Here is a 230686-nt window from a genome sequence, read left to right on the forward strand (position 1 = left end):
GCTGTTCGGCAGCCGAGAGGACCGAAGCTGTCGGTGGCCTGGCTTAGGGTCGCAGATGTGTTCGACCCGGTGGAGACGACGGAGTGAGGGTGGATGGACCGGCTACGTGATCGATACGAGGCATTGCTGCTCGACCTGGACGGAACGCTGTACCGCGGACCCGAAGTAATCGAGGGTGCGCCCAAAGCGCTTGTCCCGAACGGTGATTCGGTACAGCGTCTTGTCTACGTCACCAACAATGCCGCGCGTGGGCCCGGTGCCGTGGCACACCACCTCGACGAGCTCGGCTACCCGGCCACCGCCGACGATGTGGTGACCAGTGCGCAAGCCGCGGCCCGCATGCTGTCCGAACGGCTGAGCCCCGGCGACAAGGTGCTCGTCGTCGGCACCGACGATCTGGCCGCCGAGGTGAAGGCCGTCGGCCTCGATCCCGTCCGCCGGTTCGACGACACCCCACCCGCGGCGGTCGTGCAAGGACACTCGCCGACGACCGCGTGGCCCGACCTCGCCGAAGCCGCCTACGCCTTGCGCGCGGGCGCGCTGTGGATCGCCGCCAATACCGACCGCACCTTGCCCAACGAGCGCGGCCTCGCCCCTGGCAACGGCTCGATGGTCGCAGCCCTGGCCACCGCATCCGATCGTGCGCCCCTCGTCGCGGGCAAGCCGTACGCGCCGCTGATGGAAGACGCGATCGAGCGAGCGGGCACCCGCCGCGCCTTGGTCGTCGGTGACCGCCTCGACACCGATATCGAGGGTGCCAACGGTCTCGGTCTCGACTCGCTGCTGGTGCTGACCGGAGTCAGCACCATCGACGAGGTGATCGGCGCATCGGCTGCCCGGATTCCCACCTATATCGCCGCCACCCTCGATGCCCTCAACGACGCCGCGCTGGCAGAAGCCGCCGCACCAGCGGACATCGCGGAGCTGTTGCGACAGCACCCCGGCCGGGCGGTACGGGTGCGCGCAACCGATTCGGAAATCCGATAGCGTTGACGCCACGATGAGTACTGCGAGTTCACCGCCGAACGGCGCGTCACAGCCACCCCGCCCCGGGATTCCGGTGCCGGGCGCTCACCTGCCCGGTGCTCCGGCACATCAGGAGCCAGCCGATCCGAACCGGATCAAGGCCGATGTCGACGCCCTGCTCACCGAACTCGGCCCACGTGCCGCCGTGAGTCCGGCGGAGAACACCGAGACCGGCGCCGACATCACCCGCCGTGCGCGCATCCTCGAGCAAGCGCACGACGTACTGGTCGACGCGCTGGCGACAGTGGACAAGATCTGAGGTGGCCAGGCGAGCGCGGGTGGACGCCGAACTGGTTCGCCGCGGATTGGCGCGATCGCGAGAACACGCGGTCGAACTGATCAGCGCGGGCCGCGTCCTGATTGCCGGCACCGTCGCCGTGAAACCGGCGACGGCTGTGGAGACGGGGACCCCGCTGATCGTGCGGGAAGAACCCGACGAGGTGTCGTGGGCCTCACGTGGCGCGCATAAACTGCTCGGCGCGCTCGAGGCGTTCGAGCCCGAGGGGCTCAGCCTCACGGGTAAGCGGTGCCTGGACGCGGGTGCGTCGACCGGCGGGTTCACCGATGTGCTGCTGAACAAGGGCGCGACCGAGGTGGTCGCGGTCGACGTCGGCTACGGCCAGTTGATCTGGCGGCTGCAGAACGACGATCGGGTCCGGGTGTTCGACCGCACCAACGTGCGCAACATCACCCCCGAATCCATCAGCGGCACAGTCGAAGTCGTTGTCGGGGACTTGTCGTTCATTTCGCTCGGACTCGTTCTCCCGGCACTGGCGGCCTGCGCCGCCGACGGCGCCGATCTACTGCCGATGGTGAAGCCGCAGTTCGAGGTCGGCAAGGATCGGGTCGGTTCGGGCGGCGTGGTGCGTGATCCCGCGCTGCGCACCGAAGTGGTGTGTGATGTCGCGACCGCCGCCGCCGCGCTCGGACTGCGCACCCTGGGTGTGGTCGCCAGCCCACTGCCCGGTCCGTCGGGCAACGTCGAGTACTTCCTGTGGCTGCGCAAGGTCGGCCCGTTCGAGTACGACGCCGACAAGGTGCGCGCGCTGGTCGCACAGGCTGTCGAGGAGGGGCCGCAGTGAGTACGCAAGCGGGCGGCAGGGAGATCCTGCTCGTCGCCCATCCCGGCCGCGCCGAGATCATCGAGACCGCGCACCGGGTGGCGAAGATCTTCGCCGAGGCGGGCATCTGCCTTCGAGTGCTGGCCGACGAGGCCGACAGCACCCGGTTCGAAGACGAGGCCGGATACCCGGTGCGGGTGGTGCCGCACAGTCCCTCCGCGGCGCAGGGCTGTGAGATGGTGCTCGCCCTCGGTGGCGACGGCACGTTCCTGCGCGCGGCCGAACTCGGCAGGCCCGCCGGTGTGCCCGTGCTCGGAATCAACTTGGGCCGCATCGGTTTTCTGACCGAAGCCGAGGCCGAGAACCTCGATGAGGCGCTCTCGCAGGTGGTCGATCGCGATTACCAGGTGGAAAACCGGATGACCATCGACGTCACCGTGCGCGTCGACGATACGGTCGTCGAACGCGGCTGGGCGCTCAACGAGGCCAGCCTCGAGAACGCCCAGCGCATGGGTGTGCTGGAGGTGGTACTCGAAGTGGACGGGCGGCCGGTCTCGGCGTTCGGCTGCGACGGCATCCTCATCTCGACCCCCACCGGGTCGACCGCCTACGCGTTCTCCGCGGGCGGGCCGGTGGTGTGGCCCGAACTGGAGGCGATGCTGGTGATCCCGAGCAACGCGCACGCGTTGTTCGCGCGGCCACTGGTGACCAGCCCGGAGTCGCTCATCGCGGTGGAGACCGTGGCGACCGGACACGATGCGATCGTTTTCCTGGACGGCAGACGCACCCTCGCGTTGCCGCGTGGTGGCCGCGCCGAAGTGGTGCGTGGCGAACGCCCGGTGCGCTGGGTGCGGCTCGATTCGGCGCCCTTCGCCGACCGGATGGTGCGCAAGTTCCAGCTGCCGGTCACCGGCTGGCGGGGCAGACAGCGAACGGAAGAGCACTGATGCTGACAGAGATCAGGATTGACGGACTCGGTGTCATCTCGACGGCCACCGCGCAGTTCCATGCCGGCCTGACCGTGCTCACCGGCGAGACCGGTGCGGGCAAGACCATGGTGGTCACCAGCCTGCACCTGCTCAGCGGTGCGCGCGCCGACGCGGGGCGGGTACGTCTCGGTGCGGCGAAAGCCGTGGTGGAGGGCCGTTTCGTCGTCGACGACGTCAACGACGCGGCGCGCGCGGCGGTCGGGGAAGTGCTGGAATCGGCGGGTGCCGAGGCAGATGAGGACGGCAGCGTGATCGCGGTCCGCACCGTCAACAGCGACGGACGCTCGCGCGCGCATCTCGGCGGACGTGGGGTGCCCGCCGCGGTGTTGGGCGAGTTCACCTCTCGGCTGCTCACCGTGCACGGGCAAAACGACCAATTGCGGTTGCAGCGGCCCGAACAGCAACTGTCGGCGCTGGACCAGTTCGCCGGCGACAGCGTCGCCGGACTGCTGCGCAAGTACCAGGTGCATCGTCGGTCCTGGCTGGACGCGCGCACCGAGCTGCTCGAACGCACCGCGCGCAGTAGGGAATTGGCGCTCGAAGCCGACCGGCTCAAGCATTCGCTCACCGAAATCGACGGCATCGCCCCCGAGCCCGGTGAGGACACCCGCCTGGTCGCCGAGATCCGCAGGCTCAGCGACCTCGATTCGCTGCGCGAGGCGGGCGTCGCCGCGCACGAGTCACTGTCGGGCCCGACCGACGCACCGGCCGACGGCGGTGGCGTGCTCGATCTGCTCGGTGGGGCCCGCGCCCGCCTCGATTCTGCCGACGACCCGGCGCTGGCCGCCCTGGCCCCGCGACTCGGCGAGGCGATCGCGGTGGTGGTCGACGTGACCACCGAACTCAGCAGCTACCTCTCGGAATTGCCGTCCGATCCCAGCGCGCTGGACTCGATGCTCAACCGTCAAGCCGAACTCAAATCGCTGACCCGCAAATACGCACCCGATATCGACGGTGTGATCGCGTGGGCCGACGAGTCGCGTTCGCGCCTCGACTCGCTCGATGTGTCCGAGGACGCGCTGGCCAAGCTGGCCGGTGAGGTCGAGACGGCCGCGGGCAAGGTGCGCGAGGCGGCCCGCAAACTCAGCGCCGCCCGCGCCAAGTCGGCGGGCAAGCTGGCGAGCGCGGTGAGCACCGAGCTCGGTGGGCTCGCGATGGGCAAGGCGCGACTCGAAGTCCAGGTCCGCCCGCTGCAGGCGAGCCAGCAGGATTCGGCGCCGCTCGACGTCGACGGCGCGCTCCTGCACGCCGGGTCCAACGGCTGCGACGAAGTCGAATTCCGGCTCTCCGCCCATTCCGGCGCGCAATCGCTGCCGTTGAGCAAAAGTGCTTCCGGCGGCGAACTCTCGCGAGTGATGCTGGCACTGGAAGTGGTGCTGGCCGGATCCGATCACGGCGCGACCATGGTGTTCGACGAAGTCGACGCCGGCGTCGGCGGCCGGGCCGCGGTCGAGATCGGCAAGCGCCTTGCCCGCCTGGCCCGCACCCATCAGGTCATCGTCGTCACCCACTTACCCCAGGTAGCGGCCTTCGCCGACACCCACCTGGTGGTGAACAAGTCCGACGACGGAAAAGGCAAGGTGGACAGCGGCGTTCGCACCCTGACCGACGACGAACGGGTAGTCGAACTGGCCCGCATGCTCGCCGGCCTCGACGACACCGAGACAGGCCGCGCCCACGCCGAAGAACTACTCGAAACCGCCCGAGCCGAGCGCTTGCCCGCCTGAAAAACAACGACGTCGCCTGCCACAACGGCCAGGCGACGTCGGCTTCGATCAGCGCAGAGCTTTACGCACGCCACCGAGAAGCTGGTTGGTCAGCTGACGCAACCCGAACTCCAGCACCGGCGCGGGCACGGGCAGCGACGACTCGGACTCCATCGTGTACACCACCCGGGTGCCGCCCTCGGCGGTATCGGCGAAGTCGATCGTGCCGACGTGCCGCTTGACCGGCGCACCCTTCACGATCTTGTACTCCATCCGCTCGCCGGGAACCAGCGCGGTGATCTCCTCGGTGACGCCCACCTTGCCGAAACCGAGGATGTGCTGGGCGCCGACGCCGGTGGCCGGGTCGCCCGCCTTGACGAGCTTGACCTGGATCGGCAGGTACGGGCTGACCGCTTCACGCTCGGTGAAGAGGCGGTAGACGATGTCGCGAGGTGCGTCGAAAACCGTCTCGACGGTGCTACGTGGCATGGATGTGTCTCCTGTCCGAAATGTCTGTGACCCGGAGCATACGGGTAGTCGCGACCCGGGCTCCGACCGGCGCGCCTCCACCAAAGGTTGAGGGTTTGGCTTCATCATCGGCCTCATGAAGATGCCGGCGCTGTTGTCACGGAACACGGAAACGCTGCCCGGTGTCGCCGGGATCGCCCGGGTGGATCGCGATACCGGCCGATTGCTGCGGCGGGTCGGTCCCGGGGACGTGGTCGTCCTCGACGAGACCGACCTGGACCGCCACACGGCCGACCGGCTGGTCGAGGCGGGTGTGCTCGCGGTGATCAACACCTCGCCCTCGATTTCCGGTCGCTATCCTAATCTGGGCCCGGAAGTGTTGGTGGCCAACGGGATCGTGCTGATGGACACGGTGTCCTCCGACGCGTTCGGCAAGATCAAGGACGGTTCCAAGGTTCGCATCGACGGCGGCATCGTCTACGCCGACCGGTTGACCAAGAAGGAACCCGAGGTCCTGGTCGAGGGCATCGAGTTCGACGAGTCGACCATCGCCGACCGGATGATCGAGGCGCGCAACGGCCTCGCCGATCACCTCGACGCGTTCGCGGGCAACACCACCGAATTCGTGCGCACCGAGAGCGCGCTGCTGATCGACGGCGTCGGCGTGCCCGATATCGAGCTGGACATGCGCGACCGGCACGTGGTCGTGATCGCCGACGGCTCGGGCCATCTCGCGGAATTGCAGCGGCTCAAGCCGTTCATCAAGGAGTACGCGCCGATTCTGATCGGTGTCGGCAGCGGCGCCGATACTTTGCGCAAGCTCAAGTACACGCCTGACCTGATCGTCGGCGATCCCGACGAGATCAGCACGGAGACACTGAAATCCGGCGCCGAGATGATCCTGCCCGCCGACACCGACGGCCACGCCAAAGGCCTCGAACGCATCCAGGACCTCGGTATCGGCGCCACCACGTTCCCGTCCTCGGGCTCGCCGACCGATCTCGCGTTGATGCTGGCCGACCATCACGGTGCGTCCCTGATCGTGCTGGCAGGCGCCCACGCCTCGCTCGAAGACTTCTTCGACCGCGGCCGGCGCGACAGCAATCCGGCCACCTTCCTGACCCGATTGAAGGTCGGTGCGAAGCTGGTCGACGCCAACGCGGTGTCGACCCTGTACCGGCACCGTTCCACCGGTGCCGCGGTCGCGCTCGTGGTGCTGGCCGCGCTGGTAGCGATCGTGGTGGTGATCCTGGCTTCGCACAATGGTTCCGAGATGCTGGACCGGTCGATCGAATACTGGAACAGCTTCGTCCTGTGGGTGCGTGGTCTGCTGTGATCTCGCTGCGTCAACACGCCATCTCGATCGCGGCGATCTTCCTGGCGCTGGCGGTCGGTGTGGTGCTCGGTTCGCACACCCTCGCCGGCGACATGATCTCGGGCCTGCGCTCGGACAAGACCGACCTGAACACTCAGGTGGACGAGCTGACCGCCCAGAACGCGCAGCTCACCGCCCGCCTCGACGCCGCCGACCAGTTCATCGCGGGCTCGGCGCCCCGCATCCTGAACGGCACCCTGGCCGACCGCACCGTCGTCGTCCTCACCACCCCCGACGCCGACCCCGCCGACATCGACGGCGTGAGCAACTCCCTGCGCACCGCAGGCGCCACGGTGACCGGCCGCGTCGCCCTGACCGAGTCCTTCGTCGACGCGGGGGAGGGCGATCGCATGCGCTCCACCCTGACCAACATCGTCCCCGCCGGCGCCCAGCTCAACACCGGCGCCGTAGACCAGGGCAGCCTCGCAGGCGACCTCCTCGGCCTCGCTCTACTCCAGGACCCCGCGACCAACCACCCCCGCAGCACCCCCGAGGAACTGTCCCTGATCCTCGAAACCCTCCGAGGCGGCAACTTCCTCACCTACACCGACCCCCCGACGAGACCAGCGCAACTCGCGGTAGTCATCACCGGCAACGGTGTCGAATCCGACACCGGCCAGGGCGCGACTATCGCCCGCTTCACCGCCGCCCTCAGAGCAAGAGCCGCAGGCACAGTCCTCGCAGGCCGCCAAGGCGCCGCCGAGGGCAACGCCGCGATAGCCAACGTCCGAGCCCAAGCCCCCCTCGCGACAACAGTCACCACAGTCGACAACATCGACCGCGAAATAGGCCGAGTAACAACAACACTCGCCCTGACAGAACAACTGACCGGCGGCGCCGGCCGCTACGGAACAGGAACATCAGCAACGTCACTGACCCTGGTAGCAATGCCCCGCTGATTGAGAACCCCACCACTAACCCAAGGCAAGATCCCGCGACTCGCGCACCGACGTAACTCCCGATCTCGCGAGTACATGGGTAACTCACCGGGCACGCCCAGAGGCCGCTCAGCGCCTCTCCGCCGGTCCGCGAACCCAACACGCCGCCCGCAAACGACCGGCAAAATACGCGGAGAGGCGGACTAGCGGTACAGTGGTGGTCCGTGGGTCATCAACGGAATCAGGCTAAAAGTGCCACCAAGCACATCTTCGTGAGCGGTGGCGTCGCCTCCTCATTGGGTAAGGGTCTCACCGCTTCCAGCCTCGGTCAGCTCCTGACCGCGCGCGGTATGCGGGTGACGATGCAGAAGCTCGACCCGTATCTCAATGTCGATCCGGGCACCATGAACCCGTTCCAGCACGGCGAGGTGTTCGTCACCGAAGACGGCGCCGAGACCGACCTGGACGTGGGCCATTACGAGCGTTTCCTCGATCGCGATCTCACGATGGACGCGAACGTGACCACCGGTCAGATCTATTCGACCGTGATCGCCAAGGAACGCCGCGGCGAGTATCTGGGCGATACGGTGCAGGTCATCCCGCATATCACCGACGAGATCAAGAGTCGCATCCTCGCGATGCAGGGTCCCGATCTCGAGGGGCATGTGCCGGATGTGGTGATCACCGAGATCGGTGGCACCGTCGGTGACATCGAGTCGCAGCCGTTCCTCGAGGCGGCCCGCCAGATCCGTCACGATGTGGGTCGCGACAACGTGTTCTTCCTGCATGTGTCGCTGGTGCCGTATCTGGCGCCCTCGGGTGAGCTCAAGACCAAGCCGACGCAGCATTCGGTGGCCGCGCTGCGCAATATCGGTATCCAGCCCGACGCGCTGATCCTGCGTTGCGACCGTGAGGTGCCGCAGGGGCTCAAGAACAAGATCGCGCTGATGTGCGACGTCGACGTGGAGGCGTGCATCTCCACGCCGGACGCGCCGTCGATCTACGACATCCCGAAGGTGCTGCACAGCGAGGGTCTCGATGCCTACGTGGTGCGCAAGCTCGGGCTGCCGTTCCGCGATGTGGACTGGAAGGTGTGGGGCGATCTGCTCGATCGCGTGCATTCCCCGCGCGAGACCGTCGAGGTGGCGCTGGTCGGCAAGTACGTCGATCTCCCGGATGCCTACCTGTCGGTGACCGAGGCGCTGCGGGCGGGCGGTTTCGCGCATCGCGCCAAGGTGAACATCCGCTGGGTGCCGTCGGACGAATGCGAGACCGAGGTCGGCGCGCAGGCGGCGCTGCGTGATGTCGACGCCGTGCTGATTCCCGGTGGGTTCGGTATTCGCGGTATCGAGGGCAAGCTCGGCGCGATCGGCTACGCCCGCCACCGCGGTATCCCGCTGCTCGGGCTGTGCCTGGGTCTGCAGTGTGTGGTCATCGAGGCTGCGCGTTCGGTCGGTATCGCCGACGCGAACTCGGCCGAGTTCGAGCCCGACACCAAGAACCCGGTCATCTCGACCATGGCCGACCAGGAAGACGTTGTCGCCGGTGAAGCCGATCTGGGCGGCACAATGCGACTGGGCGCCTACCCCGCCACGTTGAAGAAGGGCTCGGTCGTCGCGCAGGCGTACGGCACCGAGAACGTGTCCGAGCGGCACCGGCACCGGTTCGAGGTGAACAACTCCTACCGTGACGCCATCGCCAAGAGTGGGCTGGTGTTCTCCGGCACCTCGCCCGACGGGCACCTGGTGGAGTTCGTCGAGTATCCGGCTTCGGTGCATCCGTTCTTCGTCGCCACCCAGGCGCATCCGGAGCTCAAGAGCCGTCCGACCCGGCCGCATCCGCTGTTCGCGGCGCTGATCTACGCCGCGTTGAAATACAAACTGGCCGAACGGCTTCCCGTAGACTTCCCGGAGGAAGAGCTCGCGGAGCAGCCCGCGCAAGCGTAGGAAATTCGGCGATAGGAACGCATGAGCGAGCCCGGTAGTCACGACTTCGAGACGGTGTCGAGCCGGGTGCTCTACAGCGGCGCGATCCTGGCCCTGCGCCAGGATCAGGTCAGGATGCCGGACGGGCGGGTCGCCGAGCGCGAGGTGATCGAGCACCACGGTGCTGTCGCGGTGCTCGCGCTCGACGACGACGGCAATGTCGTGTTGATCCGTCAGTACCGGCATCCGATCGGTACCCGGCTGCTGGAACTGCCCGCCGGGCTGCTCGACATCGACGGTGAGGACCCGCTCACCGCGGCCAAGCGTGAGCTGGCCGAGGAGACGGGGCTCGCCGCCGCGCAATGGTCGGTGCTGGTGGATGTGGCGTTGTCGCCGGGTTTCACCGACGAGGCGCTTCGGGTGTTCTTCGCGACCGGTCTCAGCGTCACCGACCGGCCCGACCCCGAGCATGAGGAAGCCGATCTCGAGCTGGTGCGGATGCCACTTGACGAGGCGGTGCGGGCCGCGCTGGCCGGGGAGATCGTGAACGCGACCGCGGTCGCCGGGGTGCTCGCCTACGCCGCGGCCGAGGCGAGTGGGGTGGCGTTGCGCGCGCCCGACGCGCCGTGGCCCGGTCAGCCGACGACGTTCCTGCGGCGTAAGGCCGCCGAGGCGCCGTCTCGCGGTAACCACGCGTGACCACGGCCCACGTTTCGACCCCCGATTCCGCCGTCTCGGTCGGCGGGGACTAGGCGGGCGAGCGTGCTCGAGCGGGAGATCGACGCCTACCTCGACCACTTGACGGTCGAACGCGGAGCCGCGCGCAACACCCTCGGCGCCTACCGCCGCGACCTGGCCCGCTACCGGAATTTCCTCACCGGTCGCGGGGTCGACAGCTTGAGCGCGGTGGTCCAAGGTGATGTCGCCGAATTCACGATGGCGTTGCGTTCTGGCGGCGCCGATCATCCTGCGCTGGCCGCGGGTTCGGTGGCGAGGGCATTGATCGCGGTACGCGGGCTGCACCGGTTCGCCGCCGCCGAGGGCATCACCGACACCGATGTGGCGCACGCGGTGAAACCGCCCGCGCCGGGTCGCCGGTTGCCCAAAGCGCTGCCCTACGACCAGGTTCTGCGACTGCTCGAATCGGCGGGCGGCGAACCGGAGGATTCCGGCGGTGGACCGCGTGGACTGCGCGACCGGGCACTGCTGGAGCTGCTCTATTCCACGGGCGCGCGCATTTCGGAGATGGTCGGGCTCGACGTCGACGACATCGACGCCGAGCAACGCTGTGTGGTGCTGCACGGCAAGGGCGGAAAACAGCGCCTCGTCCCGATCGGCCGCCCGGCTCTCGCGGCCGTCGACGCGTATCTGGTGCGCGGTCGACCCACCCTGGCCGCGAGCGGAAAAGGTTCCGGCGGAGCGCTTTTCCTCAACGCCCGTGGCGGCAGACTGTCCCGGCAGAGCGCGTGGCAGGTATTGCAGACCGCCGCCGAACGTGCCGGAATCGGGGCGACGGTGTCGCCGCACACCCTGCGCCATTCCTTCGCCACCCACCTGCTCGACGGTGGCGCCGATGTGCGGGTGGTGCAGGAACTGCTCGGCCATGCCTCGGTGACCACGACCCAGATCTACACCCTTGTAACGGTGAGTACCTTGCGCGAAGTGTGGGCCACGGCCCATCCGCGCGCCACGTGAACCGGCACCCCCGATATGCGCTGAACAGGTATCGTGCGAACACGCCCGGCGTTGCCATGCTGTACCTCACCGGTCCGAGCGGTAGCGTCTACCCAGAGTTGGACCGTACGAAAGCGAACCGGTCGGCGGATCGGCCTCGCTACCCTCGACAGGGGTTACCGGCAAGGAAAACGTATAAGGAGCAGCGGATCGTGACGACAGCGGAAACACCGTGGGACGGTGGACCGGAACAGGTCACCGAGCCCGTCGAGATGGGCCCGACCGGCCGGCCGCTGCGACTGGTCCCAGATCCACCGCAGGTCCAGCGGCACGGCGACGCGCTCGTTGTCGCCATGTGCAATCAGAAGGGCGGGGTCGGAAAAACCACCTCGACCATCAATCTCGGTGCGGCACTGGCCGAATACGGTCGTCGCGTGCTGCTGGTCGACCTCGACCCGCAGGGTGCGCTCTCGGCCGGACTCGGTGTGGCACACCACGATCTCGATCTCACCGTGCACGACCTGCTGATCGGCGGTAAGGCGAAGGTCGACGACGTGCTGCAGACCACCAAGGTCGACGGCATGGACCTGTTACCCAGCAACATCGACCTATCGGCGGCCGAGATCCAGCTGGTCAACGAGGTCGGCCGCGAACAGTCGCTGGGTCGCGCCCTGCACGGCGTGCGCGATCGCTATGACTACATCCTCATCGACTGCCAGCCCTCGCTCGGCCTGCTCACGGTGAACGCGCTGGCCTGTTCCGACGGCGTGATCATTCCGATGGAATGCGAGTATTTCTCGCTGCGCGGGCTCGCCCTGCTCAACGACACCGTCGAGAAGGTGCGCGACCGCCTCAACCCGCGGCTGAGCCTCTACGGCATCGTGGTCACCATGTTCGATGCACGGCTGCTGCATTCGCGTCAGGTGATGTCGCGCGTGGTCGAGGTGTTCGGCGATCTGGTCTACGACACCGCCATCTCGCGCACCGTGCGCTTCCCCGACGCCAGCGTCGCCGGTGAGCCGATCACCACCTGGTCGCCGAAATCGGGCGGCGCCGAGTCCTATCGAGCGATGGCACGTGAAGTCATCCACCGGTCTGGCCGGTGATCGGAGCTACACCTGCGGTGCAAGCAGTACCCGAAGACTCTGACTCCGCCCCTGAATCCCCAGTTCTCGGCCGCCTTGATTCTGGACTGACCAGAGGGTGCGACGAAGGAGTGCCCGGCGGGAGGGAAGAATCGAGGCCTCAGGGCCGAGAACCCGCGGCGCCAGCCGCCAAAGACTCTGTATTTCACTTGCGGCTCACCAATTTCGAGGGGCCGTTCGATCTGTTGCTGACGTTGATCAGCTCGCGCAAACTCGATGTCACCGAAGTCGCGCTGCACCAGGTCACCGACGAATTCATCGCCTACACCAAGGCATTGACCGCCGAGCTGGCCGAGAACACCAAGCTGCGCGCGGACAAGATTCTCGATCAGACCACCGAATTCCTCGTCGTCGCCGCCACTTTGCTGGATCTCAAAGCGGCTCGGCTGCTGCCCTCGGGTGAGATGACCGACGCCGACGATCTCGAACTCCTCGACGCGCGCGACCTGCTGTTCGCGCGCCTGCTGCAATACCGCGCGTTCAAGCAGGTGGCCGAACTGCTCGCCGAGCTGGAAGCCGCGGCCCTGCGCCGGTATCCGCGCTCGGTGGCGCTCGAGGAGCAGTTCGAAGGGCTGCTGCCCGAGGTCACCCTCGGGGTGGACATCGCCGCGTTCGCCGAGATCGCGGCGGCGGCTTTCCGGCCACGCCCGATCCCCGAGGTAGGGCTCGGGCATCTGCACATGCACACCATCTCGGTCGCCGAGCAGGCCGAGTTGGTGCTCGCTCTGTTGAAGGAACGCGGTCCGGGCGGCTGGACGACCTTCGCCGAATTGGTGGTCGACTGCACAGTCCCGGTGGAAATCGTGGCGCGGTTCCTGGCGTTGTTGGAGCTGTACCGCGGTAAGACCATCGCCTTCGACCAACCCGATCCACTCGGGCCGTTGGCTGTCAGCTGGCTGGGCGAGCTCGACCCTGACGCGGAAGCAGCGGCATTGACCTTCGAGGAGGACTACGGTTGACTTCCTCCCCGCCCGCGAGGACGGGGAGTTCCTGCTTCACCGTCAGATGCCGGAAAGGAGAACTCCTTTGCGGACTTACACCGACTCCACAGGCGTTTCATCTCTCTGCCAGCCCGGCAGCGAGGATGTTGCGGGCAGCGTTAACGTCGCGATCATGGGCCGTGCCACAGGGGCGGCACTTCCACTTTCGAACGTTCAACGGCAGCTTGTCGCCCAAGGCGCCACAGTGCGAACACACCCGGGTAGACGGATACCAACGATCCACCACCAGCACTTCGCGGCCGTACCAGTCCGCCTTGTACTCGAGCATGAAGCGCAGTTGCCGCCAGCTTGCATCCGAGATTGCTCGGGCAAACGCGTGGTTGGCGACCATGTTACGCACCGTCAAGTCTTCGATAGCGACCGTTTGGTTCTCGCGGATCAGCCTCGTAGACAGTTTGTGAAGGAAATCGGTGCGGCGGTCGGTGATCCGCGCGTGAATACGACCGACCTTCTGCCGAGCCTTCTTCCGGTTGTTCGAACCCTTGACTTTGCGGGACAGGTTGCGCTGTGCCTTCGCCAGCTTGGCTCGGTCGGCCCGCTCGTGACGCGGATTGGCGATCTTCTCCCCAGTGGACAGCGTAGCCAGCGATGTGAGGCCGACGTCCACGCCTACGTTGTTGTCCGTGGACGTCAGCTCGGCGATCCGTTCCTCAACGAGCAGGGAGGCAAACCACCGTCCAGCACTGTCGCGAGAGACTGTCACCGTCGACGGTGTGGCACCGGCGGGCAAGGGGCGCGACCATCGAATATCGAGGGGTTCGGCCATCTTCGCCAGGGTGAGCTGCCCGTCTCGCCACCGAAATCCGGACCGGGTGTACTCCGCCGATGCCCGGGACTTCTTACGGGACTTGAACCTGGGGTATCGAGCGCGCTTGGCGAAGAACGCGGCGAACGCCGTCTGCTGATGCCGCAACGTTTGTTGCAACGGCACGGACGACACCTCGTTCAGGAAGGTGAGCTCTGCGGTCTTCTTCCACTCTGTCAGCTCTGCGGAAGCCTGCACATAAGTCGTGGACCTGGACTCGATGGCATAGCGCCGCTGCCTGGCATCCAGTGCCATGTTCCAGACTGTACGAACGCACCCGAAGGTGCGCAACAGCTCCGACGCTTGAATGGTGGACGGGTAGATGCGGAACTTGTATGCCCGCTTCACCACCTTCGCCATGCTCACACAATACTGCATCAGAATGTAAGAAGGTGGGGCCGATGTACCCGCTGGCCCTGGCGGAACTGGTTTTCCTTGCCATTCGACCGGACGAGCCCCGTCAGAAAGGGACAACATGACCGAAGCAGTGGCGGAATTCACCTCCGAGCCACTCGACGACCTCGAACTGCGGTCGGCACTGGAGGCGATGCTGCTCGTCGTCGACGCCCCGGCGCCTACAGAACAGCTGGCAGCGGCCCTGGACGACACCACCGAGCGCGTCGAACCCGTGCTGCGCGCGATGGCGGCGGAACTGACCGAACGGGGCAGCGGCATCGACCTGCGTTTCGTCGGTGACGGATGGCGCTTCTATACTCGACAGGAGTACGCGCCCTATGTCGAGCGGGTACTGCTCGACGGGGCCCGGACGAAACTCACTCGGGCCGCCTTGGAAACCTTGGCGGTGGTCGCCTACCGCCAGCCGGTGACCCGCATGCGGGTCAGCGCGGTCCGAGGGGTGAACGTCGACGGAGTGATGCGCACGCTGCTGGCCAGAGGCTTGATCGCGGAAGCGGGTCAGGACCCCGAAACCAACGGCACGCTGTACCGCACCACCGAGTTGTTCCTCGAACGGATCGGGCTCGCCTCTCTCGGCGACCTGCCACTGCTGGCGCCGCTGCTTCCCGGCGTCGATCTGATCGACGAGATCAGCGAGAGCCTGGAAACCGATCCCCGGTTCACCAGGCTGAAGAAACCCGCCGAGTCCGACATGGATCTCGGCACCGACGATTGACAGGACAGATGAATAATTCCGCTCGCCGAGATGGCACACCGGATCGAAGAAATCGCAGCGACCAGCCCCGAAGTGGCGCGAATCGAACCGCGGGTAACCGTGGCGACAGTGCGCGCACCGGGCAGGGTGGCTCCCGCGGGGCGGCTCCCGCCCGCCGCGGCACCGGCGCGGGTGGCTTCCAGCGCGGCAATCAGACAGCAGCCCGGTCCGCCGGCAGCTTCCAGCGTGACGCCGAATCCGGCGGTCGTCGTGGGTCCACCGGTGGTGGGTACCAGCGTGATGACCGTCGTGGTGCGTCCACCGGTGGTGACCGTCGTGGCAGTGCGCCCGGTGGGTACCAGCGTGACGATCGACGCAGTGCCCCTGCCGGTCGCGGCACCCCCGCCGGTGGCGACCGTCGTGGCCCTGCCGCCGGTGGTTACCAGCGTGGCGGCTCCGCGGGCGCAGGTCAGCGTGACGACCGTCGCGGCACCGGTGCTTCCAGCGGTGGCGGCTACCCGCGTGGTGACGTGCAGCGTGGTGGCACGGCTGGTCAGCGCAGCGGCGCGTCGGCCGGAACGCAGGCCTTCGCGGCTCGCAAGAAGAGCACGAAGCCGCAGAAGAAGGTTGTCGCTCCGACGATCCTGAACAACGCCAAGCCCGCGCGTCACCAGCACTCCGACGTCACCGAGGGTCCCAAGAAGCTCCCGTGGGGCGAAGGCGAACGTCTGCAGAAGGTCCTCGCCAAGGCGGGTGTGGCTTCGCGCCGCGCCGCCGAGGAGATGATCGCCGCCGGTCGCGTCGAGGTCGACGGCAAGATCGTGCGTGAGCAGGGTCTGCGCATCGACGCCGAGAACGCGGTCGTGCGCGTCGACGGCACCCGTGTCGTGGTGCGCGACGAACTGGTGCACCTGGTGATGAACAAGCCCAAGGGCTGGCAGTGCACCATGTCCGACGATCTGGGGCGCCCCTGCGTCGGCGATATCATCGCCGAGCGGATCGCCGCCGGTCAGCGCCTGTTCCACGTCGGCCGTCTGGATGCCGACACCGAGGGCCTGCTGCTGGTCACCAATGACGGCGAGATGGCGCATCGCCTGATGCACCCCTCGTTCGAAGTTCCCAAGACCTACTTGGCCACCGTCGACGGCGAGGTGAACTACCGCCTGGTCGGTAAGCGCTTGCGCGAAGGCGTCGAGCTCGAGGACGGGCCCGCCAAGGTCGACAAGTTCATGGTGCTCGAGGCCTACCAGGGCCGGTCGCTGGTGAAGCTCGTGTTGCACGAGGGCCGCAAGCACATCGTGCGTAGGCTGCTCGACGAGGTCGGCCACCCGGTGATCCGGCTGGTGCGCACCCACCTCGGCCCGGTGGCACTGGGTGACCAGCGTCCCGGCACGCTGCGGGTGCTCGGCCGCGACGAGATCGGCAAACTCTACGAGGCGGTGCAGCTGTGAACGGTGTGGACTTTCCCCTGGAATTCGCCGGCGGCCGGATGACCGATGATTCGACGCTCGTCGTCGCGATGGACGGGCCCTCCGGCACCGGCAAGTCCAGTGTGTCGCGTCGCCTCGCGGCGCGCCTCGGCGCCCGCTACCTCGACACCGGCGCCATGTACCGGGTCGCGACCCTGTGCGTGCTGCGTGCGGGCGTCGAGCTGACCGATGCGGTCGCGATCACCGAAACCGTTGCGGGAATGCCGCTTTCGATCGGCACCGACCCCAGCCACGAGGTCATCGAACTCGACGGCGAGGACGTCTCGGCCGAGATCCGCGGCGACGCCGTCACCAAGGCGGTCTCCGCCGTCTCCGCGGTGGCGCAGGTGCGCGAGCAGCTCGTGGCCCTGCAGCAGGAGATCGCGGCGACGGCCGGGCGCATCGTGGTCGAAGGCCGCGATATCGGCACCGTCGTGCTCACCGGCGCCGACGCCAAGATCTATCTCACCGCCTCCGCGCAGGCACGCGCCGAGCGGCGTAACGCACAGAACATCCGCGAGGGCCGCGGCGACGATTACGCGGCCGTGCTGGCCGACGTGCAGCGTCGCGACACCCTCGACTCCACCCGCACAGTGTCGCCGTTGCGCCCCGCCGCCGACGCGGTGCTCGTCGACACCAGCGACCTGTCGATGGCACAGACCATCGAGGAGCTGTATCGCGTGGTGGCTCAGCAGCTTTCGGCCACGACAGGAGGTCCGCGATGATCGAAGAGATTCTCGTAGGCGACGGAACCTGGACCGACGAGTCCGAATGGGATGTCCTCGACATCGACTCCGACGGCGAAGGTGAACAGCACGTCGCGATGCCGACGCTGGCCGTGGTCGGGCGCCCGAATGTGGGCAAATCGACCCTGGTCAACCGCATTCTCGGCCGCCGCGAAGCGGTGGTCGAAGACGTTCCGGGTGTGACCCGTGACCGTATTTCGTACGAGGCCAACTGGGCCGGGCGCCGTTTCATGGTGCAGGACACCGGCGGTTGGGAACCCGACGCCAAGGGTCTGCAGCAGCACGTCGCACGCCAGGCCGAGGTGGCGATGGAGACCGCCGACGCGATCCTGCTCGTCGTCGACGCCACCGTCGGCGCGACCACGACCGACGAGGCCGCGGTGCGCAAGCTGCGCCGCTCCAAGATCCCGGTGATCCTGGTGGCCAACAAGGTCGACGACCAGAAGGTCGAACTCGAGGCTGCGTCGCTGTGGTCGCTGGGTCTGGGCGAGCCGCGTATGGTCTCGGCCGCGCACGGTCGTGGCACCGGTGACCTCCTCGACGACGTGCTCAGCGCGTTGCCCGAGACCCCGCGCGAAGGCACCGCTGTCGCGGGACCGCGTCGCGTGGCCCTGGTCGGCAAGCCGAACGTCGGCAAGTCCAGCCTGCTCAACAAGCTGGCAGGCGATGAGCGTTCGGTGGTCCACGATGTCGCGGGCACCACCGTCGACCCGGTCGACTCGCTGGTCGAGCTGGGCGGCAAGACCTGGAAGTTCGTCGACACCGGCGGTCTGCGCCGCAAGGTCTCCAATGCCACCGGCACCGAGTTCTACGCCTCGCTGCGGACGAAGTCGGCGCTGGAGGCCTCCGAGGTCGCGATCATGCTGATCGACGCCTCGGTGCCGATCACCGAACAGGACCTGCGCGTGATCAGCCTGGTCGCCGACTCCGGTCGCGCGCTGGTGCTGGCGTTCAACAAGTGGGACCTGGTCGACGAGGACCGCCGCTACATGCTCGAGCGTGAGATCGATCGCGATCTGGTGCGGGTGCCGTGGGCCCAGCGGGTCAACATCTCCGCCCATACCGGTCGTGCCGTGGCGAAACTGGTGCCGCAGATGGAGACCGCGCTCGAGTCCTGGGACAAGCGCATCTCCACCGGCCGCCTCAACACCTGGCTCAAGGAAGTCATCGCGGCCACTCCGCCGCCGATGCGTGGCGGCCGTCAGCCCCGCGTCATGTTCGCCACCCAGGCGAGCACCCGCCCGCCGACGTTCGTGCTGTTCACCACCGGCTTCCTCGAGGCAGGCTACCGCCGCTTCCTGGAGCGCCGCCTGCGTGAGGAGTTCGGCTTCGACGGTTCGCCGGTGCGCATCTCGGTGCGTGTGCGCGAGAAGAAGGAACGCAAGAAGTAATTCGCGCGTGCACGAGTAGAGCCCCGGCGAATATCGCCGGGGCTCTACGTGTTTCAGGCGTCGAGCACGCGGTCCAGCAGGTGGTCGACCAATTCTGTTGCGCGCGAGGCGTAGTCGTCGTTGGTGAGCATGCCCTGTGCCAGCCCGCCGAGCGCGAGCAGGATCACCTCGGCATCAGCGATGAGCGCTTGCTCGTCGGCCTCGGGCCCGCGCAACTGGCGCAGTTGGCCCGCGACCGCATCGACGATGTAGTTGGGCGCCCCTGCGGTGTCCGCGGAGTCGATGTCGGTGCCGGTGAGTGCCGCCGCGTGGAAAATGCCGAGAATGACCGCGTTCTGCCTGCTCGGTTCGTCGAGAGGGAGTAGCGCGAGCAGGATCGTGCGAACGATATCGCGAGGGCCGGCACCGGGGCCCAGGGTCGTGAACCCCTGCGCCAACCGCGCGCCGGAATCCTCGACGACCGCACGGTGGGTGGCGAGCAGGAACTCCCGCTTGGTGCCGAAGTAGTACTGCACCGACCGCACCGAGACCCCGGCTTCCGCGGCGACGGACTGGAATGTCGCTGCGTCGAGCCCGCCTCGGGCGATGACCTGCCGCGCAGCACCGGTGATCGATCTGCGCCGTTCTTCGTGATCGGCCAAACGCGGCATTCCGCCTCCTTCTGTCCCGGCAGGTTTTCATGGTACGCCCATACCATCTTTGTGGTACGGTGATATCACCAACGAGAAACAGGGGTGGTTATGGCCAAGATCGGGCGATTCAAGAACGACAAGGCGCGCGAGGAGTACCTGCGGACCTATCGGGAACTGGAAAAGCAGTGGCCGATTCCGTCGACCGTGGTCGACATTCCCACCTCCTTCGGATCCACTCGCGTCCGCGAAGCCGGTGCGGGCGACGGTGTGCCGATCGTGCTGATGCACTCACTCGGCGCCAACAGCCTGGCCTGGAACCATGTGATCGAGGACTTCGCCCGCGATCACGTCGTCTACATGCCCGAAATGATCGGCGCTCCCGGTCTCAGCGAGCAGACCGCGCCGATCGACGAAGCCGGTTTCGGCACCTGGTTCGGCGAACTCCTCGACGGTCTCGGCGTGAACCGAGTCCATCTGGTCGGCTACTCGCAGGGTGGTTGGCAGGCGCTGGTCATCGCCACCACGCAGCAGCGACGGTTGGCGAGCCTGACCGTGATCGAGCCCGGCGGCACGCTGACCAAGATCAAATGGAGCCTGCTGTGGACGATGATCCGTATCGGCGCGCACCCGACCGACAAGAACCTGCGCAAGATGAACGCGAAACTCAATCCTGGTGTCACGCTGACCGACGCGGAATTCGATGGTGTGAAGGCATCACTGGGCTATGCCCCCGCGATCGGTTACCCGAAGATGTTCACCGACGAGCGGTTGGCGATGATCACGACGCCGACCGCGGCGCTGTTCGGGTCGGAGTCACAGGTTGTCGACAACCAACTGGCGCGGCAGCGGCTGCTCGACAACGTGCGTACCTGCGAAGTCGAGATCTTCCCCGGCGCCGGGCACGGCATCTTCCATGAGATTCCGAAGCTGGTGACGGCCCGAATTCTCGACTTCACCCGCCGGTACGAGCCGACTGACGCCCGGCACAGCGAGTAGTCGACGCCTGCCGCGACTCGACATTGCCGTCCAGGTGCCACCACGCCGCGCGCGCGATCACGACGACGATCACGACCGCAGGCCTGATAATCGACTGAGAACAACCGGGTGGTGGACACCTTGGCAATGTCGGGCACGTTGAAAGCGGTAAGAGGTCCGCTGTGGCCTCCGCGAGGGAGTGCGTCATGAGTCTTATCGGAACCCTGGTCGGCTACGCGTTGACCATCTTCTTGCTGCTGCTGATCGCCCGGATGGTGGTGGACTGGATCGAGGCGCTGGGCAACGGTCCGCAATGGGCGCGCAAGGCGCGGGAAGTGACCCATGCCGCGACCGAACCGGTGATCGCCCCGGTCCGCACAGTGCTGAAGCCGATCCGGATCGGCGACTTCTCCCTTGACCTGGCCTTCACGGCCGTGTTCATCGCCGTCCTGATCTTGCGGGCGGTCGCCTTCAGTCTGTAGTCGAGGTGGTGCTGCCGACGGGCCGGTCCGCTGCCGGTGAGCGCGCGGGCGCGGCGTCGACGGTGAGGCCCGCCAGCAGGGCCAGTGACTGTTCGGCGTCGGAGCCCGGCTCGGCGTGGTAGACGACAAGTGTCTGGCCCGGCGCGCCGTTGACCGTGAATGTCTCGTAGGACAAGCCGATCTCGCCGACCAGGGGATGGACGAAACGTTTCTCCCCGGCGGTTTTCGCGCGGACGTCGTGCTTGGCCCAGAGGCGGCGGAAATCTTCGCTCTTCAACGACAGTTCGCCCACCAGCTCGGTCAGACGTGGGTCATCGAGATCGGTGCCCGCGCCGGCCCGCAGACCGGCCACGGTCTCCGCTGCGATTCTCGGCCAATCCGGAAAAACGTTGCGTGCTTCGGGATCCAGGAACACCATTCTGACCTGATTGACTCCCGGCGCCGAACAGGAATTGAGCGCGACGGCCAGCGGTGTCGCGGCCAGGACATCCATGTGCCGGCCGTACACCAGCGCCGGCGTGTCCGACCAGGTGCGCATCAGGCGCAGCAGGCTCGGTGTGACTCGTTCCGGCCGTCGCGGTGCGCGGGTGCGTCGGGGTGCCGGGCGCGCCAGTTCCCGCAGGTGTGCGATGCCGTCGTCGTCGAGCGAGAACACCCGGGCCAGCGCCGCTACGATCTGATCGGACGGATGCTTGTCACGGCCCTGTTCGAGCCGGATGTAGTAATCGGCGCTCATCCCGGCCAGCATGGCCACTTCCTCGCGCCGCAGTCCGGCCACCCGGCGTTGACCGCCACCGGCCATCCCGAACTCCTCGGGACGCACCTGCTGGCGTCGAGCGCGCAGGAACGCACCGAGACTGCTGTCGGAATCCATGCCTTCGAGGGTATGCCGACCTCGCGGCGGCTGGGTGGCCCTGCCACTACCAGGAAGTTTCCGACCTGGCAGGCGTCGAGAACCGCGACGAACGTTGTGGCCATGACAAACACCAACATCGAAGGCCGGATCGCCGTCGTCACCGGAGCATCCAGCGGGATCGGCGCTGCCACCGCGCGTCGGCTGGCGGCGGACGGCATGCGGGTAGCGCTGCTCGGGCGGCGCAAGGATCGGCTCGAAGAACTCGCGCAGAGTATCGGCGCGAACGCCCTCGCGGTGACCGTCGACGTGAGCGTGCGGCAGTCGGTCCTGGATGCCGCATCCCAGGTGCGTGCCGAGTTCGGCTCCGTGGATCTGGTCGTCGCGAACGCGGGTGCCATGCTCGGCGCACCGTTCGAACAGGCCGAGATCGACGAATGGGATCAGATGGTCGGGACCAATCTCAACGGATTGCTCTACACCGGAAGAGCATTCATCGACGACCTGCTCGCCACCGCGGCCGCGGGCCGCACTGCTGACCTGGTGCTCGTCGGTTCCATCGGCGGCCACGTCGCGTTCCCGAACTACGGCGTCTATTGCGCTACCAAGGCGGCGGTAGCGCACCTGACCCGCAACCTGCGCGCCGAGTTCGGCCCGCGCGGCGTTCGGGTCAAGAACGTCGAACCCGGATTCGTCGGCACTGAACTCGGCGCCGGAATGCGCGACGACACCCGCCGCGCCGAACTCGGCGAATGGCGGGACGGACTGGAAATCCTGGTCCCCGAAGACATCGCCGACGCGATCGCCTATGCCGTCTCGGCACCACGCCGAGTCAACATCGCCGAACTCGTCGTCGTCCCCACCGAACAGGGGTAACCGAGCAACTGCCCCGGTCGGCGGGGCGCTGACCGGGGCAGCCCGAAACGGTTCGGCCGCAGTCGTTTTCGTGGCCGAATTGGTACGGCCGTGCCCGGATTGCCTGGATACTCGAAGGGGTCACCCGCGGATCGCGTGCGGGGGAGCGGGTGAGAGGACTCGGGATGGCCCTTGTTGTGCAGAAATTCGGCGGCTCGTCGGTCGCCACCGCGGAGCGGATCCGGCGGGTCGCCGAGCGGATCGTGGAGACGAAGAAGCAGGGGCACGATGTGGTGGTGGTCTGCTCGGCAATGGGCGACACCACCGATGAGCTCCTCGAATTGGCGGGGCAGATCGCCTCGGCGCCGGAACCGCGTGAGCTGGACATGCTGCTCACTTCCGGTGAGAGGATTTCGAATGCCTTGGTAGCCATGGCAATTCATTCGCTCGGTGCGGAAGCGCGATCGTTGACGGGATCGCAGGCGGGCGTGATCACCACCGGCGCCCACGGCCGCGCCAAGATCATCGAAGTGGATCCGGGCCGGGTGCGCCGCGCTCTCGACGACGGCGAAGTGGTGCTGGTCGCCGGGTTCCAGGGCGTCAGCCAGGACAACAACGACGTCACCACCCTCGGTCGCGGCGGCTCCGACACCACCGCCGTCGCACTCGCCGCGGCACTGCATGCCGATGTCTGCGAGATCTACACCGACGTCGACGGCATCTTCACCGCCGACCCGCGCATCGTGACCGACGCCCAGAAGCTCGACCAGATCTCCTACGAGGAAATGCTGGAAATGGCGGCCTGCGGTTCGAAGGTGCTCATGCTGCGCTGTGTCGAATACGCGCGGCGCTACCAGGTGCCCGTGCACGTGCGCTCGTCCTATACCGACGCGATCGGGACCACCGTCTTCGGCTCGATGACCGACATCCCGGCCGGCCAGGCCGTACTCACCGGCGTGGCACACGATTGCGACGAGGCCAAGGTGACCGTCGTCGGCCTGCCCGACGAACCCGGCTACGCGGCCAAGGTGTTCCGCGCGGTCGCCGACGCCGAGATCGGCATCGACATGGTCGTGCAGAACACCGGCACCGGCCGCACCGACATCACCTTCACCCTGCCGGCCGCGGACGGCGCGCGTGCGGTCGCCCTGCTGCGTGATCGCCGCGCCGAGATCGGCTTCGCCGACGTCCGCTACGACGACCGTGTCGGCAAGGTCTCGCTGATCGGTGCGGGTATGCGCGACAATCCGGGCGTCACCGCTACTTTCTGCGAGGCGCTGGCCGCGGCGAACATCAACCTCGACCTGATCGCCACCTCCGAGATCCGGATCTCGGTGCTGGTCCGCGATACCGACCTCGACGAAGCCGTACGCATCCTGCATCGGGCCTTCGACCTCGGCGGTGCGACGGTAGCCATCGTGCACGGTGGGACCGGCCGATGATTGACCCGCGCCGGGTGCGGGAGTAACTTACTGATAAGTAAGTTGGGCGAAACGGAGGGTTCATGAACACCCGGTTGACCTCGTTCACCAGGGCGGGACTCGAGTTCGACGTCGTCGACTCCGGTCCGCCCGACGGTCCCGTCATCGTTGCGCTGCACGGCTTTCCGCAAACCGCCACCTCGCTGCAACCACTGACGGCATTGCTCAATGCCCGCGGCTACCGCACCATCGCCCCGAACCAGCGCGGCTATTCACCGGGTGCCAGGCCGCCGGGCCGCTTTGCCTATCGGGTGCCCGAACTCGTCGACGACGTGGTCGCGCTGATCGACGACATCGACCGTGGGCCGGTGCACCTGGTCGGGCACGACTGGGGTGCGATGGTCGCCTGGTCGCTGGCCGCGGCGCGTCCCGAACTCGTCCGCACGCTGGTGACCGTGTCGGTGCCGCATCCCGGCGCCTTCGCCCGCTCGATGATCAGCAGCGATCAGGTGCTTCGCTCGTTCTATATGGCGCTGTTCCAGCTGCCGGTGCTGCCGGAGCGCGTCATGCGCACGCGGGCCGGCGTGCTCGACCGGATGCTGGCCAAGACCGGCATGACCGCGGACGCGATCGCCCGCGTCCACACCGAGATCATCGACACCGGCGCGCTCACCACCGCGCTGAACTGGTATCGCGCCTTGGCGTTGATCACACCCCGTGCGGTGACAGAGCGCGTCACCGTGCCGGTGACGCACGTGTGGAGCACCGGCGACACGGCGCTGACCCGCCGTGGCGCCGAACTGGCCGGCGAATTCGTCACCGGAGATTACCGCCTTGCTGTGCTCGACGGCTCGCACTGGCTCCCGGAGGAGCGCCCGGATGAACTCGCCGTGCTGGTCGCTGAACGCATCGAGTCGTTGCGGGGCTGACGACTCACCCGATCGGCGAAGAAGCCAACGGTCGCCACGCTTCCACGGTGGCCGGGATCAACGGTGCGCGCCGAAACGCGGCCCTGGCCGCCAGCTGCTCGTGGATCCGCCCGCACACCCCCGGCCACTCGTCGTGCAGGATCGAATAGAACGCGGTGTCGCGCACCGCGCCGTCGAGCCCTCGCGAATGTGCCCGCCGCACACCGTCACTCACCGCGCCGAGACGTTCGATCGCCGCCCTCGAGCGCAGGTTGCGGGCGTCGGCGCGCAAGGTGACCCGCCGCACACCCCAGCTGTCGAAGGCGTGAGACAGCAGCATCAGCTTGGAGTCGAGATTCACCTGGCCGCCCCGCACCGCGGGGGTGAGCCAGGTATTGCCGATCTCCACCGCGTCGGGGATCGCACCGCCCGGCAGCGCGGTGACCGGTTCGGCCGACAACGGCCAGGTCAGCGGCCCCTGCCAGTAGTCGAGCCGGGTGAATCGGGTGGCCCCGACCACGCACTCGTCGGCGACGGTGACGATCGCGAAGGCCAGCGCCGTGCCTGCCAGTTGTGCCGCTTCGGCCTGGAAGACGTAGGTGCGGGCCTCCTGTTCGCCGTGCGGGACGACGGTGAACCCGGAGCCGTCGAGCGCGGCGGCCGCGGCGATCAAACCGGGAACGTGATGGGGTGCAAGAGGTTCCAGCCGTGCGATGCGGCCGTGGAGGATAACGGGTGCGGGCATGGTGACCGGCGTCCTTCGTTTCAGAGGGTCGCCGAAGCACGAGGCGTGGATCTCACGGCACGTGCTTGCGGCGAAGCGACACGAACGATCCAGCAGCATCGAAAACTAGAAGGACAGTAGCCGAACGTGACGCGATCCCCCACATCGATCGCACAGGATGTCGCGGCCGGAAAAGTTTCCGTCGTCGTCCGTGCCGTCGAGGAGTAGTCGCAGACCCGGGCGATGCTCGGCTTGGATCGGTCGATCCCATTCGCGGTGGAGGTTTCGTGCGAGGGGGAGGGCTCACTGAGCTGCTTCCGTCACGGTGTCGTGTCGAACAGCCGCGGAGATACCAACTGGATCGCAGTGTGCTTCCGGGCACGTTTTCCCACGTCAGAGCAGTAACGGTTCGATAAATGACACAGATGTCGGTTTCTCGAGCAAACGTCCAGTCGGGTGGGAATTCTGCCAGTTCCAGTGGGTGTTCCGGGAAAACGTCACGTGCGTTATCGAGTTGTGTCGCACACCCGTTCTATGTGATGCAGATCACACCATCTGTTCTCTGGTTGACCGAGCTGGCAAGCTCGTAATTGCTGAACGTTAACCGTTCGTGATCATCGACCGGGTCGACGCGGATCCGCGGTCATGAACGCCCCGCATGTCCGCCGCGGCGCGACGGTACCAGAGAGATCCAGCTTGGATCGCTGATCGGCCGCGGTGGGGCGGCTGTCCGGAAGGGACCGCATTGTGATGAGCAGCATCTACTTCGAATCGAACAGCAACCCATCAGTTACCGAGCTGGGTCGCCGCGTCACCGCGACCTCGGCCCCCGAATCGCCCATCGCTCCGCTGGCGATGCCGGGGCTGATCCTCGGCATGCTCCTGCTCGGCCTCGGCATGGTCGGGTTGTTGCGCCTCGGCGACTGGTCCGGCGATTACGGGCCCGTCCTGGTCGTGCTGGCCTACTTCCTCTATATGGCCGCGGCGACGAGCCTGGCACTGTGGGGTGCCGTGACCGTCTGGTCGCTGCATCGGCGATAGGCCGAACGGCGGCGGCCTATCGCGCGGCTTCCGGGTTCGATCGAGGTGCAGGAATCGACCTACTGCAACGGCGGAGGTGTGGACATGCCCGATTCCTCTCGTGGATCCACCGATAGGAAATCAGAGCGCCGTGACCTCGGGAAGTTGATGGTGTCCCCCGTCACCGAACGGCCGATCCAGGCGCACTCCGACTCGCCAGAGCGGGTCGCGATGCGGGCGAGGATCAAGAAGTTCGTGCTCACCGTCGTGGTCATCGCCGCGCTCGGCGGCGCGCTGTTCGGCTACGACACCGGCGTCATCTCCGGTGTGCTGGTCTACCTCACGCCCGACTTCGCGCTGAGCCAGACCCAGGTCGGTGTCATCACGAGTTCGCTGCTCATCGGCGCCGCGATCGGCTCGATCACCGGCGGCTGGATGGCCGACCGGTGGGGCAGGCGAATGACGCTGCTGTTCGCGGGCGTGCTGTTCTTCGTCGGTGCGATCGCCCAGGCGCTGGCGCCCGATGCCACGGTCATGATCATCACCCGGCTGGTCCTCGGCGTCGCCGTCGGCACCGCCTCGCTGGTGGTTCCCATGTACGTCTCCGAGATCTCGCCGCCGACCTATCGTGGGCGCCTCGTCTCGATGAACTCGCTGATGATCGCCAGCGGGCAGTTGCTCGCCTACATCGTCAACGCGCTGCTCGCACCGACCGGGAACTGGCGGCTCATGCTCGCGATGGCGGCCATTCCCGCCGCGGCACTCGTGATCGGTATGTATTTCATGCCGGATTCGCCGCGGTGGTATCTGAAACAGGGCCGCGAAGCCGATGCGAAGAAGGTGCTGCAGCAGTCCTATTACCCCGAGAATGTCGAGCCGACGATTGCCGAGATCACCCAGTCCGAAGCGGCCGACGAAGCGGTCAAGGACAGTTTGAGTGACCAGTTGCGCAAACCGAAGGTACGCGCGCTGTTCTACACCGGTGTCGGATTGGCATTGATTCAGCAATTCGTCGGCGTCAATACCGTCATCTACTACGCACCGTCCACCCTCACCCAGGCGGGCATGGGTAATAACGCGGCGGTCACCTCGTCGATCGGCATCGGCATCGGCGCGGTGATCGGTGTGATGCTCGGCATGAGCCTGGTCGACAAGATCGGCAGGCGGCCACCGATGTTCCTCGGTTTGGCGATCATGATCGTCGCACTGGTCGGTATGGGTCTGATCGAACGGCTCACGCAGAGCACTGCCACCGGCTACGTATTGCTGGCGCTGATGATCGTGTACGTCTGCGCCTTCCAGCTCGGCGTCGGTGTGCCCACCTGGCTGCTGATCTCGGAGATCTTCCCCGCGCCGATCCGCGCCACCGCCATGAGCATCTGCACCTTCCTCATCTGGATGGGCAATTTCGTGGTCTCGCTGGTGTTCCCGCCCCTGGGCGAGCTGTGGGGCGCGTCGACGATGTTCTTCCTCTTCGCGGTGATCTCCGCGGTCGCGCTGGCGTTCTGCTATCGCCGGGTGCCCGAGACCATGGGCGAGTCCCTCGACGACATCACCAACGAAGCGGAGAGCTGACCAGCCTGCGGGTAGGCTGACCAGGTGAAGCAACTGTGAAAAACCTGACCGTCGGCGTCGTCGCGACCTCTCGCAAGGAAAACGAACACCGGCTGGCCATCCACCCGGCTCACCTCGACCGCATCGATCCCGGACTGCGCGGTCAGATCTATCTCGAACACGGATACGGGAACCGCTTCGGTTATCCCGACGACGTTCTCGCCCCGCTGGTCGCGGGTCATCGCACTCGCGAAGAACTCTTCGCCGAGTGCGATGTGCTCTTGCTGGCCAAGCCGCTGGCCGAAGACCTCGCGCAGATGCGTCCCGGCACGATCGTCTGGGGCTGGCCGCACTGCGTGCAGGACGCGCGGATAACCCAGCTGGCGGTGGATCGCGATCTGACGCTGATCGCCTGGGAAGCGATGAACCACTGGACGAAGTCGGGTGCGTTCAGCGTCCACGTGTTCCACAAGAACAACGAACTGGCCGGGTACTGCTCGGTCATGCACGCCCTCCAATTGCGTGGTGTCAGTGGTGATTACGGTCGCCGGATGCGTGCGGCGGTGATCAGCTTCGGTGCCACCGCGCGTGGCGCGGTCCGGGCGTTGTCGGCGCTGGGGATCAGCGATGTGACGGTGCTGACCCAGCGCAGTGTGTCGGCGGTGGCCTCGCCGTTCGCGTCGGTGCGGATGCAGCATTTCCAGCGTGATCCGGGATTGCCCGGCCGCACCCTCGCACTGAAGGCACCGGAGCCGGGGCCGCTGGCGGAGATGCTGGCCAACTACGACGTGGTCGTGAACTGCATGTTCCAGGACACCGAGGACCCGCTGAGCTTCGTCATGAACGACGACCTCGAACTGTTCACGCGCGGAACGCTTTTCGTCGATGTGTCCTGCGACGAAGGCATGGGTTTCGAGTTCGCGCGCCCGACCTCGTTCACCGATCCGATGTTCACCGTCGGTGACGACCTGCACTACTACGGCGTCGATCACAGCCCCTCGTTCCTCTGGGACTCGGCCACGTGGGAGAACTCCGAAGCCCTGCTCGAGTACCTGCCGGTCGTGCTCGGCGGGCCCGAAGCGTGGGATGGGAGCGAAACGATTCGCCGGGCCATCGAAATTCGCGGCGGTCGGGTGCAGAACCCGCGGATCCTGTCGTTCCAGGGCCGCGCCGACGCGTATCCGTACGCGGTGAACTGAGGTTCGGCGCCGCGGCGGACGCGCGGGCTGTCTCCCGCGCGCCGGAGGTCTCGCACGCCGATCGGCCGGGCGAGATCCGGAATACACGCAGTAAGATGGCAGGAAGTCGGCAGTTATTCGCGGTGGCGAGGAGCGGCGATGGACGGTAAAGACGCCGCATGGAACGAACGGGTGCGTGGTGAGAACACCACGCAGCGCCTCGACCGGAATTGGTCGTCACTACTGCAGGAATTGCGCGTGCTCCAAACCGGTGTGCAGGTCCTGACCGGCTTCCTGCTGACATTGCCCTTCCACTCCAGATTCGACACCCTGAGTACCCAACTCCGCGTCGTCTATCTCGTCGTCGTTTCCGCCGCTGTCGCCGCGACTGCGCTGCTGGTCGCCCCCGTGGCCATCCATCGCCTGCTGTTCCGTCGCCACCGAGTCGATGTCCTCGTGACCGGCTCACACCGGCTGGCCCTCGCCGGGATCGCGCTGCTCGGTGTCGCGCTGACCGGCATGACGGTGCTGATTTTCGATATGGTCGCGGGCACTGTCGCAGGTGTCGTCGCGGGAGTTGTCGCGGCCCTGCTGTTTCTCGGGCTGTGGGTGGTCCAGCCGCTGTTCTATCGGCGCTAGCGCCCCGGTTGTCACGCGTCTGGGTGTTCGACCGCCAGTCCGAGCAGACCGAGGGCGAAATCCGCGTAGGCGACGGCGATCTGTTCGGGAGAGGACGGGCCGTCGAGCCGGAACCACTGGGGGAGTGCGGTACACATCGTCGCGATGGCGCGGCCCGCATCGCGCGCGTGCGTTGTCGGCCGGTGTGCCTCGGTGAGCGCGGCATCGATGTCGGCGTCGAGGAGGTACTGGATCTCGTTGCGGGATGCGGTGATTCGATCGCGATCGGCCGGATCGAGGCTGCGCATCTCGCTGGCGCCGATGAAGGCGAGCCCGCGGCGATGGGTGTGGAAGAGGGCAAGTGCTTCGACGACGCGGATCACCCGTTCTCGTCCGCTCGCGCCGTCGAGGCGTGCGGCGCGCACCCGCTGGTGCAATTCGTCCATGGTCAGATCGAGTGCGCGGACCAGCAGGTCTTGTTTGTCGCGGTAGTGGTGGTAGACGCCGGGCACGCTCATGCCCGCACGCGCGGCGATCGAGCGCATCGTGGCTCCGTGGTAGCCGGTTTCGACGAAGGAATCGATCGCGGCGGCGAGCACGGGATCGATGCCGAGGGGTAGGAACTCCCGCCAGGAATCCGGCGCGGTGTGTGAGCCGGTTTCGTCGCTCGTGCTGTGCTCGGTGGGGTGAGATGCGCGCGCTGTGGACTCCACGGGGTCGACCGCGCGCGGCTCGGGAGCAGGCCTGTGGTCGGCGCCGGTGGTGGGCTCGTCGCCGATCAACCAGGGCACCGTGGCGCCCAACTCGGCGGCGAGGCATCGCAGGCGCGGAACCGAGGCGCCGGTTTTGCCGGTCTCGATGGCGCTCAGTGTGGCCGCGCTGACGCCGATCCGCTGCGCGGTCGCCCGCAGTGACAACCCTGCCGCAGTCCTCGCCTGGCGCACTCGCGCCCCCACCGCATGCTGTTGGGCTGCCGTCGACTCCATATTGTTCAGAATAACTGAACATGCCTATTGCCTCGACCAGGCCTGTTGACAGCGTGAATCCGCGCATGCCACTGTCGTGGCAGTCAATGTGCCGAGCGACCGTTCGGCAAACCGAGCCGAGGAGTGGGCCTGTGCCGATCGACCTGTCCTATCCGTCCGAGGTGCAGAGCCTGGCCGACCGCACCCGCGCGTTCGTCCGCGAACACGTGCTCCCGATCGAGGACGCGCACGACGGCGACATCGCCGCGGCGGGCGGTGAGAAACTGCGCGTCGAACTCCAGCAGGCTGCCCGCGACGCCGGTGTCTTCGCCCCGCACGCGCCGGTCGAATACGGCGGCCACGGCCTCGATATGTCCAACCGCGCCCCGGTGTTCGAGGAGGCGGGCTACTCATTGTTCGGCCCGACGGCCCTCAATATCGCCGCCCCCGACGAGGGCAACGTGCACATGCTCGCCCACATCGCCGATCCGGAACAGAAACAGCAGTTCCTCGCTCCGCTCGCGCGCGGTGAGGTGCGTTCGGCCTTCGCGATGACCGAACCGGCCCCCGGTGCGGGTTCGGATCCGTCCGCGTTGACCACCCGCGCGGTCCGTGCTGACGGTGGTTGGCGCATCAACGGGCACAAGTGGTTCATCACGGGTGCCGATGGCGCGGGTTTCTTCATCATCATGGCCCGTACCTCGGGTGAGCCGGGCCAGCGCGGCGGCGCCACGATGTTCCTGGCCCCGGCCGACAGCCCCGGCATTCGCGTCGGCCGTCACATCGACACGCTCGACAAGTCGATGATCGGTGGCCACTGCGAGGTCTTCTTCGACGACCTGCTCGTTCCGGAGTCGGCGGTGCTCGGCGAGGTCGACCGCGGCTTCGAATACGCCCAGGTGCGGTTGGGCCCGGCCCGCATGACCCATGTGATGCGCTGGCTCGGTGCGGCGCGCCGCGGCCACGATGTCGCGGTCGCGCAGGTGGCGCAACGCGAGGGCTTCGGGTCGCGCCTCGGCGACCTCGGCATGATCCAGAAGATGATCGCCGACAACGAGATCGACATCGCCGCCACCCGCGCTCTGTTGACCCACGCCTGCTGGGAACTCGACCGTGGCGAACCCGCCGCGAACGCCACCTCCATCGCGAAAACCTATGCCGCCGAGGCGATTTTCCGCATCGTCGACCGGAGTATGCAGATGTGCGGTGGCCTCGGCGTCTCCGCCGACCTGCCGCTGGCCCGTCTCGCCCGCGAGGTGCGCCCGTTCCGGATCTACGACGGCCCCTCCGAAGTTCATCGCTGGGCCATCGCCAAACGCGCGGTGAGCGCCGCCAAGCGTGCGAAGCGAGACTCCGAATGACACTGCCGGGCATGGACATCGCCGCACTCGAACAGTTCCTGCGCGCCAACGGCGTCGAGGTGCGGGGCGAGCTGCGCGTCGAACTGATCAGTGGGGGCCGGTCGAACCTGACCTTCGCCGCGGCCGATGACGTCTCGCGCTGGGTGGTGCGCCGCCCACCGGTCGCCGGGCTCACCCCGTCCGCGCACGATATGGCCCGCGAATACACCGTCACCAGCGCGTTGCAGTCATCCGCTGTGCCGGTGGCGAAAACGATCGCGTTCGATGCGACCGGATCCGCGCTGGGCGCGCCGATGACCGTCGTCGAGTTCGTGGACGGGACGGTGTTTCGGGACCAGGACGATCTGGCCGCGCTCACCGATGCGCAGGTACATGCGAGTGTGCGCGAACTGGTCCGCGTCCTCGCGGATCTGCATGCGGTGGACCCGGTCGCGGTAGGCCTCGAAACCTTCGGGCGGCCAACGGGTTTCGTCACCCGGCAGGTCAACCTCTGGGCTTCGCAATGGGAGCGAGTCAAGACGCGCGAGCTCCCGGACGTGGCGACCCTGCACGCCGCGCTGTCCGCCGCGATCCCGCCGGAGACAGCGGCCTCGATCGTGCACGGCGACTTCCGGATCGACAACACGATCCTCGACAGCGCTGACCCGAAAACCGTCCGTGCCGTGGTTGATTGGGAACTGTCCACCCTGGGTGACCCGCTCACCGACGTCGCCCTGATGTGCGTCTACCGGTCGCCGATCTTCGATGTGATCCTCGGGACCCGCGCCGCGTGGACCAGCCCCCGCTTGCCGAGCCCGGACACCCTCGCGCAGGCCTACGCCACCGCGTCCGGGCGCGAGCTCGACAACTGGGGCTTCTACCTGGCCCTGGCCAATTTCAAGCTCGGCATCATCGGCGAGGGCATCACGCACCGCGCCCACCAGGGCTCCGACACCGGCTCCGCCGCCGACCGGGCTGCCGAGGCCACCCCGGAATTCATGGCGGCCGGCCTGCGCGCGCTGCGAGGATCCGCGTAGTACCTCTCGCCACGCTGTCGGCGTTATCCGATGATCTCCGCGGGCAGGAACATCGCGCCGAGCTGCGCCGCGATCGCGCTGGTGTGGTCGACGATGCGCTCGGCCTCCACGTCGAGCACGCCCGAACGCCACGCGGACAGCAGTTCGATGAAGCCGCCGATGCCGGCCAAGGTGCTCATCCGCATGGCGGTCTCATCGACGTCGGGTCGCAGATAGGGCCACGCGGCGGCGATGAGCAGGTCGGTCGCGTCGGTGAGCATTGTCTTGCGGCGCTGTTCGAGCACGGCACTGCCCGCGTGATCGGCCAGCAGGATCCGGGCGCGCCCGCGGAGATCGGTCTGTAATCCGACGGCACGGGCGATCGCCGCGCGGGTGATCTCGAGGGGCGTCCGGTCGGCGTTTTCGGCGACAACGCTCGCCAGTTCGGCGAACACCCCGGTGCACACCTCGTCCCAGACCGCGGCGAGCAGCTCGTCGCGGTCGGCGAAATGCTCGTAGAAGTAGCGATCGTTGAGCGCGGCCCGCTGGCAGACACCGCGCATGGTCACCGCGGCCCATCCGCTGTCGAGCCAGATATCGAGGGCGGCCTCGACCAGGCCGACCCGCCGTCGCGCCCTGCGCTCCTCGGCGGTCCGCCCGCCCCAGGTCCGTGCCGGTGCGCGCACATCCATGGTTGACAAAGTACTCCTCCGCGCGCCTAATTGGTGTCAGGTGCGGCCAATGGTGGCAGATGCCACCAGTTAGAGCAGCACCGGGTCGACCCCGGGAGTTGCCATGCGATTGTTCCCCTTCGGCGGACACCGCCGGACCACCGCGGCCGATGCCGTGGTGACCGGCGCGGGTAGCGGAATCGGGCGTGCGTTCGCCGTCGAGCTCGGTCGTCGAGGCGGGCGCGTCGTATGCTCCGATATCGACCCCGGCCGTGCGGCCGATACCGCCGAACTGGTCGAGGCGGCGGGCGGGAAGGCGATAGCCACCCGCTGCGACGTCACCGTGATCGACGAGGTCGAACAGTTGGCCGCCACCGCCCAGGACTGGTTCGGCGGCCCGCCGACCGTCGTCGTGAACAACGCGGGGATCGGCGCGGGCGGGCCGGTGGTCGGTGAGTTCGCCCTCGACGACTGGCAGCGCACGCTCGGGGTGAATCTCTGGGGCGTCATCCACGGCTGCCACGTCTTCGCGCCGATGCTGCGCGCGGCCGGTCGCGGGTCGCTGGTGAACGTCGCCTCGGCGGCCGCGTTCGGCGCGGCGCCACGGATGGCCGCGTACAACGTGAGCAAGGCGGGCGTGCTGGCGCTGTCGGAGACGATGTCGGCCGAGTTGGCGGGCACCGGTGTCCGGGTGACGGTGCTGTGCCCGACCGGCGTGAAAACCAATATCATGGCCGCGGATTCGCCGATGGACGATACCGCCGAGCGCCTCGGCGGGCTGCTGCTGCGCTGGACCGGCCGCGCGCCGGCCGCGATCGCAGGCACCACGCTGGACGCAGTGGACCGCGGCGACCTGTATGTGGTGCCGCAGCTCGAGGCCAAAGTTCTCTGGCAAGCCAAGCGCTGGCTACCCGCGACCTACACCCGTTCGGCAGGCCTGTTGGAGCGGGTCGTGCGCTGATTCACACCGAAGGAGATCGAACAATGACGTTCGCCTACCCCGACATGCTCGCCACGATTCGCGCCAAGCAGTGGGCGCTGGCCGATATCGACTGGGACGCACCGGGTTCCGATACGATCACCGAGGAGCAGCGCCCGCGCCTCGCCACCTTCATGGCCGATCTGGTGTGGATCGAACACGTAGGCGCGCGGGGCTTCGCCGCCCTGACCCACCAGGCGCCACCCGGCCCGCTGCGGGAGATCTATCGGTACTTCCACGCCGAGGAACAGAAGCACGCGAATGCCGAACTCGCGCTGATGCGCCGGTGGGGCATGCTCGCCGAGGGCGACGCGATGCCGGTGCCCAACAAGAACATTCGTCTCGTGATCAGCTGGCTCGACCGCTACGCCGACCAGCTGACCCTGCCCGTGCTCGGGACCGTCATCCCGTCGCTGGAGACCGCGCTCGACGGCGCACTGGTGAAGTTCCTGCTCGACGAGGTCGACGACCCGGTGTGCCACGAGGTGTTCCGCCACATCAACAGCGACGAATCCCGCCATCTGGCAGTCGGTTTCCAGGTGCTCGAGCAGCTCGGTGCGGGTCCGCTGCGCCGGATCGTCATCGAGACAGCGGGTTTCGCGGTGCGCCCGTCGTTCGTGCTTGGCGCACTGCTGTACGCGCCACTGCTGTCGCGGATGTCGACCGACATCATCGCGCTCGGTCTCGACGAGGAGAAGCTGTGGCAGGCGGTGCGCCGCTACGAGAACGTGGGGGAGCGCAGCGCGGCCATTCGCCGGGTTCCGCTGTATCACGTGGTGAAGATGCACGGGAAGGCCACCATTCATCGCCGTCAGCCGTTCCAGTTGCTGGCCGACGTGTCCAACGCCTGTATCGATCGGTTCCCGATCCGGGTCCTCGGCCGCAGGCCGTCCTGGTCGGACGAGCTCACCTATGAACCGGTGGCGAAATGACGACGCCCCGTTTCGCCGATACCTTCGCGGGCCACCAACTGCACGCCACGGCGTTCTCACCACGGCATGAATTCACCGGTCAGCGTGTCGCGATCATCGGCAGCGGGGCGGCAGCCGCGCGGCTGCTGCCCGGCATCGCCGCGGAGGCCGCCCGGGTGACGGTGTTCCAGACCGAGGCGGTCTGGGTCCTCCCGCGCGCGGCGATGACCCTGCGCGCAGCGCCGGAGCGACTGGTCCGATTCGTCGCTCGCGCGAATCTGCGTGTCCAGGTGCGTGATTCCTGGCTGCGCCACCGGCTGACCCCGGACGACACCGCGGGCGTTGCGGTACACGACAGCTACTACCGCACCCTGCGGCAACCGCACTGCACCCTGGTGACCTGGCCGATCGCCCGGCTGGTGCCGTTGGGCGTGCGCACCGTCGACGGCATCGAGCACCGGGTGGACAGCATCGTCTACGCCGACGACGCGGGCCACGTCGTCCGTTCCATCGCCCGGCCGGGCCGCCTGCATCCGTCGGCGGCACTCGTGAAGGAGATCGCATGAGCAGTACCAACGGAATCGACCACGAGATCCTGATCGTGGGTGCCGGATTCTCCGGGATCGGCGTGGCGATCGAGTTGCGCAAGGCCGGGTTCGACGACTTCCTGATCATCGACGAGGCCGACGGCGTGGGCGGGACCTGGCACTGGAACACCTATCCCGGTGTCGCCGTGGATATCCCGTCGTTCAGCTACCAGTTCTCCTTCGAACAGCGCACCGACTGGTCGCGGGTGTACGCGCCCGGCCGCGAACTCAAGGCCTACGCCGAATCGTGCGTGGACAAATACGAGCTGCGATCGCGAATTCGCTTCGGCACCACCGTGGTCGGCGCGGACTTCGACGAAAACGCCGATCGCTGGGTACTGCACACCACCGACGGTGAACTCACCGCGCGGTTCGTGATCAGCGCGACCGGCGTACTCACCCGACCCAAACTGCCCGACATCCCCGGCATCGAGAGTTTCGCGGGCGCGACCATGCACACCTCGCGCTGGGATCACCGCCAGGATCTGCGCGGTAAGCGGGTGGCGATCATCGGTACCGGCGCCTCCGCGGTCCAGGTGATCCCGGAGATCGCCGCGCAGGTGGAACAGCTGACAGTGTTCCAGCGCACGCCGATCTGGTGCCTGCCCCGCCCTGATCTGCCGCTGCCCCTGCCTGCTCGCCTTGCCCTGAAGATCCCCGGCGGACGCACCGTGACCCGGCTGGTGAGCCAGACCTACGTCGAGTTCACCTTCCCACTCGCCGCCCATTACCACCGCTCGCTGCCCACCGCCGCGATCGGCGAACGCGCTGGCTTGGCTCACCTGCGGCGCCAGGTGAAGGACCCCGTCACCCGGGCCGCGCTGACCCCGAAGTACGCCCTCGGGTGCAAACGACCGAGCTTCTCCAACGACTATCTGTCGACCTTCAACCGCGCGAACGTGACCCTCGAAACGGCCGCGATCAGCGAGATCACCCCCACCGGCGTGCACAGCACCACCGAGCATGCCGCCGACGTCCTGATCCTCGCCACCGGCTTCAAAGTCATGGAGTCCGGCAACATGCCGACCTACGACCTGCACGGGGTCGGTGGCCGCGACCTGGAGACCTGGTGGGACGAGAACCGGCTGCAGGCCTACGAGGGCGTCAGCGTCCCCGGCTTCCCGAACTTCTTCTCCATCATCGGCCCCTACGGCTACAACGGCGCCTCCTACTTCACCCTGATCGAGAACCAGACCCGCCACATCCTGCGCTGCCTGCACCACGCCCGCACCAACGCCGCGGACCGGATCGAGGTCACCGAAGAGGCCAACGACCGCTACTTCCGCGAAATGCTCGCCCGCCGGGGCGGCCAGGTGTTCTGGGACCAGAGTTGCGCCGTCGCCAACAGCTATTACTTCGACAAGCACGGCGACGTACCCCTTCGCCCCACCTCCACCCTCGAATCCGCTTGGCGCAGTGGACACTTCCCGCTGACCGACTACGTCTTCTCTTAGCAGGCGCGAAGTGTCACCGGGGCTCCCTACGACCCGGGTGTTCCCCTGCGTCGCATCGCCGATTCGATGTCGTCGAGGTAGGTGCGAACCGGACCTACACTGAGAAGCCCACTCTGCGCGGTGGTTTCGGCTGCCGCGGGGGAGAGCTGAGTCCGGGCACGGTGCATGGTCTCGACGTCTCCGACGGCGATGGCCGCGTGTGCCACGATGGCCCAGAGTGCCTCGAACAGCAGGTCGCGCGGCGGGGAGGCGATGTTGCGCAAGGCGGTTCGCGCGGCGTCGAGGTCACCTCGCGCGACGAGCAGGGTGGGTTCGATCCAGGGCTTGTACGGCCCCCAGTCCGTGTCGGGAGCGATCGCGGCGATCCGGCCGGTATCGTGATGCCGCAGATACAGGCTCAGCTCGGCCAGCGGTAAGAGACCGCGCTCGAGTCCGGGCATCCCGGCGCCGACCAGAGATACGGCAGCTGCCTGGTACGCCGCTTCGGCGGTGTCGAGATCTGTTGTCGCACTGGTACGGAGGGCGCGATACCAGGTGGTGAACACCTCGACCAGCGGCAGTTGGTAACGCCGAGCGAGGGCGTCCACCGCGTCGGCGTGCTGGTCGGCGCCGGGGTAATCGGCCAGGGCGCACCGTGTTTGGATGAGGATCAGATGACCGAGCACCTCGTAGGTGGCCGAGCTGCTCGTGGCCGCTACCGCGACGATCTCGCTGCCGACGGCGTCGCGCCGCAGTGCCATGCCTGCGCGCTGGAAACTCTGCATGAACACCCCGTTGAGTGCGAATGCGAGCAGTGCTGGGTCGTGTAGCCGCCGCGCGATCTCTTCGGCCTGGCGGGCGGCGCGCAGTGGCCGCAATCCGGCCTCGGTCGGCTGGTCCGGCGGGAGACCACCGCGCGATTCGACGGCGATGGTCGCGAGCAGTCTGGCTCGATCGGCATCGTCGTGGACGGGGAGCCGCAGCAGTGTCTTCTCGGCGATGTCCACGAGCCGGCCGGCCTGCGCCGGATCGTCCGAGCGGGTCCAGATCGCGGGAACGTCGTAGATGCCGATCACCCGTGCGGTCAGTTCGGCGTCACCGAGTTGGTCGGCGGCGACGACAGCTGAAATCCGATGTGCGCGTGCTGCTGCCAACCCGCCACCGCCCGTCACCGCGAGGTCACGCATCAGGCCCGCGGTCGATTCGAGTCGCGTGCCGGTGCCCGGTGGGACCGTGCTGTCGTAGGCGGCGCGTGCCTGTTCCCAGACCCGCACGCTGGGATCGGTCGCGATCGGGTCGAGGTGTTCGGCTTGGCGCAGCAGGTCGTGTTCGAGGCGGCGCAGTGCCGGTCCGGGGTCGATGCCGAGATCGTCGGCCAGCATCCGCCGGGCACGGGCGAGGACGGCGAGCGCGTCGGCTTGGCGACCCGAGCGGTACAGCGCGGTGGCCAGCAGTCCCCACGCGTCCTCGCGCCACGGGTGCTCGGTGACGTGCGCGTCGAGGTCGGGCACCGCCGCGGCGGCGGCACCCAGCGTCAATTGGGCTTCGGCGCGACGCTCGACCGCCAGCAGACGCTGCTCGGCGAGCCGTGCGCGCTCGGCCTGTGCCCACCCCGCGTCGGCGAAGTCGGCGTACGCCGGTCCCTGCCACCAGCGCAAAGCCTCGGTGAGCAAGGAGAAGGCCTGCCCCGCGGGCAGCGTCGAGGCCGCACGGACAGCGTCGTCGAATCGCCACGCGTCGACGGCATCGGGTTCGGCCCGCAGCGCGTAGCCGAGTCCCTCGGTGACCAGCAGGCGCGGCGGGGTGCGCGGTGGGCGGTCGGGCTCGAGCGCGCGCCGCAGCCCGGCGACGAAGGTACGGATCGCGCCCACCGCGTTCGCGGGCGGCTCGTCCCACAGATCCTCGACCAGCCGGCCGACCGGAACGACCCGCCGGCGGGCGAGGATCAGCCGTGCGAGCACCTCGCGGTAGCGCGGACCGCGCAGTACGACCGGTCCGCCCAGGTTGTCGTTGGCGGCGATCGATCCGAGCACCTGAAACCGCATCAGGCCAATGTAGTGCGCGTTCATCGCCTGCTAATCGCGACACCGCACGCTCGAACCGATCCGCACAGTCCCCGCGGAACAGCCTTCGAACGAGAGAGCCAACGCGATGACCCGCACCATTCCCGGTTTCGACTACCACCGTGTTCCTGTCGCCGACGAGGTGGCGCTCACCGCCGCCGTCGCCGGTTCGGGAACCCCGATCGTGCTGCTGCACGGGTTCCCGCAGACCCACCTGATGTGGCGGCACGTCGCTGCCGACCTGGCCGCCGAACACACCGTGATCGTCCCCGATCTCCGTGGTTACGGCGACAGTGACAAACCGGCGGCAGTGCATCCCGACGTCTATTCCAAACGCACGATGGCCGCCGACATCGTCACCCTGGCACAGACTTTCGGCCACGACCGCTTCGCGTTGGCCGGCCACGACCGCGGCGCCCTGGTGGCCTTGCGCGCCGGTCTCGACCACCCCGACGCGGTCACCCACCTCGCGTGCTTGGACGTACTACCCACCCTCGACATGTGGGAGGTGCTGCACGGCGCCACCGCCGCTGTCGGATTCCACCTGTACTTGATGGCGCAGCCGCCCGGGCTGCCCGAACAGATGATCGCCGCCAGCGCCGACGCCTTCTTCGCCTACTTCCTCGACCAGTGGGTCAAAGATCCCGCCGCGATTCCCGCGGCTGTGCGCGCCGCGTATCTGGATGCCTGCCGCGACGCAGTCCCCTCGATCGTGGCCGACTATCGCGCCTCGGCGACCATCGACATCGACCACGATCGCGCCGACCGCGCGGCAGGCACCCGGCTGTCGATGCCCGTCACCGTCATGCAGCAGGACTGGGGTGCCGCACTCGGCTACGAAGCGGCGGCACTGTGGTCGAGTTGGGCACCGAACCTCGACCACCGCACCGTCGACGCGGGCCACTTCATGGCCGAAGAGGACCCCCTGGCCGTCGCCGCGGCCCTTCGCGACCTGGTTCAGCGCTGACGACGGCGATCTTCATCGGCTAGGCATGGAGGCGATCGACGAAATCACTGATGAGCGGGGCGATTTCGGGAAGATTCTGCTCCAGCGCGAAATGACCGGTGTCGAAGAGCGCCATCCGCCGGAGCTTCCCGCCGACTTCGACGAATACGCATCCGACACCTCAGCACAGCGCCGGGCCTGCGGGAGGTCAGCTGTCGGGGTTGGCGGCGCGTTGTTCGGCGCGGTATCGCAGGGCACCGACGATGCGCTGCCAGGCGGGAGATGACTCGGCGATTCGGGAAGCGACCAGTTTCGCCGACTGGCCGGTGTCGCGCTCATGGGCGATTTCCCAGGCATCCAGGTCGTCGATGAGGCGGTCGAGGCGTGGATCGTGGGGGTGCCAATGAAACGACGCGTCTACCGCCAGATAGTGGCGGGTGGTTTCGGGGTCGTCGAATTCGGCGTTCTTTTCGCGGATTCGTTGCGGTATGGCGTCGGCGTTCATGGCTTGCAGCAGGATCCACGCGTCGCGCTCGAGCTGGATCCGCTGTTCGCTGACGCCGAGGTTGCGCATGCGGTCAAGAAGGGTGACCACTTCGGCTGGGAGGAAAAGGCTTTCGCCGGTTGCCAGTTGCGCTATCCGGTGGCGATACTCGGCGAGTCGGTCCATCTTGCGCTGGAGCTCGGCGTCGATATCGCTGATGGCCGCGGCGAATTCGGGTGGTTGCGCGTGTAGGAGCGCGTCGATCCGAGACAGTGGGACGCCGGCGTCGGCGAGGGTTCTGATGCGGATGAGAGCCACCGCCGCCTGTGCGGTGTAGCGGCGGTAGCCGGAGTCGTCGCGCTCGGGTTCGGGCAGCAGGCCGACCTGGTGGTAGTGGCGTACCGTGCGCACGGTTACGCCCGCGGTTGCCGCGAGCTGGCCGATGGTGAGCACCGCGCCGATTCTAGTGGCGACGAACCCGAGCGACGACATCGCGGATCGCCTGGACAACGGCATCGGGACGGTCGAAGCAGAGTCGGTGGTGTGCGGTGTCGGTGAGGATGCGCTGTTCGGCCTGCGCAACGCCGCTCACCAGGGCTTTGTCCATTCGCCGTCGGCCGTCGTGAATCTCCGCCATGACCTCGACCGGCTGGTTGGGGTCGGCGCCGAGAACGCTGAGCGCCACCAGCGGAACTTCGGGAAGATCCGGTCCGGCGCGTAGTTCGATGGCCAGTTCGGGCAAGCCGTTGCGCTCGGCGAAGCCCGCACGGATCCATTCCGCACTCGCCTTGGCCTCAGTCAGCGCGTGTCGCACGCGCTCCGGGTAGTGCGCCAGCAACTCGGCGTGCACAGCGCGCAGAGCCGTGCGGATCGTTTCGAGTTGCTCGACATCAGGGGCAGGCGCCGCGGCCGCGGCAAGGCTCATCGCCGGTGGCATGAAGACGTCCCAGTCGCGGTGCAGGCCGTCCAGCCAGACCAGCCCGGCCACCTCCCGCGGATACAGCTGGGTGTACCGGTGGGCGTAGAGGCAGCCGAGCGAATGTGCGGCGAGAATGTAAGGGCCGGTGATGTTTTCGGCGCGGAGTAGCTGGTGCATTTCGGTGGCGACCGCGGTGGCGGTGCGCGGCAGCGGATGTGGGTCGCTGTAGCCGGTGCCGGCGCGGTCGTACACCACGGCGGTGGTGAATCGCGAAACCTGCTGCTGCACACCGAAATAGTCGAGACCGACCGCGCTGGCGCCGGGCAGGAACACGACGGCAGGTCCGCCGCTGCCCGATCGGTGGACGAAAAGCTGGTTGCCGTCGATCTCGGTGAATCCGCCGACCGGCGGTGCGTGTCGTGTCGGGGCAGGGGTGTCGTTCGTCATGCGACAAGGTTGCAACCCTGACGCAGCGTCAAGGTCAACCCTAGAGGGCGAGTGGGGGTGCCGCGGTGGTCGGTGTGGCCGGCGGGCGATACGCGCGCCAGGCCTGCGCGAGGCGGGCGACCGCCGCGGTGAGCGTCTCCGTGGGATGCAGGAAATGGAGCCGCAGATAACGTTCGCTGCCGCCGGTCGGATCCAGCCCGCTGCCCGCCAGGATCGAAACGCGCTGGCGCAGTGCGGCTTGCGCGAAGCAGGCGCCGTCGCCGTAGGGCAACCGGATCCAGAGCGTCTGCCCGCCCTCGACCGGGGGCACGTCCCATTCGGGGATCTGGCGAGCGAGTTCGGCGCGCAGGTGGGCGTGGCGTCGCGCGCGTTCGGTGGCTTGTGCGCGGAGCAGGCCGTCGAGGCGGGGGAGTAGCTCGGCCGCGGCCAGTTGGGCAGGCAGGTTGCCGCCGAGGTCGTGCACCGCGCGCAGTCTGGCCAATTTGCTGATGACGGGTGGTGCGGCGCGTATCCAGCCGACGCGCAGGCCGCCCCAGACGCTCTTGCTCAGCGAGCCGATGGTGATCACCGTGTCGGCGAAAACGGCCAGGGGCTGCGGAGTTTCGCAACCGGTGAAGCCGAGCTGGGCAAGCACCTCGTCGTCGATGAGCGCAATCCCCGCCGCTGCTGAAGCTTCCGCGAGTGTGCGCCGCACGAGCGTGGGCAGTACCGAACCGGTCGGGTTCTGGTAGGTGGGAATCACGTAGGCGAGCGCCGGGCGGTGATCGCGGAGCGCACGCGCGAAACCATCCAGCCCCGGCGGCAATCCGGTCACGACCGCCGCTTGCGCGCGAAACGCTTCCAGCGCACCGGGGTAGGTCGGAGCTTCGACGAGAACTCGATCGCCGGGCCGGAGGTAGGCCTGCGCAAGTAACGAAAGTGCTTGTTGCCCACCGGTTGTGGCGAGTATCTGGGCCGGCTCGGTCGGTAGCCCGCGCCCTCGGTAATGCTCGGCGACCGCCGCCCGCAGCACCGGATGACCCGAGGGGTAATAGCCGATGTCGTCGGTCGTCGCGGCCAAGGCCGGCAGCATCGCCGCGTAGGACTCGGCCACTTCGACAGGTGGTCGGTCCGGTGCCGCGCACGCCAGCGAGATCACGTCGGACCGTGGCTCGAGCAGGTCGAGAAACATCGGCTCACCGGTGGTATCCGGCGGATCGTCGCGCGGCGTCCCCGCGACCCGGGTGCCGCTGCCCTGACGCCGCACGATCCGTCCTTCGTCGTGGAGCAGGTCGTAGGCCGCGACGACGGTGCTCCGCCCGACCGACAGCGCGACGGCGAGCGTCCGATCCGGTGGCAGCAGCGCACCGGGCGGCAGTTCACCGTCGTCGATCAGCCCGCGCAACCCCGCCGCGAGCAGGGCGTACAGCGGCCCACGCCCCGCCGACCAGCGCCCGAGTCGATCTGTCACATTGATTGGTTCCATAGCCAAACCAATTATGCTCGATTGGCGCTGGATCGGCGCGCCGAGCCGATCGACGATGGTCACCATGACAGCCTCGAGCGCCACCGGTTCCGTGTCGATCACCGCAGCTATCGCCGCCCTGCCCGGTCCGTTCCAGCAACGCGAGTTGGCGAGGGTCGACGACACCGTTGTCCGCGTCGCCCAGCTGGCGGGCGCGTTCCCCTGGCACCACCACGACGAAGACGAACTCTTCCTCTGCTGGGACGGCACCATTCGCCTCGAACTGGCAGACCGGGAGCCGGTGATCCTGCGTCCGGGTGAATTGTTCGTAGTGCCCAAGGGAGTTCGGCACCGACCGGTCGTGGACGAGGTCGCCCATGTTCTCCTGATCGAGCGCCCCGAAACCGTTCAGTTCGGCAATTAGTTTCCCCGGAAAAGACAGCTGGTCGGTGTGGGCGAGCAGGCGCTCGCCGGATCGCTACCGATCGGTTCCGGATTCGACGGGTACGGCACGAAGGAGTTCAGCGACTTCCGATGGCGTCGCGGCCGGAAACAGTTGTCGCACACCGATCATGGCCAGCAGTCGATCCTGATCGGCACCAACTCCCATCCGTGACACCACATCATGGGCCGCGCGGTTGGCCTCAGCGATCTCGTACGCTTTGCCAAGGCGGGTGAGGTTCTCACTCACCATCTTGTCGAGATCGGTGGACCGCTTGTAGAACAACGCGGTGATCCCGACCGGCACCGCTCCCATGATCGACGTCGCGGCCGCCGCGTCCCGATTCCCGAACGCCACCATCGACGCCGCGGCTAGCACCACGACAACCCCGCAACAGCCACTGATCATGTACGCCCAGAAGAACGCCGTGCTCTGCGCCATCGCAGTGCGCACCTGGCGCAGGTATTCCTCCGTTCGATGACGGATCGCCGGGGCATTGTCGATCGCCGCATCCGCCCGATGCCCCGCCGCCGCTGTCGGGTTCGGGTCGCCGGCGATGGTCACTTCGATTGCCCGCTTGTTGACGCGGCGGCTGAACGTCGTCGACCACCAGGCCGACACGGCCGCGACAATCGTCGGAAACAGGCCACCCAGGCCGATCAGGGCCAGTATCTGATCCATCGTATTCCCCCGAAGATTGTGCTCGCACCCCAGCAAAGATCCAGGCGCACTCTACCGCGACGCGATCGTACCCAGCTTGTTCGCCCACTGGCACAACGCAATTCACGGACCGCGTGCGGGCATCTCGCTGGCCGGTCTGGTGGGGCAATCCGCGAACCGGGCCGATGGCGTGAGGTTCAACGGGTTGGCCGTGACGGCATTGTGAACAAGCACTCTTGTTAGAAACAAGACAAAGTGCTGTAATCGGCGTCACCCATTGAAGGAGATGCCATGCAGTGCAGCACGGCCGCTACCGTCCGCCCGCGTCGCCTGGCCGCGCGCAGCCTGCTTGTGGGGCGGGTGGCAGCGCCTTTGGCCGCGATCTGTCTCGCGATATCGAGCGCGGGCTACGCCACCGGCGATCCGTATCCGAGTTTTCCACCGGACCAGAACCAGCTCCCGCAGCTGCCCGCCGAACCCCAGCTCTACGACATGCTGCCGATCCCGGTGCCCGCCGAAGATCGGTGGTACGACGACCCCGCGGACCTGAGTTCCTATGCGCCGGGCCAGATCATCCGCTCCCGCACGGTGCAGACACGCCTGCTCGGCCTGCCGTTTCCGGTGCACACCGAACAGTTGCTGTATCGCAGCAACGACGTGCACGACAACCCGATCGCCACGGCCACCTCGGTGATCGTCCCCGGCATTCCGTGGTCGGGCAGTCCGCGGCCGGTCGTGTCGTTCCAGGAGGCCATCGATTCGACCGACTCCTCGTGTAACCCGTCCTACACCCTGCAGACGGGCACGATGAAGGAGGCCGCGCTGGCGGTGTATTGGCTCGCGCAGGGGTTCGCGATCAACGTCGCCGACTTCGACGGCAAGTTCAATACCTTCAACACCTATGACGAAGGCAAGATGGTGCTCGACAGTCTGCGCGCCATGAAGAACTCGGCGCTGGGTCTGACGGACTCCGGTATCGCGCTCTACGGTTACTCCGGTGGCGGCTCAGGTTCGATCCGCGCGGCCGAACTGCGCGCGAGTTACGCCCCCGATGTGCGGTTGCTCGGTACCGCGGTGGGTGGATTCCCGGCCGACCTGCGCGCGCAGGCGCGTTACGCGATCGCCCAGCAGCCGGGCCTTACCGGCGCCAGTAATTTCACCATGTGGCTCGGCTTCGCCGCGTTGTCACGGGAATTCCCCGACCAGTTCGACGCGAAGGAATTGCTGACCCCCGAAGGACAGGCGATCGTGGCGGATATGCGCGGTCGCTGCGTTTACACGATCGCGGCCGCAGGCGCGTACCGGCCGATCAGTGCCTATTTCCAGCCGGGGAAGTCACTCGAAACGGCGCTGGGTGTGATGGATGTTCTCGCGGATCAGAGTCTGGGGCACCATATTCCGGACAGCCCGATCTTCTGGTGGCACGGAATCTGGGACGAACTGATCCCGACGTCGGCGGTACTGCCAACGGTGAACGATTACTGGGACCGCGGCGCGGATCTGCGGTTCTACACGATGCCGCTCCCTGAACACCTCGTCAACGCCGTCGCGGGCTGGCCGCCCGCGGTCGCCTGGACCAGCGCGGTGCTGCGCGGTCTGCCGCCGGGAGACCGATTCAAAGCCGATATCCCACTGCCCAACTGAGACGAGAACAGCACGGCGCGCGGAGGGAATGCGCGCCGTGCTGTTGACGAACCGAAGCTTTACGCCGAGGCCTGCTCATAGGCCGAGATGACTTCCGCCGAGATCCGGCCACGGCTGGAGACCGTGTGCCCGTTCTGCGAAGCCCACGCGCGGATCTCGGTCAGATCGTTGCGGCGGGTGGATTCGGCTGCCGGTGCCGCGCCGAGGCGCCGTGCGGAGCCCGCCTTCGCCCGACCGGTGCGGCGCGCGTACGGAACCCACTGTTCGAATACCTCACGCAACTCTGCCGCGTTGGCATCGGACAGATCGATTTCGTAGGCGGCCCCGTCGATTCCGAAGGTGACAGTCGCATCGGCAGCAGACGTGCCATCGAAATCATCGACAAGTGTGACAACGACTTTACGCGCCATGGGAGTCCTGTTCGTTCGGGTGCCGAGAATTACCGTGGCCGATCTTAGTCCGTGGCGTTCAGCTCGCGCGGCGTTGGGGTTCACCGCGATAGCGTGTGTAGCCGCCGTCGACTTTCAGTACCTTCCACAGCTGCCGGGTCACCGGGTTCATCATGCCGAGTTCGTCGACGAGGGTGCGGATGTCGCCGAAGAATCCGCGCAGGATCTGGCGGGAGGCGGGGCTGCGCCAGAACGCGTCCGCGAAAACCTCGTCGGGGATGTCGAACTTGGTGGCGAAGGATTTCGACGGCTTCACCAGTTCGTCGGCGAGCCAGCGCATCGCGATCGGGAACGCCACCGCGCAGACCGTGGTGCGCACCGGACCCATCCGGGCGATGTGGGTGCGCAGGAACTCGTGGGCGAACGAGATGTGGCGCGCCTCTTCGGCGATGTGGATCTGCATGATCCGCAGCAACGCGGGCTGGGTCTGCTGGTCGGAGCGGATCAATGCCTTCTGATAGTGGTCGATCGGTTCCTCGCCGCCGAGGATGCCGATGAACAGAATGGCCCAGAAGTAACCGCCCGCGACGCCGATGAACGGTGACATCGCCCGGAACATCGGTCGCATGCCGGGCACATCGTCACCGATGCGGTTGACCAGTTCCTGGAACATCTGGATGTGGTTGCACTCCTCGGTCATCTCGTGGAGGCAGTACCGGAATTCCGGCGAGCCGTTGGGCAGGGTCATCGCGTACTGCATCATCCCGCGGATCAGGATGGATTCGAAGGCCAGCCCGACCTTGGCCGCGTTGGCCTGACGCCACCGCCCGATCTCGATCCGGCGTTCCAGCGGCAGGTTCTGGTACCAGCTCGTCGCGCCGAGTGGGTCGAGTTCGGGGGAGAGCACCCAGCGTGGGTCGTTGCGGTCGATCGCGAGTTCCGGTGCGTCCCAATCGATGTCGAGGTAGGGGTCGAACCGGCGATGGACCGACCCGGCCGAGAGGGTGTGCAGGGTCTCGGCGTACTCGGCAGCCGCGGTCTTCGAGAACGTCATTGTTTCTCTCCGTTGTCACCTGGACAGCCATCGAGCGGCTGATCCTCAATGTAAATGTAACGCACTGTTCCAGGTATTTCTAGGGGTGCTCAGTCGGCGCGCGGGATGCGTCCGTCGACGTCGGTGAACCCGTAATCCTCGGCGAGATCGGCGACTTTCCAGGCCTGTCCGGAGCGCGTCGACCGGCCGGGGTCGGCCGCCAGGGCGACCACCGCGCGCCCGGCGAAACGCGGAGTCTCGGCGGCGTCGAGGTCGAAGGTGCCCTCGCCGGGCAGCGTGACCTGACGGCGGCCGTGCTCGTCGGCCGGAACCAGTTGCAGCAGTTCGGTATTCACGATGCCGGGCCAGATCGAGACCGCCGCCGCGCCGGTGCCGTTCAGGTCGTGGGCGAGGTCGGCGGTGAGGCGGTCAAGTGCGGTCTTGCCGACGCCGTAGACGGCATTGTGCATGTAGCGCCGGGCGCCGGGGGAGGACACGTTGACGATGAGCCCGGCCGATTCGATCAGGAGCGGAGCCGCGAAGACGCTGGCCACGTAATGGGATCGAACGCCGATGTCGAAGGTCTCGTCCCAGGCTTTGGCGGGCACGTCCCAGAACTTGCGGCCGAGCCAGCGGGCGGCGGCGGGGGAGTTGTAGACGTTGTTGACGAGCACGTCGAGGCGGCCCTGCTCCTCCCGGATCCGGGTGAAGAGGGTCTCGACCGCGTCGTCGTCGCGGTGATCGCAGACTGCCGCGACGCCGTGTCCGCCGAGTTCGGTGATCATCGCGGCGGTGTCGTGCACGGTGCCGGGCAGCTTCCCTGGCTCGGCGGTGCGTCCGGTGACGTACACGGTCGCACCGGCCGCGCCCAATTCGAGGGCGATGCCTTTGCCGATGCCGCGACTTGCCCCGGTCACCACCGCGACGCGCCCGGCCAGAATATTGGGTGTTCCGCTCATGACCTCCGGACACTACCGTCAAATCAGAACACGTTCTAGAAAATGGAGGCGGCAGTGGAGCAGAGATTCCTCGATACCGGCGGCGTCAGGATGCATGTCACCGAGCAGGGGCAGGGCTACCCGGTCGTGTTCTGTCACGGCTTCCCGCATACGGGCTTCATCTGGCACCGGCAGGTGAAGGCCGTGGCCGAGGCGGGATTCCGGGCCATCGCACCCGACCTGCGCGGCTACGGCCGCACCGACGCGCCCGCCGACGTCGACGCCTACACCAACGTGGCGGTGATCGGTGATCTGCTGGCGCTGCTCGACGACATCGGCGCCGAGAAGGCGGTGTTCGTCGGTCTCGATTTCGGTGCCCAACTGGTGTGGGAACTATCGCTGCGCGCTCCTGAGCGCGTGGAAGCCATTGTGGTGCTGAACAATCCGTACTCGCCACGCCCGCCCCGCGCGCCCTCGGCCTTCTGGACCAAGGCCGCCCAGCGCCACTTCCTGCACCTGTCCTACTTTCAGGAGCCGGGCGTTGCCGACGCCGAATTGGCCGCGCGGCCGCGGGATTTCCTGTCCCGCGTCTACTTCTCCCTCTCCGGCGACTACCACTACCTCGACACCTGGAAGAACCCGCCGGGCCTCGGCTACCTGGATGTGCTGCCCGCGGCGCCCGCGCTGCCGTGGCCGTGGCTCACCGACGACGAATTCGACACCATTGCCACAGAATTCGAACGAACGGGCTTCACCGGCGGGTTGAACTGGTACCGCAACCTGGATCGCAACTGGGAACTCGCCGAGCCCTTCGCCGACGCCCGGATCCAGGTCCCCACCTATTTCCTCTACGGCGAGAACGACCCCGACATGGAGGGCTTCAGTGGTCGCGACCCGCTGGCCACGCTGCGGGCCAATGTCACCGATCTCCGTGCGGTAGTGGAAGTTCCGGGTGCGGGGCATCTCGTGCACCTCGAACGAACCGAAGCGGTGGACGACTTCCTGATCGCCGCGCTGCGCGAGGTCGGTGCCGATCAGCGCACGCGGTCGTCGGGCCCGGCTGTCTCGCCCCACTCGCCGGCCTCGTGACGCACGCAGTGGCGCGGGCTCGACCGCGGTGGTTGCGCCGAGTTGTCGGAGGCGTGGCCTACGGTGACGAAAAGGACCTGCCATGGACGGAGCAAAGATGAGTCGCCATATCCAGATCACCTTCGACGCGCACGACCCGGCCGCGCTGTCGACCTTCTGGCGCGATGCGCTGGGCTATGTGCACCCGGGGCCGCCCGGTGTCGAGGTGCCCGCCGGTGTCGATCCGCTGGCGGTGTGGGATCAGTTTCTCGCGCGCCTCGGTGTGCCCGCCGAAGAACGGAACTCGAAGTCGGCCATCGAGGATCCGGAGGGGCACGGTCCACGGGTCTTCTTTCAGCGAGTGCCGGAGGACAAGGTCGCGAAGAACCGGGTGCACCTCGATGTTCGCGCGGCGCCCGGGCTCCAGGGCGACGAGCGGATGGCCGCCCTCGAGGCAGAGTGTGAGCGGCTGGTCGCGCTCGGGGCAACGCGGGTCGAGCGCTTCGAGCCCGAACCTCCGATGAGTGCCGGATGGATCGTGCTGGCGGACCCGGAGGGAAACGAGTTCTGTCTGGACTGAGCGTCATTTCTCCGGCCGGAGCCGGAGGAACCCGGTAGTCGTTCGGTGTCGATCGGCGAACGGTGCGTTCTTCCGTGGGGTGCCGGTATCGGCGGTTACCGTGGATCGACCACGACGACGTGGTCACGTGGCTGCCACTGGAAGGAAGCCCGGGGATGCGGCATTTCGACTTTCGCGGAACCTCGATCGCCTACGACGAAGCGGGTGCGGGTCCACCGATCGTCTTCCTGCACAACCTCGGCGGCGATCGGCACATCTGGCGGGCGCAATTCGACGCGTTGCGGCACAACCACCGGGTTTTCGCGATCGACCTCATCGGCTACGGCGAATCGGACGCTCCCGACGCCGGGTACACGGTCGAGAACTATCTGGCCATGGTCAGCGCGTTCTTCGAGGAGCACGATCTGCGCGATGTGACGTTGGTCGGCCACTGTTTCGGCAGCGCGTTGTCACTGCTCTACGCGCAGCGTCATCCCGAGCGGCTGCGGTCGCTGGTACTCAGCAGCCCGCTGACCCCGGCTACCTTGCGACCGACCAGAACGGGATGGGCGGCATGGCTCGGTCGGCGGCTGCGCATCGACGCGCTGCTCGCACGTGTCCGCGTTCCCGGCCCCGTGGCCGGGCTGATCGTGGCGGAGCAGCTCGGTTGCGAACGGGCGCCGCATGCGGCGCAGATCGTCGCGCATCTGCGCGAGAGCTGGACCGAACCCCGGCGCCTGATGGTCACGGCCGCGATCTCCCGGGAGATCCCGCTGCTCGGCGAGCTGGACAGCTTCGCACCGCCCGCCGGCTTTCCGCCCGTCACCACGGTGTGGGGGAGTCGTAATCGAGTGCTGTGCGCCCATGCCGGAGCCGCGCTGAACCGCACGCTGAAGCCGTCGCGGTCGATAGTTGTCGACGGTGCGGGTCATCTGGTGATGGTCGAGGCGCCCGATCAGTTCACCGCCGCGGTGCTCGCCGCGACGACGGGCACGCGGGTGGCCGATTCCTAGCCGGCGACATGCGGCCACAGCGGGCGCTGTTCGTCGGTGCACCGAACTTGTCGGTGCGCACCTCTAGTCTGCTCACATGGACGGACCGGACTCTGCGCTACGCCGCTTGACACGCGAGGCGGGAAAGTTGTTGCGGCCATACGGCTTTCACGGGACAGATGCCGCCTGGACGCAGGTCACCGCAGGCGGTGTCGCCTCGATTCGCCGCACCCGCACCCAGCGAACCTGGACAGACGGTCAGCAAGTGCTCTCCTTCGGTCTGGAACTCAGCGCGACGCCGACGGCGTGGTGGGAATTCTGCAACTGGCGCAACGGGGTGCGAGGTCTGGAACCGGCCGCGCCGGAACAGGCCACCGGGCCGGGGCTCATCGACGAGCACGGCATGGGCGAGGAGTTGACCCAGTGGTGGTCACTGCGGGTCGACCCGGCCCACCGCGCACGCCCCGCGCTACAAGCCGACGTCGACACCGTTCGCGCCGACTTGCCGGCGCGCGTCCACGCCTACGCACGCCGGGCACTGCGCCTGCTCGAACCGGACGCCTATCTCGACGAACTACTGGCGGACCCGAATCCACAGCCCGCCACCCTGGAAGCGATCGTGGTGCTGCTCGCCGAGCACGGCCCCGGACCGCGCCTGGACGACGCGGTGACCCAGTTCCGATTATCCGTCGCGGACCTGGACCAGCCGGGAGCCGACAACGCCATCGCCTACTTGCGCGACCGAACCGTTCCGGTCTGACTGTCCCGCTCGAGCGGCCCGACGGGCGATTCGCCATTATCATTCCGCCCGTGGGAGATGCGGTTACAGGCGACGATGCTCGGCGGATTCGCCCTGGCAACAGGAAGGACTTCGGTGTAGCAGCCGGACTGCTGGCAGCGTCCATGGCCGACGACCCCGCGACACGGTGGCTGCACCCGAAAGAATCCACCCGCAGAACCCGGCTCACCCGCGCGTTTCGAACCTCGCTCGATGATTCCCGCGATTGCAGCGACGGCGTAGATCTCGCGCTCGATGGCACCGGATCGATCGTCGGCGTCGCGGTGTGGCTGGCCACCTTTCATGTCCTGCCGCGCGCGACGATGGGTCGTCAGCTGAAAGCGCTTCACACCTACGGTTCGCAGGCCGCACGTGCGCGCACGGGTGCGCGCGCGACCTACGCGGCGGGCGTGCAGGAACAGCACTGGCACCTGTTGGCAGTGGGGGTCGCCGCGGCGGCCCGCGGACGTGGACACGGGCGGGACCTGGTCGCGGCGGGCATGTATCGAGCGGCCGCCGACGGCGTCCCCGTGCACTTGGAAACCACGAACCCGAGCAACCTCTCCTTCTACGAACGCCTCGGATTCGAGACCACCGGGGTGATCGACCTTCCCGGTGGTGGCCCGCGGAGATGGCTCATGCGCCAAGTGCCGCAACCGATCCCGAATCACCCCCGCGGCAGACGGCCACGCGATACCTGACGGCGCGGCGAAAGGCGAGAAGTTCGCGACGGAAATTGTTGTGGAAATCCATGACAATTCCAGGGAATGGGAATTGGAAGGTCAAAAACTGCGCGCGATGATAGCGATCGGCGTGGCGACCGTGATCTGATCGAGATGTCCCGAATCTGGGATGCTTCACAGAGTACGAATAAGGATGACCGTATGAACTCCAGAATTACCCGTCCGCTCGCCGTTGCCGCCATCGCGCTGTCCGCCGGTGCGATCGTCGCCGGTCCCGCTTCCGCCGCGGCCCCGGCGCCCGTCTCGGGTTCGGTGGAAGTGTGTGTGCCGCTTCCCCTTCCGCTGCTCGAGGTCAGCTTCTGTCTGTAACCGGCTAACACGGCTATTTTGCGGCGGTGGCGATCATCGTTCCCGGAGTGAAGATGTGCGCGGCTCCGGTTCGCCGAGCGCCACCGCCGCACTGCCCTCGACCCGCAGGCCCGCGGGCTTCTTTGTCGGAAAGCATCATTGATCCAGCGTTCTCTTGCTCCTTGTCACAAGCGAAGGTTGGACGGGGGATTGTCGTTCACGGTAGTTTGGGGGCTTGCCCAGTGACCTGGGTGGGAAGGATTCATCATGGCTGGCGCTACTTCCATCGAGCCGTTCCTGACCGTTTCGGGGCGGCCGGTATCGAACCCCTTGAAAGATGTGCGGACGATATCCCGCCAGATGGTGGTGCATTTCATCGAGAATGTCGTGCCGTGTGGCACGCTGCCCGGCGAAGCGCTCGACGGAGACGTCACCACGGTGACGCGCGTCTGTCTGGAACTGACCAGGAGCATGCTCGACGGCCGCGATATCCCGGGGCGGGTGGAGCGGGTACAGGCCGCCGCCGCCGACTGGGCACGCGAGGGAATCCCGATCGACACCATTCACGACGCCGTACACGAGGGCTTCAAACTCGGCTTCGATCTCGTCATCACCAATGTGACCAACCACGACTACGACACCGTCGTCGGGGTGGCGCGCCGGCTGATGGACGCCCAGAACATGATCACCTCGGCGGTCTCGGTGGCCTACGTTCGCGAATTGCGCTCGGTGGACAGCGAGCACCACACCGCGGTGCACACGCTGACCTCGGCCCTACTCGGCGGCCAGAACACCTCGACGATGGCACGCGAATGCGGAATCGAGGTCGCCGAGCGTTATCACGTGATGGCACTGGAACTTCCGCCGCACCCGGAGGAATTCGACCCGTCCCTCGATGCGAAAGTCGTCGCTCGACGCAAACTGCGCCGGGTTCAGGCCGAACTGGCGGACCGGTGCGACGGAAAAGTGCTCTCGCTGTTGAGCGTGGACGGCGGCACATTGCTGCTCCCGGTCCCGGAATTCTCCGAAGCCGAGCTGGACGAGTTGATCGTGCACCTGTCCGCGGCCGCGCAGGTCCCGGTGCGTGCGGTGGCGACAACGGCGATACCGAGCGAAATCCCACGTGCCGCCGAACAAGTCCATGAGCTGGTCGAAATCGCACATCGGTTCGGCGGTCCGAGCAAGGTGTATCGCCCGCACGAATTGGCCTTCGAATATCAGCTGACGCGTCCGGGTCCCGCGCGCGATTATCTGAGTTCCATTGTCGATTCCCTCGAAGCGCATCCGGAACTGTTGCGCACGCTCGAGGTGTATCTGTCCACGAATATGCAGCGTGCCAGGACTGCCCGCACCATGTTCATCCACACGAACACCGTCGATTACCGATTGAAACGGATCGGCCAGATGACCGGGTTCGACCTCAATGATGTGTCCGGTCTATGCCATCTGCGCGCCGCGCTGTTGATCCGGGCCCACCGTGGGTCCGGATCAACAGAGCTCTATCGAAGCCAGAGCGAAACCAGTTCGCGCGCAGGCTGATCACATGGGATAGACCGAGTGCTTGCGCGGGTTGAATTCCGGGGTGACCGGCGGCTTGTCGCGCAGCAGGCGCAGCGCGTGCCGGATCTCCAGGCGGGTACGCGCGGGTTCGATGACGGCGTCGATGTAGCCACGTTCGGCGGCGATCCACGGTGTCGCGACGGTCTCGTTGTACTGGTTGATCATCCAGTCGCGCGCCGCGGCGCGGTGTTCCTCGGCGATAGCGGCCAATTGGCGTTTGCCGGCGAGATCGACCGCGCTCTCGGCGCCGATCACCGCGATCCGGGCGGTCGGCCAGGCGAAGCTCACGTCGGCGCCGACCTGACGGCAACCCATCATGCCGTAGGCGCCGCCGTAGGACTTGCGCACCACGAGGTTGATGATCGGCACCGTCGCCTCGATGATCGCGCGCGGAACCCGGCCACCACGGATGATCACGCCCGCGTCCTCCTGGTCGAGTCCGGGCAGCACGCCGGGGGTGTCGACGACGAAGATCAGCGGGATGTTGAAGGCGTCGCAGAGCCGGATGAAATAGGTCGACTTATCGGAGCAGGCGGCGTCGATGGAACCGCCGAGCACCAGCGGCTGGTTGGCGATCACGCCGACCGGATAACCGTCGACTCTGGCGAACCCGGTGATCAGGTTCGGGGCGAACGTCGCTCGGATCTCATGGAATTCACCGTCGTCGAACAGCCGGAGCAAGATGTCGTGCATGTCGTAGCCCGTGCGGTCGGAATCCGGGATGATCGTGTCGAGTTCCAGGTCGTAGGCGGTGATGTCGGGTTCCATCCCGGGGTTGACGACCGGCGGCTGTTCCAGGCAACTCGACGGCATGTAGCTGAGGTAGTTGCGGGCCCAGTCGAAGGCGTCCTGCTCGGTCTCGGCGACATGATGCAGCGTGCCGCGCTTGGCCTGCACCTCGGCGCCGCCGAGCGCCTCCGCACTGACATCCTCACCGTTGACGGCCTTGATCACGTCCGGCCCGGTGACGAACATGTAGGAGTCCTTGGTGCCGATGAGCACGTCGGTATTGATCGGCCCGTACACCGAACCCGCGGCGCACTTGCCGAGAATGATCGACACCTGCGGTACGTACCCCGACAGCTTCTCCAGCACCCGGGTCATATCGCCGAACGAGGCGATCGAGCCGACCGCGTCCTGCACGCGCGCGCCGCCGGAATCGTTGATCGTCACCACCGGACAGGCGTTGTCGAACGCGAGTTTCAAGGCCCGCATGAACTTTCGCGCCGCCGCGACACCGACCGAGCCGCCGTACACGGTCTGATCGTGCGCGATCACCACCACCGTCCGGCCACCGATCAACCCGCGACCGGTGACCAATCCGTCACCGTAGAGGGCGTCGGGCTGGTCCGGCTGACGCACCAAGGCGCCGATCTCGATGAATGTTCCGGGATCGAGCAGCATGTTCATCCGCTCGCGAACGCTCGGAATGCCCTTCTTCGCCCGCTTGGCCACGGCGGCCTCACCTGCTGGTTCCGCGGCGATCGCCAGAATATCGGCCAGCCCGTCGAGCTTCGCCTTGGTAGTTACCACGCTTACTGCCACCTTCCAACCAACTCAAATGCTGTGCGCGACGGTAGTCGAATCACCGTGTGGCAGCGCGATAAGCGGGGGAGGCGGGAGAGGTCACAAAGTCTCGGTCGGCTATCTCATCGCATTCTCTACACCGAGCTCAACGGTCCTCGTCGGTGGACGCGGTGACCGGCCAGATCGGCAAGCGAAGGGCGGCGGTCGCGGTGGCGGGGACGACGGGATCGTTCGGCGCCACCGCGGCGATCCGCTCGTACGCAGCGCCCATCGCCGGGCGCGGATCCGGTTCGCCCTTGTTCGGCCACAGCGCGGCGGCGCGTTCGGCCTGGGCGGCGATCGTCAGTGACGGATTGACACCGAGGTTGGCCGAGATCGCCGAACCGTCGACGACGCTGAGACCGGGGTAGCTGTGGACCCGGTGGTAAGGGTCGATGACGCCCGTACTCGCGTCAGGACCGATGACGCAGCCGCCGATGAAGTGCGCGGTCATCGGCACGTTGAAAACGTCCGGCCACGTACTGCCCGGTGTCGCACCGAGTTTCGCGGCGACGTGACGGGTCGCCTCGTGGCCGGGCGGAATCCAGGACGGGTTGGGTTCGCCGAATCCCTGCTTGCTGGTGAACCGGCGGCCGAACAGTCCGCGCCGGGTGTAGGTGGTGATCGAATTGTCGAGGCTCTGCATCACCAGCAGGACCAGCGTGCGCTCGCTCCAGCGGCTGGTGCGCAACAGTCGCACGGTCTGTACCGGGTGGCGCCCGGCGATCAGCAGGACCCGCGACCATCGCGGCAGTCGCTGATCACCGTCGACGAGGTAGGTGTTGAGCAATCCCATGGCATTGGAACCCTTGCCGTAGCGCACTGGTTCGACATGGGTGTTCGGTGTGGGATGGAACGAGGACGTGATCGCGACGCCCTTGGTGATGTCGACGGCAGGGTCGACCTCGGTGCGCCCGGCGCCGAGGATGGCTTCGGAGTTGGTGCGCGTGAGCACCCCCAGCCGCGGCGAGATGTCGGGAAGTACCGCGGTGTCACGCATCCGGAACAGCAGGTGCTGGGTTCCCCAGGTGCCTGCGGCCAGGACGACATGCCGTGCCGACACAGTGGCGCGGTGTTTACGGACCCAGCTTCCGGTGCGTTCGGTGTCGACCAGCCAGCTGCCGTCGGACCGCGGCCGGATCGCGGTGACAGTGGTCATCGGTGTGACCACCGCCCCCGCCTGCTCCGCCAATCCGAGATAGTTCTTGACGAGGGTGTTCTTGGCGCCGTGACGGCAGCCGGTCATGCACTCGCCGCACTCGATGCACCCGGTGCGCTCCGGTCCGGCGCCGCCGAAATACGGGTCGGCGACAGTCCGGCCCGGCTCGCCGAAGTAGACACCGACCGGGGTCGGCACGAACGTGTCACCGACTCCCATCTCCCGTGCCACCGACTCGATGATGGTGTCGGCCGGGGTCATGTGCGGATTGCGGACGACGCCGAGCATCCGCCGCGCCTGGTCGTAGTGCGGGCTGAGCTCGGCGTCCCAGTCGGTGATGCCCGCCCACTGGCGATCGCCGAAGAACGCCGCGCCCGGTTTGTAGAGGGTGTTGGCGTAGTTCAGCGAACCGCCTCCGACCCCGGCGCCTGCCAGGATGAAGCAGTCGCGCAGACGATGGATGCGCTGGATCCCGTAGCACCCCAGCCGCGGCGCCCACAGGTACCGGCGCAGATCCCAGTTGGTCGCGGCGAAATCCGCGTCCGCGAACCGGCGACCGGCCTCCAGGACACCGACGGTGTACCCCTTTTCGACCAGGCGCAGGGCAGTGACACTGCCACCGAACCCGGACCCGACGATGAGGACGTCGTAGTCGCAGGCGGCGGGGGAATCTTCTGACACGGCCCCGACGGTAGAAGCCCGCATGCCGAAGCGACCCGTTCGGCGCGCCCACTGGCGGAACTCACGATTTCGGGCGCGAAGTTATGGCACCGATGACAGTGGACGCCAACCCGCCGCAAGTCCTGCCCGGTGATCCGGACGTACCCCCGGCGGCCCCCTTCGATCCGATCGCGCCGAGCAACGCTGCGGACGGCTGCTGATCGGTCGGTGGGAAGAGCGTGAGATGACCTCGAATATGTTGTAGGTCAACATGATTGGTAGGATCTCGAAGTGAGTGGATGGTCCGGGACCGCAGACCTTGGCCGTCCACTCGCTTGGGGGAATGTGATCGTTCAACCGCGAGGCATCGCGACGCCGGCCGCTGGACATCTCGGCGTCTTCCACCGCTCGTGTTCGTCGGGTTGTATGGTGCTCGGCGGCCGCTCGTGACTTGGCTACGTGCCGGTAACCCGCGCACGGTGCTTGTATATGGGGCACGGGGGTGCAGACTGCGCACGGACCGGGAGTTGCAAACCTCACCCGCAGGACGATGTCCTGGGTAAATGGAAGGAGTCGGCGAGTGTTCAGCCGTATCGCCATCGTGAATCGGGGCGAGGCCGCCATGCGCCTCATCCACGCCGTCCGTGATCTGGCGGCGGCGACCGGGCTACCGATCGAAACGGTCGCCTTGCACACCGACGTCGACCGGAATGCCACCTTCGTCCGGGAAGCCGATATCGCCTACGACCTCGGTCCGGCGTCGGCACGCCCGTACCTGGATCTCAAGGCGCTCGAGAAGGCCCTCGTCACCACCAAGGCCGACGCGGCCTGGGTCGGCTGGGGCTTCGTCGCCGAGGATCCCGCGTTCGCGGAGCTGTGCGACCACATCGGCGTCACGTTCGTCGGGCCGAGCGCCGAGGCCATGCGCAAGCTCGGTGACAAGATCGGCGCCAAGCTGATCGCCGAGGAAGTCGGCGTGCCGGTCGCACCGTGGAGCCGGGGCGCGGTCGACACCGTCGAAGACGCCATCGAAGCGGCCACCCGGATCGGCTACCCGCTGATGCTCAAGGCCACCGCCGGTGGTGGCGGTCGCGGCATCCGCGTGATCACCGACGAAGCCGAACTCGTCGACGCCTACGAGCGCACCAAGCAGGAAGCCGCCCGCGCCTTCGGCAGCGGCGTCGTGTTCCTGGAGCGTCTGGTCACGGGCGCCCGGCACGTCGAGGTCCAGGTCATCGCCGACGGTCAGGGCACCGCGTGGGCGCTGGGCGTACGCGACTGCTCGGTGCAGCGACGCAATCAGAAGGTGATCGAGGAATCCTCCTCTCCCGTGCTGAGTGCCGAGCAGACCGCCGAACTCAAGGGTTCCGCCGAGCGCCTGGCGATCGCCGTCGGGTACTGCGGCGCGGCGACCGTGGAGTTCCTCTACCACCCCGGTGACCAGCTGTTCGCGTTCCTCGAGGTCAACACCCGGCTGCAGGTCGAGCACCCGATCACCGAGCTCACCACCGGTTTCGACCTGGTGCACGCGCAGCTGCGGGTGGCGTCGGGTCACAAGCTCGAAGGTGAGCCGCCCGCCGAGCGCGGACACGCCATCGAAGCCCGCCTCAACGCCGAAGACCCCGATCGCGACTTCGCGCCCGCCCCCGGCCGCATCGTGCGCCTCGACCTGCCCGCGGGCCCCGGCATCCGCGTCGACACCGGCGTCAGCGAGGGCGACACGATCCCCGCCGACTTCGACTCGATGATCGCCAAGATCATCGCCTACGGCCACGACCGCGACGAAGCGCTCGGGCGACTGCGCCGGGCCATGGCCCAGACCCGGGTCGTCATCGCGGGCGGTGCGACGAACAAGAGCTTCGTGCTCGACCTCCTCGACCAGCCCGAGGTCATCGACGCCAGCGCCGATACCGGCTGGATCGACCGGGTGCGCGGCGAAGGCCGCCTGGTGACCCATCGTCACTCCACCATCGCGCTCGCCGTGGCCGCGATCGACGCCTACGAGGAAGACGAGCGGGTCGAACGGCATCGACTGCTGTCGACCGCGTCCGGCGGACGCCCGCAGGTGCAGCACGAATCGGGGCGGCCCCTCGACCTGAAACTGCGCGGCGCGGGGTATCGCGTGCGCGTCGCCAGGATCGGTGCGCACCGGTTCCGCGTGGGTATCGAGGCCGGTGGCGACCTGCGTACCGCCGATGTCGACCTCGAGCGTTTCGACGACCACACCGGCCAGATCATCGTCAACGGCACCCGCTACCGCCTGATCACCGGCACGCACGGACCCACCCACGTGGTCGACGTGGACGGGGTGACCCACCGGATCAGCCGCGACGAAGGCGGCGTCGTCCGCTCGCCCGCACCCGCGCTGGTCGTCGGCACGCCCCTCGAGGTCGGCGCCGAGGTCGAGGCCGGTGCGCCGGTACTCGTGCTCGAGAGCATGAAGATGGAAACGGTGCTGCGCGCACCCTTCCGGGCCAGGCTGAAGGAATGCGCGGTCTCCGTCGGCACCCAGGTCGAGGCGGGCGCGCCGCTGCTGCGGCTCGAGCCGCTCGCCGACGACGACGAAGCCGCCGAAACCGTGACCAGCGGCACCGTCGAACTCGATCTGCCCAACGCGGCAACACCTTTGGGCGCACACGAGCGGGTGACCCGCGGCCTGCAGGACCTGAGTAGCCTGCTGCTCGGCTTCGACGTCGACCCGCACGACGAACGTCGCGTCCTCGACGACTACCTCGCGGCCCGCCGGGAAGCCGTAGCTGACAGCCTGCGCCCGCTCGCCGAAGAGCTCGAACTGGTGCAGATGTTCGCCGACCTCGCCGAACTGAGCCACAACCGGTCGGCCGACGACGATCACGGCCAAGGACACGTCCACAGCGCCCGCGAGTACTTCCACACCTACCTGCAGAGTCTCGACGTCGAACGGGCCGGGCTGCCTGAGTCGTACCAGGCCAAACTCGGTACCGCGCTGCGCCACTACGGGATCACCGAGCTGGACCGGACGCCCGACCTCGAAGCGGCGGTCTTCCGGATCTTCCTCGCGCAGCAGCGTCCCACCGACACCGTCACCGTCGTCGCCGCGCTGCTGCGCGAATGGCTGACCGAGCCGATGCCCGACCAGGTGCTGCGCGAACCCGTCGGTCTGGCGCTCGAGCGCCTCGTCGCGGCGACGCAGGTGCGTTTCCCGGTGATCGCCGACCTCGCCCGCGGCCTGGTCTACGCCTGGTACGGCCAGCCGCTGCTGCGTCGCAACCGCGCTCGCGTGTACACCAACGTCCGCAAGCACCTGAGCTACCTGGACGCGAACCCGCAGGCCGACGATCGCGGCGCGCGGATCGCCGAGATGGTGCGCAGCACCGAACCGCTGGTGCGGCTGCTCGGCCAGCGGCTCGAGCGTGACAAGCCCGACCACACCCCGATGCTCGAGGTGCTGACGCGGCGCTACTACGGCAACAAGGGCCTCACCGGTGTCCGCACCGAACAGGTCGGTGACACCACCTTCGTCGTCGCCGAACGCTACGGTTCGACGCTGGTGTCGACCGCCGTGAGTTTCGACAAGCTCGATTCCGCACTCGACGGTCTGGCCGAATTGGCCACCGGCGCGGTCTCCATCGACGCCGACATCTACCTCAGCTGGGAAGCGCAGCCCGAGGACTTCGACGCGATGGCCGCGGCGCTGCAGGATGTGCTCGGCGCGCATCCGGTGCCGAAGCAGGTGCACCGGATCACCGCCACCGTCGCCGGCAGCGGCGGCTCGGTCATGCACCACCACTTCACCTTCCGTCCGTCGGTGACCGGGATGGCCGAGGAGCGCTTGATCCGCGGTCTGCACCCCTACATCGCGCAGCGGATGCAGCTGGAACGGTTGCGCAAGTTCGACCTCACCCGCTTGCCGTCCTCGGACGAAGAGGTCTACCTGTTCCGCGGCGTGGCCAAGGAGAACCCGTCCGACGAGCGTCTCATCGCCTTCGCCCAGGTCCGTGACCTCGCGGCGCTGCGCGACCACGACGGCCGCCTGGTGGCGCTGCCCACCGCCGAGAGCGCCATCGCCACCTGCGTCGACTCGATCCGTCGAGCCCAGTCGCGGTTCCCCTCGGCCAAGCGGCTCAACACCAACCGCATCGTGATGTACATCTGGCCGCACATGGACGTCACTCGCGCGGAGCTCGAGACCATCGGGGGCCACGTGCTGCCGACGGCCGCGGGTGCGGGGCTCGAGGAGATTCTGCTCATCGCACGTCAGCGTGATCCCGAGACCGGCGAGCTGACCAAGGTCGGCGTGCGCATCACGTTCCGCCCCGACGGTGGATCCGATGTGACGGTCGGCGAACGGACCGACGAACCCGTCGAGCCGTTGGACGAATACCGGCAGAAAGTGCTGCGCGCCGCGGCTCGCAACACCGTGTACCCGTACGAATTGACCGCTCTCCTCGGTGATTTCGCCGAGTACGACCTCGATGCCGAGCATGCGCTGGTGCCGGTCGAGCGGCCGAAGGGGCACAACAAGGCGGCGATCGTCGCCGGTGTGGTGACCACGCCGACCGTGCAGCATCCGCAGGGTGTCACCCGTGTGCTGCTGCTCGGTGATCCCACCAAGTCCCTCGGCGCGCTCTCGGAGCCGGAATGCCGTCGCGTGATCGCCGCGCTGGATCTGGCCGAGAGCCTGCGGGTGCCGCTCGAGTGGTACGCGCTGTCCTCGGGCGCGCGGATCTCGATGGCGTCGGGTACCGAGAACATGGACTGGGTCGCGGCCGCGCTCAAGCGGATCGTCGAATTCACCCAGGGTGGTGGCGAGATCAACATCGTCGTCGCGGGCATCAATGTCGGCGCGCAGCCGTACTGGAATGCCGAGGCCACGATGCTCATGCACACCAAGGGCGTGCTGGTGATGACCCCGGATTCGGCCATGGTGCTGACCGGAAAGCAGTCGCTGGACTTCTCCGGTGGTGTCTCGGCCGAGGACAACTTCGGCATCGGCGGCTACGACCGGGTGATGGGCCCGAACGGTCAGGCGCAGTACTGGGCGCCGAACCTGACCGCCGCGCGCGACGTCCTCATGGCGCATTACGAGCACACCTACATCGCCCCCGGTGAGCTGGCGCCGCGTCGCGCGGAGACCACCGACCCCGTCGACCGCGATATCTCCAGCTTCCCGCATGTGTTGGCGGACAGCACCTTTGCCACCGTCGGTGAGATCTTCTCCGCGGCCGCCAACCCGGATCGCAAGAAGCCCTTCGATATTCGCACCGTGATGCACTCGCTCGCCGACCAGGACCACGCCGTCCTGGAACGGTGGGCGGGCATGGCCGATGCCGAGACCGCGGTCGTGCACGACGCGCACCTCGGCGGAATCCCGGTGTGCCTGTTGGGCATCGAGTCACGCAATGTGGCCCGGCGCGGTTTCCCGTCCACCGACGGACCCGACACCTACACCGCGGGCACGCTGTTCCCGCGTTCGTCGAAGAAGGCCGCGCGGGCCATCAACGCGGCCAGCGGCAACCGGCCGCTGGTGGTGTTGGCCAACCTGTCCGGCTTCGACGGCTCGCCCGAGTCGATGCGCAAGCTGCAGCTCGAGTACGGCGCCGAAATCGGCCGCGCCATCGTGAATTTCGACGGCCCCATTGTGTTCTGCGTGATCTCGCGCTACCACGGTGGTGCGTTCGTGGTGTTCTCGAAGGCGTTGAACCCGAACATGACGGTGCTCGCGCTGGAAGGTTCGTTCGCCTCGGTGCTCGGTGGCGCGCCTGCCGCCGCGGTGGTGTTCGCCGGTGAGGTGAAGTCGAGGACCGCCGCCGATCCGCGCGTGCGCGAACTGGAGAGCCGGGTGGCGAACGCGGTCGGCACCGACCGCGCCACGTTGAGCGCCGAACTCGACGAGACGCGCTCGTCGGTGCGTGCGGAGAAGCTGGGCGACGTGGCCGCGGAGTTCGACCGTGTCCACAACATCCAGCGCGCCGTCGAGGTCGGTTCGGTGGACGCCATCGTCAGCGTCGCGGATCTGCGTCCGCGGATCATCGCCGCGATCGAGGCTCGACTGCCCGCGTAATCACGACCCCCACGGACCGGGCCCGGCGACTTCGCCGGGCCCGTTCTGCTGTCTGTCGGGATCAAAGCCCCAGGTCAGGGTGTTCCCGCTCACAGCGGCCGCGCATATACCCTGGAAGCGTCGCATCACATCCGCAGAGTTGGCGACCTGCACGGGAAGGGAGACCGGTCGGACATGCCGAGCATCGCAATATGCCGAGACGCGCTGGAATTGGCAGTGCGCGCCCCCTCGGTCCACAACACCCAACCGTGGCGATGGCGGATCCAGCCGGGCCGGGTCGACCTGTTCGCCGACTTCGGCCGTCAGGTCACCGAGACCGACCCCAAGGCGCGCGCCCTGCTGGTGAGTTGCGGCGCCGCGCTGCATCACCTCGAAGTGGCGTTCGCCATGCTGGGCTGGCAGGCCCACATCGATCGGCTGCCCGATCCGCAACGCCCCGACCATCTCGCGACGGTGCGGTTCACGCCGCGTCCGCCGTCGGATCTCGACATCCGGCTGGCGGCCGCCATCCACCTGCGGCAATCCGATCGGCGCCGCTATCCCGGCGTGCCGGTACCCGCGCGGGATCTGCGCGCGGTGTCACGGTGCGCCTCCCGGTTCGGGGCCGCTGCGCGCCACGTCCCCGACCGCATGCTCTCGCACCTGGCTGCCCCCATGCGCCGCGCCGCCGCCAGGCATGCGACCGATACCCGCTATCTGGCGGAACTGGAGCAGTGGAGCGGCTGCCACGGCGCACCGAACGGGGTGCCCGCCCGCAACGCGCCTGCCGCTCGGTCCTCGGACGAACTGCCGGTGCGGGTCTTCGCCGACGCGGAACTGGCCGAATACACCGACGAACCCGACTCGGCGCACTGGCTCGTCGTGTGTACCCCGAACGACAATGAGCTCTCCCAGCTCGGCGCGGGCCAGGCGACGAGCGCGATGCTGCTGCAGGCCACCTACCTCGGCCTGGCGACCAGCCTGCAATCCGAACCGCTGGGAATGCTCGACCTGCGCGAGCAGATCCGCACCACGGTCCTGCAGGAGTGTGCTTTTCCCCACGTCATGATCAGGCTCGGGGTCATGCCCCATGCCGCGGCGCCGCTGGAATCCACCCCGCGCCGGCCGGTGGGCGAGGTCATCGACTGATTGCCTCGCCGGTTTGCGGGCATGTCCACGACAGGGCGATGACGTCCGTCGAAAGGAGCGTGCGCGATGAATCAGTCAGAGAAGCAGTTTCCCGATGACGCTCGGACCACTCGATCCCATGCGGGGGAGTCGATCAGAGACACCCGGAACTGGCCCGGATTGATCCTTGTCGGGGTCGGGTTGGTGCTGGTCGGCCTCACCCTCACCGCAGCCGGTTACGGCTTCGCGGGCTGGGCCGTGATCGCGGGTGTGGCCTGCGGCGTGTGCCTGGTGGTCGGCATCGGGCTCGTGATCGCGGAGCACCGGCGGGTGAAGGCGCAGGAGGATCTGGCCCTCGGCGACCCGCGGGGGCACTGACGTGGTGGTCATCCGGGCACCGCGCGTCTACCGGCCGCAGTCCGATACCTGGCTGCTGGCCCGTGCGCTGCACGAGGTGCCGGCGCTGCGTGGCGGCCGGGTACTCGACGTCTGCGCGGGTTCCGGCGCGCTCACCGTGGCCGCGGCCACGGCGGGCGCGGGCAGCCTGACCGCGGTCGATCTGTCCTGGTCGGCGTTGATGTCGACCTGGATGAACTGTCGGCTGCGGGGGATCGCGGTGGAATTGCTGCACGGCGATTTCGCGTCGGCGCTACGGTTGCCGCGTTTCGATGTGGTGGTCGCGAATCCGCCGTACGTTCCCGCCGAGCAAGTGGCCGGGCGCGGTGCCGCGCTGGCGTGGGACGCGGGCCCGGATGGTCGCAGCGTGCTCGATCGGCTGTGCGCGATGCTGCCGGACCTCCTCACCGAACGTGGCGTCGGGTTGATCGTGCATTCGGCGGTCAGCGATCCACAGCGCAGCTTGAGCCAGTTGCGCGGGCTCGGAGCGAATGCGCAGGTGGTGGCAACCGGAACGGTGCCGTTCGGGCCGGTGATGCGGGCCCGTGCCGGATGGCTCGCCGCGAACGGCTTCATCAGGGCCGGTCAGTGCGATGAGGAACTGGTGGTGATCCGTGTCGACCGAACATCGTCTCCCGTCGTCGCCGACCCTGCCTGAGCCGGCCCGACCCGGGCCGACGCGGCCTGAGCCGCGTCGCGTCGTCCTGACCGAGGATGGACCCGCGCTCATCGACGGTCCTGTCGAATTGGTCACCGCCGACGGTGCGGTTCTGCACTGCGACCGCTTCGTGGTGGCGCTGTGTCTGTGCCGCCGTTCGAGCACCTATCCACTGTGCGACACCAGCCACCGGCGCCGACATCGTGTGCGGAGTGCCGACTGATGCCGCTTCGACCATTGCCGCAACCGCGTGGCGAACTGTCCGCCGCGGTCATCGAATCGCTCACGCGCTCACCAGGTTCGGTGGTGCCCGCTGCTCCCGAACTCGACCCTTATGGCGAGGATCTCCAGCTCGCTCTGCACACCTGCTACGAACTCCACTACCAGGGTTTCGCGGGTATCGACGAGAACTGGGAATGGGATCCGGACTTGCTGCGCCTACGCCGCGATCTGGAAAACCAGTTCCGCGCGGCCCTGCACGCCGACGTCGCGGGCGGCGACGACGTCGACGAAGAACTCGACCGCTTGCTCGAACCCACCAGCGACGCCGACGGCGTCGCCGGCTTCCTGGCCGAGCGGGGGACCCCCGACCAGCTGCGCGAGTACTTCGTCCACCGTTCGATCTACCACCACATCGAGGCCGACCCCTATGCCTGGGTGATCCCGCGCCTGCGCGGACAGGCGAAGGCGTCGCTGGTCGCCGTGGAATTCGACGAGTTCGGCGGTGGCCGCGGCGAACGCGTGCACGCACAGCTGTTCGCCGATCTGCTTTCCGGCGCCGACCTCGATCCGCGATATCTGCACTACCTCGACGTAGTGCCCGTACCGATGCTCGCGCTGGTGGACATGATGTCGCTGTTCGGCCTGCACCGCGGCCTGCGCGGCGCGCTGGTCGGGCATTTCGCCACCGCCGAGATCACCTCGTCCCCGGCGTCGCGCCGCCTGGCCGAACTCGCGCGCACACTGCTCCCGCACCCCGCGTGCGCGCACTTCTACACCGAGCACGTCGAAGCCGACGCCGTCCACGAACAGGTGATGCGCCGCGATGTCATCGCAGGTCTGCTGGCTGGCGAATCTGACCGAGCCCGGTCGATCGTGTTCGGCATCCAGGCGACGAACCTGCTGGAAGATCGTTTCGCCGAGCACGTCCTGCGGTGCTGGAACGAGAACCGCGGTTCACTGCGCGAGCCGATCAGTGCACTCGCCGCACCTGCGTGAAGGTGATGGCAACCGGGTAGCCGCCCTGTCCGCGGTCGTAGGGATCGTGGTCGGTGACAAGGTGATCGGTGATCGAACCCATCACATTCCAGCCGAACCCCGTCGTATCGATCGGTTCGGTGTCGCCGCAGACGCCGCGCACGCTGATCCGGATCCGGAATCCGTCGGCGTTCACGTCGCAATGGAGCTGGGAATCGGGCACCGCGCCGAGGACCAGGCAGGTTGCCGCTTCGTCGAGCGCGACTCGGGTGTCGGCCACTTCGTCGACCGTGAAACCCGCGATCAGGGCGACGGTTTCGGCGACAGCGCGGAGCATGACGATCTGTCCCAGGTCGGCGTCGATCTGGATGTGGATCGCTGTCGCGTGTTCGGAGTCGGTGATGATCCGGTCGCTCGAATCCACGATGTCCTCCTCCCTGGCGTGCGCTGGAGTGGGCTTCATCGAGCGCTTACCCACGATCGGGGGGAGCGAAACAGGTCAGTGGCAGGGTTGCGATCCGGAGGCCTCGTCGATGGACAGGTAGTACCGGAACAGCGGCCGCACGCCGACCAGATCCAAGGCCCGCTCCACTTCGCGGGGGCCGGTGAGCAGGCGGATATCGACCCTGCGTGCCCACGCGTCAGCCTTGGCGGTGCCGAGCATCGCCGCGACCCGGATGCTCAGGAACTCGGTATCGCGCAGATCGAGGATGACCACCCGCGCCCCGGAATGCACCGAGCGGTCGAGCAGCGCGCGGAATCGGGGCATCCGTGCCGCGTCGAGTTCGATTCCGGCGTGCAGTACCCAGCAGCCGGGTCGTCCGGGGTCGCGCAGCGCCAACTCGGCTGCGGCGTGTGCGGAGGACCCGCGATACCAGCGCAGCCGGCTCGAGTGCCGACGATCCATGACGACAGACATTCAGACCTCCTGTGCGACAGGGCTTTTCCGGTTCGCACTACCGAAGGCCAGTGGCCGACAGGCAATGTGCGGTGCACGAGAACCGGGGTCGGCTGGAGGTCTCAACCTAGGACAATTCTGGCACGTGGCGGCGCTGCTGTCACTGCGTCGGCGTCGGCTCGGCGAGTGCCTGCTCACGCAGCAACGCCAGGGTCCGCGACAGGATCCGCGAGACCTGCATCTGCGAGACGCCGAGCTCGCCGGCGATCTCGCCCTGGGTCTTGGACTCGTAGAAGCGCATGATCAAAACCCGCCGTTCCTCGGCGGGCAGCGCGGCGATCAGCGGGCGCACCGCCATCGCGTCCTCGGTGAGCTGGTAGCACGGTTCGTCCGAGCCGAGCGTGTCGGTGATCGCCTGGGTGGAGTTGTCGCGGCCGTCATGGGTGACACCGTCGATGGAGTTGGTCTGGTAGCCGTTGCCCGCCACCAGCGTGCGAGTGACCTCGACCAGGTCCACCTCGAGCTCGTCGGCGAGTTCGCGTGCGTTGGGCAGCCTGCCGAGCCGCTGCGACAGCTCCTCGGTGGCGGGGCCGATCCTGAGCTGGATCTCCTTGAGCCGTCGCGGTACCCGCACCGCCCACGTGCGATCACGGAAGTGCCTGCGCACCTCGCCCATGATGGTCGGGATCGCGAAGGACAGGAAGGAGGAGCCGCGGGTGACGTCGTAGCGATCGACGGCCAGCACCAGCCCGACCCTGGCGGTCTGCTCGAGGTCGTCGAATTGCTCGCCCCGGCCGTTGAACTTGCGCGCGATGTGATCGGCGAGCGGCAGGCACAGTTCGATGACCTGCCCGCGCAGCGCGTCGTGGTGCTCGTCGCCCGGTTGCAGTGCGCGCAGCTTCTCGAACCACGGTTCGATGTTGTCGTAGCTGTCGCCGCGCGAGTGGGATCGCCGGGCGGTCGGATGTTCGGCTGCTGTCGTTGATTCCCATGTCATCGCTACTTGCCTCACTTCCAGGCGGTTGCAGATGTGTTCATGGGGTACCCACCGGGACCCGGGGCTATGCCCTACCTATGAGGCTAGCGCTCTATGGTCACGACTCGGACGGTCCGTGCAATCGCCGAATCCAGCCGAACTCGACGGTGGTCGGATAGCCGTCCCTGACCGGGTCGAAGCCGGCGTAGTCGGTGCGAAGCGCGTCGGTCAGGGTCGCGACGACGTGCCAGCCGAAGGACTGCTCATCGACGGCGGCGGGCTCACGGGCGAGCGCGCTCACCCGGGCGCCGAGCGCGCCGTCGCCACCGGTGAACGAGCAATCGAGCTGGGTATCCGGCGTCGCGACCAGCATCAACGCGGTGGCGACTTCGTCGAGCGCCAGGAGCAGGTCGGTGACCTCGTCGAGCGCGAACCCACCGACGAGCAGCACGGTTTCCGCGAGCGCGTGCACCATGCTGAGCTGGTCGAGCTCGGCGGGCACCTGGAAGCCGACGGTCCGTGAGCGGGGAGCGATATCGCGATCTCGAGCTCGCACGCCACCTCCCCTCGTCCACCACCGTTGACCGGAGGTTACCCCGTAACCATCCGGTCACGCCTCAGACTCATTTCGGATCGTTACCCGTCGATTCCGGTTCCCCCGGCCGCCTGCCCCGGTTCTTGCGCATCACGAGAACCACGGCGACGAGGGCGACCAATGCCACGATCGCAAGTATCTCCATGGATGCCGCGTACCCCACGAATCGACCCTGAACCATTGTTTACCGCCCGAAGAACGCGGTAGTCCCCCGAGGACGCTGCTTGCGAACCGAGTGCGACGAAGGGACGACGAAATACCATGACCGCCCACGATATTCCGTCCGAGTTCACCCGTCCGCCGACTCCGCCCGACGAAGACCCGGCGACGCCGTGCGAACAGGCAGGCCCCGCACCCGACCAGGAAGGGCCCGCGCTGCGCAGTCCCACCGGCGCACCGATTCCCGGCGACGCGACCCAGCGCGCGCAGCAGGGCCCTCGGCTCACCACTCCGCAGGGCGCGGGCGTTGCCGACACCGATCACGCGCTCAAGGCGGGTCCGCGTGGCCCGACGCTGCTGCAGGACTTCCACCTGCGCGAGAAGATCACCCACTTCGATCACGAGCGCATCCCCGAGCGGGTCGTGCACGCGCGCGGCACCGCCGCGCACGGCGTATTCGTCGCCAATGGCGCCGCTGCGTCGCTGACCAGGGCGAAGTTCCTGGCCGCCGATGCCCGTACGCCGGTTTTCGTCCGGTTCTCCACCGTGCTCGGGTCACGGGGATCGGCCGACACGGTCCGCGACACCCGTGGTTTCGCGGTGAAGTTCTACACCGACGAAGGCGTCTATGACCTGGTCGGCAACAACATCCCGGTGTTCTTCATCCAGGAAGCGATCAAATTCCCCGATGTGATCCACGCCGGTAAACCGGAGCCGGACCGCGAGATCCCGCAGGCACAGTCCGCGCACGATACCTTCTGGGATTTCGTCACGCTGCATACCGAGGCGACGGCGCACACCTTCTGGAATATGTCGGATCGAGCGCTACCGCGTTCCTTGCGAATGATGGAGGGATTCGGTATCCACACCTTCCGGCTGGTCGCCGAAGACGGCACGACGAGCCTGGTGAAATTCCACTGGAAGCCGCGGCTGGGCGTGCATTCGATGCTGTGGGAGGAAACGCAGCTGACGGCCGGGTTCGATCCCGATTTCCATCGCCGGGATCTGGCCGACACGATCGCGGCGGGCATGCAACCGGAATGGGATTTCGGTGTGCAGGTATTCCCCGATACACCCGAACACCTCTTCGAGGGCATCGACCTGCTCGACCCGACCAAGATCGTTCCCGAGGAACTCGCGCCGGTGCAGACGATCGGCACGCTGCGGCTCACCGCGAATCCGGAGAACTTCTTCGCCGAAACCGAGCAGGTCGCGTTCTGTCCGACGCACCTGGTCCCCGGTATCGAGGTCACCGACGATCCGCTGCTGCAGGGCAGGCTGTTCTCTTACCTCGACACCCAGATCAGCCGCCTCGGCGGCCCGAACTTCACGCAGTTGCCGATCAATACACCGCACGCCGATGTCAACGACCTCTTCCGGGACGGCATGCACCAGGGCGCGGTGCACCCCGGCGTCGCTGCCTACAAACCGAATTCGCTGGGCGGTGGTTGTCCCTACGCGGCGAGTTTCGCCGCGGACGCCTATGTCGAATCGCCGACACCCATTCCGCCGCCGGCCGCGAAACTGCGGACGTCCGCCGACAGTGCGGGCTCGGTGTCGTTCGCCGACCACTACTCGCAGCCGCGCATGTTCTATCGCAGCCTGACCAGCGGCGAGCAGCAGCACCTGGCCGACGCGTTCGCGTTCGAACTGGGCAAGTGCCAGTCCGAGACCGTCCAGCAACGCGGTCTGCAGATGCTGGTCAATGTCGACGACGGGCTGGCCGACTACGTCGCGGGCCAACTCGGACTCGACAAGCCCGCTCCGACCGGCGAACCCGTTGATCTCGCGCCGAGTCCCGCGTTGTCACAGCGACACGGCAGTTTCCCGGTGGACGGGCGCACGGTGGCCGTGCTGGTGGACGACACCACCTCGGCCGACGCGGTGCGGGAGGTTTCGTCGGCCCTGGAAGCGGCGAAGGTCAGGCCGATGATGGTCGCGGCGCGCGGCGGTTCCGTCGGCGGTGTGCCGGTGGCACGGACTTTCGCCACGATGCGGTCGGTGGAGTTCGACGGTGCGCTGCTGCTGGCTGGCCCGACCGATCCGCGGGTCGACCTGCTCGTCGAGGAGATGTGGCGACACGGCAAGGCGATCGCCGCCATCGGCACCGCCGCAGCGGCGTTGCAGCGCAACAGCATCGACTCCGATGCCCCGGGCGTCACCGTCGCCGACGCCGTGGCGGCGACAAGCGGACTGCTCACCGGCTTGGGCGAGCATCGTGCGTGGGCCCGCATCGAAGCCGAGCACTGACCCGGTTTCGAGTCGACCGGCCCGGGCATTCCACCAGTGTGGCGATCGGCCGAGGAGCAGAAACGGCGCCGAAAACCCGGCCGGGCCACGCTTTTCGCTAGACGGTGTCGACACCGGAGTAGCTGGTCGAGCGCACCATCGCGACGCCAACGACGTCGTCGCGATGGGCGCCCGGCCCGCATCGCGGTTGCTGCGGACGCGCAGCGCCGGCAACCCCGCCGACGAGGAGGCGATGATGTTCGCGATCGAACTCACCGAGCCGAGCCCGGTGCCCGTACCGCCGGAGCCCGCGCCGCCGGGCCCCGCACCGGACCCGTTTCCGCCGGGTCCCGGCGATCCGGTGCCCACACCACCCTCGCCGCCCGGTCCGGATCCGGTGCCACCGCCGCCGATCCCGCCCGGCCCCGATCCGGTGCCCACACCGCCGTCGCCGCCGGGTCCCGGCGAGCCGCCCGCCCCTCCCGGTCCGGATCCGGTGCCGCCGCCGCCCATCCTTCGCGGTCACCGAGTGCTGACGGCTCCCGGACTCGCGCCCTAGCTGCCACCGCGACGCGGCGATCGAGGAGGCCGACCCATGGACCACAGCACCGCCCCGCTCGTCGCCGCGGTCGCCGAATACCACGCACTCGGCCGCTACGGCTTCACTCCACCGGGACATCGCCAGGGCCGCGGTACCGACACCCGGGTCCTCACCGCGCTCGGCACCGACGCGTTCGCCGCCGACATCCTCGCCTCGCCCGGCCTCGACGACCGGCTAGCGCGCGGCGGCCAGCTGGGCGAGGCCGAAGAGCTCATGGCCGACGCGGTCGGTGCCGAGTCGGCGTTCTTCTCGACCTGCGGCAGTTCGCTGTCGGTCAAGGCGGCGATGATGGCGGTCGCGGGCGGTGACGACGGCGGTCTGCTGGTGGCGAGGGATTCACACAAATCGATCGTGGCCGGGTTGATCTTCTCCGGTGTCCGCCCGCACTGGATCACGCCGCGCTGGGACGCCGAGCGGCACTTCTCCCACCCGCCCTCGCCCGCCCAGGTCGAGCAGGCGTGGCGCGAAAACCCGCATGCCGCAGGCGCTTTGATCGTCAGCCCCAGTCCCTATGGCACCTGCGCCGACATCAGGGGAATCGCCGAGGTATGCCATGCGCGGGGCAAGCCGCTGATCGTCGACGAGGCGTGGGGCGCACATCTGCCCTTCCATCCCGACCTGCCCACCTGGGCAATGGATGTCGGCGCCGACGTGTGCGTGGTGAGCGTGCACAAGATGGGCATGGGTTTCGAGCAGGGCTCGGTGTTCCACGTGCAGGGCGATCTGGTCGACCCGAAGCGACTGAGCCGCTGCGCCGATCTGCTGATGACCACCAGCCCCAATGTCTTGATCTACGCGGCATTGGACGGCTGGCGACGTCAAATGGTCGAATTCGGCCACGACTTGCTCGGCGGCGCCTTGTCCCTGGCCCGGCGAGCCCGCGCCGATATCGACCAGATCAGCGGACTCGAGGTGATGCACGACGACCTGCTCGGCATCGAAGCCTCCCACGACCTGGACTTGCTGCAAGTCCTCGTCGATGTCTCGGCCACCGGTGCGAGCGGGTACCAGGCAGCGGATTGGTTGCGCACCCACCGTCGCCTCGACCTGGGGCTCAGTGACCATCGCCGCGTGCTGGCGACCCTGTCGCCCGCGGACGACTCCACGAGCGTGGACGCCCTCGTCGACGGGCTGGCCCTGTGGAGCGCCGGGCTGGGCGACCCGGCGCCGCACGACATCGACCTACCGAAACCCGAAGACCTGCAACTGGATACGGTGCTGCTGCCCCGCGACGCGTTCTTCGCCCGTACCGAAGCCGTGCCCGCCGCGCAATCGGTCGGCCGGATCGCGGCCGAACAACTCACCCCGTATCCGCCGGGTATCCCGGTGATCGTGCCGGGCGAACGGATCGACGCGGCGGTCGTGGACTATCTGCGCACGGGCATCGCCGCGGGCATGAACATCCCCGACGCCGACGATCCGCGGCTCGACACCATCCGGGTCGTCGCCACCCGCTGAACGGCTAGCCGACGGGGTCGGCCCGCACGCCCTCGTGCGCGGTCAGCAACACGTGGTCGAGTCGGGTGCGCAAGCGCACTTCGTCACCGGCGACGGTCGGCAACGCGGCTACGACCCGCTCCGCGATCGCGCGCAATTTGACGTTGGTCTCCTGTGACCGCCACCGCAGCACCCGGAACGCCTGATCGGCGCTGACACCATAGGCGAGCATCAACGCGCCCTTGGCCTGCTCGATCGTTACCCGCGCCTCCAGCAGTCCGGGCAGGGTGCTGTCGAGCGCCTCGCGCCGGTACTCGGCGGCGGTGTCGGACAGATCGATGTAGTAGCCCTCGGTGCCGATCACCGTCCCGTCCGCGTCGGTGAGCGGTTCCGACACCACCAGCACGTCGCGCACTCGTCCACGGGTGTCGATGATGCGGTGATGGCTGGAGAACGCGCCGCTGTCCTCGACCGAGGTGATCATCGCCGCGACCCGGTCGCGATCCTCAGGATGCTTGTGCGACAACAACATTTCGGTGGTCGGTACCGTGCCGGGCGGGTATCCGTGCATCCGCGCGACCTCGTCGGACCATTCCCATCGCCGGGTGGCGGACTGGAACCGGAAACGGCCGACCGTCAACGGGTCACCCACTCCGATCACGCGCTCGACCAGAGCGCGCTCTGTCATGGATACGTCGTCCCGTTCGGTCATGAACTGATTATTCACCCCCGTGCGAATCCTGTTTGTCCCTCGCGAGCCCGGGTAGGCCGTTGATGGGTCCCCAGGACGGCCCACGGCCGCTGATCCGGCCGACGAACGTCTGAAAGGAAGACCATGAGCATCGCTGACAAGGCGAAGAACAAGGCCGAAGAACTGGCGGGCAAGGCCAAGGAAGCCACCGGTCGCGCCACCGACGACCGTGACCTCGAGAACGAGGGTCGCGGCGAGCAGGCCAAGTCGAACCTGAAGGACGCAGGCGAGAAGGTCAAGGACGCGTTCCGCGACTGACCTGCCACACTTCGCCCGGGTCATCGGTCCGTCACGGGCCGATGACCCGCGCGCTCCGTTTCAGGAGGTGCTGGAGGTGGGAGAAGTGTCCGCGGATGTTCCGACGGTCGGCGTCGAAGAGGAATTTCTGCTGACCGATCCCGAGTCCGGCGCGCCCGCGCCGAAGAACACGCTGGTCGCCGACACGGCGAAAGAGGCGGGGCTCGATCTGCAGCTGGAATTGACGAGTTGCCAGGTCGAGACGAGCAGCGCGGTACATTCCGAGATCGGCGCCTTGCTGGCGGAATTGCGGACCTCGCGGCGCCGGGTGGCCGAATGCGCGGCCGAGCACCACACCCGCTTGCTCGCGGTGGCGGTTCCGCCGACCGTGCCGCAGGGATATCCGGTCACCGATACCCCGCGCTATCAGCGCATCGCGCATACCTTCGGCATGATCGCCCACGAGCAGGGGCTGTGCGGGTGCCACGTGCACGTGGCGGTGCCCGACCGCGAAACCGCGATCCTCGTCAGCAATCATGTGCGTCCGCGGCTGCCGCTCTTGCTGGCCTTGACCGCGAATTCGGCGATCTATCGCGGCAGCGAAACCGGTTACGCGAGTTGGCGCAGCATTCTGTGGCGTCGGTGGCCCAGTGCGGGCCCACCGCCGTATTTCGCCTCGCTGCGCGACTACGAATCGATCGTGGCGATGATGCGGTCCAGCGGCAGCATTCTCGACAAAAAGATGGTGTATTGGGATATTCGCCCGTCGGAAACTTTTCCGACCGTGGAGATCCGGGTCAGCGATGTTCCGGCGACCGCGACCGAATCCGCCCTGCTGGCCGCGCTCATCCGGGGAATCGTCAGCACCGCACTCGACGCGATCGCACAGGACATCCCCGCCCCCGCGGTGTCCGGCGAAGTCCTGCGCGCCGCCTATTGGAACGCCGCGCGCGCCGGTCTGGACGGCGATGGCCTCGACCTCGTCGCGGGTCGCGTCGTCCCCCATCAGGACCTGCTCGCCGAGCTCGTCGACGACATCGCACCGGCACTGCACCGCTGCGGTGACCACTCGTTCGTCAACGATGCCGTCAAAGCCGTCGGCGAGCGCGGAAACGGCGCGCGCAGGCAGGTGGCGGCGATGCACCGGCGACGCGAGATAGCCGATGTGATCAACGAACTCGCCGACGCCACTCTCGACGGATGCCGCTGACCACGGCACCTGTGCGCATCAGATCCATCACAATCGGTGACAGCGCCGATTCGGCGTGCTGAAATGGGATCACCAGCCGATCTCGAGCCACCTGGATCGGCCTGGGCAGTGCGTATTCCTGCCGGTCTCGAGGGATCGAGTACTCGTGAACACCCATTCCAGCCACGGTGACGAAACGGCTAGGGTCGACCAGCCCGCCCCGGCGCTCCACGCCGAGGTCACCCTCCATCACACGGCGACTGTCCTGCATGTGCGCGGCGAAATCGACGCCGCCAACCTGCCGCGGTGGCGCACCGTTCTCGACGATGCCATCGCGGCGGAGGGGGAGTCGGGCAATCTGGTGATCGACATCAGAGCCGTCACCTTCATGTCCTGCCGGGCGATCCTCGACATGGCCACCCGCGCCCAGCAGGGCACCGTTCGTATGCGGGTCGTGAATCCCGAACAGTCGGTCACCAACCGCATCATCACCGCCGCCGGCCTCACCGAATGGCTGCCCGTCTACGCCAGCCGCACCGAAGCGATGGCCGCCGGTCCCACGCTCAACCGTTCGCGGCATCGGTCAGTATCGGCAGCAACACCTTGGCGCTGACCATGTGGTCCTGCCCGGCGAGCATCCGAAGGGTCGAATGCGGCACGGCGGCGGCCAGCGCCCGCGCCACCTGATGTAGCTCGGACGGACTCTTGTCGCCGACCACCACCCGCACCGGTACCTCGATGCCCGCGAACCGTTCCACCGGCGGGAGGGTTCCGGTGATTGCGATGTCGTACATCAGTGTCGGCGCAAGGGCTTTCATGGTTTTCCAGCCGGGAAAAAGCGGAAGCAGCGCGATGAAAGCTCGTGGCATGCCGATTCCCCGCAGAAAGGTCTTCAATGCCCGGGCGTTCTCGTCCTTCGCGAGGAGGCCGCGTACTTCCTCCGCCAACCGCGCGTAGGAGACCTGCTCGGCTTCGTCGTGCACATACGACGCGTCGTAGATGACGACCCTGTCGATCTTCTCCGGCATCCGGGCCGCCGCTTCGAGCGCCAGCGCGGCACCCGACGAGTGTCCGTAGAGAATCGCCCGCCCACCCGCGGCGTCGACGATCGCCTCGATGTCGTCGACCTCCCGCTCGATCGCATAGGGCAGCGTGTTCCCACTGTCCCCACGCCCGCGCCGGTCATAGTTGTAGACGGTGAATTCCGTGGCGAACACCTTGACGTCGGCGACGATCGGCCGGAATCGCCGGAAACACGTCGCACCGGTGATATAGACCAGCGCCTGCCCACTTCCGGAAACGTCATAGGCGAGCTCCGTACCGTCTTTCGACGTAGCCGTACTCATATTCCCGCTCTCCTTCGCTACCCACATCAGTCCTACCGATAGGACGTCGGTGGCCCCGAAAACTCATCGGTCGCGGATCGGTGCGGTGTCGGCCTGTCTGTTCGAATCACCGAGAGTTCGAACCGCCATCGAGCACGACAGGCGGGCGGTGGGATTGGTAGCGTGGCGGACGTGCGCGTGCGCACAGCGGTTGCGTAGGTGCTGGTAGCGGGCCCGGCCGGGTCGGCTGCGCTAGTCGGTGTGGAGTCCGGATCCCGCGACGAGAGGCCGTTCGATGCGTGCGCAGATCAGTGTGACTGTTGACGGGCAGGCCCGGGTGGTCGACGTCGACACCCGGACGACCCTGTTGGACGTCCTGCGGGAGCGGTTGGGCATCACCAGCCCCAAGAAGGGGTGCGATCGCGGGCAGTGCGGGTCGTGCACGGTCCTGCTGGACGGACGGCGGGCGACACTGTGCCTCGCGTTGGCCGTCGCCCACGACGGGGCGACGATCGTCACCGCCGACGGCCTCGCCGACGGCGACGATCTGCATCCGGTCCAGCAGGCCTTCCTCGAACACGACGGCTTCCAGTGCGGGTACTGCACGCCCGGTCAGATCTGTTCGGCGGTCGGCATGCTCGACGAGGTGAAGGCCGGTGCGCCGAGCCATGTCACCGCGGACCTGATGGCCGAAGTCGAACTGAGCGTCGAGGAGATCCGCGAACGCATGAGCGGCAATCTGTGTCGCTGCGGGGCATATCCCAATATCGTCGCGGCGATTCAGGAGGTCGCTCGATGAGAGAGTTCGCCTACGAACGCGCCACCGACGCGGGGGCGGCGGTTGCCGCCGTGCTCGCCGAGCCCGGCGCTGTATTCCTCGGTGCCGGAACCAATCTCGTCGATCACCTCAAACTCGGGATCATCGCGCCCGGCAAGCTGGTGGATGTCAGCGACCTGCCGTTGGACCAGGTGACCCAGCTTCCCGGCGGTGGCGTGCGCATCGGCGCGGCCGTGCGCAATGCCGATCTCGCCGCGCATCCGGCGATCCGGGCGCGCTATCCGATGCTGTCGGCCGCGCTGTTGGCCGGCGCGTCCGCCCAACTCCGCAACCTCGCCACCACCGGCGGAAACCTGTTGCAGCGCACCAGATGTCCCTACTTCCAGGATTCGACCGTGCCGTGCAACAAGCGCGCGGCGGGGAGCGGCTGCTCAGCGATCGGCGGGTTCGACCGCGACCAGGCCATCCTCGGCGCGTCCGATCAGTGCATCGCCACCCACCCTTCCGACATGGCGGTGGCCATGGTGGCCTTGGGCGCGGTAGTGCGGGTTCTCGGCGCGGTCGGTGAGCGCGAGATCCCGCTGCTCGACCTGTATCGGCTACCCGGCGACGACCCCGAACGCGACACCGTCCTCGATCACGGCGACCTGATCGTCGCCGTCGACCTGCCCGCCCTCGACTGGGCCACCACCTCTACCTATCGCAAGGTCCGCGATCGCGCGTCCTTCGCGTTCGCGCTGGTCTCGGTGGCGGCCGCCGTCGACATCGCCGACGGCGTCGTGCGGGATGCGCGGATCGCCTTCGGCGGTGTCGCGCCGAAACCGTGGCGAGCGCAGTCCGCCGAGATCGCCCTGCGCGGGCGAGCCGCTACCGAGGCGAACTTCGCCGCCGCGGCGGATGCCGAACTCGCCGCGGCACGCCCACAGCGCCAGAACGGTTTCAAGATCCCGCTGGCACGCAATGTCCTGGTCGCGACCCTGCGCGAGCTGAGCGAGGCCCGATGAAGGCACCGGCGATCGGCAGCTCACCCACCCGCGTCGACGGACCGGCCAAGCTCCGCGGTGCCGCGCCCTACGCGATGGAGCATCCGCAGCGGGATCCCCTGTACGCCTTCGCGATTCAGTCGACGATCAGCCGAGGCCGGATCCGCGAGATCGACACCGCGGTGGCCGAGCGGATCGACGGCGTCGTCGCGGTGCTCACCCACCACAACGCGCCCCGCCTCGCCGTCGACGACGACAACGAACTGTTCATCCTGCAGAACGACGAGATCGCCTTCCGCGGGCAGGTGATCGGCGCCGTCGTCGCGACGAGCCTCGAGGTGGCCTGCGAAGCCGTCGACCGGGTGCGGGTGACCTATGACGAACGGCCCGCCGACGCCGAGTTCAGCGCAGACCATCCCGACCTCTACACCCCGGACGAGGTGAGCGGCGGGTTCCCGGCCGGTACCTCGATCGGTGATGTGGAGGCGGCCATGGCCATCGCCCCGGTCACGATCGACCACACCTACACGACCGCGATGGTCCACAACAATCCGATGGAACCGCACGCCACCATCGCGCACTGGACCGACGACTCCCTGGTGCTGTTCGACTCCACCCAGGGCCCCCACGTGGTGCGGGCGAAGATCGCGCCGCTGTTCGGTCTCGACCCCGAGCAGGTGCGGGTGATCGCCCCGTTCGTCGGCGGTGGCTTCGGGTCCAAGGGTGAACCGCATGCCAATATCGTGCTCGCGGCGATGGCGGCGACACTGTCCGGCGGGCGACCGGTGAAGCTGCCGCTGACCAGGCAGCAATTGTTCGCCCTCGCGGGTTACCGCACACCGACCAGCCAGCGGGTGCGGCTCGGCGCGCACCCCGACGGCACCCTGACCGCGATCGCCCACGACGCGATCGCGCAGGCCTCCACGGTGAAGGAATTCGCCGAACCGACCGCGATCGTCACCCGCATGATGTACTCGGCCGCCCACCGATCGACCTCCCACCGGTTCGTCGCGTTGGATGTCGGGGTTTCGTCGTGGATGCGGGCGCCAGGACACTGCCCGGGGATGTTCGCGGCGGAGACGGCGATGGACGAACTCGCCGTGACCCTCGGCATGGATCCGATCGCTCTGCGTGTTCACAACGAACCCGAAGTCGACCCGGAATCGGGACACCCGTTCTCCACGCGCGGGCTGGTCGAGTGCCTGCGTTCCGGGGCGCAGCGCTTCGGGTGGGCCGAGCGCGACCCGGCACCGAGATCGCGGCGCGAAGGCCGATGGCTGATCGGATCGGGGGTCGCGGCGGCCACCTACCCGGCCGACACCTCGGCGGGCAACAGTGCCCGCGTGCGCCGCACCGGCGACCGCTACGAGGTCGCCATCGACGCCGTGGATATCGGCACCGGTACCTGGACCACCCTCGGTCAGATCGCCGCCGACGCACTCGAGGTCGACCACGATCGCATCGACCTGCGGATCGGCGATTCCGACCTACCCAAGGGGACGGTCGCGGGCGGTTCGGCCGGGATGGCGTCCTGGGGCTCGGCCGTGGTGGCGGCCGCAGGCGCGTTCCGTGACCGATTCGGGCCGGATCCCGCCGACGGCGCCGAGATCACGGTGCAAGCGCCCGAATTCCCCGGCCGCGAGAACTTCTCGACCCATGCCTTCGGTGCGCATTTCGTCGAGGTCCGGGTGAACGTCGACACCGCCGAGATCCGGGTTCCCCGCGTGGTCAGTGTTTTCGGCGCGGGCCGGATCATCAATCCACGCACGGCCCGTTCCCAATTCATCGGCGCCGTCACCATGGGGCTGTCGATGGCGCTGTTCGAACAGAGCGAATTCGATCCACGCCTCGGGATGGTGGTCAACCACGACCTCGCCGGGTACCACCTCGCGGTCAACGCCGATATCGGCGAGATCGACGTCAGCTGGATCGACGAACACGACCCGCGGCTGAACCCGATGGGCAGCAAGGGAATCGGCGAGATCGGCATCGTCGGCTCGGCAGCCGCCGTTGGCAACGCGATCTACCATGCCACCGGCGTCCGCGTTCGCCATGTGCCCATCCACGGCGAAGACCTACTGGGCGAGCTGTGACGGCTTCGCGTCAGGTGGCACGTTCATGAACGCGGAAAGCACGTGATCACTGAGGTATAAGCGCAATTCGGTGCGCCACTCGACGGGGATGTCCGCCGGCACCAGATCGAGTGCGTCCTCGACCTCGTCCCATATCCGGGGAAAGGGAATACCGTTGCGCGAGCAGGATTCGACGGCGACCTTCAACTGTTGTGTCAGGCAATCCATCTGTGCGGCCGATGTCACAGTGAATCCCGTATCGAGAAGCAACTCGAGATCGTCCATTGTTTTCCCCTTACCAGTTTCGCGCCCCTGCGGTTGCGCTCAACGTAGGTGAGGCGATCGCGGTGGGGGAAATCGTGCGGATGTTACTGGGCGTTCGGATACGTTCGGGCCGCCGTCTTGTGATTCGCACCGATTGACCGGGGTAAGTTCGACGCATGACCTCCACGGCCCTCTACTGCGGCACTCGCTGGGACGAGCAGGGTCGATGGAGCTACGAGTTGCTCGGCGACGACGGGACCACCGAGCTGATGCCCGGTGTCGGCACGCGGCTGGCGTTCCGGATTGCCGATTCCGGGCGATTCTGCCTGGGCTACCACGGGTTCGGAAACGGCCGTCGCGGGCGGCTGGCCTGCCCGCGCCGCGCCCGGGTCGACGCCGGTCGCCAGTGCGAGCAGTGCCGGATCACCGAGGGATGGTCGGTGGTGCACAGCCATCGCGGTCCGCTCACGGCATTGCCCGAACAGGTTCGCGACTATCTGTCGCAGCCGCATCATCTCTACATCGCCTACTTCGGTGACGGGATGACCAAGGTCGGTACGGCGTCGGCGGCGCGGCGCCACCGCCGTCTGTTCGAGCAGGGTGCGCTGGTCGCTCGCTTCATCACCGATTCCCCTGACGGGCTGCATGTTCGAGATCTCGAACGGACCGTGACCGAGCGGGCCGGGATCGGGCAGTCGGTCGCCGGGGTCACGAAGACCCGCGCCCTGACGAAACCGCTGCGCCCATGGGCGGTCCTGGAATCAGCTGTCGCCGACGCGGCCGAGCACGCCGCCAGCGCCCTGCCCGCCGACATCACCCGCACCGACACTGCCTGGTCGGGTGGGCGGGATTTCTACGCCACCGTCCTCGCGCACGGACGATTCCCGGTGGCGACCGAAATCGCCGGGGAGCCAGGCGAATACGTCATCGACGCGGTGACGGCGCACGGCCATACGATCGCGTGCCGCGATGCCGGCGGCGCGAGTGAACTCGTGCTGGTCAACGACACCCGCCTCGTCGGGCGCCGCATCGAGCTCGACCCTGCGATCACGGCCGTCGCGCAGCCCGCGCAAACCAGTCTCTTCTGATCAGCCCTCACGCCATCGCGGCGAGTTGTTCGCGCATCGTGTCCAGGCCCATGCCGCCCAATCGTAAAGCGCGCGTGTGGAAGTCCTTCACGTCGAACGAGGCTCCCGCGCGCGCACGCGCCTCGTCGCGCGCTGTCAGCCACAGGCGTTCGCCGATCTTGTACGCGGGTGCTTGTCCGGGCCAGCCCAGATAGCGGTCGATCTCGTCACGCGCGGTGGCCGCGTCGGCGAGGGTCCGTGTCAGCAGGAATTCCAGGCCGAGATCGGGTGTCCACCGCTCGCCCTCGTGGAAGTCGGTGCCCGCCGGAATCTCCCATTCGAGGTGCATCCCGATGTCCACGACCACGCGGGCGGCGCGGAACAGTTGCTGGGAGAGCATGCCGAACAGGTCGCCGTCGTCGTCGAGGTAGCCGAGTTCCTGCATGAGGCGTTCGGCGTAGAGTGCCCACCCCTCGCCGTGTCCGGACGTGAACGACATCAATCGCTGGTAGATGTTCAGTGAATCCGCCTCGCGCACCGCCGTCGCGATCTGGAGGTGATGGCCGGGCACCCCCTCGTGATAGACCGTGCTGACCTCACGCCAGGTAGCGAAATCCTCTTTGCCGGGCTCCACCGACCAGGTCATGCGCCCGGGACGGCTGAAGTCCGCGGTCGGGCCGATGTAGTACGCGCCGACCACCCCGCCCGGCGGTGCGATGGTGCACTCCAGCTCCATGAGTTCGTCGGGGATCTCGAAGTGCCTGTCGCGCAGTGATTCCAGGGCTTCGTCGGACACCTTCTGCAGCCAGGCCCGGAGTTCGGCCTGCCCGCGCACCCGGTACTTCGGGTGGGCGTCGAGCGCTGCTGCCGTCTCGGTGAGGCAGGCGCCCGGTGCGATACGGGCGGCAACGGCCAACATCTCGGCCTCCAGCCTGGCGAACTCCGCCCAGCCCCACTCATAGGCTTCGCGCAGGTCGAGGTCGGCGCCGGTGAAATAGCGCGACCAGAGGCGGTAGGTGTGCTCGCCGACCGCGTCCTTGGCAGGCGATTTCGGCATGAGGTCGGCGCGCAGGAACTCGGCGAGGGCACCATAGGCCTGCTCGGCTGCGTGCGCGGCCTGCCGCAATCGCGCCAGTGGCGCACCGTCGACACCGTCCGCGGCGGCGACGAAACTGGTGAAGAACCCGGTCTTGGCGCCCGAACCCGCCCAGGCGTCCGCCTGCTCGGCAACCTTGACGACCTGCCGTAGCGCACTCACCTGCCCGCGCTCCGCCGCGACCAGCAGCGAGGCACGGACACCGGCCAGCGCCTCCGGTACCCCCACGAGACGCTCGGCGATCACCGCCCAGTCCGCGGCGGTCTCGGCGGCCATCACGTCGAACACCATCCGGATGTTCTGCACCGGGCTTTCGATCACATTGAGCGAGGCGAGGGGGAGCCCGGCGTCGTGGATCTGTACTTCCAGCCCGACGCGTTCGGTGAATACGGCTTTCGCCGAGCGCTCGCCGTGGTCGACCGGGTGCGCGTCCTGCATGGCGCGCAGCGCGTTTCGCGCGATCTCCGCCCGCGCCGCATGGCCCGCAGGCGAATAGTCGGTGAGACGGTTGTCGTGTCCGGCGATGCCGAACATGGTCGCCGTGACCGGATCCGCGGCCGCGTACTCCTCGACGAACCGATCAGCTATCTCGTTCACACGCTGAGCCATGGTGACACGCTAACGGTGATCGGCCGTCGATGGGCGACCAACTCCGCGGGGGTGACGGCCGCCGGTGCTAGGCGTTCTCGTCCACCCGCGCCCGCTGGTTCTCGTGCTCCTCCATGACCGTCATGCGCCGGGTCGGGTTCGGGCGTCGGCGCCGGTGCGCGAGAACACCGCGACCAGGAAGTCGGAGTCCTCGGTGAAGGGCCGCAGGTCCCAGGTCGAGAGCAGCAGGTCGACCGTGAGACCGGCCGATTCGGCGTCAGCCAGGAATTCGGCGAACTCGTAGCCGCGGTTCGCCCCGAATCCGATGACAGCGCGTCCGCGCGGAGCCAGCTGCCGGGCGAAACCCCGCAGCACCGCCGATCGGGTGGACGGAGCGAGAAATGTCACCACGTTGCCCGCGCACACGACGACGTCGAAGTCGGCAACCGGCAGATCCAGCTCCGCGAGGTCGCCGACCACCCACGTCGGACCCGGGTAGTCCACCCGCGCCGCCTCGATGAGCACCGGATCCACATCGACGCCCACCACCGTGTGTCCCGCCTCGTGCAGATAACCACCGGTCCGCCCCGCCCCGCATCCCGCGTCGAGAACCCGGCTACCGCGCTCGACCATCGCATCGATCAGCCGGGCCTCACCCACGATGTCGGTCCCCTGCGCGGCCAGATCCCGAAATCGCTCCACGTACCGGCTCGAATGCGTCGGATCAGCGGCGACAATGTCTTCCCACCCGCTGCGTGTGCGTTCGTTCGACGCGTTCATGATCGCTGCCTCCTCGGATTCGTCCGTGCCAGACGACCCTAGAGGCTCCGCTCGGACAGGGCACGCAGGCCGGGGGCGGTGGCGTGGCGGACGAAATCGCAGTCGGCCAGGCGGTCGGTGTTGCCGAGTTCGATTGTCAGCCGGACGGATTCGGCCAACCGGTAGGGTCGGCTGGCTACGACGGCACCGAGTACGCGGCGCAACCGTGACACTTCCGCGCGGACCGCGACCGCATGGTCGGGGTCGCCGAACAGCGCGTTGCTGAGCTGGTGCACGGTCATACCGTTGCGCAGGTGCAGCAGCAGGAGGATCTCCGCGTGCCGGGCGGAAAGCGGACTACCCCAACCGGTTTCGGCGCCGTAGACCCGTACTGCCGGCGGACCCGACAGGTCGAGCTCCAGCCGCACGACGCGAGCGCCGGTATCGGGCCGGATCAACCAGCCGCCGGCGAGCTGCTCGGCGACACACTGGCCGAGGCCGGGAACGGTGATCGCGCGATCCGCCCGGGGAACGGCGACCCGACTGGCGGTGATGCCCATGGCGTGGGCGACCCAGCCGTGCTCGTCCACCAGCACCGCCGGACCCGTCAGCGCGGCGAGGGCGGGACCAGCGGCCGAGCGTAGACGGGCCAGTCGGCCTTCGTGCTGACGCCACAGTTGCGACTCCGCGAGCCGGACACCGGTGGCGACCAGTGCGGTGACGGCAGGATGCAGGGTCAGCGCGGGCCCGCTGAGATCGACGATGCCGAGAAGTTCGCCGGTGCGTGGGTCGTGGATCGGGGCCGCGGTGCAGTACCACGGATGCTGGAACTGTTCGAAATGCTCACCCGAGAACAGTTGTACCGGGCTGGCCTCGGTGAGCGCGGTCCCGATGGCATTGGTCCCGACCGCGTCCTCGGTCCACCACGCCCCTTCCCGGAAACCGAGCGAATCCGCGCGATGGCGGACCTTCGCCGAGCCGTACCGCCACAGCACCACGCCCTCGGCATCGGTGACGACGAGCATCAGCTGCGACGAGGTGTCGGCCAGGCTCGACACCGCCTGGGTCAGCTCGTCGATCACCGAGCTCAGCGCGGACTCGCGCCGGCGGCGTTCGATCTCGTCGGGACTCAGCGTCGCGCGGGCGCCGATCCGATCGGGCGTCAGACCCGCCGCCATGGCCCGCGACCACGACCGGGCGACGAGCGGGCGCGGCCGCAACGGCGACTGCCCACCGCCGATCACCGCATCGTGCATCCGGATCAGCTCGCGCGCATAGCCGGACAGGTCGGTGCCGGGTGCGACCGCGTTGAAATCGCCCACGATCGAAGCCCTCCATCCCGTTGCAACGTGCTGCAACGATTGTGCCACCGCCACCCGATGTCGTGTGCTCTAGGTCACAGATAGTTCGAGGAGGATTCGATGACCCAGACACTCGACCCCGCGGTGAGCGGGTCGGACGCGACCGGGCCCCAGCAGCGGGTGGACGCCTGGCTGACAGCATTCGAGGCAGCGCTGGCCGCGCGTGATGCCGAGGCCGCGGCGAGCATGTTCGCCCTCGACAGTTTCTGGCGCGACCTGGTCGCGTTCACCTGGAACATCAAAACCGTCGAGGGGCCCGCGGGCGTCGCCGAGTTGCTCCGCGCGCAGCTCGCCGACACAGATCCGTCCGGATTCCACACCACCGAACCGCCGACCGAGGCCGACGGGGTGATCAGCGCCTGGATCGGATTCGACACCGGCGCCGGTCGTGGCGTCGGCCATCTGCGGCTCACCGACGAGGGCGCGTGGACCATGCTGACCGCCCTGCAGGAGCTGAAAGGCCACGAAGAAGGTAAGGGCGTCCGGCGACCGAAGGGTGTGCGGCACGGCGCCGACCCCGATCGAGTCACCTGGACCGAACAGCGTGAGCGCGAAGCGGCCGAACTCGGCTACACCCGGCAGCCGTTCGTGCTCGTGGTCGGTGGCGGACAGGGCGGCATCGCGCTCGGTGCGCGGCTGCGGCAACTCGGCGTGCCCGCGCTCGTCGTCGACAAGCACGAGCGGCCCGGTGACCAGTGGCGCAACCGGTACAAATCGCTGTGCCTGCACGACCCGGTCTGGTACGACCACCTGCCGTATCTGCCCTTTCCCGACAACTGGCCGGTGTTCGCGCCCAAGGACAAGGTCGGCGACTGGCTCGAGATGTACACGAAGGTGATGGAGGTGCCGTACTGGTCCAAGACCACCTGCACCTCGGCGCGCTACGACGAGTCCGCGGGGGAGTGGATCGTCGAGGTCGAGCGGGACGGCGAGCCCGTGGTGCTGCGGCCGCGGCATCTGGTGCTGGCGACGGGGATGTCGGGCAAACCGAATGTCCCGAATTTCCCTGGCATGGAGCGCTTTCGAGGCGATCAGCACCATTCCAGTCAGCACTCGGGACCGGACCGGTACGCCGGCAAACGAGCGGTGGTGATCGGCGCGAACAACTCCGCACACGATATCTGCGCCGCCCTCTGGGAGGCGGGCGCCGATGTCACCATGGTGCAGCGTTCCTCGACACACATCGTCAAGTCGGACTCGCTGATGGAACTCGGGCTCGGCGACCTCTACTCCGAACGTGCCCTTGCTGCCGGAATGACCACGCAGAAAGCCGATCTCACGTTCGCCTCGCTGCCCTACCGGATCATGCACGAATTCCAGATCCCGATCTACCAGGCAATCCGTGAACGAGACGCCGACTTCTACGCGCGACTCGAGCGCGCCGGATTCCAGCTCGACTGGGGCGACGACCATTCCGGGCTGTTCATGAAATACCTGCGCCGTGGCTCGGGCTACTACATCGATGTCGGGGCCGCCGAACTCGTCGCCGACGGTGCCATCGGGTTGGCGCACGGGCAGGTGCGCGAGCTGACCGAGGACAGCGTGATCCTCGTTGACGGCACAGAATTGCCCGCCGACCTGGTCGTGTATGCCACCGGCTACGGTTCGATGAACGGCTGGGCGGCCGACCTCATCGGTCAGGACGTCGCCGATGCGGTGGGCAAGTGCTGGGGGTTCGGTTCCGGGACGACGAAGGATCCGGGGCCGTGGGAAGGCGAGCTGCGCAATATGTGGAAGCCGACCAAACAGCCGGGTCTGTGGTTCCACGGCGGCAATCTGCATCAGTCGCGCCACTATTCGCTGTATCTCGCGCTCCAGCTCAAAGCCCGCTTCGAAGGGATTCCGACCCCGGTCTTCGGACAGCAGGAAGTTCATCACCTGAGCTGACAGGCGCGTGGTGGCCGAGCTCGCGGGGCCGGCCACCACACAGGACCGTCAGGCCAGGCGCTTCGTCGAGCGACGAAATGCCCAGACGACCACCAGTAGCGCCAGCGCCAGCAGTGGGGTGCCCATGACGATCTTCGCGGTGGCCAGCCAGCCTGCCGCTCCGGTGTCGTAGAGCCAGTCCTGGACGACGTAGCGGCTGGCGAACATGGTGGCGAGGGCGAGCGTGGCGATGTCGTGCGCGCGCAGCGACGGGCGGTCTTGTCGCCAGGCGAACTTGTTGCCGTGCACGGCGTTCCACAGCAATCCGGTCAGCGGCCGACGGGTCAGCAGCGAGAGCAGCGCCACGACGGCACCGGCCAGACTGGCCCAGATGCCGATCAGGAAGAATCCGCCGGCCGACCCGGTCCACGCTGCGACCGCACCGGCTACGACGACACCGGCGAGCCCGCCGCTCGCCTGGACGCCGGGCTCACCACGTGCGATCCGAAGTCCCATGATCACCAGGGCGACGGTGACCGCTGAGCCGATGGCGATCGGCAGCGCCACCAGCGCGTTCGCCGTGACGAACACGATGATCGGGATGGCCGTGTAGATCATGCCGGTCGGACCGCCGAGCTGATCGATCAGCTGCTGTGCCGGATCGGCCGACGGGGCCGTCTGTTCGATATCGCCGAGTGTGCGCTGGGATTCGGGCTGAGGCATGGTGTTCTCCAAGATGTCGCGCGAACAGGATGTTGTGCGAGTAGCGATGACAACGTTCGTCGCTCTGACTGCCGAAAAACAGTGCGTGACAACATCGTTTGGCGTGACAGCGGCACGGGTGCGGCATGACATCTGTCATGGCGGGCCCACTGAGGTGACGCTCGACCGCGCGGAGAACAGTGACGCGGGTAGCGGTGATGGCCCGAGTAGCAGGGGCATCACCTGAGCTGACGCCGAGCGCGGTGGCCGACCTTGCTCGGGTCGGCCACCGGCGGGTGCCGTTACGGCGTCGAGTAGCCGATGAGGGCGCCGATGCCCGCACCGATCGGGATGGTGACCAGGGCGCCGACTCCGCCGAGGAAGAAGCCGAGCACCGCGCCGATGCCCGCGCCGATCAGGGCGCCGATGCCCGCGTTGTGCTGCTTGCGGGCCTGGGTGTCAGCGGCCTGGTCGATGAACGCGGCCATGTTGGCGTTGACGACGGCCGGTGCGGCGGTGGGACTCAGTGTCACCGACCGGCCGTCGGCGGAGACGGCGGCGGCCAGGTCGAAATCGCCTGCGCCGGTGAGGATGCGGGTCGGCAGGGTGGTGACCACCCGGCTCGCCGCATCGGTCAAGGTGACTGCTCCGCCGGTGATACCGAACCTGCCATCGAGAGCCGACACTGTGAGCCCGGAGCCATCGGCCAGCGGGCTCGCGGTGAACGTCACGCCGTTGTCGACGCCCTGCACGGCCGGAACCGCGGCTGATGGTGCGGCCTGCGCGGTGGTGGTGGCCGCGAAACCGACTGTTCCTGCTGCGAGAACGGCGATCACGCCGAATCGTGAGAATTGCATCCTGCCCCTCCAGTCTGCCCGCCTGGTCCGGCGGAACATCCTCTGCCGGACCGGATCTCGGTCCGAGGACATTTTCGCATCGCCGACGATCACGGGGAACCCACCAGTGGTAATACCGTAAAAACATCACCACTTCGCGGTGAATATTGAATTACCTGTGCCACACCATAGATTTCGATACGGTCGCCGAAGGTGCTCCGCTCACGCGAAAATCGCCATGTGCGCCGGTCGGATTTCGTTGGCAGGATCGGGTCATGACAATTCTGGTTACCGGGGCGACGGCGAACATCGGGCGGATGGTCGTCGACCAGCTGCTCGCGCGCGGCGCGACCGATGTTCGTGCGCTGACTATCAATCCGGGCAAGGCCGCGCTGCCCGACGGGGTTCAGGTGGCCAAGGGGCATCTGGGACGGCCCGAAAGCCTGGCCGCGGCGTTCGAGGGTGTTGATCGAATGTATCTGGCACCGTCGCCGGGCACTGTCGGCGAGGTGCTGGCGGCGGCGCGGGCGGCCGGGGTGCGCCACGTCGTCGATCTGTCCGGTGAGCCCGAAAGCTGGTGGGGCAGTGTGTGTAACGCGGTCGAAGGCAGTGGGCTCGACTGGACTCATCTGTGGCCCGCGGACTTCATGGAGAACACGCTCACGTGGTCGCAGCAGATCCGCGAATCCGGTGTCATCCGGGAACCGAACCCCGACACCGCGAGTGCGCCCATCGCCATGAACGACATCGCGGCCGTCGCCGCGACCGCACTGCTGACCGACGGCCACGTGGGCCGCGCGCACGCACTCGCGGGCCCGGAGATCCTCACCCGCGCAGACCTGGTCGCCCACCTCGCCGACGCCCTCGACCGCGACATCACCTTCCGGACCTCGACGCGTGCGGAGACCATCACCGCCCTGGAACCCGCCATGGGCGACAACACCACCTGGTACGTCGACAATGTCCTGCTCGACTTCGCCCCACCCCCGCAATCGCTGCCGACCACCAGCGTCGAAGACATCACCGGCCACCCCGCCACCACCTTCGGACACTGGGCGCGCGCCAACGCCGCCCGCTTTCTCGCCGACTGACCGACGAGGCCACTTTTCCTTGCTCCGGGAAAGGAGATGTTGCGAGGTACAAGGAATCAGTAGGCGCTGAGGGAGTTCGACCAAATCATTGTGTGGCCGGTTCTCCGCGGCCATCCGAAATGCCACTATGTGGGCGTTTCGGGTGGCTTCGAAGGGGTTCGGCGGTAGGTCTGTGGGAAAGATATCGGCGTCAATAGGTCGGCTCGTCGCGGCGATCGCCTTGATTGTCGCGGCGATTATCGCGCTGCACGGGCGTTTACCTGGGACCGTTGTTCCCGATGAAACCGGCGGGACTTCGCCGATGGCTGTCGCATTGATGCCGGTGTTGTTGCTGGTGTCGGTGGTGATCTTGCTGGCGGGGGTCATCGTCAGTCAGCACCGGCTGCCGTTGGCGATGCCCGCCCTCGAGCATGATCGCCGGATTCGCTTGTCGTTCAAGCGGTTCGCGGTGCTGGCTCCGGTGGCCCTGAGTGCAGTCGCGCTGACCTTCGCGGTCGGCATCACCATGCTGTTCGTGTTGCCCGGTGCGCGACGTCAGCCGGCTCGGGTCGACGAGGGGCGGCCGCCGGTGCCGGACGCGGTCGACGTGCGGGTGGTCGATTCGGCGGTCGACTCGTCGCGTCTGAGTGGGATGGCGCTGCTGGGAGCGGTGGGGCTGGCGATCGTGCTGATCGGCATCGCGGTGACCGGCCTCGTCGGCGCCACCGTGGCCGGTCGGCGGGCACCCCGGGTCGACGGGGTGGAACTGACCGAGGAGGAAGTCTCGAATGCGGTCGACTCGTTGACCAGGGCCGCCGAGATGGGCCTGGCGGCGATGAACGCGCCGGGTCAGGATCCGCGCACCGCGGTGATCGCCTGCTATGTGGCGATGGAAGCCGGGCTGGCCGCGGATCGTGCTGCGGCACCGTTGATTTCGGATACCCCCAAGGAAGTACTGGAGCGGGCATTCGACAGTGGCGTGCTGCACGACGACGGCGCCCACGAACTGGTCGCACTGTTCGAGGAGGCCAGGTTCAGCCCGCACGCGATGTTGGGCTGGCAGCGCATCCGCGCCGAACAACTTCTGCGACTGGTCCTCGCCGACCTCCAGGCCCGCGACGAGGTGCCCGTGTAACCCGTTCCGCGACCGGACTATTTGCGGCGCCGCATCTCGCCGTACAGCCACGTGCCGATCATCCGCGCGGTCATGGCGATGGCCTCGGCGCGGTCGCCGTCGGCCACGTCGTCGGCCGAGGCGCGCAAGACCGCGGCGAAACCGGTGTTGACCAGCACCCAGGACATCATCTCGTGATCACGGTCGCTTCCTGGCCCGATGAACTGGATCACAATGAGCTTCACCAGCATTCGCAATCGCGGTTCGAATTCGGGCAAACCGCTGCTGTAGAACTGCACGCTGCCGACCAGCGCGCGAACCAGATCCGACTTGTCGACCAGCACCTCGGCGAAGACCTCGAGAATCTCGGCGGCGATCGTGATGTACTCGTCGCTGCTCTTGGGCGTATTCACGACGGGCAAACTGAATACGCGCTGGGAGAACTCCTGCTCGGCGACGGCGATGAGCCGATCGAGGAGTTCGTCGACGAGAACGGACCGCTCCGGGAAATACCGGTAGAGCGTGCCGATGCTGATCCGCGCCTCCGCCGCGATGGCATTGGTGGAAGTATTGGAAATTCCCCGCTCACCGAACAATCTGGCGGCGGTGTCGAGGATGTGTTCCCGGGTCGCCTTCGCCCGCTCCTGCTTCGGTCGGATCCGCCGGTCGACGGGTTTCGCTGGCATCAGTGTTCCTTTCGGCTGCAATGATTCTCATGGAAATATTCCGAATGCTGGTCGATATTGCGAGGAATAATATTTCCTGTGTGCGGCCATGGGGTCCACAACAGTCGATTGGTGAGGTGCACACACCTGGCCGGAAGCGATTTCCGTGCCGGTTATTCCGGCATACGTTCGGGGCGGCTTACGAGCCGATTCCTTTTTCGCATTCGGAAAGGCAGACCTTGCATGACCACTACTCGTGGCCGCACACGCTCGGTGCGTGCGGCAATACTGATGGGCGTCAGCGTCGTTGCTGTCGCCCTGTCCGGGGCGGGGGCGGCGGCTGACCCGGCCTCCGGCCCCACCGAACAGCAGCTGGCCGAGATCATCTACGAGGGCCGCGACGTGGCCTGGGGAACCGACGGCGGGCTCGGTGGCACGGGTTCGGCCTGTACCTCCGGTAGCGGTGCGGGCTCGGGTAACGGCTCCGGCGACTGCCTCGGTGGCTCCGGTTCCAGCTCGGGCTCCTCGGGCGGCTATTCCTCCGACCCGGGTGCTATCGGCCCCGCGTCGACGGCGTTCCTGCCCGCGTTCGGCTACGGCCTGCTCAACCCCGACGCGGGTGCCCCCGGCACCAACGACTGGAACTGCAAGCCGACCGCCGAGCACCCTCGTCCGGTCGTGCTGCTGCACGGCACCTGGATGAACGCCTACAACGGCTACGCCTACATGGGTCAGCCGATCAAGGACGCCGGATACTGCACGTTCGCGTTCAACTACGGCCGCTCGAACATGATGGAAGGTGGCGGGCTCGGTTCGTTCCTGCCCGGTGTCATGGGCACCGGCTACATCCAGGATTCGGCCAAGCAGACCGCGGCGTTCGTCGACCGGGTCCTCGCGGCCACCGGCTCGAACGAAGTCGACATCATCGCGCACTCGCAAGGTGGGTCGATGGCGAACTGGTACACCAAGTTCGAGGGCGGCGCGGCCAAGGTGAAGAACCTGATCACCTTCGGTGCCACCCACCACGGCACCAGTCTCGACGGCATCGGTGCGCTGGGCCGCATGGTCAACAACCTGGGCATCGATGTGCTCGGTCCGATCGAGATCTTCGTCGGCCACGCCGGTATCCAGCAGACCGTCGGCTCGGATTTCGTCAAGACGCTCAACGCCGACGGTGACACCGTTCCCGGTGTCGATTACACCGTTGTCGGCACGCGCTACGACGAAGTGACGAACCCGTACGAGCTGACGTTCCTCGACCAGGGCCCCGGCTCGACAGTCGACAACGTGGTGCTGCAGGACGGTTGCGAGCAGGATATCTCCGATCACCTGACGATGATGTACTCCCCGCGTGCCCTGTCGATCGCACTGCGGGCGCTCGACCCGGTCCAGAATCCGAACCTGACCTGCACCTTCAACCCGTGGCTGATCGGGGGTGGCGGTTCCCTGTAGGCGAGGACACGAATCGGGTACATCGCGGCACGGCTTGGCCGCGATGTACCCGATTTTCGGGTTTCTAGGGGACGAGCAGCGCGGCGGCCCGCGCCCAGTAGGTGTGCATGTCCTGCTCCCAGTAACCCCAGGAATGCGTGCCGGCCGGGCGGAAGTCGAAGGTCGCCGGGATGTTCAGCGCCGCGAGGCGGTCGCGCAGCAACGCGGTGCACACCACGGTGATGCCGTCGAGAACGCCACCGATGATCATCTGGTCGAGCAGTTTCATCGGGCTGTTCGCGATGCCGGGGCCGGTCAAGGTGTCCAGCGGGCCGGGCAGGCCGTTGCCGGTGCTCACGTAAACCTGGACCCCGCGCAGCTTTTCGGCATTGAGGGCCGCGTCGTTGGCGATCCAGGCCGGATCGGTGGGCGGTCCCCACATGTTCAGCGGGTTGCCGCGCCGCGCGGTGACGATCGAGGCCACCATCGCCTGGCCTGCCGGGTTGCTGGTCTGGATGCAGCCGCTGAACGAGCCGACCATCCGAAAGCGTTGTGGCGCTTGCTGTGCCATGCGGAATACCGCCGAGCTGGCCATCGACAGTCCGGCGACCGCGTCGCGGCCGGTGCCGCGGAAGGCGGAGTCGATGATCGGCGGCAGTTCGGTGGTGAGGAAGGTCAGCCAGCGGTTGCGTCCGGTGCCGGGATCGTCGAGCTGCCAATCGGTGTAGAAGGTGCCCGCACCGCCGATCGGCATGACGATGTTCGCCTGCTTCTCGGCGAAGAACTCGACGGCGTCGGTCTTGGTGAACCAGTTGCTGCCCTCCCGCCAGTTCGGGGTGTCGGTGCCACCGTCGACTCCGTTGATCAGATACAGCGAGCCCGCGGGCGCCGTGGGATCGGCGGCGGGGATGACCGCGACGGTGACCGGGCGGTTCATCGCCGCGGAGTGCACGGTCAAGTCGATGACCTTGCCCGGTCCGTTCGCCGCGGCCGCCACCGCGTAGGACCCGTTCGGCGCGGGCAGGGCCGCCGCCATGGCGCGCGCGGCGACCAGGTCCGGGGCCGCGTGCGCCGTCGCGACGACGGGCAGACCCGCGGCGGCGACCGCCACCGTGAGCGCCAGCCGCCGCACCATCGAATTGACCACTGCCTTGTCTCCGTTCACTCGCGCATCGCTACTTCCCATGTCGGCTGGTCCCGTCGACGAGCCGCAATTGCTTGGCATCGGGCCACAGGGCCGACCACGGTTCGGTGGGCCCGCTGCACAGCCACACGGCGACACCACGATTCACACCGGGAAAGCCGAGTGGTTCGTCGATGTGGGTCAGCAGGGTCGTCTGTGTGAAGCGGGTGCGCAGCGCGCCGCCGGGATCGTCGACGCCGACGTAGAGCACCGTGGTCGCCTCGTCGGGTGGTGTGCCGAAGTAGCCGTAACCACGGTTCGGGCTGAACACCTCGGGCAGTCCTGCGGCAGCCCCGAAATCGTCGAGTGCCGCTGCCTGCCAATAGTTCTGGGTCACGATCACCAGACCGTCGCGCTGCCGCGGCGGTATCCGGTGGTAGGTCTCGGCGACGGTGGTGACCAGGTCGTCCCAACCGCTCGGGCCGAAAAGGACACTGCGCGAATGGATCTGCGAATAGTCGTCGGTGGACTGTCGCAGGGCGGACGCGGGCAGCGGCAGGACGACGACGAGCGCGACGCAGATCGCGGTCGTGAGTCCGCCGACGCAACCGCCGATGATCGCACCGCGCCGACCGAACCCACGGGCGGCCAGATACACCGCACCCGCCGCGAACAGGCCGGGGAACGCGCCGGCGACGAAGTACGGGCGCAATCCGAAGACAACGACCGCGCCGAGACCGAGCGCGATCATCGGGATCAGGAAGTAGTACGGGCGAAATCGCTCGGCGCGCAAGCCCGCCCACATGCCGACGAGCAACAGCAGCCCGCCCGCCCCGGTGACCTGGATCAGCGTCCACGGCACCGCGAACAGCCCGGCGGTGGCGAGTTGCTCGTCGCGCACGATGGCGCCCATCGCCAGCTGCGGCCAGCCATTGCTGTGCTGCCACCACAGAATCGGGACAGCCGATCCGGCGAGCAGTCCCGAGCCGAGCCACCAGGCGGGCCGACGCAGCATCTCCCGCGGCCCGAACACGGCCACACCGAGTGCGAGCACCGCCCAGATGATCGGGATCAGCCATTTGACCTGGAAGTCGACCGCGGCGACGAACCCCGCCGCGACCAACAGGTAGTCGTCGCGGGTGCGCACCCAGCGGATCAGCAACCACGCGAGCACCGCCGTCAAGGTGATGTCGAGGGCGAAGGTGCTCAGCATCGCCGATTGCATGACCGCCATCGGCGTGGTCGCGTAGGCGAGTGCGGCGATGGTCTGGGGGAGCCTGCCACCGCCGAACTCCCTGGCCATCACCGCGCTGAGCACGATGGCTAGCACTGTGAACACCAACGCGGGCAACCGCAGCGCGACCGTGGATCCCGGCGCGAGGAAGTCCGACAGTGCCGCCAGCAGCGGCACCAGCGGGCCCTGATCGGCGTAGCTCACCGACGGATGTCGTCCTGCGGCAAGGAAATACAGTTCGTCACCACCGATGCGGTAGCGATCGATCCTGGCCAGAAACAGTGTCGCGGCCACGGCGGCGACGATCGACACCTCGCGCCACGCGAAGGCGGGAAGCGCGGCGGTGGGGGCGGCGGGCACGTCGACGGTGCCGGTCCGGACGTTCATGGTGGTACTCCGCAGGTTCAGTCCCGGTCGCCGCGGACTGGCGTCGGAGCAGCTCCGGAAGGTGTCGAGGGGGAGGGGATTTCGTGTTCCGGTGCGGGCTGCAGGCGTTTCAACCACGCGGGCGCCCACCAGCAGGCGTCCCCGAGCAGCCGCATGGACGCAGGCACCAGCAGCATCCGCAGGATGGTGGCGTCGATGAACAGCGCGGTGACCATGCCGAAGGCGATGTACTGCATCATCAGCAGATCCGACAGCGCGAACGCGCCGGTGACCACCAGCAGGATCAGTGCGGCCGCGGTGATGATGCGGCCGGTGCGGGCGATCCCCGCCTGCACCGCCTCGGTGGTGGAAGCACCCGCGGCCCTGGCTTCGACGACGCGCGACAGCAGGAAGACCTCGTAATCGGTCGACAGCCCGTAGACCACCGACACGATCACCACCAGGACCAGCGACATGATCGGTTGCGGGGTGAAGCCGAACAACCCCGCGCCGTGCCCGTCGATGAACACCCAGGTGAGCACACCCAGCGTGGCACCGAGGCCGAGCAGGTTCAGCACGGCGGCCTTGAGTGGCAGCACCAGCGAGCCGAATGTCAGCGCCATCAGCAGTGTGCTGGCCAGGAAGACGAACAGGATCATCAGCGGCATCCGCTCGACCAGGGCGTCGATGCTGTCCTTCTCCACGGCGGGCTGCCCGCCGACCATCAGTGTCGTGCCCGGCGGCAGCGGCATCGACCGCAGATAGTCGATGGTCGCCTCGGCGTCGCCGGACCCGGCGAGCACGGACTGGGTGGTGAGGACCTGGGGCTGGAACGGCGACTGCATCGGTTCGGCGAACGGCGCGGCCAGGCCGGGGGCGTGGTTGGCGTCGGCGCGGACGGTATCGGCGGTTTCGGGGTCGAAAGTGACGATGACCAGGTCGATCGGGTCGATCTGGCGTAGCGGGAACAGCTCGTCGAAATGCTGCTGGGCCAGGCGCGTCGGATGGTCGGGCGGGAGGAAGCGTTCGTTGATGGAGCCGAAGGCAAGATGCTGGATCGGGAGGATGAGCAGCAGCAATCCGAGACAGATCGGAATCGCCACCGCCAGCGGACGTTTCATGACCGCTGCGGCGAACCGGCCCCATCTGTTGCCGGGCACATTCGCGACCGGTGCGCGGAACCAGTCGACGCCGAGCCAGTCGACTCGCCTGCCCAGCACCGCCAGCATCGCGGGCAGCAGGGTGATCGAGGTGAGCGCGGCCAGCGAGACGGTGATCATGGCGCCGTAGGCGAACGATCGCAGGAAGCCCTGCGGGAACACGAGAATCCCGGCCGCCGCGACCACGACGATCAAGGCCGAGAACAACACCGTGCGTCCCGCCGTGGTCACCGAACGCCGGACCGCGTCCTCGACCGTGCGGCCGTCGGCGAGTTCCTCGCGGAATCGGCTGAGCACGAACAGTCCGTAGTCGATCGCCAGGCCGAGCCCGATCATCGAAACCACGGGCGAGACAAAGGAGTTCACCTCGGTAACCGCGGTGAGACAGCGCAACAGCCCCCACGCGCCGAGCATGGTGAGCCCGCCGACGATCAGCGGTAGCGCCGCGGCGACGACGCCACCGAACAGGAAGAACAGCAGCACCGCGACAGCGGGAACGGCGAACAGCTCCACCCGCCGCTGATCCTGAACCATGGTGTCGTTCAACGCGAGTGCCACCGGTTGCCCGCCCGCGAGCTCGACCTCGACGCCGGGGATCACGAACTCCTCGGCGATCTCGCGGTAGTTGCGGCCCTGTTCGGTGGGATCGAGGCCGCTGATCGCGACCGAGGCGAACGCGTAATCCTTCGCGGGCGAGCCGAAGACATCAGGAAGCGCCACGCCGGTATCGGTCGGCCAGTACGCGCCGTTGACGCGGTCGATCTGGTCCGGGAACCGCTGGGGCAGGCTGTTCAGGCCCGCCACGACGGTCCCGGCGAACGCCGGATCGTCGATGGTGGTGCCCTCGGGTGCCCGGACCAGCAGGATCACATCACTGCTGTGGTCGCGGCCGAACGCGTTGTCGCGCACGTGCGCCGCGCGCACCGATTCCGACGACGGATCGTCGAACCCCTTCGCACTCAGATCCGCACCGAGGCCGAGTCCGTAGGCGCCGAGCGCCAGCAATCCGGTCACCATCACCATGATCACCAGATATCGCCGCCGCACGACGGTGTCTGCCCACTGGTTCAACTCGGCGAACACATTCGCCTCCCAACTGCTCGCGATGGGTCGAACTTGTCAGGAGTCGGTGGTCTTTTCGGTCGCTACCGCGCAATGTTGCGGTCGGTCACAATGCTTCTCGGAATACTGTTGTGAGCCATAACTTCGCGATATGGGTCCGATCACAGCGGACCTCGCTATCACCCGTCCGAAATTCCAGACGTCGGTAATCGTCACGATCGCGACGGCGGCGGGCTTCTACGTTGACACCAACGGTCAAATGCCACAGGCCGGTCGAACCGGAGGAAATCGCGTGTCGGATATTGCCATTGTCGGAATCGGATGTCGGTTCGCGGGCGGAATCGATTCCCCGGAATCGTTCTGGGACTTTATCGTCGACAAGCGCGACGGTGTCGTCGAGATGCCCGCCGATCGCTGGGATTGGCGTCGCTACTACGACCCGGAGCCGCGGACGCCGGGGCGCAGCTACACCAAACACGGTGCCTTCATGACCGGTGATCCGTGGGCATTCGATCCCGACTTCTTCGGGATCTCGCCGCGTGAGGCGACGGTGCTCGACCCGCAGCAGCGGCTGATGCTCGAGGTCACCTGGGAGGCCCTCGACGACGCCGGGATCGCGGGGCGCTCGGCAGGCGCGCAGATCGGCGTCTACGTGGGCGGCTTCGTCGTCGACCAATCGGTCATCGGTGTGGTCGGCCCCGCGCTGTTCCATACCGATATGCACACCCCGGCCAGTGCCTCGTACACGATGCTGTCCAATCGCATCGCCTACGCGCTGAACCTGGTCGGCCCGGCGATCACGGTCGATACCGCCTGCTCGTCGTCGCTGGTCGCGCTGCACCTGGCCTGCCAGGCTCTCGACAACGACGACTGCCGGGTGGCCGTGGCCGGCGGCGTCAACGTGATGCTGCAGCCGGAAACCTTCGTCCTCATGTGCAAGGGCGGGTTCCTGGCCACGGACGGTCGCTGCAAGTCCTTCGACGCCTCGGCCGACGGCTACGGCCGCGGTGAAGGCGCCGGGATGGTGGTGCTGAAGAAGCTCGACGACGCTGTGCGCGACGGTGATCGCGTCTACGCGGTGATCAAGGCGACGGGGTCGAACCAGGACGGCCGCACGACCGCGATCACCGTGCCCAATGTCGACTCGCAGGAGGCGTTGGCGCGCACGGTGTGTGAGCGCTCTGGCCTCGCTCCCGGCGAGATCACCTACCTGGAGGCGCACGGCACCGGAACGCTGGTCGGCGATCCGGTCGAATTGCGCGCGCTCGGCAGGGTTTTCGGCTCCCCATCCGGGCGCACCGGCACTATCGGCGTCGGCTCGGTGAAGGCGACGATCGGCCATACCGAAGCCGCCGCGGGTGTGGCCAGCGTGATCAAGGCCGCGCTGGCGCTGCGGCATCGCACGGTGCCGCCGCAGGGCTGGCTCGACAATCCGAACCCCGACATCCCGTTCGACGAGCTCGGCCTGCACGTCCAGACCGAGGCGCGGCCGCTGCCCGCCGACGGCGTGCCGATGTCGGTGGCGGTCAACGGATTCGGCTACGGCGGGACCAACGCCCACGCGATCCTGCAGGAGTTCCGGGCGCCCGCATTGTCGACCGCACCGGCCCGCCACCTCGGCATCCTGCCCATCTCCGCCCGCAGCACCGGTGCCGCGCGTGCGCTGGCGGGCCGGTTCGCCGAGCTGATCACCGCGGGGGCCGACCCGGATCGGCTGGCCGAAGCGGCGTGGACCCGGATGGCGCACCACCCGTTCCGTACCGGTGTGCTGCTGGACGGCTCCGCCGACGAGGTGGTTCGTGAGCTGCACGAATACGCGTCGGGCACCGGCCGCGACGCCGGCCGCACGGTCTCCTCCGGTGCCGCGGAGCCGGTCTTCGTGTTCTCGGGGATGGGACCACAGCACTGGCAGATGGCGCGCGGGCTGCTCGCGGCCGGGGGCGCGTTCGCCGACACCGCCGAGGAGATCGACGCGCAGTTCCGCGCGATCGCGGGCTGGTCGATCATCGAGGAATTGCGCAAGCCAGAGGACGAGTCACGGGTCACCAGTACCGAGGTCGCCCAGCCTGCCAATTTCCTTGTCCAAGTGGGCCTTGTGCGCGAGCTGGCCGAATACGGCATCGTCCCCGCGGCCATCGTCGGGCACAGCGTGGGTGAGGTGTCGGCCGCGTATGTCAGCGGCATGTTGTCCCTGCGCGAGGCGGTGCGCGTGGCTTATCACCGGGCGCGCCTGCAGGCCACCACCGCGGGAACCGGCGGGATGCTCGCCGTCGCGATGACCAGGGAGCAGGCCGACGCGCTCATCGCCGACGACCCCCGCGTCGACATCGCCGCCATCAACAGCCCCACCTCCTCGACCCTGTCCGGCGACGTCGACCGGCTCGACGAGATCGCCGAAAAGCTCACGGAGGACGGCATATTCGCGCGCCGGCTCCGAGTCGAAGTGCCGTATCACAGTCGGCTGATGGACCCGATCCGCGACGAACTGCGCACGGCGCTGGCGGATCTGGCGCCGAAGCCGCCGGTGGTGCCGCTGTACTCCTCGGTGACCGGGGAACTCGTCACCGAAGGCGATTGGAACGCCGAGTACTGGTGGTCCAATGTCCGTCAGCCCGTGCGGTTCTTCGCCGCGATCGGCAGCCTGATCGCCGCGGGTAGCCGGATCTTCCTCGAGGTCGGCCCGCACCCGGTGCTGTCGGGCAATATCCGCGAGGCGCTGGTCGACGCGGATGTGCACGGGACCACCGTGCCCACTCTGGACCGTGAGCAGTCCGATTCGCACAGCGTCCGGCGCACCCTGATCGGGCTGCACGCCGCCGGTGTCCTCGACCGTGAACTGCTGTTCCCGGCCGAGCGCGGCGCCACCGCGCACGTGCCGCTGCCGCGCTATCCCTGGCAGCGCACCCGCCTGCACTCGGCGCTGCCCCTGTTCGAACAGGCCCGCCTCGGCACGCCCGACGGTTACGCGATGCTCGGCGATCCCGATGTGGAGGGTCGTCCGGAGTGGTTGTTGCAGGTGGGGACCGAACTGCTGCCGTGGCTGGCGGATCACGTCGTCAACGGTGTCAAGATCATGCCGGGTGCGGCGTACCTGGATGCGGCATTGAGTGCGACCGCGCAGCGGATCGGAAGTAAACAGGTTGCGCTGGAAGGTGTTCGGTTCGTCGCACCGCTGATCATGGGTGCCCCTGATGTGCCACTGGTCGCGATGAGTGTCGAGGAGGCCAGCGGTCGCTTCCTGATCAGATCGCGCAGCGCCACCGGTACCGCGTGGACGGTGCACTCGACGGGTCGCACCTTGACCGGGAGCCACGAGCAGACGCAGGTCGAGCTGCCGGTCATCGAGGTGGGTGTCGAGGTCGACCCCGCGATGTTCTACGCGGGCTTGGCATCGGCCGGCCTGCAGTACGGTCCGTCGTTCCAGCGGGTGACCTCGGTCCGGGTAGGACGCGATGTGGTGCTCGCTACGGTCGACGGCAGCATCGCCGCGAACTCCCGGCACCTGGCGCACCCGGCCGTGGTCGATGCCGCGATGCAGTGCGCGGCCATGCTTTTCACCGACGAACGGATCAACGAGGGCGTCATGGTGCCTGTCGGGGTGAGCGCCGTGCGTCTGCTCGCCGACCTGCCTGCCGCGATCACCGTGGTCGCCCGTCGCGATCCCAACGCGCGCCTGCGCGCCGATGTCGATCTGCTCGACCAGGACCGAAAGCTGGTCGCGCGCTTGACCGGATTGCAGATCGGCGCGCTCAAACCCGGCGACGACCCCCTGCACCGGATGGCCGATTTCTACTACACCGAAACGATGGAACAGTGCGATCCCCTCGACCCCGTGGCGCTCGCCGAGGCCGGATCGGTGTCCACGGTGATGGTCGCGCTCGGTGGCAGCGCGCGGACCGGTGCGCTCGCCGCCGCGATTCCGGGTGCGCGGGTGTATTTCGCCGACCCGGTCGGGGACTCGTTGGAAGCGGATCTGGTCGCGAACCTGACGGCGGCGAAAGCCGAAGGGACACAGCGGTTGCACGTCTGCGTGGTGGTCGGCGCCGGTACCGACGACGTCGCCGACCTGTGGACGCTCAAGCGCATCGCGGTCGCGGTGTCGGAATACGTGACCCCGACTGTGGAAGGCGCCGCACCGCAGATCCACTTCGGTGACGGCGCTGTCCATGCCACCCTGGTCACCGAATCCGCCTTCACCGCGCCCGGCGCCGAGGTCGCGCCCGACCCGCGCCAGGCCGCGCTCGCCGGTGCTCGCCGGGTGCTGCTCAACGAGCAGACCCCGCTGCGCTGGCGGCTCGTCGACACCGAGCCGAGCACGTCGATCGCCGATCTGGTCACCGAACTCGGTGTGCCGGGCGCTTTTTCGCTCGACAACGCCGACGAGGTCCTGCTGCGCGAGGGCCTGCGCTGGGCGCCGGTGGTGACGAAACCGCTGCCGGAGCGCATCGAAGAACTGGAAACCTCGCACCCGCTGGCCGACCCCGAGGCGAACTTCGAGCTGGATATGCCGCGGACCCGGCTGCTGTCGCAGGTGGCGTGGCGGGAGTGCCCGCGCCCACAACCCGCAGCGGGGGAAGTCGAGGTCGCGATGGCCGTGATCGGACTGAACTACAAGGACCCGCTCAAGGTCATCGGCCTGCTCGGCGAACGCGAACTGGCGCCGACGTATTTCGGGACGGTGCCCGGCATGGAGGGCATCGGCACCGTGGTGCGGGTCGGTGCCGATGTCACCGATGTCGCGATCGGGGACAAGGTCGCGGTGGCATCCAAGGGGATGATGCGCCGGTTCGCCGTCGTCGATCGGGCGCTGGCGGTGATCGTGCCCGCCGACACCGATCCCGGCTACTGCACCAGCACCATCGCCTTCGGCACGGCCGAGTATGCCCTGCACGACCTGGCCCGGCTCGAACCGGGCGAGACCGTGCTGATCCACGGCGCCGCGGGCGGTGTCGGAACCGCGGCGATCCAGGTGGCCAAAGCGATCGGCGCACGCATCATCGGTACCGCCAGCTCGCCGGAACGACGCGAGCACGTGCTCGCGATGGGCGCGGACTACGCGGTGAACTCGCGCTCGCTCAACTTCGTCGACGACGTGCTCGCCTTGACCGGCGGCGCCGGTGCCGATGTGATCATCAGCAGCGCCCCTGGCGAGATCCTGCGTCAGAACTTCAATGCCGCCGCCGAATTCGGTCGCATCGTCGAAGTCGGCAAGGCCGATATCTACACCGGTGGTCTGCTGGAACTGGCCAACTTCGACAAGAATCTCGCCTACTACTCGATGGACCTCGACCGCTTGGTCGCGGTGCGCCCGCAGCGACTGTCGCGCCTGCTGGAACGAGTGTTCGAGAAGGTCACCGAAGGCACCTACACCCCGTTGCCCTACCAGATGTTCGAGACGCACGAGGTGAGCAAGGCGTTCGAGGAGACACTGCGGTCCTCGCGGGTGGGTCGAGTCGCTCTGCGGATGGACGACCCACAGCCACCCGTCCGGCCTTACCTGCCCGCACTCGATATCGATGGCACCGCAAGCTATCTCGTCACCGGCGGGTTCGGCGGCTTCGGATTGGCGATCGGGCGTTGGCTGGCGTTGCGTGGCGCGCGCAGGCTGGTGCTGGTCGGGCGTGGCGGGGCGGCCACCGAGACCGCGCGGCGCCAGCTCGAGGCCTGGCGGGCACTCGGTATCGAGGTGATCGAGGAACAGGCCGACGTCACCGACGCCGACGCCGTCGCCGCGATCGTGGCGCGCGCGCATCGCGACGAACACCCGCTGCGCGGGGTCTTCCACGCCGCCGGCGCGGTGGCCGACAACCGGCTCGCCAAGATGGAGTTCGGTGAACTCGACCGCGTCTATCGCCCGAAAGTCCATGGTGCGCAGGCGATCCACCAGGCGGTCGCCGACGCGGGCATCGCCCTTGACATGTTCGTGCTGTGCTCCTCGGGCGGCTCGATGTATGGGATCTACGGTCAGTACAACTACTGCGCCGCCAATGTCGCCGTCGAAGCTCTGGCACGGCGGTGGGCCGCGGACGGTGAGCGCGCGCTGTGTGTCGGCTGGGGCCACCTCTCGGGTGCCTCGGGCGGCATGGCTTCGGACGAAACCGCCGAAAAATACTTGGACCTGGTCGGATTCGGTCCGATCGACATGGCCGACGCCACCGCCTACCTCGAACAGACCTTGTGTCTCGGCGCGACGAACGCGGCGATCATCCCCACCGATTGGGCGAAACTCACCGGAACCTTCCCGCAGTTGGTGCGCACCGGCCGCACCGCCGCGCTGGCGCGGTCGTCGGCGAAGGACACCTCCGAACTGGCCAGGCTCCGTGCGGAATTGGCCGCGATGGAGGAAGCCAAGCGTGGGCCCGCCATCGCCCGCAAGATGGCCGACGAACTCGCCGTGGTGATGGGGGTTCCGGTCGAGTCGATCGATATGACGGTGCCGGTACCGGAACTGGGGCTGGACTCGTTGATGGCCGTCGAATTGGGCGCCCGGGTCACCAAGACACTCGGCATCGACCTGATGTCGATGCAGATGGGCCGCTCGTTCAGTCTGGAACAGGCCGGACCAAAGGTCGCGGAACTGATTCTGGCGTCCGAACCCGCTGTCACACCGCCACTTCCGTCAGCTTCGGGTGACACCGCGCCGCAGGAGGCGGTGGTGCCCGAACAGTGGACTGTCGATCAACCGGTGGCGGCCTCGATGGCGGGATCGCACTGATGGTCGACTTCGGCTTGATCGACGAATGGCGGCCGACACCCGGCCGGCTCGTGACCTGGTTCGCCTCGGCGGACTCGGTCGCGCGGGCGGCGCGGGCGCCCGCCCACCCGGCACCGCCGTCGTTACAGCAGGAGCAATACCTGCGCCTGGCCGACCGGCACGCCGAGGCGGACTTCCGGTTCTCGGGGCTGTGCCTGGTCACCGCCGAGATCCCCACCGGTGACCTCGACCGCGATGCGATCACCCGCGTGATCCACGCCTTCCTGATGCGCCACGACACCTTTCGCACCTGGTTCGCTGTCGAACACGGTGGCACGGTGCGCCGTCACCTGGTGCCCGAGGCCGATGTCGAGTTCGTCCCGGTCGACTACGGTTTCGTCGACGACCCAGAGGCGATCTGCCGGCACGTCGAGAAGACCACGCCCGGCCCGTTCCACTGGGATTGCTTCACCTTCGGCACCATCGAGCACGAAGATTCCACCACCGTGTACCTGGCCGTCGACCATCTGCACACCGACGGCCTCGGGCAGTACCTGTCGGCGGCCGACTTCGCCCAGCTCTACGCCGCCGAACTGTGGGACGAGGCCGAACCGCTCGCCCCCGCGGCGAGCTACCTCGACTACTGCCGCAACGAACGGTTCTTCAGCGATCAGCAGAGCCTGAGCTCGCCGGGCGTGAAGAAGTGGCTCGCCCTGCTGGGCGGCAACGACAACAAGCTGCCGAGCTTCCCGCTGGACTTGGGCGCGAAGACCGACGGCTATCACCGCAGCGCGCACCGCGCCATCGTGCTGCTCGACGACGAGCAGGCCGGCCGATTCGAAGAAGTGTGCCGGGCCAACGGCGCCGATTTCGCCGGCGGTGTGTTCGCGGCGGCCGCGTTGGCCGAACGCGAACTCGTCGGCTCGGACTACTACTTCGGGATGACTCCGGTCAGCACGAGAACCTCCGCGGCCGAGAACAATTCGGTGGGCTGGTACGTGACGCTGGTTCCGGTCGCCTTCCCGCTCAGCGACCGCACCACGATCGCCCGTGCGCTCAAGACCGCCCAGCGCGCCTACGACAGCGGACTGCTGTTGGCAGGCACCTCTTTTCACCGCGTTCTCGACCTCCTGCCCGCGGATTCCGAGATCAAGGTCGAACCGGGCTGGGTCACCCCGATGATCTCGTTCATCGACGCGAGGGACTTCCTCGGCAACGAACTGTTCGACAGCATGAACGCCGGCGTGTTCGCCAACCGCGCCGCCTCGGAGGAGGCGCTCATCTGGATCAACCGGCTGCCTGGCCGGACCTCGCTGAGCGTCATCTTCCCCGATACCGCGATCGCGCAGGAGTCGGTGGGTCGCTACCTGGACACCATGAAATCCGTATTCGGAGCCATCATCGACAGCGCCGCGGAGCACCCATGATCCGAGAAGAGTTCGTACCGACCATCTTTCGTGACCCGGGCATTCCCGACGGCGAGAAATCGCGCTACCACGTCGGCATCGCCGGTGAGCCGGGCGGCTTCGAGGTCTGCCATGTCGTCGTGCACGACCGGGGCGGGTATCGCACGACACTCGAGGCGAGTCCTGAGGGCAACAGCGACCGTGAACTGGTCATGACCGTCGAGCAGCGCATCGGGCGCATCGAGGGGCGACTGCACGCGGAAACCTATCGCGCGCAGACCCGGTCGGGCTCGACGGTGGTGTCGCGTGAGGAGGTGAATTTCGTCGACACCGTGCATCTGCAGTTCGGTGGCCTGCCCGGGCCGTTCCCCCCGAATGTGATGCCGATCGCCGGGGGTCTGACGATGCTGCGTGGACTGGAATTCGCCGAGGGGCTGGTCGAATCGGTCGATGTGTGGCTCGCGTCGGCGGTGCACTGGCCACTGCTCGTCCGGGTGGAGAAACAGGTCGTCTTCGCGGGACCCGCCGGGGTCTTCCCGTGCTGGCAGGTGCGGTTGCGGCCCGGCTTCGACCAGGTGAACGGCATGCTGGACAAGATGGTCGGCTCTGTCGTGCCGCCGTTCATCGCGCTGTTCGAGGTGGCGGCACCGCATCGAATGGTGCAGCTGAATTTCCCGACCCAGATGTCGATGTCGGCCCCGCGCGCGACGATGGAGCTCGTGTCATGAGCGACCACGCCGGGGCCGCGAAGGTGGCGGTGCCCGAGCTCGGTGCGTGGCTGGCCTTCGGTGCGTGCCTGATCGCGGTGTTCATGCAGATGATCGATGTGACGATCGTGAATACCGCGCTGCCGAATCTGACCGCCGACCTCGGTGCGTCGAGATCGGCTCAGCTGCTGGTGATTTCGGGCTATGCGCTCGCATTCGCGTGCACCCTGCTCACCGCCGCGCGGATCGGCGCGATGGTCGGTCGGCGGCAGATGTTCCTGGTGTCGGTGGCGGCCTTCACCGCCGCCTCGGTGTGGTGCGGGTTGGCCGGCGGCGCGACCGAATTGGTGATCGCCCGGGTTGTTCAAGGGGCGGCGGGGGCCGGTATGGCAGCCCAGACGATCGCGATTCTCACGGCCGGTTTTCCGCGTGCACGGCATCCGTTGGTGTTCGCGCTGTACGGGGGAGTGGCCGGGTTCGCCGGGATGCTCGGGCCGATTGTCGGCGGCGTACTGCTCACCATCGACATCGGTGGGTGGGGGTGGCGGTCGGTCTTCTTGATCAATCTGCCGATCGGGCTGTTCGCGTTCGCGCTGGCCTGGAAGTTCCTTGACCGCGCACGTCCGGAAGGTCGCCATCGACTCGACCTGGTCGGTGCCGCGCTGTCCGGGGTCGGCCTGTTCGCCCTGATCGCCGGGATTGCGCAGATCCAGCAGTACGGGTGGCGGCTCGACCTCGTCGCCGTCACCGGCGCCGGGCTCGTCCTGATCGGGGTGTTCCTCGCGCACCAGCGCGGCCGGACCGCGCGTGGCGACAACCCGCTCGTGCGCCTCGACCTGTTCGGCAACCACGGTTTCCGGATCGGTTCGGTGCTGGTCGGCGCCTTCTTCGGACTGTTCACCGCGTTCGTGTTCGCCGCCTCGATCACCATGCAGGATGTGCTCGGCTATTCGCCGCTGCGCACCGGCATGGTGATGACCCTGTTCGCGCTTGGCGCCGGCGCGGGCGCCATCGGTTCGCTGATTCTGGTTCCCCGCTGGGATATCCGGGCGCTGGCTGCCGGGATCGCGCTGTTCGGCGGATGTATCGGCGCGGGTGGGGTGTACCTGCACCTGGTTGACGGGGTGGCGAGCGCGCTGCTTTGCGCGGGACCGGTGTTCGCGGCCGGATTCGGGGTCGGGGTCTTCGGTGTGCAACTGCAACCGATGATGCTGTCCGGGTTGGACGCCGATCGGATGGCGGAGGCCTCGGGTGTGTTGCCGACCGTCGAGCAGGTCGGGAACGCGGTCGGCCTCGCGGTGTTGACCACGGTGTTCTTCCGTTCGCACAGCCTCGGCGGCAGCATCATGATGATGGGTGCGATCGCTGTGGTCGCCTTCGTTCTCGCCGGCCTGACGTTGGCGATGCCGTCGCGCGAGCGGCGGGAACGGGCCGCGGCGGGCGTTGCTCATGCCGCTGTGACAGGCCGCGGCTAGCGTCGACCAGCGTTTGTGTCGGACCAGGCTGCCAGACTCTGGCAGGTGAGGTGGGCGATTGCGGAGACGGGCGATGGTGGCGCCCGGTTGTGTCCGCTCGATCAGGATGGTCGACCCGCGGGACCGGTGGTCGATGAGGCCTCGCTCGTCGAGGCGGTGCGGTCGCGTCCCGAGGTCGAGCGGTGGGTGTGGCGATCCACCGCGGAGATCTACCGGACGCTGTTGGCGGCGGGCGTGCGCGTCGAGCGTTGTTATGACGCGCAGGCGGCGGAGGCGCTGCTGATCGGGTACGAGGAAGGGCAGTCGGGCCAGGCGCGGTCGCTGGCGGCGGCCTGGGCGCGGCTACACAATTTGCCCGTCCCACCGGATGCGCCGTTGCGGGCCGCGCAGACCCAGCCGTCATTGTTCGAGTCGGGCCCCGCACCGTTACCGCCCGGAATCGACGAGTTCGCCGCCCTGCTCGCGGTCTATGCCGCACAGGTCGCCCGCACCGCCGCGACCGAGCATCCGGACCGGATGCGGCTGCTGCTCGCGGCCGAATCGGCGGGCATGCTCGTCGCCGTCGAGATGGGCGGGCTCGGAATCCCGTGGCGTGCCGATGTGCATCGCGAATTGCTGGATTCGATGCTGGGAGAACGCTTTGCGGGCGGCTCGGAACCACGCCGGATGGCCGAGCTCGCCGACGAGGTGTCGCGGGCGTTCGGGACCGGAGTGCGCGTGCGGCCCGACCTCCCCGCCGACATCATCAGAGCCTTCGGTCGCGCCGGGATCCTCCTGTCCTCCACCAGGAAATGGGAACTCCAGCAGATCGACCACCCGGCCGTCGCCCCGCTCTTGGCCTACAAATCGCTGTACCGCCTGTACACGGCGCACGGCTGGTCCTGGCTCGAACAGTGGGTGCACGGCGGCCGCTTCCGGCCCGAGTACCTGCCGGGCGGCACCGTCTCGGGCCGCTGGACTACCAATGGCGGTGGCGCACTACAGATTCCGAAAGTGATCCGGCAAGCGATCCGCGCCGACCCCGGCTGGTCGCTGGTGGTCGCCGACGCCGACCAGATGGAACCGAGGGTGCTCGCGGCGATCTCGCGTGACCCTGGCTTGATGGACGTGGCGGGCCGCGGCGAAGACCTGTACGCGGACCTGGCGGCCCGTGGATTCGGCGGCGACCGGGACCAAGCCAAGCTCGCAATGCTCGGCGCCATCTACGGCCAGACCTCCGGCGACGCCCTGACCCACATGGCGGGCCTGCGCCGGCGATACCCGGCCGCCGTGGCCTACGTCGACGACGCGGCGCGGGCAGGCGAGGAGGGCCGCCTCGTGCGCACCTGGCTGGGCCGCACCTGCACACCGCTGTCGGTCGCGCCCGACGACACAGACACACCGCAAGCCACCCGCGCCGATTCCGCCGCCCGCGCCCGCGGCCGCTTCACCCGGAACTTCGTGGTGCAGGGCAGTGCCGCCGATTGGGCACTGCTGGTGCTGGCGGGCATCCGGCACGCGATCCGCGACCTCCGCGCGGAACTCGTCTTCTTCCAGCACGACGAGGTGATCGTGCACTGTCCGACCGAGGAAGCCGCCACCGTCGCCGCGGCGATCGCCACCGCCGCGAACACCGCGGGGCGGATCGCCTTCGGACAGACCCCGGTCCGGTTCCCGTTTACCACGGCGGTGGTCCAGTGCTACGGCGACGCCAAGTAGACCGCGGGCCGCTACGGCAGTGCCGCCGTTCGGAACGGGATTCGTTCTACGCCGAGCCTGGCGGTCTCGCGGACCCGGCCGACGGGACAGTGCTCGCGTCCCGGGCGATCGAGCCCGCGGTGCCGGTGCTGGTCTACCGCGAAGTCTCCCCAGGGTGGATGCTGATTCGAGCACGTTGTTCGACGCTGGGATCGCTCGGTTCGCAATGCACGCGCAATGAAAAGGAGCTGCCATGGCACGGTCACGCAGCGCGCTCGGTTTCCACACGCTGGTTCCACCGACTCGCCACGCGCCGGGGGCGAGGCTGTACTACGAGACACGCGGGACAGGACCGCTGCTCGCGTTGCTCGGCACCCCGCTCGGTACCGACGCTTACGCAGAGTTAGCCGAACTCCTCGCCACCGAACGCACGGTGCTCACCTACGACCCGCGAGGAACTCACCGCAGCACCAGCGAGTCCGACGCCTACGACGACACTCCCGAACTGCGCGCGTCCGATCTGTCCCACCTCCTGGCAGCCGTCACCGACGAACCGGTCGACCTCTTCGGCAGCAGCGGCGGAGCACTGACAGGTATCGCCCTCGTCACCGCGAGCCCCGGCCGCGTGCGGACACTGGTAGCCCACGAACCCCCGGTCATCACCGCTCTGCCGGACGCAGCCGAGATCCGTACCCGAATCGACGAGGTCGTCACGGCGTTCCACACCGCCGGAGCCCCAGCCGCCTGGGCTCAGTTTCTCAGTGTCACGGGCATGCCCACCTCGTCCGACGGCGACGACGACACACCCGACTCCCGACCCGATGAGAACGCCGACCCCGATGGCGACTACTTCCTCACCCGCATGCTGCCCCACACCCCCCGCTACTACCCCGATCTCCCGGCGCTGCGGGCAGCCGACACCCGGGTGCTGTTCGGCGTCGGCGCGGACAGCGGTGACCAACTGCCGCGCCGCGCGACAACAGCACTCGCTACGCGGCTGCACCACCGAGTCACCGAGTTCCCCGGCGGCCATCTCGGCTATCTCACCCATCCCAGCGAATTCAGCGCTCTGCTCGACCGGCACCTGCGCGCGTGAGCACACCACAGCGCACCGGCAAGGGGCTGCGCGAGGCGGCCGATGCAGGGAAAGAGGTGGCGACCTGCTGCCGCACCGAACCGATCGCGAATGTCGGGACCGTAGATGTCGGTGGGTATCGGTAGCGTCTTGTCCGTGGAAACAGGGGAACGAATCCAAGAACTCGCCGACCGGATGGTCGTGCTGCGCGATGCCTACTACCAGGGTGCGCCGCTGGTCGCCGACGCGGAATTCGACGCGATCGAAGACGAACTGCGTGCCCTGATCGCGGCGCATCCCGACCTCGCGCCGGATCCCAACCCCCTGGACCAGGTCGGTGCGCCCGCGGTGCTGCACGCCCCGGTCCGGCACGCGCGGCCGATGCTCTCGCTGGAGAAGTCGACCAAACCGGAACAGGTCGCGGCGTTCTTCGATCGTTTCCCCGGCCAGTCGGTGGTCGTGATGCCCAAGCTCGACGGGTTGTCGCTGTCGCTCGTCTACGAGAACGGGCGGCTGGCGCGTGCGGTGACCCGCGGCGACGGCACCACCGGCGACGACGTGACCCCGCTGGTCCGGGCCCTCGTCGACGGAGCTCCCGAGCGCATCGAGCTACCCGGCCGCGTCGAAGTGCGTGGCGAGGCGGTGATGTTGCGCTCGACCTTCCTCGCCTACAACACCGCGCACCCGGACAAGCCGCTGATCAATCCACGTAACGCCGCCGCGGGCACGCTGCGGGCCAAGGACCCGGCCACCGTGTCGGAGCGGCGCCTGCTATTCTTCGGCTTCGACCTCGACACCTCGGCCGACGACGCCGCGCACGACCTGGGCGAGGGCCTGCGCGCGATCGGGGTCGCGGGTGCGCAGATGCGGTTGTGCGCCGACGCCGCGCAGGCGCAGGCGGCGATCACCGAGATCGAGCAGGGCCGCAATGATCTGGACTACGACATCGACGGCGCGGTGCTGCGGCTGGCCGACCGAGATGCCTACGCGGCGGCCGGAACCCGGTCGAATTCCCCGCGTGGCGCGCTGGCGTTCAAGTTCGCCGCCGAGGAGAAGACCACCCTGCTGCGCGAGGTGATCTGGGACGTCGGCAAGACCGGCAAGATCGTTCCCGTCGCGTGGCTGGAGCCGGTGTTCGTGGGCGGCACGACGGTCACGAAGGCCACCCTCGCCAACCAAGAGGTGATCAGGGCCCGCGATATCAAGATCGGCGACACGGTGCTGGTGCGCCGCGCGGGTGATGTGATCCCGTTCGTGGCCGGTGTGCTCGACGCCGCCAAGCGCACGGGCGAGGAGCTCGAGATCGTCTCGCCCACCGCCTGTCCGTCGTGTGGACAGCCCGTCACCGAGCAGGGAAACAGTCGAGAACTGTTCTGCACCAACGTTTCCTGTCCCGCCCAAACGGTGCGCAGGCTGATCCACTGGGCCTCGCGCGCGGCCGCCGACATCGATGCCATCGGCGGAGTGTGGATCGAGCGCCTCGCCGAGGCCGGAATTCTCGAAAGCCCGTCGGACTTCTACACGCTCACCAAGGAGCGGCTGCTCGAATTCGATCGCATCGGCGAGATCTCCGCCGCGCGGATGATCGATACGATCGACGCCAGCCGCCAGGTCGGCCTGCGCCGCGCCCTGATCGGCCTCGCGATCCCGATGGCCTCCGACGGCACCGCCGCGCGGCTGGCCCGCTCGGGCTTCGGCTCCTTGGAAGAGGTCGCCGACGCGGGCGAGGAACGACTCGTCGGGGTGGAGGACATCGGCCCCAAGGTCGCCGCCTCCCTGGTCGCCCACCTGACGCGGCTGCGTCCAGAACTGGACCGCCTGCGCGAACTCGGTGTCTCCCTTGACGTGCGCGAGGAGGACCTGCCGCCGGTGATCGCGGCCGGCGCACCCCTCGAGGGCAAAACCGTGGTGATCACCGGCGCGATCAGCGACCCACGCTCCGGCGAGAAGGTCGCCCGGCCGACGTTCCAGCGTCTGTGCGAGCAGGCGGGAGCCACGGCGGCATCCTCGGTCTCGGCGAATACCGACATGCTCATCACCGGCGCGGGCGTCGGTGACAGCAAACTCGCCAAGGCCGAGAAGCTCGGCGTCGAGGTCGTCGACCAGGGCGAGATCTGGAAACTGCTGATCGACGCCAAGATCATCTGACGAGCGCGGGCCTGGCAGCCTTCAGCCGGCCTGCGTAGTCAACCGTGGCCATTGGCGCAACAGGCGATTCGAGTGCACCGGCACCGCCCAATGATCCGAAAAGCCCTGCGCCGGAAGCTGACTCCCGACGCAGGTAGCCCGCTCACTCGGACCGATGGTCGGGGTCCCGGTCGGTGACGTAGTCCTTGGCCCAGCGGTAGTCGGGTTTGCCACTGGGGGAGCGGGAGATCGTGTCGGCGATCCAGAGGAGTTTGGGGATCTTGTATCCGGCCAGGTGCGGACGCACATGGGTGTGGACGGCGTCGACGTCCAGGGTGTGGTCGGGAGCGATCGAGATGATCGCGGCGACCTGCTGACCCCACCGTTCGTGCGGGACGCCGATGACCACCGCGTCGTAGATCGCGTCGTGCGACTTCACGACGGCCTCGACCTCCTCGGGGAACACTTTCTCGCCACCGGTGTTGATCACCATGTTGCCGCGGCCGATCAGGGTGATCGAGCCGTCGGCCTCGGCGCGGGCCCGGTCGTCGGTGACGACGATGCGGGCGCCGTCCACCGTCTTGAACAGCCGGGCCGTGCGCTCGGGGTCGTTGTAGTAGCCGAGCGGGACCGCGCCCGTCTTGGCCAGCCAGCCCTCCTCGCCGGGCCCGACCGGCTTGCCGTCCTCGTCGACGACCACCGCGCCGCGTCCGGTCTGCACCCGGGGACCGCGCGCCGGATCGTCGTCCTTCTGTGCGAAACCGATACCGCCGAAACCGGTTTCGGACGAGCCGATCGAGTCCGACACCATCGACGTCGGAAACTTCTCCAGCAGCGCGTTCTTCACCGGCTGGGACAGCAGCGCCGCCCCCGAGGCGATCACGAGCAGCGAGGCGGCGTCGACCGGCTCCGTATCGAAGGCATCGATGAGCGGGCGAGCCATGGCGTCGCCGGTGATGACCATGACATGCGGTCGATGGGTGGCGACCGACTGCCAGATCTGCGCCGGGTCGAACCGCGGCTCGAACAGCACGGCGTTACCCGACCACAGGGCGTTGAAGGTCGGCATCATCGCCGCGGCGTGGATCAGCGGCGGGAGCACGAACCAGATGCTCGGCACCCCCTGCGCACCGGTCGCCGACTGCTGGAATTCATCGCGCACCGGTTCGCCGGTGTAGAAGTCGATGCCGCCGCCGAGGACGCGCCACATGTCCTCCTGGCGCCACATGACGCCTTTGGGCATGCCGGTGGTACCACCGGTGTACATCATGAACAGGTCGTCCGCGGTGCGAGTGACCTGCGGGCGGGACGGCTTTCCGGCGGCGACGAGTTGGTCGTACCGGATCGCTCCGGTGCCCGCTGCGCCGATATCGCGGTCGTCGTCGACGCAGATCGACCGGCGCACCGTCGGCACGAGTGCGAGGGCCGCGCGGACCGTCTCTTCGTAACAGGCGTGATAGACCAGGACTTCGAGGTCGGCGTTGTCGTAGACATAGGCCAGCTCGGTCGGGCTGTATCGGTAGTTGATATTGATCGGGACAGCGGCCAGCTTGAAGCAGGCGATCAATGTCTCCATGGTTTCGATGCTGTTGTGCATCTGGAATCCGACGTGCGTGCCGTGTCCAACGCCCGACCCGGCCAGCTGGTTCGCGAGCTGGTTGGCGCGAATATCCAGCTCCCGGAACGACACTCGACGGTCGCGCTGTATCAGCGCGATCCGATCGGGCATGGCGTCGACGGAGTGTTCGAACAGGTCGGCGAAGTTGTTGGCCATGTCAATCTCTCTCGGCGATCTCTCACACGACGGTGAGCGGCAGGGGCTTTCCCCGGTCGGTGAAGGAGAAGCCCGCACCGGTGCTGAAACGGGTCACCGCGACTTCGGACGCTTCCCGGAAGGGGTGGTCGGCCTGGTCGATCTCGACGGTCCAACCGTGCTGGTCGGTGCCGGCGAGACGGGTGACGAACCGCGGGTCGACGCCGCGGACCAGGGCATCGAGCGGGCGAAGGTCATCGGCGGTCAGCATCGACGGCCACGCGCCATCGGTCTGCGCCCCACTGGTATGCGGAAAACGTAGACGCACAGCGGAGTTCGCGAGCGCGATCTCGATCCCCGTGTAGCTCAACGGGTTCAGTGCCGGATGCAGACGCAGGACCGTGGCGAGCGCGTGCGGATCGTGGCCGAGGTCGAGGCACTTGCGCAGGCGCTCGGAGGTCAGTCCGGCGATCCCGGCGAACTGCTTGCGCCCGATGCCGAGCGCGGTGGCCGCATCGGAACGCTCTCTGATGGCGACCATGAAACCGAGCGTCAGCAGATGCTGTTGCAGGCAGATCTCGTCGGCCATCCGCCGCAACGCCGCGTGGGAGAAATCGGCGAACCGCAGATCACTCAGCAGCGGACCGGTGTAGTCGGCCTTGCCTTCTTCGCCCGGGTCGATCTCGGCCAGCTCCAGGCCGGCGGCAACGGAATTCGCGACGAGCGCGGCATTGCGGGGAATCGCTGGAGGCACGTGCGCGGGGTCGATGACGACGGTCCACGCGCACACCGGGGTCCGGTCGGCGGGCTTGCGCGGAGGACGGTGGATCGGCCGCACCTGGGCGTGCGGATTGGTGGCCAGCGCCGTCGCGTCGAAGGTGGGGTCCTCGATGTCGTGGCACATCGCCACCACGAACTCCTCGCCCATCGGCTCCACATCGGCCAGCGCCCCACAGTGGTCGAGCCAGAACTCGCCGTGATCGTGGTCGTCGACGCGGAACCGGAAGTCCATGAACTGCGGCGGCGCGCCGATATCGAGTTGCAGCCCCTTGAAGATGGTCTCGACGCTGTCGCCGCTGAAGCGCAGGGCCCGCTGCATTCGACGGGTGTAGATCGGACTGGCCAGCTGCCACTCCTCGATCGCGACCGCCGTCATCCCCTCACGGCCGAAAGCGCCGATGGTGTGTGCCATCCCGGACCGGTCGATGAGGTGACCGCACAGCAGCAACTCGGGAACCAGCACCGCCAGCTGATCTCTGGACAAGCCGGCGTAGCTGCTCATCGGGTCGAGACTCGCCATCAGTCAGTGCCTTTCGCGGAGGATTCGTCGTCGGCGATCGACAGCGCCCGGGTCGGGCAGTAGCGGATCGCGGCCTCGACGGCGTGGCGTTGCGCGTCGCCGGGGGTGGGATCGGTGATCTGGACCGTGCCGCGCTTGGGCACGGTGAAGACCGCGGGCGCCTCGTCCTGGCAGACACCGTGTCCCTGACACAGATCGGGGTCGACCACGATTCTCATGACGCACCCCCGTCCGGCACCGGCCGCAGCGGCGCCTCCGGCTGTACCTCGACCAGCACCATGTGGGCCCCACGCGGCATCGAGACCACCGTCGTGACCGCGGCGGCGAGGTGTTGCGGCCGCAGCATGTAGGGGTGGCGGGCCAAGCCCCAGTGCTTCCAGTCCTGGAGCACCGGTCCGACGATCTCCGGCGTCGAATCCATGCCCATCCCGGTCAGCGTCGGACCGGGACGGACCAGCGAGGCGCGAATTCCGGTGCCCTCCAGCTCCATACGCAATTGGCCGACCATCGCTTCCAGTCCGTTCTTCGCGGCGCTGTAGGCACCCGACCGTGGCCGTGGGTTGTCGGCGCAGTCGGAGCTGATCACCACGAGATCGCCGCGCCTGCGCGCCGTCATCCCGGGCAGCACCCGATGGACCAGACGCTGCGCGCCGACGAGGTGGACCTGCACCTGGAACAGGAAGCGTTCCGGGTCCATCTCGCCGACGAGCGAGAATTCGATGTCGCCCGCGCCGGAGACGAGGATCTCGGTGGGGCCGATGGTGCGTTCGGCGGCCGTCACGAACTCGTCGACGGAGGCGCCGTCGGTGACGTCGAGTCGATGGGCGTACGCCTCGCCGCCGTCCGCGCGGATCTTGGCGGCGAGCTCCTCGCACAGTTCGACGCGGCGCGCGCCGAGTGCCACCGGATGGCCGAGTTCGGCCAGCGCGACCGCCGTCGCGGCGCCGATACCGGAGGACGCGCCGGCGATCAGCGCGGGCCTGCGGTCGGGATGGGGTTCGAATCGGGGCACTAGCTGACCTCTACTGTGATGGGGAGTTTGGCGAAGCCGCGGACATTCGTGGAATGCACGCGCGAGATTCCGTCGGCGTCGACATCGAAAGCCGCGACCCGCGAGGCGAATTCGCCGAGCACGATGGTGGCCTCCAGCCGGGCCAGGTGCGCGCCGAGGCAGAAGTGCACGCCCGCACCGAAACTGGCGAGCGCGGAGCCGCTGGTGCGGTCGATGACATAGCTGTCGCCGTCGTCGAACGCCGCCGGATCGCGGTTGGCCGAGCCGATCAGCAGCAGCACTTTCGCGCCCGCCGGGATGGTGCCGCCGTGGTAGTCGAGGTCGACCGCCGCGGTGCGGGCCACGATCTGGCTCGAGGTGTCGTAGCGCAGCGTCTCCTCCACCCAGTCGCTGACCAGTTCCGGCTCGGCGACGACCTTGGCGTATTCCGCGGGATTGGTGGCGGCCCAGTAGAGGGCGTTGCCCAAAAGCTTGGTGGTGGTCTCGTTTCCGGCGACGACCATCAGGAACAGGAAGCCGATGATCTCCTCGTCGGTGAGGCTGTCGTCGTCGATCTCGGCATCGAGCAGCGCCGAGGTGAGGTCGTCGGCGGGCGCGGCGCGACGCTGGGCGACCATGTCGGTGTAGTAGCCGAACAGCCGGATCGAGGCGTCGATCGCGTCGACCGGCACATCGAGCACGCCCTCTTCGCGGTGCACCACCAGATCGGCCAACCGGCGGATCTCGGCGCGATCGGCTTCCGGGACCCCCATCAGTTCGGAGATGACGTCCATCGGCAGCTTGCCCGCGACATCGTCGATCCAGTCGAAGCTGCCCCGCGCGAGCGCGGGCTCGAGATGCTCGAGGGTGATCTCGCGGATGCGAACTTCCATCTCGGCCACACGTTTCGGCGTGAATCCCTTGAAAACGAGTCTGCGCATCCGCATATGCCGTGGATCGTCCATCGCCAGGAACGACATCACCCGATGCGCGTGCGGCCCCCAGGCCGCCGGATCGAGCGAGACGCCATTAGCACTGGAGAGCCGGTTGCTGTCCCGAAATGCCGCGATCACATCGGCATGCCGGGAAAGTGCCCAGAAATCGAGATCGGGATTGTGATAAAGCGGTGCCTCGGTGCGCAAACGGTGGTAAGTCGGATACGGATCATCGTGGAATCCGTAGTCGTACGGATCGAAAGTCACGGGCTCCACAGCAGCGCTCGTCATAGTGAACACCCCGGTTTCGAAGGGTCGTCTCGGTCGGAAGCAGGGGTCGATCGCCCCGGGGGAGACAGGTAGCTGGACATGTGTCTGGACGGTACCATCGACACAAGTTCAGCACAACGCTTTCGACCGCAGGGGAGGCCCTCTACCGGCCGATGTCGTCCGATTTCGAAGCTGGTCAGAAATCTGGACCAGTGTCTGGAATGTGGTCCAAATCATATGGTACGGTCACCGCCATGGCAGGGGTAGACGGCGAAGTCGCACCGGCTGCGGTCGGTGTGGCGGGCACGAGTGACCCGGATGTACCGGAGGCGGAACGGGCGAGTGCGGGCCGGATAATTCGACGCAACTTCTCCGATACCGTCCTTTCGAGCGTGGCGACGCTTGGCCGGGCATTGCGCATCGGCGCCGTGGCCGTGTACATCGGTGCGAACGACGCCATTCGCGGGCGATTCCAGATACACGAAACTCTCACGCAGGCCTGGTTTCTGATCAGAGTCACCGCGGTGCCGAGCATTTTGATGGCCATTCCGTTCGGTGTCATCGTTTCCGCTCAAGTCGGCAATATCGTGTCCGAACTCGGCGCCGATTCGATGATCGGTGCCGCCGGTGGGCTCGGCGTGATCAAACAGGGCGCGCCGATGGCCACGGCGATGTTGCTCGGCGGTGCGGGCGCCGCCGCCATCGCCGCCGACCTGGGAGCGCGGACCATTCGCGAAGAGGTCGACGCGCTGCGGGTGATGGGCATCGACCCGGTGCAACGCCTGGTCGTGCCGCGGATCGCGGCCATGATGCTGGTGGCGCCGCTGCTCAATATCCTGATCATCTTCGTCGGCGTCAGCTCCGGGTTCGTGGTCGCGGTGTCGGCGTTGAACGTCACCCCGGGCAGCTACTGGCAGTCCTTCGGCGCCTTCACCACCTCGATCGATGTGTGGGTCTCGCTGGTCAAAGCGTTGATGTTCGGCTTTCTCGTCGTCGTCATCGCCTGTCAGCGCGGGTTGGAGGCCAAGGGTGGGCCGCGCGGTGTCGCCGACGGGGTCAATGCGGCCGTGGTGATGTCGATCGCCGCGGCCGTCGTGCTGAATACCGTGATCACGCAGGTGGTCACGATGTTCTTCCCCGTGAGGATGGCCTGATGAGCGCTGCTCCCTACTATCCCGTCGGGCTGCGGTGGGTGGGCCGGCTCCGGCGCCGCCGCCTTCATCCGCTCGGCCCGATCGAGTCGATCGGTTTCGTGATCGGCTTCGGCTGGCAGGTGCTCTCGTCGGTGCCCTACGCGCTCGTGCACTACCGGCGCCAGACGATCACGATGGTGACGGACATGACCTGGGGCCGCGGTTCGGTCATCATCGGCGGCGGCGTGGTGCCCCTGATGCTGTTGCTCGGGGCGGCCATGGGCGCGTCCATCGGGATCGAGGCGTTCAGCGCGCTGAACCTGTTGTCGCTCGGTCAGCTCAGCGGGCTCATCTCGGCCTTCGGGGTGACCCGTGAGCTCGCGCCGATCGCGGCGGGAATCGGCTTCGCGGCGCAGGCCGGGTGCCGGATGACCGCGGAGATCGGTTCCATGCGCATCTCCGAGGAGATCGACGCACTCGAATCGCTCGGCATCCGGTCGGTGCCGTTCGTCGTCACGACCCGGGTCATCGCCGGGATCATCGCCGTCGCACCGGCTTTCGTGGTCGCGCTGATCCTCAGCTACGCCTCCTGCGCCCTGATCGTGACGACCATCCACGGGACGCCGACCGGAACGTACAACCATTACTTCGATCAGTTCGTGGTCGGCTGGGATGTCTTCGCCGCGACCGTCAAGGTGATGGTGTTCGCCGTCGCGGTCGTGCTGATCCATTGCTACCAGGGCTATTTCGCCACGGGCGGCCCCGAGGGCGTCGGCATCGGATCCGGGCGCGCCATTCGGGCGAGCCTGGTGGCGATCATCGCGCTCGACATGGTCGCCACCATCCTGCTCTGGGGATTCCAATCCCCCGTCACGTTCACCGGGTGATGCCATGCCTGCTTACGCTCTGCCCGGAACCGAGGTCGGACCGCTGCGCGCTCGCGTGCTCGGTGTGCTCGCCGTCGTGCTCGCGCTGCTCGCCGCACTGATCTGGCGCATCCTGCCCGACAGTGTGCCCGACGATCAGATGCGGGTCGCACTGCTGGTCGCCGAGGTCGGCGAGGGCGTGGGGGAGGGAACCGACGTTCGGCTCGACGGCGTGCGCGTCGGCTCGGTCAGCGGGATCGACTCCGTGGGCCGGAGCCGTCAGCGAATCACGCTGACGCTGAGCGGTTCTCAGCTGTTCGGCCTGACGGACGCGCTGACCATCGATTACGCGCCGGGCAATCTGTTCGGCATCAGCGCCGTCGAGCTGCACTCGATGACGGGCGGCACGGTGCTGGCCGATGAATCGATCGTCGACCTGACCGAGCGAGCGAGCGATCGCGTGCACGATGCCACGCTGTCGGCCCTGCTGAAGTCGACCGGGCAGCTCACCGACGAGGTACTCACGCCGAAACTCGTCGAATTGCTCAGTACCGTCTCGCGCGATCTCACGGCCTTCGAACCACTGCTGCAGGCCATCGGCACGACCGCCCGCTCCTACGCCGAGACCCGGCAACTCCCGCCGTCGGTGCTGTTCGAGCAGTTCGGTTCGGCACTGACCGGCCTGCCGCCGATGCTGACCGGCGGGTTGACCCTGCTGAACGCGGAGTACACGAACAAGTACCTGGCCGTCCCCGACCAGCTCCAGCGATTCAGTCAGATGTTCAAAAGCATCCAATACGAATTGCTGCCGACGGTCACCGAACTACTCAGTACGTCCAGAACGTATTTCGGTGAGATCCTGCCCATGATCAGCCTCGTCCTCGACCGCCTCGCCGCGTCGGTCAGCACGCCCGACCGTTCGGCCGAGCAGCTGAGCGAACTGATCACCCGGCTGGGCAACGCCTTTCGCGACTCACCCCACGGCCCGGTGCTCAGCGCGGAGGTCGAATTGGCGGGGGTGCCCGGGGTGGCGGCGCCGCTGGCCTCGATGCTCGGGGGCGGTCGCTGATGCCGACACGTTCGCTGCTGATCCGGGTAGCCACCGCGGTGCTGCTGATGGGCCTGGTGCTGGTGGGTGTGCTGCGGGTGATCGAGCGACCTGTGGACGGCGAGACCGATGCCTACACAGCGCTGTTCACCGATGCCAACGGCCTGCGCGCCGGCGACGATGTGCGCCTCTACGGCGTGCAGGTCGGCAAGGTGCGTGCGGTCGAACTGGACGGTGCGCTGGCCCGGGTCAGTTTCACCGTCACCACCGACCGTGCGCTGTTCACCAACACCGTGATCGCCATCCGCTACCAGAACCTCACCGGCTTCCGGTATCTGGACGTCGAGCAACCCGAACAGCCAGGGGGACACCGTGATCCGGATGCGGTGTTCGGCACCGATGAGACGGTGCCCGACTTCGACATCACCCGATTGTTCAAGGGTTTGCAGCCGGTGCTGGCCGAACTGGCACCCCAGGATCTCAATCAGTTCGCGACCAGTATCTTGGCCGTGATCCAGGGCGACGGAACGGGTCTCGGGCAGGCGCTGGGCGCCATCGACGCGCTGAGCCGCTACGCCTCCGACCGGCAGGCGGTGCTGTCGACGCTGGTGCGCAATCTCGCCCAGGTCGCCGACCATCTCGGCAGCAAGTCGGGCAATGCGATGAGACTGCTGACCAACCTGACCAACCTGTTCATCACCATCACCGAGAAACTGCCAGGGCTCGTCGACTTCGCCAACGGGATTCCCGGTGTGCTGAAGCCACTTCGGAGCATGCTCGACGTGTTCGGGGTCACCGGCGAAACCGGCGGCGATCTCGACACCGCGCTGCGCAACGCGTTCCCCGATCCGTACGACGCGGTGGCCGCGTTCGACAACCTGCCCGGCCTCATCCAGGCGTTGACACAGGCGATTCCGGCGACCGGGCCCGACCTCACCTGCACGCACGGCGACGCCACCGCGCCCGCCCCGCTGCAAGTACTCATCGCCGGACAGGGGATCGTGCTGTGTCACCGATAACGGGCCGAGGCGACCCCCACGATCCGCGGGCAGGCGAGTTGCGCTGGGGGATCGCGGGAATCTGCGCCGCCGTCCTACTGCTGATGGCGATCGGCGCGGTGTATGTCACCGGAACCGATTCGGAGAGAACGTATTCCGCCGAGATGACCCAGGCCGGGTCGGTCCGTATCGGCGACGACGTGCGACTGGCGGGCATCCCCGTCGGGAAGGTGAGCGCGCTGACCCTGCTGCCCGACCGGGTGCGCATGGAATTCACCGTCGCCGACGACGCCTTCCTCGGCGACCAGACCACCCTCGACATTCGGATGCTGACCTTCGTCGGCGGCTACTACGTGGCCGTTCTCCCGGCCGGCACGAAACCGCTCGGCGCCACGGTGATTCCCGCGGAGCGTGTCATCGTGCCCTACAACCTGACCAAGGCCTTCCAGGACGCGGTGCAGCCGGTGCGCGCGATCGACGGGAGCGTGTTCCGGCAGGATCTCGCCGCGCTGTCCACCGCGATCGACAACAGCCCGGAGGCGGTGCGCTCGACAGTGCGGGCCGCCGGTGACGTGGTCGCGATCCTCGACCAGCAGAACGCCGACATCTCCCGCACCCTGTCCATCGCCGACGAATACCTGACCGCGCTCGACGCCAACGCCGACGTGCTGAGAGACCTGCTCGTCACGCTGGGCACGCTCGAGCAGATCATCCAGACCAACAAGGTGCAGGTCGCCGATTCCCTGCTCGACATGGCGGCGATCCTGGGCGATCTCACCCCGCTCGGGCGGGCGTGGGACGCCTCGATCAAGGAGCGCGTCCAGCCGCTCGCCGACGCGATCCCGGCGCTCGAAGAGCTGGGCGCGCGCCTGGGCACCCTGCTGAATTCGATACGCGCGCTGCAGGAACGGCTGCAGCCGCTGCTGCCCGCCGAAGGTGGGGTGAGCGTCGACCAGTCCGGCGCGACGATCCCACTTCCCGCGGTGTGCGTGCCCTTGCCGGGAGGTGGCTGTTGATGTGGAAACAGTTCCTTGGTTCGCGCGGGTTCATGTCGGCCCTGGTGGTCCTCACGCTCGTCCTCGCCGGTGCGATCGGGCTGCGGCTGAGCACGCCGAACCCGCCGATGCGCGCCTACTGTGCCGAAATGCCCGACAGCATCGGCCTTTACGAAGGCAGTGCGGTCACGGTCATGGGGGTCCAGGTCGGGCGCGTCACCGGAATCAGCATCGACGGCGCGTCGGCGCGCGTCGAATTCACCGTGCGTGCCGACCGCAAGCTGCCACTCGACGTCAGGGCGGTGACCCTCAGCGACACCTTGATCGCGGATCGGCGGCTCGCCCTCATCGGCGCCGAACCCCCTGGCCCGGGCTGGAATTCGAGCGACTGCATCAGCAAGACGCTGACGCCCAAGAGTCTGACGCAGACCTTCGACGCACTCGCGGCGCTAGCCGATCAGCTCAACGGTGCGGACGATCCCGCGCAGGGCACCGCCGTCGGTGCGGGGATCGTGGCCCTCGATCGCGCTACCGCGGGAACCGGTGACGAGATCAACGACATCATCGTCGCGCTGAGCCGGGCATTGGCCGCACCGGATGCCGCCATCGGCCACCTGGGCCAGCTCCTGGACGCGCTCACCGAACTCGCGCACCGAGCCCGCGGCGGCTGGTCGCAGGTGGAGACCACGGTGACCGGACTGCCCCAGACATTCGACGACATCGTCACGATCGCCTTCCCGCCGATCATCGAGATCGTCGACACCCTCGCCGATCTGCTGCCCCAGCTCAACGATGTGATCGTGATGTTCGGGTCGCCTGCTCTGCGCGCGGTCGGCTCCGTGCCGGAGCTGTCGCGGATGATCGCGGCGGGCGTCGGCTCGCTGGCCGACATCATCGCGATGACGCCTGCCGTCGCGAGCGGCTTCGCCGGCGCGGTCGACCCGGTCAGCGGAGCACTCACGATCGGGTACGCGCCTCCCGAACTCGCACTCGCCCAACAGGACACGGCCCAGGTGTGCGCCGCCCTCCAGATCCTCACCGGACAGCTTTGCCAGGCCGCCGAAAGTGGTGCGATGACGATTCCGGCCCTGCCCTTCCTGCTGGGGGCGGTGAGCGCCCGATGAGACGCGCCGTCCTCCTCGCCTTCGCCGTACTGCTCGCCGTGACCGGCTGCGGCTTCCAACCTGCCGACCTGCCCGTCCCGGGTTCCGGTGTCGACGGGCCCACCTATGCGCTGCGGATCGAGTTCGCCGACGTGCTCAATCTCCCGCAGGGCGCCAAGGTGATCGCGGGCGGTGTCCGCGTCGGCGGCCTCACCGGGGTGACCCTCGTCGACCCCGTCCCCGCCACCGGAGACCGGGCCGCCGTGTCGGGCTATGCCGTAGCCGATGTCGTCATCCAGCAGTCGGTGCGGCTGCCGGTCGGGACCACCGCCGAACTGCGCCAGGAGACCCCGCTCGGCGACGTGCACATCGCGCTGACCGAACCGGTCGACGCGACAGCGGGCGAGCTGACACCGGGCGCGACCATCCCCCTCGAACACACCACCCAGTCGCCGCCGATCGAGGACATCCTGGCCGGCCTTTCCACCTTCATCGGCAGCGGAGCAGTGGCCGACTTCCAGAGCATCGTCCGCACGACGAACGGCATCATGCCGGCGGATCCGCGCGAAACCGCCAGGATCGCAGGCATTCTCGGCGCCGACATCGCCGACCTCGGCACCCACCTCGGCTCGGTCGACGCCCTGCTCGACGGCATGGAAGCGATGGTCGAGGAGGGATTGCAGCGCAATGTGCCGATTCTGGACGTACTGCTCACCCCCTACGGTGTCGACCACACCACCGATGCGGTGAACGCCCAGATCGGCGTCATCTTCGTGCTGACTGCGCTGGGACCGGTCGCGCCGAGCGCGCAGTGGCTCGGCCCGCTGCTGTCCTCCCTGGACGACACCACCCGCGCCCTGGTCCCGATGCTGCTCGGCAGCCGACCGCTCGACGCCGACTCGCCCTCGAACATGAAGGCACTCGTCGACCTCATCAACCTCGAGCTCGTTCCGTTCGCCGCCAACGGGCCGAAGGTCGAGCTGGCGATCACGCACGAAGAACACACTGCCCGCATCGTCGACTCCCTGCGAATGATCGGTCTGGTGCGATGAATACTCGTGCGGCAGTGTCACTTTCCGCGATCGCGGCGGTCCTGGTGTTCGGAGTCGGGTACATGTCGCTCGGTGTGCTCCGGCTGGATCCGCGAATCAGTTATTTCACCGCCGACATGCGGCTCGACAATTCGGGCGGGCTCGGACCGAATTCGCCGATCCTGCTCGCCGGTGTCCAGGTGGGCCGGACGGAATCGGTGCGCAAACAGGCGGGCGGCGTGCTCGTCCGGCTGCGGATCGACAGCCGCTACCGAATCCCGGTGTCCAGCGAGGTCCGGATCGAGCAGCTGTCGGCGCTGGGCGAGCCCTACATCGCCTTCGCGCCGGTTTCCGGTGCGGGCCCGTATCTCGAAGACGGCCAGGTCGTCGCGGCCGACCGGATCCACCGGCCGATGACCATCACCGCACTGTCGGCCCGATTGGTCGAGCTGCTCGACCAGATCCAGCCGGAGGCGATCGCGCGCCTGGTCGACACCTTCGATCGCGCGCTGGCAGGCACCGACGCCGCGATGCGGACCTTGCAGCGGTCCTCGACCCTGCTCGCGGCCACCCTGCTCAGCCGCACCGACGCCCTTCGGCAACTGTTCGCCGACGTGCAAGCCCTCGGCGGTGACATGGCGTGGCTGGGGCCGTCGCTGGGTACGGCGGGCCCGCTGTTCGGCGAGTTCGGTGTCACGCTGAACGCGATCGTCGAATCCGGAGCGGAACTCGTCGACAGTCGGCCGGTGCCCGCCTTCTTCACCGGCGACGGCCTGGTTCCTTTCCTCGACAACCTCACCGCCCTGATCACCGAGATCGGGCCGAGTGTCGCCCCGCTGGGGCAGATCCTGGGACCGGTGGTCACCGACGCGGTGCACCGGACCCCCGCCATCGACATCAGCACCCTGATCGACCAAGCCCTCCAGAGCGTGGACGCCGACGGCACAGTGCACTTGCGCCTCGGCATCAAATAGTTCGGACAAGGAAGACCATGAGTACAGCGATCGACGAAGCCACCACCACCGAGGCCGGCGAACAGCAGCCGCGCACCCTGTCCATCCGGCTCTCGACCGTGCTGATCACCGGCACGATCGGGGTCCTCGTCACCGCGGTCGTCACCTTCGCGACGCTGTACTTCTCCGCCGACGCGAAGATCGCCGAACGCGATGCGCGCGACGCCGACGCCAGGCACGTCGAGAAGATCGCCGCGGACTACGGCGTGGGCGCGTCCACGATCGACTACCGGGATGTGCGGGCGTGGTTCAGCCGGCTGAAGACCGGCACCACGCCGCAACTGGCCGCGAAATTCGACGCCACCGCACCGCAATTGGAGCAGATCCTGCTGCCGCTGCAATGGACGTCGACGGCGACACCGCTCTCGGCGACCGTCACCTCCGAGGCAGGCGGCATCTACAAGGTCAACGCCTACCTCGATGTCGTGTCCACCAGCGCGCAGACACCCGGCGGAACGCGGACCACCGTCACCTACTCGCTCACGGTCGACCGGGCCGCCGGCTGGCAGATCACCGAGGTGGGTGGCCTGCAGAACACGCTGCCGACCAAATAGCTCAGTAGGCGATGAAGAGGATCTCGTCGGGGGTGTAGTCGTGGCCGGGGTGGTTCTCGGCCAGGTGTGCCTGGGTCTGCTTGATCAGGTCGTCTTCGTCGGTGCCCTTGATGCTGAAACCGCACGGGCAATTGAGGCGAGTCTTCACTGTTCTCTCCTTGCTGGACAGTAGTCCGGATTGTATTCCAGTCGTATGTTAGCGTGGCCCGCATGGGAGCTGTAGACGAGATTTCCGCCGGTACCAGCGGCCTGTTCGCACTCGCCGAACAGGCCGTTGGATTCATGCCACCGGAGGAGGGTCGCGCGCTCTACGACGCCGCCCGTGGCTATGCGGGCGACGGAATCATCATGGAGATCGGCACCTACTGCGGCAAGTCGACCGTCTACCTCGGCGCCGCCGCCCGCGAGACGGGTGCGGCCGTGTACACCGTCGACCACCATCGCGGTTCCGAGGAACACCAGCCGGGCTGGGAGTACCACGACACCAGCCTGGTCGACGAGGAGACCGGCGTCTTCGACACCCTGACCACGTTCCGGCGCACCATGATTCGCGCGGGCCTCACCGACACGGTGACCGCGATCATCGGCTCCTCCACCGCCGCCGCGCGCGTGTGGCGCACCCCGCTGCGCATGCTGTTCGTCGACGGCGGCCACACCGAGGAAGCCGCCCAGCGCGACTACGACAACTGGGTGCACTGGGTGGCGGGCGGCGGATTGCTCGCCATCCACGATGTGTTCCCCGATCCCGCCGACGGCGGTCGCGCGCCGTTCAACATCTATCGCCGCGCCCTCGACAGCGGCAAGTTCCGCGAGCTCTCGGTCACCGGTTCGCTGCGCATCCTGCAGCGAACCGCCGCCTGCAACTGAGCCCGGCTCAGCGGGGGAGTGCGTCGCGGAAGATGCCGTTGCCCGCGGTGGTGCGGCTGAGGGCGTCCGCGGCGAGCACGACCGCCGCCGCGGTCCAGGTGGTGCGCTCCTCGGGCCAGCGCTTGCCGTCGGTGAAAACCAGTCCGGTCCAATAGGATCCGTCCGGCTCACGCAGATGCTGCATCGCGCGCAACAGCGTGCTCGCGGCAGCGGTGTCGCCGATGGCATCCAGCGCGAGCACCAGTTCGCAGGTCTCGGCGCCGGTGACCCACGGTGCGTCGGACACGCACCGAATGCCGAGATCGGCGACCACGAACTCGTTCCAGTGCCGCGCGATCCGGTCCGTGGCCGCCACGCCGCGCACCGCCCCGCCGAGGACCGGGTAGTACCAGTCCATGGAGTAGCGGCTCTTGTCGAGGAACGCTTCCGGATGATGGCGCAGGGCGTTGCCGAGCCGGTCGCGGGCCGCCGCCCAGTCCGGTCGCGGATCGCCCACCCGTTCGGCGAGGGTCACCGCGCAGCCGAGGCTGTGGAAGATGCTGGAACAGCCGGTCAGTAGCGCTTCCCCGGACGACCCGGATTCGTCGGCCGACCAATGGATCTCGCCGTGGGCGCCCAATTGCAGGCCGAGGACGAAGTCGATGCCCGCGCGGACCGTCGGCCACATCTCCGCGGCGAACCCGGTATCGCCGGTGACGTCGAGCGCATGCAGCACACCGGTGGCCAGATACGCGCAGAAATTGGTGTCGGCGTCGTGGTTCTCGATCACGCCCGCGCGCACCTGCATGGGCCACGAGCCGTCGGAGCGCTGCGATTTCGCCGACCAGATGTAGGCCTCGCGGGCCTCGTCCCACAGCCCGCCGACGGTCAGCGCCATCGCGGATTCGATGTGATCCCACGGATCGGTGTGGCCGCCGCGGAACCAGGGGATCGCGCCGTCGGGTTCCTGTGCGGCGGCGATGGATTCGCAGGTGCGCCGGATATCGCGGGCGGAGACTACCCCCGCAACGGCGGGGAGATCAGCACTTGTCACTGCGCACCGCCGGTTTCGTGAAGTAGAGGGCGACGGACTTGCCGACCAGCGGGTTCAGCAAGCGCTCGGCCGTGCGCGTCAGCGCGGGCGCGGACATCATGTCCCACACCAGCATTCGATGATAGGCACGCACCAGCGGATGGTCGTCGTCGCGCACTCCGACAGCGCATTTGAGCCACCAGAAGGGTGCGTGCAGGGCGTGCGCGAAGTCCTGGTGGTGGTAGCGTAGCCCGTGCGCGGTGATCTTGTCGCGCAGTTCGTCGGCGCGATAGATCCGCACGTGGCCGCCCTCGTTGGCGTGGTACTCGTCCGACAGCGCCCAGCAGACGCGCTCGGGCAGCCAGCGCGGCACCGTCACCGCAAGGGCGCCACCGGGTTTGACCACCCGCGCCAGTTCGGCGATCGCCTGGCTGTCCTGCGGGACGTGCTCGAGGATCTCCGAGGCGATGACCACATCGAATTCGTCGTTGCCGTAGGGCAGATCGAGCGCGTCGCCACGCACGGTCTCGGCCTTCGCGTACTCCGGTGCTTCGCCTGCCGCGGCCATGGCCTCGAACATGATGGCCACGTCGGCCAGGTCGGCGGCATTCTGGTCGAACGCGACGACATCGGCGCCGCGTCGGTATGCCTCGAAGGCGTGTCTGCCCGCGCCACAGCCGATGTCGATCACCCGTGAACCGGGGCCGACGCCCAAGCGGTCGAAATCGACGGTCAACACGGTGCCTCCTGGCAGGGGTCGAAAGGGGTCGTCATCCCGGAGTGCCCGGCGACGTCGGGGAACGGCGGGTGATCGCCTGTTCGTAGATCGCGACGGTCTGCGCGGCGACGGCCGACCAGCTGTACAGCGCGAGGGCGCGTTCACGCCCGGCCACGCTCATGCGGCCGCGCCGGTCGGGTTCGGTGAGCAGTTCGCCGAGCACCTGGGTCAGGGCGTCCACGTCGCCGGGCGTGACCAGTTCGGCGCACGTACCGACGACCTCGGGCAGCGCACCGGCCCGACTGGCCACGAGGGGTGTTCCACTCGCCATCGCCTCGACCGCGGGGAGTGAGAACCCTTCATACATCGACGGGATGCAGGCGATCTCGGCCGAGGCGAGCAGTTCGGCCAGCTGCTCGTCGCCGACTCCGCTCACCGGGGTGACGATATCGGCGATGCCGAGTTCGGCGATGAGCTTCTCGGTCGGGCCGTTGGGCTCCAGCTTCGCGACGAGCCGGAGTTCGACTTCGTGGGTATGACGCAGCCGGGCAACGGCTTTCAACAGATGCGCGATGCCCTTGAGCGGCTTGTCGGCACTGGCGACGGCCACGATCCGCCCACGGACCCGTGGTGCCGCGCGCGGCCGGAACAGCTCGGTGTCCACGCCGAGCGGGACGGTGTGCAGGTGGTCCGGTGTCACCCCGAAGTCCTCGGCGATATCAGCGGCCGAGGACGAGGACACGGTGATCAGGTCCGGAATCCGGCGCGCCACCTGCTGTTGCATACCCAGGAAGCCGTACCAGCGGCGCACGAACAGCTTGCGCCGCCACGGCGTCGCCGCCAGATCCACCGCACGGTCGCGGGTGATCGGATGGTGGACGGTCGCCACCAGCGGGAACCGCTCGGCGATATCGAGGAGGCCGTAGCCCAGGCACTGATTGTCGTGCACCACATCGAAATCCGCGGCGCGCGCGGCCAGCAGCTTGGCCGCGCGCAGGCTGAACGTGCGTGGCTCGGGGAAGCCGGCCGTCCACATGGTGGCGAGCTCGAGCAGATCGATACGGTCACGGATCTCGCGGGGATGCGGTGTGCGGAACGGGTTCTCGTCGCGGTACAGGTCGAGGCTCGGCACCTCGGTCAGCCGCACCCGCGGGTCGAGATCCTCGGGATAGGGCTGGCCGGAGAACACGTCGACCTCGTGACCGAGGTCGACGAGCCCCTGACTCAGGTACCGAACGTAGACACCCTGCCCACCACAGTGCGCTTTGCTTCGATAGGACAGCAGCGCGATCCGCATCAGTGCACCGTTCCCGACTCGTAGTTGACCTGCCAGTGTTTGATGCCGTTGATCCAACCCGACCGCAGCCGCTGTGGCTCCGAAACCTGCGACAAATCGGGCATCACGTCGGCGATGGCATTGAAGATCAACTCGATCTCGAGCCGAGCCAGGTTCGCCCCGACGCAGAAGTGCGCCCCGGTGCCACCGAACCCCAGATGCGGATTGGGGTCGCGCCGGATGTCGAAGCGGAACGGGTCCGCGAAGGCGTCCTCGTCGAAATTGGCTGAGCTGTAGAACAATCCGACACGCTGACCGGCGCGGATCCGCTGCCCGCCGAGCTCGGTATCGGCGGTGGCGGTGCGCTGGAACACCGTGACCGGTGTCGCCCAGCGCACGATCTCGTCGGGGGCGGTGCGTGGCCGCTGCTGCTTGTAGAGCTCCCACTGGTCCGGATTGTCGACGAACGCCTTCATGCCGTGCGTGATGGCATTGCGGGTGGTCTCGTTGCCCGCCACCGCGAGCAGGATCACGAAGAACCCGAACTCGTCGGAGCCGAGCGACTCCCCGTCGAGGTCGGCGTGCACGAGCCTGCTGACGATGTCATCGGTGGGTGCGGTGCGCCGCTGCTCGGCCATGTTCCACGCGTAGCCGAGAATCTCCATCGCCGCGGTCGACGAAGCGTCGGTGGTCGTCGCGTCGCCGTACTCCGGGTCGTCGTAGTTGAGCATCTGATTCGACCAGTCGAACAGCTTGCGGCGGTCCTGCTGGGGGACACCGACGAGTTCGGCGATGGCCTGCAACGGAAGCTCGCACGCCACCTGTTCGACGAAGTCACCACCGCCCAGCGCGCGCGCCGCGGCCACGATCGCGGCCGCCCGGTCGGCCAGCGCCGCGCGCAACCCCTCGACTGCGCGCGGCGTGAACCCTTTGGCGATGATGCGCCGGATCTTGGTGTGCTTGGGCGGATCCATGTTCAACAGCAGCGCGCCGGTGAGCTCGATCTGCTCGGGTGTCACCTCGCCGGGCAGGCGGATGACCGAGCCCTTCCGTTCGGAGGAGAACAGCTCCGGATTGCGCGAAACCTCTTTGATGTCCTCATGTTTGCTGATCACCCAGTAGCCGCCGTCGCGGAAGCCGCCCGACTGCGCGTCGGTCTGCGCATTCCACCACACCGGGGCGGTCCGGCGGAGCTCGGCGAACTCCTGGACGGGATTGCGGGATTCCCACAGGGCCGGATCGGTGAAATCGAATCCGGCGGGAATGGACGTCGCTGACACAGTGACCTCCGCCCGCGCTCAGCGCTGCCTGCGGCGGTACCGCACACGGCAGGGCTGCTGCAACTGCACCACCATCTTCGAGTGATCGTTGCGGTAGGTGTCCGAGGGCTGCGCGAGCTCGAACTCCCAGTCGCGCAACAGAATCGAGAAGATCGCCTTCAGCTGCATGAGCGCGAACGGCGCACCGACACAGCGGTGCCTCCCCGCCCCGAAGGGGATCCAGGTCCAGCGGTTGAGGATGTCGTCCTGACGCGGGTCGAGGTAGCGCGCGGGATCGAAGGCGTCCGGGTCGGGAAAGTCCTCCGGGATGCGATTGGAGATGGCGGGGGTGGCCGCCACCATGTCGCCCGGTTCGATCCGATGCCCGCACACCTCGAACTCGCCGCGCGCCAGGCGCATGAGGATGATCAGCGGCGGGTGCAGCCGCAGCGTCTCCTTGAGCGCGGCCTCCAGATTCGGGATCTGGCGCAGCGCATGGTGACTCACGTCGGCGCCGTCGGCGTAGAGGTCGTCGAGCTCGGTGACCACACCGGCCAGCGTCTCGGGGTGGCGCAGCAGTTCGATGATCGTCCAGGCCGCCGTGCCCGAGGTGGTGTGGTGGCCGGCGAACATCATCGAGATGAAGATGCCGGTGATCTCGCTGGCCGAGAATCGCAGCGCACCGTTCTCGTCCTTCACCGAGATGAGGACATCGAGCATGTCGCGATCGTCTTTGCTGGTAGGCGGATTCGCCTCCCGCTGATCCATGATCGCCTGCACCAGCTCGACCAGCGCTACGCGCGCCGCGTCCCGCCGGACGAAACTCTCGATCGGTGCGTAGGGATCCACGTAGGCCAGGGCGTCGGTGCCCTGTTCGAGCTCGTGATAGAGATGCGCGAAACGGCCGTCGAGCTGATTGCGGAACTTCACCCCGATCAGACAGGCGGAGGAGGTGTAGATGGTCAGCTCGGCGAAGAACTCGAGCAGATCGATCTCGCCCTCGTCGTCCCACTGCGCGACCATCTGATCCACTTCGTGGGCGATGGTGCCCGCGTGCCCGCGCATGTGGTCCGCGCGCAGCGCCTGATTGTGCAGCATCTCCTTGCGGCGCTCGGGGGGCGCGTCGAAGACGACGCCCTCGCCGAAGATCGGCTTCATGAACGGGTAGGCGGCGCCCTGGTCGAGGTCGTCGTCGCCGGCCCGGAAGAAGAATTCATTGGCCTCGGCGCCCGACAGCAGGACGACATCGCGTCCGGCGAGCTCGAAGGCGCCGACATCGCCGCACTCGGCGCGAACGCGGCGCATCAGCGCGATCGGATCGGTGCGGAACTCGGCCAGGTGCCCGTGTTCGTCCGCGCCTCCGGACACGCGCCGCGGTTTGACCAGCGTCATTGGAAAGTCCTTCCCGGAATACTGTCCAAACACGTTATGGACATATGTCTGGACAGTACTACGGTATGCTGGTGCGCGCCAAGGTTCGGACCGAATCGGGTGGCCGAGTGCGCTAGTCGCTGACGGCGAGCAGTCGGCGCGCGCAGATCTCGAGCAGATCGGCCACTTGCGCGTACGACAGCAGGCCCATCCCGCCCTGGAGCAGCGCGCCGGAGTAGAGCAACTCGAGCGCCGCCAGGCTCTCCGGATCCTTGGTGCCGAGCGCCTCACCGAGTCGATGGCGGATCTCCAGTCCGATCCGCACCCGCAGGTGCTGCACGTCGGGATCGTCGCCGAGCAGGGCGCTGCTGACCGCCCCGGCCAGAGCGGGTTCATCGGCCACCAGCATCGAGACCTGGCGAAGGACCGCGACCACGCGCGCGGTCTGGTCCGCGTTGCCGGTCGACAAGGGGGGTAACGCGACCAGGCGCCGCCAGAACACCTCGGAGATCAGATGCTCCTTGGAGGAGAAGTAGGTGTAGGCGGTGGCGGTACCGACGCCCGCCGACGCGGCGACGAGCCGGATCGTTGTCCCCGAATAGCCCTCGCGTGACAGGACGTCGACGGCCGCGACGGTCAGGCGGTCCACGGTATCGGCCTGCTTTTCGGTCAAGCGTCGTCGAGTTGCTTCGATGCCGGTAGGCGCGATTTCGGACATGTGTCTGGATGCTACTACAGTCGGGTGTACGGACCAATGGCGCCGAATGGTCTTGCGTCTGATCGATGAACCGAACTATATTCCGTACACCTGTCCAGACACGTATCGGAGCTTTGCTATGAACGGTCTCGTCCCCGCCGAAGGCACACCACTGTTGATCGGCGGCAAGTTGATTCCGGGTAGCTCCGGCGTCTTCGCGACCATCAACCCCGCCACCGAGGAAGTGCTCGGCTACGCCGCCGACGCCTCGGGCGCCGATATGGACGCGGCCATCGCGGCGGCGCGCACCGCCTTCGACGAGACGACGTGGTCGCGCGATCCGAAGTTTCGCGCGCACTGCCTGCGCCAATTGCGTGACGTGCTGGGCGAGCACCTCGAAGAACTGCGGGAACTCACGATCGCCGAGGTCGGCGCGCCGGTCATGCTCACCAGCGGGCCGCAGCTGGAAGGGCCGATCGCGGACCTGTCCTACGCTGCCGACCTGGCCGAAAGCTACACGTGGGAAACCGATCTCGGTACCAGGGACCTGATGGGTATCGCCAGTCGCCGGGTGATCCGGCGCGAGGCGGTGGGTGTCGTCGGTGCCATCACGCCGTGGAACTTCCCGCATCAGATCAACCTGGCCAAGATCGGGCCGGCGCTGGCCGCGGGCAACACCGTGGTGCTCAAGCCCGCGCCCGACACCCCCTGGTGCGCGGCGGTGCTCGGACCGCTGATCGCCGGGCGCACCGACATCCCGGCCGGGGTGATCAATATCGTCACCTCGTCCGATCACGGCATCGGCGCCCAACTGGTCGTCGATCCGCGGGTCGACATGATCACCTTCACCGGCTCGACCCAGACCGGCCGCTCGGTGATGGTCGGCGCATCGGCCACCCTCAAGCGCACCTTCCTCGAGCTGGGCGGCAAATCCGCCGCCATCGTGCTCGACGACGCCGATATCGCGGCGGCCGCGAGCTACACCGCGTTCACCGTCGCCGTGCACGCGGGCCAGGGTTGCGCGCTCACCACCCGGCTGCTGGTGCCGCGCGAGTCCTACGCCGCCGCGGTCACCGCCGCGGCCGGTGCGCTGCGCGGCCTCGCGGCCGGTGACCCGACCGATCCCGGAACCGTCTGCGGCCCACTGATTTCCGAACGCCAGCGAGCGCGCGTGGAGCGCTACCTCGAGATCGCGCGCAGCGAAGGCGGGCGCATCGAGGTCGGCGGCGGCAGGCCCGCGGGCTCCGAACGCGGGTACTTCATCGAACCGACGCTGATCAGCGGGCTCGACAACACCGCGACCGTCGCGCAGGAGGAGATCTTCGGGCCCGTGCTCGTCGTGATCCCCCACGACGGCGACAGCGACGCGATCCGGCTGGCCAACGAATCGCCCTACGGCCTGTCCGGTTCGGTGTGGGGTACCGATCCGGACCGGATCGAGCGCGTGGTCTCGGGAGTACGAACCGGGACCTTGAGCGTGAACGGCGGCCTCTGGTACCACGCCGACGCGCCGTTCGGCGGCTACAAGCAGTCCGGCATCGGCCGCGAGATGGGCGTCGCCGGCTTCGAGGAATACCTCGAAACCAAGCTGATCGCCACCCCCGCCTGATCTCACCCACCTCATCGTTACTCAGGAGCTGAACACCATGGCACGTTTCACCGGTCGCACCGCGATCGTCACCGGCGCCGCGCAGGGCATCGGCGCGGTCTACGCAGGCGCGCTGGCCGCCGAAGGCGCCAATGTCGTTGTCGCCGACCTCAACGCGGAGCGCGGCGAGGAGGTGGCCAAGCAGATCGTCGCCGACGGCGGGGTAGCGGCCTTCCGTCGCGTCGATGTCGCCGATCCGGAATCCGCTGTCGCACTGGCGGAATTCACCGTCGCCGAGTTCGGCGCGATCAACCACCTGGTCAACAACGCGGCCATCTACGGCGAGATGAAGCTCGACCTGCTGCTCACCGTGCCGTGGGACTACTACAAGAAGTTCATGGGCGTGAACTTCGACGGTGCGCTCAATGTGACGCGCGCGGTCTGGCAGCCGATGATCGCGGCGGGCGGCGGGTCGATCGTCAACCAATCATCCACCGCCGCCTGGCTGTACTCCGGGTTCTACGGGCTGGCCAAGGTCGGTATCAACGGTCTCACCCAGCAGCTCGCCACCGAGCTGGGTGGTTCGAAGATCAGGGTCAACGCCATCGCGCCGGGCCCGATCGACACCGAGGCCACCCAGACGGTCACGCCGGGGAACATGGTGAAGGACATGGTGAAGCGCATCCCGATCAAGCGGATGGGCACCCCGCAGGACCTGGTCGGCGCCTGCCTGTACCTGCTGTCGGACGAGGCGAGCTGGGTGACCGGCCAGATTCTCAATGTCGACGGCGGGCAGATCATCCGATGACGACCGAATTCACCAGTGTCCCGGTCGGATTCGTCGGACTGGGCAATATGGGCGCGCCGATCGCCCGGCGACTACTCGACTGGCCCGGCGGGCTCACGGTCTGTGATGTCAGGCCCGAGGTCGCCGAGCCGTTCGTCGCCGCGGGTGCGCGTGCGGTCGCCGACCCCGCGGAAGTCGCGAAGCATGCGCGGATCATCTGTGTGACGGTCGTCGACGACGCGCAGGTGACCGAGGTTGTCGCCGGGATTCTGAGTACGGCGGCACCGGGCACGGTCGTCGCCGTGCACTCCACCATCAGTGACCGGACGGCGCAGGAGCTGGCCGACCGGTGCGCCGAGCACGAGGTCGAATTCGTCGACGCGCCCGTCAGTGGCGGCGCACCCGGCGCGACCCGGGGGAGCCTGGCCGTGATGGTCGGCGGCAGTGCCGAAGCGGTGGATCGGATCAGGCCGCCGTTCGGGTGCTTCTCCGACCTCATCGTGCACGCCGGTTCGGTCGGTGCGGGCACACGAATGAAGTTGGCGCGCAACCTGCTTCACTTCATCTCGTTCACCGCCGCCACCGAGGCGCAGCGCCTCGCCGAGGCCGCCGGGCTCAGTCTCACCGCACTCGGCAAGGTGGTCCGCCACTCCGACGCGGTGACCGGTGGGCCGGGCGCGATCATGCTGCGCGACACCACCGCGCCCATCGACCCCGACGACTTCTGGTTCCCCATCCTCGGTCACGTGCGCGATCTCGGCGAGAAGGACCTCTCGCTCGCGCTCGAACTCGGTGACCGACTCGCGGTCGACCTGCCACTGGCACAACTGGCCCTCGCCCGCCTGGCCGACGGACTCGGCGTCGCCGAATCCGCGCTCGACAAGGAGACCTCATGACCACCAACGGAGAAACCCCCGCCGACGTCCGCAAGCGCGGCCTGGCCAAGATGACCGAGGTCTACGGCTGGGAATTCGAGGACGGTCCCGGCGAGCACTTCGCCGTCACCGCCGACCACCTGTTCGCCGACATCTGGTCGCGTCCGGCGCTGACCGTGCGCGAGCGGCGCCTGCTGCTGCTCGGTGCGCTCACCGCGCAGGGCAATGTCGACGTCGCCGAGATCCAGATCGGCGCCGCCCTGCGCAACGGGGAGCTGTCCGAGGAGCAGTTGCGCGAGATCGCCCTGTTCCTGTGCCACTACGTCGGCTGGCCCGCCGGGACCAAGCTCGACGGCATCGTCGGCAAGGTGATCGCGCAGGAGCGTCGCAAGAAATGACCGACACCACCGTTGCCGATCCGCGTCCGCTGTAGCGTGCGGACGATGGTTATGCCGAAGAATCAGCCGAAAGGGCTGAACTCGCCGATGACGACCCGGATCATCCGATACGGGTCGCGCGCGCAAGCGTGGGTCTACCGCCGCACCAACGGCCGCGTCGGCGGCACCTGGCGGATCGGCGCCGGGTTCCGCAACCCGGTGCCGACGCTGGTGCTCGAACATCGAGGTCGCAAGTCCGGCAAGACCTTCGCCGCGCCGCTGCTCTACCTCGTCGACGGCGAGGACCTGGTCATCGTCGGCTCCCAAGGCGGCCTCGCGAATCATCCGCAGTGGTATCTGAATCTGCTCGCGGATCCGAACGCCCACGTTCGGATCCGCGCCGAGCACTACCCGGTGCTGGCCCGGGTGGCCGATGCCGATGAGCGTCGACGCCTGTGGCCCTTGCTGACCGGGCTCTACGCCGATTTCGACGCCTACCAGTCGTGGACCGAACGCGAGATCCCCGTGGTGATCCTGTCGCGCACCTGATTGCTCAGTCGGCCGCGAGCCGGTCGTCGTAGGCGCGGCGGGCATCGCGGTCGACGTCGATGAAGGTGCGGTGCACGCCCAACCGGCGAGCCATGAACTCGCCGAGCGGGCGCGGGGTCAGCTTGTTGAAGGCGGCGAGCACGCCCGCGGTGCGGGTGACGGAGACGCGGCGGCGTGGGCGGGCGATCAGGGCGGCGACCGCGGCGGCGACGTCGACCGGTTCGGCGAGCAACGCACGCGGCGCACGAGTTCCGGTGATCATCTCGGTGCGGGTGAATGTCGGTAGCACCGCCGAGAATCGCACGCCGGTGCCACGGTGTTCCAGTCGCATCGTCTCGGTGAAGCTGAGCACGGCCTGCTTGCTCGCGCAGTAGGTGGCCATGCCCGGTGTCGGATTCTCCCCAGCCATCGAGGCCATGTTCACGATGTGGCCGTGACCGCGGGCGAGCATTCCCGGCAGGGCGAGCTTGGTGCCGAGCAGGACGCCGTAGACATTGATGTCGAGAATCCGGCGGGTGATCTCGTCGGTCTCCTCGGCGAACCGGCCGACCGGCATGATACCCGCGTTGTTGATCAGCACATCGACAGGGCCGCAGGTCTTTTCGACCTCGGCGAGGAAGTTCGCGAAGGACGCGGCGTCGGTGACATCGAGGTGTCGCGCCATGGTCGCGCCGATCTCGGTCCCGGTGCGCTCGGCTGTGCCTGCGTCGATGTCGCCGAGGGCGACGACCGCGCCTGCTCCCACGAGTTCACTCGCGACCGCACGTCCGATGCCGCGCGCACCGCCGGTGATGACGACAATCCTGCCGGTGGCCGACCTGGCTTTCGATACATCAGACATGTGTCCAGATTGTATTCTGGACAAGATTACGAATCAACCCAGCCGCACGCGCCGACGCGATGCGGTTCGTCGAATCGAGCGGACCGGCGAGTAACATCCGGACGCATGTCTGAAAGCGATTCCATCAGTCTCGAAGCGACCCGGCGTCGATTGACCGGAAAGCAGGCCGACACCGTCGATCGGCTGACCAGGGCCGCACTGGTGGTGCTGACCCGAGATGGCTTCTCCGGCATGACGATCCGCCTGGTCGCCGCGGAGGCGGGCGTCGCCACCGCGACCGCCTACACCTACTTCTCCTCCAAGGAGCACCTGATCGCCGAGATCTTCTGGCGTCGCCTGCTTGCCTCGGGCTCACCCGCGAGCGAGGACCCCGACCCGACCGTGCGGGTCCTCGCGGAGCTGCGCAACATCGCGCTGCTGGTGGCCGAGGAGCAGGAGTTGTCCGGGGCGGTCACCGGCGCACTGCTGGGCTCGGACCCGGACGTCGAGCACCTGCGCACCCGCATCGGGATCGAGATCCGGGGCAGGCTCGCGCGCGCACTCGGCCCCGACGCCGACAACGAGATCGTCGAATTGCTCGAGATCATCTACGCCGGCGCGCTGGTGCGGGCAGGCATGGGCTACGAGTCCTACTCCGAAATCGCCGACCGCATCGAGCGCGCCGCGCTGCGTATCCTGCGCTCCGCCTGACGCTCACGGTCCGGGGTGGGGCCGTGGCCGACGTACTGACCTACTTGTCGACGGCGGTGGCGAGCAGTACGCGCAATTCTTCGACGACCGCGTCGAGGGCGGTGGTGGAGCGGTTGACGCGGCACAGGATCACCGCCCCTTCGACGCTCGCGACGGCCATCGTGGCCAAGCGTTCGGCGCGTGCCGGTGCGACGCCTTCCGCGGTGATCGCGACGGTCAGCGTGTCGTGCCACCGGTGCAGGATGTCGGCCACCTCGGGTTGCAGGTGACGGTCCTCGGGGGACCCGCCCACCGCCACCGACACCACCGGACAGCCCGCCTCGAAATCGGACGTCACCAGGATCGCCGTCCAGAACTCGGCGATCCCGGCCAGCACACCGGCGGCGCCCCGATTCGCCGCTTCGGCAATGAGGGCGCTGATGGTATCGCCTGCGAGAGTGAGTGATTCGGTCATGATCTGGGCGCGTCCGCCGGGGAAGTGGTGGTAGACCGACCCTCGCGGTGCGCCACTGCGGGCGAGCACCGCGTCGACGGTCACGCCCGCCGCGCCGCGTTCCCGCAGCAGTTCGATCGCACTGCCCAGCATCTTCTGCCGGGTGTTGGTACGAGCGCCCACGTCAGGCCTCCTGCACCGGTGCTGCGAGCACCTCGATTCGGGCGGGCACGTTCTTGTGCCAGGGGCTGCCGAAGAACTTGTCGCGTCGTGCGGTCGAGGTCAGTGTATTGAGCGCGACACCGACGACAGCGTCATCGCCCGGATAGGCGACTCCCATGCCGTTGGGTAGCGAGATGTGTCCCGCCTGCATCATCTCGCTGATCTCGATCGTCGTTGTCGCAGAACCGGATTCGGTGACCACCCGCACCATATCGCCAGTGGTGAGCTCGAGCCGCTCGGCATCGGCCACCGCGATCCGCAACGCGCCCGCACGATCGCGGCGTCGCCAATCCGGATTGCGGATGATCACGTTCGCCGTGAACGCGCGCCGTTCACCGGCGGACAAGGTGAACGGGAACTCCGCGCTGGTGTAGTCGGGGTCGACCGTGCAGACCGCGCGCAGTTCGTCGAGCATTTCCGGGATGGCGGCGTGGATCTTGCCGTCGGCGTGCTGGATGTAGCGCCACGCGTCCTCGTAGCGGTCATCGGAGAACAGCACTCCTTCCGGATGCGCGCGCAAGGCCTCGAACAACTCCTCGGCCTGGGCGAACCCGGAGCTGGTGAACCCCGCCCGCGCGACGGCGTCGGGCTGGGAGATCACGCACAGCAGCGCGAATCCCCATGCCAGCGCCAGCGCGGACTCGCCCTCGGGCAGGCAGGCACCCAGGGTGCGGTACAGCAGGTACGGCGTCAGTCCGGCCAGCTCCGGTCGCGCTTTCAGCGTGGAGAACAGCGCGAGCGCGAACGCCTCGCGGCTCACCCGCGCCGCCGCGGTCAGCTCCTCGAGCAGCCGGGGCTCGACCACGCCGAGACGGTCGATCACCGCACCGTAGATCTCGGGTTCGGGCCGGGTACCCGGTAACGGCGCCATCAACGGCGCGCGCACCTGAAAGCTGTTGTGCGGGAAGTGCAGCGTGAACAGCGAAGCCTCGTATTTCTCGAACTGACTCGCGGCGGGCAGCACATAGTCGGCCTGGCGAGCGGTCTCGGTCATCGCGACATCGACAACCACCGACAGCTTCAGCGACCGCATCGCGGCCACGAATCGCGCCGAATCCGCCAGCGAGTGCGCGGGATTCGACGAATCGATCCACATCGCCCGCAACCGGTCGGGGTGGTCGGTGAGGATCTCGTCGGCGATCGAGTTGCACGGGATCAGGCCGTTGAGAATTCGGGCGCCGGAAACCGGTGTGCGCGTGGGACTGTCGGCCATGCTCAGCTTGTCGGCGATCGTGCGGGCGATCGGCACCGCGACAGCGTCGAAGAAGACATCGAGCGTGGTGCTCGCCGCCAGCCCTGCCACCTTCTGTGTGATCGTGCCGTGCCGCGCGGTCGCGGCGATCAATCGGCGCGCACCAGTGGCGCCATAGCGCATCGCCACCGTCGCGAGGCCGCGTCGCACGGGCTGTGTCGTGCCCGTCTCCTTGGGGATGGCGTGCCAGCGTCCGGCGAGTGGAAACATCCACGAATGAATGTTCACCCCACCGGGTTTGGCGAAATTGCCGGTCAGAATCCACAGCATCTTGTTCAGATAGGCCACCAGTGTGCTGTTGGGTGACTGCTGCACGCCGAGGTCTTCATAGGTGGCGGCACTCTTCGCGGCGGCGATCCGGCGCGCGACAGTGCGAATCAGCGTCTCGTCGACTCCGCAGCGGCGCGCGTTCGCGGTGATGTCGACCGCCCGCAGCGCCCGCAGCATCGGTTCGACGCCGGTCGCGTGTTCGGCCAACCACGCGGTGTCGTGCAAGTTCTCCTGCACCAGCGTGGCCGCGATCGCCGACACGCACCAAGCGTCGGTGCCCGGCTTGACCCGCAGGTGATAGTCGGCCAGCGCCGCGGTCTCGCTGACGCGCGGATCGATGACGATCATCGTCCGGTTCGGGTCCCGCGCGATCTCGCGCAGCACCGGCCGCGCCTGGGCGATGCCGTGCGACTGCCAGGGATTCTTCCCGACGAAGATCGCGACTTCGCTGTGCTGGAAATCGCCGGTGGTGTGATTGCCGTAGAGCTGGGAGTCGACCCAGGATTCGCCGGTCTTCTCCTGCGCCAGCGCATTCGACATATACCGGCCACCGACCGCGTGATACAGCGCCCGGCCGTAGGCGCCACCGAGGTGATTGCCCTGCCCGCCACCGCCGTAGAAGAAGATGGATTCGCCACCGTGCTCGTCACGAACCGCGGCCAGCCCGGCGGCGATCTCGTCGAGGGCGGTATCCCAGTCGATCGGCTCGTACGTGCCGTCCGCGGTGCGCCGCAGCGGGGTGTCGATGCGGTGCGCGCCGGACTGGTACTTGTCCAGCCGCAGCGGCTTCTCGCACGTGTAGCCCGCCGACCCGGGATGCTGCTTGTCGCCCCGGATCTTCACCAGGTGGCGATCATCGGTCTGGATCTCGAGGCCGCAATTGCACTCACAGAGAATGCAGGCCGTCTTCTGCCACCCCGCGGCCTCGGGCGTCGCCGCGTTGCCATCGGTGGCCGTGCTGGTGTGGCGCATACTATGCAGTATTGCATAGAACAGGAAAGCGGCTCGGACTTGCCGGAATCCGGCCGAACCGACTTCCTGCCGAGCGGGTGCGGCCCCGCCGTCCCGCGACCTGCGGTCCTCATCGCTAACAGGTCGCGCGCTGAGTTTCTGTGACCAGAGCGGCAAGATCGCTCGGCCTATTGCCAGAAACACAGTCCGCGACTCATGATGGTCTTCTGACCAATTTGACGCCGAGGAACCGCTGTGACGCACTTCGCCGCCCGCCTCAACGATCTTTTCGACAACCCATCGAGTCCGGACGTGCGTCAGTGCACAAACCGCCACGTCGCACGCATGCTGCAGGCCGCCGGTCACCGCATTTCGGCGCCGTATCTGTCACAGCTGCGATCCGGAAATCGCGATAATCCGTCGGCGAAAACTGTTGCGGCGCTGGCCGAGTACTTCCAGGTCACACCCGACTACTTCTTCCTCACGGCGGACCGTTCGGAAGACGACGATCACACGCTCATCCAGGAGCTCGAACTCGCAGAACCGCGCGCGTTACTGCTGCGCGCCGTCGGACTGTCCAGCGACGCCATGGACATTCTCGTCGCGATGGCAGAGCGTCTGCGTGTCAGTGACGGATTGCTTGCCGTGTACCTCGATAGCTGACCTGGCCGCTACCGATCCGCGCACTGGATCACCGCGACGGCTCGTCCGAAGATCTTCCTGCCGTTCTGAGTGGCGGTGACGGCAATCGTCGCGGTCTTGCGTTCCGGATCAACGGCCTTTATCTTGCCCCGGTATTCGACGGTGGCGCCGTGATCGCTGACGTAGACCGGGCTGGTCAGCCGCACCGCGTACTCGGTCACCGCGCCGGGATCGCCTGCCCACGAGGTTATGAACCCGGCGCCGATCCCGACCATCAGCATCCCCTGTGCGACAGGCGATTCCAGGTTCACCGAGGCCGCGGCCGCAGTGCTCCAGTGAATGGGGTTGGGGTCGCCTGCCATGCCCGCGTAGTTGACCAGGTCACCGAGTTTCACGGTCACACTTCTCGGCGGTAGTTCGTCACCAACGGCTATCGCAGTGAACGGCAACGTATTTCGGCCCGATTCCGCTGCCTGCCGCCGAGGCGGTGCCGGTGCGTGGGATTGTCGCGGTATCGAGCTGCCATGCCGGAAGTTCTGCATCAACAGTCCGTCGCAGATCCGCGCCGCGGCGAGGTTCACCTCCGGCCTCCCGACGAACGACGTGCGGGTGGTGACCACTTCGTCGCCGTGCTGATCGGTGACCGAGCATTTGAAGCAGAAGATGTCGCCCCCGAATGCTTTTCGCGCCGATTCGAGTTCGACCTCGAAGCGCAACGCGTCACCCGCGAGGATCGGCCGGTGAAAGACGAGGGAATGGTCGGTCTGCATGATCTGGCTGAGATCATAAGCCTGGGCGACCCGATCGAACATCTCGATCTGCGCCAGGAACGCGGGGACCGAGACGAAGGTCAATGGCGCGACGAGTCCGCTGTAACCATGGTCGTGTGCCGCGTCCTCGGACCGATGAACAGGATGGTCGTCCTGGACCGCGCGGGCGAACTCGCGGATCTTCTCGCGCCCGACGACATAGCAGTCGCTGCTTCGATAGGACTGCCCGACGGTCGTTGAGGGCGCGACCGAATCAGCGGGCGGATCGTGCATCCTGGAGTCGTCTGGAGTTGTGCGCACCCCAGCAAGCTAGCTAAGTACTAGCCGTGCGAGTGATATTTGCTGTTGTCAGAGTGTCGCGGGAGCCTGGTCGATCTGTTCGCGGAGAATATCGCCGTGACCTGCATGACGGGCGAATTCCTCGATCATGGCTAGCAACGTCCAGCGCATGCTGACAGTCCCTTCGCGCGGATTGTGTTTGGTGTCGTCCAAGCCGAAGCGCGCGGCGATCGCCCGTGACCGACTGCTCGCACGCTCGAATTCGGCGATCACGTCCGCCAGCGACTCGTGGTCGGCCACGGCGAAGGTGCCCTCGTCCCGCTCCGAGTACCCGTCGCATTCGGACTCGCCGAGCCCCGCCCAGAACCGCTGGAACCAGATCCGCTCCGCCGCGGCGGCATGTTTGATCAACGAGATCGGCGTCGTCAGCGACACGACGAGCCGACGACGGGCATCGGCGTCGGACAGGCCGCGGACGGTCGCGATGAGCGCCTCACGGCTTCGATCGAGCGCGCTCTCGATGAGCACTCGCTCGGTACCGGTGGTAATGATGTTGGTAGTCAAGGACTTTCACTCCATTCACTTGTTTCGTACGGGTGCGCGGCAGGCTCCGGCAACTGATCGCGAGTAGATCACTGCGCGTCCGGTGCCGGAGATTTACCAGGGGAGGGGTATCTGAATGCCTGTCGCGGAATCGGCGCTGAGGAAGCGATGCGGGTCGATCTACACCGCAGCCGAGACAGGGCGCGCCTCGAAGAGCTCGATGGCGCCTGATGCCAGTGTGCCACATCGCCGATCCCGCGCATCGCGTCCGCGCAACCCCACGGAACCGAGTGCGCCACCGACCAACTCGACGCTCCACCGCGTCGCTGTCGATCACCGCCAATCTGGCAAAAAACATGCATCTACCAGCCGATTAGTCCCTACGCCAGGAGGTGAGGTAATCTTTTCGAGCACCCGGAGACGGGGGCAAGAACGGGCTGTGGCGCAGCTTGGTAGCGCACTTGACTGGGGGTCAAGTGGTCGCAGGTTCAAATCCTGTCAGCCCGACAGTGAAAACCCCCTCTGACCTCGGTCGGAGGGGGTTTTCTTGTGTCCCGAGATTTGACGTGTTCTGGCCCGATATACGCACTTATTGCACATTAATTGCTTCGAGGAACCGCTCCGTGGGTCTCTGGACCCCGTGTTCGCCCCCGAAGGTCTGCTTGCGAGCTGAGGCATCCCGCATTGATGGGACGATCGGTCGGCCTGCTCGCCCGATCGGCTAGCTGTTGTAGGTCATGAGGTTGTTGACGCCCGGGCAGGGGTGAGCTGAGGGGACGGGCCTCCCGGCGGCAGGATGGAAAACACCACATCCTCCGTCCGCTCGACCGGGAAGACCCGTCCGTGACCCACCGTAATGCCCCGCTGTCCACCGAAGGCCGCCGCCGCTTGGTGCAGCGCTGCCAGACCCGTCCGATCGCTCACGTCGCTGCCGAGATGGGCATTTCACGTCAATGCGCCTCGAAATGGGTCAACCGGCACCGCCGGTTCGGCGAGTTGGGCCTGGCGGACCGTTCCAGCACGCCGCATCATCAACCGAGGGCCACATCAGCCGAGGTGATCAACCGGATCGAGAAGATGCGCCGGGACAAGAAATGGTCGGCCCGACGAATCACGCACGAACTATGTTGTGACAGTGTCGATATCGCGGTCAGGACCGTGACCAGGCATTTGCAGAACCGGGGCCTGAACCGACGCCGGTTCATCGACCCGACCGGTGAGAACAATCGGGTACCACGCCAGATCGTGGCCCAGCGGCCTGGGCACATGGTCCATGTCGATGTGAAGAAGGTCGGGCGCATTCCCGACGGTGGTGGCTGGCGAGCGCACGGCCGCGGCTCCGCACAGGCCAAGGTCGCCGAAACCGCCAAGAAGCGTGGCGCCAAAGCTGGCTACGTCTACCTACACTCCGCAGTCGACGGCTTCTCGCGGCTTGCCTACACCGAGGCTCCTAGGCAGTGTCTCGAAGTCGTGAGGGCGGCCCGCAGGCCCGCTCTCACGAGTGCCTGAGCCACTGGTTGATCACCGCGATATGGATCGTGGCCTGGTAGCGGACAGCGAGTTTGTCGAACCTGGTAGCCACCGCACGATGCTGTTTGAGCTGATTGATACCCCGCTCGACAGCGTTGCGGTCACGGTAGAGCACCGCATCGAACGCCGGGGGCCGACCACCGGCTCTGCCACGACGGCGACGGTGCGCAACCTGATCGGCAGGGACCGGGATCGTTGCCCTGATCCCGTGACGGCGCAACCATTCCCGGTTACCTCGACTGGAATAGGCCTTGTCGGCCAACACCCGCTCAGGGCGGACTCGTGCCCGCCCGCCACCGAGTTTCGGCACCTCGATGCCATCGAGCACTGCGGTGAACTGCGGACTGTCACCGGCTTGACCTGCGGTGACCAGTACCGACAGCACACGGCAGCCCTGGTCACACGCCAGATGCAGTTTGCTGGTCCACCCGCCCCGCGAACGCCCCAGCCCGTGATCGGCCGGCTCGGATTCCCCTGGACCGGCCGGTGGTTCGGATTGCCCGCCGCTGTCGCGGCGGGCGCCAGCAGCATGCGGGTGAGCCCGCGCGATCGTGGAATCCACACTGATCTGCCAGTCGATCACTCCAGCTGCGTCGGCCTGGACCTGCAGCGATCGCATGATCGCGGCCCATGACCCGGCCCGCTGCCACCGGCGGAACAGTCCATACACCGCTTGCCAGGACCCGTATTCGGCCGGAACGTCTCGCCACGGCGACCCGACACGACACCGCCACCGGATCCCGTCGATGAGCTGGCGTTTCGTCCATTTCGGCGGGCGTCCCGCCTTCTTACCGCGGGGCAGCAACGGCTCCAGCCTCGCCCACTGGGCATCGGTCAGGTCCGCTCGCCCCGCCACCGCTAGGCTGGCCACGAGGTCTCCGGTGCTATTCAGATTTGCTTGGTCGCTAATCCGAATACCGGAGGCCTCACCTATATGCCAACGCGGGCAACAGCTTCGGTCGAACATGCTGATGGGGTGGCGCCGCTGCGCGGTGCCACCCCATCACTCATTTCGAGACAGAACCTAGCCGCTGACGAGATCCCCGTCGCGGTGACGTACCGGGTCCTGAAAATCGCGCGCCAACCGTACTATCGGTGGCTCGCTGACTCGGTCACCGCGGATGCACCAAATCGGTTGTGGCTCACCGATATTACCGAGCATCACACCGGTGACGGCAAGCTGTATTCGTGTGCGATCAAAGACGTGTTCTCGAACCGGATCGTGGGCTGCTCGATCGACTCGAGAATGAAGGCTCGGCTCGCCGTCGATGCCCTCGGCTCTGCGCTGATTCGGGCACGGTCGCGCGAATTACGTTGCCAGGTAGTGGATCTGGACCCCTGATGAAGGGATTCGTGCGGCCTCCACCATCCGGTGAGCGACCTCGGACGGATGCACTGGCCGGTATTTCGACAGGCGGCCCCGCAGCAGTGGAGACACGATCGGAGCCAGCCGCTTGGCGATGTCCTCGGCCGGCCTGCTTTCGGACCGTTCGCCGAGTAGCAGCGAGGGCCGGAAGATATGCACTGCCGGCAGCGTCAGCGCCGAGACATCGGTTTCGGTTTCGGCTTTTACCCGGTTGTATTCGCTGGGCGACGAGCGACTGGCGCCGATCGCGGAAACCATGAGGAACTGTCGAGCCTGCGCCGTGGCCGCTCGTTCGGCGACTGCTAGGACGTAGTCGTGATCAACCTTGCGGAAAGCTTCACTGGAACCCGCCTTCTCCCTTGTTGTTCCAAGGCAACAGAACACATCGGCGTCGGTCAGTAGATCCGCGGTTCCTTCGAGGTCGTCGAAGTCGACGATGTGCTCACTCAGTCGGGGGTTCTCCGTGTCGAGCGGGCGTCGGACCAGAACGTGCACCCGCTCCCAGGCGGGATCGGCGAGCAGTGTGCTCACGAGCTCATGTCCGATTGCCCCGGTGGCGCCGACGATGACAGCAGTCCTTTTCATGAGTACTCCTCAGAGAGATGGTCTGCAGTTGGAGCCGCTTGGGTCAACAGGTCTTAAGCACCGGCAGCCGTTCGATAGGCTACCGGCCTTTCCGGTGCTGCGCCGAAATCGGATTCGTGCGCAGCGGCCCGGTGATCGGCCGATGCCCACTGCGTGAGCGGAATCGTGTCGATGACACCGACCAGGCGCGGGCGCGCGACGGAATCGAGCGATGCGAGGGCGGCGGTCCCCGACACCAAATAGACTGCACATGCCGAGGCGATCAAGAACGTCCGCATTCTGCCGGTCGACTGGACCGAGGCTGTCGGCCGGACTGAGGCCGACGCTGTCGCTCGAGCGAGCAGAGTCATGAGAAAAGTACGCCGCCGGGTGCTGCAGCAGCACGGTCGCAGTGTGGCGGTGAGCTCGATGCCCTCCCAATGGATTTCGTGAACACTGCGCTTAGTGGGCGCTCTCGCATTATTCGGTGGCAGGTTCTTGCTGTTTGGCGACGGTGAGTGCGGTGCGGTAGTGGGTGGGGCTGGTACCGACGATGTCGGCGAACCGGGCTCGGAGGTTTGCGGCCGTCCCGAGACCGGATGCGGCGGCCACACGGTCGACTGAATGGTCGGTCGACTCGAGCAGGCGTTGAGCGAGGCGTACTCGCGCGCGGGTAAGCCACATGCTGGGGGTGACGCCGAGTTCGTCGGCGAAGCGGCGGTTGAGGGTGCGCGTGCTGACCGCGGCGAAGCGGGCGATGTCTGCGACGCTGATGGCCTCGGAGGCGTGCTGCTCGATCCAGCGCAGCGTCGACTCCAGGCCGCTGGCGCCGAGGGCGTCATCGCGCACGTACTGGGCCTGTCCGGCATCGCGTGTGAGGGGCATTACGGCGGTGCGGGCGGCATCCGCGGCGACCGCGCTGCCGTGGTCGCCGGCGATCATGTGTAGGCAGAGGTCGATGCCGGCCGACGCGCCGGCCGAGGTCAGGATCTGCCCGTTGTCGACGAACAGGGCCGCGGGGGTGACGTCAATGGCCGGGTACCGGGCGGCGAGCAGGTCCGCCGCCCGCCAATGCGTGGTGGCTCGCAGACCGTCCAGCAGTCCCGTGGCAGCGAGGTCGAGCGCTCCGACGCAGATCGATGCGATGCGCGCACCGTGCGCGGAGGCATCGCGGATGGCGCCGATGGTGCGAGGGCTCAGCGGTGCGCTGCCCTCGGTCCGCCCCGGGATGATCACCGTGTCGGCCTCGGCGAGCCGGGCCAGCGGATGCGGCACGGTGAGGGCCGTCGCGCCTGCGCGAGCCTGCCGACGCGGCCCGGCGACCACGACGTCGTAGAGGGGTGACCCATCGTCGCGGCAGCACCTCCCGAAGACCTCCAGGGGCGTCGCGAGATCAAAGGCGATCACCCCATCGACGGCGAGGACAGCAATCGAGTGCACATCGCCAGCATAATCCGACCGATGGCGGAATCGTTGCGCATAACGTCACATCGGCCACTCGTCTTTCCTGTCGCCCCTTTCTACCGTGGAGGTGTCGGCTCACCAGGAAGGCAGTACCTTTGCTCGCTCAAATCGTTCTCTTCGACGGCTTCGACCCTCTCGACGTCATTGCGCCCTTCGAAGTGCTCAGCGCGGGCTCGGATGCGCTCGGCGGTGCTCTCGACGTACGTCTCGTTGCCATGGACAACTCCGGACCGGTCACCGGCGGCACGCGCGGGCTCCGGCTGGAAGCCACCCACATCCTCGACCCGGAAGCACCCGGAGTGATCATCGTGCCCGGAGCATCCGGCCCCATTCACGGCGATCCGGACGAGGTCGACACGATCCCCGTGCTGATCGCACGACTCGGCGACACCGCATTACCAGACCTGATGCGTCGCGCGTTCGCCGCACCCCGGACGCTGGTGGCGACTGTCTGCGGTGGATCGCTCGCACTGGCGATGGCTGGACTGCTCGAAGGCCGCACCGCCGTGACGCACCGGCTCGGCAACGACGTGCTCGAAGCCACCGGCGTCCGTGTCGTCGACGCCAGGGTGGTCGATGACGGCGACCTTGTCACCGCCGGCGGCGTGACCTCGGGCCTAGATCTGGCTCTCTACCTGCTCGAACGGCTGTATGGTCCACGCATCGCCCACGCTGTCGAGCAGCTTTTCCAGTACGAACGCCGCGGCACCGTCTGGCACGACCGGGGACCCGAACCCCTCGCCGCCTGACGGTGATCACACAGACACAACCCACTTCGCAGCGAGACGAACCTTCATGACCACCCTCCCCGGCATTTGGGCGCTGACCATGCGCACTCCGATCGGCAGTATCCACGCCGACATGACCTTCACCGACTCCGATGGAGTCCTCACCGGTACCGCTGCCGGAAAGGCCGAGACTGTGCGGTTGCACGACCTGCACAGTGAGGTCACGCCACATGGAGAGCACGTCACGTGGCGACAATCGATCACCAAGCCCATGCGATTGAACCTCGACTTCGACGTCGTCATCACCGGCGACACCATGCAAGGTCACTCCCGTGCCGGACGCCTACCCAAATCGACAGTCACAGGTACCCGTCACGTCCCATGATCGAAGCAGGGTGCGGTCGCAGCGCCACCTGGGTCCCACTCTGTTCATCGCGGTACCCTGCTGTGTCATCGCTGAGGTCCCGGGCGATCTGCGCCGGGGCCACCCTGTACTCACGAATACAGGGTGGCCCGCACAACGTCATCACGGAACTCGTATGCGGTTGGGGTGCAACAACATCCTTCCAGACCCCACCATCACCGCAAGCCGAACCGGATGTCACCTGCCGCCCCCGAGCCCCCTTGATGGCTGCCGGGGCGGCACCGGCGGACTCGATTCGAAACCGAGCATGCAGGTTGGGCGGCGCGAGATGCGGCACTGGGGCGTGATGAGGTCGACCAGTTCTTCAGCTCGGCGAGACGGTCGGCCCGCTCGGCAGGTCGCGTCTTCGCCGATCCGTGCGGCCGTCCCATCTACGCAGCCCGGCCCAGTACCATTCGGTGGCCGTTTCTGCGGCTTGGTGTTTGGGGAGCGGGCGGCCTGCTTGACGCCAGTCGCGGGAGGCGGTGAGGCATGCGCCGAGCAACGCGAAAGCCAGTAGCCGGGAGCGAGCCGGTTCCCGGTCATCCGGATGCATACCCCGGGCGACGATCGTGGCGCATTCAGCCATAGCGTTCCTGATCCGCCATTGGACGGATGGCTCGTCGGGGACAACTGTCGACACGAGATCATGGGCGGAGGGCGCGTTGCGGTCGGCTAAGTCGAAGATCGCGCAGACCGTGCCGCGGATGCTGTCGAGTTCGTTGTCGGCCGATGCAATCGCATCATCCAGAACGGTGGTCAGGTTGTCGAGCTCCTGCTGCAATACCGTGAGGTAGAGGTCAAGCTTATTCGAAAAGTGTTGGTACAGAACAGGTTTGCTCACATTCGCGCAGTCGCCAACCGTCGCCATGGTTGTGCCGTGGTAGCCGTGGGTGGTGAAGGCTACCCGGGCGGCGTCGATGAGCTGATTACGACGCACTTGCCGGACGGAGGTGAGAGCTGGAGCTGTCTTTCGGGAGGTCCCAGATGCGTGCTGCGGCACCGCAGTTCCTCGGGGAATCAGAATCCGCCTTCGTCGAGTTCCATCACCGACAGGTCGGTGCCGGAGAGGACGGCTCGTTCGGCGGTGAGATGCGGCAGAACGGTGTTGGCGAAGAACGAGGCCACCGCGATCTTGCCTCGGTAGAACGCGACATCTTCCGCGGAATCGACGGCAGCCAAGGCGATTTCAGCGCCGACGATCAGGCGCCAGGCCACGAGCAGGTCTCCGACCACGAGGAGGAACCGGACGGCGTTGAGGCCGACCTTGTAGAGCTCGGCTGGCTGCTCGGCCGCGGCCAGCAGATGCGTAGTGAGGGTGCCCGCAATTTCCTGCACGTCTTCGAGTGCATGCGCGAGCAGGATCTTCTCGGCTTTGAGGTGCCCGCCGTCGACATCGGACCGGGCGGTGGCCCGGACGCGGTCGAGCACATGAGTCAGGGCGACCCCGTGGTCTCGAGCGATCTTGCGGAAGAAGAAGTCCTGCGCCTGGATGGCGGTGGTTCCCTCGTAGAGGGAATCGATCTTGGCGTCACGGATGTACTGCTCGATCGGATAGTCCTGCAGAAAGCCCGATCCGCCGAAAGTCTGCAGGGACTCGGTGAGGTACTGGTAGGCGCGTTCGGAGCCGACGCCTTTGACGATGGGCAACAAGAGATCGTTGACGCGCGCGGCGAGGTCTTCGTCGGCGCCGGAAATGTGCTGGGCGACTGTGGGATCCTGGTGACCTGCGGTGTAGAGGTAGATCGACCGCAGGCCTTCGGCGTATGCCTTCTGCATCATCAGCGACCGGCGGACGTCGGCATGGTTGATGATGGCGACCTTCGGGGCTGTCCTGTCGGAGGCTCGGGTGAGATCCGCGCCCTGCACGCGGGACTTCGCGTATTCCAGCGCATTCAGGTAGCCGGTGGACAGGGTGGCGATGGCCTTGGTTCCGACCATCATTCTGGCTTCCTCGATCACCTTGAACATTTGGGCGATGCCGTCGTGAACGTCGCCGACCAGGTATCCGACCGCAGGCGTGCCGTGGCCGCCGAAGGTCAGCTCGCAGGTAGCCGATGCCTTGAGGCCCATCTTGTGTTCCACGTTGGTGACAAAGGCGCCGTTGCGTTCTCCGGGCTCGCAAGATTGGTGGTCGAAGAGGAATTTGGGCACAACGAACAGGCTCAAGCCCTTGGTTCCCGGTCCAGCGCCTTGGGGGCGGGCCAGGACCAAATGGATGATGTTCTCGAACAGGTCGTCGGAATCGGCGGAGGTGATGAACCGCTTGACCCCCTCGATATGCCAGGAGCCGTCTTCTTGTTCGACAGCCTTGGTGCGGCCGGCGCCGACATCCGAACCCGCGTCTGGTTCGGTCAGTACCATGGTCGCACCCCAGTTACGCTCGACAGCTGTTGTGGCCCAATGCTTCTGCTGTTCGGTGCCGATGGTGCCGAGCACATCGGCGATCAGGGGGCCGGTGAGGTACATGTAGGCGGCGGGCTGGGCACCGAGCACGAATTCGTTGATCGCCCACCCGAGCATCGACGGCGCGGGTACCCCACCAACGAGCTCGCTCTTGGCCAACCGCCACCATTCGCCGTCGCGCCACGCTCGCACCGCGTTCTTGAACGGAACAGGCAACTGCACCGAGTGGGTGTCGGGAGTGAAAACCGGTGGATTGCGGTCGGTTTCGGCATAGGGTGCGGCGACTGGACCCTCGGCCAGGCGTGCCGCTTCGGCCAGCATCGTTCGTACGGTGTCTTCGTCGAGATCACCGAAGGCGCCGGTGTCGAAGACAGCACCGAGACCGAACACCTCGAACAGGTTGAATTCCAGGTCACGAACGTTGCTCTTGTAGTGGCCCACCGGACCTCACCTCTCGACCGTGCCCGCCTCGAAGGGGCAGACCATGACTAGGCGCGATGTGCGCCCGCGGACCCATGATGTCCTAGAGAGCCGAAGCTTGCAACACTAAGTAAATGGCCGATAAGTCATATTGTGACTGTTAAGTAGCGTTGAACTGCAAGAACGAGAATCTATTGCCGGTAAGTCGCTAGTCGATAAGGTGTTGTGGTGGGCGTGGCTCGATGTCGGCGAGGGCGATGCGCTCGCAAACCACGCACAGCAGATCGACGAGGTCGACGCGGCGGGTGAGTCGGGGATTGCGGATGGCGTCGTTGATCACGGTCGCGACGGCGTGGATCAATACGCGAGCGGTCGCCGGCGTCAGCTCCGGACGGACCGTCTGCAACAACCGAGCCCAGCCCATGACGCCGTCGCGATGGGTGCGGCGATAGCGGGCGGCGGCATCGTCGGACAGGTGACCGAGTTCGCCGACGGCGGTGCCGATCAGGTCTGGCTGCCCTACGGCGAAGTCGATGTAGTAGCGCAGCACCAGTTGCAGTGACGTGCGCGCGTCGTCGGCCTCGGTGCGGGCCCGCTCGGCGCAGAGCTGGACACATCGGTTGTTGCGTTCGACGATCTCGTCGAGGAGGTCCGCTTTGCTGGCGAAATGGTGATAGAGCGCTGGGCCGCGTACACCTACCGAAGCGCCGATGTCCTCCATGCTCACCGCTCCGAAACCGCGCTCGTTGAACAGCCGGGCCGCGGCCACGATCATCTGTTCGACGCGGAGCTGGGGATCTGGCTTGCCATGGGCTGTTTCGGAGGTTGCGCTATCGCTGAGCCGTGGCTCGCCCTCTGGGATGCTGGTTTCGATCACCGCCGCGACGATGCCGTCGAGTACTCGGGTGAACAGGTCCGGTGGCAACTGGGTGCGGTGGTTGGACGGGCTTGTCACCACAGAGAGGACGATCCAGCTCAGCAGTTCGCGCTCGTTGGAGGTCAGATCGGGGCGCCTGCGCTCGATGCCGGCGCCGATATAGTTGGTCAGGCGAACAGACCTGGCCAGCACGCCGACCCGGTCGGACTCGGTCAGGTTTCGAAACTCCAGCTGCCACAGACGGGCGAGCCCGCGGGTCTCCAGCGCGACACGTACCAGCTCTGACAGTGTGCCGTTCGCGGTCTCCGCGCCCGCCGCGGCCCCGACCCTGGCCAGAATCACGTCGAGTCCTTCGCGCAAACAAGAGCCGAGCAGCTCCTGTTTGGTGCGAAAGTGGCGATACAGCGCTGCGGGGGTGATTCCCACCGCGGAGGCGATATCGGCCATCGAGGTGCGGTGATAGCCGCGTTCAGCGAAGGCGACGTCGGCCGCTCGCAGGATCGTCGCACGGCGGTTTCGCGGCCGACGTTGTACTTCAGATCGCGCCGCAGCTTTCGGCCGCGCGGTGACGTCGGCTGCGGCACCGAGGCTGCCCACGAGCATGCGCAGCAGTTCCTCGCCGAGCTGGTCGTCGGTCGCGTCTACCCAGCCGAGGGTCCAGTCGTGCATCAGCCCGTTGATCAATCCGACGAACGTGGCGGCGGGAAGATCGAAATCCCGACGCGAAATCTCTCCGCGGGTTGCGAAACTACCGAAAAGCTCGCGCAGAAGGTCGAGCCAGCGTGACCGCTGCCGCAGACGCTGGGCGTCCATGCGCTCGCTCACGCCGACGACCTCGACGAAAAGGATGCGGGCGCACCGGGTATCGCGGGTGATGCCCGAGAGGAAGGCGCGGATCATCGCGGCGGCCCGGTCGGCAAGGGGCAAGTCTTCGACCCGGCTGGTCTCGTCTACGACGCGCTGTTCGATGGCGGTGTTGATGTGCAGCTGCAGCTCAGTGAGGACATCTTCGAGTGTGTCGTACTCCTCATAGAACTGCCGGGTGGACAAACCAGCGGCAAGGCACAGATCAATCAGCCGGGTGTTCCGGTACCCGGGGCCGGCGCCGAACGCCTCGAGAGCTGCCTCCCGCAGTCGGGTACGCCGCTCGGCGCGTCTTTCGGCTGCCGGTTTTCCGGCATAGCGTCCTGTTGCCGACTCGATCCTGGCCACTGATCGTCGTCCTTCCCGTCCGCGTGGCCTCGTACGCGAACCCAAATGTGGTTACTGTGATATTCAGAGTATGGCAATGATGCCGGAACGCGGGCCGTGATGCCAAACCAGACCGACGTTCGGTGGACTCGATCACAGAAGCCGTGTGGCCAGCAAGGCGATGTACAGCTCGGCAGCGTGGGCCGGATCCTCGCAGTCGCGGCCGGTGAGGTCGCGGTTTTGCGTAGCCGGTACAACATCGTGTTGCGGTGCGCCACCGAGCTCGCTACAAAAGAATGAGTTTTGTAGCGAAAATATCAACACCGAAGATCATGTTGCAATCGCGACGTCGTTCGAGGTAGTGTCCCTGTGATTCACGACACTGATCTTCCGAGCGGGCATCAGTCCGCAGGCTCTCCAGCCCAGTGATGACTTGCTCACGAGGCGGGGCGTCGTCCGGGCGACGTCGCGAGCATGTCCTGGTCATTGCGGCCACCTGGTTCAGCAGAGGAAGGCCGTCGTCACTGCCGGCTGGCGGATTTGGATGGAGTTCGACATGTCACCAACCGAGACAAGGGTGTCGCGCGCGGCCGCGGCGGCAACCGCGAATGCGCGCATCGCGCCGCGCGTCCTTGGCGAGTTCTACGCGACCGCGCTGGAAACCTTCCGGCATCTACCCAGCCGTCCGTTCCAGCTACGGGAGTTCATCGCGCAGGCATGGTTCATCGCAGGTGTATCGATCGTGCCGACGCTGCTGATGGCAATTCCGTTCTGCGTCATGGTCGTTTTCCAGATCAATGTGTTGCTGAACGAGATCGGCGCCATCGATCTGTCCGGTGCAGGGGCAGGCGTGGCGGTTATCCGTGAGATCGGGCCGATTGTCACCGTCTTGGTAGTAGCGGGCGCGGGGGCCACCGCCATCTGCGCCGACCTCGGATCACGCACGATTCGAGAAGAGATCGATGCGATGCGCGTGCTCGGCATCGACCCCATCCAGCGCCTGGTCGTCCCGCGGGTCCTCGCCTCGACAACGGTGGCGCTATTCCTCAACGGCCTGGTCACAGCCGTCGGTTTGACCGGTGGCTACTTGTACGCGGTGTACCTCCAGGGCGCGACTCCCGGTCAGTTCATTACCGCCGTACCGATTCTGACCGGCATTCCGGACCTGTTGATCAGCGAGCTCAAGGCCGCAATCTTCGGCCTGCTCGCCGGGCTGGTCGCCTGTCACCTCGGCCTCAATGTCAAGGGTGGGCCGAAAGGCGTGGGAGACGCGGTCAACCAGACAGTGGTCTTCAGCTTCGTTTTGCTGTTCTTCGCCAACGCGATCATCACCACCCTCTCCCTGCACTGATCGGAAGACGAGATGACCGAAAATTCAACGTACAGCGTCTCCGACGCGCTCAGTACCAAGCCGATGGCTCGAAAAATCGTCAAAGGCGCCAAAGCGCCGGTGGACGGAGTATCGGGCATCGGACAGCAGATGTCGTTCTACCTCAGCAGTCTTGCGTGGACCCCGCGGGTACTCAAGCGCTACCGCCGTGAAGTTGTCCGCCTTGTGGCCGAAGTCAGTCTCGGTACCGGTGCGCTGGCCGTGATCGGTGGCACCGTCGTAGTCGTCGGATTCCTCACTGCGGCAGCGGGTTACGAAGTAGGCCAGCAGAGCACCAGCTCGCTCGGTCGAGTGGGTGTGGAAGCGATGGCCGGCTTCATTTCAGCCTTCTTCAATACCCGCGAAGCCATCCCGGTGATCGCCGGAGTCGCTTTGACAGCCACTGTCGGCGCCGGATTCACCGCCCAACTGGGTGCCATGCGGGTGAGCGAGGAGATCGACGCGCTCGAGGTGATGTCAGTGCCATCCATGCCATACCTCGTCACCACCCGGATTCTGGCCGGTCTCATCGCGGTCGGACCGCTCTACGCGATCGCGTTGTTCATGGGGTACGCCTCGACCGAATTCGTCAGTGTGGTTCTCTCCGACCAGTCACCCGGTACGTATGAGCACTACTTCAACCTCTTTCTGGTGCCCGAGGATGTGCTGTGGTCACTGCTGAAGGTGACGATCATCGCCGTCGTGGTGATGTGCGTGCACTGTTACCACGGATATAACGCGTCAGGCGGTCCGGCCGGGGTCGGGGTCGCGGTCGGGCGTGCTGTTCGCACATCCCTGATCGCCATCATGATCATCGATCTGCTCGTCGGAGTCGCCGTATACGGCGGCGTCCACTCCACCGTGCGGGTGTCCGGATGATCGCCGCGACTTCGCGCACCAAATCTCTGACCCTTGGCGCGCTTTCGGTGACCTTTCTCGTGGTGGCGGCGCTGCTCGCGGTTGCCTCCTACAACGGGACCTTCATCCCTACTGTCCGCGTGTACGTGCACGCTGAACGTGCGGGGCTGCTCATGGCGCCCGGGTCGGATGTCAAGGTGAGCGGGGTGGTCATCGGTCGGGTCGGCGCGGTCGAGCTGGACGCCGAACACGCTGTCCTCGCTTTGGAACTGGATCCCGACGAAGCCGCGAAGCTTCCCGTCAACGTGGGTGCGTATATCGAGCCGACGACCTTGTTCGGCCGCAAGTTCGTCGCTCTCACCATGCCGAGCGACCCCGCCGTGAGGACGCTCGAAATGGGGTCGGTGATCGATGCGGCAACCGTGACGGTCGAAGTGAACGACACCTTCAAAGCACTGCTGGCAATCCTGCGCGTCGTCGATCCACAAAAGGTCAACTCCACCTTGACCGCCGCCGCGACCGCGCTCGACGGACGTGGCGATCGCTTGGGCGATCTGCTCGTCGACATCGACCGCTACCTCGGCGAATTCAACAACAGTATTCCGACGCTGCAACGCGACATCCCGCTACTCGCAGACAACGCGGACACGCTGGCAGCGGTCACGCCCGACCTCATGACCACGGTGTCGAACCTGACGACGACGAGCCAGACGGTCGTCGACCGACAAGCAGCCCTGAGCGCATTCCTGCTCAGCTTCACCTCCTTCGGCAACAACGGATCGGCTCTACTGGACAAGGCAGGAACCCCTTTGGTCAGCGCACTCGACGCTCTGGAACCGACGACCGGGCTACTCGCCGAACGCGCTCCCACCTATCAATGCTTCCTCTCGAGCCTCAACCAATCACGCAGGGTCCTCGAGCGGGCACTCGGTGGCCGACCGGGCCTCAACATCGTCGGCACGCTCTTGATGGGTGACCCGCCGTATCGGAACTCGGCCGATCTGCCCGTCAACGGTGCGGACTCGACGCCCGCCTGCTATGACTACGCCGCGGGGCCGGGCGGACCTCCGCCGCCACACATCGATTTCAACGACGGCTCGCATGCCTACCGACCGGTCCGCGAACCACTGGATGTGCTCGGAAACCCGTTCGCCGCGATGCTGTACGGACTCACCCGATGACCCCCCGGCGGCAAGGCCTCAAACTCCTGGCATTCGTCGTGGTCACCTCCTTGATCACGGGGGCGCTGTTCGTCGTGGTCGGTGATCTGCGTTTCGTCGCCCACCACACTTACCGTGCGCTGTTCTCCAGCGCGTCGGGACTTCGGACGGGCGAGGACGTCAAACTCGCCGGCGTCGTGGTCGGGAAAGTGGAAGACATCGGCTTCGGGTCGGCTGACCTGGTCGAGGTGGAATTCACGGTGGACGACAACGTCGCGCTCCTGCGGTCCGCCACTGCCGCAATCAAATACAAGAATCTCATCGGGGACCGGTACCTCGAGCTGACTGTGCGTGCTGATGGTTCGGGGGTGCGGCCGGAGAACGAGACGATCCCGGACTCCCAAACAAGCCCGGCGCTCGATCTCGACGCACTGGTCAACGGATTCCGTCCGCTGCTGCAGGGAATCGACCCGGACGAAACAAACAAATTGTCGGCATCGTTGGTCGCGGTCCTCAACGGGCGTGAACAGAGCATTTCGGCCATCGTCGAACAGCTTGGGTCCCTCGGTAATTCCATCGCCGACCGGGAGGCGGTGATCGGCAGGCTGATCGACAACCTCAACCTGGTATTGCGTACGGTCAGTGGCCGCGAAGACCAATTCGGTGCGCTGGTGACCAACCTGCAGCAGTTGGTCAGCGGGCTCAACAGCGACCGCGACACCTTGACCAGCGCACTGGTCGGGATCGACGATCTGAGCGGGCAGACAGCGCAAGTGCTAGAGGAGAACCGGCCGTCCATCGCCGCCGATATCGAGCAGTTGGGCCGCACCGCGGGCAACCTCAACGCGAGTTCCGAAACGCTCCAGCTCCTGCTCACCAACCTGCCCGAGGTCTATCGGCGTGGTGGCAGAGCCAGCGGCTACGGCAGTTTTGTGAACTTCTTTCTGTGCGGTGTGGCCATTCGCTACCCGGCGATCGGCGGCGGCCATTCGACCACGCCGATGTTCACGGTGCCGGCAGATAGGTGTAAGTGAGAGATGAAGTCCTTCTTCGATCGTGACCCGATCCGGCTCGGCTGGATCGGAACCGGGGTACTGGTTGCGCTGCTCGTGCTGGTTTTCAATTACCAATCGATTCCCGGATGGCCCGGATCGAGCAGTTATGTCGTCGAATTCACCGACGCCAGCGGACTTCAACCGGGCGACACTGTTCAGATCACCGGGATCACCGTAGGCAAAGTCACCTCCATTCAGTTGGTCGGCGATCACGTCGATGTAGAGGTAGACGCCGATACCCGCGACCGTCGTCTCGGCGACCGCACAGGTGCGGCGATCAAGGTCGAGACGGTGCTCGGGCGCCGATTCGTCGAACTTCGCCCCGACGGGGGAGGTGAGCTCGGCGACCGGATTCCGTTCAGCCGCACCACTTCTGGCTACGACATCACCGATTCGCTCTCGCAACTGACCGGCAAGCTCGAGGGCACCGACAAGAAGAAGTTGTCCGATGCCCTCGACAGCATCTCGACTGTGACCGAACATCTGCCGAAGAACCTCCAGTCGGCATTCGACGGAATCTCGCGCGCTTCTGCCACAGTGGCCGATCGTGACCAGGCCGTGCGTGATCTGTTCACCGAAACGAGCGCGGTCTCCGGGATTCTCGCTGATCGCAACCAGAACCTGACCGCGCTCATCAGTGACGGTGGGACGTTGTTCGCAGCGCTGAACGACCGAGCCGCGACGATCAGAAGCTTGCTTTACACCGTTACCCAGGTGAGCAACGAGCTCCGTGGCTTGGTCGCGGACAACACGGCGACAACACCCCCCACGCTGGCTGAACTCGAAAAGTTGATCGCGCTGTTGAACGAGAACCACACCAATATCAACGACGCGATCAGTGGTCTGCGCCCGTACGCAATCCAACTGGGGGAGGTCGTGGGCAGCGGACCGTTCTTCAACGTGCTGCTGCAGAACATCACTCCGGTCAACCTGCACGGCCAGGGCCCGGGCAGTCTTGGAGGAGGACGATGATACGCAAACGAACGTCGGACCGGCGGATTCCGCTGCCCGGACGCATATTGGGCGTCGCAGTGGCAGTGGCCGCACTGGTCATTGTCATCGCGACTGTCGTCGACCGTCAAAGTACCAAGCACGCCACGGCCTATTTCACCAACACCGCCGGCATGTATGTCGGAGACAACGTCACCGTCCGCGGCGTCCCGATCGGAACCATCTACCGGATCGAGCCGATCGGCGACAAGGTTCGAGTCGAATTCACCTACGACGCGGAAACATTCATCCCCAGCGACACCCATGCCGTCATCGTGGCACCGACCTTGGTTTCCGGTCGCTACATCCAGCTCACCACCGATCGTGTCGCCGACGGGCAGGCTCTCGCTAACGGAGCCGAAATCCCGATGGAACGTACAGCGGCACCCGTGGAGTACGACCAGGTCAAGCGCCAGCTCGACCAGCTCGCCACGGAAGTCGGCCCGGATCGGCCAGGCGCCGACGGCTCGCTCAGCAGATTCACCGAGGCGACCTCGGCGGCCTTGTCGGGCAACGGTGCCACCCTGAAACAGACCCTGCTGAACCTGTCCGCGGCCTTGCAGACCATCGACCAAGGTGCGCCCGACCTGTTCTCGACCGTCCGGAATCTGCAGACCGTAGTCTCCGCACTGGCCGCGAGCGACCAGCAGATCCGGCTGTTCACCGGGCAGCTCGCCGACGTATCCGGTCTCCTCGACGACAACCGCACTCAACTCGACGCCGCACTCCAGGCACTGCATGCGATGTTGCCCGAGATCCAAACCTATGTGCACGACAACCGTTCGGCGCTGCAGCACGATGTCGCCGAATTGCAGCGGATCTCCGGCCTGCTGGCCACTCGGCAGGACGACCTCGCCCAGATTCTGCACACCGCACCTACCGCGCTCGCGGACCTGTACAACATCTACGACCCCGACTCCCGGACGCTGACCGCTGCTGTGTCAGTCGCCGACTTCCCCGAGCCGATGTCGTTCATCTGTGCCTTACTGACGACCGCGAATGCGCCACAGCAGGAATGCTCGCGCGCGAGCGACAAGTTCGGCGATCTGTTCGGTGCTGCGGTACGCGCTGCCCAACCCCAACCGGTGGCACCGGCTCCCGCCCCAGCGAATCTTCTGCCCGGGCTCCTCATTCCAGGTCTGGGAGGTGGACGTTGAGAATCCGTCATGCATCGACGATCCTGGTAACGGCTCTTGTTTCGTCCATCTTGATTTCCGGTTGCCGGTTCGATGGTCCTAACTCGATTCCATTGCCCAACAACGCCATCGGCGACGAAAGCTACACCGTTCGCGTAGAACTGCGAGATGTGCAGAACCTCGTCGGCAATTCGATTGTCAAAGCCGACAACGTGACGGTCGGAATTATCCGGCGTATCGAGGTCGACGGCTACACAGCCATCGCGACTGTCGACATCGACGAATCGGTAACGCTGTCGAGAAACGTCACCGCGCAGCTCGCGCAGACCAGTGTGCTCGGCTCGCAGTATTTGGAGCTGACCACCCCGCCGACGGCATCTGCAACCGGGCGACTCGCCGACGGTGACACCATCGCGCTCGGCGACAGCTACGAGTACCCCGCCACTGAAGAGGTCCTCGCGGCGCTGTCGCTGCTGCTCAACGGTAGTGGCCTGCAACAGGTCCGGACGATCATGAGTGAACTCAACCAGGCCGTCGGGGGCCGGGAGGAGTCCGTCAACAGTGCGGTTGGCCGCATCGAGACCTTCGTCGGCGGTCTGGATGCCCAACGCGACAACATCGTCAGAGCTATCGACAGCCTGGACGGCCTCGCACAGTCGCTGGCCGAGCAGAACGCGACACTTGTCGCCGGCATCGAACAGATCCAACCGGCGTTGGCAGTGCTCGAAGAGCAGCGCGGACAGCTGGTCACGATGCTCGACAGTGTCGGCCGGTTCGGCGCACAAGCTGCTGAGGTGTTGCGCAGCAGCCGCGCCGATCTGGCCGCCAACCTGCAAAGCCTGCAGCCGGTCCTGACCGAGCTGGCCAATTCGGGAAAGGATCTTCCCGAAAGCCTGTTGCTCGCTGCGAGCGTCCCGTTCCCCGTGACCGCGATGGACGGACTTCGCGGCGACTATCTGAATCTGTTCCTCACCGTGGACCTCAGCCTCGAAGCGATCCAGAACAAAATGCTCGGCAGCATTCCACTGCGCGATCTGCTGCCCGGTGACCCCGGCCGTTTGGTGAACCCGATGACCGCGCCGACAGAACCCACCCACGCACCGGAGACTTGGGGTCGATGATGAGAACCAGACTTGTCCGAGGACAATTGATCGTTTTCGCCGTCCTGGCCGTGGCCAGCCTCGTGTACGGTCTCGTGCACTATGTGAGCATCCAGCGATTGACCGGTATCGGCACGTATACGGTCACCGCGGAATTCACCGAGGCGGGCGGGATCTATGAAGACGCACTCGTCACTTATCGCGGCCTCGATATCGGTCGGGTCACCGGAATCGAACTCAACGGCACCACCGTTGAAGTACGGCTCCAGCTCGAGTCCGACTACCGGGTGCCTGCGTCGACGACGGCAACCATCAAGAGCATGTCGGCGGTGGGCGAGCAATACCTCGACCTGCAACCGGATACGAACTCGCAGCCGTACCTGGCCGACGGTTCCCGCATCGCGAAGAATCGAACAGCCGTCCCGGTGCCGACCGGGCAGGTGCTCGGCAATCTCCAGACCCTGCTGACCGATATCCGGACCGAGAGCCTGAACAACACGATCGACGAGGTGGCGGCCGCACTCGACGGAACCGGTCCCGCATTGTCGGGGCTCATCGAATCCTCAGCAGATCTTATTCGCCTCGCGCAGGCAGATCTGGGGCCGACGGTCCAGCTGATCAATGATGCAGAGTCGCTGTTGACGACAGGGAACGTGGTCGGAAGCGATATTCGCTCGTTCACGCACGATCTTGCGTCGTTCAGTCAGCAACTCGTCCTCAACGACACCCAGATACGGGGCATCCTCGATGAAGGGCCGCCCGCCGCCGATACTGTCGGCGGTACCTTCGCCGATCTGAGCGAACCGTTGCCGCTACTGCTCACAGATCTGCAGACAGTGGGGCAGGTGTTGCGGGTAAATCTTCCGCAACTGCGCCAGATCATGGTCGTCTACCCAGCTCTGAGTGCCGTCGTCAACAACAGCGCTGTCGGGTACTCCGACAACTCCGATCCCCAGTTGCCGCTGCCGCTCGACATCAAACTCGGTAACACGCTCAATCCACCCCCATGCACCGAGGGCTATCAGGGCACCCAACGGCGTGACCCCTCCGACACAGCTCCGCTCGAGGTCACGCCGAATCAGCACTGCGACGTCCTCCCCGAGAACCCGAAAGTCGCCCGCGGTGCCCGCAACCTGCCCTGCGCCACCGATCCGACGGTTCGTACCGCTGACGTAGCGAACTGCCCGCGCGGGCTGCCGTCGACGTGGTCCGACATGCCGCAGCGTCCCGGTGTGGTCGAGCCGGCCCCACCTGCGCAACCGCAGGCGGCACCCACGGCGGCAGCCGACCCGGTGCTCTCCGCGGACAACCCAGCAGCCGTACCGTACGCCGAGCTCAGCGGGATATTCCGAGGCCCGGACGGGATCACCTACGTCCTCGGCAACGCACCATCAGTATCTGGAAAGGAAGTCATGAGATGGCAATCGCTGTTGATCAAGTAGACGAGGTCGACGATCGTTCGATCGACGATTCGACCACGGCCACAGCAGGTTCGGAGGTCGACACTGCCGCACACGAGATCGGTGGTCAACGTCGGCGTCGAGTCGCCGCGGCGTTGATCGTCCTCACAGTGGCGATGTTCGCCGCGCTCGGCGGGGCGGTGAAACTGTTCACCGATGTCCGCGCATCCGAACAGGCGAGCGAACGCGACCGGATCGTTCTGGATACGGGACGCAGGGTGGCGGCGGAGCTGGTCTCCCTCAATCACACGTCGGCGAAAGAGAATCTCGACACCATCGCGGCGAATTCCACCGGGTCGTTTCGCGATCAATTCGACAAGGTATCGGGAACATTCTCCTCGGTCCTCACGCAAGGGCAGGTCGAATCGTCCGGTGAAGTGAAGGAAGCGGGAATCGTATCGGTCGGCGACGATCGCGCCGTGATCATCGCCGCCGTCACATCGACGGTCAAGAATACCGAGGTGCCCGAAGGGCAAATGCGGGTATACAGAATGAAAATGACCCTGGAAAAGAACGGGTCCGAGTGGCTCGTATCAAACGTGGAGTTCGTTGCATGAGTATCATCACCGATTCGGCGGAAAATACCGCCGCACCGCGCGGTTTCTTCGTTCGGCTGAAGGTATGGCCATCCGGGGTGATCGGGCACATAGCGGGCTGGCCCGCAAAGGTGCTCGTATCGAGCGTCGCGATCGTTTTCGCGTTGACAGTGACCGCTGCAGTAACTGTCGCTATTCTGGCCGTGCGGATGAATAACGTCCAATCCGTCGAAACATCGTCACTGGCAGCAATGGATTCAGCCAAGAATCGCATTCCGCTGGTGTTGTCCTACGACTTCAACACCATCGACACGGAATTCCGTAAGCGCGCCGAAAACCTGACCGGGACGTTCAAGAACGATTTCGCCGAGCTCGGCACTGCCGTGATCATCCCGGCTGCGCACAAGGATTCGATCACGACCGAGGCTGCCGTCGCAGAGGCCGCGGTCGTCAAGGCAGACGAGAACGAAGTGACCGTGCTGATGTTCCTGAATCAGACTACGAAGAGCGCCAGCATGCCGGGCCCGCGCCTCGACGGCAGTCGCGTACGGGTGACCATGATCGAGTCCGGCGATCAGTGGTTGATCTCCGATATCACACCGGTGTGAGTGAGGATTACTGATGGGCGTCGAGGTCAGGACCGAGGGTGTAACTAAATCCTTCGGTTCCCAGCGAATTTGGCAGGACGTGTCGATCACGCTCCCTTCGGGTGAGGTCAGTGCGTTGCTCGGCCCTTCGGGTACGGGTAAGTCGGTGTTCCTGAAGTCGCTCATCGGTCTGCTGCGGCCCGAGCGCGGGTCCATCTTCATCGATGGCACCGACATCATGACCTGCTCCAACAAGGAGCTCTACGAGATCCGCAAACTGTTCGGCGTCCTTTTCCAGGACGGTGCGCTGTTCGGCTCGATGAATTTGTACGACAACATCGCTTTCCCGCTTCGTGAGCACACGAAGAAGACGGAATCCGAGATCCGCCGCGTGGTCATGGAGAAGCTCGAGCTGACCGGTCTGCTCGGCGCCGAGGGCAAGCTGCCCGGCGAGATCTCCGGCGGTATGCGCAAGCGCGCCGGGCTGGCCCGCGCGCTGGTCCTCGACCCGCAGATCATCCTCGTCGACGAGCCCGACTCGGGCCTGGACCCGGTGCGTACCTCGTACCTGGCGCAGCTGCTGCTCAACATCAACGCGCAGATCGACGCCACGATCCTGATCGTGACGCACAACATCAACCTGGCCCGCACCGTGCCGGACAACATCGGCATGCTCTTCCGCCGTCAGCTGGTGATGTTCGGCCCCCGTGAGGTGCTGCTCACCAGCGAGGAGCCGGTGGTCAAGCAGTTCCTCAACGGCCGCATGATCGGCCCGATCGGTATGTCGGAGGAGAAGGACGAGGCGCAGATGGCGCGCGAGCAGGCCCTCGTCGACGCCGGTCACCACCACGGTGGCGCCGAGGAGATCGACGGCATCATCCCGCAGATGAAGGCCGAGCCCGGCATGCCGGCCCGCCAGGCCGTGTTCCGCCGTCAGGCGCGCGTGCGCGAGATCATCCACACGCTGCCGCACGCGGCGCAGGTGGCGATCCGCGAATCGCTGGATTCCTCCGACGACACTCAGGTGATGGCGAACTACGCCGGCAGCGGCCAGCCCACCGAAACGCTCGAGACGGTTCCGCACGGCTAGATCAATGGCTGAGCGAGTTTCCGCGCACGGACGAGCCCTGGAAACGCCGTGCGAGTGGAATGTGGCGACTTTCCATTGCGAGTCCGGTCGGGGTCTTTTTCGCTTTAGTGAAATGGTGCTAATTTGCGACTCAGATAGACGGTCTATACAGAGGCGCAGAAGAGCCTGAGCGTAATTCTAGTTCGAATCCGCGAGAGCCCATCCGACGTTATGATCGATCTGTCGATTCCGGTTACGGGTCGTGTTGTGAGGCGGGAGAGACGAGTGCAGTGGTCCAGCTTCTTTTCGGTGAATGTGCAGTCATTGCCCGAGATGGTCGATGACTTCGCCGAGCACTGGTGGATCTACTCCACGATGCCGCTGATCGCGGCATTGATCGGCTACGGTACCAAGATCGTCGCCATCAAGATGATGTTTCGGCCGCACAAGTTCATCGGTTTCGGTGCGTTCGGGTGGCAAGGCATCGTTCCGAAACGAGCGCCGGAGATGGTCGAGGTCCTCTGTTCTACCCTTACCGGACGTTTGATCTCCGCCCAGGAGATCATCGACCGAGTCGACGGTGCCGAACTCGCGGCTCTGATCGAGCGGCCGTTACGCATCGAGGTTGCTCGCATCATCAAAGGCGTCGCTGCCGACTATCAGCCGGCTGCATGGAATCTACTGCCGGCGCCCGCACGGGACCTGGTAGTCGAACAAGCGCAGCGGGCCGCACTCGACGCGGTTGTTGCGCTGACCGAATCTTTGACCGACCATATCGACGAGGTCTTCGACCTGCAGACGATGGTCACCAGAGAATTTCTCTCCGACCCCGACACGCTGGAAAAGATGTTCTTGGAAGTGGGTCGGCGTGAGTTTGCGTTCATCCGGCGCAGTGGCCTGGTGTTCGGCTTCGCGATCGGCCTGGTACAAGTCATGGTGTGGCTGATCTTCCGTAGCCCGGTGATGATGCCTCTGTTCGGCCTGTTCACGGGTTGGTTCACCGATTGGGCTGCGCTGCGGTTGATCTTCAACCCGAAAGAGCCGAAAAAGTACCTCGGTGTCATCAAATGGCATGGCTTGTTCCTCAAGAACCGTATTCCGGTGTCTCAGGAGTACGCCGTTCTGATCGCGAGTCGCGTACTCACCGCTGACCGACTGGTGCGAGGCTTGTTCAACGGGCCACATCAGCGCGAGCTTGTCGGTTTGGTGGCCACGGTCGTAGAAGACGCGGTGCGCACTGAGCTTGGTGACCTCGACAGATTTGTTGCGACTCAGGTGAACGAGTTGCAAATCCTCGGCGATTTGGGGTTCGGCAAACTCGGAATCGGCAAGTTGCTGGGCGCGGCGGCTCGTCCGGTGAGCGCCCCATTGCGCGCCATCACCGGCGTCGGCCTTGATGCGATGCAGATCGCGCCGATGTCTCATGCTGCGGCCACCGAGCTGGTAGAGGCTTTGCCGAAGCTGCTCGATGGTCCAGCCGAAGAGTATCTTGACCGCGCTCTGGGGATTCGCGAGCTGATGGTCGAGAAGATGGTCGCGATGACGCCCGAGGAGTTCGAGGGAGTGCTGCGGCCCGCGTTCCAAGCAGACGAGAGGACCCTCATCCTCGTCGGGGCAGTCCTCGGCTTCCTCGTGGGCGACCTGCAGGTAGTCGTCATGGAGAACCTGGTCCATTAGCTATGCCCTGTGTCACAACGCGTTGCGTAATTATGACGCGATGCGTAAACTCGGTTTTACGCAATCGCGAATCATTCACTCAAGGAGCGAACCACCATGGCAACCAATTCCACCAAGTCCGGTAGTGAAGGGTCCTCGGAGAAGGTCGAGAACACCCAGGCGCACCTCACCAGCTTCCTCTCGTCGGTGGTCGATTCGACAAAGGGCTTGGTCGACGACCTGCTCGACACGGCCGGCCGGGTCGAGAAGGATGCGCGCAATCGTGTCGAGACGGCGCGCGAGAAGGTCACCCCCGGTGACGAGGACATCGAATCGCTGCGCAAGCACGTGCGTAGCCTGACCGAGCAGGTCGAGGAACTCGCCCGTATTCGCAAGTAGGCCCGTAGCCTGAATCGCGCCACGCCCGAGCGGAGGATATGACATCTCCGCCGGGCGATGGCTCGTTGAGGCGCCGTTTACGCACGACTATGCTTTGTGTAAACGGTGCGGCGAGGGAGTGGTGTATGTCTAAAGGAGATCATCTGGGTGATGCCGGGAGCGGCAAGTACCTGATCAAACGGTATTCGAATCGAAAGCTCTACGACACGGTTCGAGGTAAGTTCACCACCCTGGATCAAGTCGCAGAGCTGGTGGAGGGTGGCGTCGAAGTTGTGGTACTCGACCACGACACGGGCGTCGATCGCACTGAGGAAGTGCTCGCGCAGGTACTGAGTCGGCAGGCGCGGAGTGCACCGGGAGGCAGGTCAAATCTTCTCGCGGACTTGCTACGCACTTCAACGGGCGTTGCGAAGTCGCTGTTGGATGGTGTGTCGGCCCTCGACGTGAATCCTGAAGCCGGTGAGGCCTCGGCATCGTCAACCTCCGGCAAGAGCGGTGCTGACCGCGCCGGGTCCTCGTCCGTCGCTGACGTTGACAGCGATGCAGGCGCGAAAGCTGATGGATCCGCGGGGCATGTGGAGCGGCAAGAAGCCGAGATACGAGAACTGCGCGACCAGGTGTCACAACTGACCCAGGCAGTCGCGGCACTTCTCGACCAGAACGCAAACAAGAGCGGCGATCACTGAACTTCCCCGGTTCTCCGGGACCTCTCTTCGCGGGCACCGGATCTGTATCCGGTCGGCGAGGCTCAAGACACTGCTAGTCGAGATGCATTGATTGAATACATCAGGATGAAGTTTGTTGAAATTCAGACATTCTTGGCCAAGGATGTACGATGGCCGGGTGGCTGAGACGGTGAGTTTCCAGGCTGAGATGCGGCAACTCCTGCGGGAGCGATCACTCGATGTGGCGCGCCGGATTGTGTGCTCCGATGGGTGGTCTGCGGTGAAGATATCGAGCATTGCCAAGGAGGTCGGGATCAATCGTCCGGCACTCTATAAGGAGTTCGGGTCGAAACAGGCGTTCGGGGAAGCGCTGGTCGCCCGCGAAGCCGATGTGTTCCTGGCGGGTGTCGTCGATGGTCTTCGCGCGCATGCAGACGATGCGGTGGCGGGCATGGTCCAGGCCGCCGAGTTCGCTCTGCAGTTCGGCTCGGATAACGCGCTGCTCAAGGCAATTCTCATCGAACGCGAGGGGCAGGACGGCGGATTACTCCCGTTTCTGGTGGCGGATCCCGAGACGGTGCTCGCCCGCGCCGTGAGCGTGATCGATGCTGTGGTGCGTGAACAGTACTCGGCAGAGGTAGTCGGTGACTCGGTACGGGAAGACTCCGTCGAAGTCCTGGTCCGGCTGACCCTCAGTCACCTTTACCAGCCGCGAGGCTCGATCGAAGATGCGGTCGGGCAGATTCGTCGCGTGATCACCAGCTTGCTGTATGCACAGCCGGACCCCGGGCAGTCGGTTCGTTGATGCCCGGTCTGTGGCAGATCATGGCCGGCTGTCGCGGACCTGCCTGAGTTTCTTCACCACTGCTTCGGCCACCACTTTGGCGCTCTTCGGATTCTGGCCGGTAATCAGATTCCCATCCTCGACCAGATGGGGCCTGAAAGGAACCAGACCCTTGCTGTACGCGGCGTCGCGCTTCTTCAGCTCCTCTTCCAGGTCGAACGGAACAGCCTGATCTCGCTTCGCGACCTTCTCCTCCGGCCATGAAAATCCGGTGAGCGCCTTGCCTTTCACCAGGAGCTCGCCCGAGGGCAGCCGCACATCGAGCAACCCACTCGGGCCGTGACACACCGCTGAGACAACCTTCCCGGATTCATAGAACCGGGCGATCAGGTCAGCGAGCGCGGGGCAGTCGGTGAAGTCGAACATCACCCCGTGCCCGCCCGTCAGATAGATCGCATCGTAGGAGGCGCTGTCGACATCGGACACGTTCCGCGTCGTGTCCAGGAGGTTCATGAAGTCCCTGTCTTCATATCGTTTGGCGACTTTGCCCTTCAATCCGACGGCATCGCCGAGCTCTGTGAAGAGCAGGCTCTCTGGATCGAGCGGGACCTTGCCGCCCGAGGGGCTGGCGATGTCCAGCAGGTAGCCCGCCTCTTCCGCGACGTCCCAGAAGTGCGTCAGCTCGCTGAGCCACAGCCCGGTTCGGAAGCCGACTTTCTCGAACTGGTCGGCATTGGTAACGATGATCAGAATCTTGTTTGTGGCCATCAGTTCTCCGCATCGTTATGCCCTGATACGTCAGGGAGCTATCGCATCGCTTCACTGCTATACCCAGAAGGCTGCAAGTGACACGGGAGCTCGACGGGACCGTGGGCATCAATCTCCACCGGCAGGCCAGGTGTGATCCGCCTAGGGCGGGATCGGGCGGCACAGCGTGGAACAGATAGTGGTGCCCGTCGAGCACCGTGACCTGTTGGATCGACGGATTGCTGATCGCGTCGTAGTGCGCGGATTCCCATTCCGGATCCGCCGTGCAATCCCAAAGTCCTGAGGGCGGAACGGGTCTCGTTGACGATGGCGTCGCTGGTGCGAGGCGCATCGGTGCCGTCGCTGAGGCCAAGGCCGAGGTTTTCGACGATTGCGAATGTCTCGCGGAAGCAGTGGTGGTCCTGTCCCACACCGCGGCCGTAGAAGACGAAAAGGCAGTGACAGCAAGAGTATTCAAAGACCGAGCAAGTGCTTTCTGCACGGCGCGTGTCATCCTGGATTATTGCGGGTTCGTTCAAGGCGCGGCGGTTCGCGGTGGGTGTGGCCGCCCCGTAGGGTGAAGTTGCTTCACCTCGCGGGGCCACCATCACCTATCCGTCTGACCGGTATTTTCGCCGGAAACGGGTACAGGACATGGTTTCCCGTCGCGGCGTCAGCAGCCGCAAAGGGTCACCGAACGATCACTGGAGGTTGCATGCCCGAACGCCCGGCTCTCGATCTGTTCGACGCTCTACATTCCACCCCCGCACGGCGCTACCTCGAGCCGGACCCGATTGACGAGTCGGTGCTGTGGGATCTGCTCGATGCTGCGATCAGAGGCCCGTCCGGCGGTAACTCGCAGGGCTGGGGCTGGGTGGTCGTGACCGATCCGCAAGTCAAGCAAACCATCGCGGACTGGTACCGAGATGGCTGGGAACGTGTCTACGGGAACGCAGTTCCTACCGCCCAGTCCGCCGATTCCGGGCTGACAGCGTCGGTGCACGGTAGCGCGGAGTACCTGGCGGCACATTTGCAAGAAGCCCCGGTCTTCGTCTTTCCGGTCTTGACCGAGGTATCCGAGTCCCCGCTGGCGGGTGCCTCGATCTATGGCGCGGTGCAGCACCTCATGCTGGCGGCCCGAGCGTATGGGATCGGCTCGACGTTGACCTCGCTGCACGCCTTCCACGAGAGCGAAGTCGCGGCGCTTCTCGGGTTGCCGGAGAACGCGCGGACGATGGCGCTGATCCCGCTGGGCTATCCCGCGCGTGGGCGCTGGTCGGAACCGAAGCGTAAGCCTGTGCAGGAAGTAACCCATTGGGGTCGGTGGGGGCAACATCGTGAGCGACCCGATGACGCAGGTGGTTCGTAGCAGCAGGCGAGGCTACCGGCCGAGCACTTGGTTCGATCCGGATCCAGCGGGATCCTGGCTCCCTGACTCCCAATGCGCCATGGTTCGCGAGAACCAGCCGGCGAGAGTGACCAGTATTGCGACGAGCAGTGTCACGACGATGTAGGCGGGGAGCCAGAATGCTGTCGCGGCCGCGACAGCGAGCACGGTTGCGCCGACCAGCCGGGGGAGCCAGCCGACACCTATGTCGCGATGGAAGTAGATCGCATGTGACAGCAGGTAGATCGCGGGACCGGCGAACATGAGGATCCCCGCGATGCCCGATCGAGGATCGTGGACATGGGCGAGCAGTATCTCGATGCCCGCGGCGAACATCACGAGACCGGTGACGACGCCGTAGGTGATGTTGATGCCGATGTGCACGGACCTGATCGGGTCTTCGTCGTCGGATATACGCTCCTCCACGAGCTGTTCGGCCCGTCCGAAGTAGACCACCCACAGGCAGACCAGGGCGATGAAGCAGCCCAGTGCCAGCAAGAGCGTGAGTTCGTCGGAGTGGTGTTCGGAGATCGAACGTCCCAGGGTCATCACGGTCTCGCCGAGCAGGATGATCAGAAACAATCGCACCCGTTCGAGCATGTGCGCGGAGTCGAAGGGTCGCCGTTGGGTATTCATCGATACGCCCGGTATCGGGTGCGCGGTCCACACGCCGATCAGGTCGACGAATGCGGCCACGGCCCACCACCAGAGGCGGGAGTCGGGATCGAGCGTCGAGCCGACCACCCAGGCAGGTGCGGAGACCGCGAACCAGGTCAGCACGTGGCGGAAGTGTCGGCGAAGTAGCGCGGTAGGGGCGGTCGCTGCCGCGTAAACGCTGGGGCCGGTCAAGGCGATCAGCATCGGAACGACGAACAGCCAGGGGCTGTCGCCGAACGCGTTTGCGATGCCCGCGTTCATGAACAGCCCCAGTGCCATCACCGAGATCACGATTGCCCGGGTCGCGGAGCGTGCGATGTCGAGCATGGTGACCTCGAATGTGGTGAATGCCCAGACACCGGACACCGCGATCGCCATCACCAGCGTCTCGGTGGCACCGCGCCAGGTCAGATGTGCCACGAGATGGTGCGTCAGCTGACTGATGGCCAGCACGAACACCAGGTCGAAGAACAGCTCGAGCGGTGACACCTGACGATGGCGGCCCTGCGGCATACCGATCTTCATGATCTCCTCGCCGGGGTCTACTCGGCGGTGCGATGTTGCTCGAGGATGACCTGGCTGGCCTTTTCGCTGATCATGTAGACCGCGGACGCGATGAAGAATCCTGGGATATCGGGAAACACCGACGCGTCCACGACGCGCAGTCGTGATACTCCGCGCACACGGAAGTCCTTGTCCAGCACCGCCTGCGGGTCGGAGTCGGTTCCGATCTTCGCGGTCCCGCACGCGTGGTGGCCCCACGCTTGCTCGCGGACGAAGGTGGCCAGATCGGCACGTTCGGCAACGTCGCGGCCGGGGATGAGTTCACCGGTCACCGCGGTCTGGACGTGGTCGACGATGTCGCGGGCGATCTCGATGCCGTCGATGACACCGTTCACATCGTCCTCGTAGCCCGCCGAACCCTCCTCGAAGTACCGGAAACCGATGTCGGGGACGTCTCTGGGGTCGGGGGAGCGCAGCGTGACCGATCCGGCCCGGTTGTTGGTGTGGGCTTTGAGTACCAGCACCGATAGGCGGTTGTGGTGGCGGACGGAGTCGCGCGAATAGCCGGGGTAGTAGCCGTGGAAGTCGATCGGGAGCGCGAAGACGATCAGGTCCGAGTCTGCCTTGGCGACACTGGATTTGGCGATGATGGCCGCGAGGGAACCGTTGGTGGTGTAGGGGCCGTCGCGTTGATCGCGCCATTCGGCGAACAGCGCGTCACCCGCGTCGAGGTCGTCGGGAACGTCCAGCGGTGAATCGTTGAAGATCGGGTAGTCGTGATCGAGTTCGCTGACCACCGATACCTCGTATCGGTCGTGGAGGTTGCGCCCCACCCCTGGCGCGTCGACGAGCACGTCGATGCCGTGTCGCTCGAGTTCGGCGCGTGGACCGATTCCGGAGAGCTTCAGCAGTTGTGGGGTGTTGTACGCGCCACCGGAAAGGATCACTTCCTTGCGTGCTCTCGCGATCCGCGGTGAGGTCGGCGTCGGTTGCTGCGGCCGATCGTGCCCGGGTGCTGTTTGGTCTGCCGGGGCGGATGCCCGGTAGAGGCGGTGCCCGTCGAGGTACTCCACGCCGACCGCGCGGGACTTGTCGAAGACGACCTTCGTCGCCAGGGCGTTGAGCCGGATCGTCAGCTTATCGGGCACCTGTGCCGCCACATCCTGCAATCGCTCGCGGCTGCCGTTGCGATGACCGTCTGCCACTGCCACGGGAATGAACGCCATGCCCTGGTAGTCGGGCGGGGTGTCAGCAGCATTCGGGTCCCGGGGGAGGGAAACCTCCTCGGCGATGCCGTACCGATCCCGGCTGGTCTGCTCGATGGCGCCGATGATGTCGAGGAACATCGGCTCCCGGCCACCGACAGCAGGATTTGCCCGGGTGGTGCTGAGCCAACCGTCGCGTCCGTGTCCGGCCTTCTGGTCGCGTTGAGTCTCGGTGTCGCTCGGCAGCGGCTTGGCGTCGACGCCGCGCCAGGCTTCGAGCCGCCGGAACAGCTCACGCATCGGGCCCGCACCCCAGGACGGGTCGCCGGTCAGCTCGGCCAGGTGGTCCCAATCGCTGGGGTGCGGGTAGATCGTGACCAGTGCGCTGATGGCGGTGCTGCCACCGAGGGTGCTGCCGCGGGGGTAGAGGACACCGCCGCGGCCGCCGACGTACTTGTCGTCGTTGGTTTGCACCTCGTCGTTGTCCCAGTGCCGGACGAAGAAGTCCCAGCGCATGTCAGCGTCTTCGCTGGCGTAGCCCTGCATGATCGGGATCGAGTAGTACGGGCAGTGGTGGTCGTCGCCGGCTTCCAACAAGAGCACTGAGTGCCCGGCCAGCGCCAGATTGGCGGCGAGCGGTCCGCCGCCGGCACCGGAGCCGACGATCACGAAGTCGTAATCCTCATCCTGGTCGTCAGCTGAACCAGTGGTTGGTGTACTCATGAGCGCCTTCCTCGTCGAGGGTCGGTCACCGGTCGATGCTGGCGCTGAGGGCCTGATGGCGTCGAGCATCGTCGAGCACGGAGCGGGCCTTGTGGTCGATGGCGTACAGCGCGTCCTTGCCGAGGTAGAGCCGGGTCGGTGGCTGCTGCATCTGGCTCAAGGTGATCAACGCTTGTGCGACCAAACGCGGATCGCCGCCTTGCTGATGATTCAGCTCAGCGTAGCGGTGCAATGCTGTGCGCACGATGGCGTATTCGGCGATCTCTTCGGCGGGTTGGCGTGAGGAGCTCGAATCGAGGAAGTCGGTGCGCACACCACCGGGACAGACCGCGGTGGCGTGGATTCCCAGCGGGGCGGTTTCGGCAGCGAGAGCTTCGGTGAGCATCAGCACCGCGGCTTTGGTGGCGCTGTACAGCCCCGTGGCGGGGCCGGTGACATCAGCCGAAATCGAGGCGATGTTGATGACGTGCCCGCTACCCTGGCGCCGCATGTGTGGCAGGACCTGCTGGGTCACTTCGAGCAGGCCGAACACGTTGACGTCGAAGTTCTGCCGGATCTCGTCACGGTTGAACTCTTCGACGGCACCGAGCATCGAGTAGCCGGCGTTGTTGACCAGAACGTCGATCCGACCGAAGGCCTCGACTGCTGTGGACACTGCCCGGGATATGTCGGCCGGGTCGGTCAGCGACATCGACACCGCGAGGAAGCGATCCTCGGGTGCGCCGATCTGCGACCGTAATCGGTCGGCGTCACGCGAGGTCGCCACGAGCCGTGCGCCCGCGTCGAGCGCGGCACGCGCGGTCTCGAGTCCTATGCCCTTGGACGCGCCGGTGACGAACCACACCGGTTCTGAATTCGACATCAATATCTCCTGTTTCCGGTTACCGAACGCGGAGTTGGCAGGGAACCCGCGCCGCTGGGGGCCGGATGTTTGTCGGTTCCCAGCGGCGCGGTATCTGATGGTCGGGTTGCGCTACGCCGTTGTTCGGACTTCCTCGAGGAGGGCGTCGGCTGCGAGCTTGCCCAGTTCGTTCGAGGCGAGTGGGCTGTCGCCGGTGAGCAATTTGCGATCTCGGTGGGTCATGCCGGTCATCTTGTCGTTGAGGATCGTCAGTCCCTGCTTACTCAAGAGGTCAGCGACGAGCCACTGGAGGTGGCCCGGCAGGTAGCCGATGTCGAGGTTCGCGCCCAGGTCGAGTGCATCGGGGAACACACAGACCGAGTAGCCCTTGAACGGCGACTCCGTTTTACCCAGTGCGGCGGCAAGCAGTGCGGCCGGGCCGTGACACAGGGTGATGATGAACTTGTCGTTCGTCAGGGCCCAGTCCAGCGTCTGTTCCACTGCCTCGCTCGCCGGCAGGCCGGTGACCGCCCCGTGTCCACCGGGGATGAATACTGCGAGGTAATCGGAATCTGCCCCGAGATCGTCGGCGACCACTTCGGTGAGTTTCTTGGGTTGCTTCAGCTTCGGCTTCAGCGCCTCGTAGGTGCCCAAGACCGCCTCGTCCTCGCTCGGCATGGCCCACAATTCGAGCTTGACCGGGTTGCCACCGATGGTCGCGACATCGACCTCGAAACCGGCCTCGATGAGATGATGCAACGGGAGCAGCATCTCGACGGGATGGTTACCGGTGGAGAAGAATTTGCCGTTTTCCAGCAGAACGTAGCGTTCCTCGGTGGCGATCATCAGGATCTTCCATTTGCCACCGGTGTATTCGCCTTTGTGCTCCACACCATCGAAGTCCGTCTTCGGCGCGGTGTACTGACTCAGTGAGTACGGGGAGGGGAAGAACGCGTTGTCCTCGGCCTCATCCGGTGTCGGATTCTTGCTCAGAGTGCTTGTATCGGGCGACATCTCGTGAACCTACTTTCGTTGTTGGATCAGAGTTCTTCCTCGGCGGCCGGTCGGCCGCCGGGCGCGGTCGCGTCGCGCGCTTGGCGGGCAAGTCGGGATAGCACCGACCGAAACTGTGTTTGTTCGGTCGGTTCGAGAGCGGCCAGCACCGCATCTTCGGCCGCAGTGACCCGCGCCTGTAACCGCTCGAAAGTCTCGGCACCGAGCGGGGTGACCACCACTTTGCGTGCGCGGCGGTCGGCCTGATCAGGCCGGCGTTCCACCAGGCCTGCTTCGACCAGATCATCGATCACATAGGGCAGCACCGAGCGATCGATTCCCAAGTACTCCGCCATCTGCAGCTGATTGGGCAGGTCCTTGTACATCACGGTGTAGAGCAGCTGATACCCGCGCGCACCACGTGGCAGATCAGCGACACATGCCTGTACCTGCACCTGGTAGTGGCGCATCAACATCCCGATCGACCAGCCCAGATCACAGTCCACCTCGTCGTTGGAGCGATCTCCTGCGTTATTTCCTGCCATGCGACCGATAACTACTCTCAATCAGCATGCTCGACAACTCGGCTGCGGTATAGATGCAGGCCGTTTCGCTAACGCATCAATGGGCGACCCCTCGCTGACTCGACCTGGCGGGTGCCGGACCGGTCACGCTCGATACTGGGGGAGTCGTCGCGCCGAGCATGCGTTTGTCCAGGTCGGTGCCTCGTCAGGCTTCGGGGATGTTGATGCCGAAGTTCCCGCGGGTGACGTCCTCGGGTTCTGGACCGCCGCGGATCCCGGTGTCCAGGGCGTCGATCGCCGCGAGCTGATCGACGGTGAGCTCGAAATCGGCAATGTCGAGGTTCTCCGCGATGCGCGCGGGGGTGACCGACTTAGGGATCACCTGGCGTCCCTGCTGCACATGCCAGCGCAGCATGACCTGCGCAGGCGTTTTGGCATGCGCGGCCGCGATCTTGCCGATCACCGGGTCCTGCAGCGTCGAGCCCTTCGACCCGTCACGGTAGAAGGTGACGCCACCGATCGGCGACCACGCTTGGTTGAGGATGCCGTGCGCGGTGTCGTAGGCCAACAACTCGGACTGGCGGAAGTACGGGTGCACCTCGATCTGGTTGACCGCGGGCACTACCTCGGTTTCGCCCAGCAGTCGGTCGAGATGCTTCGGCATGAAGTTCGACACGCCGATCGCTCGGACCTTCCCGCCGGCGTAGAGCTTCTCCAGCGCCCGGTATGCCTCGATGGTCAGGCCGAACTCGCCCGGCAGAGCTTGGTGCAGGATCAGCAGGTCGAGCTGTTCGACGCCGAGCTTGCCGACGGCTTTGTCGAACGCGTGCAGCGTCTGGGCATGGCCGAAATCGGTTATCCAGACCTTGGTCTCCAGGAACACCTCCTCCCGGCCGAGGCCCGATCGTCGGACCGCCTCACCGACCTCGCGCTCGTTGCCGTAGGCGGCCCGCCGTGTCGATGTGGCGATAGCCGACCCGCAGCGCCTCCTGGACGGCCGCGATCGTGTCCTCCGGTGCGGCCTGGTAAACGCCGAACCCAACGGCAGGCATCACTACGTCGTTATTGAGTGTGAAATTCGGAATCGTCATCGGTTGTCAGGGACACGGTGCCGGTGTACGCCCGTCTCCCCGTCCTCCTTTCATCCAGTTGTGGAACCGAATTCTCCGAGCGCTCACTTCGTTCGTCCCGACCGTGGAAGTGGCCAGCGGGCTGTCGAAGGCCCAGGACGTCGCGGTTGCGCGTGGTTCGTTGTGCGATCACCTCGTCCGACGCGTAGGGCGTCTGATCCTTCGCCGCGGCCCTGCGGCCGCATCTCGTGCCCGCTGCAGGTGCGGCCGTGGACAATGTTCCGGTTTGCTGTACAGCAGCTTCGGCGATCGATCAACCCAGGTCACAGCCCCGTGGCTGGGGGCACCCAGGTCCGCTGCTTGCCGCAGCAACAACCCTACTCCAGATTGTATGTATCGCAACTCAGTTGTTGAACAAACTAATTTGGGGTTACGTGAAGTCGGTCTCCCTCCGCAGCTGCAGCAGGTCGATCACAGTGCTGGCGGCGTCGCTTTGCTTGAACTGCTCAGCCGAACAGTGGGAAGCGGCGACGACTGGACAGCCGGTTCATTCCGTCCTGGATCGAGGTTTCGACCTGCTGGTAGATCTTGTCGACGTAAACGGTGTCGTCCACGCGTGCCGGGTCGGTCGATACGTTGATCGGATCGAGGAACTCTGTGCGGATCTTCGCGGGTAGCGGGATGTGGGCCGGGAGAATCTCGATTGCCAGTGGGAAGGGGAAACCGGCAATGATCGGCATGGTCGCACCGCGCAGCCGCTTGCCAAGTCCGGTCCATCGTGCAAGGAAGCGCCCCTCCGAGAGGACGAACACGGTGTCGTGCCCGCCGACCGTGGCCACCGGAACGATCGGCACTCCCGACCGGATCGCCTGTCGGACAAATCCTTTCCGCCCGGCGAGGGTTGCCCTATCGCGTTTGCGCCAGTTCCTCATCGCGTCCTGTTCGCCACCGGGCCACACGACAACGTCGTGACCCGCATCCAACGCTGCAGTGACACCGTGGCGGGAAGCGGGGATGACGCCGGTCACCTTGAAGTAGTCGCCGAGGATCGGTGCGGCCATCAACACGTCATGCGCGGTGCCATGGAGGATGCGTTTTCCCTCGAAACGCCGGTTCCAGGCGTGCACCAATGTCCAGGCGTCCATCGTCAGTGAGCCACCGGAATGGACCCCGACGATCAGCGACGGTTCATCGGGAAGGCGGTCCCAACCGTCGATCTCGAGCCGGAAGTAGTGGTCGCACAACATGTCCCACACCGGTCTTTGAAACATTCGCATGAATGTCGGGTTCGGTCCGTCGGATGTCGTCGCCGCGGCCACCCTTCGGGCGATGAATCGCGAGATCGGGTCCCCGCCGCCCGGATCTGCGGGCGTCGCGTGCTGCGGGGGTGTGGGGTCCTTCGTTGTCATCTCGAACCTTCCTGAGTGGTGGTCTCCGCCAACAGGCCCCGCGCGAAAAGAGCTGGAGGTCTTCGGAAGTCACGTCCACGTAGACAGTCAGCACTTGCGTGTATCAATTGCATACATTTGTATCGTATTTGTCAATATCTGAACAAATAGCAACAAGATGTAATCTGCGATCCGTGTCGGAGTCGCAGGGATTTCACACCCGGGTGCTCTGTGCTCCGCGGCAGTACAGGACATCGCCCGCCAGGCGCTCGTCTTGCCGGGCAATACCGTCAGCAGCACCATGGTGTGTTCGCTGGCGTCGATTCGGGCATCCAGCACGCGTCGCAACTCTGGGTTGTCGGCGGAATCGGCTGGTGCTCAACGGAAAGCGGCGCAGATTTCGCGACCCGCACTCGAAAGGGGGTGCACGGGCTTCCCGGCCTCGGCGGCAGCGGGCAGCACCGGCCCCGGCTGTGCGGTCGGAAGATGATGCGCAAACTATTGCACCGCAGGCGATTCCCGTGTCGCGGGTGTTCCGACCGCGAACGGTAGCTGTTCGCTTCCGCGGCTGCTCAGGTGACCGCGGGGTTGTGGGCTTGCGCGTTCAGGCGGCCAGGAACACTCCGGACAGGACAGCGCCGATCTGCGCCACCGTGCGGTCGACACTGCTTGTCGGCTGGAACAGGTGACTCAGGGTCAGCCGAACCATGATCTCGACGATCGAGGTGAGCTCGTCGTCGGACAATTCGGTCAGCTGGTAGCGGTCGCGAACCGAGGTGGTGAGCGCGGCGACGGCGCGGCCGAGCACCGGCTCCGGGTCGCTCACCAGGGCGGGCAGCAGCGCTGTGTCGCCCCCGTGCCGGGCCGACAGGACGGCCTTGATCAGGGTGTTGTCGCCCGCGGTACGCAGGGTGTACTCGGCGGCGGCGGTGATCCCGGCGATCGGGTCCGTCGGGTGTTGAGCGAGTGTCTCGGCGATCCCGGTGAGGTAGATGCCGGTCTCACGCTCGATGAGCGCGTCCGCGAGCGCCTGTTTGGTGCCGATTTCCTTGTAGAGGACCGGCCTGCTGATGCCGACTTCCTTGGCCACCCGTGACATGTTGACCGCCCCCCACCCGTCGGTGACGACCATGGTTCGGGCGACGTCGAGCATGCGGTCGCGCAACAGCTGACGCATCTCGGATTGGAAGTTCGGCGATTCGGCCACTCGCTCATATTACATGTGCTAGTACGTTTGCTGCGTCATTGACAAGTTGCGGTGATGTGTATTTACTAACAACACGGTGAGCTCAGTTGTAACGAACTCGGCAATATCTGAGCTTGTGTCTCGGTGATCAGGAGAATGACGATGACGACATCTCGAAGTTACGAAGAGCCGGCCGCGGTCGCGCACTGGCGCGATCCCAAGCGCTACCTGTGGTTGTTCGGCCTGGTCGCCCCCAGTGCGGCGCTGCTGGCCACCGGTTTCGTCTGGGCGTTCAACCAGCTCGGCTGGCAGGCTGTCGCGCCTGTGTGGTGGTGGATCGGACCGATCCTGCTGTATGTCCTGCTGCCCACTCTCGACCGGTTCTTCGGGCCCGACGGCAACAATCCGCCCGAGGAGGTGATGGAGCAGCTGGAGAACGACAAGTACTACCGCTACTGCACCTACGCCTACATCCCACTGCAGCTGGTCAGCCTGGTATTCGCCTGCTACCTGTGGACCGCGGACAACCTGTCCTGGCTCGGCATCGACGGCGGACTCGGCCTGATCTCCAAGATCGGCCTGGCCTTCTCCATCGGCACGATGGGCGGCATCGGCATCAACACCGCGCACGAACTCGGCCACAAGAAGGACGAACTCGAGCGCTGGCTGTCGAAGATCACCCTCGCCCAGACCTTCTACGGGCATTTCTACATCGAGCACAACCGTGGCCACCACGTCCGTGTCGCGACACCAGAGGACCCGGCCAGTGCCCGGTTCGGCGAATCGTTCTGGAGCTTCTTGCCGCGCAGTGTCTGGGGCAGCCTGAAGTCCTCGTGGGAACTGGAAGCGACGCGCATGCGGCGCCTGGACAAGAGCCCGTTCTCGCTGCGCAACGACGTGCTCAACGCCTGGCTGATGTCGGTGGTGTTGTGGTTGGGGCTGGTCGCGGTGTTCGGTCCGTCGATCCTGCCGTTCCTAGTGATCCAGGCGGTCTTCGGTTTCTCGTTGCTGGAGACGGTGAACTACCTCGAGCACTACGGTCTGCTGCGACAGAAGACCGCTTCGGGACGGTACGAGCGCTGCACCCCCGAGCACAGCTGGAACTCCGATCACATCGTCACCAACATCTTCCTTTACCACCTGCAACGGCACAGCGACCACCACGCCAACCCCACCCGCCGCTACCAGACCCTGCGGCACATGGACGGTGCACCGGAGCTGCCCAGCGGGTACGCCAGCCTGATCGGCCTTGCCTATGTGACTCCGTTGTGGCGCAAGGTGATGGATCGCCGAGTTCTCGCGCACTACAACGGTGACATCACCCGGGTGAACATCCAGCCGAGCAAGCGCGCCAAGGTCCTGGCGCAGTACGGAGCGAACTGATGGCCGCCTACATCTGCCCCGTATGCGACTACGTCTACGACGAGCGCTTCGGCGCTCCCCGCGAGGGTTTCGCGCCGGGAACCGTGTGGACGGCGATTCCCGACGACTGGTGCTGCCCCGACTGTGGGGTCCGCGAGAAAGTCGATTTCGAGCTGAAAGAGGGTGCGTCGCAATGAACGACTTCAAAGTGTTCCAGTGCGTCCAATGCGGCTTCGAGTACGACGAGGCGCTCGGTTGGCCAGAGGATGGCATCGAACCCGGCACCCGCTGGGACGACATCCCAGACGACTGGTCGTGTCCCGATTGCGGTGCCGCCAAGGCCGATTTCGACATGCGCGAGGTGAGCCGCGGATGAGCGAGCGAATCGTCATCGTCGGCACCGGCGTGGCCGGTGCCACCGCGGCGCAGACCTTGCGCCGCGAGGGGTATACCGGCGAGATCGTGCTCGTCGGCGCGGAGCCCAACCTGCCGTATCGACGCCCCGCGGTGTCGAAGGAACTGCTCGCCGGCACTGCGTCTTTGGACCGGGCGATGCTGAAACCGATGAAGTTCTGGGCCGACAACAAGATCGACCTGCGCCCGGCGACGCGGGTTGAATTCATCGACATCGACCGTGCGACAGTGCGATTGAGCACGGGTGAGGAACTCGGCTACGACAGCGTGCTACTTGCCACCGGCGCCCGGGCGCGCGATATCGACACCGCGTCCACCCGGGCACACACCTTGCGGACGCTGTCCGATGTCGCGGCGCTGCAGTCAGCGATCGGCACCGGCGGTCCGCTGCTCATCATCGGCGGTGGGCTGATCGGCTGTGAAGTCGCCGCCACCGCCCGCGGACTCGGCGCCGAAGTGACGCTGTTGCACGCGGGCCCGGCCCTTCTCGACCGGGTGGTACCGGAGAGCGTGTCGGAATTGGTGCACCGCCTCCATCTCGAGCACGGAGTCAAGGTCGAAACCCGTTCCGCGACAACCCAGCTCGTCGATACCAACGACGGCGTCACCGCCACCACCGCGGACGGCCGGACCTGGACGGCCGCCGCCGCTCTGATCGCCATCGGCTCGATCCCCGACACTGCTCTCGCCGAAGCCGCCGGCCTGGTCATCAACGATGGCATTGTCATCGACGAGCAGTACCGAACCTCCGCGCCAGGAGTCTTCGCCGCAGGCGATGCCACCACCGAATTCAGTCCGTATCGCGGCGAATTCGACCGCGGCCAGCACTGGAACAGCGCCATGACCGCCGGTGCCGCAGCGGCCAAGGCAATCCTCGGCCACCCCGCTACCCCCGCCGAAATCCCCTGGGGCTGGACCGACCAGCACGGCGTCTCCCTGCAATTCGCAGGCTGGATCCACCCTCACGACGAACTGGTCATCGACGGCGACCTCGAATCCCGAGACTTCCTCGCGGTGGCCCTCCGCGACGGCCGCCCCGTCGGCGCCGTGGCAATGGCCAGGCCGCGGGAGCTCCGCGCGGTCAGGCCGATCATCGCTGCGGGTGAACCTTGGTCTGCAGCGCCCCCCTTCGACCTTCTCACCAGCCGGTAGTCGGGTGTTGCGGTCGGAAAGTGGCCGCGGTGGGTTCCTGGCACGAGGACCTCGGGTTGTGCAGCTGTTGCAGGTAGACGGCCGACGGTATTGACGCGGAGTCCGGCGCGGTCGGCCCGAGGTCCGCTGACGTAGAACGACCCACGGAAGAACACCGCGATCATTGGTGCCGTGATGCCTCATCATCCCGACGAACACACCGGCATTTGAGGCGGTGCGGCTGGCAGAGTTGTCCGAACAGCTCGGCAACGACATCATCACTTTCCAGGACCAACCCCGACGAGGCCGGTTCCGGTTCCACGACACATGGGCAATCCTGACCTGCGCTGATTCGGACATGATCGCGCGAATTACGTTGCCAGGTAGTGGATCTGGACTCCTGATGAAGGGATTCGTGCGGCCTCCACCATCCGGTGAGCGACCTCGGACGGATGCACCGGCCGGTATTTCGACAGGCGGCCCCGCAGCAGTGGAGACACGATCGGAGCCAGCCGCTTGGCGATGTCCTCGGCCGGCCTGCTTTCGGACCGTTCGCCGAGTAACAGCGACGGCCGGAAGATATGCACTGCCGGCAGCGTTAGCGCCGAGACATCCGTTTCGGTTTCGCCTTTTACCCGGTTGTATTCACTGGGCGACGAGCGACTGGCGCCGATCGCGGAAACCATGAGGAACTGTCGAGCGTGCGCCGTGGCCGCCTGTTCGGCGACTGCTACGACGTAATCGTGATCAACCTTGCGGAAAGCTTTGCTGGAACCCGCCTTCTCCTTCGTTGTTCCAAGGCAACAGAACACATCGGCGTCGGTCAGTAGATCCGCGGTTCCTTCGAGGTCGTCGAAGTCGACGATGTGCTCACTCAGCCGGGGGTTCTCCATGTCAAGCGGGCGTCGGACCAGAACGTGTACCCGCTGCCAGTCGGGATCGGCGAGCAGTGTGCTCACGAGCTCACGTCCGATTGCCCCGGTGGCGCCGACGATGACAGCAGTCCTTTTCACGAGTACTCCTCAGGGGGATGGTCTGCAGTTAGTCATAAGCACCGGCGGCCTTTCGATAGACTACCGGGCTCTCCGCTGTTGGGCCGAAATCGGATTCGTGCGCCGCGGTCCGGCGATCGGTCGATGACACCGACCAGGCGCAGGCGTGCGACGGGATCGAGCGATTCGGGGGCTCGGTCGAGGTCGGCGCCGAATCCTTTTTTTACCGTCGACGAGAGTCAGCGCAACGGTGATCGGCAACGCTCGCCCGTTCTTCGGAGCCCTGATCACCCACGACCCGTTCCGTCGCATCGTTGGCACCTACCTGAGCGAACTCGAGGAATGGTCATCGTCGGCGAGCGTTGTCTCGGCGGGCGGTCGCCTTATCGAAGGGCGATAGTGGCGGCGTCGTCCCATTCGTAGGAATCTCGGGATCGCCAGAGGCGGACGAGCTTAACCTGCTTCACCATGACCGGGACGGGAACCATGCTGCGTAACTGTGAGATTCGCTCGACGATAGGCGCGGCCTCTTGACGCCGATTGCTGTAACCGATCCCAACGTGGGGGCGGAAGTGAGAGATAGGTTTTGACGCGGTGCCCGCGGCGACGTTCACAGGTTGAGAACGCAGAATCGTGGCGAGCTGCCAGATCGATGACCAAGGCGTCACCGAGAAGCGGACCGCTCCCGAGGAACCGGCCAGAGGTCCGACCTCGATCTCGAAGCTGTCGACGCGCTCGAGCACCTCGGCGGTGCCGGAGGTGATCACACTCGATTGCGGCGTCACTGATCGAATCGGCGGCACCAACCCGGCACCGCGTCATGTGAAGAGACGATAGCGGGACCGGATGGAGTCCGAATGAACTCAAGCTCTGCTGGCAATGCCGAGCAACCGGCGCGTTCGGTGGGGGTGAAGCCGCGGTCGACGAGGAGGTCTTCGGGTGGGGGCCGCTGCAAGGTCCCCAGGCGGTGTAGTCCGCCGAGAAGGCGGCGGGGTTGTCGCGGATCTCGGCATTGAACTGGGCGCCGTCGAAGAAGTAGCCGGAGCCGATGCCGATGTGGTCGATGCCGACCACGTCAACGCCGTAGCGGATGTGATCGGCCGTGGCGGTGAGGCGTTCGACGCGGGCCTCGGGGCGTTGTGGCCCAGGAAGATTCCGACGCCGTTGATGCCGATCACGCCACCGGTCGCGGCGCAGGCGCGGGCCTGGTCGTCGGTGATGTTGCGCGGATGTGCCCACAGCGCGGCGAAACCGGGCGCCCGCATAGGCACGGGCGAGCGGAGGCAGGTGCCGGGCTGGAGGTTTGCCGGGCTCTCGGACCGTCTATATCGTGCTGTGAGAGATCGGACGGGGGAGGAGAGAAATGGCCGGATACTTCCAGGTGGATATCGACGTGCTCGCGAGCACGGTGCAATCACTGAAGAACTCCGAACAGGTACTTGGTGATGCAATGAAGGCCTTGGAGAGCGCGGGCGACGGTGATATAGGCACCACCGGCCTGAACGACGCCGCCGCGAATTTTCAGCGCAGCTGGAAATTCGGTATCGAACGGATCATCGAGGCCGCGATCACCACTGCCGAAGGTGTCTCGCAATGCCATGACGCCTACGTGTCCGCCGACTCCGCGTTCGCTAGGGCGTTGGATCAGGCCACACAGGTGATCGACGCGCAGGGTACAGCCGATGGCAACGCCACGGGGGTACAACGGTGAGCGCCGACCCCTACCCCAACCTGGGGTTCAACCCAGTTGTCGGCAGTACAGCCGAAGTGGCGAACCTCCGGCAGCGTATCGATGCGGCACGCCAGGGCGTGACGGAGACCAGGACGCTGCTCAACCGCCTACTCGACAGCGGTGATGTGTGGAGAGGCGAGGCGGGAGACGCCTTCCGGGCGAATTTCGACGCCACGCTGTCCACCGACCTGGGCTTGGCCCAGACGTCGCTGGAATCGGCCGTCGATCTCGTCGTCGAATGGCACACCAACCTGGTCGATTTCCAGGACACCGCGCAGGGACTCGAACAGGAGGCGGCCGCGGCGCGTGCCGAGCTCGCCACCGCGAACACCACACTCACACAGGCGCGCACACATCCCGACCTCGGCCTGGCCAATGCGCGGTTCTCCGATGCCGACGAATTGAGGGCGGCCCAGTCCCGCCTCGACGCGGCGGTCGCGCGGGTGAACGCGGCGGTGACGGCGGTGTCGGATTGTCAAACCAAGCTGGATGCGATCATCCGGCGCGCAACCGACCTCGAGGGTGTGCACAACGCCCTCGCCGCGCGCATCGCCGCAGCACTCGTAGACGCCGCCAAGAACGCGCCGAGCAAGCCCGACGAGAGCCTCTGGGACAAGATCGTCGACGCGGTGAACGCGCTCGGCGACTGGATCGAGGAGAATCGCGAACTCCTACACAACATCCTCTCCACCACCGCGGCCGTCGCTGGTCTACTGGCGGTGATCACCCCACCCCCGATCAGCGCAATCGCACTGGGCGTTTCCCTGGTGGCCGGCGTCGGAGCACTCGGCCTGAGCCTCACCGACGACGAACTACGCGACGACCTGCTGCACGGCAGTCTGAGCGAGAAATTCAGCGCAGGCATGCAGCTCTCGGGCGACGCGCTCGGGCTGATTCCCGGTGTCGGAGCACTCGGCAAGGTCGGCAAAGTAGCCATGCTCGGTGACGCGGCGGGCGATGTCGGCCGTTTCGAGGGCATGGCACGCGCATGGTCGGAGGCAGCTCACAATCCCGGGCTGGTCAACAAGTTCATGACCGACCACAACGTCGGGGGCGTAACGGACATCATGGCCAATACCGGCGTTACCAACGGGGTCAACCGGCTGCTGCAAGTCACCGGCGTGGAGGGCGCGCACAGTGTGGCCGATCCCGCTGTGGCGCTCACGGTACTGAAGCGGACAGAGGGCGCGGTCGGATCAGTGGCCGGCGTGGCCCTGGGAAGCATCTTCGGGGACTGAGCGATCGAGGGTATCGAACAATGACGAACAATCCGGCGCGACCGCCGCGCTACGCCGTGGCTGTGGAAATCCCGCCCGGCTACCACGAACTCCCGCTGACCGGTATCGCCACCGCGATCTCGGCCGCCGACCCACTGCTGTCGCAGCAGACCACAGGAACGCTGCGCGAGAGTGTGCCGAAAACTCTCGGCACACTCGAATTCATGCTGGAGGTGCTGGCCGAGCGCAATGCCGTGTACTGCGGTATCGGCACGCACCGAAGTGCCGACGGGCATCCGGTGGTGTCCTGGCTGACAATCTCGTGCCTCGACGCAGGTGCACCCCGCAATCCTCGCCTCACCCTGGCCGATATCGCGCAGCACAAGACCCGCGACGAGATCGGCTGGCGGGTAGAAGGTGTCGATGTCGGCGAGCGACCACTGCTGTTCAGCGAGGGCATCGGCCACTACCCCTACCCGGACCTGCCCGCGCTGCGGGAATCCGACGATGCCGCGCACGCCTACCAGATGGAAGCGGTGATTCCTTCACCGGACGGCACCACCGTCGCGGTGGTCGAGGTGGCTACCGCCGAAGTCGATCGAGGGCCGGAATTCGGCCCCATGCTATTCGGAATGGCGGCGAGCCTCGAATTCGTATCCTCCTCGACGACCACGAGTCTCGACCTGTGAACCGGCCACCCGCGATGGACGTTCCGCCGCCGCCCGGACCGGCTCGGCAGTTTCCACCGACCAGGCGAGCGTTGCGCCGCAACTGGTGGAATCGGTGGCCGTTGCTACTCACCGCGCTGGCCACCGGACCACTGACCGTCGTATTGATCAGCAAAGACAGTGGCGTGGCGGTCTTGGTCTCGCAGTACTTCATCTTCGGGACGATGTTCGGTGGGTGCTTCCTGTGGATCAATCGACGCCGCCGCAAGGCCCTGCGGCACCCGTGGACCGTGTGGCGGATCCGGTACCTGTCCGGTACCCGCTATGAGTGGGTGGACCTGCTCGGCCCGCACGGCGAAACAGTGGGCACACTCCTGCTCAGCACGTGGGCGTGGAACCGGGGAAAACTGGTGAATCACGCCACTCGCGAGATCTGGTTCGCCGGTGACCCGGCCAAATACGGAGTCGTGTCCCGTCCGGGCGGACGAGATATGCGCTACGCGTACGTATCCCGCATTTACAAGCCGCCGCGCTTGACATTCCGTGAAGCCGGTGAGCCGCCCGTCCCTGGCGGGGGTCGACACTCCAAAGACTGACCGCGAACTCCGCATGACCTCGGCGGACGTGGTGGCGGACAGTACTCGCTTGGGCTCGAGGGGTGAATGCAACGGTCTCGATCGAGACGGGAGTGTTGCATGGTGTGCCACAGCGGAGGGCGGTCGTTGCCCAGTTCTGGGTGGGTATCGGTGAGGGATTGTCGACCACCGCCGCCGCGGCAGCGGGGGCGGGCACCGTCGACGATCTACCGCGAGATCCGCTGGTACGGGCCCAAGATCAACAACACACTTTCCGGACCGACCCGGTATCGACGCCACCACCGATTCGGTGCCCCACGCGGTGGGGTTGGCCGGCGGAACCGATTGCCGGGGTACTGGTGCAGCTCGGTGCCGGAGAGCTGGTCCGCGCCCGGCAACCGGCGCCGTGAGCGTGGAGCCGACTCCACCGTTGGCGCCGTACGTCCTCGCCAACAAACTCTGACAAACGCCGACAAACTCCGACAAACTCCGACGCCGTGCTTCCCTCGGCAGCGACGGGTCTCGCGAACCACGCGGCGACGTGTCGACCGTTCTCGGCCGCGCCACGCTTCTGGTGTCAGCGGCCGTGAGCGCCGACCATCGATTCGCGCTCATATTCGTGCCTGGGGCTGAGTGGCCGCGGGATCGAGCGACGCCATCACGGGTCACCGAACTCGTATCGTGCAGATGCTCGGCGACCCGGACCTCACGCCGCCCAGGGTGGCGCGACGGTTTCGGTCTGCGCCGGTCGTGGAGAACGTACTGGCCATGTGCTTGTCGGCCACCCGGTCTCTGACCCGCTGCTCGCAGGTCAGAGACGGTCTTGCGCCCCCGGCAGTACACACAAACATGGGCAACCGGAAAACGCCTGGTCATCGCCGATTCTTATTCGATCTAACTATGCCCGGGCCGCCGGTTTGGGGCGGTCCTGTTCCCATCTTCGAGGTGCCCACGGCGGGGCACATCCAAGATGGGAACGTAGCTGACCTGGGAATTTGTTTGGATCGATTGGTGGTCGAAGCCGATTTCGCCATAGGTTGAGGGCGCGGGTGTGCAACGTCGGTGGTTACTTGAACCCCAAACGTGCCGTTGTTCGTTCGGGTTGTTCCTGTGGTCACGGCTGATCACTGGCAGTCACCACGCGCGACCTACCTGCGGATATAGCGAAACGTAAAACATTGGCGTCCATTTTCGATCACGCGCAGTCATTCCGAAATCTTGGGGTATTTTGGGATGGGTCAACTGCCGGTAATCGGCATCGACGTCGGGGACCCGGAATTCGATGATCGCGGTGTGATTGTCGACTGGGCGCGCGCTGCCCGCTGCGAACAGCGCCACGGTGCGGGCGCTTCCGATCGCGAGGGTGCCGACCGGTGTGACGATATCGGCGAAATGCGGTGTAGCCCAGTCGGCTTCGACGCCGGTCACGTACTGATAGAAACTGGCCAGCCACTGGACATCCCCGTCCGATCGGTGCGGGGCCGCTACGGCGCATACCGGCTCGCTCCCGGATACCGAACGCCACCGCTGACGCTGACCGACGACGAGGCGGTGGCCGTGTTACTCGGGCTCCTCATCCGGAAATGGTTGCAGACAGCTAAATTTCGGCGCGATCGCCTCAAAGGAGAGGGCAGCGGTCTCCAGCCTGGGCATCCCGACACCCTGGACTCCACACCTGATTTCCGCACAATTCCTTGCAGGACGCAGACTAGTGACCAGACATTGGAAGGGGCAGAGTTGCGCATCGGGGTTTCCGGACCGCATGGAACCGGCAAGACAAGTTTGGTCGAAGAGCTCTGTGCGCGACTGGAGCGCGGGCACACAGCAATCCAGGAACCGTACGTACTACTCGAAGAGGAAGGATACGAATTCGCGTATCCGCCCGTGGCCGCCGACTATTGGGCACAGTTGCGCTACGCGATGCGCCTACTCGGTGATCCCGCACCCGCTGCGGTATACGACAGGACACCCCTCGACTTCCTCACATATCTGGCAGCCATCGGCGTCGACGCGGAAGCTGGGATCGACGAAACCGCCATACGCACCGCACTGGCCTCCCTCGATCTGCTGGTGATCGTTCCCATCACTGCTGAGACCGAACGTGTACTACCCACACCGGAACTGACCGGGCTCCGTCGCAGCGTGAATGATGCTCTGCTGGAACTGGTTTACGTCGACGACATGCAGTTACTCGAAGACGTGCCCATCCTCGAGCTGGCCTGCCCACTTGACCATCGCGGCCATGCGGTTCTGAACGCACTGACGTACTGATCTGCCGATTCCCGTGCGATCGGTGGCGTGAGTTTCAGCTCGTACGCGAAGGCACATCTTCCTCGCGATCCTCGGCATGGCTGCCTGACTGACGGACCTCGCAAAACGACTGGCAGGAAGGGCCTCCCAGAACGGGGACCGTCAAGATGACGCCGAGGACGGTTGCGAGGCATCCACCCAGGACCAGTCCGATGGCGGCGTAGCGCAGCAGAGCGAACCCCACACTGTGGTTCTGAACCGATCGCATCGGGCGCGTAGGTGACTGCCTCACCGCACACCCGCATCCAAGTTATCCGCCGACGTCATCATCGTCATACCCTCGCTCTCATTTGCTCACAGCAACTTTCGTGGCCACCACCGCTGACGTGTGCGGGCAGGCTCGTTCAATGCGCCGAGTCAAAAGGCGCACCGTGTTGCCGGTGCGTATGGGATTTTCGATGCACCGACCATATGTGTCGATGAATAGCTCGAGTCCCAGTGTGTGTTGACGTCGCGGGCGAGCCCTGATCGGCCGAAGCCATCGGTCGTGCGGGTTTTCGGTGCAGGTAGCACTTGGCTCGCAATCTCTGCTGGAACGTTGGACCGAGGGAGTCAGTCGCGGCGTTGGTAGGTGGCGATGATGACGTTGGCGACCGTGCGTGACGAAGTCAGATCGAAGTCGGTGGGGATCGCGCCGTTTACGAAGAGACGCTTGCCGGACCCGACGACCACCGGGAAGATGAGGAGCCGATACTCGTCGACCAAGCCGTGGCGCATGAGTGTATGAGTCAGGTTGCCGGAGCCGGACACCCAGATCGGTCCCCCCGCCTCCTCTTTGAGTGCTTCGACAGCGGCGGCCACATCACCGTCGACCACGGTGGTGTTCACCCACTCCGCGGACCTGACGCTGCGTGAAGCGACGTATTTGTCCATCGCCTCCAGGCGCTTGTTGATCGGGTGGTCTCCGGTTGTGGGCCAGTATGCGAAGAAGATGTCGTAGGTCTTTCGTCCCAGCAACAGCGCGTCGTCGTCGGCCGTCCATGCGAGGAATGTGTCGTTGACCAGGTCGCCCGCATATCGGGCGGTCCAGCCGCCGCCCTCGAAACCGTGTTCGCGGTCTTCCTCCGGCGATCCCGGCCCCTGGACCACGCCATCCAACGAAACGAACTGTTGCACGATCAGTTTGCGCACTAGAGTCTCCCTTCCCTCAATGCAGACGTGCCTACGCCGGAAAAGTCATCGCGTCGGCGAAAAGTAGTGCCGTGACGGGATCCGGCGCGGGGTCGTCGGTCGAGGATCAGATGAACAGTCCGAGCACGACACCACTGATGACCAGCTTCAGGATCCAGTCGGTCATGTGGATCAGAGCGGTCGGGATCGGAACGTTTTCGTGGACGACGGCGCCACTGAGGATGGTCACCGGAAGGATCGCGACGACAGCGCCCAGCGCCGCCCCTGCGCCGGGTCCTTGTCGGTCGCCGGCGAGCAGCAGCACCGCCAGCACCGCGGCTGCCAGCAGGCCACGCAGCATCACGAACGCCATCTGCGCAGGCAGGCCGATCCCGGGACGTGGGGCGCTCGTCCGCGACACCAGCGCGGCGACGGGGGGCGACGCGTACAGCACCGCGCTGATGGCGAACGAGACCACCGCCGCGACCACCACACCAATTGCGACAACCATGGTCAGCTCCTTAAGTACTTGGTGGTACTAAATGTAGGAAGCCGTCCCGGTACTGTCAAGTACTAAAGTGGGAGACATGAGCTCTGCAAGTGGACGTCGTGGCCGGCCGCCAGGAAAGTCTGGTGCCGAACTGCTGGTCGTGGCCCGTGAGGTATTTCTGGAGTTCGGGTTCGCGGGAACGTCGATGGACGAGATCGCCGCGCGCGCAGGGATTTCCAAAGCCTCGCTCTATCGGGAGCACCCGTCGAAGGCCGGGTTGTTCGCCGCGGTCGTGCAGGACTGGACAACAGCCGGCCGTCACGCGCTACGACCTGCCCTCGCGAGGCTCGAAGCTACCGAGGATGTCCGCAAGGGCCTCCTCGTGTGGGCGCAAACGCTTCGGGCAGGAGTTCTCTCGCCGACCGTGGTCGAGATGCGCCGGCTGGTCACCGCGGAGGCGGCCCGTCACCCCGAGGTCGGGAAAAACTATCTGCACAAGAGCTGGATCAGCAACATCGGCGACCTCGCGACGGCACTCCAGATGCTCGACGCCCGCGCCATGCTGCGGATCCCGGACCCTCAGTCGGCCGCGGAACAGCTCACGTGGCTGGTCGTGGGGGCACCCTTGAACGCGCGGATGCTCGATGCCGCCGCAACGACCACCGACACCGTCGACGCGGCGATTGACCTGTTCCTCGCTGCTTATGGCCAGATTCGACCTCACACCCGCTGATGGCGACCCGTTCTCAGTCTCCGACCTTCGGACGGCAGGCGAAAGCCCTCACAGTTGGTTCCGTCGGCGACAGCCCACCACGACAACCGGAGGCAACCCTATGACCGAGCCCACCCCGGACGCCTTGCGCCGCCAGCTCCGGACCTGGTGTGCGAGAGCAAGCAATCAATTCCACCGTGCGGCCATCGATCTGCTCGACGACACCGGGCTACTGGACCACCCCGAAGTTCGTGCCCACATCGAAGTCGCCACGATTACCGACAGGCAAGGGCACTCAACCACCATCGCGTGGATCAAGTGGTCCACGCTGCCCCGTTTCCAGCAAACGGGACCTTTCGGCAGTATCTACGACCGCCTGGTGCCGCTGGCCGTCAGCATCGCGCACGGAACGCCGGTCAACCTCCAAGCTGTCCTGCCCGGGCTCGGCCACCACCATGCCCGCGCCGTCCTGGCTGCCGTAGCCCGTGCCCTCGGCATCGCCGACGACGTGGACATCACCGACGCGCCCAGTTATGTGGCGGCCGAACAAGGCCGCCGTCAAGCACTCTCGAGGTTGCTCGCCGACAACGCACGATCCGCCGACGAACAACGTCCTACGTATCTGTCCCCGCTACACCCGGAACACATTGCGCCGCAGGTATAGCGCACCCGCTTTCGTGAGCGAGCCGACTGCGGGGCCCGTCTCGGTCTACGACTTTGGGTGGGTGGCCGCGGGTACCGGCGAGCGGCTGTGGGCCAATTGATCCGGCCCCGAACCTGGTCGCAGCGAATGCCGGATCACGACCGTCGGTGGTGGATGGTCATGGCCGTCGGGTACATGCCCAGACGTGGAGGGGTTGGCCTGACTACGTTGGTCGTGTGCCCGAAGCTTCCGATCGTTCCGCCCAGGCACCGACCGGACCGGTCACAGCAACGCCGGACGGCGACCGGCGCAACGCCGGATCGGTCGGGGGTATAGCGCACCCGCTTTCGTGAGCGAGCCGACTGCGGGGCCCGTCTCGGTCTACGACTTTGGGTGGGTGGCCGCGGGTACCGGCGAGCGGCTGTGGGCCAATTGATCCGGCCCCGAACCTGGTCGCAGCGAATGCCGGATCACGACCGTCGGTGGTGGATGGTCATGGCCGTCGGGTACATGCCCAGACGTGGAGGGGTTGGCCTGACTACGTTGGTCGTGTGCCCGAAGCTTCCGATCGTTCCGCCCAGGCACCGACCGGACCGGTCACAGCAACGCCGGACGGCGACCGGCGCAACGCCGGATCGGTCGGGGATCAGGGATTGTGGTCAGCGGGTTCGCCGCCGTCGGGTGCGGGGTCGCGGACCTTGCGCAGCCGCAGCAGCGGCACCCCGCGAAGCGCGATTCCGGTTGCGGCGGGACCGGATTCGTCGGCGGGCACGGTGAATATGCGGTAGTCCTCGAACCGGATCCAGGCCTCGTACCAGGCTTCGGCGGGTTTGCCCTCACGGCTTGGTGCGGCGTCGTTGTCTTCGGCAGAGGCCCAGAACCGGCAACGACACAGCGGATCACCGCACCGGTTGAGTGGGCTGCCGCCGGAGGGGTTGTAGCGGTCGACGTGTCCGGCCAGCATCACGCACGCACGGCGGCTGTACCAAGCACATTCAGGATGTAAGGCCGGCTCTACGGCCACGCCGCCAGGGAGCACCGGGCCAGCAAGTCCGCCCTGAACCAGCTGATGCTCGGCTTCGCCGCGCGGCACGGCGACGACCCGCGCACGTTGCTGCTCATAGCACCGGGTTGGGTGAAGACCGACCCGGGCGGCCCCAGCGCACGCCTGAACATCGACGAGTCCATGCCACGCCATGGGCGCGGGCTCGGAAAGCGCCACACAGAAACCGCACACTTTTGACCGGAATCAACGGGAATCGTTGCGAACGGTCGTTTCGTGAAAAGGCCTGGTGCTGAGCACTATTGGGAACTGATGGGTAGGTTCTGGACAATTGGAACCCGCGCCAGGTGGTCGCAGGTTCAAATCCTGTCAGCCCGACAGTGAAAACCCCCTCTGGTCTGGGTTGGAGGGTGTTTCTCTTTTTCGGAGACTTGACGTTTTTGGTCAATTCCCACAGAAACCCCACGTTTTTGAACTCCACGGCCTGCCGAAGACGCGGGAGTAGCCACCCTCGCGGCGCCGTCGGCGAGTTCAGCGTGACTCGCTTTCACCTCACGCGGAAGGGTTCCATGAGTCCGCCGCCGTCGGTCAGCCCGCCCCAATGTTGGAGCGTATGGCGGGAACCTGACGCTGATTCTCGCGGCGGCGACCGGCGAGCAAGAGGCGTGGGAGGACCCACACCTCGGGATATGGACTGCTCAGTCATCACCTGCTGCGGACCTATGGGCGCAGCGGCGGGGGCAGCGAGCAGGTTCGCTTGTATGACCTTCTGGCATTCGTCGCTCGGGAGGTCAAGGCGGATGCATCCGGGACCCGTTGCTGCCGAATAGGATCCGAGGGTCAGGTAGGCGGGGAGCTGGCATGACCTGTCTTCACCGGCACTGGGCACTCTACTCGACCCAGTTTCCGTCATCCGTTCTTGCTCCGGTGACTCGTGAGCTCTCTAGCCCGCGAGGTCACGGCCTTCCAGCGGTTGTGCTCGACGCTTGGGCAGCATGCGTCGACAAGCTAAATGACCTCCAGATCGACACCGTCAACCTAGGACGCCTCCTTACCGGAGGGGATGTCCTGGTGGCCGCACCCACCTCGTCAGAAAGACCCGGCGTTCTAGCCAGTTCTTCGATCAGTTGGGCGCGAGCCGACCAAAGCCTGCGTAACAAACTGGCTCTGTACTGCGATTTTGCATTTGTATACCGAGCGAGGTGAGCGACCGGTGGACGACCAGGAAAACGAAGGAGGCGGGCAGACCGGTGCCGCTGTGCCCCCGACCTCGAGGGCAAACCCGGCGGAGGTGGAACCGGGCCCGCTACGGCCCGGACAGAGCCCGCTGGCACCGCTCGAGCGGCCGATCGCCGTCAAAGGCCACAACGGCACCGTCACCTTTGATGGCTGGTGGATCGAAATACAACGCACCGGCGGCCTCGCCAGGGTCGCGGCGAAGATCAACGCCTTCGAGTCGAAGTGTTTCCCGATCAGCCGTGTCGAGCAAGTCGTGTGGAAGCGCCCGTCGATGCTGGTCAATGGGTATCTGGAATTCGTGGTCGGTGGCGAGCAGCGTTTCCACGGCAAGATCACGGCGGGCGGGGCCAATCCCTACGCTGTTCTGGCGACAAAGCAGATGGCCAAAGATTTCGAGCCGCTGTATGCGGCGCTATTGAAAGCGCTCGCCGACAGCCGCACCACCGGGACCACACCGGTTCGGCACACCTCGCACGAGTCCGCGAAGGCGGTCTCAGTATCTGTTGCTGCACTGGCGAGCTGGTACCCGGACCCCGCTAACCCGGGGTTCCTGCGCTGGTGGGACGGTCGGGCGTGGACCGAACACATCACTGCGACCCCGAGCTACAGACCCGGCCCCGAGACGGTCCGCGGCACTGAGCGCGCGGGGACCGGTAGACGTGTCGAGCATGCGCCTCGTCGGCACCTGACTATGTTCGCATGGGCCGGTCTGGCCCTGGGAACCTTGTTCGCGTCCGCCGCCGCCGTCGACGCCGAGATCGGGATTTTCCTGCTGTTCGGTGTCTTGGCTGGGTGGTGCGGCTGGTGGCTCATCCGCCGCGATCGCGACCAAGACCAAGCCCAGCAGGAATCCAGCGGGGTACCAGCCGGTCGACACGGTCGGCAACCGCTTCCGAACAGGCCGAGGAAAGTCCGATGACGGGCACCGCGAAGACGGTCCTCGCTGTCGCGGGTGTGGCCGCGCTGGCAGGTATCGGCATCGGGCTGGCCCCGGACCAGGAGCGTTCGTCGGTTTCCGAGAGCACCAGCTTTGCGCCGGTTACGACCGTCACTCCATCAGCACAGTTCGTCTCTCCCACAGTCGAATCCGACGATGCGAGCACCACCTCCGGACAGTCGAATGAAGGTATTGCCATCGCACCGACGGGGGTGCCGGCTGACGCGCAGCGGGCCGTGGTTCGGCGCATTGTCGATGGCGATACGCTCGCGGTAGCCGCCGTGACAGCGGGCCCGGCATTGGATTCCACCAGCACGGTCGACGTTCGACTGCTCGAGATCAACGCGCCGGAGACAAAGGATCCGAACACGCCGGTCCAGTGTTTCGGCCCGGAAGCGACCGCGGAACTCACTCGCCTCGCACCGGTCGGGTCAACGGTGTGGGTGCAACGCGATCAGGAGTTGCGTGATCGGTACGGCCGATACTTGCTGTACATGTGGGATCCCCGAGGCGAGTTCGTCAACCTGTCGCTGGTGCAGTCCGGTCATGCCGAGGCGGTCCTGTACCAACCAAACGACAAACACTGGTCGCTGATCAGCGCTGCGGAGCCGACCGCGCGAGCAACGAACGCAGGCGGGTGGGGGACATGCCCGGCATTCGGAGACCGTGCACAGGAGATGGTGACCACTCAGCCGCCGACACCAGCCCCGCAGAATGCGCCGCCGCCGCCGCCACCGCCACTGACGACGCCGCTGCCACCGCCGCCGAAGCCTTCTTGGCAGCCACCTGCGCAGACTGGTCTTCCGAATCAGCGAATGGGCCCCGATACCGACTGCAGCGACTATCCGGGGCCTGTCGCTGTTGCGCCCGGAGATCCGCATCGGCTCGACAGGGATGGCGATGGCATCGGATGCGACGCCAACGGCTAGAGAATCGGCCTTGGCCAGCCCGCCGAACGCAGGTCGACTCCTGGATCGTGCTGACCACTCGGCCGAGCCTGGCCATACACTTCCACTGATTCGTCGGCGGCCGACGGACCAACCGAGTTTGCCAAAAGATCCGCGATGGTGAGCGCCTCGGGCAGGGTCCAAGTCGCCGCTTCGTCAGCGAGCAACTGTTCCCACGACGGTGCTCCAGCTTCTGCACGGGCCGCGGCGTCGGAGCGGACTTTCAGCGCGAGCATGCCGATCCGCATGAGGACAGGAATGTTGAGATGTCGAGCGGCGACGACGGTTTCACCAGCAATCGCGGCTGCGGTGGTCTTCGACAGACTGATCGCTCCGGCTGCGGCGTGCGCGGCGAGCAGCATCTCTGTGTGTTTGGCCGCTGCGGAAGTCGCCAGCCGTGCCGAGCCCGTGCAACGGTAGGCCCCGAGGTGGGTGTGGGTTCGGATGACGACCTCGGTCGCGAGCATCCCTAGGCCCGGGGTCAGCATTCCGGAGCGAAGGTTCAATCCGTCGCCGGAGTTCGTTCCGGCGTACGCGTCGTTGGCGAATTTTCGCAGGTCAGGGTTGGACATCTCGCCGAGAAGTGTCCAGCCCGCCAGCGGCAAGTTCATCGGGGTGACAAAATCGGCGGCCCAGTGTTTCAACAGAAGCGCGACTGCGAGGTGGCGCTCGGGCGCTTGCGCGAACGGTAGACCGGAGCGAGTTGTCGCAACCTTCTCGACCATCCGCTGTCCGTCTTCCCACCACGTGCCTTCGAAGGTTCCCGTGCGGATCTGATTGAGGGCGGCGAAGAACCGCCCTATGTCGTGGCCGGCCGACCGAACGCGATGTGCCGGACCGCCGAATTTCGGGCCGGTGTAATCGATGGGCAGTCGGGCGGTCTGCCTCTCCCACCGGCGCAGCAGGTCAGTCTTCTTCAATAAGGACAGGCCGCTGAGTACCGCGGCGTCTACCTGGCTGTCGTAGAGGTTTCCGAGTGCGCCGATGAGCCCTGAGACACCCACGACGACCAGGTCGCCGCGTTCCCACGGAACCCTTTGGGCCGCCCGCCACCCATCGAGTTGGTGCAGTGCGATCGGGTCGAGGATGTCGGCGATGTCGGCCTCACCCCATCCCTCGACTTCGCGACGCTGCCGATGGTGGGCAGTGAGTTCGGAATAGGTGAGGCCAGTCGAGGTGCTCACGACGCGCTGCGTGGCCGTGTGGTCTATTTGTTTGTCCGAAAGTGCCGATGCAGCAATCGATTCAATGGCATCGAGGTCGCGTGTGAGCGCGTCCAAGTTGCCGACATAGTCGTCATCGATCGGCGAGACCCGGTCGCTCGAATTGCCGCCTTTGGCGCTCACGCTGCTTCCTCGAGGTCGTCAGCGAGGACAGATACCCCCTGAGCAAGGGTCTCCACGGTCTTCTTCTCACCCTCCAGATCCTCGAGTTCGGCAAGCAAGGCCTGAAGTTCATCATTCTCCGGTCCGGTGACACGCTCCTTGAGCCGGTCAGCGACGATCCGGAAGCGAGCGACGCGATCTTCGGCCGCCTGGCGTCGATCCCGCTCCGCGTTCAACTCTGCCTGCTTTGTCTCGAGCTGCGCACGAAGGATTTCGATTCGCTCGGCGAGAGTCACGACGGTCTTGCCCAGGCTTGTCACGCGCTCGCGGAGACTGACAATGACAGCCTTGGCTGCCTCTTCGTTGCCGTCGACATCGCGCAGCACGAGCTGGGTCACGACGTGGATTCGGATGGCGTCGGCGGCGATGCGAGCGGCCGTGAACCCGGCAGCCTTACCCGCGAGCGTGACTGCCCCGACTCCTGCGGCGCCGCTGAAGCCGGTGATGAGGGCGGCACCACCGGCCATGCCGAGACCACCGGCAGCGATGGAACCGCCGCCGATCGCGGCCAGGCCCGCCGAAGTGGCCACCGCGCCCGAATATCCGAGAACAAGCGCTCCGTACGCGCCGGCGATTGCTGGTGCGGCGAGGCCGCCGGTCAGGACACCGAGTCCGAGACCGGCTCCAGCCAAGAGCGCGTACTTGGTCCAGTTACTTGCCTTCGACAGCTTCTTGATCGCGTCCTTGTATGCGTTTTCCACAGCAGGGAGGTCTTCGGGATGGAGTTGATCCATCGACCGATGGGCGGCGGCGAGAGCTTCGGCGCGGACAGCCTTGTCCCACTTGCCCTCCACCCACGGCTCGAACCCATACAGATCGATCAGCAGAAGCAGAGCCCGTGACCGTCTCGCCACGACCGAGGAGATCTGGGGCCCAGCTGACTCGAGTGCCTCGAGATTCGGAGACTCACCATCCGCGGCGATCTGGTGAACGACTTCTGCGACAGCGGGCGACCAGTCGTCCTGGTCGCGCGCCACGATGGCCGCAACGGCATTGTCGCGAAAGGAGTTACGGATTTCGCGCTTGGACGGAAGGTGCTTGCCCTTCGACGCGGCGATGTCGCGCTGCATCATCTGGTACTGCCACGCGGTGAGGATGAAGTCCTCATCGGGAGAGAGCTCGAGCTTCTTCTGTACCTGCACCGCGTCCATGAGCGTGACATTAGCGAGACGGCCCGACAAGTACTGGCGGATCTGAACGAACTCGGGACGAGACAGGGGCGAGGGTGCTCGCGGGGTCACGGAACGAACGATGCCTACCTCATGCATCACTCCTGGAGGAGTCCGAGTTCGACAAGGTCGGAATGCTTTGCAGGACGGTACTATTCGTCGACCAGGGCACCGTTCAGAAGACCGGCCATGCTAGGAGAACAGTTGTGAGGCGCGTAGCTGTTGCTGGATGCATCGCAGCTTTGGCGGCTGGGTTGGGTGCATGCAGTGGCGCCGGTCAAGACGGCGTGTTTGTAACTCCTTCGGTGGTGGTGTCCGCTGGGGCATCAACGACGTCTGTGGTGAGATCCTCGCTTCCGCCCGCAGCCACTACCGCTGCTGCTGTGGTCGATGCGATGGAGGCTGCGGGCCTTCCTGCTACGGGGCGCGCGGACCGCACCAAGGTAGCTGGATGCGCAGATCTGGGGTGTTCGCAGATGATTGCGATTGATCCGGTTTCGGTGTACCAGTTCGGTGGCGAAGCGGCTGCGGAGAAGTACGCAACCGTCATGTCGAAATCCTCTCTGATTTACAGGAACGGCTCGATCGTGCTGCGCTTCAAGCGTGATGGGCCGAGCCCGATCGACGAGACCTTGATTCCGCAGTATCAGGCCGCGCTCGACGGGCTTCTTCCGTAGTCTGCGTATCCCGTTACTGCCCAGGGCATCCGGCATCGTCAGTCCGTGGGTACTGGCCGCATGAACGGGAACGCATGAACGGGACGCAACTTCACGCCACGGTAGAGCACGCGTATCGCCGTCTGTTCCTCGTCGGCGGGGAGGAACACCACCCATCGCTCAAGAGGCCCTACGCTCCTGAGTTCGACTGCTGAAGTAACGCGGCGGGCAGGCTGACTGAGTTGTAGCCACATCCGCTCCGGGAAGGCGTTGTGCGTAACGGAATTCGCTGCAAGAACGGTGTGCACGGCGTGAAGCTCTCCAGAGGTGAAAACGCTGCGGTCACCGCATCGACGGTGGCGGTGACCCTGACGTGGGAATCCCAGTACGACGTCGATCCGCAAGCGCTTCTCCTGGCCGAGAACGGAAAGATCCGGACGAACGACGATTTCGTGTTCTACAACGCGACCCAGCACTGTTGCAGCGGTGTTGGAAGGAGCGTTGCGGATCGCGAAGCGACTGGTTCTCGCTCCTGGACAACGTGATACCCGATCTATACCGCCGGATGTGAAATCCGAGGTTTGGCAACGAGACGGCGGTCGGTGTTGTCAATGCGGCGATGCCCACTACCTCGAATTCGATCACGTCATCCCACTTAGTCGAGGTGGCGCAACGAGCGTCGGAAACCTCCAAATCTTGTGCCGTCGATGCAATCTCGAGAAGGGCGCGCGGATCTGACCGGTTCTAGCTTCACGGTGGCTGTCAGTGTCCGGGAACGGATGTCGATCGCGTGGACGCTACCGGTCTCGCGGTTGGCCACGTAGGCAATGTGTCGGTGGGTGCCGAGGACGATTCCGTGCGGTCGGGTCAGTGCGTCACGGCGTCGGCGGAGCGGTCACCGAAGGGATGTCGCCAGGTGCGGCGTGCGCTCGCACTACGCGGTGTCTTCGCGAGCACGGTCCCCTTCTCCTTCGGTTCGGCCGAAGAACGGAAGGTCCGCCCGCTCGTGCCGGTGCGACGGGCGAGCCGAAGATCGGCCTTGGTCTGTCGCAGGCGCTGCGACGAACGGTGCGCGCCGGCGGTGAGTAGGACAAGGCCGAGCATGCCGAGGGCTCCGAGCACGACTGCCCACAGGAACAACGTGCCCGACGTTGCGGTGATGTGGTAGCCGAGCAGGCTGAAGTCGTCGCTGAGCGTGTGGGCGGGTCCGCTGTTGCTCAGCACGCCCGCCGTGCCGATCACCACCGCGGCGATGAGCAGGACCAGGCCGAGGAAAACAATCATGACAGTCTCCGAATCCGGTTACACCGGTATACGTGTGGTGCCGCCCGCCCGCTGGCCGCGTGCGAGTCGAGCCGATGAGCGGACCGACGATCGTGATGCCACGGTGCACAGCGACCCGGCGTCACCGCCCTTCACTCCGTGGAATACCCCGATCCGAGCGGGCGACGCAGCTGCCGGGGTGCGATCATCGAGATGTCACCGCTGGCGACCGGAAGGCCGGTCCCCGAAAGCCTCACCGCGGGTCCGCGATTCGGGGTGGTACCGGCAGGGTGGGGTCGGCGAACCGACGCTGCACGAGTACCGCGAAGAGCCCGTTCGGCTTGAGCCCCTCGCCGGCCGCCCCGCCAGATCTTCCGTGGTGGCCTTCCCGACCAGGGAGCACGGGGCCAGCAAGTCCGCCCTGAACCAGCTGATGCTCAGCTTCGCCGCGCGGCACGGCGACGACCCGCGCACGTTGCTGCTCATAGCACCGGGTTGGGTGAATACCGATCCGGGCGGACCCAGCGCACGCCTGAACATCGACGAGTCCATGCCGCGCCATGGGTGCGGGCTCGGAAAGCGCCACACAGAAACCCCACACTTTTGACCGGAATCAACGCGAATCAACTCGGGACGGAATGACCCCAGCGCAGATGCTCGCGATCGGCAGGGACGAGGTAATCCGGTATGGCGGGCGGGTAGTACAGGCTCGGGCGACAGCGATCGAGCAACTCGGGAACCGAGGATTCGTCGTCCGGTGCGATGGCAGCCCCGATCTCACAGCCCGTGGCGTTGTCGTGGCGACAGGGTTGCGCGACGAGTTGCCCGAGGTCTCTGGCCTGCGGGAGCGATGGGGCGTCGATGTCCTGCACTGTCCGTACTGCCACGGGTACGAGGTGCGTGACATGCCACTCGCGGTGCTCGGCGGCGACAACCGGCCATTCACGATTCACCAGGCTTCGCTGGTGCGGCAGTGGTCCTCGGACGTGGTCTTCTTCCCGAACCGGATTACCTTGGCCGTCGAGGAACGCACCAGGTTGACCGCCCGAGGGATCCGCATCGCCGAAGGCGAGATCGCCGGCCTGGTAGTGCAGGACCACCAGCTACACGGTATCGAACTTGCAGACGGCCAGATCGTTCCGAGAGCGGTCGCATTCGTCGGTCCACCTGCCCAATTGATCAATGCCGCAGGCGCCGGGACGAAAGCCGGTATCGCGCTGAACCACTTCCTCCTCGAGCGGGACGTGCAGCAAGCTGTCGCAGCGATTCCCACCGCTTGCCGGTGACCGAACAGGCAACTGCCCTTCGGGTTGCGCGGTGTCCGGGTAGAGGACGTCTCCGCGACGCAACTGGGACGACTCCCGATGAGGCTCCGAGCAGGCCGGGCAGGTCCCTATTCCCGGACGATGCGATACCGACCTTCGATTTCCTGAAAGGCGACGGCGGCTGCGATCACCGCGTCGTCCACGTGCTCCCTATCGGCGGGTACGACAATCAACTTGTCGTCGTCATCCAGTGAACGATGTATCGGGTCAGCTAGGCCGCGGTCATCGGCATAATGCTGGCGGCCGTCGAGCTCGATCACAACGCGCTGACGATCGCTGAACAACAGCAGGAAGTCCATCCGTTGCCTCGCCAGAGGCCCGGTCCTGGTACCTCTTTGGCGGAGCGTGTAAGGGAGGCCCATTGCACTGGAAGTCTTGGACTGCGCGTCCGCCAAGACGATGACCACGCGAACTCGGTTTCGTAGGTGTCGAAGCCGGTGCGAGCTGGTCGAACACCCATGCCAAATCCCGCACCGACAGCCCGCCCGCCACGGTGACGATCGACGACTCGGGACCGCTGCAGGCGTTGGTAGTCGCACTGAGCTTTACACGTCATCGAGGAGATGCTGAACCGATACATTGAGCGCTGGGTAGGGCGCGGACGCGTTCGGGCCGAGTAAGCGCGCCATTTGAGGCGCCAAGTCGGCACAGGCACGGATAAGATCTGGCGCGAAACTTCGTAACACTCGCTCATTCAGATGGGTCGCGGAACCGGCGACAGTGAGCGAGCCGAGGGGCGAACTATCCAGTGGGTCCAAGACCGGGGCGCCGATCCCGTTCATTCCCTGATGGTTTTCTTCGAATGACATAGCGAATCCGTCGGCCCTCACCCGGTCCAACTGCCTCACGGTTGGTCGCCTGGTCCCACGTGACCTGGATTCGATGATGTGTTCGGCCTCAGCGGCGGGTAGGTACGCGAGGATAGCAGTGCCGCTGCATCCGGAAGTCAGCGGTGATCGTTCCCCGAGGGGCACAATCACTGGAAACCCGGCCGGTATCTCGCCGCGTGGGGTCACGGCCAGAATCAGCACTCTGTGCGATCCGCTTCTCAGGTGGAGCGCTACCGGCTCTCCGGTCGCCGTGGCCAGCCGCTTGAGAACCGGGCGGGCGTATTGCTGAAGAGCGGGGCGTGGGCCGATCAGCGATCCCAATGCCACTGAGCGAGTTCCGATTCGGTAGCCGCTGCGCCCGGTGTGATCGATGTATCCGCGGTGCTGAAGAGCTTGGAGGGCTCGGAAGGTCTTCATCTTCGGAAGATCACACGCTCCGGCGATCGCGAGCAGGCTTGCCGGTTGCTCCATGCCGGCCAGGGTCTCCAGCACATGCAGCACTCGCGCGGCGTTCTCGGTTGCCACGTCTTCGCCGGCATTCATGCTGCTCACCCCATATTTCTGCGCTGTTGGTTTCATATGATGTTACTCGCCATTGTGGTTCGCGTCACCGCTGTCCATAGTGGCTCTCAGCCGGCCAATCTAGTCCTAGCCGGTGAACCGCATACGAACTTCCTCGCGCTGCGGCGCCCGGAATTCGTCTCGAGTCCGGCACTTCGAATGTGGCGGTTGGCCGCGTCGGTAACGACTGCTTCCAGCGCTGTTTGTGCCGTGGTCGACGATAAAGAGAAGGTTTCGATCACATGAACCATAGCGATGGCCTCGCGTCGCCAGATGGCTCGGATACATCTCCGTCGCTCTCAAGTCGGCTCGACCGGCTTCCCGCTTCGACGCGATCACATAAGATCTGGATGGTAATCCTGGGCTCTCTTTTTCTTTGGGATGTTGCTGATGTCCATGTCCTCGCTTACGCGGCGCCGGCTATTCGCAAAGAGTGGGGTTTGTCGATCTCTGATGTGGGTGTCCTGACGAGTATCTCCTTCCTCGGAATGTTCATCGGTGCACTGGTGGGGGGGAGGATTTCGGATCGTATCGGTCGCAAGAAGATGATCATCGGCGCCACAGTGCTGTATTCGGTTTTCACTGTGGGATGCGCGATCGCACCGAACTTCGCCACTCTGGGCCTGTGCCGCCTGTTGACCGGGGTCGGGCTGCAAGCGCTGACAGGTGCGCTGATTGTTTATGTCACCGAGATGTTCCCCAAAGCGTCGCGGGGACGAAACCAATCTCTGTTGTTGGCTGTCGGTCTTCTGGGTGTGCCGGTCATGGCCTGGGCTGCCCGGTTTATCGTTCCCCTCGACGAGTCTGCGTGGCGATGGCTCCTTCTGTTGCCCGTCCTGGGTGTAATCTCTGCGGTTTTTGCGCAATTTCTTCTTCCCGAGTCTGTTCGCTGGCTCGAGCTGAACGGCCGCGGTTCGGAGGCCGAGGGACTGGTTCGCCGCCTCGAGGACGAAGCGATTCGTCGTTCCGGCACGGTCCTGCCGGAACCGGTGGAGTTCCCAGCCGAGCCGCAACGCGGTCTGAGTGATCTGCTCAAGGACAGCTACTCTCGCCGGGCAGTGGTGGTGGCATCGGTGGTGATGTCCTTCGGGATCCTGAGTCTGTTCGGCTTCAACTCCTGGGTGCCGACTCTGCTGACCGAGCACGGGTATTCGACGAAGAGTGCACTCGGGGTCACCTCGATCTTGTCTCTGGCGCCCATTCTGGGCGCGCTGGCCGCGGTGCCGTTCATCGATCGCTTCGAACGGAAATACATCGGCGCACTCTTGAGTGTCGTCATCGCGGCCGGAATGCTGACATTTGCCTACACCGACTCCGGCGCAGTGCTCATCGCCGCGGGATTCGTTGTCACAATGTTCCTGCAAACAAGTACCGCAACGTTGTACACCTACCTTCCTGAGATTTTCCCGACGTCGCTGCGAGGTATCGGCGCGGGAATGGCGAACGGGATCGGCCGACTGGCCGGCATTGGTGGAGGAATGGTGGTTGCCGCACTTCTCGCGGGCCTGGGGTTCCAAGCCGTATTGGTAGCCACAGCCCTCTTTGCGATTATCAGCGGTGCCGCTTTCGGATTGTTCGGCGAGAACACGAAAGGCCGCGCACTCGAGGAAATCGCTCCCTCGGCCGCGCAGGATGGCCGCCCACATGCCGGCGTACCCGTCAAGGCAATGGAATAGAAACCTGGTCCAGGACCGGCAACAGTTGTGGCGAGGTCGATCGCCTAATTCTATCGAAAGCTGGAATATTCGATTAGTCGCTGAACTAATGACTCCATCGACCATCGAGGATGCAGTCGAGCAGCCTCGGAACCGTAGAAAACACAATCTGAAGGAAATTCTATGAAGAATATCACCGTTGTTGGCGCGCTGCTCGTGTCCGCCTTGGGAATGACGGCCGTGACGGCGAATGCGGCTCCTGAACCGGCGCGTGTCGGCTATACAAGTCGCACGACGGAATCGTCAACAATTATTACCACCGACGCTGGGTCGTTGGCGGTGGAGGATGATATTTTCAAAATCAAGGCGCCCGACGGCACAGTTCTGGCAGGCACCGAGTTGTCCTTCCGGGTCGACGACTTCGTCTTCCCCATCGCCGCCGACATCAATTCACGCACAGCGACCCTCACCCCGAAGTTCGATCGTGAGAACGCTGTCTACGCCCCGGTCGCGCTGCCCTTCGAGAACCAAGCGCCGTGGAAGAGCGAATACGAGCGCGAGCAAGCTGCCTGGAGCAGGATGGTCACCACCATGCAGATGGGTGGGACCATCGGCGCCGCGGCGGGAGCGCTCGGCGGCGCCGCCGTGGGATGTGTGCTCGGTGGTATCGCCGGAGCGACCGTCGCCTCCGCGGCGATCATCGGGCTGTTCGGGGCATTCATCCCGGCCGCCGCGATCGGCTGCATCGGCGGAATCGTAGCCCTCGCGCCTCTCGGCACGATCGCGGGAACGCTGCTGGTGTCCGTTCCGATTGCGATCGCAGCCGCGGCGCAGTACTTCACCACCATCAACCAGCCTGCTCCGAAGCCGGCCAAATAGGGCTGCAGCACCGGTGTACCCACGATCCCGGTGCGGAGGCCTCTCTGGGTCGCCGCACCGGGATCGGTGGGGCAAAGTGCCGTGGCGGACGGCACGCTGGCATCGAGTCCTTACTTTCAAATGCTGCAAGTTAGCTTGCAGGTGTTTTCGGGTTCGAGTGTAGTTGGTGACAGTCCTCATAGCGATCGGTGATCGATCGATCGCGTCACACAATAGTGAAGGCAGACAATGGTGTCCTCTATCTCCAGGTCAATGAGTCTCATTGCGTTCCTGCAGGCGCAGAATTGCTCGAACTATGTCGGGTCATGGCGTCATCCGCGCTCGATGAGCGACTTTCTGACGCCCGACTATTTTCAGCGGATCGCTCGCACGTTGGAGGCTGCGCGTTTCGACATGGCCTTCTTCGATGATCGGTTGGCAATGCCTGAGATCTATGGCCGAAGCCCGGATCTCGCGGTGTGCAACGGCATTCGTTCGGTGAAAATGGATCCGACGGTCGTCCTGATGGCAATGGCCATGGCGACGACCCATCTGGGGTTGGGAGCGACATACTCCACGACCTACTACGAGCCGTTTCACGTCGCCCGACTGTTCGCCACGCTCGATCAGATGAGCCGCGGGCGAGTCGCGTGGAACATTGTGACCTCCCTCAATGACTCCGAAGCGGCCAATTTCGGTCGAGCCACGCATTTAGGGCACGACGAACGCTACGACCGTGCCGACGAATTCCTGGAGATCGTCACCCAGATGTGGACCGCGTGGGAGCACGACGCGCTCATCATGGATAAGAGCACCGGCCGATTCGCCGACCCTGCCAAGGTCCACCGCACCGACTATTCCGGTGAGTTCTTCACCGTCGATGGCACTTTCACCGTCCCGCAATCCCCGCAGGGACACCCCGTGCTACTACAAGCGGGTTCGAGCGGTCGCGGAATGTCCTTCGCCGGTCGATGGGCAGACGTGGTGTTCACGGCGTTCAAGAACAAGGACCTCGGTGCTGCGCAGTACCGGAAGATCAAGCAAGCCGTCGCCGATGCCGGACGCGATCCCGGACAGGTGTCGGTCACCCCAGCAGTTGGCGTCATCGTCGCGGAGACACCGGAACAGGTCGCGGAGAAGGAACGTGTGCTGCGCGGGTTGGCGACGCAAGCCGACGGCTTGGCGTTGCTCTGCGAGACGCTCAATGTCGACTTCGGCGACCGACCGGTGGACCAACCCTTCACCGACGACGAGCTCGCCAAGATGTCCTGGCAGGGCCTGCGCGACCGCGTACTCACCGCCAGCGGCACACCGAACCCGAGCGTGGCCGACTTCGTTCGATACTCCGGACGCGGCACCCTCGACGAGGGCGGAATGTTCATCGGCACCCCCGAGCAAGTTGCCGATCAGATGGAAGAATGGTTCGACACCTGTTGCGATGGTTTCGTTCTCGCTGCGGGGGAGGTCCCTGGTTCGTATGAGGATTTCGCGAGACTGGTAGTTCCGGTGCTTCAGCGCCGCGGCTTGGTCAAGCGTGACTACGCCGGGGCAACACTCCGCGAGAATCTGGGGCTGTCCATCCCCACTCGCCGAACCTCGGAATCGGCAACCGGCCGCCCCGCGCAGGTGTCGGCATGACACCGTTGACCCGGATCCTCACTCCCACCGGGATGTTGGGATACGGCTTTCCTGAACAGGACTTCTGGGACTGCCTCGAACACGGCGTCGATGCGATCGTCGTGGATTCCGGGTCCACCGATCCAGGTCCCTATCTGCTCGGCACCGGGGCCACACTGGTGCCCGATGCCGCCTACCTGCGAGATCTGCGCCCGCTGCTACAAGCTGTTCACCGTTACCGCGTTCCGCTGATCATCAGCTCCGCCGGGGGTGCGGGCACCAACGCCCAGGTCGACTCCATGGTCGAGCTCGTCAAGGCAATCGTGGCCGAAGAAGGTTTCCAGTTGCGGTTGGCCGTGATCTACGCCGACATCGGAAAAGATGTGCTGACGCAGCGACTGGCCGACAACCAGGTAGCCGCCAACGTCCGCGGTGAGATGCCCACCCCCGGCGACATCGACGCCACCGTCGCGCTGGTCGCCCAGATGGGCGCCGATCCGTTCACCACGGTGATCACCGGGGACGAGCCGTTCGACGTGATCATCGCCGGACGGGCCTACGATCCGGCCCCGCACGCGGCGTGGAGCATGAGCCGCGGCGGGCAGCCCGGAATCGCTTGGCACAGCGGCAAAATCCTGGAGTGTGGCGGAGCGTGCGCGGAACCGAAGGGTGGTGGTGTGCTCGCCACCCTGTACGAGGACGCGTTCGAACTGACCCCGATGAGCCCCAACCAGGCATGCACGCCGTTGTCGGTCGCCGCGCACACCCTGTATGAGAAGAGCCGTCCGGACCTGCTTCCCGGGCCGGACGGTGTTCTCGATGTCCGCGATTGCCGCTATACGGCCGTGGACGAGCGGACCGTCCGGGTCACCGGAAGCCGCCATATCGACGCTGAACAGCCCAGTCTCAAACTGGAAGGCGCCAAGGTCGTTGGTGAGCGCGCGGTGTTCATCGGTGGGGTCCGCGACCCGATCCTGATCGGGCAGCTCGACACTCTTCTTGCCAAGGTGAAGAGCTATCTCGGTGCTATGCATCCCGAACTCGTCTCCGGCGAAGCCCGGTTGAGTTTTCACGTGTACGGCCGAGACGCGGTGATGGGAGATCTGGAAACGGCCACCCAGATCCCGCACGAAGTCGGGATTCTCGGCGAGGTGACCGCCCCTACCGCAGAGTTGGCGAAAACCATCTGCACGCTGGCTCGCATCGGGGTCCTGCATCTGCCGTATCCCGGGCAATTGGCCACCGCGGGAAATCTGGCACTGCCGCTGAATCCGATGGACAACTCGATCGGACCGGTCAGTCAGTTCAGCGTCTACCACGTGATGCAGGCCCGGGGTTTGGACCTTTTTCCCGTGACCCGATCGACGATAGGTGCATCATGAACGCCCCCATGCCGGTTCACCCCACGGACGCATCCGCAGCAACGACGGCACTGAAGGATCTCGCGCAAGTCATCCGAAGCAAGAATGCCGGGCCGTTCGAATTGACTTTCGACGTGATGTTCTCCGAAGCGGCCACTTACGCGCTGGTACGTGACAGCGGTGTCCTGACCCCGGCTCGGATGGCTGAACTGTACGGGATCGACGAAACCGCGATCACCTACTGCGCGTTCTTCGAACCCGCGCTCGCATTCAAACTCACCATCGTGCGCAGCGGATATCAGGGCAGTGTGGACGAATCCGACACCTTCGGCGCCCAACAACACGCGCCGCTGCTGGCTCTGGCGATCCCGACCAGTCGGCGCGGCGGTGCAGACGTTCAGCATGCGGCGGACGCCCGATGAGCACCAGCGACGCAGTCCCAAGTAGCACGGTCTCGACGGCATGTGCCGAACTGCGACGCGGCCGAACGGTTCTGGTGGTCGACGACAACGACCGCCGCACCCGGGCGACCTTGGTCCTGGCTGCGCAGTTCGCAACCCCTGAGGCGCTGGCATTCATGATCCGGCATACCAGCGGACTGGTATGCGCAGCGTTGACCCAGGACCGTGCCGACCTTCTCGACCTGCCCGCGATGGCACCGGACGGCCCCGCCGCGTCCTTCGCCGCGGCATTCACCGTGACCTGTGATCTCGCAGCTCAGACCGGGACCGGGATATCGGCGCACGATCGAGCAGGCACGCTCGCGGCGCTCGCCGATCCGGCCCTCACCGCCCACCAACTGACTCGCCCCGGTCATGTCCAGCCGGTGCGTGTTTCGAGCGGAGGTGTCCTCGACCGACCGGAACCGCCAGCCGCGGCCAGCGATTTGTGCCGCCTTGCCGGTTTGGAGCCGGTCGGGGTGTTGTGTGAACTCGTCGATGACGACGATGCCGGCCTGACATGCGGGCCCGCCGTAGGCGACTTTGCGCGCGAGCACGACCTGGCGGTGATCGCCATCGCCGACATCATCGCGCACCGTCGACGAACCGAGCCCAACATCGGTCGCGAGGCAGCAGCCCGAATCCCGACCCCGCATGGCGAATTCACCGCGATCGGCTACCGCGACCTCGCCAACCACGCCGAGCACGTCGCCTTTGTCCTCGGCGATCTGTCCACCGCAGCCGCGGTGCCGGTACACGTGCATGCCGAATGTGTCACCGGTGACGTCTTCGGATCGCGGCGGTGTGGCTGTGCCGAACAACTGCACGACGCCATGTCCACCATCGCCGAACACGGACGCGGCGCAGTGATATACCTGCGCGCGCACCAACGCCGACTCAACGACCAGACGGACCCGGGCACCGGCACACGCGATGCGATCGATGGCTGCCCGGCTTCGGGCGACCTGACGGACCGCTTCGACTACTTCAATGCAGCCCACATCTTGTCCGATCTCCAGGTGACAGCTGTGTGGTTGCTGTCAACCAGCACTGACGCAACCCGTGCTCTGGCCGAGCACGGGTTGCGGATCGTTAGTCATCCGCCGGTCGAGATTCATCCGAACACTCAGTCCCGACAGCGCGTGTCAACTCCGATCACGGTGACACCCATGCCCCTCCCCGGAGATTTCGCTCATGCCTGATCACACCCCGACAGCACTACCACCGGCCGAGACCAATCGCGCCCTCGATACACGCGAGTTCCGCCGCGTCCTCGGCCAATACCCGACCGGTGTGTCGGTGGTGACCGGGATCGCTACCGACGGTTCCACCGTGGGACTAGCCGTGGGTTCGTTCACCTCTGTCTCCTTGGACCCACCGCTGGTGGCGTTCATGCCGGCCTCGACATCGCAAAGCTGGCCCAAAATCAGGGAAACCGGGCGGTTCTGCGTCAATGTCCTCGCCGCCGACCAAGAACACATCTGCAGGTCGTTCGCGACGACCGCCGCCGACAAATTCGCTGGGCTGAGCTGGCGCCCGGCGTCCTCGGGCGCACCGATCCTCGACGACGCGCTGGCCTGGATCGACTGCGATCTCGACACCGAATACGAAGCCGGTGATCACCTCATCGTCGTCGGCCGGGTTCGCGACCTGCACAGCGAACGTCACAGCCTGCCGCTGCTGTTCTTCCAAGGTGGCTATGGCCGTTTCGCCTCCCAATCGCTGGCACTGCGCGATGTCAGATTCGCCACCCAACTGCAGTTGGTCGACCGGGCGCGCCCGCTCATGGAGGAGCTTGCCCACCGTCGCGGCCTCCAGGTCGGCGCAGCATACTGCGACGGCGCCGAACTCACCGTTCTCGCCACGGCCGGAACATTCACCGATCCGCGGTCCACTCCCGCTGCCGTCGGGCAGCGACTGCCGGTCAGCGCCCCCATCGGAATCTGGTGGATGGCTTTCGCCGCACCGGACCGTATCGAGACATGGCTCAGCGATGTCGAATCACCGCAGCAGAAGGACCGCTATCGCCAAGCGCTGGAACTGATCCGCGAGCAGCGGTACTGCCTCGGACTGGACTGGGTGCACTCGCAAGTCGAAACACTGATCAACCACCGGCCTGGCCCCGGTGAGGAACCGTCCGCACAAGACCGCGACGGCCTCAGACACCTCGGCATCGACCCCATGCATTTCGTTCAATCCGTAGCCGTGAACCGTCGCGATGAACGCCAGCCCAATGTCGTGAGTCTGTGGGCGCCAACGTTCACGGTCAACGGACAGGTCTCCCTCGGGCTCACCCTCGCAGACGCCTCCGGCCAAGCACGCCCGCTCGCCGATTTCGCCCCTGACCTACTCCAACTCGCCGACACAGTCAGCGCCATGAACACCAATTCACCGTAGCCACAACCGCCACACCACCTCAGAGGACAGAATGACCACCGACGAAAACGCCGCACAGGCGCTCGCACCACAACTGGCCGCCGCCGTGATCGGATTGCGATTCGGCGACATCCCCGAATCCGTCCGATCGACAGCCAAAACCCACCTGCTCGACGCGCTGGGGCTGGCGTTGGCCTCCACCGGCATGGACTACGGACACGCAGTTCACCAGGCCGCCACACGTCTCGGCGCGGGCGATGAAAGCCGAGTGCTGGGCTTCGGCACTCCGCTGCCGGCCGCCTCCGCTGCCCTGGCCAACGGCACCCTCATCCATGGCCTGGACTTCGATGACACCCATATCGGAGCGATCTACCACCCGACCGCGCCCGCGCTGGCAGCTGCGCTGGCAGTCGGCGATGCTGAACGAGCCGACGGTGAATCGTTCCTGCTCGCCTACATCATCGGTCTCGAAGTCGGTTGCCGGATCGCCGCCGCGGGCGCGGGCAAATTCCATGCCCGAGGATTCCACCCCACCGGCATCGCAGGCACCTTCGCCGCAGCGTGCGTCGCGGCCAAACTCCGCGGCGCCTCCGCGGAGACGTTGACCAACGCCCTGGGACTGTGCGGAAGTCAGGCCGCCGGGATCCTCGAGCTCCACGAATCCTGGCTCAAACGCATGCACCCCGGATGGGCTGCGCACTCCGGCATCATCGCCGTAACACTCGCAGAGGCAGGCTTCCGTGGCCCGGCGACCGTCTTCGAAGGCGCAGGGGGGCTGTTCGCAAGCCATCTCGGCGAAACTGTCGACGCCCAAGCGCTGGGTTTGCACGACCTCGGCGCCCGATGGATGACCCTCGACATCGCGTTGAAACCCTATCCCTGCTGCCACTTCACCCACGCATTCGCCGACGCCGCCCTCGCACTGCTCGATGAACTCGGCTCCGACCGCATCTCACCCGAGCAGATCGATCACATCGACTGCCCGATCGCCCCGGCTCTGATTCCGCTCGTCGCTGAACCCCACGAACGCAAAATCGCCCCCACAACTATCTACGACGCACTGTTCAGCGTTCAGTACGTTGTCGCTTCCGTCTTGGCCGGGCGATCCGTCGACCTCACCACCTTCTACGACCTGCCTCTCGATGAACCGCTCACACTGGCCATCGCGAACAAGATCCGCTGTATTCCCGACAGCAACACCGACTTCCCGGCCCACTTCTCCGGCGCTGTCACCGCACACCTGACCGACGGACGAGTCCTGCACCACGCCATCACCGATAGTCTGGGGACGTCCCAGAACCCTCTGTCCGACACCGCGGTCATCACCAAGTTCCTCGACAACACCCGCCGGGCAATCCCGGAAAGCCGGGGACCTCATTTGATCAAACTCGTCGATGAACTCGAAAATCTCGACGACATTTCCGCACTCCTCGCCGCCGCCGTCATCCCGACACCGCCGCATTGAACTCCGCCGAATCGGCGGCACCAAAGCCATACCTCGAACTTGGTCGGGGTATGGCGCCCGCGGTTTGAGCCAGATGCGCTGCCCAGGGGAGTTCGTGCGTTGCAATGCTCGCGCCCGCCTGATGACGAGCCCGACCGCGCGGGTTCTGCAACGCGGATTGCTGAGCATCTCGAACAGGATCGACCGGCCCGAGGCGACGCGAACAGCTATGTCGACGTCAGGATCAATTGAATTGCTGGGGCAACGACTTTGACGAGGCTTTCGATGTCTTCGGCGACCAACGTCGGTACGCCGATGATTTGACGGCTGGTGACGATGCCGACGAGCATCGATGCCGCCAGACCAGCTCGCAGCGCGGCGTCTGGATCGTTGTGGGCGCTGGTGCCTTCCACGAGCCGGAACTGGATGAAGTCACGTAGTTGCTCTTTGGCTTGTTCGTTGACGATCGCGCTGCGCAGCATTGCCATCAGAGGCTCGGATTCCTCGGCCGGTGCCTCCCATGCCTGCAGGTAGGCGCGCACGACTCGCTCGCCGAGGTGCTCGTCAGGGCCTTCGAAGGCTGTGTCGAACCGCTCGAGAGCCGACGGCGGGACGGCCATGACGGCGGCGAAGAGCTCGTCCTTGGAACGGAAGAACTGCATCACCTGCGACGCATCGACCCCGGCATCGGCGGCGATGCTCCGGATCGTGGTCGATGCGAACCCGTCACTGGCGAATCGGGCGCGCGCGGCGTCGAGCACGGTTCGGCGCGTGCTGCCGGTCCCCGGCCGTCGGCCGCGGCGCGCCTTGTGGGTTGAGTCCTTGTCCGTCGAGTCCTTGTCCACTGCCATGTTCCTGATGTCACCTCGGTTTTTTATAAACGCCTGTTGAGTTTTTATCGTAGCGGTCGTACGCTCGGAAATCGAGACCCCATCCGGATCTCTCCATCCCCGCAGGTGAGAGGCACACACAATGAGCGAAGACCTGAAGATGTACATCCCGTCCCACCCGCTACCCGCCCCCCGACGAGGCGTGCTGACCGACTTCGAGCCCGGCACCCGAACCTTGAACGCGGGCTTCCAGATCGCGCCCCAGTTCTGCGCCCTGCCGGTCGATGTCGTGCTCGACAAGGACGTCGCCGTACAGCTCCGCGACGGCGTCACCATCCACGTCGACGTGTTCCGTCCCGCTGGTGCGGAGCAGGTACCGGTGATCGTGGCGTGGAGCCCGTACGGCAAGGGGCAGGGCACCTCGTTGAGCGTGATGGGAGTCTTCGGACTGGTCGGCCTCGACAACGGGATCGTCTCCGGGCTCGCGAAGTTCGAAGGCCCGGACCCGGCCTACTGGTGCGCGCAGGGCTACGCCATCTGCAACCCCGACATCCGCGGAATCGTCGACTCCGAGGGCGACAGCGTGCTGTGGGATCGCCAGGAGGGCCGTGACTGCTACGACCTGATCGAGTGGCTGGCCGAACAGGATTGGTGCACAGGCAAAGTGGGGATGAGCGGCACCTCCTACCTCGCGGTATCGCAGTGGTTCACCGCCGCCGAGCAGCCTCCGCACCTGGCCGCGATCAACCCCTGGGAAGGCGTCAGCGATGTCTACCGCGACCTGGTGATGCGCGGCGGCATGCCCGACACCGGATTCGCCCGCCAACTCCAGGAAGGCAGCTTCTTCGGCAACAACCAGAAAGAGGACATCATCGGCGAAGCCGAGCGCTACCCGCTGATGAACCCGTTGTGGGAGAACAAGATCCCGGACTTCGACCAGATCACGGTGCCCGCCTACATCGTGGCCAGCTACTCCAATACCTTGCACACCGCGGGCACATTCCGCGCCTGGCGCCGGATCGCGTCCGAACAGAAGTGGCTGCGCATCCACAACAGTCAGGAGTGGCCCGACTACTACGACGAAGCGAACCGAGACGACCTGCGACGCTTCTTCGACCACTACCTCAGGGGCGAGGACAACGGCTGGGAAGCTACGCCGCGGGTCCGCTACTCGATCCTCGACCTCGCCGGTGGCGACCGAATCAACATCCCCGCAGACGAATTCCCGCCGAGCGGTGTCAGCTCGACGAAGTACTACCTCGACGGCCGCTCGCGGAGCTTGACCACCGATGCTCCGGCCGAGGAGCTGGCGGTCAGCTACGACGTCGAATCCAATCCGAACGCTGTCTCGTTCATCACCCGCTTCGACCAGGAGACCGTGCTGGTCGGTTACCCAAAGGCTCACCTGCGGGTCGAGGCGCGTGGCTCCGACGACATGGACTTGTTCGTGCTCGTCCAGAAGCTCGACGCCTATGGCACGCCGCTGCAGCAGTTCACCGTGCCGAATCAGAGCGCGCGCATCCATGACCTCACCGATCACGGTGCCACGATCTTGCGGTACAAGGGCTCCGACGGGCGGCTGCGAGTGTCGGCTCGTCACCTCGACGAGGATCTGTCGACCGAGCAGGTACCCGCGCACAGCTTCGACCGCGTCGAGAAGCTCTCGGACGGCCAGATCGTCGACATCGAGATCGACCTGTTCCCGATCGGCCTCGCGTTCCACCCCGGCGAACAACTCCGCTTCGTCATCAGCTCGCGAAACCTTCTGGGCACACTGATGCCGGCGATCGGCGAATACACCGGCGCCAACACCGGTGTGCACGTCATCCACACCGGCGGCGAACACCCTTCCTACCTACAACTGCCCATCGACCGCGCCTGAGACCGGACGGGGATCGCCGATGCTGCGGTGCGTCATCACCGCTCCCACACTCGCGCACGCTGATACTGAAACCCCGTCACGCTCGGCGCACCCGAGAGCGCCGAGCGTCACGGATCCCGCTGACCGCCACGTTGAAGGAGTGTCCGCCGATGACGGCGATCGATGGTCGTATCTACCTCGACGGACGCCGCATCGGGAATCCATGCGATCTTCAGGATGCCGTCGAGGCGATGCGGCAATCGGGCGCGGTGGGTTGGATCGGCCTGACCGATCCTGATCCGGTCGATCTCGAGTCGGTCGCGGCGACATTCGGGTTGCACCCGCTCGCGGTCGAGGACGCCCGGAAGGGGCATCAGCGTGCCAAGCTCGAACGGTATGGCGACACGTTGTTCGTGGTGCTGCGACCGGCTTGGTACGACGACGGCGAGGAACGGGTCGAGTTCGGCGAGGTGCATCTGTTCGTCGGGCCGAACTTCGTCATCACCGTGCGACACGAGGCACGCCTGGACCTGACGACGGTCCGCGACGCGTTGGAAGCGGACTCGCAGTTCCTCAGTATCGGGCCCGAAGCGATGCTGACGGCGTTCCTCGACGAGATCGTCGACGGCGACACCCCGGTCGTCGCCGGTGTGGAAGCCGATATCGACGAGGTCGAGGACAGCCTGTTCAGCGACGGCGATGTCGATCCGGCATTGTCGGAGCGGATCTACCGGCTCCTCGAGCAGGTGATCGCCTTTCAACGGGCGATCGGACCACTGCCCGCTATCGTGCGTGGATTGCTCTCTGGTGCCGAGAAGTTCGGCACCGACAACGAGGTGCAGAACCGGCTCCGCAACGTCCTCGACCACACCATCCGGGTTTCGGAACGGGTCGAGTCCTGCCGGGCACTGCTCAACAACGCGCTCACCGTTCATTCCACGCTGGTGTCGTTGGAACAGAACGATGCCATGCGACGCTTGTCGAACGCCACCTTCGAGCAGGGCGAGGAGGTCAAGAAGATCTCCTCCTGGGCAGCGATTCTGTTCACCCCGACACTGGTGGCCTCTACCTATGGCATGAACTTCGACCACATGCCCGAACTGCACTGGATGTGGGGCTATCCGTTCGCCCTCGCGCTCATGGTCGGTTTGGGGGTCGGTTTATGGGGTGTGTTCAAGTGGCGGCATTGGCTGTGAGCTGCGGAGATTGGCGAGCACCCGGCACAAGTAGCGGTCGACGGACTCTGCTCATTCCCTTTCGCGCTGGGAACTGCCAATTCGACAAGCAGATCCAACTCCGGATGGGTCAGGCCGACGTCAAGCGATGGGCCGAAGACATCATGGCGCTGCTGGGCGACGACCACCCACTCGGCGTGGAAAGCTTTGCCACCCACCGGCTCCGCTCGCGTCGGCACCCGAGGCGTACGAGATGTTTCAGCAGAAGACCGGCGGGGCCGTCAAATAGTTCTCGACCCCGCCATGCGGCCGGGCTGAGTGGAAGAGGTGGCGTCGGGAACGCCTCGCCGGATTTTCGGCGGTCAGCCGACTCGGCGACACCTGGTGTGCACAGTTAGCGGTGGTTCGGCCTACGGTGCGGCGGAGCCCGCGCTCAGGAACTCGCTGACACGCCGGCGAAAGTCCTCGGGCTGCTCGAGATGCGGGAAATGTCCGGCGCCGCTGATGGCTGCGCTGTGTGCGGTCGCCTCAGCGGCTTCGATCCCCACACACTGGTCGTGTTCGCCGTGCAGGTACAGCCAGGGTTGCCTGGGTGTGGCGGTCAGTGCCTGCTGCTCGGTGGTGAGGCCGGGATCGTGGAGTTCGGGGTGGAAGCCGGCTCGGTACCAGCCGAGCGCGGCGGTGAGGTGCGCCGGATCGGGTAGCGCCTCCTTCGCGGCGGCGACGGCGGCTGGGTGGGCGAATCCCGGTGACCATTCCTCCCACAGCCGGTCGAGGAACGCGCCGTCGTCCACGCCGATGATTGCCTCGGCGGCGGGGTGCTGGAACAGGAAGGTGTACCAGGACCGTCGTAGTTGGGTGTAGCTGCCCATCATCTGCGCGAGAACGGCGGCGGGTGGCACGGAGATCGTCACCACGCGTTCCCATTTCGCGGGATCGAACGCGGCCGCACCGTAGGCGATCGCGGCGCCGATATCGTGGCCGATCAGCACCGCCCGCTGATCTCCGACCAGGGCCCGATGGAGTCGGTCGATATCGCGAACGTAGGCGCCGCCTTGATATAGCCCGTCCGCGGGTATCTGGGTGGGGGCGTAGCCCCGCAGCCACGGTGCCACAGCCCGGTAGCCCAGGTCACCGAGCGCGTCGAGCGTATCGCTCCACGAAGCGGGGCTGTCGGGGAAGCCGTGCAGGACCATCGCCAGCGGTCCGTCGGCCGGTCCGGCTTCGAGGTAGCTCATAGTGAGGTCTGGCAGATCGATCGAATGTTGTGTGGTCATGTGGTTTCCATTCGGGTAGTAGTCGCAGCCGCGTACGTCAGATGTCGAGGGTCAGGTGGCCGGTCACGGCGCGTGATACGCAGATCAGCATGCGGTTGCCGGCGTTTCGTTCGGCCGTGGAGAGCACCGAGTCGCGATGGTCGGGAACGCCGTCGAGAACGCTGGTCTCGCAGGTTCCGCAGATGCCGTCGCGGCAGGAACTGGCTACCGCGATACCGGCTCGTTCGAGGGACTCCAGGATGCTGTGGTCGGGCTCGACTGTTACCTCGATACCGGATTTCGCGCAGTGCACTGTCAGTTCGGCCGCAGAGCTTGCGGGTTCGGCGGCCGGTGCCGCCCGGAATCGTTCGGTGTGGATGGCGCCTGGAGGCAGGCGGTCGGTGAGCGAATCGAGGGCTTGCAGCAAACCCTCTGGCCCGCAGGCATAGACCAGTGTGCCTGGTGCGCTCGCCGTGAGGATTCGGTCGAGGTCGAGAAATCCGGAGGTGTCCTCCGTGACCAGGTTCACTCGGTCGCCGCAGGTGGCCAGGGTTTCCGTGAAGGCCATACCGGCCGCGGTCCGGCCTCCGTAGTGCAGTGTCCACGGTGTCCCGAGCCGGTCGGCCTCGTTGATCATGGGCAGGATCGGGGTGATCCCGATTCCGCCGACGATGAACAAATAGCGCGTCGCTGGGACGAGAGCGAAATTATTGCGCGGCGGCGAAATAGCGAGGGTGTCGCCGATCTGTAACTGGTCGTGGATGAAGGCCGATCCACCCCGCCCCTCCGGTTCGCGCAGTACGGCCAGGTCGTAGCCGTGGCGATCGGCGGGGTCGCCGCACAGCGAGTACTGGCGGACCTTACCTCCGGGTAGGTGGAGGTCGACATGCGCGCCGGCCGTCCACGGCGGGAGCGAGCTTCCCCCAATGGTTTTCAGACGGAGAGCGACGACGTCCTCGGCGATCGGCTGTTTGTGCTGCACAACCACTGTCTGTCGCTGCGGCGCAACGACTGCTGGGGTGGGGGGCGCCGGCTGTTTCAGCATGCCCCGGGGCCGGCGGAATCCGAGAAGGCGTGATGTCGGCATAGGTGCCACTCTCCGAACTAGAGGTTGCGGTGTAAATAATTCTGCTCTATTCTACACATGAACGTGATGCCAGTCACCAAAGGAGTGGACATGAAGGCAGCGGTACTGACGGATTCGACTCCGTCGCTGGAGATCCGGGATATCCCCGATCCGGCGCCCGGCCCGGGGCAGGTGATACTCGAGGTCGAGGCGGCCGGGATCTGCGGTTCCGATCTTCATCTGGCGCCGCTACTGAAGAGCTATCCGGGCATTGTCTTCGGGCACGAGTTCAGCGGCCGGGTCGTCGCCCGCGGCAATGATGTCGATCCGCGGCTGGAATCGAAGCTCGCCGTCGGCTTTCCGCTGGTCGGCTGCCACGACTGTGTGAATTGCCGCTCGGCCAACCCCGCCCGCTGCGTGAGCGCGGAGCTGACCGGGGTACAGCGACCAGGAGCCTTCGCCGAGTTCGTCGCCGTCGACACACAGGATCTGTTCGTCTTGCCGGCCGAGGTCGGGGCACGCAGTGGAGCCTTGGTGGAACCGCTGGCCGTCGCGCACCACGCGCTCGAAAGGACCTCGCGCGAACCCGGGGCGCCGGTGCTGATCCTGGGCGCGGGACCGGTCGGGCTGGCCGTGGCCCTGTACGCGCGGCTGTTCGGGGCCAGCGAGGTCCTGGTGAGCGATCCGGTCCCCGCCCGCCGCACGCTGGCCGAGGCGGTCGGCGCCCGCACCGTCGACCCCACCGCCCAGGACGTCGGCGAGGCTTTCGCCGAGCTCACCGGTTCGGCGCCGGCGACAGTCATCGAATGCGTGGGCGTGCCCGGACTGATCCAGCACGCCGCCGACGTGGCGGCCCCAGACGCACAGATCACCATCGTCGGTGCCTGCACCGTGCCCGACACCTTCACCCCGACCACCGCGATGGCCAAGGAACTGAATTTCCAGTTCGTCCTCTACTACCGCCCCCGCGATTTCGAGATGACCATCGCGCACCTGGCCGCCGGCCGCCTCGACCCCGCCGCCCTCATCACCGACGTGATCGGCCTGGACGAGCTGCCGGCTCGCTTCGAGGCGCTGATGCGGCCCACCACCGAATGCAAAGTGCTCGTCACCCCGAACCGGACCTGAACCCCAGTTGCCATCTCTTCTGAAAGGTCAACCATGTCTATGCCGTTCACGCTCGAAATTCCAGAGCCGCTGGGTACCACCCATCGGTCCGACGAGGAGCTGCCCTGGGTAGACCTCACCCCCGAGGTGGAGACCAAGGTCGCCCACGTCAACTTGAAAGAGGGGCTGTGGGTGGTGCGCAACCGGATGCAACCCGGCACCCAGGTCCAGACGCACCGACACACCGGCCCGGTGTTCGCGTTCACCATGTCCGGTTCCTGGCACTACCTCGAATCGGCCGAGGAGATGAACCGGCCCGGTTCGTATCTGTTCGAGCCCGCCGGCTCCATCCACACCCTGAAGGTTCCCGAGGACAGCGACGGCCCCGCCGATGTGTGGTTCGCGATCTACGGCGCCAATCTCAACCTCGACGCCGGCGGAAATATCGAAAGCGTCCTCGACGCGGGCACGATGCTCGCGGTCTACCGGGCGCTGTGCCAACAGCAGGGCCGCGGCGAACCCAACGTCTACGTCGAGCAGTGACGACGCCGCACTCGCGGACTTATCGGAAAGGAATTCCCATGCCGGAAGCAGTAATCGTCGCCACGGGGCGCAGCCCCATCGGACGTGCTCAGAAAGGCTCGCTGGTCGACATACGGCCCGACGATCTCGCGGCTCACATCATCGGGTCGGTGGTAGACAGCATCGGTCTCACACCGGAAACGATCGACGACGTCATCCTCGGCTGTGGGCTGCCCGGCGGCGAGCAGGGCTTCAACCTCGCCCGGGTCGTCAACGTGCTGCTCGGCTGGAACAGCACACCCGGGACCACCGTGAACCGGTTCTGCGCCTCCTCGCTGCAGGCGATCCGGATGGCCGCCCATGCCGTGAAAGCCGGTGAAGGAAAGGTTTTCGTCGCCGGCGGAGTCGAAACGGTCAGCCGCTACGTCCACGGCTCCGCGGACGCGTTCCGCCCGGCCACCGACAACCCGAAATTCGACGAGGCGAAGGCCCGCACCGCCGAAATAAAGTCCGCGGGCGGCTGGACACCGGCCACCGACGGCCTGCCCGATCTCTACATCGATATGGGCGACACCGCCGAGAACGTCGCCGACCTGTGCAACGTATCCCGGCAGGTGATGGACGAGTTCGCCGTCCAGAGCCATCAGCGGGCCATCGCCGCGCGCGAGTCCGGGTTCTGGGCCGAGGAGATCATCCCGGTCACCACGCCGTCTGGTGTTGTTGTGGATTCCGATGACGGTCCGCGCCCGGGCACCACGGTGGAAAAACTGGCGGCGCTGCCGGCTCGGTTCCGGGAAAACGGCCGGGTCACTGCCGGTAATGCCTGCCCGCTCAACGACGGTGCGGCCGCGGTCGTGGTAATGAGCGCGGACAAGGCGAAGGCGCTGGGCCTGACGCCGCTCGCGCGGATCGTCGCGTCGGCGGTCTCCGGCCTCGACCCAGAGATCATGGGACTCGGACCGGTCGAAGCATGCCTGCGAGCGATGAAATCCGCTGGCCTGGCCGCCTCCGATATCGACCTGCTCGAAATCAACGAAGCCTTCGCCGCCCAGGTGATCCCGTCGGCCGAACAACTCGGGATCGGCTGGGACAGGCTCAACGTCAACGGCGGCGGTATCGCACTCGGGCACCCGTTCGGTATGACCGGCGCGCGCATCATGACCACCCTGGTGCACTCACTCATCCGGCGCGACAAGACCTTCGGCATGGAATCGATGTGCATCGGGGGCGGCCAGGGCATGGCCATGATCGTCGAACGCCTCTCATGACCAGCGGCATCGCCGGAATTGCCGGCCCTGTATCCCTGGGCGAGCGCATCCGCGAACTGGCACAGCACGACCCGGACCGGATCGCACTGCGATTCTTTCCCGTCGCCGGCCCCCAGCAGGACCTCACCACCGCAGAACTCGACCGACGCTCCGATCAGGTCGCCACACTGCTGGCCGATTTCGGTGTGCGGGCGGGTCAGCGGGTGGCCATCGGTTTGCGCAATTCGCCCGAGCACTTGGTCGCTGCGCTCGGGGCGTGGAAGATCGGCGCAGGAATCGTCACCATGCGCTGGGATGTCCCGGCGTGGGAACGCGACCGGCTGCTCGACGTCACCGAGCCGGCCGTGATCGTGTCCGACCACGACGAGGTAACCACCTCGGGTATCCACATCGTCGACGTGGCCCGCGCCGCGCAACTCACTCCGCGGCAGATCGGGATCAGCACCCCCACTCACGCGATGGCGATCCCGACCGGCGGATCGACCGGCGCTTCGAAAGCCGTGGTCCTGCCGGTTCCGGGCGCAATGGTCCCGGGGACGGTGTTCGCCGCCACCTACGCCATGTTCGGGATGGCCCCTATCGACCGGCACCTGATCATGGGCCCGCTGTATCACGGCAACCCGCTGATGATGGCGCACGGCGGGCTGTTCGAAGGCCAGCAGATCCTGCTGATGGAGAAATTCGACGGACCGGCCTTCATTCGAATCATCGCCGAGCACCGTCCGCAGTTCATGACCCTGGTCCCGACGATGATGCGCCGCCTGCTCGACACCCCCGGTATCGACGCCGTCGACTGGTCCTGCTTCCACACGATTCTGCACGGCACCGCGCCCTGCCCGGGGTGGCTCAAACACCGATGGATCGAGCTGGTCGGCGGCGAACTGCTGTGGGAGATCTTCGCCTCCAGCGAACTCGTCGGCTCGATCATCGTGCGCGGCGACGAATGGCTCACCCGGCCAGGAACCATCGGGCGGCCCGCACCGGGCACCGAACTGCGGATCCTCGACGACGACCTACGGGAGGTAGACACCGGTGAGGTCGGGGAGATCTATCTGCGGTTGGCAGGGGTCGACGCACCTCTGTTCGACTACCTCGGCAAGGACCGGCCCAAAGTCATCGAAGGCGGCTATGTCTCCGTCGGTGATCTCGGACGGGTCGATGAGCAGGGCTACGTCTACTCCGCCGACCGCAAGGGCGATCTCATCATCACCGGCGGCGCGAATGTCGTCCCGGCCGAGGTGGAAGCCGCGCTCGGCGAGCACCCCGACATCGCGGATGTCGTCGTCATCGGAATCCCCGACGAGGACTGGGGCCACCGCGTCCACGCCCTCGTGGAAGTCGAACGCGGGCATACCCGCCCGGCGGCAGACGAACTCAGGGCCTTCGCGAAATCCCGCCTCACCGCCTACAAGGTCCCCAAGACCTTCGAGTTCGTCGACCAGATGCCGCGCAGCGAAATGTTCAAGGTCCGCCGCGCGGCACTCGCCGCCGACCGCAGCTGACCCAGGCCGATCACCGGCTGCCCGGCCCACACACCCTTCACCCCATCTGAGGAGTCCGCCATGGACAGCATCAGTGTCCGCAAGATGACCTTCGAATTCCCCGAAGACATGGAACTCGTCTTCCTCGAGAACGATCCCGACCTGTCCATCTACTTCCTCGGCTCCTGGATGTCGCTGCCATATCTGGAGCCCTATCTGATCAAGAACGTCCGGCGCGCCGCCGACGAGATCACCGATGCCGCGCTCGCCGAGCGGATCAAACTCTTCTGTGCGCAGGAAGGCGTGCATTTCCGCGAGCACGCCAAGGCAAACGATGTCATCCGGGCTGCGCACCCCCAGTTCGTGGTGATGAAGGAGCTCGAGGAAGAACTGCGTGCCGAGTACGAGCGGTTCACCGAAACCAAATCGCTGCGCTGGAATCTGGCCTACGCCGAGGCCTTCGAATCGTTCACGACCGCTGGCGCCATCACCCAGTTCGAGATGCGGATCTTCGACAATATGGTCGCTCCGCTCGGCGACCTTTTCGCCTGGCATGTGATGGAGGAACTCGAACATCGCACGGTCGCCTACGAAGCCCTCGAAGCGGTCGAACCCAGCTATTGGTACCGGGTCCTCGTCGGGACCCGTTGCCTGATGCACTACCTGCGCTGGTCTTTCAAGCTAGCCGGCGCCATGGCCAAGGCGGCGCCCGAGATCATGAAACAGCCGATCGGCAAAGCCGAGAAGAAGCGGCGTAACAAGCTGCGCCGCACCCTGCTGCTGCGGACCTTCCCGCGGACCTTGCGGGTGTTCTCCCCGCGCTACCACCCCCGCGACCTCGCCCTGCCGGACAGCTTCTACGAGGTCCAGAGCAAGTACGACGAAATCGTCGCCGGTTCCTGAAATTCACTCGACACCCAAAGGAGAAACTCTGTGTCCCCTCTCTGTGAAGGCCGCGTGGCCTTGGTCACCGGCGCCGGCCGGGGAATCGGCCGCGAACACGCACTCTCGCTGGCCCGGCACGGCGCCGCTGTCGTGGTCAACGATCTCGGTGGTGCGGTGACCGGCGACGGCAGCGACACCAGCCCGGCGCAATCGGTGGTGGACGAAATCACCGCTCTCGGTGGCCGCGCCGTCACCGACGCCGGCAATGTCGCCGACTGGGACGATGCCCGCGCCATGGTCCAGCGCGCGATCGACGAATTCGGCAC

At 66.2% G+C, this 230686-nt stretch carries 214 protein-coding genes, 1 tRNA gene and 4 pseudogenes (1 of these 219 running past the window's edge); 140 read left to right on the forward strand and 79 right to left on the reverse strand.

All coding sequences use genetic code 11. The annotated features are described in order from the left end of the window. The first annotated feature begins 93 nt into the window (after positions 1-93). From ACWZHB_RS06200 to recN, 5 genes are read left to right on the forward strand one after another with little or no spacing between them, the layout of a single operon-like run. Positions 94-987 carry an HAD-IIA family hydrolase gene (locus tag ACWZHB_RS06200; RefSeq protein ID WP_427906955.1) on the forward strand — a complete coding sequence of 298 codons (894 nt, stop codon included), beginning with the start codon at positions 94-96 and terminating at the stop codon, positions 985-987. A gap of 13 nt (positions 988-1000) precedes the next feature. Beyond that, positions 1001-1285 (forward strand): hypothetical protein, encoded by a 285-nt coding sequence (locus ACWZHB_RS06205; RefSeq protein ID WP_427906956.1) that lies wholly within the window; start codon positions 1001-1003, stop codon positions 1283-1285. Position 1286: 1 nt separating this feature from the next. Beyond that, on the forward strand, positions 1287-2108 hold the full coding sequence (locus tag ACWZHB_RS06210) for a TlyA family RNA methyltransferase (protein WP_427906957.1): 822 nt from the start codon (positions 1287-1289) through the stop codon (positions 2106-2108). After that, positions 2105-3034 carry an NAD kinase gene (locus ACWZHB_RS06215; RefSeq protein ID WP_427906958.1) on the forward strand — a complete coding sequence of 310 codons (930 nt, stop codon included), beginning with the start codon at positions 2105-2107 and terminating at the stop codon, positions 3032-3034. The genes ACWZHB_RS06210 and ACWZHB_RS06215 overlap by 4 nt, the downstream gene beginning before the upstream one ends. Continuing rightward, positions 3034-4803 (forward strand): DNA repair protein RecN, encoded by a 1770-nt coding sequence (gene recN / locus ACWZHB_RS06220; RefSeq protein WP_427906959.1) that lies wholly within the window; start codon positions 3034-3036, stop codon positions 4801-4803. The genes ACWZHB_RS06215 and recN overlap by 1 nt, the downstream gene beginning before the upstream one ends. Before the next feature lie 48 nt (positions 4804-4851). Here recN and ACWZHB_RS06225 read toward each other — a convergent pair whose 3' ends face one another. Continuing rightward, positions 4852-5271, reverse strand: coding sequence for an SRPBCC family protein (locus ACWZHB_RS06225; protein WP_427906960.1), 420 nt, complete (start codon positions 5269-5271; stop codon positions 4852-4854). Positions 5272-5386: 115 nt separating this feature from the next. Here ACWZHB_RS06225 and steA point away from each other — a divergent pair, with 115 nt between their 5' ends. From steA to ACWZHB_RS06260, 7 genes are all read left to right on the forward strand, one after another. Then, positions 5387-6586: a putative cytokinetic ring protein SteA gene (gene steA / locus ACWZHB_RS06230; RefSeq protein WP_427906961.1), complete on the forward strand. Its 1200-nt coding sequence runs from the start codon at positions 5387-5389 to the stop codon at positions 6584-6586. Then, a complete protein-coding gene (locus tag ACWZHB_RS06235; RefSeq protein ID WP_427909098.1) occupies positions 6583-7524 on the forward strand; it encodes a copper transporter in 942 nt (313 codons plus the stop codon). Before steA ends, ACWZHB_RS06235 begins: the two co-directional genes overlap by 4 nt. 203 nt (positions 7525-7727) lie before the next feature. After that, positions 7728-9449 (forward strand): CTP synthase, encoded by a 1722-nt coding sequence (locus ACWZHB_RS06240; RefSeq protein ID WP_427906962.1) that lies wholly within the window; start codon positions 7728-7730, stop codon positions 9447-9449. 21 nt (positions 9450-9470) lie between these two features. Beyond that, on the forward strand, positions 9471-10127 hold the full coding sequence (locus tag ACWZHB_RS06245; protein WP_427906963.1) for an NUDIX domain-containing protein: 657 nt from the start codon (positions 9471-9473) through the stop codon (positions 10125-10127). 63 nt (positions 10128-10190) lie between these two features. After that, the gene (xerD, locus tag ACWZHB_RS06250) at positions 10191-11123 is read left to right on the forward strand and encodes a site-specific tyrosine recombinase XerD (RefSeq protein ID WP_427906964.1); all 933 of its coding nucleotides are present in this window, start codon (positions 10191-10193) and stop codon (positions 11121-11123) included. A gap of 251 nt (positions 11124-11374) precedes the next feature. After that, complete coding sequence (locus ACWZHB_RS06255; RefSeq protein ID WP_228538008.1) at positions 11375-12208, forward strand: ParA family protein; 834 nt, start codon at positions 11375-11377, stop codon at positions 12206-12208. 188 nt (positions 12209-12396) lie between these two features. Next, positions 12397-13206, forward strand: coding sequence for a segregation and condensation protein A (locus tag ACWZHB_RS06260; protein ID WP_427906965.1), 810 nt, complete (start codon positions 12397-12399; stop codon positions 13204-13206). Between the two features lie 97 nt (positions 13207-13303). Here ACWZHB_RS06260 and ACWZHB_RS06265 read toward each other — a convergent pair whose 3' ends face one another. Beyond that, a complete protein-coding gene (locus ACWZHB_RS06265; RefSeq protein ID WP_427906966.1) occupies positions 13304-14413 on the reverse strand; it encodes an RNA-guided endonuclease InsQ/TnpB family protein in 1110 nt (369 codons plus the stop codon). 115 nt (positions 14414-14528) lie between these two features. Between ACWZHB_RS06265 and scpB the strand changes: the two genes are divergently transcribed. Genes scpB through der form a run of 4 tightly spaced genes read left to right on the forward strand, consistent with a single transcriptional unit; the run spans position 14529 to position 18770 of the window. Further along, positions 14529-15185 carry an SMC-Scp complex subunit ScpB gene (scpB, locus tag ACWZHB_RS06270; protein WP_427906967.1) on the forward strand — a complete coding sequence of 219 codons (657 nt, stop codon included), beginning with the start codon at positions 14529-14531 and terminating at the stop codon, positions 15183-15185. A gap of 8 nt (positions 15186-15193) precedes the next feature. Then, positions 15194-16615: a pseudouridine synthase gene (locus ACWZHB_RS06275; protein ID WP_427906968.1), complete on the forward strand. Its 1422-nt coding sequence runs from the start codon at positions 15194-15196 to the stop codon at positions 16613-16615. Between the two features lie 38 nt (positions 16616-16653). Further along, positions 16654-17358 (forward strand): (d)CMP kinase, encoded by a 705-nt coding sequence (gene cmk, locus ACWZHB_RS06280; protein ID WP_427909099.1) that lies wholly within the window; start codon positions 16654-16656, stop codon positions 17356-17358. Continuing rightward, positions 17355-18770, forward strand: a complete 1416-nt coding sequence (gene der / locus ACWZHB_RS06285; RefSeq protein WP_427906969.1) for a ribosome biogenesis GTPase Der — start codon at positions 17355-17357, stop codon at positions 18768-18770. The genes cmk and der overlap by 4 nt, the downstream gene beginning before the upstream one ends. A 53-nt stretch (positions 18771-18823) precedes the next feature. On the opposite strand, the gene ACWZHB_RS06290 is transcribed toward der, so the two are convergent. Continuing rightward, complete coding sequence (locus ACWZHB_RS06290) at positions 18824-19420, reverse strand: TetR/AcrR family transcriptional regulator (RefSeq protein WP_427906970.1); 597 nt, start codon at positions 19418-19420, stop codon at positions 18824-18826. Positions 19421-19510: 90 nt separating this feature from the next. Here ACWZHB_RS06290 and ACWZHB_RS06295 point away from each other — a divergent pair, with 90 nt between their 5' ends. Next, the gene (locus ACWZHB_RS06295; protein WP_427906971.1) at positions 19511-20398 is read left to right on the forward strand and encodes an alpha/beta fold hydrolase; all 888 of its coding nucleotides are present in this window, start codon (positions 19511-19513) and stop codon (positions 20396-20398) included. A gap of 185 nt (positions 20399-20583) precedes the next feature. Further along, positions 20584-20859: a YggT family protein gene (locus ACWZHB_RS06300; RefSeq protein ID WP_427906972.1), complete on the forward strand. Its 276-nt coding sequence runs from the start codon at positions 20584-20586 to the stop codon at positions 20857-20859. Here the strand turns inward: ACWZHB_RS06300 and ACWZHB_RS06305 are convergent. Next, positions 20849-21733 (reverse strand): helix-turn-helix transcriptional regulator, encoded by an 885-nt coding sequence (locus ACWZHB_RS06305; RefSeq protein WP_427906973.1) that lies wholly within the window; start codon positions 21731-21733, stop codon positions 20849-20851. The two genes, ACWZHB_RS06300 and ACWZHB_RS06305, sit on opposite strands and share 11 nt — an antisense overlap. A 102-nt stretch (positions 21734-21835) precedes the next feature. Between ACWZHB_RS06305 and ACWZHB_RS06310 the strand changes: the two genes are divergently transcribed. From ACWZHB_RS06310 to ACWZHB_RS06320, 3 genes are all read left to right on the forward strand, one after another. Next, positions 21836-22588: an SDR family oxidoreductase gene (locus tag ACWZHB_RS06310; RefSeq protein WP_427906974.1), complete on the forward strand. Its 753-nt coding sequence runs from the start codon at positions 21836-21838 to the stop codon at positions 22586-22588. Between the two features lie 164 nt (positions 22589-22752). Further along, the gene (locus ACWZHB_RS06315) at positions 22753-24009 is read left to right on the forward strand and encodes an aspartate kinase (RefSeq protein ID WP_427906975.1); all 1257 of its coding nucleotides are present in this window, start codon (positions 22753-22755) and stop codon (positions 24007-24009) included. A gap of 62 nt (positions 24010-24071) precedes the next feature. Continuing rightward, positions 24072-24917 carry an alpha/beta fold hydrolase gene (locus ACWZHB_RS06320; protein WP_427906976.1) on the forward strand — a complete coding sequence of 282 codons (846 nt, stop codon included), beginning with the start codon at positions 24072-24074 and terminating at the stop codon, positions 24915-24917. A gap of 4 nt (positions 24918-24921) precedes the next feature. On the opposite strand, the gene ACWZHB_RS06325 is transcribed toward ACWZHB_RS06320, so the two are convergent. Continuing rightward, entirely contained in the window at positions 24922-25641 is a 720-nt protein-coding gene (locus ACWZHB_RS06325) for a GNAT family N-acetyltransferase (RefSeq protein WP_427906977.1), read from the reverse strand. Positions 25642-26370: 729 nt separating this feature from the next. On the opposite strand from ACWZHB_RS06325, the gene ACWZHB_RS06330 reads away from it, so the two are divergent. From ACWZHB_RS06330 to ACWZHB_RS06345, 4 genes are all read left to right on the forward strand, one after another. Next, positions 26371-26661, forward strand: a complete 291-nt coding sequence (locus tag ACWZHB_RS06330; RefSeq protein WP_427906978.1) for a hypothetical protein — start codon at positions 26371-26373, stop codon at positions 26659-26661. 84 nt (positions 26662-26745) lie between these two features. Beyond that, complete coding sequence (locus ACWZHB_RS06335) at positions 26746-28215, forward strand: sugar porter family MFS transporter (RefSeq protein ID WP_427906979.1); 1470 nt, start codon at positions 26746-26748, stop codon at positions 28213-28215. A gap of 35 nt (positions 28216-28250) precedes the next feature. Next, positions 28251-29393 carry a N(5)-(carboxyethyl)ornithine synthase gene (locus ACWZHB_RS06340; protein WP_427906980.1) on the forward strand — a complete coding sequence of 381 codons (1143 nt, stop codon included), beginning with the start codon at positions 28251-28253 and terminating at the stop codon, positions 29391-29393. A gap of 138 nt (positions 29394-29531) precedes the next feature. Then, positions 29532-30011, forward strand: a complete 480-nt coding sequence (locus ACWZHB_RS06345) for a DUF6328 family protein (protein WP_427906981.1) — start codon at positions 29532-29534, stop codon at positions 30009-30011. A gap of 11 nt (positions 30012-30022) precedes the next feature. Here ACWZHB_RS06345 and ACWZHB_RS06350 read toward each other — a convergent pair whose 3' ends face one another. Then, positions 30023-30976 carry a TetR family transcriptional regulator gene (locus ACWZHB_RS06350; RefSeq protein ID WP_427906982.1) on the reverse strand — a complete coding sequence of 318 codons (954 nt, stop codon included), beginning with the start codon at positions 30974-30976 and terminating at the stop codon, positions 30023-30025. A gap of 131 nt (positions 30977-31107) precedes the next feature. Here ACWZHB_RS06350 and ACWZHB_RS06355 point away from each other — a divergent pair, with 131 nt between their 5' ends. Further along, positions 31108-32316 (forward strand): acyl-CoA dehydrogenase family protein, encoded by a 1209-nt coding sequence (locus ACWZHB_RS06355; protein ID WP_427906983.1) that lies wholly within the window; start codon positions 31108-31110, stop codon positions 32314-32316. A gap of 11 nt (positions 32317-32327) precedes the next feature. After that, positions 32328-33332 (forward strand): phosphotransferase family protein, encoded by a 1005-nt coding sequence (locus ACWZHB_RS06360; protein ID WP_427906984.1) that lies wholly within the window; start codon positions 32328-32330, stop codon positions 33330-33332. 23 nt (positions 33333-33355) lie between these two features. Here the strand turns inward: ACWZHB_RS06360 and ACWZHB_RS06365 are convergent, their stop codons facing one another. Then, positions 33356-33997, reverse strand: a complete 642-nt coding sequence (locus ACWZHB_RS06365) for a TetR/AcrR family transcriptional regulator (protein ID WP_427909100.1) — start codon at positions 33995-33997, stop codon at positions 33356-33358. 109 nt (positions 33998-34106) lie between these two features. Here ACWZHB_RS06365 and ACWZHB_RS06370 point away from each other — a divergent pair, with 109 nt between their 5' ends. Genes ACWZHB_RS06370 through ACWZHB_RS06385 form a run of 4 tightly spaced genes read left to right on the forward strand, consistent with a single transcriptional unit; the run spans position 34107 to position 37913 of the window. Next, positions 34107-34943 (forward strand): SDR family NAD(P)-dependent oxidoreductase, encoded by an 837-nt coding sequence (locus tag ACWZHB_RS06370; protein WP_427906985.1) that lies wholly within the window; start codon positions 34107-34109, stop codon positions 34941-34943. 23 nt (positions 34944-34966) lie between these two features. Beyond that, complete coding sequence (locus ACWZHB_RS06375; RefSeq protein WP_427906986.1) at positions 34967-35893, forward strand: ferritin-like domain-containing protein; 927 nt, start codon at positions 34967-34969, stop codon at positions 35891-35893. Next, entirely contained in the window at positions 35890-36438 is a 549-nt protein-coding gene (locus tag ACWZHB_RS06380; protein WP_427906987.1) for an NAD(P)/FAD-dependent oxidoreductase, read from the forward strand. Before ACWZHB_RS06375 ends, ACWZHB_RS06380 begins: the two co-directional genes overlap by 4 nt. Continuing rightward, positions 36435-37913, forward strand: a complete 1479-nt coding sequence (locus ACWZHB_RS06385) for a flavin-containing monooxygenase (protein ID WP_427906988.1) — start codon at positions 36435-36437, stop codon at positions 37911-37913. Before ACWZHB_RS06380 ends, ACWZHB_RS06385 begins: the two co-directional genes overlap by 4 nt. A 26-nt stretch (positions 37914-37939) precedes the next feature. Here ACWZHB_RS06385 and ACWZHB_RS06390 read toward each other — a convergent pair whose 3' ends face one another. Then, entirely contained in the window at positions 37940-39937 is a 1998-nt protein-coding gene (locus ACWZHB_RS06390; RefSeq protein WP_427906989.1) for an AfsR/SARP family transcriptional regulator, read from the reverse strand. A 106-nt stretch (positions 39938-40043) separates the two neighbouring features. On the opposite strand from ACWZHB_RS06390, the gene ACWZHB_RS06395 reads away from it, so the two are divergent. Then, positions 40044-40922, forward strand: coding sequence for an alpha/beta fold hydrolase (locus tag ACWZHB_RS06395; protein ID WP_427906990.1), 879 nt, complete (start codon positions 40044-40046; stop codon positions 40920-40922). 187 nt (positions 40923-41109) lie between these two features. Here ACWZHB_RS06395 and ACWZHB_RS06400 read toward each other — a convergent pair whose 3' ends face one another. The 3 genes from ACWZHB_RS06400 to ACWZHB_RS06410 are packed head-to-tail and all read right to left on the reverse strand — an operon-like array spanning position 41110 to position 44201. Then, positions 41110-41877: a MerR family transcriptional regulator gene (locus ACWZHB_RS06400; RefSeq protein WP_427906991.1), complete on the reverse strand. Its 768-nt coding sequence runs from the start codon at positions 41875-41877 to the stop codon at positions 41110-41112. Beyond that, complete coding sequence (locus tag ACWZHB_RS06405) at positions 41849-42751, reverse strand: alpha/beta fold hydrolase (RefSeq protein WP_427906992.1); 903 nt, start codon at positions 42749-42751, stop codon at positions 41849-41851. Before ACWZHB_RS06405 ends, ACWZHB_RS06400 begins: the two co-directional genes overlap by 29 nt. Positions 42752-42791: 40 nt before the next feature. Further along, the gene (locus tag ACWZHB_RS06410; RefSeq protein WP_427906993.1) at positions 42792-44201 is read right to left on the reverse strand and encodes an aminotransferase-like domain-containing protein; all 1410 of its coding nucleotides are present in this window, start codon (positions 44199-44201) and stop codon (positions 42792-42794) included. Positions 44202-44280: 79 nt separating this feature from the next. On the opposite strand from ACWZHB_RS06410, the gene ACWZHB_RS06415 reads away from it, so the two are divergent. Continuing rightward, a complete protein-coding gene (locus tag ACWZHB_RS06415) occupies positions 44281-44619 on the forward strand; it encodes a cupin domain-containing protein (RefSeq protein ID WP_427906994.1) in 339 nt (112 codons plus the stop codon). A 54-nt stretch (positions 44620-44673) separates the two neighbouring features. On the opposite strand, the gene ACWZHB_RS06420 is transcribed toward ACWZHB_RS06415, so the two are convergent. Further along, positions 44674-45318, reverse strand: a complete 645-nt coding sequence (locus ACWZHB_RS06420) for a TRADD-N-associated membrane domain-containing protein (protein ID WP_427906995.1) — start codon at positions 45316-45318, stop codon at positions 44674-44676. Between the two features lie 270 nt (positions 45319-45588). Between ACWZHB_RS06420 and ACWZHB_RS06425 the strand changes: the two genes are divergently transcribed. Then, complete coding sequence (locus ACWZHB_RS06425; protein WP_427906996.1) at positions 45589-46941, forward strand: lipase family protein; 1353 nt, start codon at positions 45589-45591, stop codon at positions 46939-46941. A gap of 59 nt (positions 46942-47000) precedes the next feature. On the opposite strand, the gene ACWZHB_RS06430 is transcribed toward ACWZHB_RS06425, so the two are convergent. The 3 genes from ACWZHB_RS06430 to ACWZHB_RS06440 form a co-directional block, all read right to left on the reverse strand. After that, positions 47001-47351: a histone-like nucleoid-structuring protein Lsr2 gene (locus ACWZHB_RS06430; RefSeq protein WP_427906997.1), complete on the reverse strand. Its 351-nt coding sequence runs from the start codon at positions 47349-47351 to the stop codon at positions 47001-47003. Between the two features lie 58 nt (positions 47352-47409). Next, positions 47410-48384, reverse strand: a complete 975-nt coding sequence (locus tag ACWZHB_RS06435; protein ID WP_427906998.1) for an AurF N-oxygenase family protein — start codon at positions 48382-48384, stop codon at positions 47410-47412. Positions 48385-48473: 89 nt separating this feature from the next. After that, positions 48474-49322, reverse strand: coding sequence for an SDR family NAD(P)-dependent oxidoreductase (locus ACWZHB_RS06440; RefSeq protein ID WP_427906999.1), 849 nt, complete (start codon positions 49320-49322; stop codon positions 48474-48476). 42 nt (positions 49323-49364) lie between these two features. Between ACWZHB_RS06440 and ACWZHB_RS06445 the strand changes: the two genes are divergently transcribed. From ACWZHB_RS06445 to ACWZHB_RS06475, 7 genes are all read left to right on the forward strand, one after another. After that, the gene (locus ACWZHB_RS06445) at positions 49365-50390 is read left to right on the forward strand and encodes an alpha/beta fold hydrolase (protein ID WP_427907000.1); all 1026 of its coding nucleotides are present in this window, start codon (positions 49365-49367) and stop codon (positions 50388-50390) included. Positions 50391-50487: 97 nt separating this feature from the next. After that, positions 50488-50949, forward strand: a complete 462-nt coding sequence (locus ACWZHB_RS06450) for a VOC family protein (RefSeq protein ID WP_427907001.1) — start codon at positions 50488-50490, stop codon at positions 50947-50949. Between the two features lie 155 nt (positions 50950-51104). Next, positions 51105-51941, forward strand: coding sequence for an alpha/beta fold hydrolase (locus ACWZHB_RS06455; protein ID WP_427907002.1), 837 nt, complete (start codon positions 51105-51107; stop codon positions 51939-51941). Between the two features lie 76 nt (positions 51942-52017). Continuing rightward, positions 52018-52680, forward strand: coding sequence for a hypothetical protein (locus ACWZHB_RS06460; RefSeq protein WP_427907003.1), 663 nt, complete (start codon positions 52018-52020; stop codon positions 52678-52680). A gap of 50 nt (positions 52681-52730) precedes the next feature. Beyond that, the gene (locus tag ACWZHB_RS06465; protein ID WP_427907004.1) at positions 52731-53399 is read left to right on the forward strand and encodes a GNAT family N-acetyltransferase; all 669 of its coding nucleotides are present in this window, start codon (positions 52731-52733) and stop codon (positions 53397-53399) included. Positions 53400-53582: 183 nt separating this feature from the next. Further along, a complete protein-coding gene (locus tag ACWZHB_RS06470; protein ID WP_427907005.1) occupies positions 53583-53750 on the forward strand; it encodes a hypothetical protein in 168 nt (55 codons plus the stop codon). Between the two features lie 246 nt (positions 53751-53996). Next, on the forward strand, positions 53997-55268 hold the full coding sequence (locus ACWZHB_RS06475; protein WP_427907006.1) for a PucR family transcriptional regulator: 1272 nt from the start codon (positions 53997-53999) through the stop codon (positions 55266-55268). Here the strand turns inward: ACWZHB_RS06475 and ACWZHB_RS06480 are convergent, their stop codons facing one another. Continuing rightward, the gene (locus tag ACWZHB_RS06480) at positions 55269-56822 is read right to left on the reverse strand and encodes an acyl-CoA carboxylase subunit beta (RefSeq protein ID WP_427907007.1); all 1554 of its coding nucleotides are present in this window, start codon (positions 56820-56822) and stop codon (positions 55269-55271) included. Positions 56823-56961: 139 nt separating this feature from the next. Then, positions 56962-58719 carry an FAD-dependent oxidoreductase gene (locus ACWZHB_RS06485; protein ID WP_427907008.1) on the reverse strand — a complete coding sequence of 586 codons (1758 nt, stop codon included), beginning with the start codon at positions 58717-58719 and terminating at the stop codon, positions 56962-56964. Positions 58720-59254: 535 nt separating this feature from the next. Between ACWZHB_RS06485 and ACWZHB_RS06490 the strand changes: the two genes are divergently transcribed. From ACWZHB_RS06490 to ACWZHB_RS06515, 6 genes are all read left to right on the forward strand, one after another. Then, positions 59255-64717 carry an ATP-binding protein gene (locus ACWZHB_RS06490; RefSeq protein ID WP_427907009.1) on the forward strand — a complete coding sequence of 1821 codons (5463 nt, stop codon included), beginning with the start codon at positions 59255-59257 and terminating at the stop codon, positions 64715-64717. Positions 64718-64891: 174 nt separating this feature from the next. Further along, on the forward strand, positions 64892-65845 hold the full coding sequence (locus ACWZHB_RS06495) for an Acg family FMN-binding oxidoreductase (RefSeq protein ID WP_427907010.1): 954 nt from the start codon (positions 64892-64894) through the stop codon (positions 65843-65845). 66 nt (positions 65846-65911) lie between these two features. Continuing rightward, positions 65912-66202 (forward strand): hypothetical protein, encoded by a 291-nt coding sequence (locus ACWZHB_RS06500; RefSeq protein WP_427907011.1) that lies wholly within the window; start codon positions 65912-65914, stop codon positions 66200-66202. 1 nt (position 66203) lies between these two features. Beyond that, on the forward strand, positions 66204-66878 hold the full coding sequence (locus tag ACWZHB_RS06505) for a HemK2/MTQ2 family protein methyltransferase (protein WP_427907012.1): 675 nt from the start codon (positions 66204-66206) through the stop codon (positions 66876-66878). Continuing rightward, on the forward strand, positions 66835-67101 hold the full coding sequence (locus tag ACWZHB_RS06510; RefSeq protein ID WP_427907013.1) for a CDGSH iron-sulfur domain-containing protein: 267 nt from the start codon (positions 66835-66837) through the stop codon (positions 67099-67101). Before ACWZHB_RS06505 ends, ACWZHB_RS06510 begins: the two co-directional genes overlap by 44 nt. Next, positions 67101-68096 (forward strand): iron-containing redox enzyme family protein, encoded by a 996-nt coding sequence (locus ACWZHB_RS06515; protein WP_427907014.1) that lies wholly within the window; start codon positions 67101-67103, stop codon positions 68094-68096. The genes ACWZHB_RS06510 and ACWZHB_RS06515 overlap by 1 nt, the downstream gene beginning before the upstream one ends. Here ACWZHB_RS06515 and ACWZHB_RS06520 read toward each other — a convergent pair. The 4 genes from ACWZHB_RS06520 to ACWZHB_RS06535 all read right to left on the reverse strand — a co-directional run bounded on the left by ACWZHB_RS06520 (position 68071) and on the right by ACWZHB_RS06535 (position 70505). Next, positions 68071-68499 carry an anti-sigma factor gene (locus tag ACWZHB_RS06520; RefSeq protein ID WP_427907015.1) on the reverse strand — a complete coding sequence of 143 codons (429 nt, stop codon included), beginning with the start codon at positions 68497-68499 and terminating at the stop codon, positions 68071-68073. The two genes, ACWZHB_RS06515 and ACWZHB_RS06520, sit on opposite strands and share 26 nt — an antisense overlap. A 75-nt stretch (positions 68500-68574) precedes the next feature. Next, positions 68575-68994, reverse strand: a complete 420-nt coding sequence (locus ACWZHB_RS06525; RefSeq protein ID WP_427907016.1) for an STAS domain-containing protein — start codon at positions 68992-68994, stop codon at positions 68575-68577. A 139-nt stretch (positions 68995-69133) separates the two neighbouring features. Further along, positions 69134-69970, reverse strand: coding sequence for an RNA polymerase sigma factor SigF (locus ACWZHB_RS06530; protein ID WP_427907017.1), 837 nt, complete (start codon positions 69968-69970; stop codon positions 69134-69136). Positions 69971-70067: 97 nt separating this feature from the next. Further along, a complete protein-coding gene (locus ACWZHB_RS06535) occupies positions 70068-70505 on the reverse strand; it encodes an anti-sigma factor (protein ID WP_427907018.1) in 438 nt (145 codons plus the stop codon). 300 nt (positions 70506-70805) lie between these two features. Here ACWZHB_RS06535 and ACWZHB_RS06540 point away from each other — a divergent pair, with 300 nt between their 5' ends. The 3 genes from ACWZHB_RS06540 (at position 70806) to ACWZHB_RS06550 (ending at position 74991) form a co-directional block, all read left to right on the forward strand. Continuing rightward, on the forward strand, positions 70806-72953 hold the full coding sequence (locus ACWZHB_RS06540; RefSeq protein WP_427907019.1) for a catalase: 2148 nt from the start codon (positions 70806-70808) through the stop codon (positions 72951-72953). A 163-nt stretch (positions 72954-73116) separates the two neighbouring features. Further along, positions 73117-73491, forward strand: coding sequence for a hypothetical protein (locus tag ACWZHB_RS06545; protein ID WP_427907020.1), 375 nt, complete (start codon positions 73117-73119; stop codon positions 73489-73491). A gap of 36 nt (positions 73492-73527) precedes the next feature. Then, positions 73528-74991 (forward strand): aminotransferase class I/II-fold pyridoxal phosphate-dependent enzyme, encoded by a 1464-nt coding sequence (locus ACWZHB_RS06550; RefSeq protein WP_427907021.1) that lies wholly within the window; start codon positions 73528-73530, stop codon positions 74989-74991. A gap of 4 nt (positions 74992-74995) precedes the next feature. Here the strand turns inward: ACWZHB_RS06550 and ACWZHB_RS06555 are convergent, their stop codons facing one another. Next, on the reverse strand, positions 74996-75682 hold the full coding sequence (locus ACWZHB_RS06555) for a PAS and ANTAR domain-containing protein (RefSeq protein ID WP_427907022.1): 687 nt from the start codon (positions 75680-75682) through the stop codon (positions 74996-74998). Between the two features lie 123 nt (positions 75683-75805). Between ACWZHB_RS06555 and ACWZHB_RS06560 the strand changes: the two genes are divergently transcribed. The 3 genes from ACWZHB_RS06560 (at position 75806) to ACWZHB_RS06570 (ending at position 77760) form a co-directional block, all read left to right on the forward strand. Further along, positions 75806-75979, forward strand: a complete 174-nt coding sequence (locus ACWZHB_RS06560; protein ID WP_379328614.1) for a CsbD family protein — start codon at positions 75806-75808, stop codon at positions 75977-75979. 85 nt (positions 75980-76064) lie between these two features. After that, positions 76065-77168, forward strand: a complete 1104-nt coding sequence (locus tag ACWZHB_RS06565) for a glutamate--cysteine ligase (protein ID WP_427907023.1) — start codon at positions 76065-76067, stop codon at positions 77166-77168. A 145-nt stretch (positions 77169-77313) separates the two neighbouring features. Next, the gene (locus ACWZHB_RS06570) at positions 77314-77760 is read left to right on the forward strand and encodes an anti-sigma factor antagonist (RefSeq protein ID WP_427907024.1); all 447 of its coding nucleotides are present in this window, start codon (positions 77314-77316) and stop codon (positions 77758-77760) included. Here ACWZHB_RS06570 and ACWZHB_RS06575 read toward each other — a convergent pair. Next, entirely contained in the window at positions 77711-78493 is a 783-nt protein-coding gene (locus tag ACWZHB_RS06575) for an alpha/beta fold hydrolase (protein ID WP_427907025.1), read from the reverse strand. The genes ACWZHB_RS06570 and ACWZHB_RS06575 overlap by 50 nt on opposite strands. Positions 78494-78767: 274 nt before the next feature. On the opposite strand from ACWZHB_RS06575, the gene ACWZHB_RS06580 reads away from it, so the two are divergent. The 3 genes from ACWZHB_RS06580 to ACWZHB_RS06590 are packed head-to-tail and all read left to right on the forward strand — an operon-like array spanning position 78768 to position 82326. Further along, the gene (locus ACWZHB_RS06580) at positions 78768-79271 is read left to right on the forward strand and encodes a 2Fe-2S iron-sulfur cluster-binding protein (RefSeq protein WP_427907026.1); all 504 of its coding nucleotides are present in this window, start codon (positions 78768-78770) and stop codon (positions 79269-79271) included. Beyond that, positions 79268-80254: an FAD binding domain-containing protein gene (locus ACWZHB_RS06585; RefSeq protein ID WP_427907027.1), complete on the forward strand. Its 987-nt coding sequence runs from the start codon at positions 79268-79270 to the stop codon at positions 80252-80254. Before ACWZHB_RS06580 ends, ACWZHB_RS06585 begins: the two co-directional genes overlap by 4 nt. Next, entirely contained in the window at positions 80251-82326 is a 2076-nt protein-coding gene (locus tag ACWZHB_RS06590) for a xanthine dehydrogenase family protein molybdopterin-binding subunit (protein WP_427907028.1), read from the forward strand. The genes ACWZHB_RS06585 and ACWZHB_RS06590 overlap by 4 nt, the downstream gene beginning before the upstream one ends. On the opposite strand, the gene ACWZHB_RS06595 is transcribed toward ACWZHB_RS06590, so the two are convergent. Further along, positions 82309-82590, reverse strand: a complete 282-nt coding sequence (locus tag ACWZHB_RS06595; protein ID WP_427907029.1) for a hypothetical protein — start codon at positions 82588-82590, stop codon at positions 82309-82311. The two genes, ACWZHB_RS06590 and ACWZHB_RS06595, sit on opposite strands and share 18 nt — an antisense overlap. 155 nt (positions 82591-82745) lie before the next feature. Here ACWZHB_RS06595 and ACWZHB_RS06600 point away from each other — a divergent pair, with 155 nt between their 5' ends. Beyond that, positions 82746-83657 carry a hypothetical protein gene (locus ACWZHB_RS06600; RefSeq protein ID WP_427907030.1) on the forward strand — a complete coding sequence of 304 codons (912 nt, stop codon included), beginning with the start codon at positions 82746-82748 and terminating at the stop codon, positions 83655-83657. Positions 83658-83664: 7 nt separating this feature from the next. On the opposite strand, the gene ACWZHB_RS06605 is transcribed toward ACWZHB_RS06600, so the two are convergent. The 3 genes from ACWZHB_RS06605 to ACWZHB_RS06615 form a co-directional block, all read right to left on the reverse strand. Further along, a complete protein-coding gene (locus ACWZHB_RS06605) occupies positions 83665-85341 on the reverse strand; it encodes a DUF885 domain-containing protein (RefSeq protein ID WP_427907031.1) in 1677 nt (558 codons plus the stop codon). 120 nt (positions 85342-85461) lie between these two features. Continuing rightward, positions 85462-86100: a class I SAM-dependent methyltransferase gene (locus tag ACWZHB_RS06610; protein ID WP_427907032.1), complete on the reverse strand. Its 639-nt coding sequence runs from the start codon at positions 86098-86100 to the stop codon at positions 85462-85464. A gap of 38 nt (positions 86101-86138) precedes the next feature. Then, the gene (locus tag ACWZHB_RS06615; protein WP_427907033.1) at positions 86139-87401 is read right to left on the reverse strand and encodes a sigma-54-dependent transcriptional regulator family protein; all 1263 of its coding nucleotides are present in this window, start codon (positions 87399-87401) and stop codon (positions 86139-86141) included. Between the two features lie 99 nt (positions 87402-87500). Here ACWZHB_RS06615 and ACWZHB_RS06620 point away from each other — a divergent pair, with 99 nt between their 5' ends. Further along, a complete protein-coding gene (locus tag ACWZHB_RS06620) occupies positions 87501-89327 on the forward strand; it encodes a flavin-containing monooxygenase (protein WP_427907034.1) in 1827 nt (608 codons plus the stop codon). 48 nt (positions 89328-89375) lie between these two features. Here ACWZHB_RS06620 and ACWZHB_RS06625 read toward each other — a convergent pair whose 3' ends face one another. Then, positions 89376-90029, reverse strand: a complete 654-nt coding sequence (locus ACWZHB_RS06625) for a DUF3159 domain-containing protein (protein ID WP_427907035.1) — start codon at positions 90027-90029, stop codon at positions 89376-89378. Between the two features lie 281 nt (positions 90030-90310). Then, positions 90311-90865: a hypothetical protein gene (locus tag ACWZHB_RS06630; RefSeq protein WP_427907036.1), complete on the reverse strand. Its 555-nt coding sequence runs from the start codon at positions 90863-90865 to the stop codon at positions 90311-90313. Between the two features lie 254 nt (positions 90866-91119). Here ACWZHB_RS06630 and ACWZHB_RS06635 point away from each other — a divergent pair, with 254 nt between their 5' ends. Together ACWZHB_RS06635 and ACWZHB_RS06640 are read left to right on the forward strand one after the other, a co-directional pair. After that, on the forward strand, positions 91120-91935 hold the full coding sequence (locus ACWZHB_RS06635) for an NAD(P)H-binding protein (RefSeq protein ID WP_427907037.1): 816 nt from the start codon (positions 91120-91122) through the stop codon (positions 91933-91935). Positions 91936-92236: 301 nt separating this feature from the next. Next, the gene (locus tag ACWZHB_RS06640) at positions 92237-93049 is read left to right on the forward strand and encodes a DUF4129 domain-containing protein (protein WP_427907038.1); all 813 of its coding nucleotides are present in this window, start codon (positions 92237-92239) and stop codon (positions 93047-93049) included. Between the two features lie 17 nt (positions 93050-93066). Here the strand turns inward: ACWZHB_RS06640 and ACWZHB_RS06645 are convergent, their stop codons facing one another. Beyond that, positions 93067-93714 carry a TetR/AcrR family transcriptional regulator gene (locus ACWZHB_RS06645; RefSeq protein WP_427907039.1) on the reverse strand — a complete coding sequence of 216 codons (648 nt, stop codon included), beginning with the start codon at positions 93712-93714 and terminating at the stop codon, positions 93067-93069. A 222-nt stretch (positions 93715-93936) separates the two neighbouring features. Between ACWZHB_RS06645 and ACWZHB_RS06650 the strand changes: the two genes are divergently transcribed. After that, positions 93937-95145: an esterase/lipase family protein gene (locus ACWZHB_RS06650; RefSeq protein ID WP_427907040.1), complete on the forward strand. Its 1209-nt coding sequence runs from the start codon at positions 93937-93939 to the stop codon at positions 95143-95145. A gap of 64 nt (positions 95146-95209) precedes the next feature. On the opposite strand, the gene ACWZHB_RS06655 is transcribed toward ACWZHB_RS06650, so the two are convergent. Genes ACWZHB_RS06655 through ACWZHB_RS06665 form a run of 3 tightly spaced genes read right to left on the reverse strand, consistent with a single transcriptional unit; the run spans position 95210 to position 100090 of the window. Next, positions 95210-96289, reverse strand: a complete 1080-nt coding sequence (locus ACWZHB_RS06655) for an alpha/beta hydrolase (protein WP_427907041.1) — start codon at positions 96287-96289, stop codon at positions 95210-95212. A gap of 10 nt (positions 96290-96299) precedes the next feature. Further along, complete coding sequence (locus ACWZHB_RS06660; protein ID WP_427907042.1) at positions 96300-97868, reverse strand: ArnT family glycosyltransferase; 1569 nt, start codon at positions 97866-97868, stop codon at positions 96300-96302. A 17-nt stretch (positions 97869-97885) separates the two neighbouring features. Next, positions 97886-100090, reverse strand: coding sequence for an MMPL family transporter (locus ACWZHB_RS06665; RefSeq protein ID WP_427907043.1), 2205 nt, complete (start codon positions 100088-100090; stop codon positions 97886-97888). A gap of 271 nt (positions 100091-100361) precedes the next feature. On the opposite strand from ACWZHB_RS06665, the gene ACWZHB_RS06670 reads away from it, so the two are divergent. The 7 genes from ACWZHB_RS06670 to ligA all read left to right on the forward strand — a co-directional run bounded on the left by ACWZHB_RS06670 (position 100362) and on the right by ligA (position 115251). Further along, positions 100362-106784, forward strand: a complete 6423-nt coding sequence (locus tag ACWZHB_RS06670) for a type I polyketide synthase (protein WP_427907044.1) — start codon at positions 100362-100364, stop codon at positions 106782-106784. After that, a complete protein-coding gene (locus ACWZHB_RS06675; protein WP_427907045.1) occupies positions 106784-108190 on the forward strand; it encodes a condensation domain-containing protein in 1407 nt (468 codons plus the stop codon). The genes ACWZHB_RS06670 and ACWZHB_RS06675 overlap by 1 nt, the downstream gene beginning before the upstream one ends. Continuing rightward, positions 108187-108897, forward strand: coding sequence for a hypothetical protein (locus tag ACWZHB_RS06680; protein ID WP_427907046.1), 711 nt, complete (start codon positions 108187-108189; stop codon positions 108895-108897). Before ACWZHB_RS06675 ends, ACWZHB_RS06680 begins: the two co-directional genes overlap by 4 nt. Then, the gene (locus ACWZHB_RS06685) at positions 108894-110351 is read left to right on the forward strand and encodes an MFS transporter (protein WP_427907047.1); all 1458 of its coding nucleotides are present in this window, start codon (positions 108894-108896) and stop codon (positions 110349-110351) included. Before ACWZHB_RS06680 ends, ACWZHB_RS06685 begins: the two co-directional genes overlap by 4 nt. A 45-nt stretch (positions 110352-110396) precedes the next feature. Further along, positions 110397-112049 (forward strand): bifunctional 3'-5' exonuclease/DNA polymerase, encoded by a 1653-nt coding sequence (locus tag ACWZHB_RS06690; protein ID WP_427907048.1) that lies wholly within the window; start codon positions 110397-110399, stop codon positions 112047-112049. A gap of 232 nt (positions 112050-112281) precedes the next feature. Further along, positions 112282-113124 carry an alpha/beta fold hydrolase gene (locus ACWZHB_RS06695; protein WP_427907049.1) on the forward strand — a complete coding sequence of 281 codons (843 nt, stop codon included), beginning with the start codon at positions 112282-112284 and terminating at the stop codon, positions 113122-113124. 135 nt (positions 113125-113259) lie between these two features. Further along, positions 113260-115251 carry an NAD-dependent DNA ligase LigA gene (gene ligA, locus ACWZHB_RS06700; RefSeq protein WP_427907050.1) on the forward strand — a complete coding sequence of 664 codons (1992 nt, stop codon included), beginning with the start codon at positions 113260-113262 and terminating at the stop codon, positions 115249-115251. Positions 115252-115393: 142 nt separating this feature from the next. Here ligA and ACWZHB_RS06705 read toward each other — a convergent pair whose 3' ends face one another. From ACWZHB_RS06705 to ACWZHB_RS06725, 5 genes are read right to left on the reverse strand one after another with little or no spacing between them, the layout of a single operon-like run. Further along, positions 115394-117004 carry an acyl-CoA synthetase gene (locus ACWZHB_RS06705; protein ID WP_427907051.1) on the reverse strand — a complete coding sequence of 537 codons (1611 nt, stop codon included), beginning with the start codon at positions 117002-117004 and terminating at the stop codon, positions 115394-115396. 22 nt (positions 117005-117026) lie between these two features. Further along, a complete protein-coding gene (locus tag ACWZHB_RS06710) occupies positions 117027-118265 on the reverse strand; it encodes a hypothetical protein (protein ID WP_427907052.1) in 1239 nt (412 codons plus the stop codon). 17 nt (positions 118266-118282) lie between these two features. Continuing rightward, on the reverse strand, positions 118283-118501 hold the full coding sequence (locus ACWZHB_RS06715; protein ID WP_427907053.1) for a ferredoxin: 219 nt from the start codon (positions 118499-118501) through the stop codon (positions 118283-118285). After that, positions 118498-119295: an SDR family oxidoreductase gene (locus tag ACWZHB_RS06720; RefSeq protein ID WP_427907054.1), complete on the reverse strand. Its 798-nt coding sequence runs from the start codon at positions 119293-119295 to the stop codon at positions 118498-118500. The genes ACWZHB_RS06715 and ACWZHB_RS06720 overlap by 4 nt, the downstream gene beginning before the upstream one ends. Then, on the reverse strand, positions 119295-120500 hold the full coding sequence (locus ACWZHB_RS06725) for a cytochrome P450 (protein WP_427907055.1): 1206 nt from the start codon (positions 120498-120500) through the stop codon (positions 119295-119297). The genes ACWZHB_RS06720 and ACWZHB_RS06725 overlap by 1 nt, the downstream gene beginning before the upstream one ends. Before the next feature lie 200 nt (positions 120501-120700). On the opposite strand from ACWZHB_RS06725, the gene ACWZHB_RS06730 reads away from it, so the two are divergent. The 9 genes from ACWZHB_RS06730 to ACWZHB_RS06770 are packed head-to-tail and all read left to right on the forward strand — an operon-like array spanning position 120701 to position 129220. Next, the gene (locus ACWZHB_RS06730; RefSeq protein WP_427909101.1) at positions 120701-121633 is read left to right on the forward strand and encodes an ABC transporter permease; all 933 of its coding nucleotides are present in this window, start codon (positions 120701-120703) and stop codon (positions 121631-121633) included. Beyond that, positions 121633-122499: an ABC transporter permease gene (locus ACWZHB_RS06735; RefSeq protein ID WP_427907056.1), complete on the forward strand. Its 867-nt coding sequence runs from the start codon at positions 121633-121635 to the stop codon at positions 122497-122499. Before ACWZHB_RS06730 ends, ACWZHB_RS06735 begins: the two co-directional genes overlap by 1 nt. A gap of 4 nt (positions 122500-122503) precedes the next feature. After that, complete coding sequence (locus tag ACWZHB_RS06740; protein ID WP_427907057.1) at positions 122504-123547, forward strand: MlaD family protein; 1044 nt, start codon at positions 122504-122506, stop codon at positions 123545-123547. After that, positions 123547-124545, forward strand: coding sequence for an MlaD family protein (locus ACWZHB_RS06745; protein ID WP_427907058.1), 999 nt, complete (start codon positions 123547-123549; stop codon positions 124543-124545). Before ACWZHB_RS06740 ends, ACWZHB_RS06745 begins: the two co-directional genes overlap by 1 nt. Then, on the forward strand, positions 124533-125540 hold the full coding sequence (locus tag ACWZHB_RS06750; RefSeq protein ID WP_427907059.1) for an MlaD family protein: 1008 nt from the start codon (positions 124533-124535) through the stop codon (positions 125538-125540). The genes ACWZHB_RS06745 and ACWZHB_RS06750 overlap by 13 nt, the downstream gene beginning before the upstream one ends. Continuing rightward, positions 125540-126643, forward strand: a complete 1104-nt coding sequence (locus ACWZHB_RS06755) for an MlaD family protein (protein ID WP_427907060.1) — start codon at positions 125540-125542, stop codon at positions 126641-126643. The genes ACWZHB_RS06750 and ACWZHB_RS06755 overlap by 1 nt, the downstream gene beginning before the upstream one ends. Then, the gene (locus tag ACWZHB_RS06760; protein ID WP_427907061.1) at positions 126640-127674 is read left to right on the forward strand and encodes an MlaD family protein; all 1035 of its coding nucleotides are present in this window, start codon (positions 126640-126642) and stop codon (positions 127672-127674) included. The genes ACWZHB_RS06755 and ACWZHB_RS06760 overlap by 4 nt, the downstream gene beginning before the upstream one ends. A 14-nt stretch (positions 127675-127688) precedes the next feature. Next, entirely contained in the window at positions 127689-128627 is a 939-nt protein-coding gene (locus ACWZHB_RS06765) for an MlaD family protein (RefSeq protein ID WP_427907062.1), read from the forward strand. Between the two features lie 17 nt (positions 128628-128644). Further along, complete coding sequence (locus ACWZHB_RS06770) at positions 128645-129220, forward strand: hypothetical protein (RefSeq protein ID WP_427907063.1); 576 nt, start codon at positions 128645-128647, stop codon at positions 129218-129220. A 1-nt stretch (position 129221) separates the two neighbouring features. Here ACWZHB_RS06770 and ACWZHB_RS06775 read toward each other — a convergent pair whose 3' ends face one another. Further along, positions 129222-129368, reverse strand: coding sequence for a DUF1059 domain-containing protein (locus ACWZHB_RS06775; RefSeq protein WP_427907064.1), 147 nt, complete (start codon positions 129366-129368; stop codon positions 129222-129224). Positions 129369-129430: 62 nt separating this feature from the next. Here ACWZHB_RS06775 and ACWZHB_RS06780 point away from each other — a divergent pair, with 62 nt between their 5' ends. Next, the gene (locus tag ACWZHB_RS06780; RefSeq protein WP_427907065.1) at positions 129431-130087 is read left to right on the forward strand and encodes a class I SAM-dependent methyltransferase; all 657 of its coding nucleotides are present in this window, start codon (positions 129431-129433) and stop codon (positions 130085-130087) included. A gap of 7 nt (positions 130088-130094) precedes the next feature. Here ACWZHB_RS06780 and ACWZHB_RS06785 read toward each other — a convergent pair whose 3' ends face one another. The 6 genes from ACWZHB_RS06785 to ACWZHB_RS06810 all read right to left on the reverse strand — a co-directional run bounded on the left by ACWZHB_RS06785 (position 130095) and on the right by ACWZHB_RS06810 (position 136441). Beyond that, entirely contained in the window at positions 130095-131120 is a 1026-nt protein-coding gene (locus tag ACWZHB_RS06785) for a prenyltransferase (protein ID WP_427907066.1), read from the reverse strand. Beyond that, on the reverse strand, positions 131107-131838 hold the full coding sequence (locus ACWZHB_RS06790) for a class I SAM-dependent methyltransferase (RefSeq protein WP_427907067.1): 732 nt from the start codon (positions 131836-131838) through the stop codon (positions 131107-131109). The genes ACWZHB_RS06785 and ACWZHB_RS06790 overlap by 14 nt, the downstream gene beginning before the upstream one ends. A 31-nt stretch (positions 131839-131869) precedes the next feature. Then, positions 131870-133114 carry a glycosyltransferase family 4 protein gene (locus tag ACWZHB_RS06795; RefSeq protein ID WP_427907068.1) on the reverse strand — a complete coding sequence of 415 codons (1245 nt, stop codon included), beginning with the start codon at positions 133112-133114 and terminating at the stop codon, positions 131870-131872. Beyond that, on the reverse strand, positions 133114-134373 hold the full coding sequence (locus ACWZHB_RS06800; protein ID WP_427907069.1) for a cytochrome P450: 1260 nt from the start codon (positions 134371-134373) through the stop codon (positions 133114-133116). The genes ACWZHB_RS06795 and ACWZHB_RS06800 overlap by 1 nt, the downstream gene beginning before the upstream one ends. An 18-nt stretch (positions 134374-134391) precedes the next feature. Next, positions 134392-135744: a cytochrome P450 gene (locus tag ACWZHB_RS06805; protein WP_427907070.1), complete on the reverse strand. Its 1353-nt coding sequence runs from the start codon at positions 135742-135744 to the stop codon at positions 134392-134394. Positions 135745-135856: 112 nt separating this feature from the next. Continuing rightward, on the reverse strand, positions 135857-136441 hold the full coding sequence (locus ACWZHB_RS06810; protein ID WP_427907071.1) for a TetR/AcrR family transcriptional regulator: 585 nt from the start codon (positions 136439-136441) through the stop codon (positions 135857-135859). 118 nt (positions 136442-136559) lie between these two features. Here ACWZHB_RS06810 and ACWZHB_RS06815 point away from each other — a divergent pair, with 118 nt between their 5' ends. From ACWZHB_RS06815 to ACWZHB_RS06835, 5 genes are read left to right on the forward strand one after another with little or no spacing between them, the layout of a single operon-like run. Next, positions 136560-138029, forward strand: a complete 1470-nt coding sequence (locus tag ACWZHB_RS06815) for an aldehyde dehydrogenase (RefSeq protein WP_427907072.1) — start codon at positions 136560-136562, stop codon at positions 138027-138029. A 37-nt stretch (positions 138030-138066) separates the two neighbouring features. Beyond that, positions 138067-138816 (forward strand): SDR family oxidoreductase, encoded by a 750-nt coding sequence (locus ACWZHB_RS06820; RefSeq protein WP_427907073.1) that lies wholly within the window; start codon positions 138067-138069, stop codon positions 138814-138816. After that, entirely contained in the window at positions 138813-139691 is an 879-nt protein-coding gene (locus ACWZHB_RS06825) for an NAD(P)-dependent oxidoreductase (RefSeq protein ID WP_427907074.1), read from the forward strand. Before ACWZHB_RS06820 ends, ACWZHB_RS06825 begins: the two co-directional genes overlap by 4 nt. Next, positions 139688-140068, forward strand: coding sequence for a carboxymuconolactone decarboxylase family protein (locus tag ACWZHB_RS06830; RefSeq protein WP_427907075.1), 381 nt, complete (start codon positions 139688-139690; stop codon positions 140066-140068). Before ACWZHB_RS06825 ends, ACWZHB_RS06830 begins: the two co-directional genes overlap by 4 nt. 51 nt (positions 140069-140119) lie before the next feature. Continuing rightward, positions 140120-140596, forward strand: a complete 477-nt coding sequence (locus ACWZHB_RS06835) for a nitroreductase family deazaflavin-dependent oxidoreductase (RefSeq protein WP_427909102.1) — start codon at positions 140120-140122, stop codon at positions 140594-140596. Between the two features lie 4 nt (positions 140597-140600). Here ACWZHB_RS06835 and ACWZHB_RS06840 read toward each other — a convergent pair whose 3' ends face one another. After that, the gene (locus ACWZHB_RS06840) at positions 140601-141437 is read right to left on the reverse strand and encodes an SDR family oxidoreductase (RefSeq protein ID WP_427907076.1); all 837 of its coding nucleotides are present in this window, start codon (positions 141435-141437) and stop codon (positions 140601-140603) included. 105 nt (positions 141438-141542) lie between these two features. Between ACWZHB_RS06840 and ACWZHB_RS06845 the strand changes: the two genes are divergently transcribed. After that, positions 141543-142127 carry a TetR/AcrR family transcriptional regulator gene (locus tag ACWZHB_RS06845; RefSeq protein WP_427907077.1) on the forward strand — a complete coding sequence of 195 codons (585 nt, stop codon included), beginning with the start codon at positions 141543-141545 and terminating at the stop codon, positions 142125-142127. Between the two features lie 40 nt (positions 142128-142167). On the opposite strand, the gene ACWZHB_RS06850 is transcribed toward ACWZHB_RS06845, so the two are convergent. Then, complete coding sequence (locus tag ACWZHB_RS06850) at positions 142168-142743, reverse strand: TetR/AcrR family transcriptional regulator (RefSeq protein ID WP_427907078.1); 576 nt, start codon at positions 142741-142743, stop codon at positions 142168-142170. 1 nt (position 142744) lies between these two features. Next, positions 142745-145276, reverse strand: a complete 2532-nt coding sequence (locus tag ACWZHB_RS06855; RefSeq protein ID WP_427907079.1) for a molybdopterin-dependent oxidoreductase — start codon at positions 145274-145276, stop codon at positions 142745-142747. Between the two features lie 234 nt (positions 145277-145510). On the opposite strand from ACWZHB_RS06855, the gene ACWZHB_RS06860 reads away from it, so the two are divergent. Then, the gene (locus ACWZHB_RS06860; RefSeq protein ID WP_427907080.1) at positions 145511-145918 is read left to right on the forward strand and encodes a helix-turn-helix domain-containing protein; all 408 of its coding nucleotides are present in this window, start codon (positions 145511-145513) and stop codon (positions 145916-145918) included. Positions 145919-145926: 8 nt separating this feature from the next. Here ACWZHB_RS06860 and ACWZHB_RS06865 read toward each other — a convergent pair whose 3' ends face one another. Together ACWZHB_RS06865 and ACWZHB_RS06870 are read right to left on the reverse strand one after the other, a co-directional pair. After that, entirely contained in the window at positions 145927-146967 is a 1041-nt protein-coding gene (locus tag ACWZHB_RS06865; protein ID WP_427907081.1) for a fused (3R)-hydroxyacyl-ACP dehydratase subunits HadA/HadB, read from the reverse strand. A 48-nt stretch (positions 146968-147015) separates the two neighbouring features. After that, a complete protein-coding gene (locus tag ACWZHB_RS06870; protein ID WP_427907082.1) occupies positions 147016-147510 on the reverse strand; it encodes a DinB family protein in 495 nt (164 codons plus the stop codon). Between the two features lie 412 nt (positions 147511-147922). On the opposite strand from ACWZHB_RS06870, the gene ACWZHB_RS06875 reads away from it, so the two are divergent. Both ACWZHB_RS06875 and ACWZHB_RS06880 read left to right on the forward strand, forming a co-directional pair. Continuing rightward, positions 147923-147996 (forward strand) — tRNA-Pro (locus ACWZHB_RS06875). 336 nt (positions 147997-148332) lie between these two features. Then, positions 148333-148938, forward strand: a pseudogene (locus ACWZHB_RS06880) (helix-turn-helix domain-containing protein); the annotation flags it as partial. A gap of 46 nt (positions 148939-148984) precedes the next feature. Here ACWZHB_RS06880 and ACWZHB_RS06885 read toward each other — a convergent pair. After that, the gene (locus ACWZHB_RS06885; protein WP_427903100.1) at positions 148985-149890 is read right to left on the reverse strand and encodes an IS5 family transposase; all 906 of its coding nucleotides are present in this window, start codon (positions 149888-149890) and stop codon (positions 148985-148987) included. A gap of 243 nt (positions 149891-150133) precedes the next feature. Between ACWZHB_RS06885 and ACWZHB_RS06890 the strand changes: the two are divergent. Then, positions 150134-150307, forward strand: a pseudogene (locus ACWZHB_RS06890) (DDE-type integrase/transposase/recombinase); the annotation flags it as partial. Positions 150308-150328: 21 nt separating this feature from the next. On the opposite strand, the gene ACWZHB_RS06895 reads toward ACWZHB_RS06890, so the two are convergent. Next, positions 150329-150970: an NAD(P)H-binding protein gene (locus tag ACWZHB_RS06895; RefSeq protein WP_427907083.1), complete on the reverse strand. Its 642-nt coding sequence runs from the start codon at positions 150968-150970 to the stop codon at positions 150329-150331. Between the two features lie 459 nt (positions 150971-151429). Then, positions 151430-152389, reverse strand: coding sequence for a GlxA family transcriptional regulator (locus ACWZHB_RS06900; protein ID WP_427907084.1), 960 nt, complete (start codon positions 152387-152389; stop codon positions 151430-151432). A 119-nt stretch (positions 152390-152508) separates the two neighbouring features. Between ACWZHB_RS06900 and ACWZHB_RS06905 the strand changes: the two genes are divergently transcribed. Continuing rightward, a complete protein-coding gene (locus ACWZHB_RS06905; protein WP_427907085.1) occupies positions 152509-153162 on the forward strand; it encodes a DJ-1/PfpI family protein in 654 nt (217 codons plus the stop codon). A 46-nt stretch (positions 153163-153208) separates the two neighbouring features. Further along, positions 153209-153526, forward strand: coding sequence for a hypothetical protein (locus tag ACWZHB_RS06910; protein ID WP_427907086.1), 318 nt, complete (start codon positions 153209-153211; stop codon positions 153524-153526). A 343-nt stretch (positions 153527-153869) separates the two neighbouring features. On the opposite strand, the gene ACWZHB_RS06915 is transcribed toward ACWZHB_RS06910, so the two are convergent. The 3 genes from ACWZHB_RS06915 to ACWZHB_RS06925 all read right to left on the reverse strand — a co-directional run bounded on the left by ACWZHB_RS06915 (position 153870) and on the right by ACWZHB_RS06925 (position 158459). Then, entirely contained in the window at positions 153870-154484 is a 615-nt protein-coding gene (locus tag ACWZHB_RS06915) for a TetR/AcrR family transcriptional regulator (protein WP_427907087.1), read from the reverse strand. A gap of 80 nt (positions 154485-154564) precedes the next feature. Further along, positions 154565-156391, reverse strand: a complete 1827-nt coding sequence (locus tag ACWZHB_RS06920; RefSeq protein WP_427907088.1) for an acyl-CoA dehydrogenase — start codon at positions 156389-156391, stop codon at positions 154565-154567. Positions 156392-156578: 187 nt separating this feature from the next. Beyond that, positions 156579-158459: a TetR/AcrR family transcriptional regulator gene (locus ACWZHB_RS06925; protein ID WP_427907089.1), complete on the reverse strand. Its 1881-nt coding sequence runs from the start codon at positions 158457-158459 to the stop codon at positions 156579-156581. A gap of 535 nt (positions 158460-158994) precedes the next feature. Here ACWZHB_RS06925 and ACWZHB_RS06930 point away from each other — a divergent pair. From ACWZHB_RS06930 to ACWZHB_RS07000, 15 genes are all read left to right on the forward strand, one after another. Continuing rightward, the gene (locus ACWZHB_RS06930) at positions 158995-159789 is read left to right on the forward strand and encodes an MlaE family ABC transporter permease (protein ID WP_427907090.1); all 795 of its coding nucleotides are present in this window, start codon (positions 158995-158997) and stop codon (positions 159787-159789) included. Between the two features lie 12 nt (positions 159790-159801). Further along, the gene (locus ACWZHB_RS06935; RefSeq protein ID WP_427907091.1) at positions 159802-160686 is read left to right on the forward strand and encodes an MlaE family ABC transporter permease; all 885 of its coding nucleotides are present in this window, start codon (positions 159802-159804) and stop codon (positions 160684-160686) included. Then, positions 160683-161846 (forward strand): MCE family protein, encoded by a 1164-nt coding sequence (locus ACWZHB_RS06940; protein WP_427907092.1) that lies wholly within the window; start codon positions 160683-160685, stop codon positions 161844-161846. The genes ACWZHB_RS06935 and ACWZHB_RS06940 overlap by 4 nt, the downstream gene beginning before the upstream one ends. Further along, positions 161843-162859: an MCE family protein gene (locus ACWZHB_RS06945; protein WP_427907093.1), complete on the forward strand. Its 1017-nt coding sequence runs from the start codon at positions 161843-161845 to the stop codon at positions 162857-162859. The genes ACWZHB_RS06940 and ACWZHB_RS06945 overlap by 4 nt, the downstream gene beginning before the upstream one ends. 3 nt (positions 162860-162862) lie before the next feature. Then, positions 162863-163852: an MCE family protein gene (locus ACWZHB_RS06950; protein ID WP_427907094.1), complete on the forward strand. Its 990-nt coding sequence runs from the start codon at positions 162863-162865 to the stop codon at positions 163850-163852. Beyond that, positions 163849-165027 carry an MCE family protein gene (locus tag ACWZHB_RS06955; protein WP_427907095.1) on the forward strand — a complete coding sequence of 393 codons (1179 nt, stop codon included), beginning with the start codon at positions 163849-163851 and terminating at the stop codon, positions 165025-165027. Before ACWZHB_RS06950 ends, ACWZHB_RS06955 begins: the two co-directional genes overlap by 4 nt. Next, a complete protein-coding gene (locus tag ACWZHB_RS06960; protein ID WP_427909103.1) occupies positions 165024-166127 on the forward strand; it encodes an MCE family protein in 1104 nt (367 codons plus the stop codon). Before ACWZHB_RS06955 ends, ACWZHB_RS06960 begins: the two co-directional genes overlap by 4 nt. Next, complete coding sequence (locus tag ACWZHB_RS06965) at positions 166124-167548, forward strand: MCE family protein (RefSeq protein ID WP_427907096.1); 1425 nt, start codon at positions 166124-166126, stop codon at positions 167546-167548. The genes ACWZHB_RS06960 and ACWZHB_RS06965 overlap by 4 nt, the downstream gene beginning before the upstream one ends. Further along, positions 167524-168123, forward strand: coding sequence for a hypothetical protein (locus ACWZHB_RS06970; protein ID WP_427907097.1), 600 nt, complete (start codon positions 167524-167526; stop codon positions 168121-168123). Before ACWZHB_RS06965 ends, ACWZHB_RS06970 begins: the two co-directional genes overlap by 25 nt. After that, positions 168090-168710 (forward strand): hypothetical protein, encoded by a 621-nt coding sequence (locus ACWZHB_RS06975; protein ID WP_427907098.1) that lies wholly within the window; start codon positions 168090-168092, stop codon positions 168708-168710. The genes ACWZHB_RS06970 and ACWZHB_RS06975 overlap by 34 nt, the downstream gene beginning before the upstream one ends. A gap of 13 nt (positions 168711-168723) precedes the next feature. Continuing rightward, positions 168724-169779: an ABC transporter ATP-binding protein gene (locus tag ACWZHB_RS06980; RefSeq protein ID WP_427907099.1), complete on the forward strand. Its 1056-nt coding sequence runs from the start codon at positions 168724-168726 to the stop codon at positions 169777-169779. A 264-nt stretch (positions 169780-170043) separates the two neighbouring features. Continuing rightward, positions 170044-171435 carry a DUF445 domain-containing protein gene (locus tag ACWZHB_RS06985; protein WP_427907100.1) on the forward strand — a complete coding sequence of 464 codons (1392 nt, stop codon included), beginning with the start codon at positions 170044-170046 and terminating at the stop codon, positions 171433-171435. A gap of 96 nt (positions 171436-171531) precedes the next feature. Next, entirely contained in the window at positions 171532-171813 is a 282-nt protein-coding gene (locus tag ACWZHB_RS06990) for a hypothetical protein (protein WP_427907101.1), read from the forward strand. Between the two features lie 125 nt (positions 171814-171938). After that, positions 171939-172499 (forward strand): polyhydroxyalkanoate synthesis regulator DNA-binding domain-containing protein, encoded by a 561-nt coding sequence (locus tag ACWZHB_RS06995; protein WP_427907102.1) that lies wholly within the window; start codon positions 171939-171941, stop codon positions 172497-172499. Between the two features lie 157 nt (positions 172500-172656). Further along, positions 172657-173283 carry a TetR family transcriptional regulator gene (locus ACWZHB_RS07000; RefSeq protein WP_427907103.1) on the forward strand — a complete coding sequence of 209 codons (627 nt, stop codon included), beginning with the start codon at positions 172657-172659 and terminating at the stop codon, positions 173281-173283. Positions 173284-173301: 18 nt separating this feature from the next. Here ACWZHB_RS07000 and ACWZHB_RS07005 read toward each other — a convergent pair whose 3' ends face one another. Next, positions 173302-174030 carry a type 1 glutamine amidotransferase domain-containing protein gene (locus ACWZHB_RS07005; RefSeq protein WP_427907104.1) on the reverse strand — a complete coding sequence of 243 codons (729 nt, stop codon included), beginning with the start codon at positions 174028-174030 and terminating at the stop codon, positions 173302-173304. Between the two features lie 694 nt (positions 174031-174724). Here ACWZHB_RS07005 and ACWZHB_RS07010 point away from each other — a divergent pair. Further along, positions 174725-175378 carry a nitroreductase family protein gene (locus ACWZHB_RS07010; RefSeq protein WP_427907105.1) on the forward strand — a complete coding sequence of 218 codons (654 nt, stop codon included), beginning with the start codon at positions 174725-174727 and terminating at the stop codon, positions 175376-175378. A 12-nt stretch (positions 175379-175390) separates the two neighbouring features. Here the strand turns inward: ACWZHB_RS07010 and ACWZHB_RS07015 are convergent, their stop codons facing one another. From ACWZHB_RS07015 to ACWZHB_RS07050, 8 genes and pseudogenes are all read right to left on the reverse strand, one after another. Continuing rightward, complete coding sequence (locus ACWZHB_RS07015; protein WP_427907106.1) at positions 175391-176578, reverse strand: low temperature requirement protein A; 1188 nt, start codon at positions 176576-176578, stop codon at positions 175391-175393. A 17-nt stretch (positions 176579-176595) separates the two neighbouring features. Next, positions 176596-178485: a GMC family oxidoreductase gene (locus tag ACWZHB_RS07020; protein WP_427907107.1), complete on the reverse strand. Its 1890-nt coding sequence runs from the start codon at positions 178483-178485 to the stop codon at positions 176596-176598. Positions 178486-178510: 25 nt separating this feature from the next. Further along, positions 178511-179347 (reverse strand): SDR family oxidoreductase, encoded by an 837-nt coding sequence (locus ACWZHB_RS07025; protein ID WP_427907108.1) that lies wholly within the window; start codon positions 179345-179347, stop codon positions 178511-178513. Between the two features lie 111 nt (positions 179348-179458). After that, complete coding sequence (hchA, locus tag ACWZHB_RS07030; RefSeq protein WP_427907109.1) at positions 179459-180340, reverse strand: glyoxalase III HchA; 882 nt, start codon at positions 180338-180340, stop codon at positions 179459-179461. A 26-nt stretch (positions 180341-180366) separates the two neighbouring features. Further along, positions 180367-180864, reverse strand: a complete 498-nt coding sequence (locus ACWZHB_RS07035; protein WP_427907110.1) for a MarR family winged helix-turn-helix transcriptional regulator — start codon at positions 180862-180864, stop codon at positions 180367-180369. 184 nt (positions 180865-181048) lie between these two features. Further along, a pseudogene (locus tag ACWZHB_RS07040) lies at positions 181049-181934 on the reverse strand (aldo/keto reductase). Positions 181935-182419: 485 nt separating this feature from the next. Then, the gene (locus ACWZHB_RS07045; RefSeq protein ID WP_427907111.1) at positions 182420-183184 is read right to left on the reverse strand and encodes a lysophospholipid acyltransferase family protein; all 765 of its coding nucleotides are present in this window, start codon (positions 183182-183184) and stop codon (positions 182420-182422) included. A gap of 721 nt (positions 183185-183905) precedes the next feature. After that, positions 183906-184508, reverse strand: coding sequence for a TetR/AcrR family transcriptional regulator (locus ACWZHB_RS07050; RefSeq protein WP_427907112.1), 603 nt, complete (start codon positions 184506-184508; stop codon positions 183906-183908). A gap of 141 nt (positions 184509-184649) precedes the next feature. Here ACWZHB_RS07050 and ACWZHB_RS07055 point away from each other — a divergent pair, with 141 nt between their 5' ends. The 4 genes from ACWZHB_RS07055 to ACWZHB_RS07070 are packed head-to-tail and all read left to right on the forward strand — an operon-like array spanning position 184650 to position 187415. After that, positions 184650-185870, forward strand: a complete 1221-nt coding sequence (locus ACWZHB_RS07055; protein WP_427907113.1) for an alkane 1-monooxygenase — start codon at positions 184650-184652, stop codon at positions 185868-185870. Then, the gene (locus ACWZHB_RS07060) at positions 185870-186046 is read left to right on the forward strand and encodes a rubredoxin (RefSeq protein ID WP_427907114.1); all 177 of its coding nucleotides are present in this window, start codon (positions 185870-185872) and stop codon (positions 186044-186046) included. The genes ACWZHB_RS07055 and ACWZHB_RS07060 overlap by 1 nt, the downstream gene beginning before the upstream one ends. Continuing rightward, a complete protein-coding gene (locus ACWZHB_RS07065) occupies positions 186043-186225 on the forward strand; it encodes a rubredoxin (protein WP_427907115.1) in 183 nt (60 codons plus the stop codon). The genes ACWZHB_RS07060 and ACWZHB_RS07065 overlap by 4 nt, the downstream gene beginning before the upstream one ends. Beyond that, positions 186222-187415, forward strand: coding sequence for an NAD(P)/FAD-dependent oxidoreductase (locus tag ACWZHB_RS07070; protein ID WP_427907116.1), 1194 nt, complete (start codon positions 186222-186224; stop codon positions 187413-187415). Before ACWZHB_RS07065 ends, ACWZHB_RS07070 begins: the two co-directional genes overlap by 4 nt. Positions 187416-187765: 350 nt before the next feature. Here the strand turns inward: ACWZHB_RS07070 and ACWZHB_RS07075 are convergent, their stop codons facing one another. From ACWZHB_RS07075 to ACWZHB_RS07085, 3 genes are all read right to left on the reverse strand, one after another. After that, positions 187766-188407 carry an NAD(P)H-binding protein gene (locus ACWZHB_RS07075; RefSeq protein WP_427907117.1) on the reverse strand — a complete coding sequence of 214 codons (642 nt, stop codon included), beginning with the start codon at positions 188405-188407 and terminating at the stop codon, positions 187766-187768. Between the two features lie 362 nt (positions 188408-188769). After that, complete coding sequence (locus ACWZHB_RS07080; protein ID WP_427907118.1) at positions 188770-189171, reverse strand: 2'-5' RNA ligase family protein; 402 nt, start codon at positions 189169-189171, stop codon at positions 188770-188772. Between the two features lie 78 nt (positions 189172-189249). Further along, entirely contained in the window at positions 189250-189651 is a 402-nt protein-coding gene (locus ACWZHB_RS07085) for a membrane dipeptidase (RefSeq protein WP_427907119.1), read from the reverse strand. 98 nt (positions 189652-189749) lie between these two features. Here ACWZHB_RS07085 and ACWZHB_RS07090 point away from each other — a divergent pair, with 98 nt between their 5' ends. The 5 genes from ACWZHB_RS07090 (at position 189750) to ACWZHB_RS07110 (ending at position 194849) form a co-directional block, all read left to right on the forward strand. Beyond that, positions 189750-190097: a hypothetical protein gene (locus tag ACWZHB_RS07090; RefSeq protein ID WP_378563952.1), complete on the forward strand. Its 348-nt coding sequence runs from the start codon at positions 189750-189752 to the stop codon at positions 190095-190097. Next, entirely contained in the window at positions 190094-191356 is a 1263-nt protein-coding gene (locus tag ACWZHB_RS07095) for a hypothetical protein (RefSeq protein ID WP_427907120.1), read from the forward strand. The genes ACWZHB_RS07090 and ACWZHB_RS07095 overlap by 4 nt, the downstream gene beginning before the upstream one ends. Before the next feature lie 20 nt (positions 191357-191376). Further along, positions 191377-192024 carry a hypothetical protein gene (locus tag ACWZHB_RS07100; protein ID WP_427907121.1) on the forward strand — a complete coding sequence of 216 codons (648 nt, stop codon included), beginning with the start codon at positions 191377-191379 and terminating at the stop codon, positions 192022-192024. Continuing rightward, positions 192021-192599 carry a hypothetical protein gene (locus ACWZHB_RS07105; protein WP_427907122.1) on the forward strand — a complete coding sequence of 193 codons (579 nt, stop codon included), beginning with the start codon at positions 192021-192023 and terminating at the stop codon, positions 192597-192599. The genes ACWZHB_RS07100 and ACWZHB_RS07105 overlap by 4 nt, the downstream gene beginning before the upstream one ends. Positions 192600-193811: 1212 nt before the next feature. Further along, a complete protein-coding gene (locus ACWZHB_RS07110) occupies positions 193812-194849 on the forward strand; it encodes a DEAD/DEAH box helicase family protein (protein WP_427907123.1) in 1038 nt (345 codons plus the stop codon). A 591-nt stretch (positions 194850-195440) separates the two neighbouring features. Here ACWZHB_RS07110 and ACWZHB_RS07115 read toward each other — a convergent pair. Next, positions 195441-196019 carry a dihydrofolate reductase family protein gene (locus tag ACWZHB_RS07115; protein WP_427907124.1) on the reverse strand — a complete coding sequence of 193 codons (579 nt, stop codon included), beginning with the start codon at positions 196017-196019 and terminating at the stop codon, positions 195441-195443. A gap of 106 nt (positions 196020-196125) precedes the next feature. Beyond that, positions 196126-196509, reverse strand: a complete 384-nt coding sequence (locus ACWZHB_RS07120) for a DUF1761 family protein (protein ID WP_427907125.1) — start codon at positions 196507-196509, stop codon at positions 196126-196128. Positions 196510-196585: 76 nt separating this feature from the next. Between ACWZHB_RS07120 and ACWZHB_RS07125 the strand changes: the two genes are divergently transcribed. Beyond that, complete coding sequence (locus tag ACWZHB_RS07125; protein WP_427907126.1) at positions 196586-197221, forward strand: TetR/AcrR family transcriptional regulator; 636 nt, start codon at positions 196586-196588, stop codon at positions 197219-197221. Positions 197222-197321: 100 nt separating this feature from the next. After that, the gene (locus ACWZHB_RS07130; protein WP_427907127.1) at positions 197322-197864 is read left to right on the forward strand and encodes a hypothetical protein; all 543 of its coding nucleotides are present in this window, start codon (positions 197322-197324) and stop codon (positions 197862-197864) included. 625 nt (positions 197865-198489) lie between these two features. Here the strand turns inward: ACWZHB_RS07130 and ACWZHB_RS07135 are convergent. Further along, complete coding sequence (locus ACWZHB_RS07135) at positions 198490-198810, reverse strand: hypothetical protein (protein ID WP_427907128.1); 321 nt, start codon at positions 198808-198810, stop codon at positions 198490-198492. Between the two features lie 1249 nt (positions 198811-200059). Between ACWZHB_RS07135 and ACWZHB_RS07140 the strand changes: the two genes are divergently transcribed. Next, on the forward strand, positions 200060-201004 hold the full coding sequence (locus tag ACWZHB_RS07140) for a DUF2510 domain-containing protein (RefSeq protein ID WP_427907129.1): 945 nt from the start codon (positions 200060-200062) through the stop codon (positions 201002-201004). Between the two features lie 35 nt (positions 201005-201039). Further along, positions 201040-201951, forward strand: coding sequence for a thermonuclease family protein (locus ACWZHB_RS07145; protein WP_427907130.1), 912 nt, complete (start codon positions 201040-201042; stop codon positions 201949-201951). Here ACWZHB_RS07145 and ACWZHB_RS07150 read toward each other — a convergent pair. Continuing rightward, positions 201948-203315 carry a hypothetical protein gene (locus ACWZHB_RS07150; protein WP_427907131.1) on the reverse strand — a complete coding sequence of 456 codons (1368 nt, stop codon included), beginning with the start codon at positions 203313-203315 and terminating at the stop codon, positions 201948-201950. The genes ACWZHB_RS07145 and ACWZHB_RS07150 overlap by 4 nt on opposite strands. Further along, entirely contained in the window at positions 203312-204505 is a 1194-nt protein-coding gene (locus tag ACWZHB_RS07155) for a hypothetical protein (protein WP_427907132.1), read from the reverse strand. Before ACWZHB_RS07155 ends, ACWZHB_RS07150 begins: the two co-directional genes overlap by 4 nt. Positions 204506-204906: 401 nt before the next feature. On the opposite strand from ACWZHB_RS07155, the gene ACWZHB_RS07160 reads away from it, so the two are divergent. The 3 genes from ACWZHB_RS07160 to ACWZHB_RS07170 all read left to right on the forward strand — a co-directional run bounded on the left by ACWZHB_RS07160 (position 204907) and on the right by ACWZHB_RS07170 (position 205917). Beyond that, complete coding sequence (locus tag ACWZHB_RS07160) at positions 204907-205200, forward strand: hypothetical protein (protein WP_427907133.1); 294 nt, start codon at positions 204907-204909, stop codon at positions 205198-205200. 251 nt (positions 205201-205451) lie between these two features. After that, a complete protein-coding gene (locus ACWZHB_RS07165) occupies positions 205452-205724 on the forward strand; it encodes a TerD family protein (RefSeq protein ID WP_427907134.1) in 273 nt (90 codons plus the stop codon). A 22-nt stretch (positions 205725-205746) separates the two neighbouring features. Further along, positions 205747-205917, forward strand: coding sequence for an HNH endonuclease (locus ACWZHB_RS07170; protein WP_427907135.1), 171 nt, complete (start codon positions 205747-205749; stop codon positions 205915-205917). Between the two features lie 129 nt (positions 205918-206046). On the opposite strand, the gene ACWZHB_RS07175 is transcribed toward ACWZHB_RS07170, so the two are convergent. Beyond that, positions 206047-206463, reverse strand: a complete 417-nt coding sequence (locus ACWZHB_RS07175) for a hypothetical protein (RefSeq protein WP_427907136.1) — start codon at positions 206461-206463, stop codon at positions 206047-206049. A gap of 776 nt (positions 206464-207239) precedes the next feature. On the opposite strand from ACWZHB_RS07175, the gene ACWZHB_RS07180 reads away from it, so the two are divergent. Beyond that, positions 207240-207728, forward strand: a complete 489-nt coding sequence (locus ACWZHB_RS07180) for an NAD(P)/FAD-dependent oxidoreductase (RefSeq protein ID WP_427907137.1) — start codon at positions 207240-207242, stop codon at positions 207726-207728. A gap of 107 nt (positions 207729-207835) precedes the next feature. On the opposite strand, the gene ACWZHB_RS07185 is transcribed toward ACWZHB_RS07180, so the two are convergent. Then, positions 207836-208066, reverse strand: a complete 231-nt coding sequence (locus ACWZHB_RS07185) for a hypothetical protein (RefSeq protein ID WP_427907138.1) — start codon at positions 208064-208066, stop codon at positions 207836-207838. Positions 208067-208312: 246 nt separating this feature from the next. Beyond that, positions 208313-209140, reverse strand: coding sequence for an IclR family transcriptional regulator (locus tag ACWZHB_RS07190; RefSeq protein ID WP_427909104.1), 828 nt, complete (start codon positions 209138-209140; stop codon positions 208313-208315). Positions 209141-209400: 260 nt separating this feature from the next. On the opposite strand from ACWZHB_RS07190, the gene ACWZHB_RS07195 reads away from it, so the two are divergent. The 8 genes from ACWZHB_RS07195 to ACWZHB_RS07230 all read left to right on the forward strand — a co-directional run bounded on the left by ACWZHB_RS07195 (position 209401) and on the right by ACWZHB_RS07230 (position 218930). Then, positions 209401-210834: an MFS transporter gene (locus ACWZHB_RS07195; RefSeq protein WP_427907139.1), complete on the forward strand. Its 1434-nt coding sequence runs from the start codon at positions 209401-209403 to the stop codon at positions 210832-210834. A gap of 162 nt (positions 210835-210996) precedes the next feature. After that, positions 210997-211692 (forward strand): hypothetical protein, encoded by a 696-nt coding sequence (locus tag ACWZHB_RS07200; RefSeq protein ID WP_427907140.1) that lies wholly within the window; start codon positions 210997-210999, stop codon positions 211690-211692. A 228-nt stretch (positions 211693-211920) separates the two neighbouring features. Then, entirely contained in the window at positions 211921-213309 is a 1389-nt protein-coding gene (locus ACWZHB_RS07205; RefSeq protein WP_427907141.1) for an LLM class flavin-dependent oxidoreductase, read from the forward strand. Then, a complete protein-coding gene (locus ACWZHB_RS07210) occupies positions 213306-214670 on the forward strand; it encodes an acyclic terpene utilization AtuA family protein (protein WP_427907142.1) in 1365 nt (454 codons plus the stop codon). The genes ACWZHB_RS07205 and ACWZHB_RS07210 overlap by 4 nt, the downstream gene beginning before the upstream one ends. Next, on the forward strand, positions 214667-215071 hold the full coding sequence (locus tag ACWZHB_RS07215) for a DUF4387 domain-containing protein (protein WP_427907143.1): 405 nt from the start codon (positions 214667-214669) through the stop codon (positions 215069-215071). The genes ACWZHB_RS07210 and ACWZHB_RS07215 overlap by 4 nt, the downstream gene beginning before the upstream one ends. Beyond that, on the forward strand, positions 215068-216291 hold the full coding sequence (locus ACWZHB_RS07220; RefSeq protein WP_427907144.1) for a 3,4-dihydroxy-2-butanone-4-phosphate synthase: 1224 nt from the start codon (positions 215068-215070) through the stop codon (positions 216289-216291). The genes ACWZHB_RS07215 and ACWZHB_RS07220 overlap by 4 nt, the downstream gene beginning before the upstream one ends. Next, a complete protein-coding gene (locus tag ACWZHB_RS07225; RefSeq protein ID WP_427907145.1) occupies positions 216284-217486 on the forward strand; it encodes a flavin reductase in 1203 nt (400 codons plus the stop codon). Before ACWZHB_RS07220 ends, ACWZHB_RS07225 begins: the two co-directional genes overlap by 8 nt. A 31-nt stretch (positions 217487-217517) precedes the next feature. Continuing rightward, positions 217518-218930: an MmgE/PrpD family protein gene (locus tag ACWZHB_RS07230; RefSeq protein WP_427907146.1), complete on the forward strand. Its 1413-nt coding sequence runs from the start codon at positions 217518-217520 to the stop codon at positions 218928-218930. A 206-nt stretch (positions 218931-219136) separates the two neighbouring features. On the opposite strand, the gene ACWZHB_RS07235 is transcribed toward ACWZHB_RS07230, so the two are convergent. Beyond that, positions 219137-219760: a TetR/AcrR family transcriptional regulator gene (locus ACWZHB_RS07235; protein WP_427907147.1), complete on the reverse strand. Its 624-nt coding sequence runs from the start codon at positions 219758-219760 to the stop codon at positions 219137-219139. A 121-nt stretch (positions 219761-219881) separates the two neighbouring features. Here ACWZHB_RS07235 and ACWZHB_RS07240 point away from each other — a divergent pair, with 121 nt between their 5' ends. From ACWZHB_RS07240 to ACWZHB_RS07250, 3 genes and pseudogenes are all read left to right on the forward strand, one after another. Beyond that, positions 219882-221621, forward strand: a complete 1740-nt coding sequence (locus tag ACWZHB_RS07240) for a CocE/NonD family hydrolase (RefSeq protein ID WP_427907148.1) — start codon at positions 219882-219884, stop codon at positions 221619-221621. A 149-nt stretch (positions 221622-221770) separates the two neighbouring features. Further along, positions 221771-222796 (forward strand): magnesium and cobalt transport protein CorA, encoded by a 1026-nt coding sequence (locus tag ACWZHB_RS07245; protein WP_427907149.1) that lies wholly within the window; start codon positions 221771-221773, stop codon positions 222794-222796. An 80-nt stretch (positions 222797-222876) separates the two neighbouring features. Then, positions 222877-223064: pseudogene (locus ACWZHB_RS07250) on the forward strand (glutathione-dependent formaldehyde dehydrogenase); the annotation flags it as partial. A 121-nt stretch (positions 223065-223185) separates the two neighbouring features. On the opposite strand, the gene ACWZHB_RS07255 reads toward ACWZHB_RS07250, so the two are convergent. Then, positions 223186-224052, reverse strand: coding sequence for an alpha/beta fold hydrolase (locus ACWZHB_RS07255; protein WP_427907150.1), 867 nt, complete (start codon positions 224050-224052; stop codon positions 223186-223188). 37 nt (positions 224053-224089) lie between these two features. Next, the gene (locus ACWZHB_RS07260) at positions 224090-225019 is read right to left on the reverse strand and encodes a PDR/VanB family oxidoreductase (protein WP_427907151.1); all 930 of its coding nucleotides are present in this window, start codon (positions 225017-225019) and stop codon (positions 224090-224092) included. Positions 225020-225208: 189 nt separating this feature from the next. Between ACWZHB_RS07260 and ACWZHB_RS07265 the strand changes: the two genes are divergently transcribed. The 6 genes in view from ACWZHB_RS07265 to ACWZHB_RS07290 are tightly spaced (at most 60 nt apart) and all read left to right on the forward strand, a layout consistent with a single transcriptional unit that may run on beyond the window. After that, positions 225209-226225 carry a zinc-binding dehydrogenase gene (locus ACWZHB_RS07265; protein ID WP_427907152.1) on the forward strand — a complete coding sequence of 339 codons (1017 nt, stop codon included), beginning with the start codon at positions 225209-225211 and terminating at the stop codon, positions 226223-226225. Between the two features lie 39 nt (positions 226226-226264). After that, positions 226265-226747, forward strand: a complete 483-nt coding sequence (locus ACWZHB_RS07270) for a 2,4'-dihydroxyacetophenone dioxygenase family protein (RefSeq protein WP_427907153.1) — start codon at positions 226265-226267, stop codon at positions 226745-226747. Between the two features lie 38 nt (positions 226748-226785). Continuing rightward, a complete protein-coding gene (locus ACWZHB_RS07275; RefSeq protein ID WP_427907154.1) occupies positions 226786-227994 on the forward strand; it encodes an acetyl-CoA C-acetyltransferase in 1209 nt (402 codons plus the stop codon). Beyond that, complete coding sequence (locus ACWZHB_RS07280) at positions 227991-229496, forward strand: class I adenylate-forming enzyme family protein (protein WP_427907155.1); 1506 nt, start codon at positions 227991-227993, stop codon at positions 229494-229496. Before ACWZHB_RS07275 ends, ACWZHB_RS07280 begins: the two co-directional genes overlap by 4 nt. Before the next feature lie 60 nt (positions 229497-229556). Beyond that, positions 229557-230378, forward strand: coding sequence for a metal-dependent hydrolase (locus ACWZHB_RS07285; RefSeq protein WP_427907156.1), 822 nt, complete (start codon positions 229557-229559; stop codon positions 230376-230378). A gap of 30 nt (positions 230379-230408) precedes the next feature. Further along, on the forward strand, positions 230409-230686 hold the beginning of the coding sequence (locus tag ACWZHB_RS07290; RefSeq protein ID WP_427907157.1) for an SDR family oxidoreductase. It continues 646 nt past the right edge of the window; 278 of the gene's 924 nt are visible here — the first part of the coding sequence; it begins with the start codon at positions 230409-230411; its stop codon lies beyond the right edge, outside the window.

Source organism: Nocardia sp. FBN12 (assembly GCF_054031145.1).

Coding starts and splice junctions, on each gene's coding strand:
- ACWZHB_RS06495 (WP_427907010.1), top strand. CDS start 64,892: ATGCCGAGCATCGCAATATGCCGAGACGCGCTGGAATTGGCAGTGCGC.
- ACWZHB_RS06810 (WP_427907071.1), bottom strand. CDS start 136,441: ATGTCCGAAATCGCGCCTACCGGCATCGAAGCAACTCGACGACGCTTG.
- ACWZHB_RS06470 (WP_427907005.1), top strand. CDS start 53,583: ATGAACTCCAGAATTACCCGTCCGCTCGCCGTTGCCGCCATCGCGCTG.
- ACWZHB_RS06610 (WP_427907032.1), bottom strand. CDS start 86,100: ATGAACGCGTCGAACGAACGCACACGCAGCGGGTGGGAAGACATTGTC.
- ACWZHB_RS06200 (WP_427906955.1), top strand. CDS start 94: ATGGACCGGCTACGTGATCGATACGAGGCATTGCTGCTCGACCTGGAC.
- ACWZHB_RS06815 (WP_427907072.1), top strand. CDS start 136,560: ATGAACGGTCTCGTCCCCGCCGAAGGCACACCACTGTTGATCGGCGGC.
- ACWZHB_RS07280 (WP_427907155.1), top strand. CDS start 227,991: ATGACCAGCGGCATCGCCGGAATTGCCGGCCCTGTATCCCTGGGCGAG.
- ACWZHB_RS06760 (WP_427907061.1), top strand. CDS start 126,640: ATGAGACGCGCCGTCCTCCTCGCCTTCGCCGTACTGCTCGCCGTGACC.
- ACWZHB_RS06460 (WP_427907003.1), top strand. CDS start 52,018: ATGGACGGACCGGACTCTGCGCTACGCCGCTTGACACGCGAGGCGGGA.
- ACWZHB_RS07035 (WP_427907110.1), bottom strand. CDS start 180,864: ATGGCAGGAAATAACGCAGGAGATCGCTCCAACGACGAGGTGGACTGT.
- ACWZHB_RS06825 (WP_427907074.1), top strand. CDS start 138,813: ATGACGACCGAATTCACCAGTGTCCCGGTCGGATTCGTCGGACTGGGC.
- ACWZHB_RS07225 (WP_427907145.1), top strand. CDS start 216,284: ATGCCTGATCACACCCCGACAGCACTACCACCGGCCGAGACCAATCGC.
- ACWZHB_RS06575 (WP_427907025.1), bottom strand. CDS start 78,493: ATGAGTACGGCTACGTCGAAAGACGGTACGGAGCTCGCCTATGACGTT.
- ACWZHB_RS06385 (WP_427906988.1), top strand. CDS start 36,435: ATGAGCAGTACCAACGGAATCGACCACGAGATCCTGATCGTGGGTGCC.
- ACWZHB_RS06580 (WP_427907026.1), top strand. CDS start 78,768: ATGCGTGCGCAGATCAGTGTGACTGTTGACGGGCAGGCCCGGGTGGTC.
- ACWZHB_RS07200 (WP_427907140.1), top strand. CDS start 210,997: ATGAAGAATATCACCGTTGTTGGCGCGCTGCTCGTGTCCGCCTTGGGA.
- ACWZHB_RS06525 (WP_427907016.1), bottom strand. CDS start 68,994: ATGTCTGTCGTCATGGATCGTCGGCACTCGAGCCGGCTGCGCTGGTAT.
- ACWZHB_RS06600 (WP_427907030.1), top strand. CDS start 82,746: ATGACCTCCACGGCCCTCTACTGCGGCACTCGCTGGGACGAGCAGGGT.
- ACWZHB_RS06475 (WP_427907006.1), top strand. CDS start 53,997: ATGGCTGGCGCTACTTCCATCGAGCCGTTCCTGACCGTTTCGGGGCGG.
- ACWZHB_RS07155 (WP_427907132.1), bottom strand. CDS start 204,505: ATGGACGCGGTGCAGGTACAGAAGAAGCTCGAGCTCTCTCCCGATGAG.
- ACWZHB_RS06430 (WP_427906997.1), bottom strand. CDS start 47,351: ATGGCGCGTAAAGTCGTTGTCACACTTGTCGATGATTTCGATGGCACG.
- ACWZHB_RS06320 (WP_427906976.1), top strand. CDS start 24,072: ATGAACACCCGGTTGACCTCGTTCACCAGGGCGGGACTCGAGTTCGAC.
- ACWZHB_RS06770 (WP_427907063.1), top strand. CDS start 128,645: ATGAGTACAGCGATCGACGAAGCCACCACCACCGAGGCCGGCGAACAG.
- ACWZHB_RS06910 (WP_427907086.1), top strand. CDS start 153,209: ATGACCACCCTCCCCGGCATTTGGGCGCTGACCATGCGCACTCCGATC.
- ACWZHB_RS06205 (WP_427906956.1), top strand. CDS start 1,001: ATGAGTACTGCGAGTTCACCGCCGAACGGCGCGTCACAGCCACCCCGC.
- ACWZHB_RS06515 (WP_427907014.1), top strand. CDS start 67,101: ATGCCGCTTCGACCATTGCCGCAACCGCGTGGCGAACTGTCCGCCGCG.
- ACWZHB_RS07015 (WP_427907106.1), bottom strand. CDS start 176,578: ATGAAGATCGGTATGCCGCAGGGCCGCCATCGTCAGGTGTCACCGCTC.
- ACWZHB_RS06970 (WP_427907097.1), top strand. CDS start 167,524: ATGGCAATCGCTGTTGATCAAGTAGACGAGGTCGACGATCGTTCGATC.
- ACWZHB_RS06695 (WP_427907049.1), top strand. CDS start 112,282: ATGGCACGGTCACGCAGCGCGCTCGGTTTCCACACGCTGGTTCCACCG.
- ACWZHB_RS07090 (WP_378563952.1), top strand. CDS start 189,750: ATGGCCGGATACTTCCAGGTGGATATCGACGTGCTCGCGAGCACGGTG.
- ACWZHB_RS06955 (WP_427907095.1), top strand. CDS start 163,849: ATGATACGCAAACGAACGTCGGACCGGCGGATTCCGCTGCCCGGACGC.
- ACWZHB_RS06780 (WP_427907065.1), top strand. CDS start 129,431: ATGGGAGCTGTAGACGAGATTTCCGCCGGTACCAGCGGCCTGTTCGCA.
- ACWZHB_RS06400 (WP_427906991.1), bottom strand. CDS start 41,877: ATGTCGTCGCTCGGGTTCGTCGCCACTAGAATCGGCGCGGTGCTCACC.
- ACWZHB_RS06990 (WP_427907101.1), top strand. CDS start 171,532: ATGGCAACCAATTCCACCAAGTCCGGTAGTGAAGGGTCCTCGGAGAAG.
- ACWZHB_RS06345 (WP_427906981.1), top strand. CDS start 29,532: ATGGACGGTAAAGACGCCGCATGGAACGAACGGGTGCGTGGTGAGAAC.
- ACWZHB_RS07125 (WP_427907126.1), top strand. CDS start 196,586: ATGAGCTCTGCAAGTGGACGTCGTGGCCGGCCGCCAGGAAAGTCTGGT.
- ACWZHB_RS06725 (WP_427907055.1), bottom strand. CDS start 120,500: ATGACGAGCGCTGCTGTGGAGCCCGTGACTTTCGATCCGTACGACTAC.
- ACWZHB_RS06395 (WP_427906990.1), top strand. CDS start 40,044: ATGACCCGCACCATTCCCGGTTTCGACTACCACCGTGTTCCTGTCGCC.
- ACWZHB_RS06645 (WP_427907039.1), bottom strand. CDS start 93,714: ATGCCAGCGAAACCCGTCGACCGGCGGATCCGACCGAAGCAGGAGCGG.
- ACWZHB_RS06680 (WP_427907046.1), top strand. CDS start 108,187: ATGATCCGAGAAGAGTTCGTACCGACCATCTTTCGTGACCCGGGCATT.
- ACWZHB_RS06390 (WP_427906989.1), bottom strand. CDS start 39,937: ATGCGGTTTCAGGTGCTCGGATCGATCGCCGCCAACGACAACCTGGGC.
- ACWZHB_RS06830 (WP_427907075.1), top strand. CDS start 139,688: ATGACCACCAACGGAGAAACCCCCGCCGACGTCCGCAAGCGCGGCCTG.
- ACWZHB_RS06630 (WP_427907036.1), bottom strand. CDS start 90,865: ATGCAATTCTCACGATTCGGCGTGATCGCCGTTCTCGCAGCAGGAACA.
- ACWZHB_RS06590 (WP_427907028.1), top strand. CDS start 80,251: ATGAAGGCACCGGCGATCGGCAGCTCACCCACCCGCGTCGACGGACCG.
- ACWZHB_RS06930 (WP_427907090.1), top strand. CDS start 158,995: ATGTCACCAACCGAGACAAGGGTGTCGCGCGCGGCCGCGGCGGCAACC.
- ACWZHB_RS06950 (WP_427907094.1), top strand. CDS start 162,863: ATGAAGTCCTTCTTCGATCGTGACCCGATCCGGCTCGGCTGGATCGGA.
- ACWZHB_RS06445 (WP_427907000.1), top strand. CDS start 49,365: ATGGAGGCGGCAGTGGAGCAGAGATTCCTCGATACCGGCGGCGTCAGG.
- ACWZHB_RS07060 (WP_427907114.1), top strand. CDS start 185,870: ATGGCCGCCTACATCTGCCCCGTATGCGACTACGTCTACGACGAGCGC.
- ACWZHB_RS07130 (WP_427907127.1), top strand. CDS start 197,322: ATGACCGAGCCCACCCCGGACGCCTTGCGCCGCCAGCTCCGGACCTGG.
- ACWZHB_RS06540 (WP_427907019.1), top strand. CDS start 70,806: ATGACCGCCCACGATATTCCGTCCGAGTTCACCCGTCCGCCGACTCCG.
- ACWZHB_RS07220 (WP_427907144.1), top strand. CDS start 215,068: ATGAGCACCAGCGACGCAGTCCCAAGTAGCACGGTCTCGACGGCATGT.
- ACWZHB_RS06660 (WP_427907042.1), bottom strand. CDS start 97,868: ATGAACGTCCGGACCGGCACCGTCGACGTGCCCGCCGCCCCCACCGCC.
- ACWZHB_RS06380 (WP_427906987.1), top strand. CDS start 35,890: ATGACGACGCCCCGTTTCGCCGATACCTTCGCGGGCCACCAACTGCAC.
- ACWZHB_RS07025 (WP_427907108.1), bottom strand. CDS start 179,347: ATGTCGAATTCAGAACCGGTGTGGTTCGTCACCGGCGCGTCCAAGGGC.
- ACWZHB_RS06840 (WP_427907076.1), bottom strand. CDS start 141,437: ATGTCTGATGTATCGAAAGCCAGGTCGGCCACCGGCAGGATTGTCGTC.
- ACWZHB_RS06605 (WP_427907031.1), bottom strand. CDS start 85,341: ATGGCTCAGCGTGTGAACGAGATAGCTGATCGGTTCGTCGAGGAGTAC.
- ACWZHB_RS06255 (WP_228538008.1), top strand. CDS start 11,375: ATGGGCCCGACCGGCCGGCCGCTGCGACTGGTCCCAGATCCACCGCAG.
- ACWZHB_RS07235 (WP_427907147.1), bottom strand. CDS start 219,760: ATGGCAGTGGACAAGGACTCGACGGACAAGGACTCAACCCACAAGGCG.
- ACWZHB_RS07215 (WP_427907143.1), top strand. CDS start 214,667: ATGAACGCCCCCATGCCGGTTCACCCCACGGACGCATCCGCAGCAACG.
- scpB (WP_427906967.1), top strand. CDS start 14,529: ATGACCGAAGCAGTGGCGGAATTCACCTCCGAGCCACTCGACGACCTC.
- ACWZHB_RS06295 (WP_427906971.1), top strand. CDS start 19,511: ATGGCCAAGATCGGGCGATTCAAGAACGACAAGGCGCGCGAGGAGTAC.
- ACWZHB_RS07110 (WP_427907123.1), top strand. CDS start 193,812: ATGGGTCAACTGCCGGTAATCGGCATCGACGTCGGGGACCCGGAATTC.
- ACWZHB_RS06420 (WP_427906995.1), bottom strand. CDS start 45,318: ATGGATCAGATACTGGCCCTGATCGGCCTGGGTGGCCTGTTTCCGACG.
- ACWZHB_RS07230 (WP_427907146.1), top strand. CDS start 217,518: ATGACCACCGACGAAAACGCCGCACAGGCGCTCGCACCACAACTGGCC.
- ACWZHB_RS06745 (WP_427907058.1), top strand. CDS start 123,547: ATGCCGACACGTTCGCTGCTGATCCGGGTAGCCACCGCGGTGCTGCTG.
- ACWZHB_RS06980 (WP_427907099.1), top strand. CDS start 168,724: ATGGGCGTCGAGGTCAGGACCGAGGGTGTAACTAAATCCTTCGGTTCC.
- ACWZHB_RS06705 (WP_427907051.1), bottom strand. CDS start 117,004: ATGGCCAACAACTTCGCCGACCTGTTCGAACACTCCGTCGACGCCATG.
- ACWZHB_RS07255 (WP_427907150.1), bottom strand. CDS start 224,052: ATGACCACACAACATTCGATCGATCTGCCAGACCTCACTATGAGCTAC.
- ACWZHB_RS07120 (WP_427907125.1), bottom strand. CDS start 196,509: ATGGTTGTCGCAATTGGTGTGGTGGTCGCGGCGGTGGTCTCGTTCGCC.
- ACWZHB_RS06315 (WP_427906975.1), top strand. CDS start 22,753: ATGGCCCTTGTTGTGCAGAAATTCGGCGGCTCGTCGGTCGCCACCGCG.
- ACWZHB_RS06310 (WP_427906974.1), top strand. CDS start 21,836: ATGACAAACACCAACATCGAAGGCCGGATCGCCGTCGTCACCGGAGCA.
- ACWZHB_RS07185 (WP_427907138.1), bottom strand. CDS start 208,066: ATGGACTTCCTGCTGTTGTTCAGCGATCGTCAGCGCGTTGTGATCGAG.
- ACWZHB_RS07190 (WP_427909104.1), bottom strand. CDS start 209,140: ATGAATGCCGGCGAAGACGTGGCAACCGAGAACGCCGCGCGAGTGCTG.
- ACWZHB_RS06300 (WP_427906972.1), top strand. CDS start 20,584: ATGAGTCTTATCGGAACCCTGGTCGGCTACGCGTTGACCATCTTCTTG.
- ACWZHB_RS06940 (WP_427907092.1), top strand. CDS start 160,683: ATGATCGCCGCGACTTCGCGCACCAAATCTCTGACCCTTGGCGCGCTT.
- ACWZHB_RS07265 (WP_427907152.1), top strand. CDS start 225,209: ATGAAGGCAGCGGTACTGACGGATTCGACTCCGTCGCTGGAGATCCGG.
- ACWZHB_RS06350 (WP_427906982.1), bottom strand. CDS start 30,976: ATGGAGTCGACGGCAGCCCAACAGCATGCGGTGGGGGCGCGAGTGCGC.
- ACWZHB_RS06835 (WP_427909102.1), top strand. CDS start 140,120: ATGCCGAAGAATCAGCCGAAAGGGCTGAACTCGCCGATGACGACCCGG.
- ACWZHB_RS06895 (WP_427907083.1), bottom strand. CDS start 150,970: ATGAAAAGGACTGCTGTCATCGTCGGCGCCACCGGGGCAATCGGACAT.
- ACWZHB_RS06530 (WP_427907017.1), bottom strand. CDS start 69,970: ATGACATGGGAATCAACGACAGCAGCCGAACATCCGACCGCCCGGCGA.
- ACWZHB_RS06555 (WP_427907022.1), bottom strand. CDS start 75,682: ATGACCGAACGGGACGACGTATCCATGACAGAGCGCGCTCTGGTCGAG.
- ACWZHB_RS06795 (WP_427907068.1), bottom strand. CDS start 133,114: ATGCGGATCGCGCTGCTGTCCTATCGAAGCAAAGCGCACTGTGGTGGG.
- ACWZHB_RS06620 (WP_427907034.1), top strand. CDS start 87,501: ATGACCCAGACACTCGACCCCGCGGTGAGCGGGTCGGACGCGACCGGG.
- ACWZHB_RS06545 (WP_427907020.1), top strand. CDS start 73,117: ATGGGCGCCCGGCCCGCATCGCGGTTGCTGCGGACGCGCAGCGCCGGC.
- ACWZHB_RS07020 (WP_427907107.1), bottom strand. CDS start 178,485: ATGAGTACACCAACCACTGGTTCAGCTGACGACCAGGATGAGGATTAC.
- ACWZHB_RS07085 (WP_427907119.1), bottom strand. CDS start 189,651: ATGCGGGCGCCCGGTTTCGCCGCGCTGTGGGCACATCCGCGCAACATC.
- ACWZHB_RS06275 (WP_427906968.1), top strand. CDS start 15,194: ATGAATAATTCCGCTCGCCGAGATGGCACACCGGATCGAAGAAATCGC.
- ACWZHB_RS06675 (WP_427907045.1), top strand. CDS start 106,784: ATGGTCGACTTCGGCTTGATCGACGAATGGCGGCCGACACCCGGCCGG.
- ACWZHB_RS06415 (WP_427906994.1), top strand. CDS start 44,281: ATGACAGCCTCGAGCGCCACCGGTTCCGTGTCGATCACCGCAGCTATC.
- ACWZHB_RS06370 (WP_427906985.1), top strand. CDS start 34,107: ATGCGATTGTTCCCCTTCGGCGGACACCGCCGGACCACCGCGGCCGAT.
- ACWZHB_RS06550 (WP_427907021.1), top strand. CDS start 73,528: ATGGACCACAGCACCGCCCCGCTCGTCGCCGCGGTCGCCGAATACCAC.
- ACWZHB_RS06805 (WP_427907070.1), bottom strand. CDS start 135,744: ATGACGCTGGTCAAACCGCGGCGCGTGTCCGGAGGCGCGGACGAACAC.
- ACWZHB_RS06595 (WP_427907029.1), bottom strand. CDS start 82,590: ATGGACGATCTCGAGTTGCTTCTCGATACGGGATTCACTGTGACATCG.
- ACWZHB_RS07010 (WP_427907105.1), top strand. CDS start 174,725: ATGCCCGAACGCCCGGCTCTCGATCTGTTCGACGCTCTACATTCCACC.
- ACWZHB_RS06450 (WP_427907001.1), top strand. CDS start 50,488: ATGAGTCGCCATATCCAGATCACCTTCGACGCGCACGACCCGGCCGCG.
- ACWZHB_RS06485 (WP_427907008.1), bottom strand. CDS start 58,719: ATGCGGGCTTCTACCGTCGGGGCCGTGTCAGAAGATTCCCCCGCCGCC.
- ACWZHB_RS07205 (WP_427907141.1), top strand. CDS start 211,921: ATGGTGTCCTCTATCTCCAGGTCAATGAGTCTCATTGCGTTCCTGCAG.
- ACWZHB_RS06440 (WP_427906999.1), bottom strand. CDS start 49,322: ATGAGCGGAACACCCAATATTCTGGCCGGGCGCGTCGCGGTGGTGACC.
- ACWZHB_RS06945 (WP_427907093.1), top strand. CDS start 161,843: ATGACCCCCCGGCGGCAAGGCCTCAAACTCCTGGCATTCGTCGTGGTC.
- ACWZHB_RS07210 (WP_427907142.1), top strand. CDS start 213,306: ATGACACCGTTGACCCGGATCCTCACTCCCACCGGGATGTTGGGATAC.
- cmk (WP_427909099.1), top strand. CDS start 16,654: ATGACCGATGATTCGACGCTCGTCGTCGCGATGGACGGGCCCTCCGGC.
- ACWZHB_RS07275 (WP_427907154.1), top strand. CDS start 226,786: ATGCCGGAAGCAGTAATCGTCGCCACGGGGCGCAGCCCCATCGGACGT.
- ACWZHB_RS06325 (WP_427906977.1), bottom strand. CDS start 25,641: ATGCCCGCACCCGTTATCCTCCACGGCCGCATCGCACGGCTGGAACCT.
- ACWZHB_RS06855 (WP_427907079.1), bottom strand. CDS start 145,276: ATGCGCCACACCAGCACGGCCACCGATGGCAACGCGGCGACGCCCGAG.
- ACWZHB_RS06435 (WP_427906998.1), bottom strand. CDS start 48,384: ATGACGTTCTCGAAGACCGCGGCTGCCGAGTACGCCGAGACCCTGCAC.
- ACWZHB_RS06360 (WP_427906984.1), top strand. CDS start 32,328: ATGGACATCGCCGCACTCGAACAGTTCCTGCGCGCCAACGGCGTCGAG.
- ACWZHB_RS06730 (WP_427909101.1), top strand. CDS start 120,701: ATGTGGTCCAAATCATATGGTACGGTCACCGCCATGGCAGGGGTAGAC.
- steA (WP_427906961.1), top strand. CDS start 5,387: ATGAAGATGCCGGCGCTGTTGTCACGGAACACGGAAACGCTGCCCGGT.
- ACWZHB_RS06640 (WP_427907038.1), top strand. CDS start 92,237: ATGGCTGTCGCATTGATGCCGGTGTTGTTGCTGGTGTCGGTGGTGATC.
- ACWZHB_RS06935 (WP_427907091.1), top strand. CDS start 159,802: ATGACCGAAAATTCAACGTACAGCGTCTCCGACGCGCTCAGTACCAAG.
- ACWZHB_RS06845 (WP_427907077.1), top strand. CDS start 141,543: ATGTCTGAAAGCGATTCCATCAGTCTCGAAGCGACCCGGCGTCGATTG.
- ACWZHB_RS07285 (WP_427907156.1), top strand. CDS start 229,557: ATGGACAGCATCAGTGTCCGCAAGATGACCTTCGAATTCCCCGAAGAC.
- ACWZHB_RS06245 (WP_427906963.1), top strand. CDS start 9,471: ATGAGCGAGCCCGGTAGTCACGACTTCGAGACGGTGTCGAGCCGGGTG.
- recN (WP_427906959.1), top strand. CDS start 3,034: ATGCTGACAGAGATCAGGATTGACGGACTCGGTGTCATCTCGACGGCC.
- ACWZHB_RS06995 (WP_427907102.1), top strand. CDS start 171,939: ATGTCTAAAGGAGATCATCTGGGTGATGCCGGGAGCGGCAAGTACCTG.
- der (WP_427906969.1), top strand. CDS start 17,355: ATGATCGAAGAGATTCTCGTAGGCGACGGAACCTGGACCGACGAGTCC.
- ACWZHB_RS06405 (WP_427906992.1), bottom strand. CDS start 42,751: ATGACGAACGACACCCCTGCCCCGACACGACACGCACCGCCGGTCGGC.
- ACWZHB_RS06375 (WP_427906986.1), top strand. CDS start 34,967: ATGACGTTCGCCTACCCCGACATGCTCGCCACGATTCGCGCCAAGCAG.
- ACWZHB_RS06820 (WP_427907073.1), top strand. CDS start 138,067: ATGGCACGTTTCACCGGTCGCACCGCGATCGTCACCGGCGCCGCGCAG.
- ACWZHB_RS07240 (WP_427907148.1), top strand. CDS start 219,882: ATGAGCGAAGACCTGAAGATGTACATCCCGTCCCACCCGCTACCCGCC.
- ACWZHB_RS07195 (WP_427907139.1), top strand. CDS start 209,401: ATGAACCATAGCGATGGCCTCGCGTCGCCAGATGGCTCGGATACATCT.
- ACWZHB_RS06560 (WP_379328614.1), top strand. CDS start 75,806: ATGAGCATCGCTGACAAGGCGAAGAACAAGGCCGAAGAACTGGCGGGC.
- ACWZHB_RS06425 (WP_427906996.1), top strand. CDS start 45,589: ATGCAGTGCAGCACGGCCGCTACCGTCCGCCCGCGTCGCCTGGCCGCG.
- ACWZHB_RS06715 (WP_427907053.1), bottom strand. CDS start 118,501: ATGAGAATCGTGGTCGACCCCGATCTGTGTCAGGGACACGGTGTCTGC.
- ACWZHB_RS06335 (WP_427906979.1), top strand. CDS start 26,746: ATGCCCGATTCCTCTCGTGGATCCACCGATAGGAAATCAGAGCGCCGT.
- ACWZHB_RS06225 (WP_427906960.1), bottom strand. CDS start 5,271: ATGCCACGTAGCACCGTCGAGACGGTTTTCGACGCACCTCGCGACATC.
- ACWZHB_RS06330 (WP_427906978.1), top strand. CDS start 26,371: ATGAGCAGCATCTACTTCGAATCGAACAGCAACCCATCAGTTACCGAG.
- ACWZHB_RS07065 (WP_427907115.1), top strand. CDS start 186,043: ATGAACGACTTCAAAGTGTTCCAGTGCGTCCAATGCGGCTTCGAGTAC.
- ACWZHB_RS06625 (WP_427907035.1), bottom strand. CDS start 90,029: ATGCCTCAGCCCGAATCCCAGCGCACACTCGGCGATATCGAACAGACG.
- ACWZHB_RS06585 (WP_427907027.1), top strand. CDS start 79,268: ATGAGAGAGTTCGCCTACGAACGCGCCACCGACGCGGGGGCGGCGGTT.
- ACWZHB_RS07070 (WP_427907116.1), top strand. CDS start 186,222: ATGAGCGAGCGAATCGTCATCGTCGGCACCGGCGTGGCCGGTGCCACC.
- ACWZHB_RS07005 (WP_427907104.1), bottom strand. CDS start 174,030: ATGGCCACAAACAAGATTCTGATCATCGTTACCAATGCCGACCAGTTC.
- ACWZHB_RS07245 (WP_427907149.1), top strand. CDS start 221,771: ATGACGGCGATCGATGGTCGTATCTACCTCGACGGACGCCGCATCGGG.
- ACWZHB_RS06290 (WP_427906970.1), bottom strand. CDS start 19,420: ATGCCGCGTTTGGCCGATCACGAAGAACGGCGCAGATCGATCACCGGT.
- hchA (WP_427907109.1), bottom strand. CDS start 180,340: ATGTCGCCCGATACAAGCACTCTGAGCAAGAATCCGACACCGGATGAG.
- ACWZHB_RS07100 (WP_427907121.1), top strand. CDS start 191,377: ATGACGAACAATCCGGCGCGACCGCCGCGCTACGCCGTGGCTGTGGAA.
- ACWZHB_RS06455 (WP_427907002.1), top strand. CDS start 51,105: ATGCGGCATTTCGACTTTCGCGGAACCTCGATCGCCTACGACGAAGCG.
- ACWZHB_RS07270 (WP_427907153.1), top strand. CDS start 226,265: ATGCCGTTCACGCTCGAAATTCCAGAGCCGCTGGGTACCACCCATCGG.
- ACWZHB_RS06740 (WP_427907057.1), top strand. CDS start 122,504: ATGCCTGCTTACGCTCTGCCCGGAACCGAGGTCGGACCGCTGCGCGCT.
- ACWZHB_RS06265 (WP_427906966.1), bottom strand. CDS start 14,413: ATGGCGAAGGTGGTGAAGCGGGCATACAAGTTCCGCATCTACCCGTCC.
- ACWZHB_RS06650 (WP_427907040.1), top strand. CDS start 93,937: ATGACCACTACTCGTGGCCGCACACGCTCGGTGCGTGCGGCAATACTG.
- ACWZHB_RS07045 (WP_427907111.1), bottom strand. CDS start 183,184: ATGTTTCAAAGACCGGTGTGGGACATGTTGTGCGACCACTACTTCCGG.
- ACWZHB_RS07175 (WP_427907136.1), bottom strand. CDS start 206,463: ATGATTGTTTTCCTCGGCCTGGTCCTGCTCATCGCCGCGGTGGTGATC.
- ACWZHB_RS06305 (WP_427906973.1), bottom strand. CDS start 21,733: ATGGATTCCGACAGCAGTCTCGGTGCGTTCCTGCGCGCTCGACGCCAG.
- ACWZHB_RS06685 (WP_427907047.1), top strand. CDS start 108,894: ATGAGCGACCACGCCGGGGCCGCGAAGGTGGCGGTGCCCGAGCTCGGT.
- ACWZHB_RS06635 (WP_427907037.1), top strand. CDS start 91,120: ATGACAATTCTGGTTACCGGGGCGACGGCGAACATCGGGCGGATGGTC.
- ACWZHB_RS06755 (WP_427907060.1), top strand. CDS start 125,540: ATGTGGAAACAGTTCCTTGGTTCGCGCGGGTTCATGTCGGCCCTGGTG.
- ACWZHB_RS06710 (WP_427907052.1), bottom strand. CDS start 118,265: ATGAGCAGCTACGCCGGCTTGTCCAGAGATCAGCTGGCGGTGCTGGTT.
- ACWZHB_RS06500 (WP_427907011.1), top strand. CDS start 65,912: ATGAATCAGTCAGAGAAGCAGTTTCCCGATGACGCTCGGACCACTCGA.
- ACWZHB_RS07055 (WP_427907113.1), top strand. CDS start 184,650: ATGACGACATCTCGAAGTTACGAAGAGCCGGCCGCGGTCGCGCACTGG.
- ACWZHB_RS06735 (WP_427907056.1), top strand. CDS start 121,633: ATGAGCGCTGCTCCCTACTATCCCGTCGGGCTGCGGTGGGTGGGCCGG.
- ACWZHB_RS06965 (WP_427907096.1), top strand. CDS start 166,124: ATGATGAGAACCAGACTTGTCCGAGGACAATTGATCGTTTTCGCCGTC.